The organism is Spiroplasma endosymbiont of Dasysyrphus albostriatus (assembly GCF_964019495.1).
GTDB lineage: Bacteria > Bacillota_I > Bacilli_A > Mycoplasmatales > VBWQ01 > Spiroplasma_E.
The window spans coordinates 1,384,117-1,614,802 of sequence record NZ_OZ026447.1; the positions used below are offsets into that span (position 1 = coordinate 1,384,117).

Here is a 230,686-nt window from a genome sequence, read left to right on the forward strand (position 1 = left end):
GTGCTCTTTTTTCTTGATCCATTACTTTTTTTCATTTCATTGTATGTCTTTGTCCACTAATTTTCATTTCTTGTCCTCATTTTTTACTTAATTCTGGATTATCTTCAATTAAATATTTATTACGTATTATTTTATATTTAGAATATAATTTTTCTTGTTCTTTTTTAGTATTTGATATTTTTATTTTTTGCTGTTTATAAAGATTATTTAATTCATTAAATTTGTCGATAAGAATTCATATTGATTCATGATATTTTTTAATTTCTAAATTTAGTTGATTAATTTCTATTTTCTGTTTTTCAGTCATTTTAACTACCTTTTATAAATTAATTATTTTTTAAATAATTAATTTATATTTCCTTTCATTTTTCTAAATAAAAAACTATTATTTTTATTTAAAAATAATAGGTTAAAAACTCATATCAAGTTTAACTAAATACTATCATATTTGATTAATAAATATAGAAAATTGATTAGAAGATTTATAATTATATTTCAACTCCTTTTAAATCATTGATGTTTACTCCTATTTTTGATATAAATAATTTGTATTTAAAAATAATACAAATTTTTTATTGAAAATAGAAGAATATTATTCTTAAATATTTGGTAGTTTTAAGAACTTTATTCACTAAAATAAAGTTCTTTTGATTTTAGTATACAATTAAATTATACGTTTGAAGAAAGGTTGGTTGATAATGCAATTTTTTAAAAAGAAGCATATAGAACAAAAAACAACAACCATGTTTAAACAATTTTCGCAACTATCGAAAGAAGAAGTTATCCAACAATTAGATGGTAGTATGTACGGATTAAAAAAGGAAGAAGTAGAAGACAGACTTAAAAAATATGGTAAAAATGTTTTTTCTCATAAACGATTTGTTTGATACAAAAAATTAATGCACAATATTTTTAATCCTTTTATTATTGTTTTAATGATAATAGTTATCTATAATTTTATTAGTTACAGTATTATTGATACTAATACTGATAAAAATGTTGATTTGTACAGTGCTATTATTGTTTTAGTAATGATTATTTTGAGTGTTTTTATATCTTACTTTCAAGATTATCGTTCCTATAAATCTTCAGAAAAATTACGACAATTAATTGAAACAACAGCCAGTGTTTTTCGATTTAGTAATAAAAATAAAAAAATTGATTTTAATGCTTTAAATAGTGTTGCCAATTTTACAAAAGAAGTATTAATTGAAAATTTAGTACCAGGTGATATTATTTTCTTATCTTCTGGTGATATGATTCCTGCTGATGTTCGAATTTTAGTTTCAACCGATCTATTTATTAATCAATCAGCACTAACTGGTGAAACATTTCCTGTTGAAAAACATGCTATTAATACTAAAGATGATAATAAAAAAAGTAGTATCCTAGAATTAGAAAACATATGTTTTATGGGTACTAGTATTGTTTCGGGCGGTGCTATTGCTATTGTTATTGCATCAGGTGTTAATACTTATTTTGGATCAATTGCTAGTGCAGTAACTAGTAAACGTCCTGTTACTAGTTTTAGTAAAGGTATTAAAAAAGTTACCTACATTCTTATTGGTTTTATGTGTGTAATGGTACCATTAATATTTATTGTTAATGTAATTACTAAAAATAATATTTTAACAGCGTTAATATTTTCAATATCAGTTGCTGTTGGTATTACCCCCGAAATGCTGCCAATGATTGTTAGCGCTAACTTAGCAAAAGGTGCAATTAGATTATCACATAAAAAAGTAATTGTTAAAAATTTAACTAGTATTCAAAGTTTTGGTGCAATGGATGTTTTATGCACTGATAAAACCGGTACTTTAACTGAGGATAGAATTGAGTTAGTTAAACACTTAGATCCAGAAGGTGTTGAATCAAACAAAGTTTTAGAAATGGCATATTTAAATAGTTCTTTACAAACTGGATTAAAAAATAATATTGATAAAACAATTGTCCAACACATTAAAGCTCATCATAATAAAATAGTTGAAATGCCCTATCGTAAAATTGATGAAATACCTTTTGATTTTATAAAAAGACGAATGTCAATAGTAGTTTCAAAAGATAAAATTAATAATACTTTAATTTGCAAAGGAGCAGTAGAAGAAATATTAAAAATTTGTACTAAAGTTGAAATTGGGGGGAAAGTAATTACCTTAACTGATAAAATTAAAGAAAATGTTTTAAAATTAAGTACGGAATTAAATAATGATGGTTTACGAGTAATTGCAATTGGCTATCAAGATTTTGCTAGTGACAAAACAGTTTTTAAAATAGAAGATGAATCTAATTTAGTTTTATTAGGATATATAGGTTTTTTAGATGTACCTAAACCTAGTGCTATTAAAGCAATAACAACTCTTAATCAACACGGAATTGATGTTAAAATTTTGACTGGTGATAATGAAATTGTTACTAAAGCAATTTGTAAAAAGGTGGGATTAGAGCCAGGAATTCCTTTATTAGGTAGTGACATTGAAGATATGGATGATCAACATTTACAAGCATTAGTAAATAAAACTACTATTTTTGCGAAAATGGATCCATTACAAAAATCAAGAATTATTGACATTTTAAAGTTAAATGGTCACACTGTTGGCTTTTTAGGTGATGGTATTAATGATGCTGTTGCTTTGCATCACGCTGATGTTGGAATATCTGTTAATAGTGCTACTGATATTGCCAAAGAAGCATCTGATATTATTTTATTAGAAAAAGATTTAGATGTTTTAGAGCAAGGAGTGATCAGCGGTAGAAATACTTTTGGTAATATTTTAAAATATATTAAAATTACTATTTCTTCTAATTTTGGTAATTCATTAAGTATTTTAATTGCTTCAATTTGGTTACCTTTTTTACCAATGATGGCAATTCAAATTTTACTACAAAATTTATTATATGATATTTCTCAATTAGCAATTCCTTGAGATAGGGTTGATGAAGACTTTATTAAAAAACCACAAAAATGAAATGCAAAAAGCATTTTACCTTTTGCATTCTGGAATGGACCGCTAAGTTCAATATTTGATATAACCACCTTTTTATTTTTAGGATATGGTTTACATATCTTTGCCAATTTTGCTAATGTAGATCCTAATAGTGCTGCTGGCATATATCAACAATCATTATTTCATACTGGATGATTTATTTTAGGAGTTACTTCACAAACATTAATTGTACAATTATTACGAACTTCTAAGGTACCTTTTATTCAAAGTATGCCATCTCATCAGCTATTTTTAACAACAATTATAATTACTATTATTGGCATTAGTATTCCATATACACAATTAGGAGCTACTATTGGTTTAACACCAATTCCTTTAATTTTTTATGGTTATTTAGCGGGTGTTGTTATTGTTTATTTCATTGCTAGTCAATTATTAAAAATGATATATATAAAGGTTAATAAACGCTGATTGTAAACTAAATTTTAATTTTAAGAAAAATGTATTGGTTTTTTTAAAGTTATGATACAAATAAATGTAAAACTAAAGAAAGTTTTTGTATTCCTGTTACTTTTAATAAAGTAACAGGAATTTTATATTATAGATAGGAACAAATAAAAGTATGCTAACATTAAATTACCTTATTGATCAATTTCAAAAGAAAAGAATTCAATTTTCTATTATTGAAGATTTTATAAATAATCCAAACATTAGTGATGAGGAAATTATTAGTTTAGATAATAACAATAGAAATGCCCTTCATAATAGTTTTTTATTAGATTTAGATGAAGGAGCAGAAATAGAAGATGAATATAACTATGATCCACATGAGGAAGGTTGAGAAACTTCAAGTGAATTAATAGAATTTACAACTAATAAAATAAAACTTATTAATTGATTAATAAATTTTAAAAAAAATGATAAAAATTTTTTAAATCAACAAGATATTGAAGGAAATTCACCCTTACATTTAGCAATTATGAAACAATATATTGTAGACTGAAAACTTGGAGGAGAGTTTAAAAATATAGGAAAGCAACTAATTAATAATTCACAAGTTAATCCCAATTTAGTAAATTTGCAAAATGAAACTCCATTTTGCAAATTATTAATACAAGAAATTAATAAAGCTGATACATACCCGACAAATGAAGAAATTCGTGAATTAGTTAATGATTTTCAAAATAATTCTCATTTTAATATTAATAGTGTTAATAATAAAAAACAAAATCTTTTACATATTATTGCTAAAGAAGGTAATAAAACTGATTTTAGAATTAATTTTGCTATCACTAAAAAAACTAATTTTTATCAAATAGATGATAATGGTAATATACCTTATGAAATAGCAATCCTAAACAACAATTTTGATATGTTAGAAATAATAGAAAATTGCAAATATTTTGATATTAATACACCTATTGAAAAGTTTAATAACACTATATTACATAGAGCAATTAGAAGTAATAATAAAAAAATTATAAGAACACTACTATTAAAAAATGAAAATGGTGATTTAGAAATTAATTTTGATATTAAAAATAAAAATAATGAAAAACCTTTTAAATTTGAAGATATGATACTTGATTGATTACATCAATTACCAAGAAATCAAAATCAAATTGAAATGATGATTATTGATTTTTTAATAACAAATGAATGTAATTATAATAATTATATAACTAGAGAAGGATTAACTTGATGAACTTTAGCTATTAAATATAACTTAAAAGAAGTTACTAATTATTTGGTTAATAATGTATTAACTGATATTAACAAAATAGATAGTAATCCTTTTAAAAATAAAAATTATCTTTTTGATAATGAGATAAAAGAAGAAGTAGATAGTATGTTAGATGATTTATCATATGTTGATTCAAAAATTATAACATCTATTAAAAAACTTCCAAATTGTCCTAATTTTAATGAATTACAAAAAGATGTTTTAGAACAACGAGTAACTGCTATCCATAATTTCAAAAAATATCAAACTGATCAAAATTTATCTGATAATGAAAAAGCAATTTTTAAGATATACCTAGATGCAATATTAGATGAAGATGATACAAATTGATCAGAAGAAAAGAAAACAGATTTTAATAAAGTAAAAGAATGATTAACAAAAGAAGAAGTTAACAAAGAAAAGCGTAAATTAGAAAATACAGAAAAAAATGATAGCAAAAAAAGAAAAAAGTTATCAATTGCATAACTACTACTAAAACTTTTCTTAAAAATTAATATTTTAATAAAAATAACTGCAAAATAATAGCAAATAGTTTCCGTATTATTTATAAAAATAGATAAAAATTATTGTAAAGTTAATTAAATTTGTTAATATTGTTACGTTGTATAAATAAAAATATTTTTATTTTTCAAAATATAGATTAATTTTCTTTATCATATAGTTTTAAGGGAGTAAAAATAAATGAAAAAAATACAAATAATAACAATATTATTATTTATTTTAACTATTTTACTTATAATTTCTGGTTTAATTCTCATAGATTTTTGTGATTATCATTCTCATATGCGTAATCAAACAACGTTAAAGTTTGAAAATATAGAAAGAAATGGATTTCAAATATTAGCTACAACCAGCATATATCATATTTTAGAATATTCACCAAAATACGTATGTTATATAAGTCAAAATATTCGAAATTATTATAATTGAGTAGAATTACAAATTGGAGTTATTTTCTGTATAATTTTAGTACCAACTTTATTTTATGTAATTACTTTATTAATTTTTACTAATATTTGTTTAAAAATAAAAAATAAAAGAAATAACAATTTTTGAGATGCAATCGAAAATTGTGAAATAATTAACAATTACTATATTCATTAAAATTTAATAATTTATATTTATTATTTTTTACTATTATTATTTTTCTACATTTCAATAATGTTAAATGTTATTATATTTATATAGTTTAAAATGATATATAGGTGATATAAATGAAATTAAAAATAAAAAATATTGGTCCTTTTAATGATACTTCTTTAAATATTGGCGATATTACTATTATTGCTGGTGTTAATGATACTGGTAAAAGTTACTTAAGTAGGTTAGTTTTTGCAATGGTGAAAATTGCTACTAGTGATATTAAGTCAGAAATAATTAAGAATTTTTTTAACTTTGCTGAAGATACTTTTACACAAATTGAAAATACTGGTAGTAATTTTCTTGAAACAAATTTTAATAGTAGTGAAAAAGAAAGTGCTTTATTTAAAGAAATTGAATCTATTTATAATAATATTAATTTAAATAATAAAACATTTATGCAAAAATGAATAACAAATTTTAATTATAAAATTGAAAAATTTAATAATTTTTGAATTAATTTATTAACAGACTATCATCAATTGCTAAAAATAAATGATGATTTAATTACCAAAACATTACAAAGAATTGAATTAGATACTAATAAAGAAGATAGTTACAAAATTAAAATTATTAAATATACAATTAATATTATTAATAATGATATTTTACAAACCTTAGAATTATTTAATAATAAAGATACTGATATCATTTCATATTTAATGGCTAATATTCTTCGTGAAAACTTTCATGGTGAAAACTTAAGAAATAAAAAATATAATAATAAAGATAGTTATTTAAAACTTAGTTTAGACAATAACAAAAGTTTAACAATTAATATTAATGAAAAAAATAAATTTTCTTTAGAACATGAGTTTAATTACTTAGAAAATATTATTGAAAACCCAATAATTGATGCTACTTATATTAGTGATACTGACCAAATTTTAAATTTAATGATTGAAGAAAGTCTTAGTAAAAAACAATCATCATATATGTTAGAGAGTGAAAAATTAAAATTATCATTAAATAACATTTTCAAATTTAAAAAGTGTCACTACTTAGATGATTTTAAAAATAAAATTAATATTCAAAAAAATATTGAACAGTATAGTAATTTGAAATTAGTATTAATTAAACAAAAAATTAATCAAGAACTTGAAAACTATTTTGGTAATGAAAATAAAATTAACTTTGAAAATGGTAGTTTAACTAAGAATGGTATTACTATTAAACTTGCTAACTCCTCACGTGGATTAAAAATTATTGAATCATTTAAAGAAATGGTTAAAAGTGACTTTTGGAATGGCAACACTTTTTAGGACTATTTTTTGGTAGACATTTGTTGTTGATATTTAACTGGAGTTAAGTAGTTTAAAGTGCTGTGAATTCTTATATTGTTATATCAATTGATGTAATCAAATAATTCTAATTTTAATTGGATTAATGATGTAAAATTTTTATCATTAATAAATTCGGTTTTAAAAGTTTTAAAAGTTGCTTCAGCAACAGCATTATCATAAGGACAACCTTTTTTACTTAAAGAACGGTTAATGTTGAATGCTAGTAAAAGTTTATCAATAATTTTATTGTTAAATTCATTACCGCGATCACTATGAAATATTTGAATATCTTTTAAACAGCGATTTGATTGCATAAATGCTTGATGTACTAATGATGCATCTTTTTTAACTCCAACACTATGTCCGATAATTTCGCGGTTAAATAGGTCTATTAATAGGCAAATATAGTTTCACCTACCATTAACTTGTACATAAGTTAAATCACTAACAATAACTTCATTTTTAATCCTATTCTTAAATTTTCTATTAACAAGATTAGTTATTTGACTATCGTTAACTTTGTTATTATGATTTTTGAATGATAATTTAGTATATTTTGATATTAAATTATGTTCATTCATAATTTTTTTAATTTTTCTGCGCGATAAATAAATTTCTTGGTTTTCTAGAATTTTTTTTAATTTTCTAGTACCATAAACTTCTTTATTTTCTTTAAAAGCACTAATAACAGCTTCATCATAAATATTATTTTTGATTTTATTTTCTTTTTTCTTTAAATTAAAATAATATGTTGATTTAGATATTTTTAAAAAACGACACATTGTGCGAATTTTATATTTAGCTTTATTTTTGACAATAATTTCTATTTTCTGCCTATTATTAGTGCTGCTTGCTTTAAAATATCATTTTCCATTCGTAATTGCTTTAATTCTTTTCTTAATTTAATTAATTCATTTTCTTCAAAAGAAAGATTATCTTTAGTTTTAAAACTTCCTGAATTACTAAATTGCTTAATTCAATTGTAAGTAGCTGCTCTTGTAACATTATATTCTTTAGCAAGGCAAGATACTGATTTGCCACTTTGATATAAAGCTACTATTTGTTTTTTAAATTCATCGGTATATGAGTTAATATTGGCCATAATTATAGTTCCTTTCTTTTAACAAATTTGTTTACTTGTCTACATAATTAGTGTCCAATAAATTGTAACCCATCCACTTTTTTAAAGAAGGTAACTTAGTAATTATTGATGAACCCGAAGCCTATATTCATCCAGAATGACAATATTTATTTACTAAACTATTATTAAATATTGCTAAAATAATTAATTTTAAATTAATTATTTCAACACATAGTCCATATATTCTTGAAACAATAACTTCACTAGCAAGTCGTGACTTTAAAAACTTAAATTTTAAATATAATTTTATTAACAAAGATAAAAATTTTGATTCTTGTATAATTGAAGAGAATAGTTTAGATCACATTAATGAAGCTTTAAGTTATCCATATAGGGAGTTAGACGAATATGAATTTAAATGAGACATTAAAAAATAATTTAATATTTATTTATAAAAAAAATAAAAAAACTTTTCGTTTGTTATCTTATAGTACTGCTTCTAAAACATATTCTTCAGATTCTGAAGAATATGCAATTGATGGTGATAATCTTAAACTTTTATGTTGTAGTCATTCACGTGGTATTAAATCAATTGATGCTATCACTTATAATAAAAGAAATGAATTTTTATTCATTGAATTTAAAATTCAAAAACATTTTCATGAAGACATTATTAATGATTTATCAAAAAAATTTACTGATACCTTTATTTGTTTTCAACATAATATTGATAAAAAACATGAAATTTCTTTTGACAAAATTAAATGTTTTTTTGTATTTAATATTAGAAGAGAAACTGATCGTAATATTAGAAATATCAAAAGAAATTAAATAATAAAGTTGATGAATTAAATAAAGAACATCGCATTTCTTTAAATTTTAAAATCATTTATTCATCAACTTTTGATCATAGTATTGATTATTTTAAAATGGATGACTACTTTAGTGAAGTTAAGTAAAATTTATATTTTAAAATGAAAAATGCACCGTAATTAGATTATAAAATCAATATGGTGCATTTTATTTTTTATTTTACTAAAATTTTTTTAGTAAACTTTTTTGATTTACTTGTTGTAAGTTTTGTATTATTTACTACTGGTTTTAATTTATCAAAATTAACATTTTTAATATCATTATTTAGTTCTTGATTTTTACAAATTTTATATATTTTTCTTATTCTTTCATTTTTTAACATTGACTTTCTTGCTTTATAAATCTTAAATGCTATAACTGATCCAATTACTCCACCAATTGCATAGGGCATAATTTTAATTAAATTTTCAATTCCTAAAAAAAAATGAAGTAATACCGTTATAAAATGATTCAATATTATTACCAATATTATTAAAAAAAGTTTTTATATTATTACCAAAATCTTTAAAGGCGGTTTCAAAATTATGAACAAATGTTTGAAAACCTTCACTAATTTCATTACTCAGAGATTGAAACTCCTTACCTAGATCATTAAAAAAAATTCTACATCATTACTAACAATTTGAAAACCTTCAGTAATTTCATTACCCAGAGATTGAAACTCCTTACCTAGATCATTAAAGACATTACTTGCATCATTGCTAAAAGATTGAAAATTAGTATTTAAATCTTTTGTAAATACTTCAAATTCTGAACTTATATTATCACCAAAATTATTAAAGAAAGTTTCAGTATCATTTCCAAAAGACTGAAACTGTGAACCTAAATCATTAAACAAGTCTTCGATAGGATCAAAATGCATAAGTAATCCTCCTTTAAACTATATCTGATTTTATTATTTGTTTCATTAATGTATATGATATTACATAGAAATAAGAGGTTTTTGGTTTTCTTGTTTATCAGCAACAGGTTTTGAAGATGGACTTATAGACATTAAATTAGCAGCATTTATTACATCTTGAGAAATAGGATTACCCTTATTTAAAGTAGCAAAAGTCATAGGAACAGTAGATAATGTGTTTGCTAATTCTTTTGTAAGAATATCATCGACTGAATTATTTTGAATACTCAATTCTTTTAATTGTTGTTCTTGCTTTTGAAATTTTGCATCTAATTTCATGTTTCGTAATAAAAGTTCTCTCTTTTTTATTGCTTCTTCTTTTAATGTTATTTTTTTTTCAAAATCAGTATACAAACTATTTTCTTTGTTTTGTTCAAATTCTTGTTCTGATTCTTCTTCGGATTCTGAATCTGATGAATTATTTATATTTTCTAATAGCATGTATTGTAATTTTTCTTGTCGTTTTGCTTTTTTTTCAGCAATATTAGCTTTGTAATTTTGTTTTACAACAGATCCAATTATTGCTCCACCAACACCTGAAGAAATTGCAACAGGTATAGCTAACTAAAGTAATGTTTACTCATATCTTGAAAAACAAAATCAATCGCGTTTTTAATATTTGGTCAATAATTTGGTAATATTTTTCTTATATTATGTTTTATAGCAAATCAAAAATGTTCAATTGGATTTAAATTAGGAGAATATGGTGGAAGAAATAATAGTTTGCATCCAGCATTTTCAATTAATTGTTTTGTTGCTTTAGATTTATGAAACGTCGCATTATCTAAAACTATAATTTGTCCACACTTTAATACTGGAATTAGTATATTTTTAACATATGATTCAAAAATTTTACTATTGCAATGTCCTTCAAATGCTCATAGAGCTTTTAATTTACCTTTATTTAGTGCACCAATTATACTCATTCTCTTTATTTTATATGCAGGTTTATTATCAAATAATCTTTTACCTTTTTCAGACCAACCATATTTATAAAATTCATTATCATCAATTCCAGATTCATCAATATATACCAAATCTTCATTCATTATTTTCGCTATTTCTTTTAAAAAATCTTCTTGTTTATTTTTATCTCTTTGTTCATATAGAAAAGTTTTTTTTATATGTATAATTTAGTTTTTTGAAATAGTTATAAACTGTTTCTTTTGTCATATCACCAAATTTTTCAATTACTTTTTGAACTGTAACATCTTTATTTTCTGCTAAATAATTTTTTAATTCATCTAAATCCTTTATTTTGTGGCTATGTCCTTTTTGATAATTCAAAATTGGTTTTATATTTCCGGTTTTTTGCTTTCTTTTTCTTCATAAAAATAAAGTCTTTCTAGTGATATTGAACACTTTACAAATTTCTTTAATTTTCATGTTTTTACTTTCATAAACTTCTATTACTTTTCTTCGTAAGTCCTCACTGTATGGTTTTGGCATAATTTAATCTTCCTAATCTATTTTAATTATTGCTGAATTATACTTGTAAGTGCAAGAATTGTTTAAATTACATATTATTATTTTACATTATTTATGAGTAAACATTACTTTCGTTAGCTATATATCAAAAATAGTATTATAATTATTATCAGTAAGTCCTGCACCAAATCCACCTGCTAAAAACCCCAACGTATCACCTATTGTTGGCGCATGATTAATAGCAATTTTCCCTGCTTTTTTTGCTGTACTTTTTGTTTTTAATATCATTTCTTCTTGAATTGCTTTTTGTTTTTTATAATTTTTAAAATTTTTATATTCTTTTTCTGTCATTTGTATATTTTGTATATTTTTAGGCATATCTTTTTATCTTCCTTTCAAATATTTTAATTTAATAAAAATCCTAATATGGAGAAATATCTATATTAGGATTGGACATCTATTATGGATGGGGCCACTTAGCCCTTTTTACTAGACCATTAATTTAAAAAATCTGAATGTATTCTAAAAACAATTGTGTTATATAATGAACACTAATTTTGACCTGAAAGGATTTTTATTAATGGATAAAATTAAACAAATAGCATTAATAATTAACAAATTAAATATCAAAGAAAAAATTAAAATTATCGATGATTGCAAAAATCAATATTCAATTAGAAACTTATGTCAATATCTTCAATTAAACAGATCAACATATTACTTTTTAAAAAATAAACAAAAACTTATTAAAAAAGAAAAAAATCATATTATTAATTGCAATCATAAATATCAAGAATTATGCCAACTTTTAATCGAATTTCATTCTACAAGAAAAGGTAGAATTTATGGATATTTAAGAATTTTTTCAGCTTTTAAAGAGTGATTAAAACAAGAGAAAAATATCATTTTAAATATAGAATTATCAACAAAACAAATGCGAAAAATTATGAAAAAACACAATATTCAAGGATTAAAACAAACTAAAAATAACTATCCTAAAAACAAAAAAAATCCAAATAAGTGAATACCTACAATGGATAAAGTAAACAAAGATTACAAAAGTACAACCGCTTCAAATCAAATTTGATCAATGGATACTAAACAAATAAACACCAAAGAAGGTTGACTATATCTTTTTGTAATTATTGATTTTTATTCAAATAATGTTGTTAGTTATAATACATTTTCAAATAAATCATATCAAGATTTAATTCTTCCTGCACTTGAAAAAATAAACAACCAATTTTCTTGAAATCAAATAAAAAACGTTATTTTACATTCAGATAACGCCAACGAATTTTATTGTCAAGAAATTACAAAATAAGCAAAAAACAAACAAATAATTTTAAGCAAAAAACAACCATATGATATTGGCGGTAATGTCATATCTGAAAATTGATTTTCACATTTATCTCAAGAATGATTGCCTAAAGACTCAAATCAATATTTAACAATCAATGAAGCTATTAATGATGTAAATCAATATGTTATGTTTTATAATTATGAAAGAATACATTCTAAATTTTTAAAACCACCAATATTACAAATAAAAATTTAGAAATATCTATCAAAATATGGTCCAGTAATTAGGGCTAACCACCAATGATATTTTAAAGCAAGCAGCACTAATAATAGGCAGAAAATAGAAATTATTGTCAAAAATAAAGCTAAATATAAAATTCGCACAATGTGTCGTTTTTTAAAAATATCTAAATCAACATATTATTTTAATTTAAAGAAAAAAGAAAATAAAATCAAAAATAATATTTATGATGAAGCTGTTATTAGTGCTTTTAAAGAAAATAAAGAAGTTTATGGTACTAGAAAATTAAAAAAAATTCTAGAAAACCAAGAAATTTATTTATCGCGCAGAAAAATTAAAAAAATTATGAATGAACATAATTTAATATCAAAATATACTAAATTATCATTCAAAAATCATAATAACAAAGTTAACGATAGTCAAATAACTAATCTTGTTAATAGAAAATTTAAGAATAGGATTAAAAATGAAGTTATTGTTAGTGATTTAACTTATGTACAAGTTAATGGTAGGTGAAACTATATTTGCCTATTAATAGACCTATTTAACCGCGAAATTATCGGACATAGTGTTGGAGTTAAAAAAGATGCATCATTAGTACATCAAGCATTTATGCAATCAAATCGCTGTTTAAAAGATATTCAAATATTTCATAGTGATCGCGGTAATGAATTTAACAATAAAATTATTGATAAACTTTTACTAGCATTCAACATTAACCGTTCTTTAAGTAAAAAAGGTTGTCCTTATGATAATGCTGTTGCTGAAGCAACTTTTAAAACTTTTAAAACCGAATTTATTAATGATAAAAATTTTACATCATTAATCCAATTAAAATTAGAATTATTTGATTACATCAATTGATATAACAATATAAGAATTCACAGCACTTTAAACTACTTAACTCCAGTTAAATATCAACAACAAATGTCTACCAAAAAATAGTCCTAAAAAGTGTTGCCATTCCAATTAAATTATAATTAGAATTGTAATTTAATTTTTTTAATATGTCAATTAAAATGCTTTTTTAGTTTAAATAATTAAATTATCAATAATACTCTTAATTTCTTCTGCTTCTTTAAATTCATTTTTTCGTTTGAAGGCTATACATAAATTAGATAATAAAATTTCTTGATTATTGGTTTTTTCAATTTCATTTTTTAAAACAAAATAAAGGTACCCACACTGTCAAAAAGTTGGCTTTCTAAGAACTAAATAATTAATATTATTAATCATAATAATATTTTTAGTTTGTTTTTTTAAACTAAAAGTTGTTAATCCTTTATGATAAATAGTTATTTTTTTATCATCAATAGTTATTGTACTTCGACTATATTGATTTTCAAATCATCAATTTTTTTTATTATTCATATATTAATATTATTTTCTTTTTTTATTTTTAGTTTTAATTCCAATTTTATTTAATAACGTTAAAATTGAAGATCTATATAATCCTTGCTTTTGCAATAAAAGTGAAGTATAAATAATAGATTGTACTACCGTACCAATAATAATAGCTACTGCATATCATAAAATACCAATATAACTACCATTAATATTAGTAACACCACCAAATAAAGCAATAATAAAAGAACCTCAAGCCCCAACATGACCAAGTACACCAAAACCAAATGCTAAAGCACCCGCAACAGCACTACCAATAACATTAGCAACTATTGTTCTTCATGTATCTCTTACTGCAAATGGAATAGCAGATTCAGAAATTCCCATAAACCCTAATAATCAGGCATTTCACCCTAATGATTGTTCTTGTTTTGTAAATAATTTACGACTAAATACTGTTGATGTCAATGCACAACCCAATGGCGCAATCGGAATCGCTGCTGCTACTGGTCCCATTAATCGACCACCATCTTGTACCATTAATGATGTTGCAACAAGAACAGCTGTTTTATTAATTGGACCACCCATATCAAATCCAACCATTGCTCCTAATAATAATCCAACTAAAAACCCTATATTTGGATGTAACCCCATTCAACTTAAACCATAATCCAATGCACCCATTACATATCCAAATGGTGCTGCTAAAAAGAAAGCGGTTGGAATTGCAATAATTGCTGTACAAAAAACAGGAATAATAATAATTGGCATAATTGGTAATAATCATTTTGGTACTTTTCATGAATTTACAAATCGAACTAAATAACCAGCCATTAGTCCTCCATAAAGAGCACCAAATAATGTTCATGAAACATTAGCATTACCCTGAAAAGGTTGACTTGCATCAATTTTAGAACTAGCAGTAAGATTAAATACTCCTCATCCAAATCACATTCCCGTACCAGGTGATACTAATAAAAATGTAATAATCATTGCTGGAGCAATACCAGGACGTCCTGCGATTGAATAAGCAATATAAGCACCCATGATTGGTATCATCAATGTAAAGCCAATACCAGCAATGTTATTGATAATCATTAATACATGCATTAGCGTTGTACCACCAATTAATCCAGAATTAACTCCTGGTGGATTTGTTTTTAATCAAGCAAGTTGTTCTTCTCATGAATTTTTAAATTCAAATCCATTACCAAAAGTACCTTTTGCGATACCACCAACAATAGCAAAAATTAAACCAGCAAAAACAACAAATGGTATCATATATGATACTCCACTTAATAAATGTTTTAAAATTGCTGGTTTACCTTTCGAAGCATTTAAAATGAAATCACCACTATTTCCATTAGGTTCACCGTATATTTTTGCTTTTGTTAAACTTTCTTTAATAGTTTGTTTAGCATCTTTAACTACTGGTTTTATACCACAAGTATATGTTTTTTTACCAATAAAACGTTCTAAGTCAATTGCAACATCTGTTGCTAAAATAACGACATCCGCTTCTTTAATTTCTTGTTCTGTTAGTACATATTCTGGTCCTTTTTGACCTTGACATTCAATATGTACTTGATAGCCTAGTTCTTTTCCTGCGGTTTCTAATAATTCTTTACACATGTAAGTATGAACTACTCCAGTTGTACAAGAAGAAACTCCAATAATTTTTTTTGTTTCCTTGTTTTTCATTGTTTTTATTTCTTTTTTAGTACTATTTTTAACTGTTTCATTATTAATAAGCGATATTATTTCTTGTGAATTTTTTGCATTTTTTAATTTTTTACGAAAATCTTCATTTACAAGTTTAATTGCAAGTGTACTTAAAATATCTAAATGTAAATTTTCTGCTTGTGTTTCAGGAATTATTAAAGCAATAATAAAAGTTGTTAATTGTCCATCTATTGCTTTTCAGTCAACACCATTATTATTACATAATATTAGAATTGCAGGTTTTTTAATTGATTTAATTCTAGCGTGTGGAATTGCAATTCCACCTTCAAAACCTGTTGATGATTCTTGTTCACGAGCAAGAAATGCTTTTAGTAATTCATCACGATTAGTAATATAACCTAATGAAAATGCCAAATCAGTAATTTTAGTTAGTGCTTCTATTTGATTTTTAATATTAGATTCAAAAATAATATGTGAGTTGTTTAATAAATCATTAGTTATTTTCAATTTTACCTTCCTTTCCAATGATTATTTTATCTCCTTTTTTTAATAAAAACCAGAGATTTTTTCAGATAATTAAAATATATTTTTAACTATTTATTCAATTAAATTTAATATTTATAAAATTAGATATATTACATACTTCAAAGTTTTTGCTGTTTTTTAAACAAAATATAATAAATAAAAATTATCAACATTAATCCCATATTTCCTTATAAATTAATATAAATAACTTATTTATAAAATAATGTAAAATTAATTTAGATAAAATTTAAGTATTTAAAGAAAGGGAAAATTAGAGAAATGTTTAAAACAAGAAAAGAAAATTTAAATCAGAAAAATAACAAACTTAAATCAATAACTGATTATCAATGATTAGCTTTAGATATCGGAACAGAAAACTTTAAAGCTAGACATATTAATATAGGTCTTAGATATGATGCTCCAACCTATTTAGCTGAAGACTATGAAAAAAATAGAATTCTTTACGGTGAAGAGGCTAAGGCTTTAACTGACAAAACAAATGAAAACGTTATTATTAAACGTCCAGTTCGTGATGGTAATATTGCTGATCCAGATGCTTTACAACGTATTCTTACTAAAATTTTTCAAGATTTCAGACTTGAAATTAAAAATTTAAAAGAAATTAATAACAATTCTATAAAAAAACATGAAAAATTAGATAAAAATCGTAATTTGATTGTGTTGATGGCAACACCAAGTGAAATTAATTCAGTACAAAAAGAAGCTTTAGAAAATATTGTATATCGTTTAGGAGCACTCCGTGGATTTGTACAAGAAGAAGTAAAAATGGCAGCGTTAGGCTCAGGGCAAGATATTTTTGGAAGTGCAATTATGTGCATTGATATTGGTGGTGGCAGTACTGATGTTGCTATTATTAGTAATAATTCAATATTATATTCATATACAACACATTGTGCTGGTGACTATTTAATACAAAAAGTTCAAGAATATATTATAAAAAAACATGCCTTAAAAGTTGGAATAAAAGAAGCTGAAGATGTTATTAAAAATATTGGCTCACTTATGAAATATCAAGATGAAAAACCATACACAATTTCGGGTTTTTCATTACCTAGATTAAATTCTCAACCAGGAGAAACAATGTCAATTTCTAAAACTATTGAAATTACACCAGAAGAAATTCGTGAAAATGTTATGCAAGCTCAATTCAAAGAACATATTATTCCAGCCATTCGTAGAGTACTAAGAACTGCTGGTGACAAGGCTGCCGGAAGTATTAGTGATTTAAAGAAAAAAGGTAAGGGAATCACAATTTGTGGTGGTGGAGCTTATATTAAAAAAGTTGATAAATTTATTGAAGAAGAATTAGCTAAAGAATATTATATTGAAGTTAAAACTGAAAAAGGTACAAAACCAATGCGTCAAAAATATGAAGGAGATCTTTTTGAAGTGCGTACTGCTCTAAATCCTTTAGATAATGTTATTGATGGTTGTGTAAAATATCGTGATACAATTTACAAACAATTAATAATTGAACAAAATCCTAATCGTGAAATTCTAATAAAGGACGAAGATTTAGGATAAAAAACTATAAAAATCTTAAATTAGTATTTTAAATTATTAAAAATTTTTTTTAAACTTTGGTAATTTTTTTGAGTTATGAAGTCCTGAATCAAAAGAAAAACTTTCGTATTTCATAACATTAGATACATTTCATTTTGATAAATCTTGATTAAATTTTAAAGCATGAGCAAACATTAAATTCATATTCGTAACATTTGAAGTATCTCAAGATGAAATATCTCCATTAAATAAAAAAGCGTATAAAAACATTCAACTCATATCTATTACGTTTGATGTATTTCACTTTGATAAATCTTGATTAAATACTCATGCATTACTAAACATATTGTTCATATTTGTTACATTAGATACATCTCATTTTGACAAATCTTGATTAAATTTTCTTGCACCAGCAAACATATAACTCATATTTGTTACATTTGAAGTATCTCAAGATGATAAATTTTGATTAAATGCATTTGCAGCGGAAAACATTCAACTCATATTTGTTACATTAGATACATCTCATTTTGATAAATCTTGATTAAATGATGTTGTATGAATAAACATATAACTCAAAGAAGTTATTTCTGGTGGTAATTGTTCTGGGACTTCTTTAATTGTTATTGGCATATTAACAACTTGAATTTCTCCCTGATCATTTTTATAAAATCCAATTTGAGTAATTTTGGTAGTTTTTATATATGATAGATTATGCTTATTAGTTATTACTTTTTTGCCATTTTCATCAATGTAAATTGTATCTTGTTGAGTCTTATTATTTAAAACATCATTTTTTTGGGAACTTGTGTTTAAGACAGTTACAGTTAAACTTCCTGCAGCTGATGCAAATGTTAAAACACTTAATGCTGTCAATATTTTTTCATCCTTCTATTTTATTATTTTGACTTTATTTAAGAAGCCAATTTTACTTTACTACTTTTTGAAGATAAATTCACAAAAATTATATTTTTTAAAGTTAAAACTTTTTTGCTGCTTCTTTAATATACTGTTCAAATTTATCCATCGTTTTTTCTGGCCCTAATGCTGGCAAACCTCCACCTTTTGCTAATATTTTAGAACCAATAAGTAAATTAGCATCATTTTGATGAAGTTCTTGAACCTTAGTACCACAAATAAGAATTGGTTCTACTACTTTAGCACCTACAAATTCTCATGTCCCTTTTAAATAAGTTGCATGATTACCTCATAAATATCAGCCATATGGTGCTCCTTGTGTCGCCAAAATTTGAACTTTTAAATGTGGTAATAATCCTCTAGCTTCACCTTGTTTGGTATATTTATAATCAAAAGTTTTACCAGCAACTAAGATGTGATCTAAATAATTTTTTGTCATGCTAGTAACATTAAAATTTGTCATTGGTGTTGTATATATAACTTTATTAACATTTTTTAGTTGATTAATATAATAATCAGAATCTTTTTCATTAAAATATGAAGTAAAGTTTTTTTGCGTAATAGTAATACTTGCCATTGGTATTTGATTTAAATCTAATTCAATTATTGAATCTTCTGGATGAAATTCACGATAATATTTAACAAAACGAGATACTAAACTTTCAGAATAAGATAGTTCTTTTTTAATCATAGAAGAACGAATTACTAATATTTTATTTGCCATTATTTTTGCCTCCGAAATATCTAAAATAACTTTGTAATTTGATTTTATCAGTTTTTATTTATTATTTTTTAAAAAATAATAAATAAAAATATAGTTTTATAAAAAAATGAAATATTTATTATAATTTTATCAATTTCTATAAAGTGTTATCATTAAAGTGTGTAAAACTTTTAAAAAAGTTTATAGAAAAATTTTAAATTAAATAGATATTAATTCTAAAAAATAAATATAAGTAGTTATTATAGAAATTTTAGTATTTGTACACAAATGATAATTATTAAGAAATTTGAGATTAGACTATCAAAAATATAGAAAGAGGCAAAAATATGAATGAAAGAAGACAAAAATTACTTGAATTGATGAATAGAAATTTAAAAATTAGTACTTTAATTAATTACAAATTTAAAATTTCTGAAATAACTAATGCAATTGCAAGTATCAATAATGATTTATATAAACAACAAAAATATTTTTTAGAATTAGAAAATATTAGAAAATACAGAAATAAAATTCAAAGAAAATTTAATAAAAACAAAAAGATAAAAAAGAAATTAAATAAAATTTTAAACAAATATTTAGCACAAATAAAAAAATTTAGTTTTTTTATTAATAAATATAAAAAAGAACCTCAACAATTATTTGAAATATTAACTGAATTAAATTTATTTGTAGGTGAATTAATAAATCAAGAAAACATAACAGATGAAGAATTACAATATTTATTTACAATATCTCATCAATTTTCAGAACAATTAAAAAATGAAAAACCATTAGATTTATCACTATCAAGTAAAAAACAAAGACTGCAACAAGAACCATTAGATTTATCATTACCAAATAAAAATCAAATATGAGAATTAACAACAAAAATTAACACATCTTTAATTAATAAAACATTATACTAATACATTAGAAACACACACTAAAGACAGTTTATTTATCGAAATAAAAATATCAAAACCTAGTAGTAGTTTTATATATACAAATAATTTTAATGATATACAAACATATTTATTAACCGAACAAATACAACAAAATAATTTTTTAAAAAATAATGAAAAAAGTAAATATAGAAATAAAACTCATGAAAATGAAAAAAAATCACAAATCATAAGATTTAAATAATTATTATATGTCAAAAAATCATTTTAAATAAATTATTTTTTTAATTATTTTACTAAATTTAAAAATATTGCGTATAATTTATATAATGTCAAAATTTAAGAATAACGGAGAATGAAAAATGTCTGAACAAGAAAAAGTTTCTGCTGAACAAAAAATTATTAATATTGCAGTGATAGCACACGTCGATGTTGGAAAGTCAACATTAGTTGATGCTTTATTAAAGCAATCAAATATTTTTCATCAAAACCAAGTTATTGTTGAACAAATAATGGATAGTAATGATCAAGAACGTCAACGAGGAATTACTATTTATTCTAAAAATTGTTCAATCATGCATGGTAATACAAAAATTAATATTATTGATACACCTGGTCATGCTGACTTTTCCTCTGAAGTTGAAAGAATTATGAAAACAGTAGACTGTGTTATTTTACTAGTTGATAGTGTTGAAGGACCAATGCCACAAACTCGTTTTGTATTGCAAAAAGCACTAGAACATAACTTAAATCCAATTTTAATGATTAACAAAATTGATAAAAAGGACCAAAGAATTGAAGAAGTAAAAGATGAAGTATTAGAACTTTTTATGGAATTAAATGCTAATGATGAACAGTTAGACTTTCCAACACTTTATGGAATTACTAAACAAGGTATTGCCCAATATGAATTGAATCAACCAAGTGAAAATTTAGAACCATTATTTGAAACAATTATTAAACATGCTAAAATTTCTAAATTAGTAAAATATAATGAGCCTTTACAAATGCAAATTAGTTCATTAGATTATGATAGTTTTATTGGCAGAATTGGAATTGGTAGATTATTTCAAGGTACTATTTCTGAAGGACAAGAAATAATTGTTGTTGATGATTATGATTTAAAAAGAAAAGCTAAAGTAAAATATTTATTTGTTTATCAAGGATTAAAACGAGTAGCTGTTAAAAACGCTGTTGCTGGTGATATTGTTTGCATAGCGGGTATTGAAAATATAACAATTGGTAATACTATTTGTGATAAAGATAATGTTGTGCCAATGGAACCAATTACAATACAGGCTCCAACAATGTCAATGAATTTCCTTGTTAATAATTCACCATTTTCTGGAACTGAAGGTAAACTAGTAACTAGTAATAAAATTAAAGAACGTTTAACAAGAGAATTAGAAACTAATGTTGGTTTAAAAATAGAACAATTATCTGGAAGTAATGCTGATGGTTTTAAAGTTTTTGGTCGTGGTGAATTACATTTATCTGTTTTAATTGAAAATATGCGTCGCGAAGGCTTTGAATTAGGTATTTCTAAACCGGAAGTAGTATTTAAAAAAGATGAAAAAGGACACACCACTGAACCAGTCGAAGAAATTATTTTAAATCATCCTACTGAATATAGTAGTACTGTTATTAATAATTTAAATCTAAGAAAAGGTATTATGACTAATATGGATTCTGATAATGTTCGTGATAAAATTATTTTTCATATTCCAACAAGAGGATTAATTGGATTTGGTCGTCAATACGTTAATATTACTCGCGGAACTGGTGTTATGGTTCGTAGTTTCCTTACATATGAACCATTAAAAGGCGAAATTAATAATAATAGAAATGGCGTTCTAGTAAGTATGATTACAGGCACAACATTACCTTATGCTTTAAATTCTTTAGAAGAACGTGGTACTTTATTTGTTAAACCGCAAACTAAAGTGTATGAAGGAATGATTATTGGTTTAAGTAATCGTGATAAAGATTTAGATGTTAATCCTTGCAAAGCAAAACAATTAACAAATACTAGAAGTTCAGGTAATGATGAAGCTGTTAGATTAACACCACCAACTATTTTTAGTTTAGAAGAATCTTTAGAATTTATTGCTAGCGATGAATTAGTTGAAGTAACACCACAAAATATTCGTATGCGTAAAAAATTCTTGACTGAAAATGAACGTAAACAAAATAGAAATCATAAGTAATACTTACGATTTTTTTAAAGATTAAAAGAATTATAATTTACACAGTTAACTGTAGATACTCAATATTCTGATTCAATATCAATAATATCATTTAAAGACAGAATTTTTTGATTTTCTTGCAATATATCTTCTATCTGTATTGTTTCATAATTAGCAAAGTTATTAACTTCATTAATCATTAATTGAACTTGCTTATCAAGCAGTTCTTTATTTTTTTCTTTTCAATATATTTTTTTCTGCGTCTTTTTTCTCCTTCTCTTTTTTTTCTAATAAATTCAGGATTTGATTTATTTTTTTCTAAATATTTTTTTGTCTTTCTACATGTTTTTGTTTTTTTAGTTTTAATGTTTTCAAATGAAATTTCTACAAAAATAGCAGGAGAAGGTATAAAAATAGATTCATCTTTTGTTTTTTCGTTATTGTTATTCTCTAAGAACCTGTTTAGAATCTTTTAGAAAATAATGTAAAATTACTATATATTTTAAAATAAGAGGTATATATGCATAAAAATTATCCAAGTCATGTTACTAAAGAACAATTTGAGAACATAAAATCAACTTTAGAAAACAGCAAAAAGAAAACAAAACCAAGAAATTTAGATTTATATGAAGTGTTTTGTGCAGTTTTATATGTATTAAAAAGTGGTTGTCAATGAAGAATGTTACCAAAAAATTTTCCAAAATGACAAACTGTATATTATTATTTCCAAATTTGAAGTAAAAACAATGATAAAGAACCTAGTGTATTGCAATTAATTTTAAAAAAAATTAGTTAAAAAGATTCGTATTAAGAATCATCGAAAAGAAAAAACTAGTTTTTGTATAATTGATTCGCAAAGTGTTAAAAATACAGATACTACTGAAAATAAAGGTTATGATGCTGGTAAAAAGATTTCAGGAATAAAACGTCATATTGCAGTTGATACGCAAGGTTTACCACATGCAATTTACATAACTACAGCAGAAAAAACAGATCGTAATAGTGCTATCATAATGATTAAAAGTGAAAAAGAAAAGGTAATGTTTAGTAATCTGTGTAACTTACAAAAATAACTATGTTTAATTAGTTCTAGTAAATATAATTAATTTTCTAGAAAGAGTGAGTTACAGATGGCTAAAAAGCAAAATATTAATAACAATGATCCAATATCACAAGCAGTAGATTTATTATTAGAAAATACTGAAGATTTAACAACAGTTTTTAAAGAGGGAGGATTATATAAAGAATTAACAAAAAGATTAGTAGAAAAAATGTTGAATTCTGAGATGCAAAATTATTTAGGATATGATAAGAATCAACATAGTAATAGTGACAATGCTCGTAATGGTATAAGTTCAAAAAAATTAATAACCCAACAAGGTAAAATTGAAATTGATGTACCAAGAGATCGTAATAGTAATTTTAATCCTGTAATAGTTGCAAAAAGACAAAGAAGATTTGATGGTTTTGATCAACAAGTTCTTTCTTTATATGCAAAAGGTATGACATTATCAGATATTAGAATGCAATTACAAGAGTTATATCATGGTGCTGATATTAGTGAAAGTGTTATTAGTCAAATTACTGATGATGTTATTGATGACGTCAAAGCATGGCAAAATCGACCATTAGATAGTGTTTATCCGATTGTTTATTTTGATTGTATAGTAGTTAAAGTACGACAAGATAAACGGATTATTAATAAATCAGTTTATATAGCTTTAGGAGTTGATTTAGAAGGTAAAAAAGATGTTTTAGGTTTATGAATTAGTGAAAATGAAGGTTCTAAATTTTGATTAGCCAATTTCACAGAAATGAAAAATCGTGGCTTAAATGATATTCTGATTGCTTGTAGTGATAATTTAACAGGCATGTCAGAAGCAATACAATCAGTTTATCCTAAAACCGAACATCAATTATGCATCGTTCATCAAATTAGAAATAGTTTGAAATATGTCTCATATAAGCATAGAAAATCTCTAGTTGCAGATTTAAAACCAATTTATACTGCATGTAGTGAAGAACAAGCAATGCAAGCTTTAGAATCATTTGAAAATAAATGAACTAAACAATATCCACAAATTGCTAAATCTTGATATAAAAATTGAGATAATTTAATGGTTTTTATTAGTTATCCTGCAGAAATAAAAAGGGTAATTTATACCACAAATGCTATTGAATCTGTTAATAGTCAATTACGAAAAGTCATCAGAAATAAAAAAGTTTTTCCTAACGATATGTCAGTTTTTAAAATATTTTATTTAGCAATTGACAATATAACAAAAAAATGAACAATGCCCATTCAAAATTGAAATACAGCAATTGCTCATTTTATGATAAAATTTGAAGACAGAATTAATCTGAATTAGTAACTTTGTAAAACAAAGAAACACAGATTATTAAAAAGCCTCAAAGAAAATCTTTCTACAGTTCAAAAAATAATAGTAGATGCTGGCTATACTGGTGAAAAATTTGCTTCTGCAATCAAAACAATCATAAATGCAAATGTTGAAGTTGTAAAACGTAATGAATTACATTCTTTTGTAGTACTACCAAAAAGATGAGTTGTAGAACGAAGCTTTGCATGATTAGAAAAATGCAGAAGATTATGAAAAAATTGTGAAAGAAAACTAAATACTAGTTTACAAATGGTTGTTCTTTCCTTTATTTCAATTTTATTAAAAAGATTCTAAACAGGTTCTAACATTATATCCATATTTTATATTTCCTTTTTAAAATAAATAGTGTATTTATAAACTTATATTAAGTTTATGTTCTTGATTTTAGCATTTTTTTTAATTTAGAAAAATAGTTACCATTTTGGTAACTATTTTTATTTTGCTATAAATTTATTATTAATTTTAGTTTTATGTTGGATTGATAAACTTATTTTATTTATTTCATCAATAAAATTATTATCTTTTTCTATATCTCAACCATTTTTTTGATCAATTTCTTTTGTTATTTTTTCCAATTCTATTTTGATTTCTTTTAAACTAGTTTTATTAATATTATTATTTAATCTTTTTTCAATATTTTGAATTTTTATATCAATTTCATGATATCAAGTGGTATCTAAAACATTGCAAAGTGGTTCTTGTACTCAAGCATGGTACATTTTTCTTTCTTCAAATCCTTCTGGAAGTTTTATTTCTTCTTTAATTTCAGCAATTAATTTATATATACTTTTTATTTTTTTAACTTTACTATACATATCTTTTAATCTTCCTTTCAAAAAAATAAAAAACCCATTTACTTTAAAAAAATAAAATAATGAGTTGAAAACTTAAATTAAGTTTAAAGAATTATATCATAATATCTAGAATATTTGGTGTTAAATTTTTATACATATTTTTAAAAGATAAAAAATAGTTATAAATAAATAAAACTACTCAATTGAGTAGTTTTATTTATCTTCTTCAATTTTTACTGTCATTTCTTGATCATCAAAAACAAATTTAACTTTTTTATCATCTTTTTTATTAACAGCATCACTGGGTTTATCATTTTTTTTATTTTCAAATAAAGGTTTTGGTTTTTTCTTTAATTCTTTTTCATTTTTTAAATAATATTTTTGAACTATATCAAAAAGTTCATTATTTAAACTACCATCTTTATATCTCTTTTTAAATTTATAAAAATACTTATAACGCTTATCTAAAATTATTGATTTAATTTCATTAAAGAGTATAAAAGCATTTCTACTTGAAAATTTATAATTATTTTTACCTATTTTTACTAAATTATCACTTATAATATTGTTTATTTTAAACTTAAATCTTTTTCTTTTAAAAAGAAAAATAACTAAAATAAAAATAAAAGTTAGCATTAATAATAATATTGATAATCCTATGATTATTCAGTCCTTTATTGAAAAATCTGATCAATTAACTAAAAACATTATATTTAAATTATTTTGCATATAAATAACCCCCTAAATTTTCTTAATATATAAATTTGCGTCATTTTATAAACAAGTTCTGCTTATCTTTTATTTTGGATAAATTATATTTAAAATTACACTTCCAATAACTAAAGGGTCATCATAAGTCATTTCAACTGTTAAAGTAGTTGGTTTAATGTTCATATTATTATATTTTAAATTACCTAAAATAATTTTTTCTTTTATTAAATTTGATTGTGGATTACTTTCAATTAGTCTCTCTTTAATAACCTCCTTTACAGTTTCTGGACTTGTCATTTTCAATTTGTCTTCAGTTTTTAATTACAAATTTGTTTTGCTTTTTAAAATTACTGCTAAAATTCGTTTATTATCACTAATTGATGATTGTTTAGAGATCGAACCATTTGATTTTTTTTTATTTTTTTCTTCCTCTTCTTCTTCTTTTTCTCCTTCTGTTTCAGCAATAGCTGTCATACCACCAGCAATGGTGGCTCCAATTAAAGCTGCAGAGCCGATAAGACCAGCAATAATTTTTGTTGATTTCTTCATCTTCTTCTGACATAAATTACAAACCTCTTTTCTAAGCCCTTAAATTTTTTCTAAGTTAATTTTACATGATTACAAATAATCTATTGACATTTTACTTTTATTAGATTAGAAATTTAGATAAACAATTAGTTGTATAAATTACTGATGTATTTTTTTATTTTTTGAAAATTAATAATCTTAAACATTAAAATAGTAATTATTATTACTTTTAATAAAGTTTTTTATCTTATTTTTTAAAGAACTTAGTAAAAATAAGATAAAATATTAATATTGCATTAAAGAAAAAGGTGAACGTATGTCATTTCAACAATTTAATTTACAACCATGACTAATTGAAAATTTAAAAAAAGAAAAACTAATTAATCCAACACCAGTCCAAACTGAAATCATTCCTTTAGCATTAACTAATAAAAACTTAATTATTAAAAGTGCTACTGGTAGTGGTAAAACTCATACTTATTTAATTCCAATTTTAAATAATTGTAATGTTACTTTAAAAGTAACACAAGCAGTTATTATTACACCTACTCGTGAACTTGCTCAACAAACGTTCAATTTTTTAAAAGCTTTAATCAAAGATCAAAATATTAGCATTGCTTGTTTAGTGGGTGGCAAAGATATTATTCGTCAAAGTAATAATTTAAGTAATAATCAACCACAAATTGTAATTGGTACTCCAACTAGATTAAAACGTTTATATGAACTTAATATGTTAGCAATTACTACTACTAACACTTTAGTTATTGATGAATGTGATATGTTATTTGATATGGAATTCATGGAAGATTTAGATTTTTTAATTACTAAAATGAATAAAAATACTCAAATTATGACTTTTTCAGCAACAATATTACCCCAACTAGTTACTTGATTAAAAAAATATATTACTAATGCTACTACAATTAGTATTGATAATAAATCTCAAAAAATTCAACATATTTTTATTAATCGTCATCATCAAGATAGTAAAAAACAACTACAATCATTATTAACAATGTTTGATCCTTATTTATGTTTAATTTTTGTTAATAACAAAGAAAATATTGAAGAAATTGCAAACGTCTTAATTGAAGAAAATAAAAAAGTAGCAATCTTACATGGTGGATTACCAGCACGAGAACGTTCTCAAACTTTTAAACGTATTAAAAATTTTGAATATCAATATGTTGTTTGTTCAGATATCGCAGCACGTGGTATTGATATTGAAGGGGTATCTCATGTTATCTCTTTACAATTACCGACAAATAATATAGAATATTATTTTCATCGAGCAGGGCGAACAGGACGAGCTAACTATTCAGGTATTTCTTATGTATTTTATGATAAGAGTGATAATTCTACTATTCATAAGTTAAAAAATTTAAACGTTCCAATAGAATACTATAAAATTAAAGATAATAAGTTACTACCAGAAATTACTAATGACAACATCATTGCTCATAAACGAAAAATAGAAAGAAATAAAGAAGAACAATATGTTATTAATCGCTTTAAAAAAAATAAAAATGTAACTCCTGGTTATAAGAAAAAATTTAATAAAGATTTAGAAGCAATAAAAAAAGAAACAAGAAAACAACACATTAAAGCATCAATTAAGAAAATTAAAAAAACACAAGCAATTGCAAGAAGAAAAAAACTTTTTGATGAAAATTAATAATGAAAGAGGAAGCAAGATGGAAAATGACAAATTAATTATTGGATCTCATGTTTCAATGAAAGCACCAAAATATTTATTAGGTGCTCTTGAAGAAGCTCTAAGTTATAATGCCAATACGTTTATGTTTTATACAGGTGCTCCACAAAATACAATTCGTAAACCAACCAAAGCATTATTTATTAAAGAATTTACAGAAAAACTAATTGAAAAAAATATTAATATTAATAATCTTATTGTCCATGCTCCTTATATTATTAATCTGGCTAATAGTATTAACAAAAGTACTTACCAATTAGCAGTAGATTTCTTACGACAAGAAATAATTCGCTGTCAAGATATTGGCATTAAAACTTTGGTTTTACATCCAGGTAGCGCTGTTGGTGCTTTACCACAAACTGCTTTAGATCAAATTGTTAAAGGACTAAATGCAGCATGTTTAGAAAAACAAACTGTAAAAATTGCTTTGGAAACAATGTCAGGAAAAGGTAGTGAAGTAGGAACTACTTTTGAACAACTTCAATATATTATTAATAATGTAAAAAGACCCGAACTAATTGGTGTTTGTTGAGATACTTGTCACTTATCTGATGCTGGTTATGATCTTAATAATAATTTAGAACAAGTAATACAACAATTTGATCAACTTATTGGATTAGATAAATTATTAGTTATTCATGTTAATGATTCTAAAAACCCAATCAATGCTCATAAAGATCGTCATGCTAACTTAGGAATGGGTTACCTTGGTTTTCAAACTTTAATTAACATTATTTATCATCCATTGTTGCTTACTAAAATAAAAATTTTAGAAACGCCATGAATTAATGGACATCCACCTTATTTACATGAAATTAAAATGATAAGAACAAAAAAATATAATAAAGAAATTTTAGAATCATTAGGAACTAGCAAATAATGAAAAGAATTGGTATTTTTGGTGGAACTTTTGATCCATTTCATAATCAACATTTAAATATTGCAAATACAGCTTATCATAAACTTTCACTTGATGAAGTTTGAATTTTACCAACAAAACAAAATCCGTTAAAAGACAGTGTCAGTGCCAGCGATCAACAAAGAGTCGATATGATTAATTTAGTTATTAAAAACTATTCTTGAATAAAATTAAATGATTATGAACTAACAAGTAAACAACCTAGTTATACTATTAATACTATTAACTACTTTATTGAAAACTATCCAAATCACAAATTCTTTTTTATTATCGGTTCTGATAATTTATATACCTTAAATAAATGACAAGGAATTGAACAGTTAATTAATTTAGTTAAAATTATTGTTGTTAATCGCCCTCATTATCGTAAAACATTAGAACTAATGTCAAAATACAAGTGTCAAAATTTAGTAGTTCGACCAAGTAGTGATATTAGCTCTGCCAAAATTAGAAATGGTGAAATTATTAATCAAATTGATATAAAAATTAATGATTATATTAACAATAATTTAATATATAGTTATGAGCGTTTAAAAGCAAATTTAGATAACAATAGAACTGAACATTGTATTAATGTTGGTAAAATGGCTGTTAAATTAGCAATCCATTATAACGAAGATGCTAATAAAGCCCTAATTGCAGGCACTTATCATGACCTTTGCAAACAATGAAGTAAAAATAAAATGACTAAATTTTTAACAAAATATAATAAAGAATTTTTACAAGAACCATTTCCAATTTGACATGGTTATGTAGCAGCATTGTATTTAAAAAATCATTATCAGTACCATGATGATTTAGTTCTTCATGCAATTGCTAAACATACTACTGGTGCAACTGAAATGAAACCTTTAGAATTAATAGTATTATTAGCAGATAAAATATCAATTGAACGTAACCATTATTATGTTGAAGAATTAAGAAAACTTGCCTTTCAAGATTTAACTGTTGCTTTTAAATACTATCTAGAAATTTTAAAAAAGCATTTAATAGAACAAAAAAAACCATTAAATAATAAGTTTTTAACAATATATGAAACGTGAAGTAATAAAAATTAATAAATAGTATCTATAGTAAAATACTTATTTATTAATTATTTAATATATAATATTAAAGAAAAGGGAAGTTTAATAAACTAAATAGTATTGTAATAATATAAACAAATAATTGTAACTAAGGAGTACTAATAATGAGTTTAGTGAGTAAAGAATTAGAAACCAAAAATGGAAAAACAGTTAAACTTAAAATAGATAATTCAAATTCAAATCAAGTTAAAAAAATAAATCTTATTTTTGGAGATAGTTTTATTGAAATGAAAAAAATGAAAAATGAATTAGTTGATTTTATATTTATCGATCCACCTTATTTTTTATCAAATGATGGTTATAGTGTTAACGCTGGCAAAAGAACATCTGTTAATAAAGGTGAATGAGATAAAAGTAAAGGTTTTATTGAAAATTATAAATTTCATCAAAAATGAATTAAAGAATGCAAAAGAATTTTAAAACCAAATGGAACTTTAATAATTACTGGAACTTATCATTCTATTTACATTTGTGGTTTTATTTTACAAGAACTAAATTTTCACATTCTTAATGACATAGCTTGATACAAACCTAATTGTACACCTAATATTGGTTGTAGAAATTTTACTGCTAGTCATGAAACATTAATATGAGCAAAAAAAGATAGTAATTCTAAACATGTTTTTAATTACAAAGATATGAAATATTCTAAATGAGAAGAAGATAATTTTAAGAATGAAGATAAGCAAATGCGAAGTGTTTGAGCAATAACTACCCCTAAACCATTTGAAAAAATTTATGGTAAACATCCTTCACAAAAACCATTAGATCTTTTAAAAAGAATTATAATTGCTTGTACTAATGAAAATGATATTGTCTTAGATCCGTTTATGGGTAGTGGCACAACTGGTCTTGCATGTAAAATGCACAATAGAAATTTCATAGGAATTGAAAATAATATTGAATATTTTAATCTAGCAAAAAAAAGATTGGATGATAATAATGGTTAAAAATGGAATCGGTGGTGCAAATACAAAAACTGGTCTCGCTTTTGAAGGAGAAAAAGAGTTATATTCATTTTTTAAAAAACAGGAAAATTATGAAATTAAAAATATGATTGGAATCCACAATTTAAAAAGAAATGATGCATTTGAATTGTTTTATATGGGAGAACATGTTGCTAATATTTTCAAAAAACATGCAATCTATGTTTATTTAGAAAAACACCACAATTTAAACTGAAATTACTTTTTATCAAAAAAATTACTACCAGATGACAGTATTTTTGTATATAAGAATAATACTTTTTTCATTATTGAAATTAAAACACAAAATGTTGCTGGAAGTGTTGATGAAAAACTACAAACTTGTGATTTTAAAAGAAAACAATGACAAAAACTTTTATCAATATTAAATTGCAAAATTGAATACTGATATTTATTAAGTGATTGATTTAAAAAACCAGAATATAAAGATACTTTAAATTATATAATAGATAGTAATTGTCGTTATTTTTTTAATTATATTCCATTAAAAGAATTGGGTTTACCACTATAACAAATAAAAATAAATTATTAATAAGGAGATCAAATATTATGTCCAAAAAAAATAAAACAAAAATTACTGCTTCGCCGACAAAAGAAAAAACAACAGCAAAAATAAAAAAAAGCGTGACTGATTATAATGAATTAAAAATAAAAAAAAGTGGTTTCTTAAGCGCAGTTATTAAATACTTTAAAAAATATCCACTACTTTATCTAATTGCAATACTAACCACTATTGCTTCTTCAATAATTTCAGTGATTATTCCTAAAATTACTAATAATTTTTTAGCTACCGCCGATGGTTTTCAATGAGAAAAAATTACTACTTTAGCTTATATTTTAATTAGTTTACAAATTGCATCAGGATTATTTATGTACTTTCGTAATTTAACAGGAAGCATCATTGGTGTTAAAGTTGAAATTGAATATCGAAATAAAGTTTTAAAACATTTACTAGATTTAGATATGTCATATTATGAAGACCGCAAAATTGGTGACACTTTAACAAAACTAATTAGTGATACTAGTGTTATTGGTGAAAATATGCAATCTATTCCTTTAACTATGCTTAGTTCAATTGTGACTTTTTTTGGTTCAATTTACGTTATTTTTTCTTTAAATTGACAATTATCATTAATTGTTTTAGGTATTGTTTTATCAATTTTAATAATATCAGTATTAAATGTTCAAATTATTCGTTATTTAAACTATAAATGAAGAAAAGTTTACACTGAAGTTAATGCTGATATTACTGATCGACTAAATACTATTACTTTAATTAAAAGTAATGCTACAGAAAAAAGTGAAAATAAAAGATTTTCTAATGAACATCTTAAATATTACCAAGCAGCAAAAAAAACTATTACTTTTGAAAGTTTTACTAGAGCATTACTAATTACATTGCTAACAGGAATTAACATTGTTGGTTTAGTTGCTGGTTTCATTTTTGTAAGTAAACACATCATTAGTGTTCAAACACTAATTGCTTTTTTATTAGCAGTCAACACTTTAATTTTCCCAGTTATTCAAAGTATTCAATTCTTAGGTAATTGAGCTAAAACATCAACTTCAATTTTAAGAGTTAATGAAATTCTTAATATTAAACCAAAAATAGTTAATAAAGAAAAAGCCTTACCAGTAAAACAAATTACTAGTGATATTATTTTTGAAAATGTTAATTTTCGCTATGATGAAAAAGAAGACTGAATTTTAAATAACTTCTCTTTCACTTTTGAAAAAGGTAAAAGTTATGCTATTGTTGGTGCAACTGGTGTCGGAAAAACTACTATTTCTAAGTTATTACTACGTTACTATGACCCCGCTAAAGGAAGAATTTTAATTAATAATAATACTGATTTACGTGATATTGACTTAGCACAATACTTACATCATATTGGCTATATTGAACAAGATCCACAAATTTTATTTGGCACATTTGCCGAAAACATTAGTTATACTAAGCAAGGAGCAACTTTAGAAGAACTCAAAATTGCTGCAAGTAAAGCTAACTTACATGATTACATTGAACAATTACCTAATGGTTATAATACAATTTTAGGTGAACGTGGGATTAACTTATCTGGTGGGCAAAAACAAAGAGTAGCTATTGCTCGTATCTTTTTAAAAAATCCAGAACTATTAATTTTAGATGAAGCTACTAGTGCCTTAGATAATATTGTCGAAAAGGAAATACAAGCACAATTTAATAAATTAATGATTGGTCGTACTAGTATTATTATTGCCCATCGTTTATCAACAATTAAAACTGTTGATAAGATTTTAGTTTTAGAAAAAGAAAAAGGTTTAGTTCAAGTTGGTACTTTTGATGAATTAAAAGTTAAAGAAGGTCACTTTAAACATTTATATGAAGCTGGAATTATGGGGTAAAATTTTAATATTTAACTTTATATTTATTTAATTTATGTTACTATATTTCTGTAACATAAATTAAAAAGGAGAAAGTATATGTTAACTAAAATTAAAATTAAAGGTTTTAAAAGTTTAACAAATGCAGAAATAGAATACTATACTCATAAAAATATAGCTAATAAAAATAAAAATGTTACTATAACACATAAATTAACTAATACTAATATTTTATATACATTTAATTTAGCTGGTATTATTGGCGGTAATGCAACTGGTAAATCTTCTTTTTTAGATGCAATATATATAGCTAACGAAAGTAATGTTTACTCATAAATAATGTAAAATAATAATATGTAATTTAAACAATTCTTGCACTTACAAGTATAATTCAGCAATAATTAAAATAGATTAGGAAGATTAAATTATGCCAAAACCATACAGTGAGGACTTACGAAGAAAAGTAATAGAAGTTTATGAAAGTAAAAACATGAAAATTAAAGAAATTTGTAAAGTGTTCAATATCACTAGAAAGACTTTATTTTTATGAAGAAAAAGAAAGCAAAAAACCGGAAATATAAAACCAATTTTGAATTATCAAAAAGGACATAGCCACAAAATAAAGGATTTAGATGAATTAAAAAATTATTTAGCAGAAAATAAAGATGTTACAGTTCAAAAAGTAATTGAAAAATTTGGTGATATGACAAAAGAAACAGTTTATAACTATTTCAAAAAACTAAATTATACATATAAAAAAAACTTTTCTATATGAACAAAGAGATAAAAATAAACAAGAAGATTTTTTAAAAGAAATAGCGAAAATAATGAATGAAGATTTGGTATATATTGATGAATCTGGAATTGATGATAATGAATTTTATAAATATGGTTGGTCTGAAAAAGGTAAAAGATTATTTGATAATAAACCTGCATATAAAATAAAGAGAATGAGTATAATTGGTGCACTAAATAAAGGTAAATTAAAAGCTCTATGAGCATTTGAAGGACATTGCAATAGTAAAATTTTTGAATCATATGTTAAAAATATACTAATTCCAGTATTAAAGTGTGGACAAATTATAGTTTTAGATAATGCGACGTTTCATAAATCTAAAGCAACAAAACAATTAATTGAAAATGCTGGATGCAAACTATTATTTCTTCCACCATATTCTCCTAATTTAAATCCAATTGAACATTTTTGATTTGCTATAAAACATAATATAAGAAAAATATTACCAAATTATTGACCAAATATTAAAAACGCGATTGATTTTGTTTTTCAAGATATGAGTAAACATTACTTTAGTTAGCTATATATAAGAAAATAGTTACTAATAAATTTGAAATTAATAAAAATACTATAAAAAATATATGTGGGTTTGAAAAGAAAAAAAAACTATTTAGTTTTGAATATATAATTAATAATAATTTATTAAAACATGATTTAGAATTTAGTGATCATTTCAAATTAATTAAAGAAAAATTATTTATTTTTGAAAAAATTAATAATGAAGTTACAGAATGAAAAACTATTTTTGAAAATTATAAAGATTATTGTTTATTATGAAGAGTAGCAACTATTTCTGAATATGAGGAAAAAATAACTTTTAAATTTGAAGAAAAAGAAGTTAATTTAATAAATAACTTATTTTTATTTATAAAAAATATTGAAATTTTTGATAATGTTTTTGGAGTTTATGAACACCATCATCTTACACATGATTTAAAGAAAATTTTTAAATCTAAAAATGACAAAAGTAAACAAGAATTAAAAAATTTAAAAATCCTAATTAAGGCTGTTGATCCAAATATTATTGATTTACAATATCATGGTTATGATGATGATATTATTGCAATTGTCAAAGATAAAAACAATAAAGAAATAAAAGTACCATTTGAAAATATATCGGAGGGAACAAAAAGATTTCTTTATTTAATGCCCAGAATTATGAATAATGATAAAAATAAAATATATATTATTGATGAAATTGAAAATTCGTTTCATCCAAGAATTATTGACACAATATTAAGAATATTTTATTATAATCAAAATAATCCTAACAATTCGCAACTTCTATTTACTACACATAATCCTTATATTTTTGATATAGCTAAAATACATAATAATTGTATTAACGTTAGTTTATATAATCAAAATAATAATTTTGAAAAATTAAGCAACTCTGAAAATTATGGAATTAAAAGAAATGATAAATTATTTTCAAAAAATTATATATTAGAAATTATTAATTCTCACCCTGACAGTGATAGTATTGATGAAATATATAATAGATTTACTAAAAAATACTAAGTACAGATGAGTAACAAAATTATTAATTGTCAGGCATTATTAATAATATGGATGGGGGTGGTTAGCCCTAATTACTGGACCATATTTTGATAGATATTTCTAAATTTTTATTTGTAATATTGGTGGTTTTAAAAATTTAGAACCTGTTTAGAATCTTTTTAATAAAATTGAAATAAAGGAAAGAACAACCATTTGTAAACTAGTATTTAGTTTTCTTTCACAATTTTTTCATAATCTTCTGCATTTTTCTAATCATGCAAAGCTTCGTTCTACAACTCATCTTTTTGGCAATACTACAAAAGAATGTAATTCATTACGTTTTACAACTTCAACATTTGCATTTATGATTGTTTTGATTGCAGAAGCAAATTTTTCACCAGTATAGCCAGCATCTACTATTATTTTTTGAACTGTAGAAAGATTTTCTTTTTCACTTTTAATCATTATGATAGCACTATTACGATCTGTTTTTTCTGCTGTAGTTATGTAAATTGCATGTGGTAAACCTTGCGTATCAACTGCAATATGACGTTTTATTCCTGAAATCTTTTTACCAGCATCATAACCTTTATTTTCAGTAGTATCTGTATTTTTAACACTTTGCGAATCAATTATACAAAAACTAGTTTTTTCTTTTCGATGATTCTTAATACGAATCTTTTTAACTAATTTTTTTTAAAATTAATTGCAATACACTAGGTTCTTTATCATTGTTTTTACTTCAAATTTGGAAATAATAATATACAGTTTGTCATTTTGGAAAATTTTTTGGTAACATTCTTCATTGACAACCACTTTTTAATACATATAAAACTGCACAAAACACTTCATATAAATCTAAATTTCTTGGTTTTGTTTTCTTTTTGCTGTTTTCTAAAGTTGATTTTATGTTCTCAAATTGTTCTTTAGTAACATGACTTGGATAATTTTTATGCATATATACCTCTTATTTTAAAATATATAGTAATTTTACATTATTTTCTAAAAGATTCTAAACAGGTTCTAAGTAAAAAAGGTTGTCCTTATGATAATGCTGTTGCTGAAGCAACTTTTAAAACTTTTAAAACCGAATTTATTAATGATAAAAATTTTACATCATTAATCCAATTAAAATTAGAATTATTTGATTACATCAATTGATATAACAATATAAGAATTCACAGCACTTTAAACTACTTAACTCCAGTTAAATATCAACAACAAATGTCTACCAAAAAATAGTCCTAAAAAGTGTTGCCATTCCAGATGATTTAAATAAAAAAATTGAAAATTTTATACATAATATTATTTTAAATAAATTTAATTATTCTCTTATACAAATAAATAACGCAGAACAAAAACATATTAATGAAATAAGAACTCATGAAATGTTTTCAAAATTCATTTATAATATTGATGATTTATACAAGTTAATTACTGATGAGCATATTAAAACTAAAAAAGATATATATTTAACTGAAAAATTTATTAAATCAATACTTTCAGATGATATATTAAATTCTATTAATAAATCGAAAGAGTAGTTACTAATTTTCCCTAATCACATTGTAGAATTTCACTAAAAGTACTATAATATAAATAACGATAGTTTAATATCCTTATAATTTTAATGATGATATAAACTTTATATCTTTATTAAAATTATATATTAACTTTAAAGGTATAAAATATGAGAAAAACAATAAATATTTTAACAGTTGGTATTTTTTCACTAGCAACAAGTACCACTATTTTAACTAGTGTGAATCACTTTAATACTAACAAAAATGATTTACAAAAAGCAAATGCCACAGCTAATCAAACATCATTATTTAATAATCAATATCAATATTTAAATAATAGTGACTGAATTACTAACCAATCAACAACCGATCATAAATTTTATAGTTATGATACTTCAGCATTAAAAAGTTATACTTTTACCAATGCTAGAAACGTCTTCTTAGTAGATACAACAGGTAACCTAGTTTATAATACCAAAGTTACTATTCCTAATAAAGATAAATCAGATATTGAAAATACAAAACAAGAAATGATTACCAAGAAGAAAGTAACATCACTTAAAAGCAATCCTAATTATTCTGATGCTTACAATTTTAGTGAATATCAACAAAATAATTTTGTTGGTGACAATAATTGAACATATTTACAATTTGGTGGTCTTGAACAAAATATTGATATTTCTAACATTGCTGATGCTGCTATTAATAATAAAATTTCTTTAGCAATAGCTTATAATATCAGCCAACAATTCATTAATAAAAGCAGTTTAAACAAACTAATTAGTAATCAATTAACAAATAATATTATTAACTTAATTGTTGAAAATACTAACATCTTTAACTTTATTAAAAATTCACCTCTTTTCCTAAATATAAAAGATTACTCATTAAATTTTATTTTTGATAATGATAATAACTTAGTAGCAATTTACTATACAAAATGAAATGTCCAAAATATAAATCAAAATATTAACTATCATTATAAAGAAGACTTTAGCAATATTAATAAAAATGATTGATTAAAAAATAGTGATCAACAAATCATTTTAAATTGAACTAAATATGCAAAAAATTGAGAACAATTTTCACAACTTTATCCTAAATTTAATTTTAATAATTCTAAACTATCAATTAATAATATGGGTACATATAAAGAAAATAATAATCTCACTGGTGATACTAATAATATTACTACTAATAAAAATATTAAATATGAACTACAAAATCCTTATAATGTTGTAGCAATTTCTGATCTTATTATTCAACTTCCAATTATTGATCTTTATGTATACCACGATGATAATAATATTTATTATCAATGAAATGCACGTGTTACTTCATCACCAAATTTAATTGCTGGTTGTAGTTTAGCAATTGATTTAGATAATATTAGTTTTCAATTTAAAAAATAATTAAATTTAATATATAAAAAATAATGCCTTAATTAAGGCATTATTTTTACAATGAATGTTGTCTTACAGGACTTTGATTAGATGCTGATGATTGGTTTTCTGCCATTTGATTAGAATTATTAATTAAATATTCTTCGCGAATTTCTAAACACTCAACTTTAAGGTTTTCAATTCTTTTTAAAAATTCAGGATTATTAGATGTTTGATATTTTCTAGCATTACGTCAATTATACTCTTGACCTGTGACATCTATTTTTTCTTTTACTTCATTAAGTTCTGACATAATTGACATTAATTGTTTAATATTAGGATTTGTTTTTGACTTCTCCTCGTTTAATTGTTGTTTAATATATTGTACTAGTCCAGCTGTTTGCATATAGGCAGGAGTACCTACAGAATCTGAAATATCACCTAATATTTCTTTTTTAGTTTTATCAATTCTTCTTTCTACTTCAATTTTATTTTCAATTTCTTCTAATAAACCTTCAATTCTATTCATTAATTCTTTTTGATCTGCAATAATATTCATAATTTTTATCTTCCTTTTCACATATAATTTTAATTTAATAAAACCTAGTATAGTTAAATTACTATAATAGGTATGAACAATTATTAAATTATAAATACTATTATAACTATAAAGTAAAAATTACTCAATCAACTATTATTTACTATTTTTAAATTTTCTAATTATTTTTTTGATCTAATAACATAAATAATCATTATATATGTTCTTTTTCTATTCAAGTTAAAACATCTTCTAAAATAATATTAATATTGGGTTCATTTAAAATTGCATGATTACCTTCTTCATAAAAACTATAAGTTATCCCCTGTCTTCAACGTTTATTATTTTTTTCAATTTTATCAAAATCGGCAAATATATCTTTTGCAGATTGAACAATCAAAACCGGACATTTAGCATTATTAAGATTTTTTGGTACTTGTTTACTTAATTTTTGTGCTTGTAAAGAAAATAATAATGTAAATTTCATATTAGTCATTGCTCTAATTTTCCCTTTTTTAATATAATTAGAGTTAATAGAAATTGTTTCCATATCAAAAGTAATAGGTAATGGATGATGTTTATAAAATAGAAATCCTCAAATTGCATGACAAACTAATGAAGGTTTTATTTTAAATATTTGTTTCTTAGTAACAAAATTAGTTAAAATTGCACCATCAATCATTTTTGGTAATCTTTTAATTGCTAATGCTGTTAATGCCGAACCTAATGATTCACCCATTAATAAAATTTTTTTATTAGGATAACGTTCATTCAAAACCGTTATAATATCTTTAATATCATTAATAGTTGTTCCTAAAGTATGATATTTTCATTTTTCATTTTCTCCTCAACCTCGTTGATCAAAACTTAAAAATGAAATACCATGTTTAGTAAAAAACTTAGCAGCTGTTTTAAAGTCTGTTAAAGAGGCACCCATACCATGAATACCAATAATAATATATTTACTATTATCAACAAATTTAAATTCAGTATGTAAAAAATAGTTATCCCTAGTAATGATTCCCTCATTACTTCATTGTGGAAAATGACGATTCAGTTCTCAGTGATAATCAATATGGAAAATTTGATAAATTCTATATAAAATATAAAGTATTATTAACATAGCTAAAACTACAATAAGTACTGCTCATCAATAATGTTGCCAAAAATTATCCATAATAAATGATACCCTCCAATAATATATAAATACTTACTAATATTTTATCAAATTAATTTTGTTTTTATTAAAACAAAACCTTAAATGGTTTTGTTTTAATAAAAATATTTATTTCTTAGTGACTTCAGCAATTAATTGACCAACCGTTACTTGTTCATCATCTTTTACTACTTGCTTTACAACATAACCTTCCATTGTTTCATTAGTGAAAACAATTGGTGTTGTTACTTTTTTACCTTTATTCTTAACTTCTTGTAAATTAGCAACTACCATTACTTCTGATTTTTTAATTGGTTTACCTTGTTCAACTTTAATATCAAAGCCCTTACCAGCTAATTCAACAGTATCAATACCAATATGAACTAAACATTCAATACCTGTATTTACATCTTTAATACCATAAGCATGTCCTGTATTAAATACTGTTGCTAATTTTCCATCAAATGGTGATACAAATTCAACTCCATCTTTATCTTTATATTCAGGAATAATAGCAAAACCAGTCCCTAACATTTCCTGAGCAAATACTGGATCTTCAACTTTACTAAGGTTAATAACTTTACCAGTAACTGGCGCATAAATTAATAAAGGTAATTGTTTTTTTTTCTTGAAAAACATATGTCGATTCTCCTCAAAATTATGTAAATTAGATGTTTATAATTTTAACATTAAATAATGTAACTTTAAAAATAAATAATATTTTTATTTTTTTGATAAAAATTTTTCTACTAATGATTTAACTTCTTCATTGGTTTCACATTGTAATGCTTTTGATGCTAATATTTCTGTATCCTTTTTATTTAAAGTACTAATAATTTTTCTAGTTTCTAAAACACTAGATGCAGACATTGAAAATTCATCTAGCCCTAGACCAACTAGTAGTGGAACAGCAATTTTATCACCAGCCATTTCACCACACATGGCAACAGGACGATTATATTTATGTCCACCATCAATTGTCATCTTAATCAAACGTAAAATTGATGGATGATATGGTTGATATAAATAAGACACTTTTTCTGACATACGATCAGCGGCTAAACTATATTGAATTAAATCATTAGTTCCAATTGAAAAGAAATCTGCATATTTAGCAAATGTTTCGGCATTAACTGCTGCTGCTGGAATTTCAATCATCATTCCAACTTGAATATCATCACTAACTTTAACTTTTTCTTTAATCAATTCTTTTTTGCAATTTTCATATAATGCTTTAGCTGCTTTAAATTCTTCAACAGTGGCAATCATTGGAAACATAATAGCTAATTTACCAAAAGCTGAAGCACGAATTAAAGCACGTAATTGAGTTTTAAAAATATCTTTACGATCTAAACACAAACGAATGGCACGATAACCAAGGAAAGGATTCATTTCTTTTGGTAAATCTAAATATGATAATTCTTTATCACCACCAATATCTAAAGTTCTAATAACAACTTTATGTTTAGTAGCAGACAATACTTTTTTATATTCTTCAAATTGAATATCTTCACTTGGAAAATCACTACTTTCCATATAAAGAAATTCACTTCTAAAAAGTCCTACTCCTTGTGCATCATATTCAATTGCTTTAATCATATCTTTAGGTGAACCAATATTTGCTTCTAACTTTACTTCATGATTATCACTGGTTTTAGTTAATTTACCTTTAAATACTAATAATTCTTTTTGTTCTTCAATTCATGCGTTTTGTTTAGCAACTCATTTATTTTTTTCACTACTATTTAAATCAATTTCAATTTCACCAGTATTACCATCTAATACACAAAATTGATTATTTTTTACTTTTGTAGTAACATTTTTTAATCCAAGAACCGCTGGAATACCAAGACTACGAGCCATAATTGCTGCATGAGAAGTTCTACCACCAATATCACATAAAAATCCTTTAACAAATTTAGGATTCAATTGACTTGTTTCTGAAGGTGTTAGATCATGACTAACAATAATTGTTTCTTCTTTAATTGCACTTAAATCAATAGTTTTAATATTTAAAATTTTACGTAAAATTCGATCACGAACATCAATAACATCAGCAGCACGTTCACGAAAATAATCATCATCCATTGATTGAAATGTTGCAATTGCTTTATTAGCAGTACTTTCTAAAGCATTAGCAGCATTATATTTTTCTTCTTTAATTAACTTTTCAGTATCTTCAATTAATACTGGATCAGTTGTTACTAAAAAATGAGCTTCAAAAACAGCGGCTTTTTCTTCACCTAAAGTTTTTGTTGTATTTTGGATGAGTTGTTTAATTTCATCACCTGCTATTTTTAAGGCATCATGTAACTTTTTAACTTCTCCTTCTATTTCTTTTTCATCAATTTTTTTAGGATTAGTTTTGATAGTTTCATGTTTTAAAATTAATGCTTTGGCTAGAGCAATGCCATTACTAGCACCAATACCTTTCATTTTTAACATTATATATATTTCACTCCTTATAAAATATGTTTATTAATAGTCTACTAAATTATAATAAAAAAAATGAAATATTGTATAAAATATTTATTATAATTTAAACTTTTTGTAAATAAAAATGATTTTAATATTTTTAAATATTTTTCATATATGTTAATTCCTACTTTTAATTTCATTAAAAGTAGGAATCTTTTCACTATATTAATATAATTAGATAGTTACGCATTGGATAAGAGAACGATCATGATTACGATTATTATTAGGAATAAGATATTCTCTATCTGAGTTATTTATATCTTGCACATTATTTTCATCTCATTCATTAATATTATTAATATGACCATTTATTTTTCTAGTAAGAAAACCTCTTCCATCACTAGCAGCATTCCCATTTGCTTGATTTATTATATTTGGTAATTCAGATAATACTTCATCAATAATTTTTTGTTGCTCTTCTTGCTTATATATTAATTTAAAAGCTGGTTTCATTTTATTTGTTAAATTATATAAATCAGAACTAGTTACACCAAGTGCTGATAATACCATTCCTAATTTTGGAAATGTTTCTTTAAATTGAATTCAAGCTTTTTTTCAATCACCTTTATTTTGTGTAACATCTGCTGCATAAGTTTTAATAGCATTAGTAATAGCGCTAATAAAAAGAAAACTAATGATAAAGACTCCTAATTGACTTAATTTATTTTGATTTTTAACTCAATTTTTAAATGATTGTAGCAATGTATGATCATTATTTTGAGGGCAAAAATAATTTTTTACTGGTTCAAAAATTGTATTTAATGAATTTTTAATAAAACATTCATTAACAAATCTCATTACTGTAGCACGAACAATAGTTGAAATAATATTATTAATTGATACTATATCTTCTTTATAAGATTCTCATGTTAATGTTTCAGCAGAAGAAGCAGTAATAACTAAATGATTTATTAATAATGTTGTCAAAAAAAAGTTAGTATTGGATAAACTATTTTTTATAATTTCTTTAATAGAATAGTCTTCATTTTTTAAATCAGTTTTTGATAACTCACTTAATTCATTTAAAAGTTCTTTTAAAAAATCATTACTGATTTCTGCACTAATTAAAGAATTAAATTTTTCAAAAGTAAATTCATCATTAAAATCAATATTTTTTAATTCATCTTTAATATGATTTATTACATCATGTTTTTTGATAATTGTTGATAAATTAGTACACAACTTATCTAAGTTCGAATTAATTTTATTTAATTTTTCATATTCTTTAAGTTCTAAATGTTTTTCTAATTTTTTAATAATAATTTCAAGTGGTAAATATTCATCTAATTCTTTTTTTTGTGTTAATTGATTTGAAGGTAATAAATCAATAATACTTTTTAATCCAAATGGATAGTAAGATAAAAAATAAGATGTAAGTGTATCAACACCAGCCATAGCATAATTTTCAGGAATTTTTAATGATTCTCACATTCCTTTGCCTAATATTTCTAATTGTTCTATAAAAGTTTTACCTATTATAGACTTTTCTGATACTACAGCTATTGAAAAATATCTTTGTGCTACTCTAATTGAAATACCTGTTAACAATACAATTGGAGAAGATAAATATTCAATAGTTTTTCAACAACAATTATTTGAACTTATTTCACTTTCTTTTTTAATAAATTTTGGTAAATTTTCATAAATTTCTCCTAAATCATTAAAATATATTCTTACCTTATTTTTATATTTTTGTTCATCACTATTTCAATATTGATTAATGTAATTGGTATAATAACGAATTCTTAAATTAATATTTGCAAGTTCTGCAATATTTTTTTTAGTTTTAGTAATAACTATTTCATTATTATTTTCTATTCCTACCACTAAAGATTCCATATTTTGATTTCTTATACTGGCACTATTACCATTTATTGGACACATTTGTCTTTGCTTCTTTCCTTTTTAAACTTATATTAATAACACGTTTTCTCTATTATGTATAATTAAAATATCATTTTAAATAAAAAAATTAGCACCCTTATTATGGTGCTAATCTAATAATATTTTTATAATATTTTATTATCTTGATTTTTTGTTCATAGTAAAGCTAATGAAATAATAGCAGCAGCAATACAACCATAAAAGTAATAAAATACATAATCTCAGTTTTCATTACCAATACCAGCAATTACTACTTTTGAAAAAAGAGCATCACCAAGAAAATAACCAGATAATCCTGTAAATCCTGAAGCAGTAGCAGCTGCTTTCTTATTTGTTAGTTCAATAGCAGTAGCACCAATCATCGCTTGTGGCATATAAATACCAAAACCAGCAATCATTAAAGCAGTAATAAGCATAGGCATATTACCACGAGGAGCAACTTGAAATAAAACTAGTCCACAAAGTGCAATCAATAATCCAAATATCATTAATGGTGCTTTACGATTATTAAAAAATCACTTAGCAAAATATGCTGCAGAAATACCACCAAATAAACCAGATAATTCAAAACAGGCAGCAAATCATTTACTGTGTTTTAAATTTAAGCCATGAATATCTTTCATTAAAATTAATGTTCATCCTGCCAGTCCTTGTCGTACAACATATACTCAAATATTAGCAAATGCTAATATTCATAAAAATTTATTTTTTAAAATATATTTTACAAAAATTTCTTTTCAATTAAGTTCTACTCTTTCTTCTTCATGTTCTAGAACACCTTTTCATTTTTCAACAGTAGGTAAGCCTTCTGCTTCAGGGCGATCACGCAATCCTCATAAACATAATGGAATCATAGCTAAAGCAAAAATACTAGGAATTCAAAAATATAAACCATAAATTGTTCCACCCGGATCAAGTAATGTTACTAAAGAAATAACAACAACTGGTAATAAAGCAGCACCAATATTTTGTCCTGAGTTTCAAATTCCAATACGTCCCGAACGTTCTTTATCAGTAAATCAATAAGAAAATAGTCTAGCTGTAGCTGGTCAGCCCATGCCTTGGAAAACAGCTAACATCGCAATCAAACTCAACATCATTACAAATGGGCCAACACTAATTTTAGTTCCAGCAAAAGCAACTACACCACCCATAATAATATTTAAAATAGAAGAAACAAATAATCCAAAAATCATGATTACTCTTCCTGAACTACGGTCAGCAACATTTCCAACAATAAATTTAGCACCACCATAAACAACGGCAAAAATTGTTCCCATTAAAGCATACTCCATTGTAGTTATGCTACCATTGCTTTCTAAAGCAGAACCCGCTACTGTATACGCTTGACGAGTAAAGTAGTAAAGAATATATGATAAAATGCTAAAACCAAAAACTTGATTACGTAAAATAATAAATTTTTTATTAACTTGCTTTAAGTCTTCACTAAAGATTTCTTTTTTTGCAGGTGGCTTAAAAACACATGCAAGTCTATTAAAAACAGACATTTTTTTTACTCTCCTTCTAAAAGGATGCATAAATTATAGTAACCCAAATAACCTGCTCTTAAAAACTTAATATAAACATACTTTAACACATAGGTTTTTACAATTTTTGTTTTTGTGGAAAAATAAATAATATTAAAAATTAAAAAATAACTCTCTACCAAACTATTTTTTTGAAATACCATAAATAAATATTAACTCTACACCTTTTAAAATTCATTTACATTTATTTATTAAACAGTTTTATAAAATGTACTAATAATTTATTTATCCCCTTCTCAAATTGTTTAGTCCTAACCTATATATTTCAGATTATAACAGATATATTCTAAAATTGAAAAGATATTTCTTTAATTTTAAAAAAAATAATTTACAATTTTCTTATGAATTTATTCTAAAAAAATTATAAATATTTATATAGTAATAACTAAAATTAAAAAAATTATTTTATCGTTTAATGTTTTAAAAATTAAAACTAATGATAGAATTAAACCATAAAATAAATTAAAAGAAAAGGTAGTGAACACATGCATAATGAAAGCAAAATACAACATATTAATTCTATAAAAGAAGTTGAGCAACTTTTACAATCAAAAAAAATAACAGTAATTGATTTTTCAGCAGAATGATGTGGTCCTTGTAAAATGTTAGGGCCAAGATTTGAAAATGTTGCTAATGACGAAAAACACAAAAATATTAATTTTATTAAAGTTGATGTTGACAAAGCTAAAGAACTAGCAAAAGATTATGAAATCCAATCAATTCCAACATTAATTTATTTTAATAAAGAAGGAAAAGAAGTTAAAAAAACTTTTGGTTTAGTTTCTGAAAAAGATATGACTAATATTATCGAAGAAATAGGAAAATAAGGTATTTATAATGGCTATTAAATTAATTGTTCTTGATCTAGATGGAACTTTATTGAAAAGTAGATGAAAAATTCATCCTAAAAATCTAATTGCAATTCAAAAAGCATATCAAAAAAATATTAAAGTTATTATTGCAACAGGAAGAGCACCAAGTTCAACCATTGATATTGCAAAATCATGTTTAATGCATGAAAAAACCGGTCATATTATTTGTTATAATGGTGGTAACATCCTTGATATTACTAATGATAATAGATTAGATATATTGTATGAAAAATCATTAACAAAAGAACAAATACAAACAATAATTAAATTTGCTAATAAAAATAATTTAGCAATGTGAGGATATAGTACCGATAATAAAACAGGCTTAATTAATCGCAGATCACTAAAAGTTAAAATTATGGAAAATTTTAATAACCTACCAACTAAACAAATTGATGAGAATACCGATGAGGGTATGTATAAAATTTTATTATTTTGTAAAAAGAAAAAACAAGTTAATCCAATTTTAGAACAATTAAATACTATAAAAGATTTAGAACTTGCTACTTCTTCTCATAGTGTTATCGAAATTAATCCAATTGGTGTTAATAAAGCTGCTGCTGTACAATTTTTATGCAAAAAATGAAATATTATTCCTGAGCAAGTACTAGCTTGTGGTGATGGTATGAATGATTATAAATTAATAAAATGGGCTAAATATGGTATTGCAATGCAAAATGCTCATCCTAATTTAAAAGAAATAGCATATGATGTTACTAGTAAAAATACTTGTGGTGGTGTTGCAAAAGCTATCGATAAATATGTATTTCCTAAATCAGAGTTTGAATAAATAATAGTTTAATTTTCTAATATAGTTTATTATCAAATATAACTTTAAAAATGCTGGACAATTACCAGCATTTTTAATTCAATATCCTTTATACTTAAATAAATATTTTTCAAATTTGCATTCTTTTAATATAAACTAACTATTCATTGAATTATTAAAAGTAGCTTTATCTAATACTATAGAAAAAATAAGACTATCATTATAAAAAAATGAATCTTCACCAATTCAAAATTTAATGTAAATACCAGAAGAATCATGTCAAATAAAAACAGATGAATTAATATATGCATGTCACATAAAACCACTTACAGAAAAATTATTATCAATTTTAGCAGAATTATCAATCGCTTCTGTTATATCTTTTGTGCTAATTTTAATATTATGTTTTTGAGTACTTTGACTTGAATCACCAGCAGAAATAAAAGAATTATTATCAAAGCTGATACTAGGAAATAAAATAGTAAAATCATCCCAAGATTTAGCATAGTCAGTTCAATTTGAAAATATATTTTTTTGCTCACTATTATAAACATTTGTAGAATCTGTTCCATTATAATTAGTAGTATAATTAAAATTTACATTTTGTGTAATATTATCATTTTTAAATTTATTATAATAAATTTCAATTAAATTATTATTATCAAAAATATAGTTTAATGAATAGTTCTTGTCACTAATATTAAATGGAAGATTATAAATAAAATTATAAATATCTTTATTATCAACAATTAAATCAACAATTTTAGTAGCTAATTCATTATTAATTTTTCCTTTTAAACTACTTTGACTAATAAAATAATTAGACAACTTCTCAGCAATTGTTCTATCAATTTTATTAGATAATGTTGCTTTAGCAATATAATATAGACCCAATGTTTCACTTAAATTATCACTATGCTCAACTTTATGACCACCTGTTTGTTGTGAAATATCAATGTGTTTGGATGGGGCCACTTAGCCCTTTTTACTAGACCATTAATTTAAAAAATCTGAATGTATTCTAAAAACAATTGTGTTATATAATGAACACTAATTTTGACCTGAAAGGATTTTTATTAATGGATAAAATTAAACAAATAGCATTAATAATTAACAAATTAAATATCAAAGAAAAAATTAAAATTATCGATGATTGCAAAAATCAATATTCAATTAGAAACTTATGTCAATATCTTCAATTAAACAGATCAACATATTACTTTTTAAAAAATAAACAAAAACTTATTAAAAAAGAAAAAAATCATATTATTAATTGCAATCATAAATATCAAGAATTATGCCAACTTTTAATCGAATTTCATTCTACAAGAAAAGGTAGAATTTATGGATATTTAAGAATTTTTTCAGCTTTTAAAGAGTGATTAAAACAAGAGAAAAATATCATTTTAAATATAGAATTATCAACAAAACAAATGCGAAAAATTATGAAAAAACACAATATTCAAGGATTAAAACAAACTAAAAATAACTATCCTAAAAACAAAAAAAATCCAAATAAGTGAATACCTACAATGGATAAAGTAAACAAAGATTACAAAAGTACAACCGCTTCAAATCAAATTTGATCAATGGATACTAAACAAATAAACACCAAAGAAGGTTGACTATATCTTTTTGTAATTATTGATTTTTATTCAAATAATGTTGTTAGTTATAATACATTTTCAAATAAATCATATCAAGATTTAATTCTTCCTGCACTTGAAAAAATAAACAACCAATTTTCTTGAAATCAAATAAAAAACGTTATTTTACATTCAGATAACGCCAACGAATTTTATTGTCAAGAAATTACAAAATGAGCAAAAAACAAACAAATAATTTTAAGCAAAAAACAACCATATGATATTGGCGGTAATGTCATATCTGAAAATTGATTTTCACATTTATCTCAAGAATGATTGCCTAAAGACTCAAATCAATATTTAACAATCAATGAAGCTATTAATGATGTAAATCAATATGTTATGTTTTATAATTATGAAAGAATACATTCTAAATTTTTAAAACCACCAATATTACAAATAAAAATTTAGAAATATCTATCAAAATATGGTCCAGTAATTAGGGCTAACCACCGTCAAAAATAAAGCTAAATATAAAATTCGCACAATGTGTCGTTTTTTAAAAATATCTAAATCAACATATTATTTTAATTTAAAGAAAAAAGAAAATAAAATCAAAAATAATATTTATGATGAAGCTGTTATTAGTGCTTTTAAAGAAAATAAAGAAGTTTATGGTACTAGAAGATTAAAAAAAATTCTAGAAAACCAAGAAATTTATTTATCGCGCAGAAAAATTAAAAAAATTATGAATGAACATAATTTAATATCAAAATATACTAAATTATCATTCAAAAATCATAATAACAAAGTTAACGATAGTCAAATAACTAATCTTGTTAATAGAAAATTTAAGAATAGGATTAAAAATGAAGTTATTGTTAGTGATTTAACTTATGTACAAGTTAATGGTAGGTGAAACTATATTTGCCTATTAATAGACCTATTTAACCGCGAAATTATCGGACATAGTGTTGGAGTTAAAAAAGATGCATCATTAGTACATCAAGCATTTATGCAATCAAATCGCTGTTTAAAAGATATTCAAATATTTCATAGTGATCGCGGTAATGAATTTAACAATAAAATTATTGATAAACTTTTACTAGCATTCAACATTAACCGTTCTTTAAGTAAAAAAGGTTGTCCTTATGATAATGCTGTTGCTGAAGCAACTTTTAAAACTTTTAAAACCGAATTTATTAATGATAAAAATTTTACATCATTAATCCAATTAAAATTAGAATTATTTGATTACATCAATTGATATAACAATATAAGAATTCACAGCACTTTAAACTACTTAACTCCAGTTAAATATCAACAACAAATGTCTACCAAAAAATAGTCCTAAAAAGTGTTGCCATTCCATGTTTTTCAATTCCACCTTGCTGAATTAACTTTCAATCTTGATTATCACCACTAAAGTAAGAAGTACTATATTCACTTTTACTATATGGATTATATGTATCTTTAATAGTAGTTACTTTTTTAGTATTATTCATTTCTTGTTTTGTATTTTCAATATCTGATTTATCTTTATCAGGAACAATTACTTTGGTATTATAAACTAGATTACCTGTTGTATCTACTAAAAAAGTATTTTGAGCATTGGCAAAAGTATAACTTTTTAATGCTGAAGTATCATAACTGTAAAATTTATAATCGGTTATTGATTGGTTAGTAATTCAATCACTAGTACCTAAAATATTTCATTGATTATTAAATAATGAATTTGTAGAATTCTTTATTGATGATTTATTTGTTAAGCTACTGTTATTAACAATATTATCATTAATACTATTAATAACAGTATTACTTGTTAAAGTTAATGTTGTTAATGTACTTAAAGTAATTAATAATTGTTTCATTCATATACCTACCTTTTAAATAATACAATTTTAATAATTAGATATCTTTTTATATATACTCATTAAAATTATAACGATATTGAATTTATATCGTTATTTATAATATAACACAAATTTTTCTTATTTTTTTTAATAAAATCTCATTTAAAAATGTTTAAAAATTAATCTAATATTTTGAATTAAGTTAATAATAAAAAAATATATTATAATTAAACTATACACAGATAGAACTTTTGTTCTTAATGATGTTTAGAGAGAGGTGAAAGTAATGGAATTTGATTTTGATGTTATTACTATTGGTGCTGGTGTTATTGGTGCTGCTATTAGTGATGAATTATCAAAAAGAAACTTAAAAGTAGTTATTTTAGAAAAAAATTTAAGAATTGCCCAAGAAACATCAGAAGGAAATTCTGGAGTCATTCATGGTGGATTTGATCCAACACCAGGAAAACTAAATGCTAAATTAAATCTAGAGGGCAGAAAATTATATGAAAATGATTGATTTAAAAATTTAGATTTTCCATGAAAAAAAATTGATTCTTTAATACTTGCTTTTAGCAAAGAAGAAAACTCAGAAATACAAAAATTATATGCACGTGGTATTACTAATGGTCTTGCTAAAAAAGAATTATCAATATTAACAAGAGAAGAAGTAATTTCATTAGAACCTAATGTTAACCCAAAAGTTACTAGTGCACTACTTTGTTCTGCTTCATATGCTGTTGATCCAGTATTATTAACACAATCTTTAATTAATCGCATGATTAAAAATAGAGGACAACTAAAAGTTGATCATCAAGTAATTAATATTGAAACATTAAATTCAGGTTTTCGAGTTACTTGTTTAAATAATCAAAAAAAAGTAACTTTTACTTCAAAATATATTATTAATGCTGCTGGTCATTATGCTGATGATATTGCAAAGTTAATAAATTGTCAAGATTTCACTTTAAAAACTAGAAGAGGACAGTATTGTATTCTTGAAAAAACCGAAAATCATATTATAAATAATCACATTCTATTTATGATACCTACTATTCATGGTAAAGGAGTAATAGTTGCTCCAATGCTTGATGGTCATATCTTGGTGGGTCCTACTTCTCATGAAAATGTACCGAAAAGTGATACTAGATTAATTACAATTGAAGATATTGAACTTATTAATAAAATTGGTCTAAAAATTATTCCAACTTTAAATATTAATAAAACTTGTAAAGTAATTAGTGGTTCACGAGCAATTTGTGTTGAAACTGATGATTTTTTCATAAAATTTGCTAGTAATAATACTAACTTTATTAATGTTGCTGGTATTAAATCACCAGGTCTAAGTTCAGCACCAGCAATTGCTTTACTAGTAGCAAATATGATAAAAAATATTTAATTTAAGGAGGAAAATATTATGCCAGAAGTCTCACAAGTAATTATTGGTGAACTATTTGGCACATTTATCCTAATTTTACTAGGAAATTGTGTTGTTGCCAACGTTTTATTAAAAAAAACAAAGGGAGAAAATAGCGGTTGACTTGTTATTTGTACTGGATGAGGATTTGCTGTTGCTATTGCTGCAATGTTAAGTGGAATTTCAGGAGCACATTTAAATCCAGCTGTTACTATTGGATTATGAGTTGCTAATAAAAAAACAGCTTTTATTGGGGAAAACTTCCTTTATATTCCATTTTATATTTTATTTCAATTTTTAGGTGCAATGTTAGGACAATTAGTTGTTTACTTAGCATATTTTAAACAATATAACATTACTGAAGATAATAATAAAATTTTAGCAACTTTTGCAACAGCTCCAGCCGAACGTAGTTATATTTGAAATACTATAACAGAAATTATTGGAACATTTATGCTAGTTATGATTGTTTGTGCTACTATTGGTATTAAAAATTTAGTTATTAATTCACAAATATTTAATAGTGGTTCTGCGTTTATTACTGGACCTGCGACTGTTGGTATTGGTGTTATGGTTATTGGACTTGCTATTGGTGGACCAACAGGTTTTGCTATTAATCCAGCTCGAGATTTAGGACCACGAATTATTCATGCTATTTTACCAATAGCAAATAAAGGAAGTTCTGATTGAAAATATGCTCCAGTTCCTGTTATTGGACCAATTTTAGGAGCAATTATTGCTGGTGGTTTAATTCAAGTAATTGAAATACTTTAATAAAAGTACAGAAAGGATAAATAATACGTCAGAAGAAAAAAAATATATTATGGCATTAGATGAAGGTACATCTAGTTGTCGTACTTTAATTATTGATAAAGAAGGAAAAATTACTGGTATCCATCAAATTGATATACCTCAGCATTATCCCCCTCAATCAGGTTGAGTTGAACATGATGCACTTGGAATTTGAAATAATCAATTAACAACAATGCAACAAGCTTTAAATAAAAGTAATATTAAATCTAATCAAATTGAAGCAATTGGTATTACTAATCAACGTGAAACAACAGTAGTATGAAATCGTGATACAGGTTTACCAATTTATAACGCTATTGTTTGACAAGATCGCAGAACAGCAGATTACTGTGAAGAATTAGCAAAAAAAGGATGAAAAGAAAAAATTCATAAAAAAACCGGCTTACTAATTGATTCTTATTTTTCTGCTACTAAAATAAAATGAATTTTAGATAATGTTAAAAATGCACGTGAATTAGCAAAAAAAGGAAAACTAGCTTTTGGTACTATTGATAGTTGATTAATTTATAAAATAACAAATGGTATTGAAAATAATGTTGAAAAAACTAAACATGTTATTGACATTACAAATGCTTCACGAACAATGTTATTCAACATTAATACTAAAAAATGAGATGAAGAATTACTAGAATTATTTAATATTCCTAAAAATATGTTACCAGAAGTAGTTCCCAGTTCAGGTAAAATTGGAACTACTTATAAAGGAATGTTATTCCAAAATGATGAGCAAGAAATTCCTATTACTGCTGCAATTGGTGATCAACAAGCTGCATTATTTGGTCAATTATGTTTAACACCTAGTGAAATCAAAAATACTTATGGTACTGGTTGTTTTATTTTAATGAACATTGGAAATACTCCTCTTTTTTCAAAACAAGGTTTACTAACGACTATTGCTTATCAATTATCAGGCGAAGAACCAGTTTTTGCTTTAGAAGGTTCAGTTTTTATTGCAGGGGCTGCTGTTCAATTTTTACGTGATCAATTACGAATGTTATATCGTTCCGATGAAAGTCTATGATATTCACAAATTGTTGATCCCAAAGAAGAACAACGTATTTATATGTAGTACCTGCTTTTGTTGGTTTGGGTGCCCCTTATTGAGATTCAACAGCACGTGGCGCTATATTTGGTTTAGAACGTGGTACGAAGCGTGAACATATTGTTAAAGGTACCATTGAATCATTAGCTTACCAGTCACAAGATGTTATTCTGGCAATGCAAGCAGATGTTAAATTAAATAAAGATTTAAAAGATTTAAAAATTAAGATTAAAGTTGATGGTGGAGCAAGTAATAATTCATATATTATGCAATTCCAAAGTGACATTAGTCGTACTAATTTAATTAAACCTAAAAATACTGAAACTACAGCAATGGGTACTGCTTACTTAGCAGGACTTGCAATTGGATTTTGAAATATTAATGATATTAAAAAAATAAATAAAATTGAAAAAGAATATAAACCAATTATGACAGAAAAAAAAGCAGAAACTTTTTATAAGGGTTGACAAGAAGCAGTTAAAAGAACACGTGGTTGAACTACTTCTATTAAATAAAAATAACTGAATTGACGAGGCTTTTTAATAATCTGTGTTTCTTTGTTTTACAAAGTTACTAATTCAGATTAATTCTGTCTTCAAATTTTATCATAAAATGAGCAATTGCTGTATTTCAATTTTGAATGGGCATTGTTCATTTTTTTGTTATATTGTCAATTGCTAAATAAAATATTTTAAAAACTGACATATCGTTAGGAAAAACTTTTTTATTTCTGATGACTTTTCGTAATTGACTATTAACAGATTCAATAGCATTTGTGGTATAAATTACCCTTTTTATTTTTGCAGGATAACTAATAAAAACCATTAAATTATCTCAATTTTTATATCAAGATTTAGCAATTTGTGGATATTGTTTAGTTCATTTATTTTCAAATGATTCTAAAGCTTGCATTGCTTGTTCTTCACTACATGCAGTATAAATTGGTTTTAAATCTGCAACTAGAGATTTTCTATGCTTATATGAGACATATTTCAAACTATTTCTAATTTGATGAACGATGCATAATTGATGTTCGGTTTTAGGATAAACTGATTGTATTGCTTCTGACATGCCTGTTAAATTATCACTACAAGCAATCAGAATATCATTTAAGCCACGATTTTTCATTTCTGTGAAATTGGCTAATCAAAATTTAGAACCTTCATTTTCACTAATTCATAAACCTAAAACATCTTTTTTACCTTCTAAATCAACTCCTAAAGCTATATAAACTGATTTATTAATAATCCGTTTATCTTGTCGTACTTTAACTACTATACAATCAAAATAAACAATCGGATAAACACTATATAATGGTCGATTTTGCCATGCTTTGAAGTCATCAATAACATCATCAGTAATTTGACTAATAACACTTTCACTAATATCAGCACCATGATATAACTCTTGTAATTGCATTCTAATATCTGATAATGTCATACCTTTTGCATATAAAGAAAGAACTTGTTGATCAAAACCATCAAATCTTCTTTGTCTTTTTGCAACTATTACAGGATTAAAATTACTATTACGATCTCTTGGTACATCAATTTCAATTTTACCTTGTTGGGTTATTAATTTTTTTGAACTTATACCATTACGAGCATTGTCACTATTACTATGTTGATTCTTATCATATCCTAAATAATTTTGCATCTCAGAATTCAACATTTTTTCTACTAATCTTTTTGTTAATTCTTTATATAATCCTCCCTCTTTAAAAACTGTTGTTAAATCTTCAGTATTTTCTAATAATAAATCTACTGCTTGTGATATTGGATCATTGTTATTAATATTTTGCTTTTTAGCCATCTGTAACTCACTCTTTCTAGAAAATTAATTATATTTACTAGAACTAATTAAACATAGTTATTTTTGTAAGTTACACAGATTACTAAACATTACCGAATTGACAGTATAAAATAATTAAGTAAATTTACTTAATTATTTTATTTTGTTTTTTTAGTTGTTAAGAATATAAATCTAATTCATCACTTAAAGTAAATACTACACCAGCAAACTCTTGTGAAATATCTGAAGAAGAATCATTATTATCAAAGAATAAAACATCAAAATTAACTTGAATATAATATTGTCGTTTTTTGCCATTATTATAATCGTCATATTGATTATTAAATTGAATATTTCCAACTCCATATAAATATAAACTAGAATATCAATCTTTTACTGCTTTTTTAGAAATACGACATTTAATACCTGAATCATTTAAATATTTTTCAATAACAAAGAATAATTTATTAAAATAAGTATTATTTAATTCAGAAAGAATTTTAACATTTTTTATCTTATTAGTATCATTTGAACTAGGTATAGTAGTATATTGAGGTCAATAACCATTATCAGCATTTACTCATAATCCTCAAAATTGTGTATGATAATTAGTTCAATAACTAGCTGCAAATGTTTCAACTATAATTTTACTTGCAAAATGAGGTTCACTTAATAATATAGGTAATGGTCTAACATTTTGAATCATTGATGCTACTGCTGCATATCGACCTTCAGCACGTCAAATTGCAAGATATTTATTATTTTTTCTGGGAGCGTGTCGAAGATGTCGGTAACTAAAAAGTTTTAAAAATAGCTCCTTTCTTTTTTTTACCCTTGAATTAAAAATAAATGACAAAAGACGAGAATAAAAATCTTGTCTTTTTTTGTAATTGTAAAATTTTAAAATTTTTAATAACCGTCTTTAGCACTATTATCAACACGTGTTAGGGAACTAAAAAAGTGAACTACAACACAGTTGTTAAAAATAGTAGCTAGCATGTGGACTTGCATGGATAAATAAAAAGTGGAGTGATACCTAATAAAATATACTAACCAGTAAATGGTAATTCTTGGGGTGGGAGCGAATTGGAAACTAGTATATATAGACCTGTTGTAGGGACCTATTGTATTAATTCTATTCTTTATTTAACCAACCTTGCCACTCCCCAGTGAGCAAGTGTTGGTTTTATTTTTTATTTTTTTTTGAAAATTTTTTTGGGCGAGAAAATAAATTTCAAACTTGTAAAAAAAATTGAGCGGTGCCGGTTCAATTAAAATATTAATTTGTTTAACACAAATTAAATAAATATTGAATCGAATGCCTCGATTTCTTTTTAAAATTTCATAATTTATTTTTGAGCCCAGAATTGCTGGAATGAATAAAACTAATAGTATTAATAATATAAAAATAAAAATATATATTCTGTTGCTTGTAGCATAAAGAATATATTAGAAAGAACTATTATGAAAAAGTATTTTTGTTGAACATGTAAACAACATAAATTAGATTATTTATTCTTTAATACTAATGATATAAAAACAAGACAAAACTTTTTAAGAGACAAAAATAATAAAGCAATTTGTTATGACTGTATTTTAAATATTAGGTTAAGTAGGAGGTATAAGTATGGATAAAGAATATTTAACTAAAAGAGGAACGATTTGCATAACGGATAGTGATGATATTGAATATAGAGTAGGATTAATTAAACTTATTGATAGTTTACAAAAATATAATTTAGTTTGTGGTCATAAAGAATTTATTGAAGAATGTAAATATTGTTGATGTAATTGTGATTTAGAAATTATTAAAACAGTTATTAGAGGTTAACTTAATTAATGCAATATGACTTAATTATTGGAATTGACCCTGCTGGAATTGGTAATAATGGAATGGTTATATATTCAAGTGAAACTAATAATATTGTTTTTAATGAAACATTCAATACATTAACTGTTTTATGAACTAAAAATATTTATAAAGAAAAATTTCAATTAATTAAAGAAAAATTTATTGATAAAAAAATATTAGTTATTGTAGAAAATTTCTTTTTAAGTTCAAAACAATTATTAACTAATCCATTAGCAACCCCTAAAATTATTGGTGCATTAATGGTATTAGTACAAGATGTTATAAATTGAGATTATCTAGAAAGTGAACCAAAAAATAAAACTAAAATAGAAAATTATAAAGGAAATATAAAATTAACAAAACATGAACAAGATGCTTATAAACATATTCAATATTATTTAAAAAATCATAAAAAAATATTAATTTTTGATAATTATTTAAGGAAATTATAAAAATGAAAGATAAAACAAATTATGTCAAATTAACAGTAAAACTTAGTAACACTATTGAAGCAAAATATTACGAAAAAGGTAATAAAGAATTATATTATAGTGTTCGTGGTCAATGAAATGGATTAAACTATGTTACTTTAATTTTTAATAAACCAAAACTTTATAGACGCTGTATTTTATTAAACAAAAACGATGAAATTATAGTAACTGGTGAAATCTTTAATACTTTAAATATTAAAAAAAATCGTGCATTTTGTTCAATTAATGTTAAATGATTTAAAAAATGAAAGGAATAACTAATGAATAAATGTGAACATGAAAATGTAAGTATTGAATTAATATTTAGATGTGATAATTGTAAAGCTGTTCAATTTCAACATCCAAAGGAGAGTAAATAATGAAAATGTGTATTGATTGTAAAGAAAATTATAATTGACCAAATTGTAAAAATTGTTTTAAAACTAATGATAATAAAAATTAAAAAAAATAATAAATGTGGTTATGGTAGAGTTTTTGCTCATAAATGTAATAACTTATGTAAACAAAAACAAAATAAAAGAGTTAGGAAAGAGAGATTAAATTATGAATAAAGAAAAACTAATTAATCATATTAATAATTTAATTAAATTAGAACCAGAACGTAGAACTGATGTAACTTTATTTATTTTAAAGGAATTAATTGAAAATGGAGAATTTGATTAATGATAATATTGCCTACTTTGTTTGAAAATAAAGATGAAATTGAAATATTATCACCATTTCCAAAAGCAATTCATACAAGTAATGATATTAGAGCAATTATTTTAAGACAATATCCAAATGTTAAATCAAAACACATAATTGTTTCTGACCCCGAAAGTAATGTTGCATTAATAGTTGGTGATAATGATGTTTATCAAGGTTGAATTAAAGTAACAATTAAAAAATTAGAAAATTAAAGGAGATTAAATATGACTAAACGCGAATTTTTAATTAAATGAAATGTAGATGAAAAATTATTTTTTATTGATAATGTTGAATTTTTACATTCAGATACACATATAATTTTTAATTGAAATGATGATTATTGAAGCATTGATTATCATTCAAAAGAGATGAAAAAATTTATAGAACTATTAAATGATTTAAAACAAATTAAAGGAGAATAAATAAATGCAGAAGGAAAAAATTAAAATTAGAAATTATGAATTTGAATTAAATTCTTATGTAGTAGATTCCTTATTAGATGTTATAAGAGAACTGATAAAAACAAATTAAAGGAGAATAGAAAATGCCAATATTCAAATTAGACTTAATAAATAAAAAATTTGAAAAATGAGATGAAAATGACCAAAAATGGGAAAAAATTAAAAACAAGGAGACTAAAAATGGAAACAAATAATTATACTTTAACTAAATTAATTAGAACTGGAATAAGTCCAATTTGTGCAATGATTGGTACAAGTGCTTATTATGGTCAAGTAATGAACAATTCACTATTAGGTTCAATTAATAGTTTATTATTTGGTAAAAAATTAGGTTTAGATATTTGAAATTTAAATCAAAGACCAAATACTAAAACTAAGTTAATTAATAGTAGTAAAAAAATATTATTAGGTTTAGGAACAATTGGTTTAGCAAATTATAGTAAATGAACAGAAAGTAATATTAGTCCTATTATTCCAACAACACCAATTCCAATAACTACTACAACTACAACAGAAGGTCCTCCATGATTACTATTAAATAAACAAGAAAATCAGTCATTAATGGACTGAGATACATATATTAGTTTAAATGCTTATGGTATTTCAAATTTATTAGTGGATTAACTGAGTTAATACCTAATAAATTTGAAACAATAAGAAAGATTTGTAATATGGCAACTGGTGGATGTTTAATATCAAGTGGTGTAGCAATGGGAATTAATAATGATTTTAATAATGCTTATGCAGTACCTACTATTATTGCTGGTGCAAGTGAAATAATCCATAATTTACTACCTATGGAAACTACAAATCATATTCAAGAAATGCAAGAAACATCATTTAATGATGAAACTGCAAGATTAGTAAATGATAATAGATTCACAATTAATAGTGAAACAACTAGTCAATACGGTAGTGATAATATGAGCGAAGTAGCATTAAATCACGATAATGCTTCATTAAATTGAGATTATAATCACATGAGTTTATAAAGGAGGTGAGTAATTTATGAATAAAGATATGGAAAAAGATTTAAAAATTATAAAAGAGAAAAGAGAAACGCTTAAATTTGGTTATGAAAGATTAGACTTCTTGCGAGACTTATCTATTAAAATTTTCATTTTTAAAATATAATTAAAATTAAAAAAAGATAGGTAATTTATGATGTTTGATAAATTAAAAGCTATTAAAAATGCAGAACTATTAAGATTAACTGGTATAAATGAGATTGTTTTTAAAAAAATGATAGAAATTTTAAAAAAAGAAGAATTAAAAAAGTTTAAAAATGGTGGTACACCTAATAAATTAACTTTAGAAAATAGATTATTAATGACGTTAGAATATTGACGTGAATACCGAACATATTTTCATATTGCTAAAAGTTATGGAATTAGTGAAAGTAATTGTTATAGAAATATCAAGTGAATAGAAAATACTTTAATAAAACATCCTGATTTTCAGCAACTTAATGGAGCAAAATCATTGTTAAATAATAATTTTAAAGATAAAACAGCTATTATTGATGTTACTGAAAGCGCTATCCAACGCCCAAAAAAAGACAAAAGAAATATTATTCAGGAAAAAAGAAAAAACACACAATAAAAACACAAATTATAATTGAACAAGATAGTAAAAAAATTATAAGTTCTTATTTTTCTTGTGGTAAAAACCATGATTTTAAAATTTTAAAAGATTCAAAAGTTAAATTTTTATCACAAACAACTATTTTAGTGGATTTGGGATATCAAGGAATACAAAATATACATCCTAATGTTTTAATTCCAAAAAGAAAATCAAAGAAAATTCCTTTAACTAGAGAAGAAAAGAAAAATAATAAACAAATTTCAAAAATGAGAGTTGTTATAGAAAATATTTTTGCTATACTGAAAAAATTTAAAATTATTAGTGAAAAATATCGAAATAGAAGAAAAAGATTTGCTTTAAGATTTAATTTAATAGCTTCAATTTATAATTTACAACTTTTAAATTAAAAATCTTCAAAAATTTAATATTTTAAATTTTGTTATTTTAAATAATAATTTTTGTTCTATTTTAATGAAGAAAAAATAAGACATATTTTGAATAATAATTTTTAATAAATATTAAAAGTGTTATTAAAATAAAATTTTAAATTTAAAAACTATGATAATAATCACAGTTTTGCAAGAAGTCTATTAAATGAAGCATTAGATTTAAGAAATAAATTAGTTAATAGATATGATGGTATTGCAACTTCAAACCAACAAGAATTAAGTAACAAATTAAATAAAAAAATTGATAATCTTATTAGATTTATTTTAAAAAGTGAAAGTGAAATGGAAAATAAATAGTTGAAAGGAAAATATTGAAATGAAAGAATTTTTACATGAATTAATAATTATCGGAACAAGTGTTGGAACATTAATTTGCAGAGAAATTATTGTTTTATTAAAAAGATTTATCACAACTCCAAAACATGTTAGAGCAAATAACAAAATTATCAAACATCAAAAAAAATTAGCAAAATTAAACGAAAAAATTAATAAAGAAAATAAATAAAAAGTGGTGATGTAAATGTTAGAAAATGAAAATAATGTTCAACAAACAACTGAACCTTTAACTGAAAATAATGCTTCTTCACAAGAAATAGAAAATAAAGTTAATGAAGCAGAAAATAAGTTAAATAAACTTAATCAAGAAATTAAAGAAAAAGAAATGATTAATATATTTAAAAAATATCAAGTTAAAACTGAATTTTATGATTTTTTAAAATTTAAAACAAGTAATCTAGAAAATTCAAAAATTGAAGAAACTATTAAAAAAATGATTAAAGAACAACCAGTATTTAAACAAACAATTAATACAGGTGGCAATAAACAAATAATTATTAATAATAAAACAAATGATAAAGAAAATTTTTTAATTAATTATAAAAAGAAAAATTATTTATAAACGAAAGGAAGAAATAAAATGTCAGTACCATTTAATCAAAATTTAGACAATACAGAGAGATTAGTAGAAGCACCAGAATTTATAGAATTTTTTAAAATTTCAAATAGTCCATGGGCAAACTTTTTTCCTACTGAAATTGTTGATTCAGTAAATATTGAATTTATTGTTAAAAAACCAAAAAAACCAGAAGTTAAGATTATTGCTTGAGATGATAAAAGTAAAAGATATGAATTACCATATGTTGATACAGATAAAATTAGTAAAAAAATAACTAAAAAATATCTTGCAGGAGAAATTATTGCAGATGTAGATTTAAATGCAAATAATGGACAAAATTTATTAGATAGTATGCAATATGAAGTTGCAAATGATTTAGCAGATAAATTAGCAATTGATGATACAGAAGCAATTGCAAAATCTGCTACTAAAATAGATATTGAAGATACAACACCAATAGGATATTTAAAATCAATGTTATCTGCTTGAAATACTTTGTTTCAATTTAGAAACATTGCAAATAGTAAATTTTTTATTACTAATGGTCTTTATGATAGTTTAGTTTATTTAGCAGATAATAAAGGTTTAATCACCGATAATCAGTTAGCGCAACAATTACGTTTAAATGGAAATAATTTATATGTAAAAGGTGTATTATGTGAAATCGTTCTTGATGATTATATGATTTTTACTAATGATAAAAATGAACAACAACTAATGACTTTTGTTTTAGCAACACCAAGAGCAATGAAAAGATACATGTTAGAAAGAACAATTATTTATGTAGACTTTATTAAAGATGCTAAAGCAGGAAGAGCATATAAAGTTGCTGGTGAAGTTGTTGGAGAATCAATACCTTATATTTCCAATAATGAAACAACATCAAGATGAATGTTATGCGGAATTATTAAAACAGAGAAAACTGATTTAAAAACTAAAATTACAAATTTAACAACTAATATTACTGCAAATGTTAATAACAATAATAGTGAATTAAATACACAAATAAAAAGTACAGATGAACTTAAATCATTAAATCCAAATTTAACAAATCCAACTATTAAATATTTTAGTGATGCACAAGGGAAAACTAATGTAAGAACCTGTTTGGAATCTTTTTTGACTAATTTTTAATTAAATTAATATTATAAATTTTATTTTATAGTAAAAAAATAAATTTTTAGTTGACAACTGATTAAATTATAAAATATTTTTAACCAGAAATTAAAAAAGAAAATAAAATGAAAATTAAATAAGTATTTATAAATGATTATTCCTTGTTTTAGCATAATTTTATTAAAAAGATTCCAAACAGGTTCTAAGTAATCAAAAACAAAAAGCAGGTGACTTATATATAACTATTACTGCAAATGTTAATGACTTAAATTATAAAGGAACAACTAATCCTATTAAAATAACTCTTAAATAAAGGAAATTAAATGCCATGCCAATTGGTACAACTAGTACAGCAATACTTTTAAACATAAATAAACCAAAACATACTAGAATAAGTAAACAACAAGAAAATAAAAGTTTTTGATGAGAAATTTTAGAAATGATTGGTGTACAAGTTATAGCAGTAGCACTTGCTCCTTTTACTGGTGGATTAAGTGAAAGTTTTGCACTTGGATTAGGTGCTAGTGATTTAGTTGCTAGTATTAGTGCTGTTGGTGTAGAGTTTTTAACTGATTTTACTATTAATCAAGTTTATGATTATTTAAAAGGAAATGTAACAAAATTAAATACTTTCTTTAATATACTTCCTGCATTTGCTGGACTTAATAAAATTAGTCGTGGTTATCGTACAACTAAATTTATTAAATTAGCACAAAAAACTAAAACATTAGAACAAGTTGGAATTAAAGAAGTAAAAAACTTACAAGAAATTATTAGTCAAGTAAGTGGAAAAGAAATTTTAACAGATAAAATTATTGGTAATAAACGTTATTTAATGAATTATAGTTTTACTCCTAATCGTGAAACAGTATTACGAGATTTAGGTTATGTTGCTGAAAGACAATATAAGAATAATTTTCAAAAACTAGAAACAGAAAAATTAATGGAACACTTATTATTACAAAATATATTAATAAAATTAAGTCCACAATTAACTCCTAAATTTAAAATTAAAGATATCGAAAAAGCAAATAACTTTTTAAAAAAATTTAATACTGATTTAAAAAAAGTACTATCTATGAACCAACATGATTGATTAAATTTAGTTCATACAATACATACAGAAAATAGATATGGTAAATCTTTAATTTTGGATTTACAAAAAATTCGTGCAAATGCTATTAAATTTAATTTTAAAAATAATGTTATTCATCAACTTGTTTTAAAAGCAAATAAAACTTTTAAATATTTTGATATTAGATTTTATTTAAAAAAAGGTTTAAATAAATTTTGAAAAGATACACCATATTTTGAAAAAATACGAGAAAGTATAGCTAACGAAAGTAATGTTTACTCATAAATAATGTAAAATAATAATATGTAATTTAAACAATTCTTGCACTTACAAGTATAATTCAGCAATAATTAAAATAGATTAGGAAGATTAAATTATGCCAAAACCATACAGTGAGGACTTACGAAGAAAAGTAATAGAAGTTTATGAAAGTAAAAACATGAAAATTAAAGAAATTTGTAAAGTGTTCAATATCACTAGAAAGACTTTATTTTTATGAAGAAAAAGAAAGCAAAAAACCGGAAATATAAAACCAATTTTGAATTATCAAAAAGGACATAGCCACAAAATAAAGGATTTAGATGAATTAAAAAATTATTTAGCAGAAAATAAAGATGTTACAGTTCAAAAAGTAATTGAAAAATTTGGTGATATGACAAAAGAAACAGTTTATAACTATTTCAAAAAACTAAATTATACATATAAAAAAAACTTTTCTATATGAACAAAGAGATAAAAATAAACAAGAAGATTTTTTAAAAGAAATAGCGAAAATAATGAATGAAGATTTGGTATATATTGATGAATCTGGAATTGATGATAATGAATTTTATAAATATGGTTGGTCTGAAAAAGGTAAAAGATTATTTGATAATAAACCTGCATATAAAATAAAGAGAATGAGTATAATTGGTGCACTAAATAAAGGTAAATTAAAAGCTCTATGAGCATTTGAAGGACATTGCAATAGTAAAATTTTTGAATCATATGTTAAAAATATACTAATTCCAGTATTAAAGTGTGGACAAATTATAGTTTTAGATAATGCGACGTTTCATAAATCTAAAGCAACAAAACAATTAATTGAAAATGCTGGATGCAAACTATTATTTCTTCCACCATATTCTCCTAATTTAAATCCAATTGAACATTTTTGATTTGCTATAAAACATAATATAAGAAAAATATTACCAAATTATTGACCAAATATTAAAAACGCGATTGATTTTGTTTTTCAAGATATGAGTAAACATTACTTTAGTTAGCTATATATATAAATTACAAGAAAAATTTGAAAAGTTAGAAAAACAAGTATTTGAAAAAATTAATAAATTAAAAGAAAAAGCAACTGATTTATTTACTAGTGCAGAGAAAAGAGCAATTAAACATGCACAATTAATTCCATTAAATTCACCAGTATTTATGGGTTGTAAAATTCAACCTTTATCATTAGATAAATGTGCAATTACTATTTATCATCGTAATCCTAAGTATAAACCAATTACAGTTGTTGATAGTATTCTTAAAGCAAAAACTTTTGTTACTCAAATACATCCATTTCATTGATATCGTTGATATAGTGGTTGATACATTGGTTATGGTGTTAATCATAATAAATGATTAAAAGCAATAGCATTTGCTCCACCAGTGGTTCAACAAGTAATTAGAGATAGTTTTAAAGTATATAGAGAAATATTTAGAATAGTAAGAACTTATCATAAAGTAGTAAATGTTATTAATAATCCTATTGAAAATATTAATAAATCATTTAAAAGTGTTGGTTTAAAATTTTCAGTTAATACTTTATTTGGCACTGGACTATTACATCATTTAGAAAAATTTGCATATAGTCAAGTTGTAAAAAAAGGTAAGAAAAAGTTACAAAAAGAAATTATCCATATATCACATAGAAAAACTAAAACAAAAACTAAGCATTATAAAAAAGCATTTTTTAAGGAATGATAAATTATGATTAATAAACTTTGAACTGATGTCAGTCTTGAAAATTATAATAACTGATATCCATTAACTGGAAAAATTACAGAAACCCCACAGCAATATATACAGACATGACCTAATGTTAATGATTGATTTAAAACTTTTGCTATTCGTGCTCAAAATGATATTAATGCTTATCTTGATTTTATTTTATCTAAATTTCCTTTTGATAGTTTTAAAGATGAATTAATTAAAGAAACATTAAGAGATATGGTTTATGTAATGGTTGAACATTGAGTATTTAATCGTACACCAATTGAATTTAATGTTGATGCTACTATTCAATTTAATAATGGTAGTCAATTTAGTGCAAATAGTACTCCTACGATTAATGTTTGAGATTTAGCACCTAGTAGAATGAAAATATGAGCAAGATTAACAGAATTAAAACAAATATTTTCAAGTTATAATGATGATGAAATAGATATTGAAAAAATTGACTTAAAAGCATTTTATACTAGAAATCAAGTTGATGAATTAATTGAACAACAAAAAGAATTTACATTATCAAAACAAATTAAATTATAGCTAACGAAAGTAATGTTTACTCATAAATAATGTAAAATAATAATATGTAATTTAAACAATTCTTGCACTTACAAGTATAATTCAGCAATAATTAAAATAGATTAGGAAGATTAAATTATGCCAAAACCATACAGTGAGGACTTACGAAGAAAAGTAATAGAAGTTTATGAAAGTAAAAACATGAAAATTAAAGAAATTTGTAAAGTGTTCAATATCACTAGAAAGACTTTATTTTTATGAAGAAAAAGAAAGCAAAAAACCGGAAATATAAAACCAATTTTGAATTATCAAAAAGGACATAGCCACAAAATAAAGGATTTAGATGAATTAAAAAATTATTTAGCAGAAAATAAAGATGTTACAGTTCAAAAAGTAATTGAAAAATTTGGTGATATGACAAAAGAAACAGTTTATAACTATTTCAAAAAACTAAATTATACATATAAAAAAAACTTTTCTATATGAACAAAGAGATAAAAATAAACAAGAAGATTTTTTAAAAGAAATAGCGAAAATAATGAATGAAGATTTGGTATATATTGATGAATCTGGAATTGATGATAATGAATTTTATAAATATGGTTGGTCTGAAAAAGGTAAAAGATTATTTGATAATAAACCTGCATATAAAATAAAGAGAATGAGTATAATTGGTGCACTAAATAAAGGTAAATTAAAAGCTCTATGAGCATTTGAAGGACATTGCAATAGTAAAATTTTTGAATCATATGTTAAAAATATACTAATTCCAGTATTAAAGTGTGGACAAATTATAGTTTTAGATAATGCGACGTTTCATAAATCTAAAGCAACAAAACAATTAATTGAAAATGCTGGATGCAAACTATTATTTCTTCCACCATATTCTCCTAATTTAAATCCAATTGAACATTTTTGATTTGCTATAAAACATAATATAAAAAAAATATTACCAAATTATTGACCAAATATTAAAAACGCAATTGATTTTGTTTTTCAAGATATGAGTAAACATTACTTTAGTTAGCTATATATAAGAAAATCAAATAGTGAAATAAATATAGATGTTAATAAAATTAATAATGCAACTTTAAATAATTTATTAATAAATTCGACTAAATCAAACTTGCCACAAATGTAAAAATGAGAGATTGCAATTATAATTTCTTTTATATTTAAAATCAATTTTAGGGCACCAAATTTGCTCATAAACAAACGGTTTAAAATTTTATATGGTTTAGTATTAAAAAAATAAAAATCTCTAATTAGAGATTTTTTAAATTAAATATTTGGTAGTATAAAATAATAACTTCACTTTTGGGAAATTTTTACTCGATAACTAAAGGGAAATTTTTATCCGATAATGACACATTAAAATTAGAATTATTTGATTATATCAATTGATATAACAACATAAGAATCCACAGCACTTTAAACTACTTAACTCCCACTAACTATCAAAAACAAATGTATACTAAAAAATAGTCCTAAAAAGTGTTGCCATTCCATCATTGAAAAAGTCTTAATTAGTTATTTATATCTTAAATTCATTCAAAACAAGCCTAATTAGGCTTGTTTTGAATGAATTTAAGATACATTTGAAAATATTTATTTAGTTATTTCTATTAATTGATTATTTTTAATAGTATATTGTTTTGTTCCTCCTAATGGTTTATATTTTCCGTTTTCAAAAACTCGAACTCTATTGCCTTCGCTTGGTACAATGGTAATTTTAAATCCATAGCCTTCGACATATCCCATATTATCATTTAATTTTTCTTCTTTAATAACCTGTTGTCAAGTTTTATTTCCAGTAATTTTTAGATTTTTAAATTCACCATATTTAGTTTCAAAACGAATATTATAATAGATTTGATTATTAAAATAATTGTGAATTATATCATTATTTCCATAAAATTTTATCTTTTGTATTTTAGTATCAAATGCCATAATACCTTTATAAGTACTTTCATCCTCATCATTAATTCCTTGAAATAAGATAGTATTGTTTAAATTTACTTTAAATTTAAAAGTTTTAATATTTGTTTGTTTATGATTTTGTTTCAGTTCCAAAACAACACTTATATTTTTATTTATTGTAGATAAAGTATTATAATCAATTTTTACTTTTAAATCGTTAAGATTGATTGAATCAGGAATAATAAATAATTCTTTAATATTTTCTTTTAAATTATAGTCTTGACCAAAATTTACTGAAACATTTTTTGATTTAATTCCAGAAAAATTCAATAATGGTAAGACTAGAATTTTTTCTTGTACAATTGGTTTTTTTATTGTTTCTGAATCATTAAAATTAAGTCAAATTTGTTTTGTGAGTGGTTTTAATTTTTTAATTGAATTTTCAGTATCATCAGTTGTTGGTAAACCTCATTTTTTAAAAAAAGGTGATAAATTATAACCAGATATTTGAGAAGTTATTTTAATAAATTCTTGTATCTTTTTTTCATCATTATTAAAATTGTCTCATGAGTTTGGTATTTGATTAATTAAACGATATTTTTGACTTAAAATTGGATAAAAGTTATCACCAAAACCAACTTGTAATTGTCAAAGCATCGTCAATTTAACAAATACATTTTCAATTTTATGATAATCTTTTTCAGTATTTGGTTTATTTAAATATTCACTTATCTCTTTTTTACTGTCTCATAAATTATGAAAAGGTATAATTATATTTTTATTATAATTATGAACGTCAAATATTTTAATACTTTTAACTTTCATTTTTTGTGCTATATATAATGAACTAATATTTACTGATGTTTCAGTCATATTATATCATTTATATTGTTGTGTTTGATATGTATGTCCTGTTTCATGTCACAATCCTCATTGATCTTTTAAACTCAATAAAAATAAATCTTTTCCTGCATTATAAGTATTATGAAACATTATTCGTCCATTACTTGCATTAGCATAACCACCACTATCATCAGAGTTTGCAATATGAATATATTGATTATATTTTTTATTTATATCATTACTTGCTTCATTTAAACCGTAAATTTCATTTGTTCAATTTCAAATATTATCTCAATGTCATAAAGTTTCGTTAAAAGAACGCTTTAAATTAGCTAAAACTTCATATTTTATCATATTAGTTTGCATGGTAGCAATATAGTGTTTTGAAACAAATTCAACAAAAGGTGAATTTGTTTCAATAACTTGTGTAATAAATTCATCTTGATCTGTTTCATTAATTTTAAAAGTGGGAATTTTAATAATATTTTTAATTTCATGAACTGATTTTATATTTTTTATATATAAATCGGTTTGATTATTATCGTTAATATATAACACTCCCTCTATGTTTGTTTTAAATTCTAAAATATTTTTATTATTTAAAATTTCAATATTTTGAAAAACATTATTTTTGTTATTATTTAAATTTTTATAGTTTCCTCATTGACCAATTGTTAATTTAATATTTTTAATTTCATTATTTTGTAATTTTCTATTAAATTCTATTGTAAAAACTTCATCACTTTTTAAAAAATAACCAGTTGGTTTGAATGAAGAATGTTCAAACCATCTATTTTCAAAATTAGTAATGTTGGAAGATGTTAAAAAAACATCATTTTTATCATTATATTGTTTTTTATGATTTGTTTCATTTTTTTGAAAACTAACATGGGTCATGTTAGTAATGCCAACTGTTCCAACTAGAGTAATCGCACTTATCATACTTAGTAATTTTTTCATAATATTTCATCCTTTCAATTAAAAAATAAAAAACACCCAATGTTGGGTGCTTTTGTAATTAAAAAAGTAAAATCCTAAAATAATTTATATGAAATTAATGATTTAATTATAAATTAATTATACGACTTTAAATGTGGAATGGCAACACTTTTTAGGACTATTTTTATTAGTTGAAGTGTCTTCAATTAATGAAAGATCATTTTTACCAAATTAAAAATAAAAATTACTTGATTTTTAATATTAATTTATTTTTAATATTAATTTGACGTTTACGCAAAAAAATTGAAAAAAATGTATGAATTTATTAAAATGTAAATATTCCTAAATTAAGGAATTTAAATTTAAATTTATTTTAAAGAGTTGATTTTTATGAAAACATTTGTAAAGAATTTAAGTTCTAGATGAAGTTTATTTTGGAAATTATTTAAAAAAGAACAGTTTGTTAAAAAGAAAAGTTTTTAATGTAAATAGATCACCATAGTTATGGTGATCTATTTTTATGGTTCTTTATAATGAATATTTAATTTAAATCCTAAAATAATAATTGTAGATATTAAGATTATTAAATCTAAACTTACGACTTCTCAATTTTTTATAAATATTCCATAAGTTATTCATAAAAAACAAGATAGTAATTGAATTAATAACATAAAAAATGATAAATCACGTACTCTTTTTGTTTTTATGATTTTGATAATTTGGGGTAAAAATATAAAACTATTTACAGCGACTGCTAATCAACCAATTATTTCTACATTCATAATATCCCCTTTCTTTTTATTTTTTTAAAATAAACACAACGATATATGAATTGTCTCATATACCATTGTGTTTAAAATTACAATTTGTAAATCAATTAAATAATTATTTTTGAGTTTCACTTTCATATATTTTTTTATTTTCTTCTGCGATTTTTACATATTTATCTTTTTCTTCGTTTGTCATTTCTTTTCAATGATTACCAATCAATTTGGCAACTTCTGCAACTTTTGATTTAAGTTCAGGATTTTGTTGAATAATCTCCGTTCTTTTTTCTTTACTAAAAACCATATAAGCATTCATTGGTCTTTTAACTTTATTTGGCATATAAATAACCCCCCTAATTTTTCTTAATATAATTTTACATGATTTAAAAATTAGTTTTTCATATACTTATTTTTAAATAAAATCTATCCACGATTACGATTTTTTAACTGAGAATTTTTTAATAACTCAATCTCATTTTTAAGTTGTTGTATCTCTTGTTTCAAATTTTTAATTTCTAAATAAGGGTCGTGTTCTAAAGTAAAACTAACAAATTTTGAGATTAATTCTCGCTGTTCATTAACAGATAACTTATAAGCATTATTAGTTGAATAATCAACTCATTTAGATTGTAAAAAAATAGTTTTTATTTTTTCAATACCACTTGAGTAAAAATATCCAGTTACATTATTTATTTTTAAAAGTAAAGGATTTTCTTGTGCATTGATATCAATTTTGGTAGTGCCATATCAAACTAAAGAATATTTATTTTTAAATTTTAACAAAATAGCAGGTCGACCCATTTTATGGTCTAAATTATTAGAACGATGTAAAACATATACATGCATATTTTTATAAATTATCTGTGCCATATTAAAACCTTTCTTTTTTTACACATATATAACTTACCATAAATATAGCTAATTATTTACTTTTCTATACTATAATGGTATAATTTAAATGTACAAAAATTTCACTTTCTGTACGGATATGGCAAAGCAGTAATGTGTGATGTCTTGCTAGGTAACCAAACCTGGTGCAATTTAGAGCCTAATTGGGTTCTTTTTTTATTACTCACTAATTTTTTCTTGTATTAATATCAGAATCAAAATTAATTTATATTAATATAAGTTTAAAATAAAGTATTTTTATAAATAAAAATATAATTATATTAATACGCCTAATTATACTTATAAAAATAAATATAATTAAAATACAACATTTTATTAAAAATGATAGTAAAATATACTTATTGTTATTTGTATTAATATAAGTTTAAAATAAAGTATTTTTATAAATAAAAATATAATTATATTAATACGCCTAATTATACTTATAAAAAGGAGTAATAAAATGAAAACAATTACAATTGGTGCGTTAAAAGGAGGAGTTGGAAAAACTAATTTTGCTTTTAATCTTTCTTGTTTTTTAGCAATTGAAAAGAAAAAACGTATTCTTATTCTAGATCTTGATCCACAAGCTAATTTAACACAATGCTTTCAATTAGAAGTTGCAACTTCACATGCAATGGATATGTTTTTAAAACACGAAAAAAATATTGAAGAGATAATTTTTAAAACGAATTTTGAAATAATTAACATTGTGCCCACAAATATTAGTATGTCAAATTTAGAAATGCAATTATTTAACGAATTATCAAGAGAAAACAAATTAAAAAAATTTCTTAATAAGAATAAAATATTTTTAAAAGATAATTATGACTATATTATTATCGACACTAACCCAAGTTTAAATATAACTAATATTAATGCTTATTTAGCAGCAGATAATATTGTGCTTGTTTCTGATAATTCTATTCATTCTTTAAGAGCAATTGATGTTATAGGTAATATGTGAGAAACAATAACTAAAAATTTAGAAATTCCAAATAATATTAAAGCTATTGTTTTAAATAATTTTGATCACTTTAATATTTCAAAAGATTTTAAAGACGAATTAGAAAAATTACCCTTAAAAGAACTTTTAATTAAACAAGATATTAGAAAAAAACAAGTTTTTAAAACCAGTGAAATAACTGGAGTCCCAGTTATTAAATTGTTAGCTAAGCAAGATAATCCGTATTTTCATATAGTTACAGAATTAGAACAAAAAGGAGTTTTATAATATGGCAGAAAGAAAAAGTTTATTTTCAACTAAAACTTTAAGTCAAGCAGAAAGTATTATGAGTGATTTAATAAATGTAAAATCAAATCATAATAAAGATCATAAAATAAGTAAAAAGAAAAATAATAAATCAGAATTATCAATTACTCGTGTAAATAATTCAAATAAACCAGTAGTTAAAAACGAAAAAATAAGCACTATATCAAATATTAAAATTAGTAGTAAATATGTTAAAAAACACATTAATCTTACATTTAGAGTTGACTTAATAAACAAAATAAAAGAATATGCTAAAGAAAGAAATCTTTCTGTTTCAGAATTATTAGAACAATTTATTGAACAATTATAGTTTAAAATATAAAAAAATAAAATTTTAAAAAATTATTTTGTTTTGATATATATTGGATGGGGGTGGTTAGCCCTAATTACTGGACCATATTTTGATAGATATTTCTAAATTTTTATTTGTAATATTGGTGGTTTTAAAAATTTAGAATGTATTCTTTCATAATTATAAAACATAACATATTGATTTACATCATTAATAGCTTCATTGATTGTTAAATATTGATTTGAGTCTTTAGGCAATCATTCTTGAGATAAATGTGAAAATCAATTTTCAGATATGACATTACCGCCAATATCATATGGTTGTTTTTTGCTTAAAATTATTTGTTTGTTTTTTGCTCATTTTGTAATTTCTTGACAATAAAATTCGTTGGCGTTATCTGAATGTAAAATAACGTTTTTTATTTGATTTCAAGAAAATTGGTTGTTTATTTTTTCAAGTGCAGGAAGAATTAAATCTTGATATGATTTATTTGAAAATGTATTATAACTAACAACATTATTTGAATAAAAATCAATAATTACAAAAAGATATAGTCAACCTTCTTTGGTGTTTATTTGTTTAGTATCCATTGATCAAATTTGATTTGAAGCGGTTGTACTTTTGTAATCTTTGTTTACTTTATCCATTGTAGGTATTCACTTATTTGGATTTTTTTTGTTTTTAGGATAGTTATTTTTAGTTTGTTTTAATCCTTGAATATTGTGTTTTTTCATAATTTTTCGCATTTGTTTTGTTGATAATTCTATATTTAAAATGATATTTTTCTCTTGTTTTAATCACTCTTTAAAAGCTGAAAAAATTCTTAAATATCCATAAATTCTACCTTTTCTTGTAGAATGAAATTCGATTAAAAGTTGGCATAATTCTTGATATTTATGATTGCAATTAATAATATGATTTTTTTCTTTTTTAATAAGTTTTTGTTTATTTTTTAAAAAGTAATATGTTGATCTGTTTAATTGAAGATATTGACATAAGTTTCTAATTGAATATTGATTTTTGCAATCATCGATAATTTTAATTTTTTCTTTGATATTTAATTTGTTAATTATTAATGCTATTTGTTTAATTTTATCCATTAATAAAAATCCTTTCAGGTCAAAATTAGTGTTCATTATATAACACAATTGTTTTTAGAATACATTCAGATTTTTTAAATTAATGGTCTAGTAAAAAGGGCTAAGTGGCAGTTTCTATTTTTGATTTAAAAAAGAAAGTCAAAAACAGGAAAATTTAATATCACAAGAGCAAGTGAATTGTATATTAAATAATATTGATAAAGAAAATGAAGTGGTTTTTGATAATTAATTTTTTAAAATTACACAATTTTTACAAAATAATTATTTATAGTTCACTAACTAGTATATTTATTGTACAATTATCTAGTTACTGGTGTGGCTTTCGTAGGTGGCACTGGTAACGATTATATTTAATTAAAGATTGTAGTTGAATTTTTAATTAAATGTGATAAAGTTAAAATATAAAAATTGAATATTTAGCATTAGGTACACCTACGAAATTATTAAGCCTATCTAATTTTTTATTTACATTTTTCTTTCTTTTTATAAGGAATTTTGCAAATAAGTAAGTTGTAACCTATGAACTTGTCAAGAAAAGTGGACATTTAAAGTAACCTTTTATTAAATTTTATAAAATAGTTTTTGTAAGTGTTAAATTTGTAGGTATGAAGTAATGATTTTTTGGTTTGGAATGAGTTAATCGATATTCGATTGGACTCATTCCTTTTAATTTTATTTGAGGTCGATGGTTATTATAAAAATAAATATATTTCGGTAAATTTTCCTTTATTCATTCAATAGTTCTGTTTTTTCTTGGAATTTGATATAGAAATTCGGTTTTCATTGTTCCAAATCAAGATTCAGTAGCACCATTATCACAAGAATTGCCCCGTCTAGACATTGAAATTTTTATTTTTAATTCATCACATAAGGTTTTATATGAAGAATTTGTGTAATGAAAGCCTTGATCTGATTGTAAGATTCATGAATTAGGTTTTTGGGCATTGACTCAAGATTGAATGATATTTTGAACAACAAATGACATATAGCTAACTAAAGTAATGTTTACTCATAAATAATGTAAAATAATAATATGTAATTTAAACAATTCTTGCACTTACAAGTATAATTCAGCAATAATTAAAATAGATTAGGAAGATTAAATTATGCCAAAACCATACAGTGAGGACTTACGAAGAAAAGTAATAGAAGTTTATGAAAGTAAAAACATGAAAATTAAAGAAATTTGTAAAGTGTTCAATATCACTAGAAAGACTTTATTTTTATGAAGAAAAAGAAAGCAAAAAACCGGAAATATAAAACCAATTTTGAATTATCAAAAAGGACATAGCCACAAAATAAAGGATTTAGATGAATTAAAAAATTATTTAGCAGAAAATAAAGATGTTACAGTTCAAAAAGTAATTGAAAAATTTGGTGATATGACAAAAGAAACAGTTTATAACTATTTCAAAAAACTAAATTATACATATAAAAAAAACTTTTCTATATGAACAAAGAGATAAAAATAAACAAGAAGATTTTTTAAAAGAAATAGCGAAAATAATGAATGAAGATTTGGTATATATTGATGAATCTGGAATTGATGATAATGAATTTTATAAATATGGTTGGTCTGAAAAAGGTAAAAGATTATTTGATAATAAACCTGCATATAAAATAAAGAGAATGAGTATAATTGGTGCACTAAATAAAGGTAAATTAAAAGCTCTATGAGCATTTGAAGGACATTGCAATAGTAAAATTTTTGAATCATATGTTAAAAATATACTAATTCCAGTATTAAAGTGTGGACAAATTATAGTTTTAGATAATGCGACGTTTCATAAATCTAAAGCAACAAAACAATTAATTGAAAATGCTGGATGCAAACTATTATTTCTTCCACCATATTCTCCTAATTTAAATCCAATTGAACATTTTTGATTTGCTATAAAACATAATATAAGAAAAATATTACCAAATTATTGACCAAATATTAAAAACGCGATTGATTTTGTTTTTCAAGATATGAGTAAACATTACTTTAGTTAGCTATATCTAAACTTGCACTTATTTTATAATCCAATATTTCATTATTATGGAAATCTTTAACAATTGATAAATAATAAGTCTTGCCATTAGTTAATAAATAAGTTATATCAGTTCCCAATTTTTGATTTAAATCAGTAGTTGAAAAATTACGATTTAGTAAATTATCATATCTTAAATTTCCTGATTTTGTTCTATAGTCAAATTTTTTTATACGAACCTTAGATTTTAAACCCATATTTCTCATATATCTATATACAACATGAAATTTTAACTTTAAATTATAAATTTTGTTAATTCATAAAGTTATCATTTTATAACCATAAATTTCTTTAAACTCATAAAAAATATTTTTAATTATATTAGCTAAAAATTTATCTCATTTATTAAATTCATTCATTCCGTTTTTAATTCATTTATAATATCCTGATTTTGAAACATTTAATAATCAACATAAATAACTAATCTGATATTTTTTCTTCAAGGAGAAAATCACAAAGTACTTCTTCTTTTTTGTCGATTTTTCTAAATACTTTTTTATATCATTCATTACCTCAATATATTCAATTAATTCTTGTTTGGTCATCTCATTAAAATTTAAAGATTTGGGTCGACCTGTTCTTTTTGTTTTTTTAGCACGTATGCCATTACCATATTTTAAACCTTCTTCTCCGAATAATTTATATGATTTAATTCATTCTTTTAATGTTGATCGACCAATTCCATATTCTAATGCAGTTTTATCAATTGTTTTAATTTTACTAATTTTTATTATTTTTAGTTTTTCTTCTTTTGAAAATCATTTACTCATAAAAAAATGAACACCTTCCTTAAAGTATTTTTAACACAAAGGTTACAATTTGTGTCTACTTTATTCTAGATGTTCAAAAATTAAATAAATCAAATGATGCTTTAAGTTTAGCTACTTATGGAAAATTAAACTTAAAAAATCTAATTAGTTTTGATAATAATATAAATCAAAAATTAGATATGATTTTACAAATTTTAAATGAGCAAAAAAACAGTAGTAATAAATATGATGAAAGTTCATGAAAAGATTAGGGGTGCGAAATTATGCAATTAACTCAAAAACAACAAGTACTTTTATCAACTTATCAAAATTGATTAAAGGAAAATAAATTAAATAATAAGTGCAATGCTTATTTTATTTCTAAAACTTCGATGTTGGTGTTTCAAGTGTGAGATTTAGAAAAATTGATAAGTGAAACTATTTGACTAAAAACTGATAATTACAAATGAGAATTTTATATTAAGACTTTAGGTGAGAAAATTAATAAATCTGTTTCTCTAAAAGAAATTTTAGAAATTGAAAAAGATTTTGTTATAAAAACTTTTAAAGAAAAGAATGCTAGTAATAATACCTAAAAAGGGTATTATTACTTTGTATTTATAAAAATAAGGAGAAAGAATATGTTAGAGATATTTATGGTTTGAAAGTTAATATTTAAGTTTTTCAAGTTTGTATTTGCTTTATTGTTTTTAGCAGTGACATTGATTTTATTTGTTGCACCAGTAATTGTAGGTTTATATTTATTTCCAAGTTTATTGGTAGTTCAAGGAGTTTACTTAAGTATATTTGCTTTTAGAAAGAAAAAAGTTGATTTACAAATTGTAATAATTACATTTACTTTGTTACTAACAATAGTATTTATAGGATTTGGTATTTGAGCAAATCCAACTTTAAGTTATTCATTTAATGGGTTTAGTAATGTTTTAAGTTCAATGTTCTTAATTGAAATAAAGTTTTTACCATTATTTGTAATTTTATATCTTGGATTTGATTGAAGTATTTATTTACTTTATAAAAAAATAAGTAAGTGGTATGACTATAGAAAGGCAAATTATATTTTTGTAAATCGCTTTATTGAAGTTTGAATATGATTATTAATTATTTTAAAATCATATTCAATGCTTGATTATTTAATGAATACAAGAAAAAGTATATTACAAGTAAAAGTACAGTGACGAAAAGAAAATGTGCTTTTAAATGATAATATTGCTTTAAATAAAAATAGGTTAAATCAACACACTTTGTTGATTGGTGCAACTGGTTCAGGCAAAACAACAACTGCTCTATCAATAATAAATCAACTTGTATATAAGTTAAATCAAACAGTAATTATTATTGATGGAAAAGGGGATATTGATTTAATCAACAAAATTAAAACAATTGATAAAAATGCTTTTATTTGAACAATTGAAGGAAATAAAGAATATCAACCATTCATAAGTAATAACCACATTGTTTTAGCTGATAAAATTATGAGCTTATTTGATTTCACTGAACCTCATTATCAAGCAATGGCACATGAATATTTACTAATTTTAATTGAAACCTTGTTAAAGAAAAAAGTAAAAATTTCATTAGAAAATATTGTTAAATATTTTTCAATTAAACAATTACAAAGTTTAGTTGAAAAAGCAAGTTTAGAGTATGATTATTTATCTGATTTAGAAGCTAAAAACATTAATGGATTACAAGCAAGAATAAATGTTTACTTTCAACAACTAAAAAATAGTATTGGATTAAAAAATAATTTATTAGAAATTACAAAAAATCATAAAGTTATTTTGTTTTCTTTAAACTCTTTAACATATCCCCAGTTAGCTAGTAACATGGGCAAATTGTTAATTCAAGATTTAAAAGAATTCGCAAGTATAAAACCCCTTGACATGAATATAAATCTTGTTTTAGACGAATTCAATGTTTTTGCAAGCGATAATGTCATTAACTTAATTAACAAAACAAGAAGTTTTAACTATCAATGCTTTTTATGTTTTCAAACAATTAATGATTTAAAAACTAATACCAAAGATTTAACAGACACTATTTTTGGAAACACAGCCAACATTATTGCTCATAGTGTTAAAGACCCAAATAGTGCTGAATATCTTGCCAAAGTTTTTGGCACAATTAAAACAGTAAAACTTACAAGAAACATGGGTAGTGTAAGAGAAACCGAAGAATTTGTTTTTCACCCCAATGAATTTAAAAATTTACAGTTAGGAGTTGCCAACGTTAAAATCATTAACCAAAATTTAGTAAATTCAAATTTTGATACTTTAAAAATTAAAATTAAAGATTATAATAAAGATTTTAAGGAATTAGATCAAACAAAAGAATAGTGAGATATACTTTACTATTCAAAATCAAAACATCGCTAAAAACAGCAAATATGAGCCAAATAAAGGTATGTACCTAAAAAGGAGAATAAATGACATGAAAAAATTATTAAGTATGTTAGCAATAGGAACTTTGGTAACAACAAGTGTACCAAGTGCTAATATGATTATAAATACCAGTTTTAATCAAAAGATAAATAATATAAAAAACAAAAATGATATTAATAAATATAAATTAATTAATAGATTAATTAATTTTAATCAGCCTGATTATTTTGGAAATAAATATAATGGTTTTGTTTATAAACAAGAGCAGAAAATAGACATAAATGATAATTTTATCAGTTTAGCAAAAATTGATGATAAAACAATTACAATACCTAATTTTCAAGGGTGGTTAGCCCTAATTACTGGACCATATTTTGATAGATATTTCTAAATTTTTATTTGTAATATTGGTGGTTTTAAAAATTTAGAATGTATTCTTTCATAATTATAAAACATAACATATTGATTTACATCATTAATAGCTTCATTGATTGTTAAATATTGATTTGAGTCTTTAGGCAATCATTCTTGAGATAAATGTGAAAATCAATTTTCAGATATGACATTACCGCCAATATCATATGGTTGTTTTTTGCTTAAAATTATTTGTTTGTTTTTTGCTCATTTTGTAATTTCTTGACAATAAAATTCGTTGGCGTTATCTGAATGTAAAATAACGTTTTTTATTTGATTTCAAGAAAATTGGTTGTTTATTTTTTCAAGTGCAGGAAGAATTAAATCTTGATATGATTTATTTGAAAATGTATTATAACTAACAACATTATTTGAATAAAAATCAATAATTACAAAAAGATATAGTCAACCTTCTTTGGTGTTTATTTGTTTAGTATCCATTGATCAAATTTGATTTGAAGCGGTTGTACTTTTGTAATCTTTGTTTACTTTATCCATTGTAGGTATTCACTTATTTGGATTTTTTTTGTTTTTAGGATAGTTATTTTTAGTTTGTTTTAATCCTTGAATATTGTGTTTTTTCATAATTTTTCGCATTTGTTTTGTTGATAATTCTATATTTAAAATGATATTTTTCTCTTGTTTTAATCACTCTTTAAAAGCTGAAAAAATTCTTAAATATCCATAAATTCTACCTTTTCTTGTAGAATGAAATTCGATTAAAAGTTGGCATAATTCTTGATATTTATGATTGCAATTAATAATATGATTTTTTTCTTTTTTAATAAGTTTTTGTTTATTTTTTAAAAAGTAATATGTTGATCTGTTTAATTGAAGATATTGACATAAGTTTCTAATTGAATATTGATTTTTGCAATCATCGATAATTTTAATTTTTTCTTTGATATTTAATTTGTTAATTATTAATGCTATTTGTTTAATTTTATCCATTAATAAAAATCCTTTCAGGTCAAAATTAGTGTTCATTATATAACACAATTGTTTTTAGAATACATTCAGATTTTTTAAATTAATGGTCTAGTAAAAAGGGCTAAGTGGCCCCATCCAATAGTTTCTCAATTTAAAGAATATTGACCAACCAGTATCTTTAGTGAAGAATTAGAAAAAAATTATAAATATTGAAAATTTAATTTAAGTATTGAAGAAACAAAATTAGAAATAAATAATTCAACTAAAAAAGGACTTACTAAAGAACTAAAAAATTTACTTTGTACAGCAATTGATACATGAGTTCAAATAGAGGATATTTTTAAGCAAAGACCAAATATTTTATTTTCTAGTAATCTAGAAAAAGACAACAATATATTATTTGAATATCCAATACAAACTGTTAAAAATTCTGAAACTTTAGATCCTACATTTAAAAAGATTTTAAACATGCTTGGTCAAAATACTATTATTGAAATTGAACAAATAATAGATTTATCAATATCTGCTTCTAATAGAACTTTGATTAGAAGTATTAAAGACAATATTACAAGAAGAGCTAAAGAATCTTTTAAAAAAATTTTTAAAAATTTTACTATTAATGTTATTCCAGAAATAATAATTGATGATCAACAATTTCAAATTGTTATAAGAGCAGATGAAAAAAGACATTATGCTACATCAGTAACCAAATATCAAAGTTCTGGATTTAAAGCATTTTTATGACTAGTTATAATGTTAGAAGTTGTAAAGAACTGAGAAAAAAATAAATTTGGAAGAGTTATTTTATTAGTTGATGAGCCAGACAAAAGTTTGCATATAATATTGCAGTATGAATTAGCTAAATATTTAAAAACTAACTTTACAAGTAAAAATGGTTTATTTATTTTGTTAACATCTCATTCTCCTTTTTTAATTCCTAATTTAAAAGAGAATATATATATTGCAGATATGACTGAAAAAGGTTATACTGAGTTAACAAAGGCTGAAAATATTAACAATATTAGAAATGCAGGAATTTTTCCTTTGATTACTTTATTCCATATGGAAAAAATACAAAAGGAAATCTTTTCAACTGGCGAAAATCAAGTTAGAATTTATTATGAACTTAAAATGGATAGATCTAAAGCAATTGAAGAAGCTTTAAATGAAATAATACAAAATAAATTTGAGTACAGTATAGTTCCCATAAATTCTAATGAACGTAAGCATATTTTTGATATTCGCATAAATAATTTCTTTTCAAAACATATATAGCTAACGAAAGTAATGTTTACTCATAAATAATGTAAAATAATAATATGTAATTTAAACAATTCTTGCACTTACAAGTATAATTCAGCAATAATTAAAATAGATTAGGAAGATTAAATTATGCCAAAACCATACAGTGAGGACTTACGAAGAAAAGTAATAGAAGTTTATGAAAGTAAAAACATGAAAATTAAAGAAATTTGTAAAGTGTTCAATATCACTAGAAAGACTTTATTTTTATGAAGAAAAAGAAAGCAAAAAACCGGAAATATAAAACCAATTTTGAATTATCAAAAAGGACATAGCCACAAAATAAAGGATTTAGATGAATTAAAAAATTATTTAGCAGAAAATAAAGATGTTACAGTTCAAAAAGTAATTGAAAAATTTGGTGATATGACAAAAGAAACAGTTTATAACTATTTCAAAAAACTAAATTATACATATAAAAAAAACTTTTCTATATGAACAAAGAGATAAAAATAAACAAGAAGATTTTTTAAAAGAAATAGCGAAAATAATGAATGAAGATTTGGTATATATTGATGAATCTGGAATTGATGATAATGAATTTTATAAATATGGTTGGTCTGAAAAAGGTAAAAGATTATTTGATAATAAACCTGCATATAAAATAAAGAGAATGAGTATAATTGGTGCACTAAATAAAGGTAAATTAAAAGCTCTATGAGCATTTGAAGGACATTGCAATAGTAAAATTTTTGAATCATATGTTAAAAATATACTAATTCCAGTATTAAAGTGTGGACAAATTATAGTTTTAGATAATGCGACGTTTCATAAATCTAAAGCAACAAAACAATTAATTGAAAATGCTGGATGCAAACTATTATTTCTTCCACCATATTCTCCTAATTTAAATCCAATTGAACATTTTTGATTTGCTATAAAACATAATATAAGAAAAATATTACCAAATTATTGACCAAATATTAAAAACGCGATTGATTTTGTTTTTCAAGATATGAGTAAACATTACTTTAGTTAGCTATATATGATGATTTAGTTGATGATAATGAAAATGAAATATATAGAGGTCCTGTTAGTAAATTTGTTAATAAAGGTTATGTTGCAACAGATTATGATAAAGAAACTGAAACAATGATTTTAGATTGACCAGATGAAATTGGAACATTACCACCAGAAGCATTACAAAATAATCCACAAATTGGTGATTATACACATGCACCAACTTGTGATTTTTCTGCTAAACAACAAAAACGAATTACTACAAATGAAAATGAAATTACCAAATTAAATACTGAATTAATTAAAGCAAATGAAAATATTAATGATGTTAAAAATAATTGATTTAATATTGAAACTAGTCCTTTATGAAAGAAAGTTAAAAATGAAAATATTAAAACAGATACATGATGTATTATTGATTGAACATATTATTTTATCGATAGTAAACAACTTATTATAAGTAATAATAAATTAACTAAATCTAATATAAGAATTACTAATAGTCAAATAGAACAAAAGCAAATAATAATTGAAAATATTGATGTTAATATTGATAAAGTAACATTATTATATGATGTTGATTTAATAAAGTTTATTGCTACTAATAACACAAAAAAGTATAAACCAATAATTCATAATATATATCAATATCAAGGAATAGGTACACCAACTGAATTTATAGCAGAAGAAAATACTGAACGTGATTATTATACAAAAATAGAAACTAATAATTTATTAGATAAAAAACAAAATAAATTAATTGCTGGTACTAATATAACTATTGATGAAAATAATAAAATTAGTGCTACTGGTGGTAGTGGTGAATCATTATGAGAAGTAGACTCTAATTCGCCTAATATTATTCAACCTAAAGAAAAAAGATTAATTACTGCTAATAATAAAAGAATTGTTTATATTGGTGAACCAGAACAAGAAAAAGATGCAACTACAAAAAAATATGTTGATGAAAAAATTGACAAAAAACAAAATAAATTATTATTGATAAATGAAAATATGACATATGGAGAATTAAAATATAATAAATTACCAACTGGTCAATTTGGTGATGATTTAGGAATACCACCTAATAAAGTTATTAAACAATGAATTAGTGAAAGTGTAAATAAAAAACAAGATAAAATAGATAATTTACAAGATAAGATTTTTAATAATAAAGATGATAAAGATAGTACTACAAGATTAGTTACTGAAGTTATTAAAACTAATGTTGGTGGTAAAACTTTAATTTATAGAAATAATCCAGTTATAACTGATGATTTAGATATTCCAAATAAGAAATATATAGATGAAAAAATAGATAAAAAGCAAGATAAAGAAAATTGAGTTGTAATAGGAAATAGAGTTGATAATAGAACATGAGATAATTTTGATATTCAACTTAATAAAACATATCGGGTATTTATAACATGACACAGAAATGCACCTGAACAAAATGGTTATCCATTAATGTTATTGTTTAAATCAGCAAAAGCAGTTGGAACTGGTACATGAACTCTTTTAATTGGTAAAATTGATAATAAAGATGCTTCTTTAATTCTTAAGGCTGATTATACTAAATCTAATAAGTGAAGTTTATTTATTAAATGTGAAATTGATGGTGGTGCTATATTTAGTTTTGAAGAATTAAAAGAAAATACTTATCAAATTAAAAGCAATACATTAGATATTACTTCACCAAATGTAATTAATATAGATAAACCAATTAAAATTAGTTCAAAAAGTTTAGAAACTAATGAAATAGAAGAAAATATTTGAGATATTGAATTAAAAAATAATCCAACACCAATTCCAAGTGGTTCAAATTGAAAAGAAGTAGGAACAAGAGAAAAAAATAAATGAGATAATTGACAAATTACTTATGATTTTCAAGAGAATAAACATTATAGAGTTTATTATTCTTGAAGTATATATAATCCAGTTTATACTATTCAAGAATTTATTATAACTAATAAAAAAATTGCTGGTGTACAAATACAAACCTTTAATGATAGTGCTAATATAGTAATTTTATCAGTTCAACATGCAAAATTGATTACTATTTATACTGTAAAAGGTAATTTAAAAGGTAATGTATGAAAATTAGAAGAATTACAGGAATAATATTATGTTTTTTAAAATAATAAAAATTATTTTAGGTTTAATAGGAGTTTTATTATCTTCTGCAACAGCAGGTTTAATTATATTTATTATAGTAAAAATTGTATTAAAAATTAATCAAATATTTTAGAAAGGTGGTGAATATTATGTTAAATCCATTTAAGAGAAAAGAAAAAAGTAATATTAGTGATAATCAAAATGAAAAAGTAAAATTTTTAAATAATAAAAATAAAAGTACACATGCTTCCATTTTAAATTATTTTGGTTTTAATGATTTTAATCATGAAACTTATTTTACTGATTTTGTAGCAGAAAATAATGCTAATTTATATAATGCTCCATTAGATATAGCTAACTAAAGTAATGTTTACTCATATCTTGAAAAACAAAATCAATCGCGTTTTTAATATTTGGTCAATAATTTGGTAATATTTTTCTTATATTATGTTTTATAGCAAATCAAAAATGTTCAATTGGATTTAAATTAGGAGAATATGGTGGAAGAAATAATAGTTTGCATCCAGCATTTTCAATTAATTGTTTTGTTGCTTTAGATTTATGAAACGTCGCATTATCTAAAACTATAATTTGTCCACACTTTAATACTGGAATTAGTATATTTTTAACATATGATTCAAAAATTTTACTATTGCAATGTCCTTCAAATGCTCATAGAGCTTTTAATTTACCTTTATTTAGTGCACCAATTATACTCATTCTCTTTATTTTATATGCAGGTTTATTATCAAATAATCTTTTACCTTTTTCAGACCAACCATATTTATAAAATTCATTATCATCAATTCCAGATTCATCAATATATACCAAATCTTCATTCATTATTTTCGCTATTTCTTTTAAAAAATCTTCTTGTTTATTTTTATCTCTTTGTTCATATAGAAAAGTTTTTTTTATATGTATAATTTAGTTTTTTGAAATAGTTATAAACTGTTTCTTTTGTCATATCACCAAATTTTTCAATTACTTTTTGAACTGTAACATCTTTATTTTCTGCTAAATAATTTTTTAATTCATCTAAATCCTTTATTTTGTGGCTATGTCCTTTTTGATAATTCAAAATTGGTTTTATATTTCCGGTTTTTTGCTTTCTTTTTCTTCATAAAAATAAAGTCTTTCTAGTGATATTGAACACTTTACAAATTTCTTTAATTTTCATGTTTTTACTTTCATAAACTTCTATTACTTTTCTTCGTAAGTCCTCACTGTATGGTTTTGGCATAATTTAATCTTCCTAATCTATTTTAATTATTGCTGAATTATACTTGTAAGTGCAAGAATTGTTTAAATTACATATTATTATTTTACATTATTTATGAGTAAACATTACTTTAGTTAGCTATATTAATAATGAAACTATTAAACAATATTTAATTAAACAAGAGTTTTATAGAAAAAATTGAAATTCTATTTTTAAATTAAGTAAATTAGGAATTAGTGGTTATTTAATTTTTATTGCTAATGATGATTTATATTTTCAAGTAGTAGATATCCAACAAAGAGTTTATGATATTACTGGTAAATTAATTCAATGTACTATTTTTTATGATAGTTATCAACAAAATGCACAAATTGTAAGATTATTTGAAGTTTATACATTAAATAATGAACAAGTAACTATTAATCGTGCAATTTATAGTATTAGTGATAATAAAAAACAATTTCCATTAGATTTTAGAACATATAGTAATAATCCTAATTTAGCACAAGAACAAACACTAAATATTAACTATATACCAATAGCAATTATGCGAAATAAAGCAAATGAGTTAGCAGATTGTGATAAAGTAATGGATAAAATTAAAGCATTAGATGTTATTTATGAACAAATTGTTTTAGATACCATTTTAAATTCACCTAAATTTATATTTAGTCAAACTTATGGTAATGTTCAATCAGCATTAGAAGAAGCAGTAAGAACTTTGGTTACTAAAAACTACATATTTAAAAGTGGTGGAGATAATAATGAACAAAACGAAAATATCAATATGACAAATAGCAACTTTAAAGGTAAAAACTTAACTGATATATATGATTGAAATGTTAATGAAATATTTAAACGTTGTGGTATTCATATACCAAGTCAAAAGAAATCTGCACAACAATCAGTACCCGAAAGTACAGCTGTAAATATTTCTACTATTAATTATATTGAACAAAAATTATGGCAATTTAATATTGATATTCTTAAATTTATTCAAATATTAGTACGTTTAGATAAAGATTTATTAAATAGTAAAACATTTAATATTAATGATGAACAAGAAATTAATAATTTAACAGTTAAATTAAAATTATTTAATCCCGAAAATAACCAATTAATAGGAGAAAACAATGGAAAACAACAACAAACCACAAACGAAGTTTCCACAGAAACAAACTAAACTTAATCAAGCAGAAGTAGAAAATGATTATTTAATTGATAATATTCCTTATGACTTTACTAATCTTATGAGTAGCAAAGGTGACCCTGAGCTTAAAAGAGCATATGATGAATTTAAACTAAGAACTTTATATATTTATGAAATTGAACGTTTATTTAAAAATAATGAAAATAATAGTTTAAGATTTTCAGCAAATACTATTAAAATAGGTTTTATTGATATTGATAAAGTATTAAAAACTACTGCTGCTGAAACATCAGACTTTACTATGCAATTAAATCAAAGAGCAAGTACAAATATTAATGATAATACCATTGAATATAGTATGACTGATATTAAAAATTTAATTTTTCAAGAAATAAATTTATTAAATCAATTTAAGTTATATGCAGTATCTATTAATGAACCATTAACTGAAAATAATATTGATAATTTATATATCATTAATAATTATTCACAACCTTATCAAAATCCAAAAACAAGAAGTACTAAAAGTATTACTATTATTAAAATTAAAGATTTTAAAACAAGAGATGGTTATCCAATCATTATTAAATTACAAAAACCATTAGATAAAGATACCAAAGTTATTGGTTTAAAAATTAAAGCCCCTAGAAGCATGATTTTTGGCAATATAAAGGTACTTGGTGAAGTTAATAATATGGAAGTATACCCAAAGTTATTTGTTAAAGATAAGATAGCATTTCCGCTGTTATCAATGCCTATTGAAACTCAACCAAAAGTTAGAATATTACAACAATGATTTAGTGAACAAATATTACCATGAAATTTAGCAAAACAGTTTATAGGAGAAGAAAAATCAGTTTTAGATTTAATTGCTATTGGTGGTGGAACTGAAACAAGAAAAGAAATTATTAATAATGCAAAAATAACATATGCAAAAATTGGTAAATATGATGGACCATCACCAATACCGAAAAAATTAGCTGATTTTGAAATGAAAAAGAATGAACAATATATATTATATAGTCATAGAGAACCAACCCCACCATATCCTAGTAAATATATTGCTATTGAGTTATCACAGAACTTTAATTCAATTGAAATTGAAGTAAATGATAAACCACCAATTGATAGTTTACAAAAAGTATTATTAGATATGCTAACTTATACATATAGTTATAACAGAAATTTTGATGGTGCAATATATGAAAATGGAAATTGAAAAAATAAAATTGCTGAATTAAGGTTAAAATTCGAAGGACAAAAACCAGAAGATGTAATTACTAATTTATTTAAACAATGAAAATTAGATTATCCTAATTATATTAATTTAGAACAAGTAAAAATACTTAAACAAATAATTATTATGTTATCAAGTAATACTTATTCAAATATGTCAATTAATAAAGGTTTGAATGATGATAATAAAATATTATTACCATATTATTTTGAACTAAAATCTAATCCAATACATACTAATATTGGTGAAGTTTGAGAATTTAAAGATGTGAAAGTAGTATTAAAATCTAAATATTTTGATTTTACAGATGTAAATAATATTAAATTAAAAAATAATGATATTAGTCAGAATGAAGTATTCAAACTAGATGATAATCAATTTAACTGACTATCTATAACTAATGAACTAGAAAGTAATAATATTCCATCATTAATTCCTGCTGATTGAACACTGGGTAATGGTGAATATGGAAAATATTTTACAAGAGCAATTATTGATAAAAATAAAATTGAAAATTGTTTTAATTTATATGGTTCAAATAAATCTCAACTATTTTCTAAATTGGAATTTTATAAAGAAATATTAAAAATAGATAATAATAATGAATTTGAAGTACAAATTGAAAACCCGATTAATAACTTAAATCGGGTAGAAATTAGTGGTATATTCGGTGCTGGATATTATGATTTAATTTTAATAACAGATAAGCAAGAAATAAATTTAAATAATATTACTTTATTTGATAAATACAATGAAAATATTTCTTATATAAATTTAGAAATTTAATTATCAATTTATCAGTCAAAATAATTTTTTGGATATTTACCATCTCATTTTATATCTTGTTCATGGATTTTATGAGAAGAAAAATATAATGAAAATATTTCTGGAGCTGTTGTTTTATCAACTCAAATTGGATATTTGCCATAAATTATACTATGATTTGGTTTTTCATAAGAGAATATGGATTCCATATTATGGGTAAGCACCCCCCCATGATTAATCCTATAGTTCCAGTTGTTGCACCAGTTAGTGCTAATGCTAATGTTATTTTATTTAAATTTGTTTTTATTCATTTTTTCATAATAAATTTCTCCTTTTTTCCTTGATTTTACTTTAAAATTGTACTATTTTTGATTATTTTTACAAGTATGCTTTTAAACGAAAAATAACGCCTAAATGCAAGGCGTTTATTTTGTGATACCTATACTATTAATGATATTAAACTTGTTTATTATATAGCAAATGTGAAGATACTTTTTTTCACAGTAGCATTATTTTTACCCCTAATTACATTTTTATATGGATATAGTGCATAAAATAATGCATCATAAGGGTCTTGATACATACTCTTGTCAGGAATGTTAGTTTTTGTTTCATCATAACGTAATTCTTCTAAACATTGAGTAGTTTTTGGTAAATCATCTTTATTCGCATAAAAATTTCCATAACTCATAATATTTCTCATTCAAACTACTCTATTAGTTAATCCTGCTTCTTGATTTAAATTTGAACCATGTTTAATAGCAGTTTGTGTTATTAAAATAGTATTGTGTTCATCAATTAATTTTTGATTTAATCAATCCATTGCTGTTCTTGCTTTATCATCATAAAAATAAATTGCTTGTTCAAAATTTTCAAAATTATCCATTAATCCTAAAATTTCATTAACATAAGCATTAATTTTTTCATTTTCATTTATAAAGTCATTTGGTGTAACTACTAATTCACAAATAATATAAGCATCATAATAACCAGTATTATTATATTCTTTAAAACCAACTACCATAAATACAGTATGGTCTTTTGGTCCCGTAGCTCAATCAATACCAACACTATAAAAATCAAATTTATACATATCTTTTTCTTGATTATAAAATTGTTTTAAATCATATGATTGTCAATATTTTACTGTTTTTTGAAATGGGAAAATTGTTGCATCACTATCTAAAAATTCAAAACCATAATAAACAGTATTATATTCATCTTCATTACTTTTTTTCATTTCTAATAATTTTCTTTTTTGGATATCCGGTAACTTATCTCAAAATGGTTTAATAGTAAATCTTAAAACAAATAAACCTAAACCACTAAACATGTCTTTATTTTCATAATAAACTTTGCCAATTTTTTTAAGATTTTCCATTACTTCATTATTTAATGGTAAAAATGGCGTACAGTATTTTAAATAAAATGGATGATATTTATCATAAGGATTGCATGTAAAAGTCATAAAAAAGTTTTTATAAAAATAACGAGTAATCTTTTTTCCAAAAGTAGGGCTATATATATTTTTATCAATAAAAGTTCAATTTCATTCTTTAATTGGTTCATTTGACACTTTAATTCTGTTACTTCTAAACATAGATATTTCTAATCGCTCATAGCGATATGTTAATTCTTTATCAGTAAGTGTTTCTTTTTCTTCTGCCATGATTATTTCATCTGTTCTTGAACCTAAAAAACTTGAACCACCTGCTTCTTTTCCAAAAATCTTATTACCATTAGCATAACCAATAAAGTCAATTTGTTGATTATTAGGAAAAATAATACAACCACCATCCTTAGTTATTTTTCATTTAATACCATGTGGATTATTAGGTAATAAATTAATATGATATGTATCTAATAAAACTTGACAAACATTCATTAAAGCACCAATTGTCGTTTCACTATGAGTATTTTCATAGCGCCTTACTTCTTGAACACTACTATCACTAAAATTACAACATATAAATAAATCAAATGCTAAGCAGTTTCAAGTTTTTCTTGTTCCACGTGCTGTTGGTATAAAACGATAAAAACAATTAGTAGTAAAATATTCTGCTCATTCATCACCAACAAATGCTTTAAAAATATCTCAACTAAAACCATAATTATTATCACTAAAATTAAGATTATATTTTTTATTTATAGCTAACGAAAGTAATGTTTACTCATAAATAATGTAAAATAATAATATGTAATTTAAACAATTCTTGCACTTACAAGTATAATTCAGCAATAATTAAAATAGATTAGGAAGATTAAATTATGCCAAAACCATACAGTGAGGACTTACGAAGAAAAGTAATAGAAGTTTATGAAAGTAAAAACATGAAAATTAAAGAAATTTGTAAAGTGTTCAATATCACTAGAAAGACTTTATTTTTATGAAGAAAAAGAAAGCAAAAAACCGGAAATATAAAACCAATTTTGAATTATCAAAAAGGACATAGCCACAAAATAAAGGATTTAGATGAATTAAAAAATTATTTAGCAGAAAATAAAGATGTTACAGTTCAAAAAGTAATTGAAAAATTTGGTGATATGACAAAAGAAACAGTTTATAACTATTTCAAAAAACTAAATTATACATATAAAAAAAACTTTTCTATATGAACAAAGAGATAAAAATAAACAAGAAGATTTTTTAAAAGAAATAGCGAAAATAATGAATGAAGATTTGGTATATATTGATGAATCTGGAATTGATGATAATGAATTTTATAAATATGGTTGGTCTGAAAAAAGTAAAAGATTATTTGATAATAAACCTGCATATAAAATAAAGAGAATGAGTATAATTGGTGCACTAAATAAAGGTAAATTAAAAGCTCTATGAGCATTTGAAGGACATTGCAATAGTAAAATTTTTGAATCATATGTTAAAAATATACTAATTCCAGTATTAAAGTGTGGACAAATTATAGTTTTAGATAATGCGACGTTTCATAAATCTAAAGCAACAAAACAATTAATTGAAAATGCTGGATGCAAACTATTATTTCTTCCACCATATTCTCCTAATTTAAATCCAATTGAACATTTTTGATTTGCTATAAAACATAATATAAGAAAAATATTACCAAATTATTGACCAAATATTAAAAACGCGATTGATTTTGTTTTTCAAGATATGAGTAAACATTACTTTAGTTAGCTATAATTGCACATAACTACTAATAAAAGCCATATTTACTCCTTATTTTTAAAAAAAATTAAACTTAAATTATTAACAAACAAAAATTTAGAAAGGAACATTAAAAATGTTTATACTACCATTCACTAATCATTTTGATTGAGACAAACACTATTTTAATCAAGATGAATTAAATTTACAACAAACAGAAGAATTATTTGCAAAAATAGATGATTATTTATGAAGTATATGTGATAAATCTGAATATAAATCATATAGATTTAGAAAAAGAAAATTAAAAACAAAAAAAGGTTTATTAAATTATAAACGACGTATTTGTATACATTATAACCCAAAAACACAAAAAAAGGAATTTGTTTCATTGCTAGATAACTATCTTGGTGTTAAAAAGTATAGTAAATTAGCACCAGATGTTATTAAACAAATTTTAAAATATTTTGCTGATGATAAAAAATATCGTGATGTTTGTGATACTTTTATTGAAGATTTAATAAGTAATAGTACAGTTTGTAGAACATATCAAAAATTTGAATTACCAAAAGCAAATATCCCTAAAATACTATTGCAACCAAATCAAACTTTATATATAAATATTGATGATGGACATAGAAAATTTAAGTTTAATGAAAAACACAATACTAAAAATTGTAAAAAATGTTCTATGAGATTATTAGTATTTTGTACTGGTAAAAAGAAAAATGGAAAATTAATTAATAAAAGAGCAGTTTGTAAAATAAGAGTATCAAAAACAGAAATTGGCGCAGAAAAAACAGCTAAATTTATTCAAAAATATGGTCATTTATATTTTGAAAACTTTGACCAAGCAAATTTAATAGTGGATGGGGCCACTTAGCCCTTTTTACTAGACCATTAATTTAAAAAATCTGAATGTATTCTAAAAACAATTGTGTTATATAATGAACACTAATTTTGACCTGAAAGGATTTTTATTAATGGATAAAATTAAACAAATAGCATTAATAATTAACAAATTAAATATCAAAGAAAAAATTAAAATTATCGATGATTGCAAAAATCAATATTCAATTAGAAACTTATGTCAATATCTTCAATTAAACAGATCAACATATTACTTTTTAAAAAATAAACAAAAACTTATTAAAAAAGAAAAAAATCATATTATTAATTGCAATCATAAATATCAAGAATTATGCCAACTTTTAATCGAATTTCATTCTACAAGAAAAGGTAGAATTTATGGATATTTAAGAATTTTTTCAGCTTTTAAAGAGTGATTAAAACAAGAGAAAAATATCATTTTAAATATAGAATTATCAACAAAACAAATGCGAAAAATTATGAAAAAACACAATATTCAAGGATTAAAACAAACTAAAAATAACTATCCTAAAAACAAAAAAAATCCAAATAAGTGAATACCTACAATGGATAAAGTAAACAAAGATTACAAAAGTACAACCGCTTCAAATCAAATTTGATCAATGGATACTAAACAAATAAACACCAAAGAAGGTTGACTATATCTTTTTGTAATTATTGATTTTTATTCAAATAATGTTGTTAGTTATAATACATTTTCAAATAAATCATATCAAGATTTAATTCTTCCTGCACTTGAAAAAATAAACAACCAATTTTCTTGAAATCAAATAAAAAACGTTATTTTACATTCAGATAACGCCAACGAATTTTATTGTCAAGAAATTACAAAATGAGCAAAAAACAAACAAATAATTTTAAGCAAAAAACAACCATATGATATTGGCGGTAATGTCATATCTGAAAATTGATTTTCACATTTATCTCAAGAATGATTGCCTAAAGACTCAAATCAATATTTAACAATCAATGAAGCTATTAATGATGTAAATCAATATGTTATGTTTTATAATTATGAAAGAATACATTCTAAATTTTTAAAACCACCAATATTACAAATAAAAATTTAGAAATATCTATCAAAATATGGTCCAGTAATTAGGGCTAACCACCCCATTCCAATAGTTTGTGGAGATAGTGCAAAATGAATTAGAAAAACTGCTATAATTTTAAATGCTAAATTTATTTTAGATAAATTCCATGCTTTTCATGTTTTATTTCTTGGGATAATGGCAGGAAGAAAAAAAGATAAAATTGCTAATTTACACTATCAAAATGCAATAAATTTATTTGCAAAAGGTCAATATTATGAATTAATTGAATTTTTACAGTTATTAACTTTAAAATATAAAAAATTAAAAGTTGGTTATTTTATTAATGCAAAAGATAGTGTATTAAACCAAGCATTAGTTGAGAATATTGGTTGCTTTACTGAAACTAATATTAAACAAATTTTAAAGCATATGATTGGCGATAGAACTTATAACATTGATATGTATACAAAAATGGTTAATTTTAAATGCTATCAAATAAATACAGCCATACAGTTATTATAAATTAAAACTAAAATTTAAAAATAAAACTTATTAAAATTTACTTTAATAAGAATTTTTGAGTTATAAAAGCCTCTTATTTTAAAAAACTGTCCCATTTATATTTACAATTCAGGTTTTAAAAAAACCTCATTATGAGGTTTTTAATAGTTATATTTACATTTTTGGTGATTTACTACTAGAACTTTGACTTTTACTTGTTGAAGCTTCGCTGTTTACTTTTGATTTGTCTTTTTCAAATCCAAGAGCATTAGCAACTCTTTCTCGCCTTTCACGTTCGTTTTTTTCTCCTCATGCTTTGTTTATTCTTTCAGCGTCTTTTGCACGTTTATCTTTATCTGCTTGACTTCATTTTTCCATATTGTAAAATTCCTCTCTTCAATATTTTTGAATATTTTTTTTCTACCCTTAAAATATCTAAAATATCCAAGAAAAGTATATATTTTTAAAACAAAAAATGTGTAAAAAATAATAAAAAATCACTATTTTTAAAAAATAGTGATTAAGACTTTAATATTTACTTATTGCTTATGTTAATAAACATTTTACTTTATTTCAAGTTTTAGTTGAAATTGTTGAAGGTTGTTGGTTTTGGTGATTAATTGTATTTCGTATAGATGAATCAAAATTTTGATTATTTTCTGATTCAATACTTGAATTTTCTAGAACACTATTTGATTTATGATTTATTGTTTCATTACTTATTATTTCGTCTAGTTTTTTATCTTTTCTATTATCTAATTCTTGTTTTAAAATATCATATTGAGTTTTTAATTTTGTTTCTAACTTATTACTAGTTAAATTTTCTATATTTTTTTCAACATTTTTTTTAATTTCTAGTTCTTCTTTAGTTTTACCAAGATTTCTTTTGTTTACAAATGGTATTTTACGAATTAATGAATAAAATTTTTGTTTCATTCATGATTCAACTTTTTTTGTTTTTTCTGTTGCAATAGTTCATATTCCTTTATTAACAATTCAAGCAATTCCAATACCTACTATTGATACTAAAGTTTTTTCTCATAATATTGTTGATATAATAGGGACTAATGCTGGTACAACAACAGGTATTGCTAAAAGTGTAATACTTAATAATGAAAGAGAAATAAATATTATTAATTCTAATTTTGATATTTTTCAGTTTGATATTTTTTCTTGTTCACTTAAAAATTTTTTAATTGATACAGGTTCAATTTTAATATTTTTTTCATAATTTGAATTTGGTTCAATTAAGAGAAGATCATCTTTATATTTATTGATATTTTCATATTTTTTCAATTGTTTCATGACTTCAATATTACCGTTTGTAAGTTCTTGAAAATCAATCACTTCTTCGGTAATAGAATTATTAATATGTACAAGAGTAGTTACAAAAATTATTTCATCTTTAATTGGTAAAATTTCTTCGTGAATTTTTTCTTTGTTTTTCATTATAAATTGTTACAGCATTATATTTAAACTTATTTAAATTTGTATTGCTTTGTTTTAGTTTTAATTCTTCATTTTCTTTTTTAAGTTTCTGAATTTCCTTTGCTTGTTCTTGAATTGTTGTTTGGAATTGTGATATTTCTTCTGTAGAAATATTATTTAAATTATCTACAGTATCATAACTATCATAAAATATTTCATTTTCTGATAAGTCATCATTAACTAGCTGATTATTAACATTTTTTTCAATAATTTTAAATGTTTTTCCACCATGTCTTGTTTTTTCTATAACATCAATGTTTTCCTGTTTTTTAATTTCTTCTATTGATTTATTTTCTGATAGAAAATTATATGTTTGTGATTTTGTTTTGTCAGTCATGTTAATATCTCCTTTTAACATTAAAACCCATTTACTTTTAAAATAAAGTAATGGGTTAAAACTTATATATTGAATAATAGCTATATGTTATCAAATTTTGTGTATTTTACAATTAGTTAATTGTTATGTCAATATAAATTGAATTATAAATTACTTAATATTTACTTTTTGTTATGTTTTATTTCATATTTTAACACTTATTTATGTCATTAAATATTTAAATTTCATGACCTTCTTGATATCAATTATAATTATTAATTTGTTCTTGTATGAATTTAGCCATTTTTTCATCTGGTACAACTAAAATCATTGCAAAACTCAAATATTTAATGTATAGTTAATTTATAAAATTATTGTTTTTTTAATATTTAATTTTATATTTATTATTTTAGGATTTACTTTTTTAATCACAAAAGCACCAAATTTTAGGTGTTTTTTATTTTTTAATTGAAAGAATGATAAAGCATGAAAAAATTATTAGTTATGATAAGTGCATTTGTACTTACAACGGTTTCTACAAATCAATTAATTGAAGGTATGATTTCAACAAATATTTTAAAACCGATAGCAAAAAATGAAAAACTAGATTTAAAAGAATTTACACAACTTAATGATGAACCACAAATTGATTTTAATAAGGTTGAAAATTATTTTAAAGATGAAAAAAATAAAACTAATAATAAATATAACGGAATAAGTATATCATCACCAACAAATTTGGATTCAAAAAACCGAATTGATATAGCATTTGAAAAAGCATTAGATTATACAAATGAAATTAAACAAAAAAACCTGTCTTTTAATCAAATGATAAGCAAATTTAAAAATGAAATTCCAAAATTTAAAACAGTATATGACAGAGAAATAAATAAAGTTTTCAAAAAAAATTTTAAAAAAGAATTCTCAAATATGAGAAGTGATTTAAAAATTAATAATATTATACGATTTATTGATGAATCAAAAATAAAAATAGAAGCATTAGAATTCTGAAATAAATTAAATCAAGTTAAAATTGGTTTTATTACTTCAGCAGCAATTTTTGCTATACTAGCAGCAGGACTGTGAACAACTGCTTGATTAGGTGGAATAAGTATACCATGAGCTGTTTCTGCAACAATAATTTCAGTAGCGTGTGCTGCTGTTGCAGAAGGAATAAGTATTTATACAACAATGAATAATCCTTTACTGAACAAAATAGATAAAAATATTGAAATTGGTGTTAATGTTGCAGGTTTAGTCTATTCTTTTTTTAGAGATTTATATTTAATAATACAATTTTCTCTTGTTACTATAGGAACAACATCAGTTATTTTTGCTGCGGGTGCTGCAATATTTGCTGTAGGTTTATCATTATTTGAATGAATAACATATACTGATATTTTTACACAAATAGAAAATAGTAAAAATGAGGAAATTAAAAAATTTGTTAGTGATGCTAAAAAAGGTATAGTAAATAAACATAAATTTGAATTCAAAATTACAGGTGCTATAACTTCAGGTGAGACCCATGACGATAAAAGAATCCCATTAATTAAATGAACAAATTTTGCTTCTTCACTTGAAGAATTTAAACAAACATATAAAAATCTTTTGTTTCTAGGAAAAGCCAGTGCTGGAGGGCAAGGTGATACAGTTGAAAAGGAAAATTTTTTAGTTAAAACCAGTGATGTAACCGATGATAATAATTATCATAGAATAGTTTGACTTATAAATTATAAATATGATAACTTCTGAGGTACAGATCAAAAAGCAGAAATTTATGTAGTTCCCTATGTAGATAAAAACAAAGAAAGTGAAACTATTTTTGGTATCTTTGACATAAAAACTAGTTCTTATACTGCAGTTTATCATGTTTGAGCTCAAGTATATTTTGATGACTTTACTGTAACACTTTAGTTTTGGATAGTGAGGTTGTAGATAATGAACATCTAAAATTAATAAAAAAAGGATTATTTTAAATTATGCAAGCAAACAAAAAAAATATATGAAAGTGAAACTCAAAAATAGTATTTTAAATTCACTTAAAACAAGCCTAATTAGGCTTGTTTATTTTTTTAATACTAAACCATATAAAATTTTAAATGGTTTGTATATAAGTAAATTTGATGTCTTAGAACCTGTTTAGAATCTTTTAGAAAATAATGTAAAATTACTATATATTTTAAAATAAGAGGTATATATGCATAAAAATTATCCAAGTCATGTTACTAAAGAACAATTTGAGAACATAAAATCAACTTTAGAAAACAGCAAAAAGAAAACAAAACCAAGAAATTTAGATTTATATGAAGCGTTTTGTGCAGTTTTATATGTATTAAAAAGTGGTTGTCAATGAAGAATGTTACCAAAAAATTTTCCAAAATGACAAACTGTATATTATTATTTCCAAATTTGAAGTAAAAACAATGATAAAGAACCTAGTGTATTACAATTAATTTTAAAAAAAATTAGTTAAAAAAGTTCGAATCAACAATAATCGCAAAGAACAAACCAGTTTTTGTATAATTGATTCACAAAGTGTTAAAAACACAGATACTGCTAAAAATAAAGGTTATAATGCTGGTAAAAAAATTTCAGGAATAAAGCGTCATATTGCTGTTGATTCTCAAGGCTTACCACATGCAATTTACATAACCACAGCAGAAAAAACAGATCGTAACAGTGCTATAATAATGATTGAAAATGAAAATGAAAATTTATCTAAAGTTCAAAAAATACTAGTAGATGCTGGTTATACTGGTGAAAAATTTGCTTTTAAAATCAAAACAATCATAAATGCAAATGTTGAAGTTATCAAACGTAATGAATTACATTCTTTTGTAGTATTGCCAAAAAGATGAGTTGTAGAACGAAGTTTTGCATGATTAGAAAAATGCAGAAGATTATGAAAAAATTGTGAAAGAAAATTGAGGCTTTTTAATAATCTGTGTTTCTTTGTTTTACAAAGTTACTAATTCAGATTAATTCTGTCTTCAAATTTTATCATAAAATGAGCAATTGCTGTATTTCAATTTTGAATGGGCATTGTTCATTTTTTTGTTATATTGTCAATTGCTAAATAAAATATTTTAAAAACTGACATATCGTTAGGAAAAACTTTTTTATTTCTGATGACTTTTCGTAATTGACTATTAACAGATTCAATAGCATTTGTGGTATAAATTACCCTTTTTATTTCTGCAGGATAACTAATAAAAACCATTAAATTATCTCAATTTTTATATCAAGATTTAGCAATTTGTGGATATTGTTTAGTTCATTTATTTTCAAATGATTCTAAAGCTTGCATTGCTTGTTCTTCACTACATGCAGTATAAATTGGTTTTAAATCTGCAACTAGAGATTTTCTATGCTTATATGAGACATATTTCAAACTATTTCTAATTTGATGAACGATGCATAATTGATGTTCGGTTTTAGGATAAACTGATTGTATTGCTTCTGACATGCCTGTTAAATTATCACTACAAGCAATCAGAATATCATTTAAGCCACGATTTTTCATTTCTGTGAAATTGGCTAATCAAAATTTAGAACCTTCATTTTCACTAATTCATAAACCTAAAACATCTTTTTTACCTTCTAAATCAACTCCTAAAGCTATATAAACTGATTTATTAATAATCCGTTTATCTTGTCGTACTTTAACTACTATACAATCAAAATAAACAATCGGATAAACACTATCTAATGGTCGATTTTGCCATGCTTTGACGTCATCAATAACATCATCAGTAATTTGACTAATAACACTTTCACTAATATCAGCACCATGATATAACTCTTGTAATTGCATTCTAATATCTGATAATGTCATACCTTTTGCATATAAAGAAAGAACTTGTTGATCAAAACCATCAAATCTTCTTTGTCTTTTTGCAACTATTACAGGATTAAAATTACTATTACGATCTCTTGGTACATCAATTTCAATTTTACCTTGTTGGCTTATTAATTTTTTTGAACTTATACCATTACGAGCATTGTCACTATTACTATGTTGATTCTTATCATATCCTAAATAATTTTGCATCTCAGAATTCAACATTTTTTCTACTAATCTTTTTGTTAATTCTTTATATAATCCTCCCTCTTTAAAAACTGTTGTTAAATCTTCAGTATTTTCTAATAATAAATCTACTGCTTGTGATATTGGATCATTGTTATTAATATTTTGCTTTTTAGCCATCTGTAACTCACTCTTTCTAGAAAATTAATTATATTTACTAGAACTAATTAAACATAGTTATTTTTGTAAGTTACACAGATTACTAAACATTACCTTATTATTGTTGACTAATATTTTTCAAGTGTTAAGATTAACATACAATTGCATATTGAAGTCAAAATTATTCTCGTCTAACTTTATAATTTTAAGACAAATTTGAATATTATTGACAACATCGGTACGCTCCCTTTTTTCTATCATTTCAAAATTCTGTGGGTATTGCTTTTCTTAAAATACCAGTTGCTGCTCTTTTTTGTTCTTCGGCATCATATTTATAATTAATTTTAACTATAAAATTTAATTCTTCTTTTACTTTACTATTTTTTGTTGGTTTAATTTTTATTTTTAATTCTTTTCCTTGTACAATATCATTAGTATTTAAATTTTCAAATTCAATTTTGTAATCTTCATTAATAACAGCGCTAGGATAAAGATTTTTTATTTTATTAGCAATCATTTCTCTAAGAACCTGTTTGGAATCTTTTTTGACTAATTTTTAATTAAATTAATATTATAAATGTTATTTTATAGTAAAAAAATAAATTTTTAGTTGACAACTGATTAAATTATAAAATATTTTTAACCAGAAATTAAAAAAGAAAATAAAATGAAAATTAAATAAGTATTTATAAATGATTATTCCTTGTTTTAGCATAATTTTATTAAAAAGATTCCAAACAGGTTCTAATACTATTAGTACTATTAAATTCTTCAATTGTGGTTACCTTTGTAATAGTAAATTCACCAATAACTTCTTCTTTAGAACAAATATTATTGTTATTATTATTTATCTTTTCTTCTAAATCTATTTTTTCTTTTTTTATTTGTTCAAGTTCTGATTGAATTTTAATTATTTTTTCTTGAAGTTCTTTTTTTTCAAGTTCTTTTTTATTATTTTCTAAAAGTTCTTTTTCTAAATCTTTTTGTTTTTGTTCTAAATCTTTAATTTCTTTATCAATTTTAGCTGCTTTATCATAATCAGCATCTTTTACAAATTGTTCTTTTTCTTTAATTAAATTATTTTTATTATTTTCTAATTCACTTAACTTATCTTTAATTTCTTGACTATTAGTATTATTATTTATTTTTGCTTCTAATTCTTTAATTTGTTTATTCTTTTCTTCAATATTTTTGTTTAATTTTTCAATTTTTTTCATAGATTTATCATTATTATAGTTTAGAAGTTGATCCATTTTTTTATTAATTGTTTCACAACATTGACTATTATCATTTTTTTCATTAGATTGACAATTATCAATTTTTTCATTTATTTCTTTTAATTGTTCTTGTAAAATTTGACAATTAATTAAATGAATCTTATTTTTTTCTTCTTCTTTTATTAAAATTTCCAATTGTTTTTTAACACTATTGATTTGTTTTTCAATAGCTTCTTTTTCTTCTATATTAGCTTCTAAGTCCTCTAATGACTCTGGATCATTTTTAATATTTTGAATTTCTTTTTCCTTTTCTTTTAATTTCTTTTCAAGTCTTTCTAATTTCTCTTTTAATAATTCAATTTTAGGATTAGGCTTTATTTCATTATTATCTTTTTCATTTAATTGTTTTTTTAATTTTTCAATTTCTTTATTAGCTTCTTCTAACTTATTTTTTAGTTCTTGTAATTTTTCATTATCACTACAGTTTTTAATTTCTTCTTTTAATTTAGATACTTCTTTATTAGCTTCTTCTAATTTAATTTCTAATTCTTTTATTTTTTCATTATCATTAGCATTATCAATTTCTTCTTTTAATTTTTCAATTTCTTTATTAGCTTCTTCTAACTTAGATTCTACTTCTTCTTTAGCCTTACTAGTTTCATCTAATTTAGATTGAACTTCCTCTTTTTCTTTATTTGCTTCTTCTAACTTAGATTCTACTTCTTCTTTAGCCTTACTAGTTTCATCTAATTTAGATTGAACTTCCTCTTTTTCTTGAGTAATCTTTTCTAGTTGCTTTTGTAAATCTTCTACAGAAATATTTTCTTCATCACTAGTATCCATTAATTTTTTCTCCTTCTATATATGTTAAAAATAACATTTTTTATAATCTGATTTTTAATTAAATTTAAAAATAAAAAATATCAGAATAGTTCTAATTTATATTAGTGGTTTCGTTGTACCAATATTAAGATTCATCAAAAATATAATTTTTCTAACTTTATTTAATATAAACAATTGTAAATTTAAAAAAGTATAAAATAATATTGAATTATATGGTATTTTGATTAAATCCCAATTTAAATTTATAATTGAAAAAATAAATATACAATAAAAAAAGTACTTTAATTTACTAAAATACTTTTTTCTGATTTATTAAATTTCAAAATCATATAATTATATAATATAGAAATATTATTATACATTTATTATATACTGTTTTTATATAGTAAATGAGCGTGGCTTTGAAAGAAGTGATTGTTCATCAAACTCTGTTTTAAGAATTGAACTACTAATTCCATTATCCAAAGAATTTGTAGACTCACAATAGTTATTGAATGTTCCATAGTTATTTCTTGGTTTAGTAGTAGATCCAAAATTACTATTTACTTTCTGCTCTTCAACAGCATCAAAAAAGATTTCATTTTCTTCATCATTTTTAAAATTTCATTCTTCTTCATTACATAATTGTCCAATAACACTAGAAAATTCTTCAATACTTTCTAATTCACTAAAAACATCTACTAAACAAGAATCATTAATAGAAGATTGACATGATGTTACTGATTGTTCAATATTACCATTATTTTGTTGATAACCAGTTCATCTTTTAATAGTATCTATAACAGTACTCAGTTTTGGAAGAAATGGTATTCCTTCTTTATTAACCATACAATTAAGTAAAGATGAAACTAGAGAAAGAGTTATACCACCAATAACTTTTGGAGCATCTGTTGACAGTTTTTTTCAAGTAAATTCTTGATTAGATATATAATTCTCAGTACCTCATGTTATAGCCATTGATATTGGTGTTATAAAAAATAATGATAAAATATTTTTATAAAAAAAATTACTATTTTCATCAATATTTTGTTCACTATTAAGAAGTTGATTTTCTATATCATTAATATTGTTATTAAATAATCTTTTAACTTTTTCTCAACCTAATCTTATTACTTTTTCTATCCTAGAAATGATTGCACCATGAAAAGTCATATTTAACACATAACTAGTAAATTCAATAGTTGTCTGTCCAAGAATTTCGATTGAAATTCAATTATCTAAAATATTATTAGAAGCTCTATCCAAAATTACACCAGAATAACTTAAAAATAATAAGAAAGGAATAACTTTTATTATTTCTTTTCCTACATTAATATTATTTTCATTGTTTTTTCATTTATCTATAACTCAATTTTCAATATTTTCGATTGAACCAAAAATAAAAGGTTCAATAGCTGTATCAAAACCAATAAGTATACCACTAAATATCAAACTATCCTTAATAGTTTGTCAATTTCATGGTGTTTTAGCAACAGTAGTACTAATTATCATTTGAGCAGTGATATTACCAGAAAGAGCAACAATAAAAGTAATATTTTTACCTAAAAGTTTAGTTATTTTTGATAAATATTTGTTTTCTCTAATAGCAGTTTCTTCAAAAATAGATATTGTACTACTATTAGATATGCTAGAAAAATCACCACTTGAACCTAATAAACTTATTGCACTATCATCAGACATTCTACGAATATTAAGATTTTGATTACCTGTAAATAAAGGAGACATTTTAAACACTTCTTTCATATATAATAATAATTTTCTTAAGTTGCTACTTTTTTAAAATAAAAAGTAGTATCCAGTAATATAATTATTACGTGAAACTACTTCTTTTAGTCGCATATATTATTTAACCTAAAAAGGTATGAAAAAATAATAGCATGTGTTTTATAACTTGTCTATATTTTTTTTAATTTTTTTAATACAAAATTAGTTATAAAAGTAATTTTTATTATTAATTTTTATCTTTTCAAAAAGCAACTAAAAATTTATTAATTAACTATTAGTAGTAAAAATAAAAGTTAAACCTTCATATTTATTACCAAAAGCAATATCCTTTGAATTTTTACCCTCTAATCCAATTTTTATATAATCATAATATTTATCACCAAATTTTTTATTGCCAGTAATAGCAATAACATTATTATAGCCGCCAGCATTTAACAAATATGGTTTAAAATTATCAAAAGTTAACCAAGTAAAGGGTTTTTTTGGAATAAAATTTAATAATGGAACTAAAATATTACCAAGTAAAGGGTTTTTCACTTCTTCAGAAGGAATTCACTCTTGAAATAATTTTCAAAAATTTTTAGCTTTATCTGAATTATTTCTTAAATATTGTTCTTTTTGATTTTTTTCTTCCCTTTTAAAAGTAGCACCAGCAGTAACTAAGTCATTATAAAATCCACCACTGTCTTTTTTGTTAATTGATAAATATTGTGTTCCATTAACTAATGGTTCTAATTTTTCATTTATATAATCTTGTAATGGACTAAAATTAGCATCAAAACTACAATCTTTTACCGTAGAATTATTATAAACAGCTAAATGAATTTTAATATTAGTAGTACTAATTTTTTTTATTTCATCTTGACCATTAGTAATTTCATAAGTAATATTACTAAAATCTTCTGGAGCAGTATTAAACAAGTCACTAATATTGTCTTCAATTAATTTTTTAAAATCAAAAACATGAGTTTTATTTTCGGGTTTTAAAAAATTATTAAAATTGGGATAAGTATTATTAGCAATTAAATTTGCAGCATCTTCTAATAATTGCTGATAATCAACTGATGAATTGTGAAAAACATCACATGCACTAATATTAATACTAGTAATACTAGTAAATGCAAAAACACTTATAATTTTTAATATTTTTTTCATAATAAACTTCCTTAGATAATCACTACTTTTTTAGTATTATCTTCAAATTTTTCTTTTTTGTATTAATAATTCTATTTTTAATTTGTGAAATTTCATCGCGGTTTGTTATTTCATAAAATAAATGATAATAAATATATTTCAACTCACTAACTTTAATATTTTGTTTTTCAACAAATATTAGAAATTGATAAATTTCATGTAAAAGTTCAAATATTTTATTTTTTTCTTCATTAGTTAATACTTTTTGTTTTAATTCATTTCGAATAATTAATGGTGCTTCTTTAACAAATAGAAAATCACTAATGATATTTTTATAATCTCAATTATAAAATATTTTAAAATCATCAACTTTGGTTTTAACATTTTTAATATTATTTAAAATAGTTTTAACATCATTTTTAACTAAACTTTGAATGAAGACTGCTAATATTAATGCTAAAGAACTAGCGGGAATAAAGTACTTTAAAACTTGATCAATGTTAATAGTACCCTTAGTAAAATTCAAAATTGAATTTTTTACAATTAAATATAAAACTTCAAAACCTAAAATAATAAATAATGATCGTTTTTCTATATCTTTTCATCAAGGATTACCAAGAATCTGATTTTTTTCTTCTAATATTTTTTCTAAAATAATATAAATAATAAAATAACAAAATCAATAAGTTAAAACAAATAATGTGGTAAAAACATTAGTAAAACAAAAAATATAAGTAATGTTTCTAGCAACATTTAATACTAATAAAGCTTTAAAAATAAAAAAATTATTTTCAAAATTTGAAATTACCTTATATTTATTTTCAATATATTTTTTCATTCAACATCTGATTTGAATAAATATTAAAGTATTACTTGCAATACAACTACTAAAAATGGCAATATATAAATAAGTTTTTAAAGTAATAATAGTTTCATCAGTAATACTAGCATTATTAAAAAAATCAAATGTTAAAATTTTATTAAAAATACTACTTTTAACTTCTCATAAAATTGCACAAATAATCAAACAAATTGTTAACAATATTCATAAGATCGTCTGCATCAAATATTTATTGTTAAATCATTTTCAACTTGATTTTAATAATTGATAGTTATTCATAATTTTATCTACCTTATTTTTAAATTATTATTATAATAATTGTAAGCTATTAACTCACATTTGTGCTTGCGTTAAATTTAAAATATCTTTACTAATCATTGCTAATAATTTATTAATAAACTTTTCAAGATTAGTAGTAGTGGGTAAAACCATCAATTTGCCTTTTCCATCATTATAAGGATTTTTTCCTAATTCATATTTTCAACTTAATGTTAATTGTTCATTTTCTATGTGAATAACTGGTAAATCCTTATTTCCTAAACTATAAGCAAATTCATTAAGTAAATTCATTACTTTTGGTTCTAAAATTAATCTTAATTTAATTTGATTATCACATTTTACTTCAAATAAATCTTCAAATAAATGTGATTCTAATTGAACTTTCTTTTTACTACGAAATTTTTTTGAAAATATATTACGTGGTGTTAATGTCATTGTAAAATTATTATTCCTAATAATAGTTGTATAATAAACAAAACGTGCATAATAACAAGTAATTTTTTCTGTTTCAATAACTTGAGCAGCACTATTATATCCAGAACTTGTCTCATACATAACTTTTTGGTTAATGATACTTCCATAGTTAAAATTTTGACCATTAATACTTCCTATCATTACTTGTTCGCAATAATTATAATAATTAGGTTGTTCATCTAAAGGTAAATTACCTTGTGGTTCAATTGTTCAATAATCACTAATAGTTGTTAAATTCATTTGTGAATTATTATCTTTAATAACTCATTGATAATAGTTAATAATTGGTAATTCTTCTATTAATTTTTCATGAATTTTAGTTTTTAATACAAAACTCTGCACTAATAAAAAGCATCCAACAATGAATCCAATAATACTAATAATGGTAAATGGTTTTTTAATAAATGATGATTTGTTAATACCAATACTAGCACCAATAGCAATTAGAGCAATAATGGTAGTAATAATTCATAAACTAATTCATAAACGATTATTTATTAATTTAATTCATCAATGATTACTACTATTATTATAGTCAGTATGAATATTATTAACAATCTCATTTACAACTTTTGGTGATAAACTATGTTTCATAATTATTCCATTCTTTTTTAATTCTTAATATAGTTTATAACTAATTTTGTTTTATAAAAAAATAGAAAAAGACTAACTATAGATGTAATAATCTATTTAAAAGTCTAAAAACCTACTATTATAAAACTAATTACATTATAACATATATATTATTAGTTTTTTTCTAAAAAATCATTAATTTCAGTAATATTAACAGGTGCATTTTGTGGAGGTTTACCTGCATTACCACCATGCATATATTTTGCAGGAACTGCTACCATAAAAACTTTAGGATCGATTCGAACTATTTTTGTTTTAAAAAAATTATATTCTAATAATGACATTGTTGTCATCATCATTTTATATTCATTACCTGAATACAAACCTTTCACGTTTCAAACATTACCACCACGTAAATAATTATTTCGATAAATATCATTACGGATTTGCTCTAATTCATTAGAAATAATAAAGACACTCATCAACATATATTTTGGATAAACTCTATTCATAACAAAAGCTGCTACATAAATATAAACAAGCGTTGACATAAAATAAGGTCTAACTAAAAAATTATCAACAAGACTAGTTTTCTGTAAAAAAGTTCCATCAAGAATTAAAACAATAACAACAATAATAATATTAGTATTTCTAATAATAGTAGCAATTGAATATTTACGTTTCATAGAAATATAAGTACTAATAAAATCCATACCACCACTAGATCCACCAGTTTTAAATAAAATACCAATACCAGCACCATAAATTAATCCACCTAAAGCAGCAAAAATAAAAGTACGTGGTAAAACTAAGTGCCAATAATCTGTAGTACCTTTTAATGGCTCATTACCTAAAACTTGAAAATTTTTAAGAGCATCAATTGCTGTTAACAAAAAGTTAATTCCATTTTGAAATAACAAATAAATGATAGTATAAAGAGTAAAACGAAATCCAACCTTGAATAATCCTCAAATAATGATAGGACCATTAATAAGAAAATATACTGGATAAAATCAAAATGCTTGCGTTGTTTCTTGTTCAGTAATACTGCCATTATAAGATAAGGCAATAAATTTAGCTATTAATTGTGCAAAAGCTGATAAACCATTAGTATATAAACCAGCACGATTAATAAAATAAAAAAAGGAAACAGTTGTTAAAAAAGCACCAATAAAAATTAATAATAAATTTTTAGAAGTTATTTTTCAATTAAAGTTTTTTCATGAAGAATGAATCTCTTGTTTAACACCAATATTTTTAAAAGTAAAGGCATCAACAATTAACGGTGGCTCTTTATCTTTATTTTTTGCTTCTGAATTATTGGACATATTAAACTCCTTTTTAACTATTAAATTGAAGTATTGTTGGAACATAATTACTATCATCATAAGGCGAAGGTAAAGACATGTCAATTAATGAATCTTGAAAACTAATCACAAAATTAACTTTAAGTTCTAATTTATTAGGACCAGAGCTTGTAACTTTTTGACCATCAATTCCTTTAATATTAATATTAACAGAATTAACATAAGGATTATTATTTAATGCTAAACTTATTCCTTCTTGAACTAAAGTTTTAGTTTTTTGAGAAAAATCAGCATATGTTTTATCAATATCAGGTTTAGTTTCTTCATCAACACTAATTGGTACTATTTGTTCTGATAATTTAGTAACATCACTAACACAACTATAAACTATGTAATCGCTTTGTGTATAAGAACATTTTATATTAAAAGTTTTTTTTATGTATTGTTCAACTTTAAAACTTTTATCATTATTTACTACTCCAACTTGATAAGTAATATTAATACTAATTCTACCAGTTGAAGTATCAACATTTCAAGTTCTTGCTTTTGTTGATTCATCTATTTTACCATTATCAATCGTAAAATAATAACATTTAGTACCTACTTCTAAATGACTATCAAATCAAGTTGGTTCTTTAATATTTGCTTTATCTAAAATTAATTTGGCAAGTGCTTGTGCAAGACTGTTTTCTAATGCTTTATTTTCAATAACTTGTTCTTTTTCAGGTCTTTGACCATCAATAGGAACACCCACTGGTTTTTTAATACCAACTTTTGATAAAGTTGATTCTCAACCATTATAATTACCATTACCATTAGTAATTGCTTTTAAAATACTATCTTGTTGTTGATCAGAACAAGCTAAAACTGGCGTTACTATTCCACTACCAAAAGCAATAGTACCCATTAATGTTAAAATTTTTTTCATAATTATAATCATTCCTTAATTTAAAAAATATCATATATAAATTGTAACTTATTTTTATTATTTTGCTATACACTATCTTCAAAATCTTTATAATTAATATTAGTTTATATTAAAGGAATTGATAATATGTTTAAAATTTTATATACACTAGTTACTATTTCACTAGCCGCTTTTACTAATTTAAGCCAAGTGAAAATAAATAATTATCATCATAAAGAAATAAAATCAGAAAATACTATCCTAAATGAACAAAGTTTAACCTTAGCTTTTGAAAGTGGAAATTTTTATAATTGAAATGAAAATGATTCAACTAATTCTATTGCTGGTATTTTTACAAATTCACAAGCACAATCTTATTTATTAAATAAGGATGGCACATATAATAATTTAGACTTACAAATTAATAATTTTATTAGATTTGATGATAACTTAGGAATTGCTACTTTAAATAATTTTCATAAAAGTGATGATACTAATTTTATTAATAATTCATTTTTAATGACTAAAAATGGTATTAGTGATGATGCTACTGCCATTGAAACTCCAAATCATACTTTTACTAACTTTGGTAATAATATCGTTAGTACCGATATTGGTGCTGACTTAATTAATACAGACGGAAAAGTAACTAACTTAGTTACTCCCTATCATTATGGAAAAGGTAAAACTAGTTTTACTACTATAAATGCTACTTTTGGTGTTTTTGTTGGTGGTGATCAAAATTCTTATATTCTAAAAGTTGATGGTAATATCAAGCCAATTAATATGAATGTTCCTAATCCAATACTATTAAATTCTTTTGTTGCCATTAATAATAATGGTGGCATTATTCGTGATGTTAATGGTCAATTATTTTATTTAACAATAGAAGATAATGGTAATGCTACAACAAAACCATTAATTATTAATAAGAAGCCACTGTTTAGTACTACTACTGTTTTTTTTAGCAAGACTGGTAACAATCAAGGAATTTTAAATGTAAATCTCAAAAATAGCTCCAAATTTTTTGGACAACCTTATCATTTAAGCATTACTGATAGTAATGATATTAAACTTACAAAAATTAATGAACATTATATGAGTAATTTCATTTTACTTCATGATGGTTTAGGTATTTTTATTGATGAACAAGAAATTGGCTATTTTGTAAATGAATTAGGTGCTTTTACTAAAATTGGTTATTGTGCCAATTTCCAAAGAATAAATGATAATCTTGGTTTTATTAATAATAGTACAAGTAAATTATTACTAAGTGATAGTAAAAATAACAATTGAAGTCGAATTAATACTATTAAATTTACTAAAACTAAAGATGAACAATTGACTAATTTTATTAATTCATATATTGATAAAGATAAACTTACTGCAGTTAATCGTACTAATAATTGAATTAGTAATAATAATCTAATTTTAAATGTAACTAATGATGAACTAAAAGATATTACTATTAATGATAATCAACCATTATTACCAAATATTAATAATAGTATTACAACTATTATTAATAGTAATTCTGAAATTAATATTAAATTTAAAGATAAAATAATAACTTACCATGTATTAATATATAATCAAAATATTTTGCCAACACTAGATAATAGTACTAATACTAATATTAAATATGTTGGAATAGTAAATAATAATTTATATGATATTAATAGCACTAATACTAATGACGGTTTTACAATTAATTTTAACTATGATAATACTATTCAATTTGTAAATATTATTACTATTGATAGTACTACTATGAATAAAATGAATTTATGAACATTAAAACCAAAAACTACTTTTAAATTAAATGCCAAAAGCAATAATAATGTATATTTACTACAAACTGTTAATTGAAATAATATTAGCAACTGACAATATTTTACTATTTATCATGGTAATAATTTACCTATTATTGAATTTTGAACTACTGATACTGGTATAAAATTATGAAATGCTGCTTTAAAACTTAATTATACTTCTAAGGAACTAGAAAATATGAATGCAACAGAAATTAATAATCTAAGAAATTTATCAGTTAATTGAACAATTAATGAAGCGCGTGGTAATACTTTAGGTTATATTATTTCTGGTTTTCTTAGTATTGGTTTCATTTTAACTATTATTGCTATTATTTATGATTGATACTTAAAACAACAATTCAAAAAAAAGCAATCTAACACAAAGACAAATGTGAATTAATAAAAAATAACTGCTCTTTTATTTTTTTGGAATTATGTTTATCATTTTCTAATCTATTTACTGCTTCAACATTAACTGATAAACTTAGTTCATTAGATTTCCGTCTTTCACTTTGTTCTTCTCTTATTTTTCTAACTCAAGGATTAAATGAATTAGCAAAACCTAAAAAATCAGTTTGTTTTACAAAACAATTATTTGGAACATAATATCCTTTTGTTTTTATATAAAACAAAAAAGGTTCTAGAAATTTTTCTCATAAAAAAATTCCATCATTAAAAGGTTCATAAACAGCAAAATAAGAAATAGTCTGTTTATCTACTTTTATTCCATTAGGAAATGTAAAATCAATTAATAATTGTTGATTAGGTAAAAAAAATGTATAAAAATTTTCATTAAAATCTCTAACGTTAATATTAACAAGTTCAAAAGAATGCTGAATTGGACATAATTGATCATTTATTCCCTCTTCATAACCCAAATTTTTACTTAATTTATCAAGAAATACTTTGTTTTCTAAAGTATTTAATATTTCTAAAGAGTATCTAAAATCAAAAAATTTTTCATAATTATGACCTTTTTTAAAAATTTTACTCAAATCTCTTTCTCTATAACTATTTGATCAACTATCTATTTTCAATGCTGCAAATGAATTAGTAGGTATTGGTGGTTGATGATATTTTATTGATTCATCTATTGTTCAACAAACTGCAAAAAGATCATAATCAGGAATTATTGGTTTTTTTTCTTTAGAAATTTCTTGACAAAAAATAGAAATTGGAAAATAAATTAAATTATTTTTTTCAGTTTCTATTATTTCTTTTAAATCTCTATTATTTAAATTTTTAATATTATTTTCTTCATCAAGCGCAAAAATATAATAAACATTATATGTATTATTATTTTTTTCTTTTTCTAAATAAAGTACTATCTCGTTTTTTTTTATTTTTTGGTTGACAACATTTAACAAAAATTTCATCCAAAAAAAATTCAGCATCAATAATTCCAAATTTTTCCATATTAACTAATAAAAAGAAAAAATGTTCATTAGTGATTTTTAAAATAGTTTCATTATTTTTTAATTTTAAAGAAACAGAATTTATTTTATTATCTTTATTATTTTTATTTAATTTTATTGAAAATTTCTTACAAAGAAGATTTATTTTTTCAGTTTGTGTTTCATTATCTTTTAATCCTATTTTGCTTAAAAATGTTAACTCATCTAAAGAAATTATAAAGCCAGATTGTACACCTCAATCAGAACTTTTATTTTTAATACTAAAATGTTTTGCTGGATATTTTTGGGCGCATTGCAAACTTGGATACGGTTTAATAAGAAATTAAATGAGAGATAAAACTCTCATTTTTAATTGTTGAACAATTATAATTAATTATTTTGATAAATCTGTACTTTATTAAAGTAATTAATTATTACATAACTAAATAAAAATTATTAAAGGCTATAGTGCAGATATAACTAATAGTAATTTTTGTGTTGCTCTTTTAAAACTTGATATTTTTTGGTTCCCTTCCCCTAGAACCCCTACCCTCCAAGGCTTATGCTACTTACAGTAGCATAAGCCTTACGTATAGTAGTAGAAGTATTAGTTAGTAGTATATAAGCCTTTTATCACTGTAGGTGATAAGGCTTATACATAGAAAGGATTCGTAATGATTAATGTTAATTTAGATATTAAAAATAAAGTAAGAGAAACAACTAAAGGTATGTTATTAGAAATTGGTGAATATGAAACATGATTTCCAATTAAAGATACTATTATTAATCAAAATAATAAAAAAATAACATTAAAAATAATTGAAGATTTTAATTATAAATTAGGTAAAAAATCAATTACAAAAGATATTGAAAGTATTAAAGGTAGTGAAATTTTAAAATATATAAAAAATATTTCAGATATTACTACAAATGAAAATGAATTAATATCTTGTACATTTTATGAAAAATATAATGGTTATTATATTTTTACAAATGATAAAAATCAAGAATGTTTTAAATATAACATTACATGAGAAAAAGATATGAAAAGTTTTAAAATAAATAATCCATATAAAGATAATGATTTAGTAATAAATTATATTGTTACACCAATGAAAGATATAAATACTCATAATGAAAAAATATTTTATTTAAAGTATTAAAGGAAATTAATATGTTATTAAATGTTGAAAAAATAGAATTAATTAAAAATTTATGTAATGAAAAATTACTTAAAAATAAAAAATATATTGAAATACAAGAAATATTAAAAATTATAGAAAGAGAGAATTAATTTATGTTGAATTTAAAAGAAGATAAAAGAATATATTTAAAATATGAAGAAATTGAAAAAATATTTGGTTCATGTGATATTTGTCATAAAAATTCATCATTTGCAAATAGAACTTGTAATAAATGTTTTTATAAATTAATTGGTGAAAAAAATGAAATGTAATATACATAATGAAAAATATTGGATGGGGGTGGTTAGCCCTAATTACTGGACCATATTTTGATAGATATTTCTAAATTTTTATTTGTAATATTGGTGGTTTTAAAAATTTAGAATGTATTCTTTCATAATTATAAAACATAACATATTGATTTACATCATTAATAGCTTCATTGATTGTTAAATATTGATTTGAGTCTTTAGGCAATCATTCTTGAGATAAATGTGAAAATCAATTTTCAGATATGACATTACCGCCAATATCATATGGTTGTTTTTTGCTTAAAATTATTTGTTTGTTTTTTGCTCATTTTGTAATTTCTTGACAATAAAATTCGTTGGCGTTATCTGAATGTAAAATAACGTTTTTTATTTGATTTCAAGAAAATTGGTTGTTTATTTTTTCAAGTGCAGGAAGAATTAAATCTTGATATGATTTATTTGAAAATGTATTATAACTAACAACATTATTTGAATAAAAATCAATAATTACAAAAAGATATAGTCAACCTTCTTTGGTGTTTATTTGTTTAGTATCCATTGATCAAATTTGATTTGAAGCGGTTGTACTTTTGTAATCTTTGTTTACTTTATCCATTGTAGGTATTCACTTATTTGGATTTTTTTTGTTTTTAGGATAGTTATTTTTAGTTTGTTTTAATCCTTGAATATTGTGTTTTTTCATAATTTTTCGCATTTGTTTTGTTGATAATTCTATATTTAAAATGATATTTTTCTCTTGTTTTAATCACTCTTTAAAAGCTGAAAAAATTCTTAAATATCCATAAATTCTACCTTTTCTTGTAGAATGAAATTCGATTAAAAGTTGGCATAATTCTTGATATTTATGATTGCAATTAATAATATGATTTTTTTCTTTTTTAATAAGTTTTTGTTTATTTTTTAAAAAGTAATATGTTGATCTGTTTAATTGAAGATATTGACATAAGTTTCTAATTGAATATTGATTTTTGCAATCATCGATAATTTTAATTTTTTCTTTGATATTTAATTTGTTAATTATTAATGCTATTTGTTTAATTTTATCCATTAATAAAAATCCTTTCAGGTCAAAATTAGTGTTCATTATATAACACAATTGTTTTTAGAATACATTCAGATTTTTTAAATTAATGGTCTAGTAAAAAGGGCTAAGTGGCCCATTCCAATTAAAGAATTTATGGATAAAAATAATAATAAAATACAAAATGTAACAAAAGAAATAGAAGTTTCATATCAAAAAAAATATTCAATTATTGATTTAGATAATATAGAATTTAGAGAAGAATTTAATATTTTTGCTTGTGCTAAAAATACAGATATAGCAAAAGCAAAAGGTAGTGCAGAAACTTATGCTTATAGATATTTTTTAATGAATTTATTGTTATTAAGTGAAGATGAACTTGACCCAGATAATGATAATGTTAATTTAATACAAAATAATAAACAACAAAATAATTATATTAATAATAATGTAAAAATACAAAATGAAAAATGAGAACCAAGTGAAAAACAATTAGATTATTTTGAAAAATATATGATTACAAATACAGTTTTATTTGATGAATGTATCAGAGAAGATATGGAAAGATTAAATCCAAATAATAGTAAAGATTTTTTAATATTAATGGGTGAAAATTATTTAAAAAATTTATTTGATAAATTTAAAGAAATTCGTGAAAGATTTAAAAATTTAAAAACTAATAATAAAAATGAGTATAGAAATTATGAATAAATGTAAATATTGTAATAAAAGAATTTGATTAACTAATTATTGATGTATGAATTGTTTAGAAATATTAGTTATGAATTTAAATAAAAATAAGGAGAATAAATAATGGGATATTGAACAAAGTATAAATGTGTTTTTTGTGGAGAAATAATGATTGGTGATGAAGAAAATATTGAACATGTAAGAGAACATAGAAAGGGTATTAGATAATGAAAAAAGAAAATAGAGTTAATAAAGGTGTATTACGTAAATATATAACAGATTTAATGTTTAAGTATAAAGATAAAGCAGATTCAATATTAGTTCTACATGAAATATTTTTATGATTAAATGAAAGTTGAGTTGATAATAATGAAAATGTGTAAAGATTGTAAAGAAAATTATAATTGACCAAATTGTGAAAATTGTTTTAAAGAACCAATACCATGTTGTTTTAGTGAAGTTAATGAACTTGGTAAACATATAACTAATTGTACTAATTTACCAACAAAATTAGATAAAGATAATGTTCAAATAAGATATTTTTGTGAAGAACATATGATTAAAGTTGAAAATATAAGAAGAAAAATGGCTCAAAAATATATTAATGAATATAAAGAAAAATTAAGTAAGTGAATGCGTTGAGCTATGGAAGAACAAAGACTAAATAGAGAATGTGAACTATTATATAAAATTGAAAATGGTGAATTTGATAATGAATAAATGTAAACATGAAACATATAAATTAGAAGATGTAATTGATGAAATATTATATTTTGAATGTTTAAAATGTAAAGCAATATGTAGTATATATGCAAGAGATTTAGATTTAGAAAATGAAGGTAATGTAAGTCCATGAAGGGAAGAAATAAAATGTGAAAGTTGTGGTAGATTAAATTATGAATAATTATTTACTTTCAATTGACCCAAGTATAAAAAATACTGGATTTACATTATGAGAAAAGAAAATATATTGTGATACATATACATATTTATGAAAACCAATATCAATTGGTAGTTGTAGTTTTAAAAAAAATGGTATTTATAATTTTAATAGAGATATGCATTATATTGTATATGGAACTTTAGAATTAAAAAATGAATTAACTAATTCTAAAAATGATTTTGATTTAATTATTGAACGTGGTACTTTTCATTCAAAAAATGGTATTGGTTATGAAACACAAGAACATTTACGTGGTTTTATTGCAGGACAATTTAATAAATTATTAACAAAAAATATGTTAATTAGTCCTTCTTCATGAAAGAAATGATATTTATCTCAAGATTATACAATTATGAATATTACTAGAAAACAAAAATGAACAAAAGAAATTTCATTATTTTTAGTAAAAGAATTAATTGAAGAAAATAATTGAAATATAACAATATCAAATCATGATGAAGCAGATAGTTTATTAATTGGTTGATATTATTTAAATAAGGAGAATAAATAATGAAAAAGGAAAAAATTAAAATTAGAAATTATGAATTTGAATTAAATTCTTATGTAGTAGATTCCTTATTAGATGTTATAAGAGAACTGATAAAAACAAATAAGGAAGTAAAATAATGCAAAAACAAAAGCAAGAAAAAGTATTATTAAAATGTATTGTTAAAGATTGTAATAGTAAAGTATTAGTTACTTTAAAAACTGTAAATATAGAAGATAGTGTAGTTCAATTTTTTAATATGTGTTATTTTCATAAAAAACAATTTAAAAATAAAGTAAAAGAAATAAAAAATAAGGAGTAAATAATGAATTTATGAGATTTTTTAAAATATTTACTGAAGATAAAGAAATATATTTTTCATGAAATGGTGGAAGTAGTGAATTAGATGATGACCGTACTTTATTAGGTTATGAATTAGCAGATTGAAAAGTTTTATCATATAAACAATATCCAAATGAAATTAGAGTATTTATTAAATTAGATAATCAAGAAATGTGTTCATATAATCATTTTCCAAAAACAAAAGAAGAAAGATTAAATTATAAATAAGGAGTAAATAATGGTTTGATGAGAAATATTAACTATAGTATCAGTATCAGTAATATTATTTTTAATGATTATTTCAGTACTAACAGATGTTATAACTAAAATTATTAATTATTGATAATATAACTAAATTATCTATATTAAATATAGAAAATATGATATAATTAATAAAGAGAAGTTAACCCGTTTCTAATTATTTATAACTTCTCTTTTTTATATTTTAATTTATAATATTAAATATAAATAAATTATTATGAAATGGGTTATATATTATGCAATGATGGGAAATTTTATTGACATTATTAGGTATTTTAGTTGGTGGTGGTGGAGTATCAGCAATATTTATTGCATGATTAAATAATAGACATAATAAATCAGAAAATGAAAAAAATAGAGAACATAACAGTATAGAAAATGAAAAAGATAGACAAAATAAATTAAAAATTGAAGAAGAAAAAACTAAAAGACTTATTTTACAAATTCAAAATGAAAAAGATAAAGAAAGAGAAAATTTTAAAAAAGAAAATTCAAATAATCCTACTTTAATTTTAGAATTGTACAGAAAAGGAAGAAAAGGAAAACAATAGTTTATTTTATAAATTACTATATAATAAAACATGAGTTAAAATAATAAAAAAAGGAATTTTAAAAAATGAATACATTTATTGAAAAAGAAAAAATAAAAGTTTTAAATGAATTTTTAAATCTTTCTTTAATTAAAATTGCTAGAAAATATTTAAAATTATTAAAAAATAATCGTAAAATAAATACTAATGAAATTATTTTAGATGTTTTAGATATTTCTGTTTATTTATCAGAAAAAGATATAAACATAAATGATAAAAATTTTTTAAAAAAATTTAAAAATCCTAGTAAAAAAGAACAAAATAAAATTATAAAAGCATTAAAAAATCCAAATAATGATAAAATTTACAAAGATTTGGCTATAGAATTAGGAATAATTTTTTTAGTTATAAAAGATAAAGTAATACAAGATAAATTATTTAATTGTTTGTTTAAATTATATATTGAAAACAATGAGAATATAAATATATTTTTTAAAGTCAAAAAAGAAGATAATTTTTATAATGAATTTAAATCTGATTTTATAAATAATAATAAATTTATTTTTTGTTTACCATCATAAAAAAAGTTACCTAAATGGTAACTTTTTAATTAGGTGCCAACCTAATCATATACCGATATACTTACCATTTAGGTAAGTATATTCACATTATACATTATTTAAGATTGTGGGGAAATATTATTTTGATTAGATTTGGATAATATATTTATACCTCAAATTAATCCAAAAACATTCAAAGATATAAACAAGAAAATTAAACCAACATATTTATTTCTATGACATAAATCATGGCCTTTACATCCAATTAATATTAATAATACTATTCCAAACATTACTGAAAGTATTATTACATCTGCTAATCATAACTCAATCATATTTAATCTTCTCCATATAATAATATTTTAAATTAATATTATTATATAACATTTTACCTTGCATTTAAAATTATTTTATAAATACTTGCTAATTCTTGATTTGTATATATTTTAGCATAAGAATTTTCACCAAAATCTATAATAGTTTCTACATGACTTTTACAAGGTGTAACAAAAATATTAATTTTTCAATTTAAATTATCGTTTGAATTGCTTAATATATCAAATCCAATTGGATTATTATTACTAATTTTTGATTCAGTACCAGCAATTAATGTGAATTCATAAGTTACTAAATTATATTGTGATTTATTACCTTGATAATAAGCATAAGCATATCCAGCAGAATGGTTACCAATTTTACCTTTTTCAAAATGTTTCTTTTTCTCAATATTAGGTATTGATTTTGAAAATATTAAATCATTTAAATTAATTTCAATTGAACTATTTAATTCTTTTGCTGGATTAAAACTTTCTTTAGTATTATAACCACCACCATGTTTATCACTTAAAGAGTTTACATTATAATTATAATAAATAGTTACTGATTTATAAAATCTTTTTAAATCATTAAAAGTGTTAATTAATAATGTAGGGTCTAATTTTGATTTAATATCAATATCAATATTTTTAGAAATAGGACTATTATTATTAAATCATTCATCAGTGTTATCGGTAATAGAATTGTTAGGAGTTGTTACTAATGGTATATCTTTATAAGATAATTCTGCTTTTAAATTTGGATTAATAATTATTGATTTTGCTATATTTTGAGGACTTGGTGGTAATATATTTGCTGGATAACTAAATGTAGTTTCTTCACTTTCTTCATATTCATCATGATTTAATTTATATTGTGTTGTTCAATTAAAAGTATTTCCAGTTAAAGCACCATTATTATATCTATATTGTGCAACTGATATTTCATTATAATCACCTTGATAAGTATAAGGATTATCACTATAAAATGTATGTCTTTCTTCACCTTGATGTAAACTTTGACTTATTATATCAGTAATAATATAAGCATAATTAGAACCATCAGCAATACCATTACTTGTAGGATTTCATTGACATTCAGTATCTTCATTTGTAAAAGGACTTGCTATATCTAAAAACTCTGTATCTTCTGCTAAAATATAAACTTTATTATTTTTCTTTTGTGATAAATCAACTGTTGATATTTGTTCTTTTACAGTTAATTTCTTACCAGTAGTAGGGTCTCATGGATATACTGATACTCTATCACTTAATTTCATAGTCATAGCAGTTGTACTAACATGTGAACCTAACATTTTACCTAATGCAAATTCACTTGAATTACTAAATACATTTAAAGGTATAAATCAATTATTATCATTATTACCAATAATACTTGATAAATTTGAAGCAAAAAAAGCAGACATAAATCCATTAAAAAATGCCATTTTTTTATATTGTTGATAATTTTGAGTTTTAATTCAACCAATTGGAATACCTAAAGTTAAAGCATTTAAGAACCTGTTTAGAATCTTTTTAATAAAATTGAAATAAAGGAAAGAACAACCATTTGTAAACTAGTATTTAGTTTTCTTTCACAATTTTTTCATAATCTTCTGCATTTTTCTAATCATGCAAAGCTTCGTTCTACAACTCATCTTGGATGGGGCCACTTAGCCCTTTTTACTAGACCATTAATTTAAAAAATCTGAATGTATTCTAAAAACAATTGTGTTATATAATGAACACTAATTTTGACCTGAAAGGATTTTTATTAATGGATAAAATTAAACAAATAGCATTAATAATTAACAAATTAAATATCAAAGAAAAAATTAAAATTATCGATGATTGCAAAAATCAATATTCAATTAGAAACTTATGTCAATATCTTCAATTAAACAGATCAACATATTACTTTTTAAAAAATAAACAAAAACTTATTAAAAAAGAAAAAAATCATATTATTAATTGCAATCATAAATATCAAGAATTATGCCAACTTTTAATCGAATTTCATTCTACAAGAAAAGGTAGAATTTATGGATATTTAAGAATTTTTTCAGCTTTTAAAGAGTGATTAAAACAAGAGAAAAATATCATTTTAAATATAGAATTATCAACAAAACAAATGCGAAAAATTATGAAAAAACACAATATTCAAGGATTAAAACAAACTAAAAATAACTATCCTAAAAACAAAAAAAATCCAAATAAGTGAATACCTACAATGGATAAAGTAAACAAAGATTACAAAAGTACAACCGCTTCAAATCAAATTTGATCAATGGATACTAAACAAATAAACACCAAAGAAGGTTGACTATATCTTTTTGTAATTATTGATTTTTATTCAAATAATGTTGTTAGTTATAATACATTTTCAAATAAATCATATCAAGATTTAATTCTTCCTGCACTTGAAAAAATAAACAACCAATTTTCTTGAAATCAAATAAAAAACGTTATTTTACATTCAGATAACGCCAACGAATTTTATTGTCAAGAAATTACAAAATGAGCAAAAAACAAACAAATAATTTTAAGCAAAAAACAACCATATGATATTGGCGGTAATGTCATATCTGAAAATTGATTTTCACATTTATCTCAAGAATGATTGCCTAAAGACTCAAATCAATATTTAACAATCAATGAAGCTATTAATGATGTAAATCAATATGTTATGTTTTATAATTATGAAAGAATACATTCTAAATTTTTAAAACCACCAATATTACAAATAAAAATTTAGAAATATCTATCAAAATATGGTCCAGTAATTAGGGCTAACCACCGCTTCTTTTAGTATTTTTAAATCATGTATTTTTTCTTGCATTTCTTTAAAAATTTCATTAATGTCTGAACTATCATATAGTGTTAAATCATCTAAACTTTTAGAACTATCTCTATGCTTTATTTCAACTTCTAAATCAGTTTGTGAACCTAATACAAATAATTTATCTTCTGAAGTAGTTAAAACATTACTTAAATCATATTTATATATATTTTTAAAATCTATTGCCAATGTTCCCTTATTTGCTTGTGCTTCTAAAAAACTAATAGTTACAGTAAACAAAGATAAAATTGGCATTATTGCTTTATCAGAATATTTTTTAGTACTTTTTCCGCAATTATCTTGAAGATATTTAAGATTTTTAATAACATTAGGAATATCTGCAACCAAAGATATACCTTTTAATTCTTCAATAATTCTTTTAAAATAAGGAATTTGAGTATTATGTTGTTTTTGATATCTTAACTTTATACTTTCAAGTTTTTTTATTAACTCTGTTGCAGATGACAGTTTTTCTTTTACCATTTTTTAATTTCTCCTCTTTTAAAAAATAAAAAAACCCATTTATTTTTAATAAAAATAAGGGTTAGAAAACTTATATTAAGTTTATGATTTTTATTATACTATCTTTTTTTTAAGATTTTATTAATATACTTTTGTCATAAAATAATAATTAGTTTTTCTAAATTTTAAAAATTATTTATGTAAAAAAACTAAACATTTTCCTTTTTTAATAATTAGTTTTGGTCTTTCTTCTTTGTTAAATTCATTACTAATAGTTTGCGTACTATTATTAGTAACAGTAATATCTTGATTTGGATAAAACTTACAACCACTAAAGTTATAAATTACTTCTTCATTGTCTAAACTAAAAAAAGAAATATATTTATATGTTAATTGTCAATTGTAAAAAATATATTCTGATTTTGCTTTTAGTAAAAAACAATAATTATTTTCACCTAATAAAATTGGGTTAAAACATTCATATTTTTTTAATATATTAATACTAGCAAGTAACATATCCCAACGTATTCCATCACTTACTATCACTATTTGTTGAAAATTAATTTTTTTGGAAATTGCAGTAACTATCGCAAGTTCACTATCAATAAAATCTTTTTCTTTATTAAAAGTAATAATTTCAAAATTATGTATTTTACTTTGATCATTTAAAATCTTTAACTGTTGTTTATTAATGGTATCATTATCACCACAAATAAACTTAATTGGTTTTTTATATTTTAATAATGATAAAACACCAGTTTCAACACCAATAAAAATTGGATTAATAAATTGTTCTCAATTTAAATTATAATCACGACAAACAATTACTAATTGTTTAATATCACTATTTTTCATAATTTGTTAACATCGCAACTTGTTTTTTTACTGAATTATCACTATTTAATAAATAACTACCCGCTACTAGGTAATTAGCACCAGCAGCAATACAATCATTTGCTGTTAAATTATTAATGCCACCATCAACAGCAATTGTAATATTTGGAAAATTATTATCGATATGTTTTACTAACATTTTAATTTTATTAATAGTTAAATCTAAAAAACGTTGTCCACCCGCACCTGGTTGCACACTCATAATTAAAATTGTATCAAGATCTTTCAAATAATCATAAATTTTTGAAATTGGTGTATCAGGATTAATGGCAATTCCTTTTTTAAAACCAGGGTTTTTTCACTGCAGAAATTCTTTTAATTGTTCTTCTGTTAATGCTTCATAATGCAAATTAATATTTTTAACTTGCGGTAAAATTATAAATGGTTTTAAATAATCACATACTTTTGATGTTGTTATCTTTACCATCATATGACAATCAATATTGATATTAGAACTAAATTTACATACATCACTTAATATTTTTGCACCAAAACTTAAATTTTCAACAAAATGATGATCCATAACATCAAAATGAATTCAATTAATTCCTGCATTTTGTAAATTTAATAAATCATCTTTTAAAGATAGAAAGTTAGCAGTTAAAATGCTAGCGGCAATTGTTACTTCTTTTTTCATATATTACCATCCTTTATTTTAAATTATTAATTTTATTGAATTCTATTAAAATTTTACAATAATCTTCATAAAAAAAACTAGAAATTATTTTATTTGCAACTGCTTTTTTAATTGCACATTCTGGTTCTTGCTGATGTAAGCAAGTACGAAACTTACAATTTTGTCAAATATTAGTAAAACTAGGAAAATTAGTAGCAATATCAATACTACTTAGACCTTGTAACTGAAAGACCGAAAAACCAGGTGTATCTGCAATAATACCATCATGTAAAAAATAAAGGCGAGTTTTAGTTGTGGTATGTTTACCACGATTTAAACTTGTAGAAATATCCTGTGTTCATAATTTTAAATTATTATCCAAACTATTTAAAGTTGAACTCTTTCCCACTCCTGAAGTACCTGTTAATATTGATAACTTGTTTGTAAAAACTTTTTTTAAATCTTCAATACCATTTTTTTTAACATTTGAAATAAAAATTGTTGGTAAATTTAAATTCTGATATGCTTTAACTTTTGTTCAAACTTCATTATCTTTAGTTACCAAATCAATTTTTGTAAATATTAAAATTATTTTTAAATGATAATAATTAAAAATAGTTAATAATTTATTTAATAGAAAACTACTAAGAAAAGGATTAACAAGAGAACTAACAATTAATACTTGATCAACATTAGCAATGCTTGGTCGATATAGTTCATTAAATCGAGGTAAAATTGATTCAACCAAAGGATTTTTATCATCTTTAAAATTAACTTTAACATAATCACCAACTAAAATTTTTGCTGTTTGAAATTTTAAATTTCCTTTGATTAAACAAGAAAAAATTTGATTTTCAATTCTTACTTCAACAAAGTTATTTGCAACTCCAATAACTATTCCTTGTTTAAAATTCATAGTGTCCTCCAATTAATATAAAATTAATATGCTTATAATAACACCAATAAGTAATAATATAATTAAAATTAAAAATAATAAAAATTCTTTTTTTAAATAAAATGGTTTTTTTAATTTTTGTGAATTTAAGTAATTTTTCTTAAATAACATATTATTTTTATTTTCCGTTTTTAAACAACAATCTAAATCATTACTCAATTCACTAATTGTCCGATAGCGATCATTAATATTCTTAGCAGTTGCCTTCAAAATAATATTTTCTAAACTTTGTGGAATATTCTTATTAATTTCATGAATTAATGGCATTGGTTCTTTAATATGTTTAGCGGCTAATATTTGTGGATTTTTATGAAAAAAAGGTGGTTTACCAACTAATAATTCATATAATATAATACCCAAAGCATAAATATCACTTTGAATTGTTGGTTTTTGAAATTTTACTACTTCTGGAGCAATATATTTCATTGTTCCTACAACTTGATTAGCATGTTTTTTAACTTCATAATCATCAATAACAGCAATACCAAAGTCTAAAACTTTAATTGCTCCACTACTAGTTAAAATAATATTTTCAGGTTTTAAATCACGATGAATAATATTGACTGAATGACACGCATTAACCCCTTTTAAAATTTCTTTCATAATAACTATAACTTCATTAACTGATAAAACCGAATAATTACTTAAATATTCTTTTAATGTTTTACCTTCTAATAATTCAAAAACTAAGCATCAATCTTTCTTATCAATAAAAACATCATATACCAAAATAACATTGGGATGTCTAACTCTAGATACTGCTCTAATTTCTTGCAAAAATCGTTCTTTTATTAAGTCATCTAGCGGTGAAATTGGATTAATTACTTTTAAAGCAACTTGCCGATTTAAATATTTATCTTGTGCTTCATAAACTTTAGCCATACCACCCGAACCAATAATTTTTAAAATATGATAACGATTATTCAATAATTTATTTATTTCCATTAGTTTCACCATTACTTTTAAATTTATTTTTTAAAAATTACTAACTTATTTATAATTTATATTTTACACAAAAATATCAAAAGACTAAAATTTTATTTCCATTAATAATGCAGTAACATTATCAGTTGAAACATTAAGTAATGCTTGCTTAATTAATAATTTAACTTTATTATTAATATTTCCATTTTTTTCTAAAATATTAACTATTTCATATTCTTCTAAAAAATCATGAACACCATCACTAGTTAAAAGAAAATATGATGGAATTATTAATGGTAAATGAAAAATATCGGTTTTTAATGGCTTACGTGGACCAAGAGCACTAGTCAATGCCTTTCAATAAGTGTGATTTAAATCAACACTTGATTCTTTAGTTGTATTTTTTTGTAAATATAAATTTAAAATATTATGGTCAACTGTTAACTGTTTTAATCCTTGTTCACTATATTGATAAATACGTGAATCACCAATATTTACTAAATAAGCTTTGTTATTAGTAATTAAAATTATTACCATAGTTGTTCCCATATCAAGCGCTTGTTCATTACTTAAACTAAAATTATTCATTTCAATTTGAATAATTTCTATCTTTTCTTGTAATCATGCATGAATTTGTTTATCATGTTTTAATTTAGTAAAATCTGTTGTTTCAAAAAATTTTTTTAACATACTAACAGCCATATTACTGGCCACTTCACCACATTTATGACCACCCAATCCATCACAAACAACACCAATAACTTGTCCAGTGTTATTTGTTAAATATAAAACGGCATCTTGATTATTTGTACGATAATTACCAACATCTGTTTTATAACTAGCATTTATTTTCATAAACTGTCCCCCTATATTCCTTTTTTTAATTTACAAATATAAAATCCATCAGTTTTTTTATTAAAACCAAAAAATTGTTTTTCTGCAATGATTGTCATATCTGGGTGATTTTTAACAAAATTCTCAATTTGATTTTGATTTTCTTTAATATTGAAAGTACAAGTAACATACACAACTATCGCTTCAGGTTTTAAAAGTTGATAAGCCTTATTTAATAATTTTGCTTGAACAGTAATTAACTGATTAATTTCTTCTTTACTTCAATTGATAAGTTTAACTTCTGGTTTTCTTTTAATTAAACCTCAAGCAGTACTAGGAGCATCAATTAAAATTTTGTCAAATTTATTATTAAAATCTAATATTGTAGAATCACCATATTTAAGTTCAGTATTTGTTACGCCTAATTTTTTCAAATAAGTAGCACCAATTTTTAATCGTTCTTCATTTATATCACAAGCAACTATCTTACCGTGATTAGACATTAAAGCTGCCATATGGGCTGTTTTACTAGCAATTCCTGCACACATATCTAATACTTCATCATATGGTTGTGGATCTAAAATATGACTAACTAGCATACTTGCTTGATCTTGTTTAATAATTTCACCATTTTCATATAATTTTGTGTTAAAAATTGACTTTGAACTAATAATACCATCAGATACTATCTCGCTTAAACAAAAGTTAAAAGATTTATAATTTTCATTGTTTAACACTTTATTAACAGTAGTTTTTAATGTATTAACTCTAAAACTAATTAATGGCATTCTTAAGTTATCTTTTATCAATTGATTTGCAATATTAATACTAAATTGTGATTTTATTAAAGAGTATAATCAACTAGGATAACTATATTTAATTAATTTAATATTTTGTTTACTTTCTTTTTGTAAGTTAAATTCTGATCTAAATTCAGTAAAACATAAATCTAATACTTTAGAAATAATAAATGTTAGTTTATTATCAATGGTGCTTACTTTTTTTAAAGTATTTTCAATGAAGATTTCTTTATTAGTAATTTCTAAAAAATAGATTTCATATAAAACTATTCATAATAAAATAGTTATGTGAAAAGGAATAGTAATTACTGATTTCAAAACATTTCATATTTGATTTAATATATAATCTAAATAAATTTGATTTTTTAAGGTTCCTAGTACTATCTTTTCAATTGCTTCTTTTTCTGATAATGTTAGATTTTTATCTTGCATCATTTGTGCTAATAAAACATTACAATGACCTTTTTCTAGGATTACTTGTACTAGAATTTTATAAACATCATTTTGAATTATCATTATTTAACCCCACAGAATTTTTAATTATACATATATTATAACTTAAATTATATTTTTAATTTTGATAAGTATTTTACTACTATAACTATTAAAAAATGCATCATTACAATGCATTTTTAGTAATAAATTATTATTTTTAATAAAAAATAAACTATTAAAAGTCACTCTTTATATTTACTTTACCTTTTCATTTTTTACAATCTTCACCATATTTATACATATTATTAATTTTAATACCAAGAATAATTCCTGATCATATTGCACAAGGTGTATTAGCACAAATTATAACTAAATCTTTCATTAAAATTGTTGATTCAGATCCACCATGATATGATAAATGAATAATGCCCCATAATACTCATAAACTGTTAGCTGTTGTATAAAGAATAAATGTAAGTAAAGAAATACCATCTGTTTTTTTAGTTTTTATTGTTTTTAAAGACTGTGGACAAAATGCTATAACAGCAATAAGTGCTCCAATAATCCCTATTATAGTAATAATTCATCATTCAGTATTTGCCATTATTTTTATTCCTCCAAAGTTTTAGCATTTTCGCCCAACGTTTTCATATTTTTTACTTTAACATAAATAATACAATTAGTTGCAGTCATTGTTACTGTATACGGTATTATTAAGGTAGAACCTCAAATTGCAATTTCAAGAGTATCAGCACCTTCTGGTCACATTACTGGTAATGTTACTGAAAGTATTCCAAATATCAAGAAAAAAAGATTAGCAATATTATAAATAATATAAGTTGATAAGATTATATGTTTAGTTTCCTTAGTTTTTATTGTTTTTATTGCTTGTGGAATAAATGTTATAATAGACAATATTCCGGCTAAATAACCTATAATTCCAATAAAAGTTTGCATTTTCATCCTCCATTAAATTTTAAAAATATCTTAGTAGTTTTTTTAAAACTATTAATATACTTATTTCTTGTTTTATTAACAATAACATTATTTTACTTTTAATCATTTAAAATAGAAAGTGTTTAGTTAATATTTTTTCAAATAAATCTAAAAAAATGAAAAATAATTTATAATAAAAAAATAAAAAACCACTAAAATAGTAAAAATTTATTTAAAATAAAATAATAAATTTAAAAAATATTAGTTAAAAATTAAATAAAATTTTAATTTTAATTTTACAATAAAAAATTCGCCTTTTTATAAAAAAGTGAATTTTTTATTGTATATTCATTTTTTCAATTATAGACTTAAATTAAGATTTACTTAGAATTCAAAAATAAACAATAAATAATAATTTTTCAATTAAAACTATATTCTATAAAAAAATAATTTGTTATCAATTTATGTTATTAACAATATTTTTAATATTGTCATAAATTTAACTTATCATTTTATTTTTTATAAATTTACAAACTAATTTAATGTTCTTACACCATTTCATATTTTTTTAAAATCCTAAATATTATAAATATAATCTATGTTCTAAGTAAATCTTAAATTATGGGAATATATAAAAAAGTATTGGAGTTAAAAATGAAAAAAAATAATTTTATTTATGCGAGATATGATAAAGAAGATAACTGTTTAGATGTTTATGACACTATGGAAGAAGCAATATTAAAAGTTTACCACATTGATAAAACTAATAAAAAACGCTATTATCAAGCCTATAATAATATTTGTCGTTCTTATCAAAAATATAAAAATAATTTTGGAAATGTTGTTTGTTATGAAGGTTTTTGATTTAAAATACCACTAAATGAAAATGGCTATTAAAATTAAAAAAATAAAATAGTTATACTATGAAATGGTTAAGGATACTTAATAAAAATATTTTTTAATTTTATAGTTAAAACTCAATAAATTAAAAAACCATTACTTTGATTTATAAATATTTATTTTATTAAATTTTTTCAATTATTTCTTTAGTTTAAAACTTTAATTATTAATAAGAATTTAAATCATAATATTTAATATTTTATTATTTATAAGTTGAAAAAATCTGAATGTTAGTAAACTAAATTAACCTTTACTAACATTCTTTTTTAGATTTAAAGTTTTTTATATATTTTCTAAAAAACAGAATACTTAATCATTTTTTATAAAACTACTTTTTTATTAGACTTCTTTTACTCATTGATTAGGTACTACTGAAAAACCAATAGTATTATTACCAGTATGTGTTTTTAAAATATTACATAATGGTTCAACTTTATATTTGGTAAATCCTCTATTTTTTACTTTTTTAATTGCTTCATCAATAATATCTTTTCTACATCAACCATCAATAATATATATTGTTTCTTTAGTAACGTCTTTAATTTTAGTAATAATATCTAACATTTCTTCCATAGCTTTACTTAAGGTTCTAACTCTACCAATATTATCAATTGTTTCTTTACATCTTAAAATTGGTTTAAAACGTAAAAAATTACCAATTCTTGCTTTACTCATTGGTAATCTACCACCACGAGCCAAAAATTTTAAATCATTAGGAGCAATATAAGATTCATAAGTTTTACGAAATTTATTTAAAATTCCTAAAATTTCAGGAATTTTTTTTCCATTTTTAACAAGAGTAAAAGCAATTAAAACCATAAATTTTAAAGGTATTGAAGCAGCACCTGTTTCTAAAATATGAACTTTATTTTTATATTTTTCTTCTTTTTGTAAAACTTGTGAACTTGCATATTGTCCTGAAGCATTATTAGCAATTGGTAAAAATAAAATTTGATCATATTTACTTAAAGCATTATCTCAATATTGTTCAAGTTTACCACGACTAGTTTGACTAGTTTTTAAAATACAGTGTTCATCAATCATCTTTTTACGAATTGTTTCGCTATCAATATCAATGTTATTATCATCATAAGCATTTTCTCCTTCAATAATATTTAAAGGAATAATTATTATTTCAGGATATTTTTTCATATCTTCAACGGTAAAACCAGTAGCTGAATCACTTACAATTCCAATTTTCATTTTGTTTGCTCCTAACCTTTTATACTAATAAATTATAGTAAAATTATAACAAATTTATTTTACTATATATCGTTTTAATTTGAAAAAATATAAAGTGACTATAAACTTATTAGTAGTAAAAATAAAAATGGTCTTAATTATTGAGTAATTAAGACCATTTTTTAATTACTTTTAAGTTAAATAAATAATACGATCAGCAATAATTTCTGTATAGTAAAAATCATTAGCTTTATTAGCAAATGTTTGAATTCTACCTTTAATACCAATAATTGCATTCTTTTTTAATAGTGTTTTTAATTCCTCTGTATTAGCTATTCAAGTTTTAATAGTGATAAAATCAATTTCAAATTGATTTTGACGATTTTTAAAAGGTCTTTCAACAGCCATTATAAACTAGCCGTATCCCAGATATGACTAGATTTTAAACTAAAAAGAAATAAAATTTAGTAAAATCTATATTTATATAATAATTATAGCACTATATAAATAATATGCAATAATAAATAAAAAAAAATTTATTATTTTTTATTTATTATTATATAAATCTGCTTTCATATATATCATATTTACAAAATGATTATAAGAAAATATTCTTGCTCCTCCACAGTTTGATTTAATAAAATGAAAAACATCACTTTCAGCAGAACCACCAATATTAAATTCTGACTTTTGATTTTCAATTCCCTCTCTAATATTTTGAAAATATTTCAACATATTATCACTAATATTATTATCAATTAATAATAATATTAAATCTAAATAATTACCATTTTTAACAAATTCAATTGCTTTAAAATATTCTTTAATTTTTTTTGATTTTAAATTCTTATCTTTAATATTTTTATTTTTTACTAAAAATAATTTAGAAAGAGTTTTATAAATGTGAAATTTATCATTAATAAAAGTAGCATTTAATTTTTTAGATAATCCTCTAATTCAATCCGCGCCATCACCATTTATTATTAATTTAGGAAATATTTCAAATTCATAAAAATCATTAATTTTTTTAATAATAAAATTAGCCATATCTTTTTGTTTAATAACAATTCTTACATTTGAAATCAAATATGTAAATCTTTTATTTAATAATTTATTTCTTTTTTTAATTTTATCTCAACCAAGACCAGTATTAAATGTAATAACTCTTATTTTAAATTTTTCTTTTTTATTATTAACTTTTAAATTTTTATAGCAATCATCTATATTTATTTGTAAAACATTATCTAATAATTTTATTTTTTTTAACTTTATTATTTCCAAAATAATATTTATTTTCTGAACTTAAAATTCTACTAATAGTAGAATTAGAAATTTTAGATAATGAAAAATCATTTTTAATATTAATAATTGTTTTACCAGTTGTTAATTGTTTATAAATATTTTCTTTTAAACTTTTAGTAACATTTTTATTTTTTTGTAATCCAAAATATTCATCGGTAAAAGAAAATAATTCTCCAGTATATTTTTGTTTATATAATCTTCTTGTAAATATTATTTTTCCATATGGAGTAATTGCTCTTCTTAATCTTCTATTATGAACATAATAGTTAGGTTTATATAATTTTTTTTATAAAAATTTTCATCTCATGATTCAATTTCTTCTTTTAATTTTTTTAAAATTTCTTCATTAGATTTATTAATAAAAATACTATAATCAAACACTATAACAACTCCTTTTTATTAATTATTCTTAGAACCTGTTTAGAATCTTTTTAATAAAATTGAAATAAAGGAAAGAACAACCATTTGTAAACTAGTATTTAGTTTTCTTTCACAATTTTTTCATAATCTTCTGCATTTTTCTAATCATGCAAAGCTTCGTTCTACAACTCATCTTTTTGGTAGTACTACAAAAGAATGTAATTCATTACGTTTTACAACTTCAACATTTGCATTTATGATTGTTTTGATTGCAGAAGCAAATTTTTCACCAGTATAGCCAGCATCTACTATTATTTTTTGAACTGTAGAAAGATTTTCTTTTTCACTTTTAATCATTATGATAGCACTATTACGATCTGTTTTTTCTGCTGTAGTTATGTAAATTGCATGTGGTAAACCTTGCGTATCAACTGCAATATGACGTTTTATTCCTGAAATCTTTTTACCAGCATCATAACCTTTATTTTCAGTAGTATCTGTATTTTTAACACTTTGCGAATCAATTATACAAAAACTAGTTTTTTCTTTTCGATGATTCTTAATACGAATCTTTTTAACTAATTTTTTTTAAAATTAATTGCAATACACTAGGTTCTTTATCATTGTTTTTACTTCAAATTTGGAAATAATAATATACAGTTTGTCATTTTGGAAAATTTTTTGGTAACATTCTTCATTGACAACCACTTTTTAATACATATAAAACTGCACAAAACACTTCATATAAATCTAAATTTCTTGGTTTTGTTTTCTTTTTGCTGTTTTCTAAAGTTGATTTTATGTTCTCAAATTGTTCTTTAGTAACATGACTTGGATAATTTTTATGCATATATACCTCTTATTTTAAAATATATAGTAATTTTACATTATTTTCTAAAAGATTCTAAACAGGTTCTTACTAAATCTCATTAATAAAGTGATTATAGCATTATAAATATTATCATAAAATGATATAATTTATTTATAATATTTATAAATAAGGAGTAATATAATGGCTAAAAATCGTTATGATAAAAAATTAAAATTTATTGGTGATTATCATACAATTATTAATAATTTGGATGGGGCCACTTAGCCCTTTTTACTAGACCATTAATTTAAAAAATCTGAATGTATTCTAAAAACAATTGTGTTATATAATGAACACTAATTTTGACCTGAAAGGATTTTTATTAATGGATAAAATTAAACAAATAGCATTAATAATTAACAAATTAAATATCAAAGAAAAAATTAAAATTATCGATGATTGCAAAAATCAATATTCAATTAGAAACTTATGTCAATATCTTCAATTAAACAGATCAACATATTACTTTTTAAAAAATAAACAAAAACTTATTAAAAAAGAAAAAAATCATATTATTAATTGCAATCATAAATATCAAGAATTATGCCAACTTTTAATCGAATTTCATTCTACAAGAAAAGGTAGAATTTATGGATATTTAAGAATTTTTTCAGCTTTTAAAGAGTGATTAAAACAAGAGAAAAATATCATTTTAAATATAGAATTATCAACAAAACAAATGCGAAAAATTATGAAAAAACACAATATTCAAGGATTAAAACAAACTAAAAATAACTATCCTAAAAACAAAAAAAATCCAAATAAGTGAATACCTACAATGGATAAAGTAAACAAAGATTACAAAAGTACAACCGCTTCAAATCAAATTTGATCAATGGATACTAAACAAATAAACACCAAAGAAGGTTGACTATATCTTTTTGTAATTATTGATTTTTATTCAAATAATGTTGTTAGTTATAATACATTTTCAAATAAATCATATCAAGATTTAATTCTTCCTGCACTTGAAAAAATAAACAACCAATTTTCTTGAAATCAAATAAAAAACGTTATTTTACATTCAGATAACGCCAACGAATTTTATTGTCAAGAAATTACAAAATGAGCAAAAAACAAACAAATAATTTTAAGCAAAAAACAACCATATGATATTGGCGGTAATGTCATATCTGAAAATTGATTTTCACATTTATCTCAAGAATGATTGCCTAAAGACTCAAATCAATATTTAACAATCAATGAAGCTATTAATGATGTAAATCAATATGTTATGTTTTATAATTATGAAAGAATACATTCTAAATTTTTAAAACCACCAATATTACAAATAAAAATTTAGAAATATCTATCAAAATATGGTCCAGTAATTAGGGCTAACCACCGTTGTTATTTGTTTGCCATCTTTGTCAATATAAATTGTGTCTTGTTGAGTTTTATTTTGAATATAGTTAGTTGTAATATCATTTTTTTGTATAGTTGAGTTTAAGAAACTTGTTAAATTTCCTGTGGTTGTTGCAAGTGTTAAAAGACTTACTGCTGTTAATAATGTTTTCATTATGAAAACCCCCTTTTTATTTTTTCCAATAACTTCTTAAATTTAAGAAGTTAACTACATTTTAGTGTTTTTAAAAATAAATGCAATTAACTATTTTTGTATATTTGTATTAATAACAAATTATGAAATACTACAATAACTATTATCTTTGTTTGTTGAATTTTGTTTATTTTGTGTATCATTAGCATTTATTTTATTAACATCTAATTTGTCATTTACTTTTTCTTTTTTAATATTTTTATTTTTTTCTCTTTCTTTTAATAAATCTTGTGTGTAATATATATTAACTATTTCAGTTATTGATGGCATAATTTTAATTCCCCTTTATTTTAAAATTAAAAATTCAATTACTTTAAAACTAAAGTTAATTATAAACTTATATTATGTAAGTTTATAATTGAATTATATAGCTAACGAAAGTAATGTTTACTCATAAATAATGTAAAATAATAATATGTAATTTAAACAATTCTTGCACTTACAAGTATAATTCAGCAATAATTAAAATAGATTAGGAAGATTAAATTATGCCAAAACCATACAGTGAGGACTTACGAAGAAAAGTAATAGAAGTTTATGAAAGTAAAAACATGAAAATTAAAGAAATTTGTAAAGTGTTCAATATCACTAGAAAGACTTTATTTTTATGAAGAAAAAGAAAGCAAAAAACCGGAAATATAAAACCAATTTTGAATTATCAAAAAGGACATAGCCACAAAATAAAGGATTTAGATGAATTAAAAAATTATTTAGCAGAAAATAAAGATGTTACAGTTCAAAAAGTAATTGAAAAATTTGGTGATATGACAAAAGAAACAGTTTATAACTATTTCAAAAAACTAAATTATACATATAAAAAAAACTTTTCTATATGAACAAAGAGATAAAAATAAACAAGAAGATTTTTTAAAAGAAATAGCGAAAATAATGAATGAAGATTTGGTATATATTGATGAATCTGGAATTGATGATAATGAATTTTATAAATATGGTTGGTCTGAAAAAGGTAAAAGATTATTTGATAATAAACCTGCATATAAAATAAAGAGAATGAGTATAATTGGTGCACTAAATAAAGGTAAATTAAAAGCTCTATGAGCATTTGAAGGACATTGCAATAGTAAAATTTTTGAATCATATGTTAAAAATATACTAATTCCAGTATTAAAGTGTGGACAAATTATAGTTTTAGATAATGCGACGTTTCATAAATCTAAAGCAACAAAACAATTAATTGAAAATGCTGGATGCAAACTATTATTTCTTCCACCATATTCTCCTAATTTAAATCCAATTGAACATTTTTGATTTGCTATAAAACATAATATAAGAAAAATATTACCAAATTATTGACCAAATATTAAAAACGCGATTGATTTTGTTTTTCAAGATATGAGTAAACATTACTTTAGTTAGCTATATATTTAAAATATATAATTTAAATATATTTTTGTACAAAATTAAAATTTAAATCTAAGTTATTAAACTTATTTCATTAGTTGTTATAATTGAAATATATTTAATATAATTTAGAGAGGTATTTATTATGGATTTTTATATTATACTTTGAATATTTTTAATATCATTAACTATTAATTTTATTTTCTTTATGATAGCTTTTATTTTTAAAACTGCTATTTTAACTGATATTATTTATTGTTTAAGTTTTATTTATTTAAGTGTGATCATCGTTGCGTGAAAGCAAAATTTTAGTCCTGTCCAAATTTCGTTGTTTGTTCTTTATAATATTTGAGCTCTAAGATTAGGTAGTTTTTTATTATTAAAAATTATTAAACATAAGGTTGAATATCGTTTTGATAAAATTATTATTAATTTTTGAAAATTTAGTATTTTTTCAATTTTACAAGGAATTTCAGTTTTTATGATTAGTATTCCTACGGTTTTTGCATTAAGTCTTGATATTGGTTATTTTAATAGTACATTTAATAATTACTTACTTATTTTTATTATGCTTGCTATTTTATTTTTAGTTATTGAGACAATTGCAGATTGACAAAAGTTTAGATTTTCCTTAAAGAAAAAACATGATTTATTTTTTATTAATTATGGTTTATGAAAAGATTGTCGTCACCCTAATTATTTAGCAGAAATTGGGTTTTGATATATGATGACAGCATTGTTTATTTGTGATTTATTATTTAAAAATATTAATAGTGATATAAATTATTTATTTCATTTATTATGATTATTAAGTCCGTTGTATTTTAATGTTGTAGTAATTAATATTACCGACATACCAATATGAGAAGTAAAACAATGACAAAGGTTCCACTCTAATGAAGATTATTACAAATATTTAAATGAAACTAGTTGTGTAATGTGTTATATTGGTAAAAAAGGTCCAATTAATAAAGTGAAAAAATTAATATATAAAAAATAAGAACATATGTTCTTATTTTTTATATATTAATTTATTAAATTCTTTTTATTGCACTATTAACAAAATCTTCATTTGGATCAAATTTAGTTTCGTTATTAATATTTCATAATTTTTCTTGCTCTGTTTTAGTAACTTTATTAGGCATTTGTATATCAAGAATAACATGTAAATCACCACGTTTACTACTATTAGGGTAATAGAATCCCTGATTTTTTAAAGTAATTTTGTCACCGTATTGTAGTCCTAATGGTAATTTATGTTTAATTATTCCTTCAAAGGTAGGAATCATAATAATATTTCCCAAAATAATATCTAAGTAAGATACTGGTAATTTAATATACATATCACTACCTTGACGATCTAAGAAAGCATGTCGCTTAATATTAATACCAACAAATAAATCGCCTTGAGTGCCACCATTATGACCAATTTTACCTTTACCTTTAATTCTAATTTGTTGACCATCAAAAATACTGCGAGGAATATCAAATTCTAATTTTTGACTTTCAATATAATAGCGATGTCCTTTGCATTTTAAACATTTTTGACGAATAATTTTACCAAGTCCTTGACATTGGTTGCAAACACCTTGATGTCTAAACATACCTAATGGTGATTGTTGAACATATTCAAGAATTCCTTTACCTTTACATTTATCACATGTACTAATATCATTAGGAGTTCTAGCACCAGTTTCTTTACAATCCTTACAAGCAACATCAATGTTAATACTAATGGTCATTTTTTTGCCAAAGAATACATCACGATAACTAATTTCAACTTTTGTTAGGATATTATCACCTGGTGTTTTACCATTATAGCGTTGTTGTTGTCTTCTATTACCACCAAATAAGTCACCAAATAAGTCACCAAATGCCGAACTAAAGTCACCGAAACCACCAAAGCCACCGAAGCCAGAAGAACTACCAACTCCGGGCATATCATGACCAAATTGATCATATTTTGCTCTTTCATTAGTATCAGATAAAACTTGATAAGCTTCACTTATTTCTTTAAATCGAGCTTCATCACCACCACTTGGTGAATCGGGATGATATTTTTTTGCAAGCGTACGAAACGCTTTCTTAATTTCATCTGGAGTAGCATTACGCGAAACTCCTAGAATTTCATAATAATCACGTTTTTTACTTGCCATTTTGTCCACCTCTAATTATTTTATTTAGTTGTTGCGTCAACATCAATAACATCATCACTTTTATTATCATCTTTTTTAATATGATCTGTTGGTTCTTGTTTTTGTTGGTTCATAAATTGTTGTGCAGCAGCAAATGCTTGTTTTAATTGTTCTAGTTTTTCTTTTAAATCATCATATTTTTTTTCATCTAATGATTTTTGTAAGTCATCACGTAGTTTTTTCATTTCAGCAATTTGTGGATTTTCTGCTTCGCCTTCTTTTGCTGATTTAGTAACTTCAGCAGTCATTTTATCAATATCATAAATATAGGCTTGTCCTTGATTAGATAATTCAATTTCTTCTTTATGTTTTTCATCGTTTTCACGATTCTTTTCAGCATCTTGTACCATTTTTTCAATTTCGTCTTTACTTAAAGTACCACTATTGCTAATAGTAATTTTTTGTTCTTTATTAGTTTTTAGATCTTTAGCACTAACAGATACAATACCATTAACATCGATATCAAAAGTAACTTCAATTTGTGGAACACCTCTTGGTGCTGGTTCGATACCACTTAATTGGAAACGACCCAGTGAATGATTATCTTTAGCTAGTGGACGTTCTCCTTGTAAAACACTAATATCAACAGCGGGTTGATTGTCTTCAGCAGTTGAAAAAACTTGTGACTTTTTAGTAGGAACAGTAGTATTACGAGAGATTAATGGCGTCATTACTCCTCCTAAAGTTTCAATACCTAATGATAAAGGAGTTACATCTAATAGTAAAACGTCAGTAACATCACCCGATAATACTCCTCCTTGAATAGCAGCACCCAAAGCTACTACTTCATCAGGGTTAACACCACGATGTGGTTCTTTACCAATTTCGTTTTTAATAACTTCTTGCACAGCTGGGATTCTTGTTGAACCACCAACTAAAATAACTTCATCAATTTCATTTTTGCTTAATTTAGCTTCTTTTAAGGCATCACGAACAGGAGCAATAGTTCTTTCAACTAGTGATTTTGTTAGTTCATTAAATTTGGCACGTGTTAATTTTTCATTTAAATGTAATGGACCTGAGGCATTCATTGAAATAAATGGTAATGAAATATCAGCTTGTACTACTCCTGATAAGTCTTTTTTTGCTTTTTCAGCAGCATCTTTTAAACGTTGCATTGCCATTTTATCTTTTGATAAGTCAACACCATTACTTTTTTTGAATTCACTAACTAAATGTTGAACAATTAAGGCATCAAAGTCGTCACCACCAAGTTTGTTATCACCACTAGTTGATAATACTTCAAATGTTCCACCTGCTAATTCTAGAACTGAAACGTCAAATGTTCCACCACCTAAGTCAAATACTAAAATTTTGTGATCTTTATCTTGTTTGTCTAAACCATAAGCGATGGCAGCAGCAGTTGGTTCGTTAATAATTCTTTCTACTTTTAATCCTGCAATAATTCCTGCATTTTTAGTAGCTTCACGTTGTTCATTGTTAAAGTAAGCAGGAACAGTAATAACTGCTTTTGATATTTTTTTACCTAATTTTGATTCAGCAAAAGTTTTAATAGTGCGTAAAATTTCTGCAGATACTTCTTCTGGTTTACGTGTTTTAGTAGCGGCTTTAACTGTTTCTTTAGTTCCCATAATTCTTTTAATTGAACTAACAGTATTATCTGGATCAGTAATAGCTTGACGTTTAGCAACTTCACCAACCATAATTTGACCATCTTTGTAAGCAACAACTGATGGTGTTGTTCTTCCGCCTTCGGCATTTTCAATAACTTTTGGCTTATCACCTTCCATTACGGCAACACATGAATTAGTTGTTCCTAGATCGATTCCTAAAATGATTTCTTTATTTGTTGTTTTATTTGTAGACATAATATTTTCACTCCTTAATTTTTCTTTGTTTCTGTTTTTTCTTCTTTAGTTTGAAAAACTTTAACTTTAGTGGTGCTAATGACACGATTATGCAATTCATAACCATTAGCTATAACTTCAACAATAGTATTATTTTTTACATTTTGATAAGCATTGTTTGTATTATCATTAATAATTTCTACTGCCTCATGTTGGTGAGAATTAAATTGATCTCCAACTTTAGCAGTAATTTCTTTTAAACCTTCTTTACCAAGTGCTTTAATTAATTCTTCATAGATAAATTTAAAACCAACTAGGAAATTTTGAACAGCTGCATTATCAGTTTTAAAGTTTAGTGCTCGTTGGAAATTTAATAAAGTATGAACTAAATCTTTAATAATTTTTTGGTTAGCATATTTAATGTGTTCTTTATTTTGAATTTCTAATTCTTTAATGGTATTTAATTTAGTAGCTAGCATTAATTGCTTTTGTTGTGAATTAATTTTATTAAGTTCTGTTGTTAATTCTTTAATTTTTGTTTCTAATTCGATTTCTTTATTTAATGATATTTTTTCTTCTTCGACACTTACTGGTGTTTCAGTAACAGGAGTTGAAATAGTTGTATCTTTAGTTTCTGTTGCTGATACGTTATCAATGTTATCTTTTTTAGCTTTTGTCATTTTATCATCTCATTTCTATTTAAAGTTTTTAATCAATGTTTGATTAATCCAATTTAGAATTTCAGTTAGTTTTTCATATTCTAAACGTTTAGGTCCAACAATTGCAATTTGTCCTTGTTCACCATCATGAACTTTAAAAGTAGTAGTAATCATTGCCATATCGTTATTTTCATTACCCAGTTCTTCACCAATTTTAATTTGTAGTTGATTATTATTTAATTCATCAAAATACATTCATGGTGATTGTGATTCAATGAATTTAATAATTGTTTTAACCTTATTAATATCATTAAATTCAGGATTTTCTAACATATATTGAACACCGTGTGTTGTTGATAGTGGTCGTGAGAAATTAATTAAAGTGTTAACAAATCCTTGAATAATATATTCTGATTTTTGTACTTGTTGTTCAAGGATTGGTTTTAATAAATTTACTTTCTCACTAATTTCACTAATTTTAGTACCAATTAATCTGGTGTTAAAAATATCAATGGCAATTGATAAATCGGTTAATGATGTTTCTTGAATATTAAACATTTTGTTTTGAACATGACCATTACTAGTAATACAAATTGTTAAAGCATTATCATTACTAATCGGTATTAATTCAATTTTTTTTAAAGTATCTTCATTAATATTAGGACCAGTAACAATACTAATCAAATTAGTCATTTCACTTAAAATACTACTAGTTTTATTTAATACTTCGGTAATTACTAAGTTACGGTTATTAAATACTTCTGCTATTTTTTTCTTCAAGATTTCTAGTTCTTGATGTTCACCCATATTCATTAAATTATCAACATAATAGCGATAACCTTTTGTTGAAGGAATACGACCACTAGAGCTATGTGCTTTTTCTAATAATCCTAATGTTTCTAATTCAACACATTCATTACGAATAGTAGCACTAGAAAAATTAATATTGTTATTATTTTCTAAAATAGTTTTGCTACCAATTGGTAATCCTGTTTTAATATATTTTTCAACAATGATTTTTAAAATTTGTGATTGTCTGTTACTTAACATTGTTCACCACCTTTTTTAGCATTCATTAACATTGAATGCCAATACTTATATAATTATAACTGAGAGTATAATAATATCAAGACTTAATTGAATTTTATTTTTTTACTGAGAATAAACATATTGTCTTTATTGATAGTAATTACCATTCGTTTGTGGGGTATTAGTTCTTCTTTAATAATAGCTTGTGCGATAATAGTTTCAATATAGTGTTGAATATAGCGTTTAATCGGTCGTGCGCCATATTCTTCATCATAAGCATCTTTTAGTATTTTATTAACTACTTCTGATTCATAAGATAATTGTAAATTTTTTTCTTGTCTTAATCGCAATAATAAAGTATCTAATTCTTTAATAATAATTTCTGTTATAACTTTTTTACTTAATGGATTGAAGATAACAATTTCATCAATTCGATTAATAAATTCTGGTCGAAATGATTTTTTTAAGATATTTAATGCTTGCTCTTTGCTGTTATCTTTACCACTTAATAGTTCTTGTGAACCAAGATTTGAAGTCATAATAATTATTGTGTTTTTAAAGTCAATTAAGAGACCATGACTGTCTGTAATTCTACCTTCATCAAGAATTTGTAATAAAATATTTAATACTTCAGGATGGGCTTTTTCGATTTCATCAAAAAGAATGATACTATAAGGATTTCTTCTTACTTTTTCGGTTAATTGTCCACCGTTTTCATAACCAACATAGCCAGGAGGTGAACCTAGTAATTTGCTAACTGCGTGTTTTTCCATAAATTCTGACATATCAATACGAACCATATTTTTTTCGCTATCAAATAAAATATCAGCTAAGGTTCTAGCAACTTCAGTTTTTCCAACACCGGTTGGACCCAAGAAAATAAATGAACCAATTGGGCGATTGGGATCTTTAATGCCAGCACGAGCTCTAATTAAAGCATCACTTACCAACTGTAGGGCATTACTTTGACCTTTAATTCTCGTATTTAAAGTTAAGGGTAATTTTAATAATTTTTCTTTTTCGGTTGCTAATAAACGAGTAACAGGAATGCCAGTTCATTTTGCAACAACTTTTGCAATATCTTCACTAGTAACATCTTCGCGTAGTAAAGGATTATCTTTTTTTATATTTTCACTATCTTTAAGTTCTTTTTCTAAGTTGGGAATAATACTATATTGTAGTTCACCAGCTTTTGTAAAATTACCTGATAATTGATACAATTCTAATTCTGATTTAGCATTTTCTAATTTATTTTTTAAACTAGTAATATGGTCTAATGCTGACTTTTCTTTGATTCATTTATCTTCTAATTGTTGTAAAGTATTTTTTTTAGTTTTTAATTGTTTATCGACTTCAATTAGTCTTGTTTGCGAGTTTTCATCTTTTTCTTTGCTTAAGGCTGCTTGTTCAATTTTTAATTGTAAGACTTTTCTTCTTATATCATCTAAATCACTAGGAACCGAAGCAATTTCAGTTTTAATACTAGCACAAGCTTCATCAATTAAGTCAATTGCTTTATCAGGTAAGTAACGATCATTAATATATTTATTAGATAGATAAACAGCTTCTCTTAATGCACTATCATGAATTTTGACACCATGATAAGCTTCAAAACGTTCTTTTAAACCACGTAAGATAGCAGTTGTATCTTCTGTTGTTGGTTCTTTAATAATCATCTTACGAAATCTTCGTTCAAGGGCTGCATCTTTTTCAATGTATTGACGATATTCGTCAAGTGTTGTGGCACCAATACAACGTAGTTCACCGCGTGCTAACATTGGTTTTAGTAAATTAGAAGCATCCATTGAACCTTGTGTTCTACCAGCACCAACAATTAAATGTAGTTCATCAATAAATAAAATAATTTTTCCATTAGAATTTTTAATTTGGTTAATAACCGCTTTTAATCGTTCTTCAAACTCACCTTGGAATTTAGCGCCAGCAATTAGTGCTCCCATATCTAGTTCATAAATAATTTTATCTTTTAAGTTACTGGGAACATCACCACGAACAATACGTTGGGCTAAACCTTCAATAATAGCAGTCTTACCAATACCAGGTAAACCGATTAAGACGGGGTTGTTTTTAGTTTTTCGTGAGAGTATTTCTTCTACTTTACGAATATCTTCATCACGTCCAATAATAGGATCCATTTTTCCTGTTTTAGCTTGTACAATTAGATTACGAGCAAATTTATCAAGAATTTTAGGATCATTACTATAGTTAGGGATTTCATTTAATTGCATAATGTCACTCCTCTTTTTAGCACTATAATTACTTGATTGCTAATCATATTAATATACTAACAAATAAAATTAGCAGTTTCAAGTAGTAACTGCTAATTTTATATTTAATTGACTTAGGGATAAGTATTTTCAATTAAAGAAACTTAATATAATATTAATATTTGTGATAGATCTTGTAGGTATTTTAGATCTTAGAACCTGTTTAGAATCTTTTTAATAAAATTGAAATAAAGGAAAGAACAACCATTTGTAAACTAGTATTTAGTTTTCTTTCACAATTTTTTCATAATCTTCTGCATTTTTCTAATCATGCAAAGCTTCGTTCTACAACTCATCTTTTTGGTAGTACTACAAAAGAATGTAATTCATTACGTTTTACAACTTCAACATTTGCATTTATGATTGTTTTGATTGCAGAAGCAAATTTTTCACCAGTATAGCCAGCATCTACTATTATTTTTTGAACTGTAGAAAGATTTTCTTTTTCACTTTTAATCATTATGATAGCACTATTACGATCTGTTTTTTCTGCTGTAGTTATGTAAATTGCATGTGGTAAACCTTGCGTATCAACTGCAATATGACGTTTTATTCCTGAAATCTTTTTACCAGCATCATAACCTTTATTTTCAGTAGTATCTGTATTTTTAACACTTTGCGAATCAATTATACAAAAACTAGTTTTTTCTTTTCGATGATTCTTAATACGAATCTTTTTAACTAATTTTTTTTAAAATTAATTGCAATACACTAGGTTCTTTATCATTGTTTTTACTTCAAATTTGGAAATAATAATATACAGTTTGTCATTTTGGAAAATTTTTTGGTAACATTCTTCATTGACAACCACTTTTTAATACATATAAAACTGCACAAAACACTTCATATAAATCTAAATTTCTTGGTTTTGTTTTCTTTTTGCTGTTTTCTAAAGTTGATTTTATGTTCTCAAATTGTTCTTTAGTAACATGACTTGGATAATTTTTATGCATATATACCTCTTATTTTAAAATATATAGTAATTTTACATTATTTTCTAAAAGATTCTAAACAGGTTCTTAAATATATATTTCTCGTGTAAATAATATATATCATATTTTTAAAAGAATTGATATACTAATTACATAATTGCTAGATAAAAATAAAAAATAGTAATTTAATAACTTTTAAATATTAAATTTATAAGGAAATATTATGAAACAATTTAAACAAAAATTAATTTTATTACTTAGTGCTAGCAGTTTATTAGTAACCTCAGTATTAAGTATTAGTTTTAATAATAAAAATCATCAAACTAGTAATAGTAAAGTTAGCGGCTTTCATATTACTGTTAAGTCATCAAATCGTAACTTAGTTAATAGTATTAAATCTTGAAATAATGATTCACAATATTTATATAATAATGTTAAAAGTACACCATTAAATGTTAATTTTGATAGTTATGATCAAATTATTAATAATGATTGAACACATAGTAATATTGAAACCAATGATATTATTAATGATCAAGGTTATAGTCAATTAAAAAGTATTATTAATGATAATAGTAGTTATTTTAAAAATGCACAAGGTTTTCTTACTGCGGGTGCTTTTGGTCATACTTTTAATGAAAAAAGTAATAATTTAATTTTACAATATCATCAAACAATTAAAGAAAGTATTGATGCAGGACTTTTTGCAACAATATATGAAGCAAGTGACATTAATACTTTAATGGAAGTTCCATATAATTTACAACCAAGTACTAATTTTCAAAAATCTAATTTTGAAACGCGTGCTAAAATATTTCCAATTGGACCATTTGCAAATACTAAGGATAGTTTTAGTAATGAAATATTTGTTTTTTATGTGCATCCTCCTTTTAAAAAATCAGGATTAGAAATTTCTATTAATAATGAAAACAGAGAAATAAAAAAAATTGTTAAAACTAATAGTAATAAAACTTTTGACTATGCTATTTTAAACCAAGATTATAGTAAAAATAAACCCACTATATATAATGTTAAATGAAATGATAGTGATGGTAGTACCGTTTTAAGACAAGAAACACTTACTATTAATAGTTCTATGCCAGACATTCAAGTTATTAATGAAAAAGAAGATAAATCTTCATTAATTCATCAATATTTTATTAATGAAGAAAAAAATAGTAATTTACAAATGATTGCTTTTAGTCAAATTAAATCAGAAGCTGTTATTACTGCTAATGTTAGTGAAGATAAATGAATATATCAGCGTGTTGATGATAATCTTGTTCCACAAGAAGAAAAGGTAACACCTATTTCAAATCAACCATTAAAAACATATCAATCTGAAGATCATACTATTTATTTATTACAAAGAATAGTAAATGATAAAGTTGATAGTTCTTCAAGACAATATTTAAATATTTATAATATTAATCCTTTATCAACTAAGTTTTCTGGTTTTACTAATTTTGCTAATAGTCAATCTGGTATTGATTTTAATCAGTATTTACAAGAAACCACTAATATAGATTGTGCAATTGATGTACTAAATCCAGGTCAATTACGTTATTGATTATTGTTTTATGAGCACGATTTAATTACTCATTTATATGCTAATGTTAAACATGATGAAAAAAATAAAAATAACCCTTTTGCCTTACCAGAAATAAAACCAAAAACAACAACTTTAATTAATAATTGAAATATTATAATTATTGGTAGTACTTTTTTATTAGTTATTATTGCTATTCCAGTAGTTATAGCAATATTAAGAAGAAAGAAAATTAAAAAGTAAGCAGTTTGGGGTAAGTCTAGTCATTATAGATATAGTTTACTAAATTTTAATCATATATAGCTAACGAAAGTAATGTTTACTCATAAATAATGTAAAATAATAATATGTAATTTAAACAATTCTTGCACTTACAAGTATAATTCAGCAATAATTAAAATAGATTAGGAAGATTAAATTATGCCAAAACCATACAGTGAGGACTTACGAAGAAAAGTAATAGAAGTTTATGAAAGTAAAAACATGAAAATTAAAGAAATTTGTAAAGTGTTCAATATCACTAGAAAGACTTTATTTTTATGAAGAAAAAGAAAGCAAAAAACCGGAAATATAAAACCAATTTTGAATTATCAAAAAGGACATAGCCACAAAATAAAGGATTTAGATGAATTAAAAAATTATTTAGCAGAAAATAAAGATGTTACAGTTCAAAAAGTAATTGAAAAATTTGGTGATATGACAAAAGAAACAGTTTATAACTATTTCAAAAAACTAAATTATACATATAAAAAAAACTTTTCTATATGAACAAAGAGATAAAAATAAACAAGAAGATTTTTTAAAAGAAATAGCGAAAATAATGAATGAAGATTTGGTATATATTGATGAATCTGGAATTGATGATAATGAATTTTATAAATATGGTTGGTCTGAAAAAGGTAAAAGATTATTTGATAATAAACCTGCATATAAAATAAAGAGAATGAGTATAATTGGTGCACTAAATAAAGGTAAATTAAAAGCTCTATGAGCATTTGAAGGACATTGCAATAGTAAAATTTTTGAATCATATGTTAAAAATATACTAATTCCAGTATTAAAGTGTGGACAAATTATAGTTTTAGATAATGCGACGTTTCATAAATCTAAAGCAACAAAACAATTAATTGAAAATGCTGGATGCAAACTATTATTTCTTCCACCATATTCTCCTAATTTAAATCCAATTGAACATTTTTGATTTGCTATAAAACATAATATAAGAAAAATATTACCAAATTATTGACCAAATATTAAAAACGCGATTGATTTTGTTTTTCAAGATATGAGTAAACATTACTTTAGTTAGCTATAGATAGTATAAAAATTTATGTAATATTGATAAAAATAATTAAATTTTCTATACTAAATATAGAAAATATGATATTATTTTTTTAAAACTTAATATAAGTTTTAAACTCATTACTTATTCAAAAGTAAATGAGTTTTTTTTATTTTTTTTAAAAAAGGAGAAGTTAATAATGACTTGATTAGAAGTAGAAAAGGCAATTGCAGATTTAGATGAAAGACAAAAAGATGAAACTAATTTTATATTAGTTGATAGTAATTATCATCCAGAAATGACTAAGAAAAAATACAAATACTGAAAAAAATTTAAAACAAAGCATTCAACAACAGCAAAAACGTTAAAAATTATTTGTGCGTCTACTAAAGGACTTGTTAAGGGGGCTTATGAAGGTGCTGTTAGAAGTACTATTATTGGTGCTGCTGGTGTTTTGGTTACAACTTTTTTTGTATCTCCACCTGCCGGCATTATTGTTGCAGGAGCTGCTGTTGCTGGTGGTGTTACTTATGCAGTTGTTAAAGGTAGTCATGTAGTTATTATAAAAGGAAAAGTAGCAGCAAAAAAATTTGATGAAAAGAAAAAAGTACAAAAACAAGATTTAGAAGAAGCACAAAAACACGCAATAAATTTTAATACAGATTTACAAAATAAAACAAAAACTAAATCAAAAAAATCAATTAATTTATAGGATAGGTAATTTTTAATTTCATTAAATTGTGGAAAACTATTTTTACTTTTATTTTAAATTTTTGTATTAAAATAAGTGTTATTTAATAAATATAAATCTTATTTAATTATTGATAAAAGCATGTTAAAATTGTAAAGAATTATATTATAGAAGAGGATAAGTATGGAAAATAAAAACCAAGAAGTTAATTTTGAAAATAATAGTGAAAATACATTTCCAAGAACTAAGTTTTTGATAAGTGTTGGCTATTTAATAATACAAGTATTAATTCCAGGGATTATTCTTTTTTTTACTACTAGTACTGATTTTACTTTTACTTTTAAATTACCTTTTTGAATAATGGTACTTTCTAGTTTAAGTTTAATCATATTTACTTTTATTATAACCTTTATTACATATAAGTTAAAATTACATCAATTAGATCAATTTACATATAGTATTCCATTTGCTTTTGTTTTATCATTATTTTATTTGTCAGGATACTTTTTAACTCCTCAACAAATTTTAATACGTTTTATTATTTCAATCGCTGGTGCTGTTATTGGTATTTTTTTAACGAGTATTATTTTATTATTAGTATTAAGAAAAAAACAAAAAAAATCATATATTAAGTTATAATAAGTGATATAAATCTAAAAAAATAAAACGAAAAAAAGGCGCGTAATATATGTTACGCACCTTTTTAAATATATGTTTTTTATTTACTGTATAAAAATTATTCAATATCTAATTCTCATACATTTGTAATTGTTCCAGCAAATAGTTTTTTATCAACTATTAATGATGAATATACTGAAGCATTTAATTCATATTTGTTTTTTACTTGACTAAAGCTTAAATCAAGTTCATAAACATTATTATTATCAGTGGTAGCATATATTTTGTTATTTAAATCTTCTATTGATAAAGAAAAAATTTTACCATCTTTCAAATTAATTTTTTCTGTTATTTCATTTTTGATTAAATCGTACTGATAAATTTTGTCTTCTGTTGCTAATATTAATTCAGTATCAGATAGTGCTTTAATATCAAAAATAATATTACTTTTATTTTTAAAATCATATTTTAATTTATGGGTTTTAGTTTCTAAATCAATTTCTCATAATTTTCCTTCACTAGTGCCAGCATATATTTTATTTTCTGTAATTTTAACTAGGGTATTTACATCACCTCAATCGTCAAAACGATATTTTTTAGTATTACCAGTATTAATATCTAATTCATAAACATTACCAATACCAGTACCAACATATAACTTATCTTTTGAACCTTCAATTAAAGTTTTAGAATCATACTTATCACCAAATCCAGTGAATTTCTTTTCTGCAGTTTCAGTTTCTAAATCAATTTCTCAAACTGTATTTGTTATTGTACCAGCATATACTTTACCATTTGATGCTTTAATTAAACTATTTATACGTTCTTCATTTAATTGATATTTATTGATTTTTGTATTATTAGTAAAATCAATCTCTCAAATATTTCCGTTCTCTGTTGCAGCAAATATTATACTATCTGAGATTTGAAGAAATTTATTTATTTTTCCATCATTTAATTCATATTTATTAGAAATTTGACCTTCACCTATGATAATTGTTAGATTAGTAGTTAAATTTTTAAATGAATCATAATTATAATTAATTTTTGCATCAATAGAACCACTAACTGTGAAGTCTTCATCTTTTAAATCAATTTCTTTATTATTAGTAATTTTGTTTAATGAAAATAAATTATTTTTAAAAGAATTTTTAATTTCAGAAATTAATGAATTTTTAATAAATTCAGCATTAATTGAATCATTTAATTCCATTACTGAACTTTGAAAATTAACTTTTTTTGTATATTTTGTTTCACTAATAGCATCAACAATTTGTTTATCTGAATATTTTACACTGATTTTTAAATCAACAAATTGATTTTTAATTTTTCCATAATTATAATTAATTTTTGCATTAATAAGTCCTATTTTTTTAAAATCATTATTATTAATTTCTTCATTTTTTTCATTTATAATTTTATTTAATGAAAATAAATCATTATTAAAATTTTTTTGATTAATTTCATCTAATGAATTTTTAATAAATTCTGAACTAATGTTTGTTTTTAATTCATCTATAGTACTATTAATTATAATATTATCAAGTGAATAATTAGTTTGATTAATTGCATTTACTATTTTTTGATCATTATTTTTTTGTTTTTCTTTTATTGCACATGATGCAATACTTAAAGACATTGGTAATACAACAGTTAATGCACCAACTGTTGCTAGCATTTTTTTGTAACTTAATTTTCTTTTCATTTTTAACCACTCCAAAGTGTTATTATATTTCCTTTCTGTTTTAATTTCAATACTTAAAAAGGAATGAGTTAAATTGAATATCAATTATATTTTCATTCCTAAATAATTTTTTAATGTTTTAATTTACTATTGATTAGTTTACATTAGTTTTAATTTATATTGATTTGTTGAAGATTTTTTTTGTGAATTTAGTGAATTTGCTTCTTTTTTTATTGAAGAAAAATCTTGAATCTTATTTACTTTTTTCTTGATTTTATATCCTTGTTTCAATATTTGATATTCTGGTCTAGATTTTACATAATTACTACCTTTATCAACAATATATTTGCCACCTTTAGCAATTATAATACCACCAGCAGTTGCTTCTAATGTATTCATTAATGATGCTTCTGGATTTAATATTGCATTTAATACACCAGCACCAGCACCACAAATTAATGATGTTCCAACTTTGGTTTTATTTTTATCTTTATGTTTTATGGATTTTTTAATTTGATAACCTGTTATTCCTCCGGCTACAGCACCAATTGCAATGTCGGTAACAGGTAGTGAATTTGTTCATGAAAGACCATCAATTGCTCCTAATCCAGCACCAATCAATGGTAAATAATCAATTGTTTCATTAACGATATTTTTATCTTTAGCCATTTCTTTTAATCTTCCTTTCTAAAAATAAAAAAACTCATTTACTTTTTAACAAGTAATGAGTTAAAAACTTATATTAAGTTTAGAAAAATAATATCATAATTTTAATAATAATTATAAAAAAATATTAATTACATAATTTAGTGTAGATATAATTATAGTTATATTAAATATTAAGTATTAAAGATATATTTTTTTATTTTTCTTTTTTTAGTAATTTTTATATTTAAATTATGTGTATAATTACTAAATTTTGTATTGCTTTTAATAAAAAATACTTTATAATATTTAAGACTGTTTATGCAGTTTCAACCGCTCTACTTTAGGTTAACAAGTGATTTATTCCACCTATAAGGCGAGTCTAAACTGGAGGTAATAAGAAAAATGTTTGTAGTTATTCAAACAGGAGGAAAACAAATTAATGTTTCCTATGGTCAAGAAATTTTTGTTGAAAAACTTGTTGGCAAAGCTAAAGATAAGATTATTTTTGACAAAATATTGATGATTGATCAACAATTCGGTAAACCTTTCCTAAAAGGTGCTGAAGTTCATGGTGAGATTATTAAACAAGATAAATCAAAAAAGATTCGAGTGTTTAAATATAAACCTAAGAAAAATTCAAAAACAATGTATGGACACCGTCAGCCATATACAAAGGTATTAATTACTGATATTTTACTTGCTGGTAAAAGTCTTGTTGATAAGAAGGCAGAACAATCAAAACCAGTAATTAAAGATGAATTAATTAAAGAAGTAATTTCTAAAGTAGTAACTCCTATTATTAAAGAGCCAAAATCAGTAGTTAGTAAAGTAAAAAAAGAACTTACAAAAGAAAAAGTTGTTAAAACTAAATCAGTTGTTAAGGATAATATTACAGAACCAGATAACACTAAAACTGTTGTTAGTGAAGGTAATTTAAAAACTATTTTTGATCATAAAAATATGACTGTTAAAGTTGTTAAAGAAGATGATGAAAATAATAAAAAATAATTTAAGGTAATATCAAATTATGGTTAAAGTTACTTATAATTACCAAAATAGTAACATTGTAGAAGTTATAATTACTGGTCATGCTAATTTTTCAAAAATTGGAAATGATATTGTTTGTGCAGGGATTTCAGCCATTGTTATTGGTACATTAAATGCACTTCATGAACTTGATAATGATCAAGTTCAAGTAATTAATAATACTGCTGGATTAGTTAAACTTAAAGTTGCTAGTTTCACTAATAATAGTCAAATCATTTTAAAAACAATGCTTTGACAATTAAAAACTATTAAAGAACAATATCCAAAATATATTAACATAAAGGAGGTGTAATTATGTTTTATAAATTAAATTTACAATTATTTGCTTCAAAAAAAGGAGTAGGTTCAACTCGTAATGGTCGTGATTCACATTCTAAACGTTTAGGTGCTAAAATTGGTGATGGACAAAGTTTAAAAGAGGGAACAATTATTTATCGTCAACGTGGAACTAAAATTCACCCTGGTGAAAATGTAGGCCGTGGTGGTGATGATACCTTATTTGCTTTAAAATCAGGAATTGTTAAGTATACTATTTTTAAAAAAAATAAAACACGAGTTTCAGTTATACTTGATAAAAAGTAAAAATAAATTTTTAATAATAAAAACCTATTTTCAATGCTATCATATTTTGAAGATAGGTTTTGTTTGTTTATTTTATGTTTAATGATATGATAGGAGAAAATAATGAAACATATTACTTTAATAATTACTGGTAGTATTGCAGCAAACAAAGCCTTAATTTTATTAAAACAATTAAAAAAAGAATTTTTAGTTGATATTATTTGTACTAAAAGTTCTTTACATTTTCTAGAAGATAAAACATTTTCTTATTATTCTGAAATGTTTGAACAAGAATCGTATGTTAAAGGAGATTTAATTACTCACACTAATTTAGCAATTAAAACAAATTTAATTGTTGTTTATCCTGCTACTATGAGTTTTATTAGTAAAGCAAATTTAGCAATTGCTGATAGTTTAGCATTATCAGTATTTTTAGCTTCCAAAGCAGAAAAGATATTATTTCCAGCAATGAATCATAATATGTATCACAATCAAAGTTTTCAAAAAAATTTATTAGAATTATCTAATTTTGAAAATATTACTATTATTCCTCCAGATTCAGGAATGTTAGCCTGTAAGATGATTGGTGATGGACGGGTTAAAAGTCCAAATAATGCATTAACAATAATTAAAGATTTTTTTAAAAAAAGTATTGATTTATCTAATAAAAAAATTTTAATTAATATTGGTCGTACTAGAACTTATATTGATCCAATTCGTTATATTACTAATAATTCTTCAGGAAAAATGGGTAAAGCATTAGTAGATGCTTTTCTTAAAACTAAGGCTAAAGTAGTATTAGTTGCAGGTGATTGTGATTTTGAAATTAAATCACAAAAAAACCTAACTATTATTGAAGCAAATACTAATGAAAAAATGTTCTTAGCAATGAAAGAAAACTTTGATAATGCTGATATTGTAATATGTGCTGCTGCTTTAAATGATTATAAAGTAAGTAAATATATTCCTAATAAAATAATTAAAAATAAAAATGAAAATTTATCTTTATCACTGATTGCTAATATTGATGTATTGGCATTTTTAGGTAAGCAGAAAACACAACAAGTTTTAATTGGTTTTGCTGCTCAAGAATTTAATGATAAAAATCTTGGTATCGAAAAAATGAAAATTAAAAATTGTGATGGTATTTGTATTAATAATATTAGTGTTATGGGTAAAAATGAAACAGAAATTAATTTTTATTTTAAAAATAATAATTATAATTTGATTGGTTCAAAAGTGGAAGTTGCTAAACAGATAGTTGATATTATAAGTAAGAATATTTTAAATTATTAATAAATAAAAATAGAATTTATTGCTTTAATATTTTTTCCTAACAATAGATTATTTTAAAAAAAATTATTTATATAGTTAACTTTATTATAAAAAATGAACAATATGATAGGTAATGTTTAGTAATCTGTGTAACTTACAAAAATAACTATGTTTAATTAGTTCTAGTAAATATAATTAATTTTCTAGAAAGAGTGAGTTACAGATGGCTAAAAAGCAAAATATTAATAACAATGATCCAATATCACAAGCAGTAGATTTATTATTAGAAAATACTGAAGATTTAACAACAGTTTTTAAAGAGGGAGGATTATATAAAGAATTAACAAAAAGATTAGTAGAAAAAATGTTGAATTCTGAGATGCAAAATTATTTAGGATATGATAAGAATCAACATAGTAATAGTGACAATGCTCGTAATGGTATAAGTTCAAAAAAATTAATAACCCAACAAGGTAAAATTGAAATTGATGTACCAAGAGATCGTAATAGTAATTTTAATCCTGTAATAGTTGCAAAAAGACAAAGAAGATTTGATGGTTTTGATCAACAAGTTCTTTCTTTATATGCAAAAGGTATGACATTATCAGATATTAGATTGCAATTACAAGAGTTATATCATGGTGCTGATATTAGTGAAAGTGTTATTAGTCAAATTACTGATGATGTTATTGATGACGTCAAAGCATGGCAAAATCGACCATTAGATACTGTTTATCCGATTGTTTATTTTGATTGTATAGTAGTTAAAGTACGACAAGATAAACGGATTATTAATAAATCGAGGCTTTTTATGGAATGGCAACACTTTTTAGGACTATTTTTTGGTAGACATTTGTTGTTGATATTTAACTGGAGTTAAGTAGTTTAAAGTGCTGTGAATTCTTATATTGTTATATCAATTGATGTAATCAAATAATTCTAATTTTAATTGGATTAATGATGTAAAATTTTTATCATTAATAAATTCGGTTTTAAAAGTTTTAAAAGTTGCTTCAGCAACAGCATTATCATAAGGACAACCTTTTTTACTTAAAGAACGGTTAATGTTGAATGCTAGTAAAAAGGGCTAAGTGGCCCCATCCAAAATCAATATATAATTTTAGATATATTTTTATTAATTCTTATTTTGAAAGAGGTATTAAAATGAAATATTTTAATCCAAGTTATTTATTTAAATTATGAATATTAAGTATTCCTTTATTTCATAATGAAAAACAAAAAGTACAATCTATGCCAATAAAATCATTAACTAACTCAATAACTTTACAAGAATCATTAACTAATTTACAACAACTACCAATTAATTTAAAACAACCTGAAATTTTTAATCATAAACATCGTCATAAAAAGTATAATAAAAAAAGACATGTTAATGGTGGTTTAGAAAATTTAGAATTTTTTAATGGTACATGTACAAATGGAGGAACTACTTTTGTAAAATTAATTAAAGAAGACTTTTACTGTGGTGTTGAAGAACCTTGAAATAATAATAAAGGAGTTGCCATTTTGCCCTATGTTTTAAAAGATAATGAATATCATTATTTATTAAATAAAGAATACAATCCATTATTTAAAAATAAGCAAATAGGTGAATATAGCACTATAACTGGTGGAGTTGAAAATAAGACTCATTATCAAACAGTTATTGATGAAATGTGAGAAGAAACTGGCATTAATGTTACTAACAAAAAAGACAAAATTTACTATTTAGGAAAACATTATGCAAACAAAATCAGCACCAAAGAATGATATTTATATGGAATTGATTTGACAAATACGAATTTAGATTTGAATGCAACTTATAAGGGAAGTGGTGATGGTTCTATTGCAGAAGAAAAAAGTTTTGCTAAATTTATTAATAAAACTATTTTAGATATGTGTAATGATGTCTTAAGTTTAGCAATTTATGGAAAATTAAATCTAAATAACAAAATGGAATCAAATTTAAATATTTCAGAAATAAATTCAACAGATTTACAAGTTCAATCTTCAACAAGCGGATATAAACCAAGCTTGCCACAAATTTAAAAACGAGATATTACAATTGTAATATCTTTATATATTTAAAATTAATTTTAAGACACCAAATTTGCTCATATACAAATGATTTAAAAATTTATATGATTTAGTATTCAAAAAATAAAATCTCTTATAGAATTCTATTTTTTGCCTAATTTTAATTATGTATTATTAATAACTATATCTTCAAGGATGGTCTTTATTTGGTATATAAACTTTTTTAGTTTTTATCAAATCTTCTTTGATAATTGGCTTTAGTGGTATTTCTTTTAGTTGATATATTTGATTATTATAACTAAGAACCTGTTTAGAATCTTTTAGAAAATAATGTAAAATTACTATATATTTTAAAATAAGAGGTATATATGCATAAAAATTATCCAAGTCATGTTACTAAAGAACAATTTGAGAACATAAAATCAACTTTAGAAAACAGCAAAAAGAAAACAAAACCAAGAAATTTAGATTTATATGAAGTGTTTTGTGCAGTTTTATATGTATTAAAAAGTGGTTGTCAATGAAGAATGTTACCAAAAAATTTTCCAAAATGACAAACTGTATATTATTATTTCCAAATTTGAAGTAAAAACAATGATAAAGAACCTAGTGTATTGCAATTAATTTTAAAAAAAATTAGTTAAAAAGATTCGTATTAAGAATCATCGAAAAGAAAAAACTAGTTTTTGTATAATTGATTCGCAAAGTGTTAAAAATACAGATACTACTGAAAATAAAGGTTATGATGCTGGTAAAAAGATTTCAGGAATAAAACGTCATATTGCAGTTGATACGCAAGGTTTACCACATGCAATTTACATAACTACAGCAGAAAAAACAGATCGTAATAGTGCTATCATAATGATTAAAAGTGAAAAAGAAAATCTTTCTACAGTTCAAAAAATAATAGTAGATGCTGGCTATACTGGTGAAAAATTTGCTTCTGCAATCAAAACAATCATAAATGCAAATGTTGAAGTTGTAAAACGTAATGAATTACATTCTTTTGTAGTACTACCAAAAAGATGAGTTGTAGAACGAAGCTTTGCATGATTAGAAAAATGCAGAAGATTATGAAAAAATTGTGAAAGAAAACTAAATACTAGTTTACAAATGGTTGTTCTTTCCTTTATTTCAATTTTATTAAAAAGATTCTAAACAGGTTCTAAGATATAACTCATTAATAAACGATTTAAGTACAATTACGTCAGTTCTGGGTTGTATATATTGAACTTTATTATTTTTATAAGAAAAATACTTTTTACCATAGTATGTTATAGTTGAACCACTATCTGTTTTTCTTTTAGAAAATCTTGAAAGATAAATATTTATTTCTTCTTGTATAGGAGCTTTAATCATAGCAGATTTATTATCATCAATAGGAAAACCGAATTGTTTATTAAAAATACTTATGTATATTTTAAGAAATTGATTAGCTTCTTTTAAATTTTTAATTTTATTAAGTCTAAGTTCACTAATTAATCGACTTTGAAGCGTTCCAAATAAGCGTTCGATTCTACCTTTAGCTTGTGGAATTGAAGTTCTAATTATTTCAACACCTAAATCATTACAGCACTTTTGAAATTGAGTATAAGTATCATTTTCTGTATTTATATTTCCTGCATCAATTTTTTTCTTATATCCAAAAACTGTTCTGTTATCAGTATAAAATGTTTTTGGTATGCCATATTTAGTTAAAATTTGATAAAAAACATTATAATAACCATCTAATGTTTCTTGATGATCAAATCATAGTCCAACAATATTTCCTGTAGCATCATCAATTGCAGCATGTAAAAATGCTTTTGGTTTATCATTACCAAATCAATGATGATTACTTGCATCCATTTGAATTAATTCACCAAAATTTGTTCTACGATTTCTAGTTGGATGTAAGTTATTTTTTTTATTTTTATGTCTTTTTGGTGAAATAATTTTTTCTTTGATTAATATAGTATAAAGTGTGCTATATGAAATTTTAATTTTTTCTTCACTAATTATTTTTTCATGAAAATGTTGAAAATTAAAATTATAATATTTTGTTTTATATAAGTTTATAATTTTATTTTTGATTTCAATTTTTGTTACTTTATTAGAAATTTTATTTCTAGATTTATGAATAAAACCAACTTTACCTTCTCTATTGAAAATTTTAATTAATTGGTTAATTCTTCTAATAGTTAGGTTAAGTTTATTCTTGGCCTGATGTTTAGATAATTTATTAATAATAATGTCATTTATAATTTTATATTTATATTTTTCTTTCATAGTCATGCTTCTTTCCATATTTATCACCAAGTATATTTAACCTCACTTTTTGGGAAATTTTCACTCGATAACTAATAGGAAATTATCACTAAATAATGACACAAAGTAAGTATTATTGTTGACTAATATTTTACAAGTGTTAAAATTACAATACAATTGCATATTGAAGTCAAAATTATTCTCGTCTAACTTTATAATTTTAAGACAAATTTGAATATTATTGACAACATCGGTATGCTCCCAAATATTTTTAATTAAATTTTCATTTATTTTTTTCTTATAAATTAAAAAAATAATAAATATATTTAAATTAATATTATTAATGTTTTAATTTAAATAAAAGTAGTTGACTAATAAGTCAGTAATAAATTTTATTTTTTTAAATTACTTTAAATAAATCTCAAATAAAGTTTATAATTGAAAAAATCAATATACAATATATTTTTTCAAAGATAAAATTAAATAAAAAAACTATTGATTTGATTTTAATCAAATTAATAAAAACACCTATAAGTTTTATTTTAATATATAATTTTTCATATATGAAAATAACTTAAATGATATTTAACATTAAAAAAACATTTTTTTAATTTTCATAAAGGAAAAATAGTTTACAAAAAATATTAACTAGATATAGTAAATTATTATTTTTTTAACAATAATATCTGTATACTAAAATTATATGAAAAATAAAATAGTATTTTACACAAAAATGTTAACACTATATAATAAGAATTATTATTAATATAAAAAAGGAGTAAGAAATGCGTTTTATAGATGTAACAAAATTAAAAGTTACTGCCGGCAAAGGCGGTGATGGTGTTGTTGCTTTTCGTCGTGAACTTTATGTAGCCAAAGGTGGTCCATCTGGTGGAGATGGAGGAAGAGGCGGTAATATTATCTTTATTGGTGATTCAGGTATGAATACTCTATTAGACTTACGTAAAAATAAAGAGATAACTGCTGAAGATGGTAAAAATGGTGCACCCAAAAATATGCATGGACGTAAAGGAACCAATACTTATGTAAAAGTTCCATTAGGTACTATTATTAGAGATAACAAAACTCAAAATATTCTTGGTGATATTATTAAAGATAAACAAGAAATAATAATTGCTGCCGGTGGTCTTGGTGGACGAGGAAATGCTCGTTTTGCTTCGGCAATAAATCGAGTACCTAAAATATGTGAAAAAGGAATGCCTGGACAACATTTTGAAATAATTTGTGAGTTGAAATTATTGGCCAATGCCGGATTAGTTGGGTTGCCTAACGCCGGTAAATCAACATTATTAGGAGCTATTTCTGCTTCAACTCCAACAGTTGCTGATTATCCTTTTACTACTCTTAATCCACATTTAGGTGTTGTTAGAGTTGATAAAAATAATAATTTTGTTATGGCGGATTTGCCTGGATTAATAGCAGGAGCTAGTTTAGGAAAAGGACTAGGTTTACAGTTTTTGCGTCATATTGAACGTTGTCAAGTTTTAGTACATATGATTGATATTAGTGATAAGACTCAAGATCATTTTTTAAATTATCAATTAATTATGAGTGAATTAGAAAGTTATAATAAAGATTTGACAAAAAAACCGCATTTAATTGTTGCAAATAAAATTGATTTACCAGATGCACAAACTAATTTAGAGAAATTAAAAGAACAAATTAAATTACCAATAATTGCAATTTCTGCTATGAAACATATTAGTTTGGATATATTAATTAAAGATATTGCTAAAGCCGTTGAAAAAGAACAACTGCACCAAGTTAATAATAATGAAAATAATGAAGAACATATTCTTTATGAATATATTAATAAAGAAGAAGTTCCACAAGTTATTATTACTAAATTTGCAAATAATCAATGAACTATTTCTGGTAAAACCGTTGAAGTAATATATCAAAAAAATCCTTTAAATAATTATCATAATATTTTATTATTTAAAATTAAATTACAAGATTTAGGAATTTATGATGAATTAAGAAAGCAAGGAATAAAAAAAGGTGATCATGTTAAGATTTTTAATTATGATATGATTTGAGAAGAAGAATAAAAAAAGGGCAAAGGAAAATAGGAAATGGAAATAGTAATTAGTTTATTGGTAGTTATTTTAATTATTAGTAGTATTGGTGGCTTAATAATTTATATGCAAATTAAAAAAAGTCAGAATGTTACTAGCGACCCAATTGCACAAGACTTTTTAAAAATGCAAGTAGAAACTTTAAAAGAACAATTAAATGATTTTAAAACATCATGAAATGGTTCGGATCGTGATAAAACCGAAAAATTAATTAATTTAATGAGTAATATTGATAATTTTCAAAAAAATTTAGATAAAAAAGAAGATGATTATAAACGCAATGCTGATGTCATTCAAAGACAAGTAGTAGATGTTATTAAAGATTTAGCAAAGTTACAAGAATCATCAACTGTTTTAGGAAAAATTAATGATAATATTCAAAGTTTACAAGAAGTTTTTATTAATACTAAAAAACGTGGTAATGTTGGTGAATTTGTTTTAGAAAAAATTTTGACTAATATGTTGGGTTCAAATCAAAAATTATGAGAACGACAATATAAAACAATTGATGGCAAAGTTGTTGATGCCTATGTAAAAACAGATTCTGAAAAAGAAGGAATTGCTATTGATTCAAAGTTTTCAATTGATAACTATCAAAGGTATTTAGTAAGTGAAGATATTAAAGTTAAAGAAAATTATTTAAAAGATTTTCGTAATGATATTCGTAAACGAATTGATGAAGTTGGAAAATATATTAATATTAAAAATAAGATTTCTAGCGCAGTAATGTTTATTCCTTCTGAAGAAATATTTGCTTTTATTTACGCACAATTTGCTGATGATATTGTTGAATATGCTTTTAAGAAACGTGTTTGAATTACCTCTCCTACTACTTTATCTGCTGTTTTATTTACAGTTGATAAAAATCGTAAAGATATTGATTTTAATAAAAATTTAGAAAAAATGGCAAAAAAATTACGTTTATTCAAAGATGATTTTGATCGTTGGGTTGATAGATGAGAAAAAGTTAAGGCTGGTTTTGATACAACTAATAAAGCCATTGAAACTTTAGATAAAACCCATAATAAAATTGCTGGACATTATAACAATATTTTTGAAATGTCTGAAGAAATAAAAGAGAGTGAATAATTATGAATTTAGAACAATATTTAGATGAAATTATTAAATTTTTACAAAGTGAAGTAAAAAAAGCAAATGCCAAAGGTTTAATTGTTGGTTTAAGTGGTGGTGTTGACTCAGCAGTAGTAGCATTATTGATTAAAAAAGCTTTTCCTAATGATCATTTAGCATTAATTATGCCTTGTTTTTCACCAGATATTGATTTAGAATATGCAAATAATTTAGTTAATATTCATAAATTAAATGCCAAAGTAGTTAATTTAAATAATGTTTTTTTAAGTTTTAAAAAAACATTAGAAACTGAAATTAATATAGAAAAATCAAAATTAATTTTAGGCAATTTAAAAGCTAGATTAAGAATGAATGCTCTTTATGCATATGCACAAAATCATAATTATTTAGTTGTAGGAACAGATAATAGTGATGAATGACACATTGGTTATTTTACTAAATATGGTGATGGTGGTGTTGATTTATTACCAATTATTCATTTGTTAAAAAAAGATGTTTTTGCTGCAGCAAAGATATTAAAAGTTAGTGAAGAGATCATTATTCGTAAGCCAACTGCTGGTTTATGAGATGGACAAACTGATGAAATGGAAATGCAATTTAAGTATGAACAATTAGATCAATATTTACTAGGAAATAAATCATTAATACCATCATCAGTAATTAATAAAATTGAATTTATGCATCAGAATAGTGCACACAAAAGAATACCTGTACCGCAAGCTCCGAAATGAACAAGAAAAAAATAAAGGAATGAGAATATGGCTGGACATTCACAATATGCAAATATTAAACATCGTAAAGATGCCCAAGATAACAAACGTGGTAAAATTTTTCAAAAATTATCAAGAGAAATTTATGTTGCTGTTAAATTAGGTGGTGCAAATGTTGAAAATAATCCGCGATTGAAATTAATGTTAGAAAAAGCACGACGTATAAATATGCCAAAGGATAATATTAATCGTGCTATTAATAAAGCTAGTAATAAAAATGAAACAACTAATTATGAAGCAGTCACTTATGAAGGATATGGACCAAGTAATATTGCCATAATTATTCATTGTTTAACTGATAATAAAAATCGAACTGCAAGTAATATTCGAAGTTATTTTAATAAATTGGGTGGTCATTTAGCTGCTACTAATTCTGTTCAATATTTATTTCAAACAACGGGGGTAATTCAATTTTCAAGTTTATTATCAGTTGAAGAAATTTTGGAGTTAATAATTGATTTTGAAATTTTTAATATTGAAAAAAAAGAAGATATCATTGATATTGAAGTTAATCCTAAACAGTTAAATGCTGTAACTAATTTATTAGAAAAAAATAATATTAATGATTTTATTACTAACGAAATTGTTAATATTCCCCATGAATTGATTACCATTACTGATCAACAACAAATTAAATTAATTGATATATTGTTAGAAACAATTGAAAATGATGATGATGTGCTTTCAATTGAACATAATTTTAAAAAATAAAAAGGTTTATTTTTCTTTTTCATCTAATTAATAGTAAGAATAGAAAAGGAGGAATAAGTGATGGATGAATATTTTTAGGTATTATTAAAGAATTTTATGAAAATAAAATTATTTTTGAATGTAATGATCATGGATATATTATTGAAGGTGTTAATTTACAAACATTACCATTAAATATTAAAGTGAAAATTTATGTTTATTTTCATCAAAAACCAACTTATGAACAATTTTTTGGGTTTGTATCAAAAGCAATAAAAACCTTTTTTATTCACTTACTTAATATTAGTAATATTGGACCAAAAACTGCTTTAAGATTATTAAATCAACTATCACTTGATAGTATTAAGTTGGCTATAAGCAAACAAGATTATAAGATATTGCAACAGTGTAAAGGTATAACTCATAAAATTGCTAATAATATTATTAATTATTTTAGTAATCATATTAAAGTAGTAAGTAATTTAACAACTAGTCAAAATGAAAAATCAGATTTAGTATTTGATACATTATTAAAATTAGGTTTTAGTTCAATAGTAATTAATAATTTTTTATTAAGAAATATTAATTGAGATTTGGAAGTTGAAGAAATTATTGCATTAGCTATTAAGGAAATAAAATATGGGTATTAGTAGTTTTAATAATTTTGTTGGACAAAATAATGTTATTGAACGTATTCTAATTTTAATCAAAGGTAGTAAAATTCAAAATATTGCTTTAAGTCATATTTTATTAATTGGTCCTCCTGGTATTGGAAAAACAACTATTGCACGATTAATAGCAGAAGAATTGCAAGTAAATTTTCATAGTTTAGAAGGAACAAGCATTAATAAAACTAGCGATATTATTAGTATTTTAGCAAATATCAAACAATCTGATATAGTTTTTATTGATGAAATTCATGTTGTTAACTATGAAATATTAGAAGTATTATATTCTGCATTAGAAGGTAATTTTATTAATATTATGATTGGTAAAGATTATAATAATAAAATTGTTAAAATTAATTTACCCTCTTTTACATTTATTGGTGCTACTAATAAAGTAGGAATCTTAACTAAAGCGTTGATAAGTCGTATTCCTAATATTTTACAATTATCTGATTATAATTATCAGGATATTAAAAGTATTATTTCACAAGTTTCTTTAAGTTTAAATTGAAAATTAGAAAATAATATAATAAATATTATTGCTAATCATTGTCGTAATATTCCGCGACTCATTATTAACATCATTAAACAATTGTATAATTATTGTGTTGTTATGAATGTAGATTTAAATGAAACTAATATTTTGCAAATTTTATTTTTTTTGCAAATTTATCCTTTAGGTTTAAATAGTTTACAATTGGCATATTTAGCATTGTTTAATAATGTAAATTTAGATAAAAGTTTGAGTATTGAAACTATTTGTCAACTTTTGAATGAAGAAAGAAAAAATCTTGAAATTCATTATGAACCTTGACTTATTCATTGTGGTTTAATTATTAAGACAACTAAGGGTCGTAAAATAACAATTATTGGTAAAGAGTATATTAATAATAATATAATTTTATTTAGAAAATAATTATTTTTGATATTACTGTAAAACAATTGTTATTTATAACGAATGTTGGTATTCTTATATAGTGCTTAAATAATATACAATCTATGTTTATACAAATAAAATGATTTAGGAGTGAAGAAATATGAACACTTCTTCTAGGACAAGAAAAACTAAAAATCTTGGATTTTTTTTAAGGATTTTTAGTTTAATAATTATTGTTTCTGCAATAATAATTTCAGTAGTGTTTAGTGCTAAATATGTTGAAAATAATAGTAAATTAAGTATTGAGTTTGCTGGTGGTTATCAAACACAAGTTCAATATGAGGGTAAAGGTAAACAAAAAGATGTTATTAATTTATTAAAAGACAGAGTTGACCCTTTAGGTACTAGTAACGTTTATATTGAAAGCATTACTAGCAATAATAATAATAAGTATAATTTAGCGTTGAGTAAAGATGCGGGAGTTGATATTTCTACTTTTGTTCACAGTGTATCACGACGTGGTTATTCTTATATTGTTGATAAAGATGGTAATGATTTATTAGCAACCGAAAAGAAAGATGACAAAGCTACTACTTGAACAAAAAGAGATAAAAGATTATTAACTAGTGATGTTTTTTCTGCTATTAAAGCTGTTAATAATTCTGTTACTCATCGCCCAGAACTTGTTTTTGATGTTAAAAATGATTCAGTTTTAAAAGAACTTACTTCTGCCAAAGAAAATACATTTTATATTTATTCAGATATTGGTCAGTTATTAGATTATATTCGAAGTAGTATGGAGGGTATTCGCTCCCTTGCTTTTATAATTGATAATCTTAAAAATGATACTGATGGTAAGATTAAAGCATCATTAACATCATTATTAGATAATAATACACCAGGTCTTGGTAAAGGTACTGATATTTTAGCTAGAGCTAAAGCACAAGACCCTACTTTAGCACGACTATTAAATCCTAATCAAAATGGTCAATTTGGTATTAATTGAATTTATTCTGATAATTTAGGTTCAGTTCATAGTCTTTCTGTTGATACTAATGATGAAAAAAATACATATGATCCTGCTAATCGCTTTGATCCTTTTGCTTCTCCTATTGTTGGTTCACCTATGAATGCATGATTGCCTTATATTAAAGATTTATTACGTTTACCAGATGTTTCAGATATTTTACATGAAGATGTTATTGATTATCGTTATATTCCATATTGAGTTGGTGAAGTTAAAGTAACTAACAATAGTATTTCAATTAATTCAGATACTTTTAATCTTGAAACAGTTGAACAAATGAAAAGTGTTTTAACATCAGGATTGTCAAAAAATAATTTTACTATGTTATCTTATGCTAATGTTAGTCCAACGCTAGGTGCAACATCTTTAAAAATTGCAGTTGTTATTATTATATTAGTTACCTTTGTTCTTATGACTATTGTTCTGTTTTATTATCGTATGTTAGGAGTTATTGTTCTAATTATAATATCATTATTTTTATTATTTACTATTGTTAGTTTTGTTTTCATTAATGGCATAATTGCTCCTGAAAGCGTAATTGCTTTAATTATTGGTTTTGCACTATTATTAGATACAATTATTAATTTGTTGGAACGTTTTAAAAATGAATATATGCAAGGTAAAACTTTGATTAGTGCTTTTAAATCAGCAAATAAGAAAACATTATCTTCTTCATTAGATTGTAGCGCTATTATTTTAATTGTTAATTTAACTATTTTCTGATTTGGAACTCGTGCTATCAAAGGTTTTATTATTATGACTTCTATTGCTACTTTTGGTGTAATTATTTTTGGAATTATCTTATTAAGATTAATGTTATGAACATTATTACGAAATAACTGGTTAGAAAATAAACCTCAACTTTTAGGAACTAATAATATTAGTAGAAAAAGCACTATAGTTTTAAATAATTCAATAGATACAAATAATATTAAAAGTAGTGATAAAAAAATAAAAAAACAATTAATTTCAGAAAAATGTCAGCTTCAAATTAGTTATAAAAATAAAGTTAAAGAATTAATTAAAAAATTTAAAGTTGATAAGCAGCAATTAAAAAAAGAACATAGTAAATCAAGATCAGTTTATAAGTCAAAAGTAAAAGATTTAAAATTAAATCTTTCACAAGAAATTAATAAATTGAAACAAGAATTAATTAATGCATTAAAACCGTTAAAAATTCAAATAGTTAAAGCAAAAGACAAAAAAATATTAGTTAATTTTAAAAATGTTTTTTCAAAACTTAAAATAAGTAACTGAAATTATTTTCATAAATTAACAAAATGAATTCTTTCAGGTTCTGCTGTTATTGTTCTTGCTTCAGGTATTACTTATGGTGTAATTGGTTCTAATTTTGGTTCTGGTTTTGATCAACGAACTGATTTTGTTGGAATGGGTACAATTACTCAAGATCCAAGTGATCCTAGTTACAATATTATTAAAGAAGCAGAATTAGCAAAAGATTTTATTAGTAAAGAAATTCAAAATAATAGTCAATTTAGTAAATATTTTAAAAATATTAATTTTTCCTTAATTGCTGGTGGTGAAGGAAAACCATATCAGTTTAAAATTATTGTTCAAACAACAGTAAATTCTCAAAGTATGCAGCAAAGGTTTAAGAATTTTTTAGGGGAGATTACTAGAAATTGAAAACAAGAATCTATTTTACAATGAGGAGAAATTGATCTAGTTGTTGCTAAGTCAGGTGTAGATTTATTAGTTAATATGATTATTTCAATTGCTTTATCTTTTATTGTTATTTTAATTTATATTATTATTAGATTTCAATTAACTTATGTTATTCCTTTAATTTTAGCTATTATTTTTAGTTTACTAATGACACTTGCTATTATTAGTATTTTCCAAATTGTAATTTCTACTTCAATTGTTGGAATATTATTGGGAGTAATGATTTTAACAATAATTAGTATTATGTCAATTTTTGATAATATTCGTGAAATTAAGATTAATAATAATCAAACACAAGTTATTAGCACAGAAGAAATAATTGAAATTTCAAATAAAAGTGTTCAAAAGGCTTTACCAAGAACATTAGTTATTAATGGTGTAGTATTAATAACATCAGTAATTGTTATGTTTATTATTCCTAGTTTCTGAATAGTTAGTTTATCATTATTAATAGGTTGTATAGTAAGTTTAGTATCATCTTACTTTATTGTTCCTTTTATTTGAATTTATTTTGAGAAATGAAGAGTTTATAGATATAAAAAACGTATTAATAAAATTAAAAAACATTTCATTGGTGCAGATGAATATGTTATTAAAGGTATTAATGAATAGGTGGTTGCAATGACAAAAGAATCATTAAAAAAAATTATTATTAATATTCCTGATTTTCCAATTAAAGGTATCCAATTTAAAGATATTAACCCAATATTAAGTAATCCAGAAGCATTTCAAAGTGTTGTTAATATTTTTGTAGATTTTATTAAAAAATGTGGAGCAACAGCAATTTTAGCACCTGAAGCAAGAGGATTTATTTTTGGTGCTGCTATAGCATATAAGTTGGGTATCAAATTAGTTCTTGCACGCAAAAAAGGTAAATTACCAGGTAAAACCTATAAAGTAACTTATGATTTAGAGTACGGTACTGCTATATTAGAAATGCAGCAAAATGTACTTTCAACAAAAGATAAAGTAGTAATAATTGATGATTTGATTGCAACTTCGGGAACAATTAATGCTTGTCTTAATTTAATAAAACAAAGTAATGCTCAATCAGTTGGCATTGCTACTTTAATTTCGCTTTCTGAATTTGCTAATAAACATCATTTTGATAATATTCCGCTGTTAGAAATAATTCAGTTTTAATAAGTAGTAAATAATGAATAATTTAACTTGTAAAGATTTTAACCAATTATTAGCGAAAGCAAAAACATTTATCAAAGATCCTAAGCAAATTACAAAAATTAAAGTAGCTTATGAATATGCATTATTAAAACATAAAGATCAATATCGAAAGAATGGTGATCCTTATGTTTATCATGTTTTATCAACAGCATATAATTTAGTATTATGACATTTAGATGTCTCTTCAATACAAGCAGGATTTTTACATGATATTTTAGAAGATACACCAACAACTTTTGATGAGTTAGTAGCAGAATTTGGTTTGGAAGTTGCTAATTTAGTTTTAGCTGTAACTAAAGTTAGTCATTTTGCAAAAGAAAAAAGAAATGAAATTAAAGCTAATTATTTACGTAAATTATATTTAAGTTTAGCTCATGATATTCGTGTCATTATTATTAAAATGGCAGATCGTTTACATAATATTAGAACTATTAATTTTTTAAATCCCGAAAAACAAATAATTATTGCTAAAGAAACTTTAGAAGTTTATGCTTCTATTGCTCATCGTCTAGGTATGCGTAAATTACAATCAGAACTAGAAGATCGTTCTTTTGCAGTATTACATCCTAAAGAGTATAAAAAAATTGATAACCTTATTAATTTGGATCGTGAAAAACGTGAAAAATTAGTTAATGAAATTATTAAAGAATTAAGTAAAACATTATCACAACATAAAAATTTAATTTTTAAAATTTATGGTCGTAGTAAACACTTATATTCTATTTATCGTAAAATGTATTATTTTGGAAAAGATTTTGATGATATACATGATATTTTAGCAATTAGAGTTGTTACTAATTCTATTGATAGTTGTTATGCCATTTTGGGTTATATTCATCAAAGTTTTACTCCTGTTCCGGGTAGATTTAAAGATTATATTGCAACACCAAAAAATAATATGTATCAATCATTACATACATCTGTTGTTTTTGATAATGAAATTTATGAATTACAAATTAGAACTGAAGAAATGGAAGATTTTGCTGAAGCAGGTGCAGCTTCGCATTGAAGATATAAAGAAGGGGAAAATAAAAATCCTAAGAAACGTCAAGCAGAAATTGATGAAAAATTAAATATTTTTCAAGAAATATTAAATTTAAATGACTTAAATCCAAATGTTGATGAAAACATATTAGCAGATAATATTGCCAAAGATAATAATTTAGAAAAAGAAATTCGACAAGATATTTTTAGTGATTTAATTTATGTATTAACTCCAAATGGTAATGTTATAACATTACCATTTGGTTCAACTGTTTTAGATTTTGCTTTTAAAGTTCATACTGAAATTGGTGAAACAACAGTAGGTGCAAGAATAAATGGTATTTACTCTCCTATTAATACTGTTTTAAAATCAGGTGATATTGTTGAAATTAAAACTGCTAAAACTGCACGCCCTTCTCGTGATTGATTAAATATTGTTAAGACCAATTTTGCTCAACATAAAATAAAAAAATATTTAAATAATCAGCAAGAAAAATTTAATCAAGAAAATAAAATTAAAGATACAGAAAACAAAGAGAAAATAAAAAAAACAAAGGAAAAAATAGAAGAATATATTATTGAAAATCACATTCGTTGAAAAATTGCAAAACGTAATGTTATTATGTCAAGAATTAGATCATTAAAATATAAAACGTATGAAGATTTTTGCTTAGATGTTGCTAATGGAACTTATACAATTGAACAGGCGGTTACTACTATTTTATATAGTGATTCAGTAACATTTCAAGAATTAAAAACTAAACAACAAACAACAATGAATTTTAGTAGTAATAATGAAATTATTATTGAAAATGCCCCCAATACTAAAACATCATTGGCTCATTGTTGTTTACCTATCCCTGATGAACCAATTGCGGGTTATATTACTAAAGGGCAAGGTATTAAAGTTCATCGTTTAATTTGTCCTAATGTTAGTTTGCCAGAGCGTAAAGAACGTATTATTGATACTAAGTGAAATTTATTAGCAACCAGTCATCATCTTTATAATTCAAAAATTCAAATTCAATATTTAGATCGACCAGCATTGATGACTGATGTTTTAAATATTTTGGGCTATTTAAAGGCACAAATTCAAAGTATTGATGCTAATAATAAGCTTAAGGAAAATCATGGAAGTTTAAAAATTTTAATTAAAGTTTCTAATATTGAACGTTTACATCAAATTATTTCATCAATTAAAAAAATTCCTGATATTATTGCAATAAACAGAATAATTATGTAATATTTTAGTATAATATTTTCAGCATTTAAAAGTAAATTTAGGGTAAACATTAAGAGACAGTGTGGTTGGTGCAAACATTGGTTAACTAATTTTATGACATTAAATAGCTTGTATTATTAATTAATTAAATATGATAAATTATAATTAAGTGCATTTACTTTGTAAATGAATTAGGATGGTACCGCGTTAAGAAACGTTCCTAAAATAAAGGAACGTTTTTTTAGAAGATTTATTTTTTATTAAAAGGAGTAAAAAAAGTATGCAATTTCAAAAAGCAAGAGGAACACGTGATATGTATAATGAAGAGGTTATTATATATCGTAATATTATTAAATCTTTAACACAGTGTGCAATTAAATATAATTATCAAGAATTTATTACTCCTATTTTTGAAAATGCTCAACTATTTTTACGAGCCGTGGGAGATACAACTGATATTATTCAGAAAGAAATTTATCAATTTAATGATAAAAATGATAGATTATTAGCTCTTCGTCCTGAAGGAACAGCGGGTATTGTTCGTGCTATAATTGAAAATAAATTATATAAATCTAAGCAAACGTTAAAGTATTTTTATTATGGTTCAATGTTTCGATATGAAAGACCTCAAAAAGGGCGTCAACGTCAATTTAATCAATTTGGTATCGAAACTGTTGGTGTTAAACATCCTTTAGTTGATGTTGAAGTAATGATGATGGCCCTAGAAATGATAAAAAGTTTTTCAATACCAAATTTAACTTTAAATATTAATTATTTTGGATCTAATGAAACAAAAAATAAATACCAAATAGCACTTAAAGAACAATTATTAAATCAAAGTAAGCAATTGTGTGAAAATTGTCAAATTAGAGTTAAAGTATCGCCGTTAAGAGTTCTTGATTGTAAAATTTGTACTAAATTAAATTTAGAAATACCATATTTAAATGATTTTTTAACTAATGAAGAAAAAACATATTTTACAACCATTATTAATAGTTTAAAAAATAATAAAGTTAATTTTATTATTGATGAGCATTTAGTTCGTGGTTTAGATTATTATAATGGTATTATTTTTGAAATAACTACTATTGATTCACGAATTGGTGAAAGTCAAAATACTTTACTTGGTGGTGGTAGATATGATAATTTATTTAATGAATTGGGTTCACCATTAAAAATACCTGCTATTGGTTTTGCAATTGGTATTGAAAGATTAATGTTATTATTGGTAGAAAATAAAAATATTAATAAACCACCAATTATTGATTTACAAATTATTGCTTTAAGCGAATTAGGATTAATAATAGCTTCCGATTTATTATTACAATTACGTAAAGAAAATTATCATATTGATATGGAATATAATTTATATCAAGATAAAAATAAGTCACAGATTATTGATCGTAGTTTAGCCAAAAATATACTATTTTTAAAAGAAAAAAATCAGGTTAGTTTTTATTCTTTTGTTAAAAAAGAAATGATAAAATTAATTTTTGATACTGAACAGCAATTGCTTAGTAAGGTTAAAAATCTATTATTAGAGGAGAATGAAGAATATGGAAAAACTCTTTAGAACTCATACATGTGGTAATTTAACGCAGGGTGATATTACAAAAGAAATTATTATTAGTGGTTGAGTTAAAGATATTCGTATTAATAAATTTGGTATTTTTATTGATTTACGTGATATGTATGGAACAACACAAGTCATTGTTAAACCAGATAACGGATATTATCAAGAAATAAAAAATGTTAAAGTTGAATCTGTTTTAAAAGTAATTGGAACAGTTGTCTTACGAAAAAATAAAGATGCAAAAACTACTAATGATATGATTGAAGTAGTAGCAAAAGATATTGAAATATTAAGCAATTCTATTAATTTACCATTTGTTATTAAAAATGATAATACGCTTGCTAGTGAAGAATTACGTTTACAATATCGCTATTTAGATTTAAGAAGACCAGCAATGAATTATAATATTAAATTTAAACACCAAGTTCTTAGTTGCTTACGAACATTTTTGAATCAAAATAATTTTTTAGAAATTGATACTCCTTGCTTAACAAAATCAACACCAGAAGGTGCTCGTGATTTTTTAGTTCCTGCTCGTATTCAAAAAAAACATTTTTATGCTTTACCACAATCACCACAAATTTATAAGCAATTATTAATGATATCAGGTATTGACAAATATTATCAAATTGCTAAATGTTTTCGTGATGAAGATTTTCGTGCTGATAGACAACCCGAATTTCAACAATTAGACTTAGAAATGGCATTTACTACTAGTAAAGAAATTAAATTAATAGTAGAAAATATGATAATAAGTCTTTTTAATACTTTAAAAATTGGTAATATTCCCTCAACATTTTCATCGATTACCTATGATCAAGCAATGGATTTATATGGTAGTGATAAACCTGATTTGCGTTGTACATGTAAGTTAATAAATATTAATATTAACAATAATAGTGATGGATTTATTTATAAGGGTTTTATAGTTAATGATAAAATGAATGAAACAACTATAAAAAAAATAACAGAAATTAGCAATCAGCATGGAGGAAAAACATTAATAATTTATGACTTAATTAAGAAAAAAATTATTCATAATAATTCTAAAGTAAAGTTTGATGATTTAGTTTTAGCAGAAGAAATATCAAAAATAAAATATAATAATAATTTTTTAATTTTCGTATATGAACAACAAGATGTTGCTAATAAAGTTATGGGTGCTATTAGAAGTTTTTATATTAATGATTTGTCAAAACGAATTAATCATAAAGATTTTATGAATAATATTGAAAACTTTGAATTTATTTGAATTATTGATTGACCAATGTTTGAACAGGAAGAAAATAAATGACAAGCTTGTCATCATCCTTTTACAAGTCCAAAAAATCCTGAAAAATTATTAGATATAAAAAATAAAGATTTAGGAACTTTAACTGCAGATGCTTATGATTTGGTTTTAAATGGTTTTGAAATTGCTGGTGGGAGCATTAGAATTCATGATTATAAATTACAAAAAAAGATTTTTGAATTATTAGATTTAAGTAAAACAGAAATTGAAAATAAATTTGGTTTTTTCTTATCAGCTTTTAATTACGGAGTTCCTCCACATGGTGGTATTGCTTTTGGCATTGATCGTTTATTAATGATTTTAATTAAGAATGAATCAATTCGTGATACTATTGCTTTTCCTAAAAATAATCGTGGTATTTGTTTATTAACAAATAGTCCTAGTGAAATTTCATCTGATCAGTTATCAATATTAAATTTGGAATTTAAGAAGTAAAATTTTAATTTTAAAGTGATTAGAGATTAATTATGTAATTTAATTGAAATCAATTTTTCAATAATGTTAAATTAATAATTATTAATTTCAATTATATTTTTTTTGATATTTGTTAATATTCAAGTTCAATAAATGGTTCACTATCTTTGGTTTTTAGATGTCATATAGCTGGTAAATTTTTTTGAACTAAAGTAAAGACATTATTTGGTGGTAAGCATTTATAAAGTGAACCGTCATTAGTTTTAGTTTTTCCATCTCCGTTTCATGTAGTAACATATAAAAATTTGTATTTTTATTAAAAACTAATGATAGTACTCCCCCTTTTATTCCAGACATTGGTTTAAAGTTTGTTTCTTCTGCTAAACATTTGTAAACTTCACCATTACTAGGAGATTGATATGAACCGGTTCAAACTCCTGCATAAATATTATCATCATTGTCAAAAGTTAAAGAAGAAACAGATTTATTTATACCATCCATTTTTTTAAAAGTATTTTGATTTTTTTGATATTTATAAACGTTACCTTTAAAACTACTTTCTCTAGTACCTATATAAACATTTTCATTTTTATCAATAGCTATTGTTCATATTTCACCATATATTCCTAATATTTGGAATGGCGCCACTTAGCCCTTTTTACTAGACCATTAATTTAAAAAATCTGAATGTATTCTAAAAACAATTGTGTTATATAATGAACACTAATTTTGACCTGAAAGGATTTTTATTAATGGATAAAATTAAACAAATAGCATTAATAATTAACAAATTAAATATCAAAGAAAAAATTAAAATTATCGATGATTGCAAAAATCAATATTCAATTAGAAACTTATGTCAATATCTTCAATTAAACAGATCAACATATTACTTTTTAAAAAATAAACAAAAACTTATTAAAAAAGAAAAAAATCATATTATTAATTGCAATCATAAATATCAAGAATTATGCCAACTTTTAATCGAATTTCATTCTACAAGAAAAGGTAGAATTTATGGATATTTAAGAATTTTTTCAGCTTTTAAAGAGTGATTAAAACAAGAGAAAAATATCATTTTAAATATAGAATTATCAACAAAACAAATGCGAAAAATTATGAAAAAACACAATATTCAAGGATTAAAACAAACTAAAAATAACTATCCTAAAAACAAAAAAAATCCAAATAAGTGAATACCTACAATGGATAAAGTAAACAAAGATTACAAAAGTACAACCGCTTCAAATCAAATTTGATCAATGGATACTAAACAAATAAACACCAAAGAAGGTTGACTATATCTTTTTGTAATTATTGATTTTTATTCAAATAATGTTGTTAGTTATAATACATTTTCAAATAAATCATATCAAGATTTAATTCTTCCTGCACTTGAAAAAATAAACAACCAATTTTCTTGAAATCAAATAAAAAACGTTATTTTACATTCAGATAACGCCAACGAATTTTATTGTCAAGAAATTACAAAATGAGCAAAAAACAAACAAATAATTTTAAGCAAAAAACAACCATATGATATTGGCGGTAATGTCATATCTGAAAATTGATTTTCACATTTATCTCAAGAATGATTGCCTAAAGACTCAAATCAATATTTAACAATCAATGAAGCTATTAATGATGTAAATCAATATGTTATGTTTTATAATTATGAAAGAATACATTCTAAATTTTTAAAACCACCAATATTACAAATAAAAATTTAGAAATATCTATCAAAATATGGTCCAGTAATTAGGGCTAACCACCATAGTTATTTTTGTAAGTTACACAGATTACTAAACATTACCTTGTTAACTTAAAAAAATAATAAAAAACAATTTAAAAATCTATCTTTAAGATGCATTTTATTGTTATTTTAAAAATTAAAGCTTAAAGCAATTATTTAATAATTGCTTTAATTTTAGTAGCAATAATATCAATAGCTACAGTATTATGAAAATCAAAAGGAATAATAATATCAGCATAACGTTTAGTTGGTTCAACAAAAGCATCATGCATAGGTTTAACAGTTAATGCATATTGTTGTAAAACACTGTCAAGAGTACGATTTCTAAAACTAACATCTCGTTTAATTCTTCTTAGTAGTCTAGTATCACTATCAGTATCAACAAAAATTTTGATAGTAGATAATTCACGAATAATAGGATTTTCTAAAGCAAAAATACCATCCAGAATGATAACATCACCCGGACCAATAATCTCAGTGTTTTTACTGCGACTATTGATTTTAAAATCATAAATAGGCTCTTCAATAGCATTGCCAAGTAATAATTGTTCTAAATCATGAATTAATAATTTCATATCAATAGCATTAGGATGATCAAAATTAGTTTTTTTTCTTTCTTCAACTTTTAAGTTACTAAGGTCATGATAATAATTATCCATTTGTACAAAAATGACATTTTTTTTATTACAAGCTTCAGCAATTTTTTCTGCTACTGTTGTTTTTCCTGAAGCACTGCCGCCAGCGATAGCGATTAAATTAATTTTTTTATATTTCACATTTATCTCCTAAAATTTAAGATTGAGTTATTTTATCAAAGTATGATTGTAAAATAATAGCAGCAGCCAATTGATCTTTAACTTGTTTTCTTTTATTTGAAGAAACATTAGATTTAATTAATATTTGCTGCGAAGAATAGGTAGTTCTTCTTTCATCTTGTAAAACAATATTTAGTTTATCATTATTTTGTGTTAATTTAAATTTATTAATAAAATTTAAAACAATTTTTGCGCTGGGGCCGACTGTGCTATCCATGTTTAAAGGGTAACCAAAAACAAGAATATCAGCATCATATTCTTTAATAGCATTTTGGAGTTGGATAATAGCATTATTAAAATCATGCTCTGGGAAACGAATAGTTTTTCAAGAAAAAGCAATTTTACCTTCACCACGAGCAAGCCCTAATGTTTTACTACCTAAATCAATGCCTAAATATTTCATAAATTTATTATACTTAATATTTTTTTTAATTTTAATAATATATTAATTTTATAAAAAAATATTTTTTATATTGTAACTATAATAAAAATGTATTATGTCTATAAATTTTTATCTTTTTTATATTGTTTTTTTTCTTCTGCAATTCTTTTTCTTTCCTTTTCAGCTTCTGCAATTCTTTTTTTTAATCTTTCTTCTTCAAATTGTTTTTTATTTTCTGCATCTTGTTTTCTTAACTTTTCAATTTCCTTATCTTTATCCATAATAAAAAGTTCCTCTTTTCTAATGTTAAACTTTGGATTATTTTTTTCTTTTTTTTAAAAATATCCATAAATTAGTATAAATATTTTTTAAAAAAAAATATATTTTTAAGTTATATTATGAATTAAGCAAATAAAATCATTTTTTTGTTTAATAATGGAAATTGATCTGAATCATAATCAATGGTATTTATTAACTTTGGATCAATTTTTTTTGTATTTGAATATATTACTTTATAAGTCTTATTTGCTTCATTTATGCTGTCTTGTATTTTTATTACTTCTGATTTATTAAAAATTGGAATATTACTATTGTTTTCTAATTCTATTAATTTTTCTTCTAGTAAACTTATGTTTGGTTTATGAAAATATCTAATTTTTTTTATTAAAGTTTCAAAATTAAAGATTTTATAAAAATTTGAAATAGAAAGAGAAAACATTTGAGAACCTGTTGCTAAGAAAAAAAATAATCATGTTTCTCATTTTTTTAATTTTAATTCAAGTAGAACATGAGATTTTGTAACTTCATATTTAGTAAGTAGTGTTGTTGCTGTTTTAGTAATATTAGTAAAAACAGCATTCAAAAAAAATAAAAATATTGCCATTGAAAATTTTCCATAATTTGATTGTTTTGTAATTCAGTTTGAAATTATTTGAGGACAAATATTAGTTTTAATTTTTAATGTTTCTAATCCTCATTTAAATATGGAATTAACTGGTCGTATAGAAAAATAAGTGATTGTATTTGCTAATATAATATTTGGTTTAGTAAAATATTTAATTCAATCACTTATTTTAAAGTTTTCTTGTATAGCATTTGCTATTGCACCTGTCATTATAGAATGTGCCATTAGTCATGTTATTGATTCTAAAAATAAATCAAATAATGAATAATTTATTCTTTCTTTTCATTCTAAAGTATCTAAATTTGATTTTTTTAATTTATTTAAATTATCAATCACTTTGTTTGCCGAAGATGTTAGTTCTTTTATTATAGTATTATCAATAGGCTTCTTTAAACAATTAAAGTCACTAATTTTTTCAACTTCTTTTTTAAAATTTGGATGATATTCAAAATCTGTCGGTTTTGGAAGATTATTAAGTTTTTTTATTAAATTATTAATATGTTTTATTCGTGTCATATTATTTTTTAATTTTACTTCATTTTCTTCATATAAAAGGGTTAAAAATTCATGCTTATATTTTTTAAATGGTTCAATAGGAATTTTTTTAATTTTAAAATCATTTATTGAATTACTTTTTTAACTTTGGATTATATTTAAAATTGTATTTCTTGATCAATCAGCAATTGCTGAGGTAAAAAATGTCGTTAAAATAGTATCAATGAATGTTGTGAAATAGTTTTGTTTATTTTGAAATATTCCATAAAGATAATCTTCTGATGTATATTCTTGCTCATCAAAAATATATGTAGAAATTATTCTTTGTGCATTTTTTCCAGTAAATGCAATATAAACTAGTAGTAATCCTAACAATAAATTAGGTAATGTTTTTTTAATTTTGGCACTTATTGAAATATTGCTAGACGAAGTAGGAATATCAATAAGTTTTTGCATATATGTTAAATACTGATATAACTTTAATAAATTATCATAATTAATATTAATACTTAATTCTTGATTAAATGAGGTAATATTTTTTATAAACATATCTATATTATTAATAGAATTTATAGTAACGTTTTCTAAATAAAATAATATTTTAGATTTGATTTTTCGCCTCCTTTAACTTTGATAGGAGAGGAATCTAAAAGTTTATTATTCTTTAGGTCATCTGATAATTTGTCAATGTTTTCATATTTTTTAACGTGTTTATATAATTTATTATTTTTAATTAAAAATATTTCAAAAATAATTTGACTATTTGGAAAGGCAGTTCTTTTCGTTCAATATTTAAAATCATTTTTGTTTTTGTCATAAATTGTCATATAGGATTCATAAATAAGTGAATCAAGTTCATTAGATTTATTTCTAATTTCAGTTTTATATTCTCATTCTCCTTTATTATTTTTTCATTTCTTTGTTTTTCCACCAAACCGATTGTTATTTTTTGTTAATTTTATTTTTTTTAAATTTCTCATTTTTACTCCTTTTTAATTATAAAAGTTTTATTTAATATATTAATTTGTTATTAATAACAGTAGTTATATAGCTAACGAAAGTAATGTTTACTCATAAATAATGTAAAATAATAATATGTAATTTAAACAATTCTTGCACTTACAAGTATAATTCAGCAATAATTAAAATAGATTAGGAAGATTAAATTATGCCAAAACCATACAGTGAGGACTTACGAAGAAAAGTAATAGAAGTTTATGAAAGTAAAAACATGAAAATTAAAGAAATTTGTAAAGTGTTCAATATCACTAGAAAGACTTTATTTTTATGAAGAAAAAGAAAGCAAAAAACCGGAAATATAAAACCAATTTTGAATTATCAAAAAGGACATAGCCACAAAATAAAGGATTTAGATGAATTAAAAAATTATTTAGCAGAAAATAAAGATGTTACAGTTCAAAAAGTAATTGAAAAATTTGGTGATATGACAAAAGAAACAGTTTATAACTATTTCAAAAAACTAAATTATACATATAAAAAAAACTTTTCTATATGAACAAAGAGATAAAAATAAACAAGAAGATTTTTTAAAAGAAATAGCGAAAATAATGAATGAAGATTTGGTATATATTGATGAATCTGGAATTGATGATAATGAATTTTATAAATATGGTTGGTCTGAAAAAGGTAAAAGATTATTTGATAATAAACCTGCATATAAAATAAAGAGAATGAGTATAATTGGTGCACTAAATAAAGGTAAATTAAAAGCTCTATGAGCATTTGAAGGACATTGCAATAGTAAAATTTTTGAATCATATGTTAAAAATATACTAATTCCAGTATTAAAGTGTGGACAAATTATAGTTTTAGATAATGCGACGTTTCATAAATCTAAAGCAACAAAACAATTAATTGAAAATGCTGGATGCAAACTATTATTTCTTCCACCATATTCTCCTAATTTAAATCCAATTGAACATTTTTGATTTGCTATAAAACATAATATAAGAAAAATATTACCAAATTATTGACCAAATATTAAAAACGCGATTGATTTTGTTTTTCAAGATATGAGTAAACATTACTTTAGTTAGCTATATATATTAAAAAGGATCATATTACAAGATCCTCAAAAGCAGTAGTATTAATTTTTTTGAATTAGTTTTACTATAACAATTTATAAGTATTTTAAAATCATATCCAAAAAATTACTGTTTATAAGTAAAGTTTTTAGTTGTGTTATTAATTTTTTCCCAATACCTTCTTAGATATATAATAAGAAGTAACTAAATTCTAAAGTTTTTAAAATAAAATACAATAAAAATTATTTTTAATTAACTTTATTTTTATTTTTATGAATAATAATCAATTTAATATTTTTTTAATTCTTTGATTATTTTTGATTTTAGTAAAATTATGATAAGATATTTTTATATTTATATTAGTTTTTTGCTTTTAAAGTTTTTTTATTAATAAAATAAATAAAAGGGTTTTGGTCTTTAAAAAAAACTGGTGTAAATAAAAACAATTATTTAGAAAATCAATATCAAAATAATTAGAGATAAATTGTTTTTTAACTTTTTACTAGCAAATAATGAAATATTCATATTTAAAAATAAATAAATAAATGCAGTATTAGTTGGATTGTTAATCTTAAGGAATTAAAAAAATTAACGTATAATTAAACTATCAATAATTATAATATAATATTATTTAAGGTTTCTTAAATTATTTTTTGTTTTTAGGAGGAACTATGAAAATTGCTTTTGATGTAATGGGTTCAGACCATGGTAGTTTGCCCGCTATTGCTGCAGCGTTAGAAGTTATTAAAGAATTCAAAAACGTTGAAATTTGTTTAGTTGGTGATGAAAAACAAATTAATGGAAACTTGCAGATTTTATTAAAAAATAAGCCATTATCATCAAGAATAACAATACTAGCAACAACCCAAGTAATAACTATGAATGATGGTCCACTCGCTGGTATTAGAATGACTGATTCTTCTATGAATCAAGCCATTCAGTTAGTTAAAAATAAAAAAGCAGATGGGATTCTAACTTCTGGTTCAACTGCTGCCTATCTTGGTGCTTGTCATTTTTTATTAGGCGAAATCAAAGGCATTAAACGTCCGGCATTCATGCCAATTATGCCTACTTTAATAAAAGATCGACAAGTAGTATTATTGGATGTTGGAGCAAATATTGAAAACACTGTTGATGAATTAATTAATTTTGCATTAATGGGTCATATTTATTGTCAAACTATTCAAAATATTTCACGTCCTAAAATTGGTTTACTAAATATTGGTATTGAAGAAAGCAAAGGTCCAGAAGTAACTAAAGCAACATATGCTAAACTAAAACAATTAACACAAAAAAGTGAAAAGTTAAGTTTTTTAAATTTTCACGGTAATATTGAACCACGAAATGTTTTAAGTGGTGATGTTGATATTATTATTTGTGATGGTTATTCAGGTAATATTGTTTTAAAATCAGTTGAAGGCATGGCATCATTATTATTTACATTAATTAAAAATGGTTATAAAAAAAATTTATGAACTAAATTTTTAGGTTTAATGTCAATTGGTATTTTTAAAAATATTAAAAAGACTTTTGATTATAAGAATACAGGTGGTGCTCAATTAATAGGTATTAATGGCATTGCTTTTAAAGCACATGGATCTAGTAATAAAAAATCTTATTATAGTACTTTAAAACTTTTAATTCGTGCTATTGAACAAGATGTTACTAATAAAATAGCTAAACAAATTCAAGAATTATAATTTATAAATAAGTATTAAGGAGAAAAATATGATTAATATTGAACATATTTTAAAATCGAGTATTTTAGAAAAAATTAAATCTAATCGTAATTATCGTGAAGCATTTACTCATCGTTCTTTTTCAAACGAACATAATTTAGATTATTCATATGAGCGATTAGAATTTTTGGGTGATTCGATTTTAGGGGAAAATATTTCAACTTACATTTGACACTTATTTCCAAATAAAGATGAGGGACAATTAACAAGTTTACGTAGTAAAGCAGTTAGACAAGAAACATTGGCAGCAGTGGCAATTGCTCTAGGATTACAAGATTATTTATTTTTGGGAAATGGTGAAAAAAATACAGGTGGACAACAACGCGAAAGCATTTTATCAGATGTTTTTGAATCATTTCTTGCTGCAGTATATCTTGATTTAGGAAATAGTGCAGTGAAAAAAATCTTAGACTTAACCTTATTTGAATTAATTAAAACTAATCAGTTAGAAACAATTATTGATTATAAAACTAAATTACAAGAATTAGTACAGGCAGAAAAAAGAGATCCTATTAATTATAAAACTATGGAACAAATTAAAAAAGATAATATTACTTATTTTATTGTTCATGTGTATTTAGATAATAAAATACTAATGGGGAAAGGAGTAGGAACAAATAAAAAGAAAGCTGAGCAAGAAGCAGCAAAGTCAGCTTTAGCAAAACTGTCAAAATCTAATTTATTAATAAGTGATCATAAGAAGTGATAAACATGTTTAAATTATTACGTAATTATATTCGTGAACAAAAAAACAATTTATTACAAATGTTTGGTTTAGGTTTTTTAGTAATGATTATGATTATTGCCTTTTTATCATTAAATTTTTCTAATAATTATTTATTTGAACAATATGTTAACGATATTGCTCATAATGAATTTAATCAATATACATTTTTTTCACCAATCGAATATGTTAATTTTGATGGAAAATATAATGAAAAAGATAAAGCTGGTTCTTATTTAAATAATATTAATTATTATCAAAAAGATAATACTATTGATAAAGAAAAGATGGCAAAAGCTACTTTTCAGTTAACAATACCAGATGCTACTAGACCTGATATATATCGTTTTACTTTTTATGGTGGGGACGCTAATAGTAAAGAATATTTTGCTATTGGTGATAGTCTTTTTAATGATACTAGCCATAATTATATTGATTTTAAAATTAATATTCCTATTAATTATCCATCTTATGATACTCATAAAGCAACGATAGAACAATATGCTAATATTCTAAATCAATATCTATATGATCCATTACATCCAGAAAATGCAACAAATTTTATGATTACTAGTGAAGCTGCTTTACAGTTTTATAACGATAATTTTAAGGGACAATTGTCATATGCTAATCGAAACTATAGTGAAATAGATATTAAAAATGAAGCTAAGTTATATGAAATAATGTCAATGGGAATGTTATATAAAGATATTGAATGACAACATGCTGTTATGGTCCGTGATTTATTAATTACTAGTAAAAATTTTGCTTTTATTGAAACAGGACCCGAATATATTGTTAATAAAGCAATTATTGTCAAAGATGGTGGCCCAAGTTTAACAGAAAAACCATTACAAGATAATGAAATTTTAATTTACAAACATTTTGCTGAACTAAATAATTTACATATTGGTCAAAATTATGTAATTGCTGGACAAACGTTTATTATTCGTGGTTATGCTACAAGCTCATTAGCAGCATTTGTTGGTCGTTATTTTGGTAATTCACTTGATTTAAAAAATAATACTGTCGCTTTTACTAATGGTAATACGATGCGCAAAGTTGAATCTGATTTAAAGGCATTTAGCAGTAATATTGATGATTTTTTTTTAGGTATTAATCCTGATTTGTCTAAAAATATTGATTCACAAATAAACAATGAATGAATTTATAATTATCTTCATGCAACTTATAAAACACCTACTGATATAGCAAGTACAAAATATTATAATAATGGTATTGATTATAATAAAATAGTTTCTCCTTTAAGTATCAATAATCTTAGATTTTATACTAGTATGCAAGAATGATCTTTTAGTTCCATTAATAATAGAATTAATGTTATTGAAGAGATTTCTAGTTTATTTTTAATTTTGATTTTTATTGTGACTACTATTATTATTTTTATTATTACTTTTAAAATGATTGATCGTAATAAAAAATTAATTGGAATTTTAAAAGCAACAGGATATAAAAGTTGACAGTTAAGTATATCATTAGTAATTTCAATTATTGCTCCTTTAATTATTTTTTCTATTATTGGTGTTTTAATTTCTATTCCAGTTGCGCATTATTTAATTTATATTACTAATATTAGTACTGTTGCCTTAATTAGTTATGGTTGGTACTTTAATATTGTTACCGCTATTTTATTACTTGTTATTCCAATCATTAGTTTAACTTTCATTAGTTTTTTAATGGTATTATTCTTATTAAGAAGTAAACCCTTAGATTTAATTACTAATAATATTTCAAAACAAAAATATAAAATAAATATTAGTTCAACTTTTACTTTTATTGCAAGATATGTGATTGGTAGATTTAGTTATCGTAATAAGTTGGCCGTTACTACTTCACTACGTAGTTTTGGTAAAACATTAATTATGTATTTTACTAGTATTTTTGCTGCAACATTAGTATTCTTTGCGCTTGCTGCTAGTGGTTTAGTTAATAATATGTTAGGTTCACAATTTGCGGGAACTAATTTTAATTATCAAAATGGTTATCAATTTGATGATAATATTAAAACTAACTTTATTAATAACGAAAATAAATTAATGTATCAATTTAATAGTGTTGATAATATTAAAAGCAAAATTTCATTATATCCAGAATTATTAGCTGCAATTAAACGATTTGATCCTCTTAATCCTAATAAATCAATTATGATTAATGTTCAAAATCGTTATATTATGGGTAGTGAATTATTAAAAATAAAACAGTGAATTGCTGCTAATCCATCAAAGATTCCACCCATAGTTAAGGATTTCTTAGAAAAAAATAAAATATTATTTAATTATTTAACCAATAATAATGGTAAAAGCAATACTGATTTATTGATAAGTTTTGGTTTAATTCCTTATGATGAACAGTATGAAGTACCATACACACAATTAGAACTTGATAAGGCTAGTTTGTTACTTCCTAATCAGCGTGGTGCTGTTTTTGATAATGATACACAAACCTTATCAAAAGAATCTTTTAAAAATTGAAGTGCACCAAGAACTGCTTATGGTATTGATGATAGTTTAAGTGATTTTTTATCTCTAAATTTTAGTATAAGTGATTTCTCTACTTTTAGTAAATTAAATTTAGCTGATATGGAAGTTTCTAATAATTGGCAAGATAAACAATTTATTAATATTCGTAATCATTTAATTCAAAAATTAGGAATTAAAAATCCAGATAGTAGTGCTGTTCAATTTATTCCAATGGCTACTTCTGTTTTACCTTCGGTTGTCAATGTTTATAATGGTGGAGAACAACTTAATAATAGTGTTATTTATAGGTATAAAGGATTAGATAATCAAATAAAATATATAATTGGTATTGCTTATGATTATATTAATAAATTAGATCCAAAAATAATAGTAATGCCTAACCTTTGGCTTAATGATATTTTGTTTGGTAGTAAAAGTGATTTATTAGAAAATAATTTTGCTAATAGTAAATTAAGCAAATTTACTGATAATGAGTTTAAACATTACTTACCAATTATTAGTAATAAAAATGATTATAATATTGATTTAGCACAAATTTCACACTCAGGATATTTGGAAAGTAAAGGTATTAGTACTTCATTATCATCAGTGTATGATATTAGTAATTTACGTAGTATTATGAAGAATAATCAATATAGTTTACAAATAATCATTTCATTTTTTGGTATTTTTAGTGTTATATTATCATTAATGATTATTGTTATTGTTACTAATATTAGTGTTCGTGATAATTTAATATTAATTAATATTTTATGAAGTTTAGGTTATACTGCATTAGAAGTTTCTTATAATTTCTTTCTGGTAATAATACCGGCATTGGTAATGAGTAGTTTGGTTGCTGTTTTTATTGTTCCTTCTTTAGTAATGGTACTTTCTAATTTATTAGCAACTTTTGCAAAAATCGCATTTCCTATTGTTTTTCGTTGATGATATTTTGCATTGATGATTAGTATAAATATTTTAATTTATTTAGTCTCATACATTATTAATTGAAAGTTAAACGTTAATAATAAACAATTAATGACATTAACTAAATAATATATAATCTGGTTTGCTGCTATTAAATAAAAAATTACACATTAAAATGTTTTAATTTTAAAAAATATTTTTAAATTGATAAAATTAATTTGAAGTATCAACTGAGGTTAGTGGAATATGGTAAAAATATTTTTTAATTATTTGCGTGAACAAAGAAAAAATATTATTCAAGTTTTAGGGTTAGGCTTTTTAGTTATGATTATGATTATAACTTTTTTAAGCATTCAATTTTCTGATCAATATGTAGAAAATCAATATTTAAATGATATTAGTCAAAATACTAATTTTCAAGAATTAAATGAATTACCAATTGAAAAAAATAGTTTTGAAAAAGAATATAATTATTATAAAACACATTTAGGATTATGATTGGAAAATATGTCATATTATAAACAAGATGATAGTATTGATACTTTTAAATTAAATCATGCAACTTTTCAAATTGCTTTAGTTAATGCTAATACCGATACTTATCGTTTTATTTTTAATGGTAGTAGTGATTTAAGTGATTCTCATGCTAATAATTATTTACAAATTGGAAATAATATATCTACTAAATATCATCATGATTATGTTGATTTTAAACTATTAGTTCCTAATGATTATCATCAAGGTTATAACTCTTCTGAAGAATATAAAAATGCAATGCGTAATTTAATTAATAGTTATGTTTATGATGGAAAGACAAATATTAATCAAGTAAACTATTTTATTTTAAATGATAAAGCATTAAAAATTTATCAAGATGAAATTTATCATAAAATATCATACGCTAATCATGAATATAATACAATTGATATTTCTTTGCAATCACAACTATATTTTTTAATTATTAATGGCATGTTATTTCAAAATATTGAATGAAATCATTATACTTTAGTTAATGATTTATTAATGACCGGTAAATCTTTTCTCTTTACACAAACAGTTCCTAAAAATATTATTGATCCACCAATTTTAGTAGGTAATTATAAACAAAGTTTGGAAGAGTTACCATTACAAGATAATGAAATTTTAATTTATGAACAATTTGCTAATAATAATAATTTAAAAATTGGTGATAAGTACAATATTGTTAATCGTACTTTTATTGTTAGAGGATTTGTTACTAGTCGAAATAGTGCTTTTATTGCCAATAATATTAGTGGATTGATGGATCCAAAAAATAAAACTTGGAATGGCAACACTTTTTAGGACTATTTTTTGGTAGACATTTGTTGTTGATATTTAACTGGAGTTAAGTAGTTTAAAGTGCTGTGAATTCTTATATTGTTATATCAATTGATGTAATCAAATAATTCTAATTTTAATTGGATTAATGATGTAAAATTTTTATCATTAATAAATTCGGTTTTAAAAGTTTTAAAAGTTGCTTCAGCAACAGCATTATCATAAGGACAACCTTTTTTACTTAAAGAACGGTTAATGTTGAATGCTAGTAAAAGTTTATCAATAATTTTATTGTTAAATTCATTACCGCGATCACTATGAAATATTTGAATATCTTTTAAACAGCGATTTGATTGCATAAATGCTTGATGTACTAATGATGCATCTTTTTTAACTCCAACACTATGTCCGATAATTTCGCGGTTAAATAGGTCTATTAATAGGCAAATATAGTTTCACCTACCATTAACTTGTACATAAGTTAAATCACTAACAATAACTTCATTTTTAATCCTATTCTTAAATTTTCTATTAACAAGATTAGTTATTTGACTATCGTTAACTTTGTTATTATGATTTTTGAATGATAATTTAGTATATTTTGATATTAAATTATGTTCATTCATAATTTTTTTAATTTTTCTGCGCGATAAATAAATTTCTTGGTTTTCTAGAATTTTTTTTAATCTTCTAGTACCATAAACTTCTTTATTTTCTTTAAAAGCACTAATGGTGGTTAGCCCTAATTACTGGACCATATTTTGATAGATATTTCTAAATTTTTATTTGTAATATTGGTGGTTTTAAAAATTTAGAATGTATTCTTTCATAATTATAAAACATAACATATTGATTTACATCATTAATAGCTTCATTGATTGTTAAATATTGATTTGAGTCTTTAGGCAATCATTCTTGAGATAAATGTGAAAATCAATTTTCAGATATGACATTACCGCCAATATCATATGGTTGTTTTTTGCTTAAAATTATTTGTTTGTTTTTTGCTCATTTTGTAATTTCTTGACAATAAAATTCGTTGGCGTTATCTGAATGTAAAATAACGTTTTTTATTTGATTTCAAGAAAATTGGTTGTTTATTTTTTCAAGTGCAGGAAGAATTAAATCTTGATATGATTTATTTGAAAATGTATTATAACTAACAACATTATTTGAATAAAAATCAATAATTACAAAAAGATATAGTCAACCTTCTTTGGTGTTTATTTGTTTAGTATCCATTGATCAAATTTGATTTGAAGCGGTTGTACTTTTGTAATCTTTGTTTACTTTATCCATTGTAGGTATTCACTTATTTGGATTTTTTTTGTTTTTAGGATAGTTATTTTTAGTTTGTTTTAATCCTTGAATATTGTGTTTTTTCATAATTTTTCGCATTTGTTTTGTTGATAATTCTATATTTAAAATGATATTTTTCTCTTGTTTTAATCACTCTTTAAAAGCTGAAAAAATTCTTAAATATCCATAAATTCTACCTTTTCTTGTAGAATGAAATTCGATTAAAAGTTGGCATAATTCTTGATATTTATGATTGCAATTAATAATATGATTTTTTTCTTTTTTAATAAGTTTTTGTTTATTTTTTAAAAAGTAATATGTTGATCTGTTTAATTGAAGATATTGACATAAGTTTCTAATTGAATATTGATTTTTGCAATCATCGATAATTTTAATTTTTTCTTTGATATTTAATTTGTTAATTATTAATGCTATTTGTTTAATTTTATCCATTAATAAAAATCCTTTCAGGTCAAAATTAGTGTTCATTATATAACACAATTGTTTTTAGAATACATTCAGATTTTTTAAATTAATGGTCTAGTAAAAAGGGCTAAGTGGCCCCATCCAACTGTTGCTTTTGTTAATAGTAATACAATGGTTAACATCAATAATGATTTTAAGGGTTTTATTGATAAAAATAAACAAAAAAATAGTTTTAATCCCGTTTATCCTGAACGTAGTTTAAACGCATGATTATATAATATATTACATAATCAATTAGCATATGGTCATCATTATCAAAATCTTACTAATGGTATAAATTTTGCTAATGTTGCTAGTATTTTAACAAATGATGATTATTTATGAAGACCTTATAATGAAAATGCTATTTTTTTCTTAAATGAGCGAATTAATTTAACACAAAATGTTGGTATAATATTTTTAACATTAATTTTTACTGTTACTAGTGTTATTATTTTAATGGTAGTATGAAAGATGATTCATCATAATCATAAATTAATTGGAATTTTAAAAGCATTGGGTTATAAAAATTGACAATTAACAATTTCTTTAGTTTTAGCTATTATTTGACCTTTATTTATTTTTACTATTATTGGTGTTTTAATATCAGTATTTATTAGTCATATTCTTATTAATAGTCATAACTTATATTTAGCGTTAATTAACTATGGATGATATATAAATGTGCATATGACAATTATTGTGGTAACTGTTCCTTTATTGTTATTAGTAATTATTAGTTTTTTTATAGTTTATTTATTTTTACAAAAAAAACCACTTGACTTAATTAGTAGTAAAAATTTTAAAAAATATCATCATTTAAATATTAGCAAAATTTTTAATTTTATTAGTGTTAAAGTTATTGGCGATATTAGTTATCATAATAAATTGGCAATAACTATTAGCATGCGTAGTTTTGGTAAATTAGTTATCATTAGTATAGTTAGTAATTTTGCTGCCACATTGATGCTATTTTCAATTGCAGCTAGTGGTTTAGTTAATGATATGTTATCATTACAATTTGAAGGGATTAATTTTAATTATTTAAATAGTTATCATTATGAAGACATTGATAATAATTTTATTAATAATAACAAGCAGTTGCTTTATAACATTGCTCCAGTTTCACAAATAGAATCAGGAATATCACTTAAACAAGATTTACAAGATGCTATTGATTCATATTTAATAAATCCTAATAATCCAGCACCCGTTATTCGCGATTTACGTAATAAATATATTTTGGGTAGCGATTTATTAAAGATGCGTAAAAATTTTGAAAAATCGACAACATGAAATTTATTACCACAAACATTTAAAAAACAGTGAGCAAAACAAATAAATATTATTAATTATTTAACAAATGAAAGTGGTAATAATAATGACTTATTAATTAGTTTTGGTATTATTCCTTATCAAGAACAAAATGAGTTACCTTTTATTAAATTGAATATTGAAGATTCTTATGATTTAGATTTTAGTCATAACAATGCTATTGGTAATACTTATGATAGTGTAACTCAAACTTTTAATGATTCATGCTTTAGTAATGAAGTTACAATAAGACAAACTATCTATGGTATTAATGCAAATAGTAATAATTTTATTAAACCTAATTTAATTAATAGTAAATTTAAAAAATTTATTAATATGAACAATGATACAATGAACACCTCTGATTTTTGATTAGATAAAGAATTTACTAAAAATGTTAACAATGTAAAAAAACAATTACATATTACTAGTACTAATGCTCCAAATGTTACCTTTTTACCAATTGCAGCATCTAATGCCCCAGCATCCAATACTAGTACTGGTAATGGTAACAATATTGGTAAAGCAATTTTATATCCATATTTTGATTTTAATGGTAATAAAAAATATTTAATTGGTATTATTTATGATGGCTTTAGTAATTTAGGAATATCAACATTATTAGTATCACAATCACTTTTAAATAGTGCTATTAATGAAAATACAGGATTATTAATTAATAATGCCAAAATGAGTAAATTTAATGATAATGAGTTACGACATTACTTAACTTTTATTAATACTGAAAATAATTATAATCTTGATTTAACTAAAATTTTGAATACTGACTACATTAGTTCTAGTGGTTTTATTAGTTCTTTGAGTGGTATTGTTCCAATTGGTAATGAAAAAGCAGCATTGGAAAATAATGAAATAAGTATTCAATTACTTATTGGTTTTTTTGCAATTTGTAGTATTATATTATCATTTATGATTATGACTTTGGTTACTAATATTTTAGTTCGTGATAATTGAATATTGATTAATATTTTAAAAGTATTGGGATATAATACTATGGAAGTATCGTACAATTTTATTATAATTATTGTCCCTTTAATTTTAATTTTTTCAGTTTTTAGTGTTTTTATTAGTCCAATATTAATTAATATATTAGCACAACAGTTAATTACTTTTAGTCATGTTATTTATCCAATTATTTTTCGTTGATGATATTTTTTATTAGCTTTTGCTATTAATATTATTGTTTATATTAGTGCTTATATTATTACTTGATTATTAAATTTTAGAAAATATAAGTTATGAGCATTTATGGAGTAAAGATATTAGTTGATAACAATTTTATTCCAGTAAAAATTTAAAAAAGGAAGTTTATTATGTTTTTAATTGATTTTCACTTAGAAAGGCATATAATGAATTTATAATGTTTTTAAACCCATTGTTTTAATTTTAAAGCAAATGGGTTTTTTATGTTAAAAAGGAGATGAACTTATGGAACAGCAAGAAAGTAAAACACAAACATCTAGCAATGAGTTAAAATCAAAAATAGAAATTGGACAAGAAAAATTACAAAAAGAAAAAGATAAATTAATAAAATTACAAAGTGAATCAGAAACAGTTTCTGTTTCTAAGGAAACTAAAAAAGGAATTGCAGAACAAATAGAAGCAATTAATCAATTAGAAAAAATGATTAATGAAGTTAAAAAACAACTTAACAAAAATGCTTATTAAATAAGGAGTAAAATATGCCATTAGATAAGGATAAGGATAAACAAGATTTACAAATTAAAATATTTACAGATGAGCAAATTCAATTACTTACCGAAGATGATATTAAATCATTATCAATTGAACAAATTCAAGTATTTAATGAAAAAATTGAAGTATTAGATAAAGAAGTTGAAAAAAGAACCATAATATTATCAGATTATATTGATGTAATTACTGATGCTACTTCTAAAATAACTAGTTTATTAGAAGAAAATGTTTTTTTGGAAAAACAAAAAATCGGCAATTTTAAAAATTTTATTATTACAATGTTTAGTTTTGGTTGTATTAATAAAAATAAAAGAATAGAAAAAAAACTAAATAAAAATAAAAAGGAAATACAAGAAAAAACTAATGAACGAACAGATTTAAAAATAATATTTGAAAATATTAGTTTAGAAAGAAAAAAAATTAATGATGAGTTAAATAATTTAATTAAATTAACTGAATTATGAAAAAATATTAATGATAAAAAAAATAGTATAAAAAATACTTCACCAGCTAAAGAATTTTCTTGTTCTAAATTTGTTGAAGAAATTAATGCTTTAGAATTAACTAGTCAAACACCAGTAAATGATCGTGTACAAACTTACCATAAATATAACCATTATTTATGAATATAGTAGTGCTTATTAAAAAGGAAAAAAACTAAAAATGGAACAATATTATGAATTATTAGGTTTATCTATTGGTGCAACAATTCCTGAAATTAATGCATCTTTTAGACGTTTATCTTTAAAATTACATCCAGATAAAAATACTAATAATCCAGAAGCAACTATTAATTTTCAAAAATTAAGTGAAGCGCGTAATGTTTTAGTTAAACAAAAAGAATATGAAGAAAAAACTAATAAAATATGGAAAGAAAACTTAAAAAAACAACAAGCAGAACAAGAAACATTTCAAAATAAACAAAAAGAAGAAATTTTAGCTAAGCAAAAATTTAAGATATTTAAAAAAGAAATTGATCAAAAAATGAAAAAAAATTATATTGAGTTATTACCTAAAATACTTGATTTTAAAATAGAATTAAAGAAATTAGAAAAAGAACTTTTAACTTTACAGTTAAAAAGTTCTAAATTAAGAAAATCTATTATTAATTTAAATACAAAGAAAATAAATCCAAGAATTAATTTTTATATTAAATGTATTACTTTAGGTTTTTATGATTGAAATAAAATAACAGAAAAAGAACTATGTGAAAATAAAAATGAATTTATAAAAACCAATAGGGAAAAAGAAAATTTAAAAGAAAAATATGATATAGTAAAAACTAATATGCAAATATTAATTAATGAGCAAAACTTATTACAAGAAGATCTTAAAGAATTATTTGCAAAAGAAAATGATTTGAAAAAATATATAAATTCATTTAATTTAGAAGAAAAAGATTCAATAAGAGATTGAAATAAATACTTTTCATCATCAGTTTAATGATATAAATAATATTATATGAATAGTTAATTATTTAAATATAAATTTATATTTATGGTTCAACTAATAATTCATTATTTGATGTTTGTTCATCATTGCTTTCTTCAATAATATTATTATCAATAATAATATAATATTGTAAATATTTATTTCAAATACTGATAATTGGTTTATACAGAAAACTACTAAACATGAAGTTACCAATGCCATGAATAGCATCAAAACTTAATCCAGATAATCAGTAAAGATAAAAACTGGATTTACCGAATAATATTAAATGAATTAGAGCATCAAATGTACCAAAAGTAAAACCTCATAAACTTGTAATTATTACAAAAATTCATCAATGCTTTTTAATTAAATGACGAAATATTCAAATTATTATGACCAATATTGGTCATATACTAAAATACAAAAATATTCAACTATTACCACCGTAAAGTAGAATTTCTAATGAAGCAAAAATTAAAGGAATAGTAATTGACATATATAGTGGAAAAACTAATGCTGAAAATGCTAATAGAAAAGTTACAACTTCAATATTTGGTAATATTGCTAGTACTTCTTTTAAAGCAAAAACTAGTGCTGCATATGAAGGAATAATCAAGATACGAATTAATTTTTGGACATGGTTACTCATATTTGTTCTCGGCTTTCTTTATTTTTTAAATTTAAAACCACCTCATAAAGGTGGTTTAGTTATACTAATCGGAGATAAAACATCAATTAAAATTATATAACTGTTATCTGCACCCAGAGATTAGTTTAATAGTGTTAAATAGATAGGTCTACTGGCTTAACTTCATTTTACTTGTTACCCTTCTCAAAATCTTTGATTTCAATGGATTATGTAACTTTTATCAGTATCACAGTTGCTGGGGCAGCTTAAGATTACTTAATTCCCTTTTATGAACAGTTGTTCATCTATTTAATTTTATTCAGTTGTATTTAAGGATAAATGATTTAATATATTAAAAATATATTACACTTTTTGTTTATTTTTTGTTTAATAATGACACTAATTGTGCTTTTGGTAAATTATTCATTTCATTTTGATATTCTTTAAACATATTTTTACATGTTGTAAGTTCAGTTAATGCTTCTTTTAAGTTACCTCAACCTTCAATTATGACTTTCTTTTTTTGTAATTCTTTATATTGTAAAAAGAAATTAACAATTTCATCACGTAAATGTTGTGGTACATCTTTTAGATCTTGATACTCATTAAAGCGTGGATCAGAATTAACAACACCAAATAATTTAGTATCAACTTCACCACCGTCAATCATTTTAATCATTCCTAAAACTCTAACTTCTACTAAGCAACCAGGGAAAGTTGGATAAGTAATTAAACTAATAATATCTAAAGGATCACCATCATAATCTAAAGTTTCAGGAATATATCCATATTCACCGGGATAAAAATTAGCACCATAAAGAACACGATCTAATATCATAGTTTTAGATTTTCAATCATATTCATATTTATTACTTGATCCTTTGGGAATTTCAACTACCATTTGCACAATGTTATTTTCACTTTTATTCATTAATACTTCATCTCCTTTTAAAAATTAATTTTATTATATAATAAATAAACGTTTTTTTATATATAATTAAAATAATAAATGTATTTTAAGGAGTAAAAGATGAGTTTAAAATATGAGAAAAAGTGACAACAATTTAAAAGTAATATTAATAATTCTTTAAAATTAACTACTCATAGGATAGCATTAATTAGTAGTTTATTGGCAGTTACGACATTAATGACCTTATTAGAAACACCACCTATTTTTTTACCTTTTTTAAAAATTGATTTTGGTAATACTATTAATTTAATTGCATTGTTAATTATTAAACTTCCTTATAGTTTGTTAATTGCCATTATTGTTCCTTGACTAAGTTTAATCTTACCTCATTTTCCTTCTGGTAATGCTGAACCAATTGGTGAATTTGCTTATATGTTAAGTACCATTACTTTATTGTTATTATATAGTAGTTTTAAATTATTATTTAAGCAATTACCATTTTGAAAAATGCAATCTAATAATTCTTGAAAACGATTAATGATTATTGAAATACCAACAGTTGTTATTACTTGTATTTTAGTATCATTAATTAGTGCTTTTTATAATTGAGCTTTTATTTTAGACATGTATGGTGCTGGTGATCTTAAAGATAAGATTTGAATTGTATTTGTACCATTTAATTTAATTAAATTTACTTCAGTTTTGCTTTTATATTTATTATTAGTTAGGCCAGTACAAATTTTAGTACAACATTTTAATATTTAAATAATATATTTTAATTGATCTTTTTTTAATTCTATTACTAAAGATTCTTCACTATTTTGTTTTATTTCTGACTCTTCTCAAGGTCTTCAAATATTTACTTCTTCTTTATAATCTTCATCAATTACTAATCGTTCTGAATCACTATCTTCTTCTGAATTATCAAAATAGTTGTTTTCTATTTGTTTGTTAATATTTACTGATAATAAATTTATTGCTTGCTGTTGATTTAAAAATTCTTCTTTATAATTTTGATTTTCATTATTATCACAATTTATTTCTGCAATATTGATGGTTGCTTCTAATATATCTCTTGGAGCTGAGTTGACTGAATGTTTTGCTTTAAGTTCATTCTTTCTTGCTTTTTGCTTTCAAATTCAAATTGTTGTTTTTGAAATGCCAGTTTCTTTTTTGATTTCACCATAACTTTTACCATCTTGTAAATATTGTAATACTTTTTCTTTTATTTCCGGTGTATATTTTTTTGCCATCTTTTAATCTTCCTTTTCTTTTAGCAATTTTATTTAATAAAAATCCTAATACAGAAAAATATCTATATAAGGATTTAACATTATTTTGGATGGGTTACAATTTAAATTAATGATTAATATTATAATTTATTTTTTTAGTTTTTGTTATTTTTATTTTAATAAAAATTATCTATCAAATTATTATTATGATATTTTTATTGTTAATTAATTTTCTAAATTAGAGTAGTATTAATAGTTTTTATAAAAATTTAATAAATGTCTTGTTTTTTAATTAAAAGTAATTTATAATTTTTATAAATAAGTATTTAATTAATTAAATACCTATTTTAAAAAGGAGAAGTTATAATGATAGTTAAAAGTGTTGACCAAGAAAAAGAAAAAGTAGATATAAAAACAAAGAAAAAAATAAAGATTAATTCAAAACAACAAATTTTTAATATTACTTTGACAGGAATTTTATTGGGATTAGCTGTTGCTTCTTCATTAATTGAAATACCTATTCAGTTTATGGGAGTAATTTTACCATTAAGAATTTTTGATTCATTAATTATTGCTTTTGCTTTACCAATTATTGGTTTATATTATACATTAGCAATTGGTATTATTGAACCTTGATTACATTTATTAGCAGATAGTGATCATCCGCCAATTCAAATTTTCTTTGATAATATTGCTAATATTTTATTTATTGTTTCTTTTTATTTTATTTACTACTATCTTTTTAAATTGTGTAATAAAAGTAAAAATTTAAAAGTAGATACTATCAAAAAAGTAAGTGCTGGTCTAGTAATAGTACCCTTAAATGCGATTATTGCTACTTTATCTTTTGCTTTAACTTTAGTAGTACTTTATTTTAGTCCTAACCTACCAAGACCTGATGAATATGATAATAATATTCTTAATTTTAATAATCATTCAGTAATTATATTATTTATTTTACTTGGTATTGAAATTTTAAGATTTATTTTTATCTTTATCTTATTTAGCTTAGTTGAAAGAAAGATAGGTTCTGCTAAACGTTATTATTTTTAATAAAAAGTATTTTATTTTATAAAATAAAATGTTAAATTAATACTTATTAATTAAAAATAAAATGTGCGAGTAACATATGAAGTTAATAGTTATTTTAATTATTATCATGAGTATTATTTTTTTAATTGGTTTTATAATAATATTTTTTCTGAAATTAAGAAAAAAAGAAAATAAAATCATCAAGGAAAATAAAATATCGTTTATGTGATCCAAATTCTTATCATAGTAGCATTATCAAGAATAGAAAGTTTAAATTTAAAAGTAATAATGATTTAGTAAATAATAAAAAAGTATTGGAAATGTTAACATATTTACAGGAAAGAGATATCGCTAATTATAATAATATTATTCCTACTTTTTATAGCATTTTGGAAAAATCTATCCAACATAATTTGGAAGCTAATAAAAATGTTAATTATTTATTAACTAATATTGTTGATATTTTATGTCACCATCATCATTCTATGGTAAATCCCTTACATTTGATTAAACATTTGTTTAATAAATGTAATAATAAATTACATCAACACAAAAAAAATTCTCATTTTACTCAAGAGAATAATCATTCAGTTAAACCAACACATGTTTTTAATAAAACACAAACTAATGCTTCTACACCAAAAACTAATGTTTCTACAACAAAAAAATATAATAAACATACTTTCTCATAAATTTATAAATATTCCTTTACTAGTTATTAGTCCTAACTTAACAAAAACGGAATATCTAATTAAATTCATAATTAAAATGTATTAAATATCTACTAATTTAACTTATTAGTAGATATTTTTTTTAAAAATAAAATTTACTGTACATTATTTTGTAATAGTTTATAATAATAAGAAAATCATTATAAATGGAGTGTAAAATATGAGACGAAAATTAAATTTATTTTTTACTACCAGCCTTTTATTAAGTTCTAGTATGTCGCTTTTAGCATTCACAATTGATACAAACAATATTAGTATTAATAATTTTGCCAACAACAATGTTGATACTAAAACAGCAACTAAGTATGCTAATGAAACCTCTATTGTTGGTAAATCGTTATTAATTGCTAAAAATAAAGGTTTTAATACTAATAATTTATTAAATGATATGTATAATCAAACCCCTTCTATTCAAATTGATAATCTTACAGGTAAGAATACTGGAAATGATTTTATTAATGATTGAACTAGTAACTTAGATGGTAATAGTATTAATACTATTCAGTCTTTATTTCAACATAATGGTATTAATCAATCTAAAGTTGATGCTATCACTAATAATATTAATAACTATAGTAGTTATCATGACATATTGCCAATGCTTAAAAATTATTTAAATAATTCTATTTTATCTAATGATGATACTGTTAATATGATTGATGGAATGTTAAAAAATATTAAAAATTTAATACCAAATATTAATGATTACTTATCTTATACTAATTATATTCCAATTATAACTAATACTATTGATGAATTATTAGCAGATTGAGATCAAGAAGATAATTTTAGTGGTAATACTACTTTTGAAAAAATGCAAGATTATATGTCAAAGAAAGCGACATTTGCTCAAGCTTGAAATATTCCAAGTCATGAAAAGTGATACTATGTTAAAGATGAAGCAAAAAATTGAAATTGAAATCAATTTTATGAATATATAGCTGGTGTTAATTTTAATTATATGTTTAAGTCAATATCAGGAAAATATATTGGGGAAATGATTAGCGATAATATTAAATATGCTTTATGAGGTGCTGGACCTATCGGTTTTAATTCTGATAATTTTAATGCTACATTTAGTGAAACTCTTAATAAGATTTTAACAAATCCAGTGGCATGACCTTATTTAATAAAAACAATAATACCAATGGTTAAAAGTGAAGTATTAAAATTAACTAATCCAACTCTTGGTATTGATAGTATTACTTGAGATGATAAAACACCACTTAAAAATAATACAGTTCAACTAAAAAAAGTATTAACTATTTTTCAAGAATTAATATCTTCAAAAGATAATATGCTTAAATTAGTTACCAATTTAATGACCGGACCTTTTGGTGAAGATATTATTGCGAAAGCTACCTTTGCATGAACTGATTCATATTGAACATTACCTGAGATTCAAAAGAAATTTTCTTTTATTTCAGCTATTAGTGATATTCCTCAACAAGTTGTTAATAGTTTAGAATCAGCAATTAAAAATGTTCCAATTAATGACACAATTAATAAAATATTTGAGTTTACTAACAAATATTTAACAACAAATCCATTAATTGATTTAAAAGATTTAGTAAAATATTTAGATTTAACTTTCGGTAGTAAAGATTTTATTAATGCTTTAAATAATCTTAAATATATTATTAATCACCCAACAACAGATAATATTAGTAAAACTAAAGAAATATTACAATTATTAGGTGTTCAATTTGGTGATGAAACTAATTTTAAACAAGATAGTGTTCTTGCAAACTTTTCTAATTGATTAAATACTCCTACTAGCAGTTTAAATTCCTTACTAAATATAATAGTTGATAAAACACATCATAATGGTATTCTTGATAATATGTTAAAGGACCAAGAAAATTTATATAAAGATATGTATAGTAAATATTTTGATATTAACAATAATAGTTATTTTACTTTAAGTGATATTGCAATGAATACATTTAAACATGATGATGGTAGTGTTAGTGCAGTTTTAAGTTATAAAATTAAAAATAATTTAGATAATAAAAGTTATGATATTACATTTAAAAATGCTAATTTTCTTACAAGTAAAATCTTTAAAATAAAATTATTTCATATTAGTCAATAATTTTTAATAATTTCCTTCAATAATTAGATATTTTAATTTAAAAAGTATATTAATATACAAGTCAGTTATTGCATTTCTCTTTAAACAATTTAAAATATAGATAACTTATAGATTTAAGAAAAAGTTATTGGGGAAAATAAAGGGGACTAATTATGAAATCATTATTAACAACATTAAGTGTTTTAACACTTGCAACAACTACAGGAAATTTAATCAATATTTTAAATACAATTGAAGAAAAAACTAATATTACAACTAATTACATTCAAAGTAAAACACAACAAGATACAATTTACAAAAATAAAAATGGAGAAAAAATAAAAACTAATATAGAAGATTTGTCAGAGATAGAAAGTAAAGAGGTTGTTCAAATTGGTTTTTATAAGAATCGACAAGGTGAAATTCAAGTTGCTAGAGTGCCAAAAACAATTCAAAAAGTACCAGATCAGTTACCATCAGAAATAACATCTTTGAGTTATATGTTTACTCGTGCGAAATCATTTAATCAGGATTTGTCAGCTTAATGTAACAAATATGAGCAGTCTGTTTAGTGACACATTAGTATTTAATGGTAATATTGCTAATTGAAATGTGTCGAAGGTGACAACTATGAAACAAATGTTTTATTATGCAGCCACATTTAATCAGGATTTGTCAAAATGAGATGTATCTAATGTAACAGATATGTCTGCTATGTTTAGTAAAACTTGAGAATGGAATGGCAACACTTTTTAGGACTATTTTTTGGTAGACATTTGTTGTTGATATTTAACTGGAGTTAAGTAGTTTAAAGTGCTGTGAATTCTTATATTGTTATATCAATTGATGTAATCAAATAATTCTAATTTTAATTGGATTAATGATGTAAAATTTTTATCATTAATAAATTCGGTTTTAAAAGTTTTAAAAGTTGCTTCAGCAACAGCATTATCATAAGGACAACCTTTTTTACTTAAAGAACGGTTAATGTTGAATGCTAGTAAAAGTTGGGAGATTGTCAAAAATCCGGAATAAATTAAATCATATAGTCTTATTATAAATTTAGACAAGAAATAATTTGGATTTTTATGAAATTGTATATTCATCTTACTATTTTTTAAAAAATATTTCAACTAAAATACTTATTTTTAAAAATTCCTAAAAAATTAAAAAATAAATTTAATATTTATACACAACAAAAATGCTTAACTTATTAAGTGTATGTAAAGTACTTATTTTTTTATGAAAATATCTTTAATTAAAAATTTTTATATAGAATTATGTTTCTAAATTTATTTTATTACATTTAAAAATAACCATTTTAATATAAATTGAAATATTATATGTTCTATTACCAAGCATTTCTTTTAAAACATGTCAAATATTAGTTTCTGTAAAACAACCAATATTTCACTTTGCACCTTGATTTTCAATACCTTCTTTATTATTTTTAAAGTATTGTTTTTTTAATTTTTTATGATTATCTAATTGGTTATATAAATAATCAATTAATTGTTGATATTGACCATTATTAATTAAATATTTACAATGATTATATTCGTTTAAATATTTTTCTTTATTGCCAGCCATTATTCCAAGATATAATGTTCTAATTAAATGAAATTTATCTAAAACAAACTGAGCGCCTAAATAATCAGCAACTTCTTTAATTCATCCTGCACTATCACCACAAATAATAATTTTTGCTTGTTCAATGTTTTCATAAAATTTTTGACAATGTTCTTTAACAAATTCAGCAGTTTTTTTTAACTCCAATTGCTGTTTTTGTTGGTCTTATAATTGCCTTTACTCTTTTATTTTGTACTTTGTGATTAATATTATCTGTATATGTTACTATTAATCTCATCGAATATTTTGTACCTTTACGTTTAAAATCTCAAAATTTTCGATGTCCATCATCAATTGCTACAAAAATAGGTTGATTTTTTTCTAATTTTACTTTTTCTGGATTTGCTTCAACTATTTCAAAATTTTTAAAAACTCTATGAACAGTACTAAGACTAATACCTGCTTTTTTACAAATAACACGAATATCTCTGTATCTTTTTCCATCAGCAAAATTTTCAATAATAGTTTCTTCAATATCTTCACCAATTCTTTTATATTTTGGAAATTCTAGTATTTCATCAAGTAAACATACTCGAACTCATTTTTGTAATTTTTCATCAAAATATTCATAAATTCTTCTTTTATAAGTTACCATTCCATATAATGTTTTTCTTGTTCGATATTGATAATCAACAATTTTATATTTCTTTTTATCTCTTGTTTTAAATATTCTTCTATCTCATTTTTCTCACTTATTTTTAAAATTTTCTAAAACTAATTTATCAATTTTAGGATATTGTTCTCTATGATTTCATCGATAATTAAATTCCATGTTATTCTCCTAACTATTTTTTTTAAAAATTCTAAATTGATTGTAAATTTTTTTAAAATTAATTTACTGCATATATTATATAAATATATAAGTGTAATTTTAAATAAAATAAAAAATATTTTAAAAACCACTTTCATATTTAAAATATAATCAACAACTAACATATAGTTAATAGTATAAGTATCACAAAATAAACACCTTGCATTTAGGTGCTATTTTGCATTTAAAAGAATACTTGTAAAAAATAATGAAAAATAGTAAAATTTAGAAATAAAATTAAGAATTCAAGGAAAAAAAATAAAAAATGTGAAATGAAAATGATGGAAAAATATGTGATTGATGTAATTATTTAGTTCATAATTATGATAAATTTCAGAAATATTATTTTTGTAGTAGTTGTTTTAAAAATGCTGTAGCAGAAGTAAAATTACAAAAATTAGAGAAAAAAGGATTAACTTTTAAATTTAAATATGAAAGAAATAACTATTTAAAAATGTTAAAAAAAGAAACACCAAAATATACGGACTTAGTATGATTAAAAAAGGTTGGAAAAAATTGTTATATATGTAAAAAAAGATATTTACCAATTGAAGTTATAAATTTATCAGAAAACGTGAATATATGTAAAGAAAAATGTAAAAATAAAAAAATATCAAAAGAATTATTTGATGAAATAATTACAAAATCCAAAAAAGAGAGAAAAGATGAAATAGATAAATTATATAATAAATTATTGAAAGGTGCTGATAAATTCTTGAAAGATATTCAGAAAAAATAATTTATAACAAATATTTTTTATCAATATTAAATACTAATTAATTTTATAAAAATTAAAAAAGGAGTATTTAAATATGAAAAATAAAGAAAAATTATTAAAAGTTGTAAATAATTTGAAATCTTTAAAAAAGATTTTTCAAAATGAATGTTGTTTGTCAAAGTAAAAATTGTAATAACAAATGAAGTAATATTGTTTTACTAGAATTAAAATCAACAACATTTAGTCTTTTTCTTTGTGAAAATCATGCAATTAATTTAGAACATGAATTATTACCAAAATGATTAAAAACTTGTGAAGAGTTAAGAACAAATAACAAAATAAAAAAGGAGTAATTTAATATGAAAACATGAATAAAAACAAATTTTCAAAAAATAGCATTATCATTTGCTGTAATAACTGGTGTTACCGGTTTAATATTAGGAATAGTTTCATATAATAAAACTAATCAATTAACATATTTTTTTGATTATGACCATGAAGCACACTGGGGGGGCAATAATTTGAGCAAGACCAGTAAATAATAAACATAAAATTACTCTTTACTGAGCATCAAATAAATTAACTGATGACGCAGTAAAATGAGATGGTATTTATCCAGATGGATATTTTGATAATTAAATCTCTAAATTTATATAAGAAATATTTTCATTATATTTATCAAATAAATTAATATTTTTTAATTTTATTTCTTGTTTATCTGTTACTAAAATTAAATCATAATTACCAGCACCAAATACTCCACTAACTTCAATCCGATTTAAATTGTTAATCGGATTTTCAATTTGTAATTCAAAATCATTATTATTATCAATTTGTGAAATTTCTTTATAAAATTCTAATTTAGAAAATAATTGATATTTATTTGAACCATATATAGCTAACTAAAGTAATGTTTACTCATATCTTGAAAAACAAAATCAATCGCGTTTTTAATATTTGGTCAATAATTTGGTAATATTTTTCTTATATTATGTTTTATAGCAAATCAAAAATGTTCAATTGGATTTAAATTAGGAGAATATGGTGGAAGAAATAATAGTTTGCATCCAGCATTTTCAATTAATTGTTTTGTTGCTTTAGATTTATGAAACGTCGCATTATCTAAAACTATAATTTGTCCACACTTTAATACTGGAATTAGTATATTTTTAACATATGATTCAAAAATTTTACTATTGCAATGTCCTTCAAATGCTCATAGAGCTTTTAATTTACCTTTATTTAGTGCACCAATTATACTCATTCTCTTTATTTTATATGCAGGTTTATTATCAAATAATCTTTTACCTTTTTCAGACCAACCATATTTATAAAATTCATTATCATCAATTCCAGATTCATCAATATATACCAAATCTTCATTCATTATTTTCGCTATTTCTTTTAAAAAATCTTCTTGTTTATTTTTATCTCTTTGTTCATATAGAAAAGTTTTTTTTATATGTATAATTTAGTTTTTTGAAATAGTTATAAACTGTTTCTTTTGTCATATCACCAAATTTTTCAATTACTTTTTGAACTGTAACATCTTTATTTTCTGCTAAATAATTTTTTAATTCATCTAAATCCTTTATTTTGTGGCTATGTCCTTTTTGATAATTCAAAATTGGTTTTATATTTCCGGTTTTTTGCTTTCTTTTTCTTCATAAAAATAAAGTCTTTCTAGTGATATTGAACACTTTACAAATTTCTTTAATTTTCATGTTTTTACTTTCATAAACTTCTATTACTTTTCTTCGTAAGTCCTCACTGTATGGTTTTGGCATAATTTAATCTTCCTAATCTATTTTAATTATTGCTGAATTATACTTGTAAGTGCAAGAATTGTTTAAATTACATATTATTATTTTACATTATTTATGAGTAAACATTACTTTCGTTAGCTATAAATTTAAAAAACTTTCTAATTTATTTTTATCAATTACTAATCGTGTAAAATATTTACCATACTCACCATTACCTAATGTTCAATCTGCCGGAATTAATGATGGTATATTATTGCTTTCTAATTCATTAGTTATGGATAGTCAGTTAAATTGATTATCATCTAATTTTAATAATTCATTTTGACTAATGTCTGGATGGGGCCACTTAGCCCTTTTTACTAGACCATTAATTTAAAAAATCTGAATGTATTCTAAAAACAATTGTGTTATATAATGAACACTAATTTTGACCTGAAAGGATTTTTATTAATGGATAAAATTAAACAAATAGCATTAATAATTAACAAATTAAATATCAAAGAAAAAATTAAAATTATCGATGATTGCAAAAATCAATATTCAATTAGAAACTTATGTCAATATCTTCAATTAAACAGATCAACATATTACTTTTTAAAAAATAAACAAAAACTTATTAAAAAAGAAAAAAATCATATTATTAATTGCAATCATAAATATCAAGAATTATGCCAACTTTTAATCGAATTTCATTCTACAAGAAAAGGTAGAATTTATGGATATTTAAGAATTTTTTCAGCTTTTAAAGAGTGATTAAAACAAGAGAAAAATATCATTTTAAATATAGAATTATCAACAAAACAAATGCGAAAAATTATGAAAAAACACAATATTCAAGGATTAAAACAAACTAAAAATAACTATCCTAAAAACAAAAAAAATCCAAATAAGTGAATACCTACAATGGATAAAGTAAACAAAGATTACAAAAGTACAACCGCTTCAAATCAAATTTGATCAATGGATACTAAACAAATAAACACCAAAGAAGGTTGACTATATCTTTTTGTAATTATTGATTTTTATTCAAATAATGTTGTTAGTTATAATACATTTTCAAATAAATCATATCAAGATTTAATTCTTCCTGCACTTGAAAAAATAAACAACCAATTTTCTTGAAATCAAATAAAAAACGTTATTTTACATTCAGATAACGCCAACGAATTTTATTGTCAAGAAATTACAAAATGAGCAAAAAACAAACAAATAATTTTAAGCAAAAAACAACCATATGATATTGGCGGTAATGTCATATCTGAAAATTGATTTTCACATTTATCTCAAGAATGATTGCCTAAAGACTCAAATCAATATTTAACAATCAATGAAGCTATTAATGATGTAAATCAATATGTTATGTTTTATAATTATGAAAGAATACATTCTAAATTTTTAAAACCACCAATATTACAAATAAAAATTTAGAAATATCTATCAAAATATGGTCCAGTAATTAGGGCTAACCACCGTCAAAAATAAAGCTAAATATAAAATTCGCACAATGTGTCGTTTTTTAAAAATATCTAAATCAACATATTATTTTAATTTAAAGAAAAAAGAAAATAAAATCAAAAATAATATTTATGATGAAGCTGTTATTAGTGCTTTTAAAGAAAATAAAGAAGTTTATGGTACTAGAAGATTAAAAAAAATTCTAGAAAACCAAGAAATTTATTTATCGCGCAGAAAAATTAAAAAAATTATGAATGAACATAATTTAATATCAAAATATACTAAATTATCATTCAAAAATCATAATAACAAAGTTAACGATAGTCAAATAACTAATCTTGTTAATAGAAAATTTAAGAATAGGATTAAAAATGAAGTTATTGTTAGTGATTTAACTTATGTACAAGTTAATGGTAGGTGAAACTATATTTGCCTATTAATAGACCTATTTAACCGCGAAATTATCGGACATAGTGTTGGAGTTAAAAAAGATGCATCATTAGTACATCAAGCATTTATGCAATCAAATCGCTGTTTAAAAGATATTCAAATATTTCATAGTGATCGCGGTAATGAATTTAACAATAAAATTATTGATAAACTTTTACTAGCATTCAACATTAACCGTTCTTTAAGTAAAAAAGGTTGTCCTTATGATAATGCTGTTGCTGAAGCAACTTTTAAAACTTTTAAAACCGAATTTATTAATGATAAAAATTTTACATCATTAATCCAATTAAAATTAGAATTATTTGATTACATCAATTGATATAACAATATAAGAATTCACAGCACTTTAAACTACTTAACTCCAGTTAAATATCAACAACAAATGTCTACCAAAAAATAGTCCTAAAAAGTGTTGCCATTCCAATATGCATCTTCTAATAAATGATGTTTATAATTTTTATGAAAATTATTTGCTTCCTTAAATGTATAAAAAACTTTATATTTTGTTTCAAATGTATAATTAACTTTGTATTTTATTAAATAAATGTATGACATATTTATTTTTCTCCTTTTAATTTTTATTGTGTTATGATATTGTTAATGTGGTATGTATTTATATATAAAACCCCCTATTTTTTCAAATAATAAAAATGTAATTATTAATATAGATTAATGGGGTATTTACTGAGCCATAATAAGGCTATTCAAATTAATCTATAATTACATTAAGCGATACAGTGTAACATTTTAACTTGCTTAACATTAAATGCTCTTTTATTCTGATATAGAAGTATTTATATTTCGTACTCACTATTAGACTTCTACGACAGTTTTATGAAGTTTTAATCTTTTAACAAAAAAAGAACGATAGTTATATCGTTCTTTGTTATCCATTTATTAATCTAAGGGTTAAAGTGATGCGCCCTTTGACAACCGTCCGTAAAAGTTTATCAATAATTTTATTGTTAAATTCATTACCGCGATCACTATGAAATATTTGAATATCTTTTAAACAGCGATTTGATTGCATAAATGCTTGATGTACTAATGATGCATCTTTTTTAACTCCAACACTATGTCCGATAATTTCGCGGTTAAATAGGTCTATTAATAGGCAAATATAGTTTCACCTACCATTAACTTGTACATAAGTTAAATCACTAACAATAACTTCATTTTTAATCCTATTCTTAAATTTTCTATTAACAAGATTAGTTATTTGACTATCGTTAACTTTGTTATTATGATTTTTGAATGATAATTTAGTATATTTTGATATTAAATTATGTTCATTCATAATTTTTTTAATTTTTCTGCGCGATAAATAAATTTCTTGGTTTTCTAGAATTTTTTTTAATCTTCTAGTACCATAAACTTCTTTATTTTACTGACTAGTCATACATTTAAAGTAATCAATTGCAATTATATGCCAAAGGTTATATAATATGGGTAATAGTGGGAAAGTGTGGGTGATATTATGCTACTAGGACAATCATTGTCAACATTAGATGAAAAGAAACGAATGATAATTCCTTCTAAGTTTAGAAGTTATTTTCATAACAATGAGATTGTTATTGTTTCTAAAGGTTTTGAAGGCTGTTTAGTTATTCGTAACGAAATTGAATTTATTAAATGACAAGATAAAATCTTATCACAATCCGAAGGTCAGAAAGAAGCCAGAATTTTAGCAAGACAAGTATTTGCTAATTCAGAAGAATTAACTATTGATAGTAAAGGTCGCATTAATATTCCACATTCATTATTGACACTAGCTGATATTAAACAAAAAGTAATTATGATTGGACTATCCAATAAAATTGAGATTTGATCAGAAACTAATTGAAATAGTTTTAATCAAGATACCAAGGATAAATTTGAGTCGGCGGCAGCAGCTCTAGATGAGATATAAAAATTATGAATAATATCAATGCAAGACACATTTCTGTAATGTTAACAGAAGCAATTGATTTCTTAAATATTAAACCTGATGGTATTTATGTCGATTGTACATTAGGACGAGCAGGTCATAGTAAAGTTATACTATCAAAACTTACCTCTGGCAAACTATATGCTTTTGATCAAGATCAAATGGCCATTGATAATAGTAAAATTATTTTAAAAGATTTTAAAGATAAATATGAAATAATTAAAAGTAATTTTGCAAATATTCAATCTGAGCTTTTAAAAAGAAATATTACTAAAGTTGATGGTATATTATATGATTTAGGTATATCATCACCACAAGTTGATGAAGATATTAGAGGATTTAGTTATATGAAAGATGCTAAGTTAGATATGCGTATGGATCAAAGTCAAAAATTAAATGCGTGAGATATTGTTAATAATTATAATTATGAGCAATTAAAAACAATTATTAAAAATTATGGTGAAGAAGTATTTGCTAGTAGTATTGCTAAAAATATTATTAAAACAAGAACTTTTCAACCAATTGATACCACTTTACAATTGGTTACGATTATTAAAAAATCATTACCAGTAAGAGTATTAAATAAGCATCATCATCCTGCCAAAAAGACTTTTCAAGCATTAAGAATTGCTGTTAACAATGAGTTAGAAACATTAAAATCTTCTTTAAAACAATCTTTGAAATTATTAAAATCTAATGGTAGAATTGTTGTTATTAGTTTTCATTCTTTAGAAGATCGTATTGTTAAACAAACTTTTAATGAAGTTTTAATTGATCCACAAGCACAATTATATGCTAAATTACCAGTTCACAATAATTGAAAAACAAAATATCAGTTAATAATTAAAAAACCAATTACACCAAAGCCTGATGAAATAAATAAAAATCCAAGAGCACGAAGTGCAAAACTAAGAGTTATTACTTATATTGATTCATAAAAATGTTTGGAGGTGAGCAATATGAATTTTCAAGAACTATATGTTGTATGTCAAATTGAAGATTTTAGTTTAAAAGTTATGGTTAATAATTATGTTAATAATCAAATTCAGGTTTTATATAAAGAAACTGTTGATACTGAACAGTTTTCTGAAAATGGTGTAATTATTAATTCAATTGCTACAGGTAAGTTATTAAGGCAAATTATTAATAAAATTAATAATACTTTAAATATAAAAGTACAACGTATTGCCTTAACTTTACCTTCAAATAATTTAAAAATTTATCAATCACAAGCATCACTTGATTTTAAAGATGCTAATCACATTATCACTGATGAAGATTGTAGTAAAGTGATTGAAATGGCTAAAAACATTACTATTGATAATAGTGAAATTATTTGTTTAACTAAACCATACAATTTTAAAGTTGATCATGCAATTGGTAATGAACAATTACCAATTGCAAAAAAAGGACAAGTTATGCATGTTGATGCTTTAGTTTATTCATTACCTAAAAGTTTATATAATTCTCACCTCGAAGTATTAACTAATGCCGAAACAGAATTGTTAACTGTTACTTTAGATCAATTTGCATTAGTATGTAATATTAAAAATACTGATTTTAATCGTAATACAGTTTTAGTTGATTGAAATATTAATAGTACTAAGATTAGTGTTTTTAGTAATTCAGTATTATTTGCAACAACTAATATTAAAATTGGTTGAAATCAAATAATTCAATCATTAATGAAGCAAATGCATTGTGGTTATGATAAAGCTGAAAGATATTTACAAAAAATTATTAATATAAGTAGTAATTATTTATGCGATGTTGTTGTTGATAAGTATGTTGATGATCAAACAAAATCTATTGTTCGTTTAACAAAAACTGATTTACAAGCAACAGTTAAAAGACAAATTAATGAAATTATTTCTTGTATTGAATATTTTCTTGATGAAGTTAGTGATAATAATAGTTCAGATATGGAAATTATTTTTACGGGAATTACTATTGGTTTATGTGGTTTTGCCAACTATTTTAAAAATAATAGCAAACTAAAAGAAGTAAAATATATGCTCAGTCAAACTCCTGGTGCATATAGTTATCAGTGAACTACTTTAATCGGTAATACTCACTACCAACATTTAGTAAATGTTTTTAGTAATAATTATATTTCATCAATACATAAACCAGAAATTGTATCAAAATTAAATCATTATACGCATTCTAATAATCATGATAATAAGCATTATAATTCCCCCTTTCAACCAAATTATCAGTATAATGATGGTAGTAAATAGAAGAAGACAATTTGATTACTCAGGAGGAAAATAAAATGGAACATAATAATTCACAATTTAAACCAATAGCATCAATTCGGGTAATTGGTATTGGTGGTGCTGGTAATAATGCTGTTAATAGAATGATTGAAGCAGAGGTACAAGGTGTTGATTTTTATGTTGCTAATACTGATGCACAAGTAGTTAATGCATCACCAGCTGAAAATAAAATTATTTTGGGCAAAGAATTATCAAAGGGACTTGGAGCAGGAGCTAATCCCGAAATTGGTAAACAAGCCGCAATTGAAAGTGAAGCAGAAATTAAACGTGCTTTAGATGGTGCAGATATGGTTTTTATTGCTGCTGGTATGGGTGGTGGTACTGGTACTGGTGCTGCATCAATTGTTGCAAGAATTGCTAAAGAATGTGGTGCTTTAACAATTGCTATTGTTACTAAACCATTTAAATTTGAAGGACGTAATCGTAATGCTCATGCTATAGTTGGAATTGAAAATTTAAAGAAACAAGTTGATGCAATTATTATTATTTCTAATGATAAATTATTACAAGTAATTGGTAATATCCCTCTTAAAGATTCGTTTAAAGAAGCAGATAATATTTTACGTCAAGGTGTACAGACTATTACTGACTTAATTGCTGTTCCTGCTTTAATAAATTTAGATTTTGCTGATGTTCGTACTATTATTGAAAATAAAGGTAATGCTTTATTTGGTATTGGAATGTCAAAGGGTGAACATAAAGCTAAACAAGCCGCAACAAAAGCTATTTCTTCTCCTTTACTTGATGATGTGACAATTAAGGGTGCTAAAAATGCTATTGTTAATGTTACTGGTGGAACAACAATGACATTAACTGATGCTAATATTGCTGTTGATTTAGTTCGTGATGCTGCGGGTAATGATGTTAATATCATTTTTGGTGTTGCTGTTAATGAAAATTTAAATGATGAAATGATTGTAACAGTTATTGCCACTGGTTTTGATGAAGAAGGTGCTAATGCTAATAATTTTGTTTATAGTTCAAAAGTTGATAATCATGAATTTATTACCAATAAGACTCAATATTTAAGTGAAGAAATTAAAGAACAAACAAAGAAAAAAGAAGAAGAACAACAAAATTTAGTCCAAGAAGCAGCAATGGAAGCAGATGATGATTTACCATCATTTTTACGAAGACGAAAGGGAGTTTAATTAATTATGGGATGAAGAAGTAAAAAATATAAAGACAATGATGAAAATAGTAATTATAAAACCAGTTTTCAAGAACAAATACAAGAATTTGCTCCTAAAAATTATCAAGAAATTGAATCAGTTGCTAATGCTATGATTTTACAAAAACCAATTAAAGTTAATTTAACAACAACTGTTGAAAATGATCGAAGAAGAATTATTGATTTTCTTTGTGGTATTTCGTATGTTATTGGTTTTGTTGTTGATAAAACTGATATTCATATTTATGAATTTAAAAATGAATTAAGTTAATCTTGAACAAATAGGTTTTTTATTTCTTTCTAATAATAAAGAAATAAAATTATTTATTTTTTAAATTGTTCTTACATTAATTTTAGAATATAAATCCCTTCTAAATTAGAAGGGATTTATTGTTTTAATTTGCTTATTTGTTATTTTTATAATTCTTGTTGTGTTATACAGTGAATATTGCCACCACCTAATAGTACTTCACGTGTATAAAATGAATTAATTTTATGATTAGGAAAACAATTTTGCAAAACATTAATTGCGTTTTTATCCCATATTGGGTCATTAAAAATGGGAATAATGATTGTTTTATTTGTAATATAGAAATTAACATAACTAGCTGGCATACGAAATCCTTCGGTACGATTGAGGCTTTTTAATAATCTGTGTTTCTTTGTTTTACAAAGTTACTAATTCAGATTAATTCTGTCTTCAAATTTTATCATAAAATGAGCAATTGCTGTATTTCAATTTTGAATGGGCATTGTTCATTTTTTTGTTATATTGTCAATTGCTAAATAAAATATTTTAAAAACTGACATATCGTTAGGAAAAACTTTTTTATTTCTGATGACTTTTCGTAATTGACTATTAACAGATTCAATAGCATTTGTGGTATAAATTACCCTTTTTATTTCTGCAGGATAACTAATAAAAACCATTAAATTATCTCAATTTTTATATCAAGATTTAGCAATTTATGGATATTGTTTAGTTCATTTATTTTCAAATGATTCTAAAGCTTGCATTGCTTGTTTTTCACTACATGCAGTATAAATTGGTTTTAAATCTGCAACTAGAGATTTTCTATGCTTATATGAGACATATTTCAAACTATTTCTAATTTGATGAACGATGCATAATTGATGTTCGGTTTTAGGATAAACTGATTGTATTGCTTCTGACATGCCTGTTAAATTATCACTACAAGCAATCAGAATATCATTTAAGCCACGATTTTTCATTTCTGTGAAATTGGCTAATCAAAATTTAGAACCTTCATTTTCACTAATTCATAAACCTAAAACATCTTTTTTACCTTCTAAATCAACTCCTAAAGCTATATAAACTGATTTATTAATAATCCGTTTATCTTGTCGTACTTTAACTACTATACAATCAAAATAAACAATCGGATAAACACTATCTAATGGTCGATTTTGCCATGCTTTGACGTCATCAATAACATCATCAGTAATTTGACTAATAACACTTTCACTAATATCAGCACCATGATATAACTCTTGTAATTGCATTCTAATATCTGATAATGTCATACCTTTTGCATATAAAGAAAGAACTTGTTGATCAAAACCATCAAATCTTCTTTGTCTTTTTGCAACTATTACAGGATTAAAATTACTATTACGATCTCTTGGTACATCAATTTCAATTTTACCTTGTTGGGTTATTAATTTTTTTGAACTTATACCATTACGAGCATTGTCACTATTACTATGTTGATTCTTATCATATCCTAAATAATTTTGCATCTCAGAATTCAACATTTTTTCTACTAATCTTTTTGTTAATTCTTTATATAATCCTCCCTCTTTAAAAACTGTTGTTAAATCTTCAGTATTTTCTAATAATAAATCTACTGCTTGTGATATTGGATCATTGTTATTAATATTTTGCTTTTTAGCCATCTGTAACTCACTCTTTCTAGAAAATTAATTATATTTACTAGAACTAATTAAACATAGTTATTTTTGTAAGAACCTGTTTAGAATCTTTTTAATAAAATTGAAATAAAGGAAAGAACAACCATTTGTAAACTAGTATTTAGTTTTCTTTCACAATTTTTTCATAATCTTCTGCATTTTTCTAATCATGCAAAGCTTCGTTCTACAACTCATCTTTTTGGTAGTACTACAAAAGAATGTAATTCATTACGTTTTACAACTTCAACATTTGCATTTATGATTGTTTTGATTGCAGAAGCAAATTTTTCACCAGTATAGCCAGCATCTACTATTATTTTTTGAACTGTAGAAAGATTTTCTTTTTCACTTTTAATCATTATGATAGCACTATTACGATCTGTTTTTTCTGCTGTAGTTATGTAAATTGCATGTGGTAAACCTTGCGTATCAACTGCAATATGACGTTTTATTCCTGAAATCTTTTTACCAGCATCATAACCTTTATTTTCAGTAGTATCTGTATTTTTAACACTTTGCGAATCAATTATACAAAAACTAGTTTTTTCTTTTCGATGATTCTTAATACGAATCTTTTTAACTAATTTTTTTTAAAATTAATTGCAATACACTAGGTTCTTTATCATTGTTTTTACTTCAAATTTGGAAATAATAATATACAGTTTGTCATTTTGGAAAATTTTTTGGTAACATTCTTCATTGACAACCACTTTTTAATACATATAAAACTGCACAAAACACTTCATATAAATCTAAATTTCTTGGTTTTGTTTTCTTTTTGCTGTTTTCTAAAGTTGATTTTATGTTCTCAAATTGTTCTTTAGTAACATGACTTGGATAATTTTTATGCATATATACCTCTTATTTTAAAATATATAGTAATTTTACATTATTTTCTAAAAGATTCTAAACAGGTTCTAAGTTACACAGATTACTAAACATTACCGTACGATTAGCAAAACGAGGACTTTTTTCACGATTTTCTGCCTCTGACTTAGTTATAAATAATGGTGCTGGTTGATGTAATTTAGTTACTTTTATTTTTCGTCCTTTAGCATCTGTACTATTTTTAAGAAACGTTAAAGCTTCTAAACTACGTTCATATTGAGGATCATTTTTATCATCAGTTCATGTTAAAACAACATGACCAGGTGTAATGATATGTAGTAGATTATCAACATGACCACTTGTTTCATCATTATAAACACCACGAGGAATTCATATTATTTTTTGTGCATTTAAATATTGTTTTAAATGTTCTTCAATCTCTTCTTTTGTTAAATCAGGATTTCGATTGTGGTTTAATAAACATTCTTCTGTAGTATAAATTGTTCCTTCACCATCTTGATGAATGCTTCCGCCTTCTAATACAATTGGTGCTTGATAATAATCAATGTTACTATTTTTAGTCATTTCAATTCCAACTTTATTATCAATTTCATAATTTCAATTTCAACTGGGTGGATTAATATTTGGTTCATTTTTCATGCCTCATGCAGTGAAGTGAAAATGAACAGCTCTTCGTTGTCCTTTTTTATTTAATAAATAAATTGGTCCCATATCACGCGCTCAACTATCTTGATATTTAATATCGATTAATTTGATAGTTGGATCTAATAGTTTGCGAGCTTCATTTCAATTACTTTTATTAATAATAATTTTTACTGGTTCATGCTTATTGATTGAGTTAGCTATTTTTGCAAAAACAGTTCGTGCTGGTTGACATTCTTTTTGTTAATTATCTTTCATAAGCGGTCAAATCATTCATGTGCCTTTATGTTCTATTGATTCAATTGGGGCAAAAAAACCATCTTTTTTTGGTGTTGATGTTAATAATTTGCTCATAATTTCCTCCCCCTTTAAGTAGTACTATTTATAATAGTGGATTTATGTAACCCCTATTCTATATATAAATAGTATTTTTATTATAAAATATTTTATTTACAAAATAAAATTTATTTCATAATAAAAGTGTTAAAATTAATTGAATATGATTTTATTTATCATTTTAATTAGTAAAATTAATGTAATATAAAGTATGATTTTTGTATATTATTTGCAATACATTTTATACATGCTATTATTTAGCAATAGTTATCTCAAATATTAGAGATAAACTATATGCATTATTATAGGTAATTAACAAGAGATTTTAGAAATTGTTAATTAACTTTTTCAAATAAATTATAACTAATTTATTTTAGAATTGTTCCTTTCCTTATTTTAATGAAAATTTAAAATAAAAAATTTAAAAAAATATGTTTTTCAAGCCCATTGTTTTATTTTTAATAAAATAAATGGGTTTTTTATTTGAAAGGATGTAAAAAAGTGCCTACAGAAATTCAAGAAATAGGTTCTGATAATAAAAAGCAAAAAAATATTAAGGATTTTAGAAAAGAAATAACTTCTAAGATTACAAGTGCAAAAATAGAAAAAAAATATTGCAAACAATTAATAAAAACAATTAATAGTGATGACCTTACTATATTTTTTAATAGTTTAATTAAAGCAGATTCATTATTTTGCTTTTTAAATATTGTTCATCATCTTTATCAAGAATTATTTTCTCTTTATAATAATAAAAAGTTTTTAGTATTTGATGAACTTTTATTAGAAAATTTAATAGATTCATTAGAATGAATTGAGAAAGAACAGCAAATTTTTAATGAAGAACATAACTTAATTATTGAATTAAAAAATATAGTTAAAGAATCATTTCCAGAGCAATATTTTGAAATTATAAAATTTAAACAAGAACAAGCACGAATTAATTTTGATTACTTTTTTCCTGAATTAAAAATTCCTGATAATGCGATTAATTTTTGAAAACAAATTATACAAGAAGAAAATCTAGAACAGTTTTTATCAGTAGAGTGGATGGGGGTGGTTAGCCCTAATTACTGGACCATATTTTGATAGATATTTCTAAATTTTTATTTGTAATATTGGTGGTTTTAAAAATTTAGAATGTATTCTTTCATAATTATAAAACATAACATATTGATTTACATCATTAATAGCTTCATTGATTGTTAAATATTGATTTGAGTCTTTAGGCAATCATTCTTGAGATAAATGTGAAAATCAATTTTCAGATATGACATTACCGCCAATATCATATGGTTGTTTTTTGCTTAAAATTATTTGTTTGTTTTTTGCTCATTTTGTAATTTCTTGACAATAAAATTCGTTGGCGTTATCTGAATGTAAAATAACGTTTTTTATTTGATTTCAAGAAAATTGGTTGTTTATTTTTTCAAGTGCAGGAAGAATTAAATCTTGATATGATTTATTTGAAAATGTATTATAACTAACAACATTATTTGAATAAAAATCAATAATTACAAAAAGATATAGTCAACCTTCTTTGGTGTTTATTTGTTTAGTATCCATTGATCAAATTTGATTTGAAGCGGTTGTACTTTTGTAATCTTTGTTTACTTTATCCATTGTAGGTATTCACTTATTTGGATTTTTTTTGTTTTTAGGATAGTTATTTTTAGTTTGTTTTAATCCTTGAATATTGTGTTTTTTCATAATTTTTCGCATTTGTTTTGTTGATAATTCTATATTTAAAATGATATTTTTCTCTTGTTTTAATCACTCTTTAAAAGCTGAAAAAATTCTTAAATATCCATAAATTCTACCTTTTCTTGTAGAATGAAATTCGATTAAAAGTTGGCATAATTCTTGATATTTATGATTGCAATTAATAATATGATTTTTTTCTTTTTTAATAAGTTTTTGTTTATTTTTTAAAAAGTAATATGTTGATCTGTTTAATTGAAGATATTGACATAAGTTTCTAATTGAATATTGATTTTTGCAATCATCGATAATTTTAATTTTTTCTTTGATATTTAATTTGTTAATTATTAATGCTATTTGTTTAATTTTATCCATTAATAAAAATCCTTTCAGGTCAAAATTAGTGTTCATTATATAACACAATTGTTTTTAGAATACATTCAGATTTTTTAAATTAATGGTCTAGTAAAAAGGGCTAAGTGGCCCATTCCAATCAGTCACTTATAACATCATTAAAAGAAATTTTTCCTATTGAAAGATTAAAAGTTATTAGTAGTTGAAAGATAATTGATAATAATGAAAATGTAGCAACTAAAAATGAAGATTCTTTATTATTTGAAACGATTATTAAATATATTGATACATATATAGAAGATTTAATTCCAAAAATTAAAGCAAAAGTTGAAAAAGAATGAGAAGAAACTGAAGATGAAGATTGAGATGCAGTTGAAGCAATAACTACTGCTTTCAAATCTGATTTTGAAAAAAAAGATACTGAAATTCAACATTTAAAAAAAATTCTTGAAGAAAAAGAAGAAAAAATTGCACAACTAGAGACACAATTAAAAAATGTGCTACCTAAAAAAGATAGTCCAATTGTGAGTTTTAATGATATAAAAGAGCAATGTGATTTAGAATTTTTACCAATTTTAGAAAACAATTTTGATGAACTTGAACAAAGTAAAGAAAGTGATTCTAGTAGAAATTTATCTTCAACTTCGCTTACTTCTTCTTATTAAAAATGTTCATATCAAATTTAATTAATACTTTTTTGTTAAATTAGCAAAAAAATTGTTATTATTATATTTATTAAATATGATTTTGTTTTTCGAAGAGGAATAATTTGTGTTTTTATTATATAAGCAAAAATTTAAAGATTGAAGATTTTTATATAAATTATTAAGTTGTATATTAATTTTTATTTTATCAATATTGACTATCATCTTTTCTGTATTTACTGAATTTTGATATGTTAATAGTACTAATAAAGATAATTTTTATAATTCTATAGTATTACAAAACTTTGATGTAATGTTATCATTTTGGTCTTCTCAAACAATATTTATTGTTAATATTTGATTTTTATTTTCTTTAATTTATCATCAAAAAGAGCAGACAAATAGATTCACTAATATTTATAGTCAAATTAATTTAACAATATACATAACTATTACTGCCCTTATTTTTTGAGTGGGGATATTTATTGATAGTGTTTCAAAGTTAGATTTAGAACTTAATTGATTTTGAAAATTGAATAATTTATCTTTATTTTGTTCCTTTTTAGATCATTTAGTATCACCAATATTGATGATTATTTTTTTAATTTTAACGTTTAGAAAAAACAAATTTAATATCAATATTAAAAAACAATTTATATTAGTGGTTATTTATCCAATTATTTATCTAACTTATATTTATATTAGAGCCGGTATTTTACAAGCAAATGATGTTAAAAATTTTATTTATCCTTATAACATCCTCAACTTTAATTATTCAATTATTGGAATTCCATTATGAATTAATAGTATCTTAGTTATAATGTTAATTATTAGTACTATTATTAGTACTACATTATTTTATTTGTGAATTAATAAATTTTATTATAAAACAATTAAAGAACAAATAATAATGCAAATAAAGTAATATTTCTGCTAAATCTTAACAATAAATATTAAGCTGATTCATGGTAAAATATAAATATATATTTTAAAATAGGTGAGGTAAGATGGCATTCTTAAAAAGAATCGAAGCATATGGTTTTAAGTCATTTGCAGAGCCTTTAACAATAGAATTTGATACTAATATTGTAGGTATTGTTGGCCCTAATGGTTCTGGGAAGTCTAATATTAATGATGCTATTCGTTGAGTTTTAGGTGAACAATCAGTTAAATCATTACGTGGTGAAAATAGTGAAGATATAATTTTTAATGGTGCTAAAGGAAAACAACCATTAAATAGTGCTCAAGTTACTTTAGTTTTTGATAATACTAATAAAATATTTAAAGTTGATTTTAATGAAGTACAAATTACTAGAAAAACTTTTCGTAATAGTTCAGAAAATGAATATTACATTAATAAAGCTCGTGTTCGTTTAAAAGATGTACAAGAAATTATTATGGGTACAGGTTTAGCTAAAGGTTCACTTGCAATTATTAGTCAAGGTAATGTTTCACGATTTGCTGATTCTAAGCCAGAAGAAAGAAGAACTTTATTTGAAGAGGCTGCTGGTGTTTCAAAATACAAAAAGAGGAAAGAAGAGTCATTACGTAAATTAGAGCGTACTAATGAAAATTTAGTTCGAGTTAATGATATTATTAGTGAAATAAGTAGAAAAATTGAACCATTAGCAAAACAAGCACAGAAAGCTAAAACTTATGTTGAATTACGTGATAATTTAAAAAAATATGAAATTACTATTATTGTTAAAGATTTGGAGACATATCATAATCAATTAAAACTTACAACAGTTAGTATAAATGATAATGAAATTTTACAACAACAACTTAATTTAAATATTAGTAAGAATGAACAACAATTAAAATTTTTAAAAAATAAAAGTTATGATTTAGATAAAAACATTAATAGTTTAGAAATGAATTTATCTAATGTTAATAGTTTATTGCAAGTTTTAGAACAACAAAAATCGTTAATGAAAACAAAACAAAGTGAAATAAAAGATCAAACAGAAGTTGAAAAATTAAAAAATGAAATTGAAACTTTGCTTACTATTATTGAACAAAAAACTTTTTTACAAAAAAAAGAACAAGAAAATTTTGATAAAATTAATAATTTATTTGAAGAACTAAATGTTCAACATCAAGATTTAATTTTAGGACAAAATAATATTCATCGTGGTTTAGGTGAAAAAAAAGCACAATTAGAATCGGTAATTAATTATCAACAACGACAAAATCAAAAATATTTGGGTGTTCAAACAATTTTAAATAATAAAGATAAACTATATGGCATCATTGGAGTAGTGAGTGATTTAATTTCGGTGCCCGATCTTTATAGTGAAGCGATTGTTAAAGTATTGGGCAATACTTTAAAAAACATTGTTACGGCCACTAACAAAGATGCAACCAAGGCTGTTGAATTTTTAAAACAAAATAAAGCGGGAATTGCCACTTTTTTACCTTTAAATTCAATTCAAGTTCGAACAGCGACTAAAGAAGATGAAATTATTGTTAATAGTAAATCAGGTTATTTAAGTTTTGCTCATCATTTAGTTACAGCAGTTGATAATAGAATTCAGCCGATTATTAATTTTCTTTTAGGTCGTACTATTATTTGTGAAGACTTAGAAAGCGCAAGAGTTATTTCACAATTAATTGCTGCTAAATACCAATGTGTAACTTTAGATGGTCAATTAATTAAAGCTGGTGGTGCTATTGTTGGAGGTTATCAACATCAAAATAGTATTAATGTTTTTAAAGAAAAGTTAATAGTTTCTGAATTAAAAGAAGAAATTAAATCATTAGAACAACAATTAGTTAATATAAATGTCCAAAGAACAAGTATTGAAAGCGAATTAAATAATTATCAAGGTCAAAAGTTGACAATTACTTTAACAATAAATAAACTGATTAGTGAAATTAGTGATATCACTAATCAATCACAATTATTAACTACTCAATATCAAACATTAACTGGTAAAAAATTAGATATTGATACTACAAACCAATTAAATGATATTTTTATTCAATATGAAAATTCTAAATATGATCAAGCAACAATAAAAAGTCAACTACAATTAATTCGTAAACAGAAACATCAATTATTAGAACAAATGCAAAGTTTAGAAAATGAATTATATAGTTTAAATCAAGAACATTTTATGACTAGTGATAAATTAAATAATCAAAAGCTTGAACAAGTAAAAATGGAGTCAAAAGTAGAACAACATTTAAGACGTTTAGTTGAAACTTATAATTTAACTTATGAATATGCTAGAGAACATTATAGTGAACCATTAGCAGACGAACAACAAGCACGTAATTTGGTACAACAATTACGTAGTGAAATTGAAGATTTAGGATTTGTAAATATTAATGCTATTGAAGAATTTGAAAATGAAAATGAACGTTATTTACGTTTAAAAACTAAACATGATGAATTACAATTAGCATCACAATCGTTGTTAACAGCCATTGATGAAATGGATAATGTTATGGTAACGCAATTTGATGAAACAATCAAAGCTATTAATATGGTATTGCCCGAAACATTTCAAACTTTATTTGGTGGAGGAACTTGTAGTTTACGATATACATCACCTGATGATATTTTAAATACAGGTGTGGAAGTGCTTGCTAATCCTCCTGGTAAAAGAATTAGTAATTTAAACTTATTATCAGGTGGTGAAAAATCATTAGTTGCATTAGCAGTATTATTTGCTATTTTAAAAGTCAAGCCGTTGCCATTGACAATATTAGATGAGGTTGAAGCACCATTGGATCCAGCAAATTTAGAGCGTTTTGCTAGATATGTTCGTAGTTTTTCACAATATACACAATTTATTATTGTTACTCATCGTCCAGGCACAATGGAAAATTGTGATGTATTATATGGTACAACTATGCAAAATCAAGGAATTACGAAAATGGTAGCCATTAAATTAGCAGATGCTAAAAAAATTATTGAAAGCGATAAATCAGTGAAAAATGTTAATTATGTCGTTTAAATTTTATGTTATATTAAAAATAAATTTATTAAAAACAGACCTATTTCACAGGTCTGTTTTTAATAAATTTAAGTATTATTATTTTTTATTGTGATGAAACATTAACGATTCATGTTGGTGTTAAACCAACCATATCAATAACAACTCCATTACCATTATCATAGTCAGAAATTTGTCATATGTATCATTGTGCAATTAATATTGCTGCAACTGCATCAATTATTGGAGCTAATGCTGGTAAGGCAACACCTAGGACAGCAGAGACTGCTCCTATTCCCGAACCAATCGCATTATTTAATTTATGTAATGTATCATGATTTAATCCAATAACATGGTAAGCAAAATAATATTGATAATAGTTTTCGCCACCTGCATATGTTGCTACGTTATTTTTTGTTAGATATTTTCAAACGTTATTTTCAGCAGTAATATTAGATAAATCAACATTACTTACTTTTTTTTATATCTTGGTTTAAAATAGTATTAACAGCTTCTGTTTTTTCATTAGTCTTTAAGTTACTACTTAAATTTCCTACAGTTGTACCAAGTGTTAAAACACTTAGGGCAGTAATTAAATTTTTCATTTTAAACACCTTCTTTATATATGTGATAAATTAAAAGGATATTTTGGATTAATAATAGTTTCTATAAATTTTAGGAATGATAATATTAATCCAAAACTTGGAAATATTTTCTATCCATCTTAATTTTAACACTTTAAGTATTAATATAAAAGGCAAGAAAAATTAGTAATATATTAATTAATATATTGTTATAATATTATTTTTAAATTTTGGTAATTTATTAGGATTAGTAATTCCTGAATAATTTGCAAAGTTACTATGTTCTCTTACTTTTTTTACATTTCATGTTGAAAGGTCTTGATCAAATAATTTAGCGCCATAAAACATAAAATTCATATATACTGCATTAGAAGTATTTCAATTTGAAAGGTTTTGATTGAATGAGGTTGCACCATAAAACATAAGACTAAAACGATTTATATTAGATACATTTCATGTTGAAAGATCTTGATTGAATGAAGTTGCATTTGCAAACATAACAAAAGTACTTTTTACATTAGAAACATTTCAATTAGTAATATTACTATTAAATGAAGTGGCTCCATTAAATGTAAAATTCATATTTGTTATATTGGAAGTATCTCATGTTGAAAGGTCTTGATTGAATAAGGTTGCACCTGTAAACATATTTTTTAAAGATGTGATTTCTGGTGGTAATTTGTCAGGTACTTTTTCAATTGTTCTTGGCATTCTAACAACTTGAATTTCTTCTAAGAACCTGTTTAGAATCTTTTAGAAAATAATGTAAAATTACTATATATTTTAAAATAAGAGGTATATATGCATAAAAATTATCCAAGTCATGTTACTAAAGAACAATTTGAGAACATAAAATCAACTTTAGAAAACAGCAAAAAGAAAACAAAACCAAGAAATTTAGATTTATATGAAGTGTTTTGTGCAGTTTTATATGTATTAAAAAGTGGTTGTCAATGAAGAATGTTACCAAAAAATTTTCCAAAATGACAAACTGTATATTATTATTTCCAAATTTGAAGTAAAAACAATGATAAAGAACCTAGTGTATTGCAATTAATTTTAAAAAAAATTAGTTAAAAAGATTCGTATTAAGAATCATCGAAAAGAAAAAACTAGTTTTTGTATAATTGATTCGCAAAGTGTTAAAAATACAGATACTACTGAAAATAAAGGTTATGATGCTGGTAAAAAGATTTCAGGAATAAAACGTCATATTGCAGTTGATACGCAAGGTTTACCACATGCAATTTACATAACTACAGCAGAAAAAACAGATCGTAATAGTGCTATCATAATGATTAAAAGTGAAAAAGAAAATCTTTCTACAGTTCAAAAAATAATAGTAGATGCTGGCTATACTGGTGAAAAATTTGCTTCTGCAATCAAAACAATCATAAATGCAAATGTTGAAGTTGTAAAACGTAATGAATTACATTCTTTTGTAGTACTACCAAAAAGATGAGTTGTAGAACGAAGCTTTGCATGATTAGAAAAATGCAGAAGATTATGAAAAAATTGTGAAAGAAAACTAAATACTAGTTTACAAATGGTTGTTCTTTCCTTTATTTCAATTTTATTAAAAAGATTCTAAACAGGTTCTTAGAAAAATACGAAAATGGAAGTCTAGAATCATTGTATTGTCTAAATCATTATATGAAAAAAAATGGTGAATTTGATAATGAATAAAGAAAAATTAATTGAAGATTTAGAAGAACGAATAACATGACTTACAAATGAAATATCTAATGTTAAATATTTTAAACAAATAGAATTTTATATATGAGAAAAAATATGTTTAAAAAATCTATTAATTAAAATTGAACAAGGAGAATTTGAATAATGATAATATTACCTACTTTGTTTGAAAATAAAGATGAAATTGAAATATTATCACCATTTCCAAAAGCAATTCATACAAGTAATGATATTAGAGCAATTATTTTAAGACAATATCCAAATGTTAAATCAAAACACATAATTGTTTCTGACCCCGAAAGTAATGTTGCATTAATAGTTGGTGATAATGATGTTTATCAAGGTTGAATTAAAGTAACAATTAAAAAATTAGAAATAGAAAGAGAATAACCATGACTAAACGCGAATTTTTAATTAAATGAAATGTAGATGAAAAATTATTTTTTATTGATAATGTTGAATTTTGTACAAGTGACACATGTGTAATGTTTAATTGAAATGATAATTATTTAATGATTGATTGTTATTCAGAATACATGAATAAATTTATAGAACTATTAAATGATTTAAAACAAATTAAAGGAGAATAAACAAATGAAAAAGGAAAAAATTAAAATTAGAAATTATGAATTTGAATTAAATTCTTATGTAGTAGATTCCTTATTAGATGTTATAAGAGAACTGATAAAAACAAATAAAGGAGAATAAAATATGTTAGATGAAATTTTAAAAGTAATTTTTGATAGAGCAGATAAAAAAGAATTAATTAATATGATAGAAAGATTAATTCTTTGTACTAACAATAGAAAAGAAACAAAAAAATGAATTATTAGAGAATTTGATAAAAATGATTATGTTTTAGAAAAATTATTACAATTAGAAATACAAGGAGAAAAAAATGGATTATAAAGAAAAAATTAAAATTAGAATTCATGAATTTGAATTATATGATTATCAAGTAAATACTTTATTAGATATTGTAAGAGAAATGTTAAAAGCAAATAAAGGAGATTAAAATGCCAAACGAAAATACACAATCAAATTATACTTTAACTAAGTTAATAAGAACTGGTATAAGTCCAATTTGTGCAATGATTGGTACAAGTGCTTATTATGGTCAAGTAATAGATAATCCATTATTAGGTTCAATTAATAGTTTATTATTTGGTAAAAAATTAGGTTTAGATATTTGAAATTTAAATCAAAGACCAAATACAAAAACTAAATTAATTAATAGTAGTAAAAAAATCTTATTAGGTTTAGGAACAATTGGATTAGCAAATTATAGTAAATGAACAGAAAATAATATTAATCCTATTATTCCAACAACACCAATTCCAGTAACTACTACAACTACAACAGAAGGTCCTCCATGATTATTATTAAATAAACAAGAACATCAGTCATTAATGGATTGAGATACTTATATTTCATTAAATGCTTATGGTATATCAAATCTTATTAGTGGATTAACTGAGTTAATACCTAATAAATTTGAAAAAATAAGAAAGGTTTGTAATATGGCTACTGGTGGATGTTTGATTAGTAGTGGTGTAGCAATGGGTATAAATAATGATTTTAATAATGCTTATGCAATACCTACCATAATTGCTGGTGCAAGTGAAATTATTCATAATTTACTACCTATGGAAACTACAAATCATATTGAAGAAATGCAAGAAACACCATTTAATAATGAAACTGCAAGATTAATAAATGATAATAGATTCACAATTAATAGTGAAACAACTAGTCAATATGGTAGTGATAATATGAGTGAAGTACCATTAAATCATGATAAT

At 23.3% G+C, this 230,686-nt stretch carries 255 protein-coding genes, 13 pseudogenes, 1 riboswitch and 1 other annotated feature (2 of these 270 running past the window's edge); of the genes and pseudogenes, 154 read left to right on the top strand and 114 right to left on the bottom strand.

Going from position 1 to position 230,686, the window contains the following annotated elements; all coding sequences use genetic code 4:
* Window positions 1-307, bottom strand: partial view of a hypothetical protein gene (locus AACL11_RS08245; protein ID WP_338987365.1) — the 5' portion only. It extends 227 nt beyond the left edge of the window; the window shows 307 of its 534 coding nt (coding positions 1-307); it begins with the start codon at window positions 305-307; the stop codon falls past the left edge of the window.
* A 391-nt stretch (window positions 308-698) separates the two neighbouring features.
* Here AACL11_RS08245 and mgtA point away from each other — a divergent pair, with 391 nt between their 5' ends.
* The 3 genes from mgtA to AACL11_RS08260 all read left to right on the top strand — a co-directional run bounded on the left by mgtA (window position 699) and on the right by AACL11_RS08260 (window position 7,091).
* The gene (mgtA, locus tag AACL11_RS08250) at window positions 699-3,422 is read left to right on the top strand and encodes a magnesium-translocating P-type ATPase (protein ID WP_338987367.1); all 2,724 of its coding nucleotides are present in this window, start codon (window positions 699-701) and stop codon (window positions 3,420-3,422) included.
* A 145-nt stretch (window positions 3,423-3,567) separates the two neighbouring features.
* On the top strand, window positions 3,568-5,154 hold the full coding sequence (locus AACL11_RS08255; protein ID WP_338987368.1) for a hypothetical protein: 1,587 nt from the start codon (window positions 3,568-3,570) through the stop codon (window positions 5,152-5,154).
* Between the two features lie 749 nt (window positions 5,155-5,903).
* Window positions 5,904-7,091, top strand: a complete 1,188-nt coding sequence (locus AACL11_RS08260) for a hypothetical protein (RefSeq protein WP_338987369.1) — start codon at window positions 5,904-5,906, stop codon at window positions 7,089-7,091.
* Window positions 7,092-7,093: 2 nt separating this feature from the next.
* On the opposite strand, the gene AACL11_RS08265 is transcribed toward AACL11_RS08260, so the two are convergent.
* Window positions 7,094-8,214, bottom strand: a protein-coding gene (locus AACL11_RS08265) for an IS3 family transposase (protein WP_422397928.1) whose coding sequence is annotated in 2 segments (ribosomal slippage) — window positions 7,094-7,971 and window positions 7,971-8,214 — 1,122 coding nt in all. Because the reading frame shifts where the segments join, the coding sequence is not laid out codon by codon here.
* Between the two features lie 146 nt (window positions 8,215-8,360).
* On the opposite strand from AACL11_RS08265, the gene AACL11_RS10565 reads away from it, so the two are divergent.
* The gene (locus tag AACL11_RS10565) at window positions 8,361-8,630 is read left to right on the top strand and encodes a hypothetical protein (RefSeq protein WP_422397951.1); all 270 of its coding nucleotides are present in this window, start codon (window positions 8,361-8,363) and stop codon (window positions 8,628-8,630) included.
* The gene (locus tag AACL11_RS08275) at window positions 8,602-9,024 is read left to right on the top strand and encodes a hypothetical protein (RefSeq protein ID WP_338987372.1); all 423 of its coding nucleotides are present in this window, start codon (window positions 8,602-8,604) and stop codon (window positions 9,022-9,024) included. Before AACL11_RS10565 ends, AACL11_RS08275 begins: the two co-directional genes overlap by 29 nt.
* A 196-nt stretch (window positions 9,025-9,220) precedes the next feature.
* Here AACL11_RS08275 and AACL11_RS08280 read toward each other — a convergent pair whose 3' ends face one another.
* From AACL11_RS08280 to AACL11_RS08305, 6 genes are all read right to left on the bottom strand, one after another.
* Complete coding sequence (locus AACL11_RS08280) at window positions 9,221-9,520, bottom strand: hypothetical protein (protein WP_338987374.1); 300 nt, start codon at window positions 9,518-9,520, stop codon at window positions 9,221-9,223.
* Window positions 9,521-9,649: 129 nt separating this feature from the next.
* On the bottom strand, window positions 9,650-9,928 hold the full coding sequence (locus AACL11_RS08285) for a hypothetical protein (protein WP_338987376.1): 279 nt from the start codon (window positions 9,926-9,928) through the stop codon (window positions 9,650-9,652).
* Window positions 9,929-9,988: 60 nt separating this feature from the next.
* On the bottom strand, window positions 9,989-10,408 hold the full coding sequence (locus AACL11_RS08290) for a hypothetical protein (RefSeq protein ID WP_338987377.1): 420 nt from the start codon (window positions 10,406-10,408) through the stop codon (window positions 9,989-9,991).
* A 119-nt stretch (window positions 10,409-10,527) separates the two neighbouring features.
* Window positions 10,528-11,100: an IS630 family transposase gene (locus AACL11_RS08295; protein ID WP_338988471.1), complete on the bottom strand. Its 573-nt coding sequence runs from the start codon at window positions 11,098-11,100 to the stop codon at window positions 10,528-10,530.
* Window positions 11,057-11,416 (bottom strand): helix-turn-helix domain-containing protein, encoded by a 360-nt coding sequence (locus AACL11_RS08300; protein ID WP_338973555.1) that lies wholly within the window; start codon window positions 11,414-11,416, stop codon window positions 11,057-11,059. Before AACL11_RS08300 ends, AACL11_RS08295 begins: the two co-directional genes overlap by 44 nt.
* 117 nt (window positions 11,417-11,533) lie before the next feature.
* Window positions 11,534-11,773: a hypothetical protein gene (locus tag AACL11_RS08305; RefSeq protein WP_338987379.1), complete on the bottom strand. Its 240-nt coding sequence runs from the start codon at window positions 11,771-11,773 to the stop codon at window positions 11,534-11,536.
* Window positions 11,774-11,939: 166 nt separating this feature from the next.
* Between AACL11_RS08305 and AACL11_RS08310 the strand changes: the two genes are divergently transcribed.
* From AACL11_RS08310 to AACL11_RS08320, 3 genes are all read left to right on the top strand, one after another.
* The gene (locus AACL11_RS08310; protein ID WP_338987380.1) at window positions 11,940-12,719 is read left to right on the top strand and encodes a DDE-type integrase/transposase/recombinase; all 780 of its coding nucleotides are present in this window, start codon (window positions 11,940-11,942) and stop codon (window positions 12,717-12,719) included.
* Between the two features lie 99 nt (window positions 12,720-12,818).
* On the top strand, window positions 12,819-12,953 hold the full coding sequence (locus AACL11_RS08315) for a hypothetical protein (RefSeq protein WP_338987381.1): 135 nt from the start codon (window positions 12,819-12,821) through the stop codon (window positions 12,951-12,953).
* A gap of 27 nt (window positions 12,954-12,980) precedes the next feature.
* Complete coding sequence (locus tag AACL11_RS08320) at window positions 12,981-13,883, top strand: IS3 family transposase (RefSeq protein ID WP_338988505.1); 903 nt, start codon at window positions 12,981-12,983, stop codon at window positions 13,881-13,883.
* 87 nt (window positions 13,884-13,970) lie between these two features.
* On the opposite strand, the gene AACL11_RS08325 is transcribed toward AACL11_RS08320, so the two are convergent.
* A complete protein-coding gene (locus AACL11_RS08325) occupies window positions 13,971-14,309 on the bottom strand; it encodes a hypothetical protein (RefSeq protein WP_252320326.1) in 339 nt (112 codons plus the stop codon).
* A 9-nt stretch (window positions 14,310-14,318) separates the two neighbouring features.
* Window positions 14,319-16,472 carry a fructose-specific PTS transporter subunit EIIC gene (locus AACL11_RS08330; RefSeq protein WP_338987384.1) on the bottom strand — a complete coding sequence of 718 codons (2,154 nt, stop codon included), beginning with the start codon at window positions 16,470-16,472 and terminating at the stop codon, window positions 14,319-14,321.
* 297 nt (window positions 16,473-16,769) lie between these two features.
* Between AACL11_RS08330 and AACL11_RS08335 the strand changes: the two genes are divergently transcribed.
* On the top strand, window positions 16,770-18,035 hold the full coding sequence (locus AACL11_RS08335; RefSeq protein WP_252320338.1) for a rod shape-determining protein: 1,266 nt from the start codon (window positions 16,770-16,772) through the stop codon (window positions 18,033-18,035).
* A gap of 36 nt (window positions 18,036-18,071) precedes the next feature.
* Here AACL11_RS08335 and AACL11_RS08340 read toward each other — a convergent pair whose 3' ends face one another.
* Both AACL11_RS08340 and AACL11_RS08345 read right to left on the bottom strand, forming a co-directional pair.
* A complete protein-coding gene (locus AACL11_RS08340) occupies window positions 18,072-18,890 on the bottom strand; it encodes a BspA family leucine-rich repeat surface protein (RefSeq protein ID WP_338987386.1) in 819 nt (272 codons plus the stop codon).
* 103 nt (window positions 18,891-18,993) lie between these two features.
* Window positions 18,994-19,656, bottom strand: coding sequence for an FMN-dependent NADH-azoreductase (locus tag AACL11_RS08345; RefSeq protein ID WP_252320342.1), 663 nt, complete (start codon window positions 19,654-19,656; stop codon window positions 18,994-18,996).
* Between the two features lie 326 nt (window positions 19,657-19,982).
* Here AACL11_RS08345 and AACL11_RS08350 point away from each other — a divergent pair, with 326 nt between their 5' ends.
* Both AACL11_RS08350 and typA read left to right on the top strand, forming a co-directional pair.
* On the top strand, window positions 19,983-20,561 hold the full coding sequence (locus AACL11_RS08350; protein ID WP_338987389.1) for a hypothetical protein: 579 nt from the start codon (window positions 19,983-19,985) through the stop codon (window positions 20,559-20,561).
* A 338-nt stretch (window positions 20,562-20,899) separates the two neighbouring features.
* Window positions 20,900-22,744, top strand: a complete 1,845-nt coding sequence (gene typA, locus AACL11_RS08355; RefSeq protein ID WP_338987391.1) for a translational GTPase TypA — start codon at window positions 20,900-20,902, stop codon at window positions 22,742-22,744.
* Window positions 22,745-22,758: 14 nt separating this feature from the next.
* Here the strand turns inward: typA and AACL11_RS08360 are convergent, their stop codons facing one another.
* Entirely contained in the window at window positions 22,759-22,923 is a 165-nt protein-coding gene (locus AACL11_RS08360; protein WP_338987393.1) for a hypothetical protein, read from the bottom strand.
* Window positions 22,924-23,243: 320 nt separating this feature from the next.
* Between AACL11_RS08360 and AACL11_RS08365 the strand changes: the two are divergent.
* The 3 genes and pseudogenes from AACL11_RS08365 to AACL11_RS08375 all read left to right on the top strand — a co-directional run.
* Window positions 23,244-23,742: pseudogene (locus AACL11_RS08365) on the top strand (IS5 family transposase); the annotation flags it as partial.
* 111 nt (window positions 23,743-23,853) lie between these two features.
* Complete coding sequence (locus AACL11_RS08370) at window positions 23,854-25,092, top strand: IS256 family transposase (protein ID WP_338986680.1); 1,239 nt, start codon at window positions 23,854-23,856, stop codon at window positions 25,090-25,092.
* Between the two features lie 27 nt (window positions 25,093-25,119).
* A pseudogene (locus tag AACL11_RS08375) lies at window positions 25,120-25,416 on the top strand (transposase); the annotation flags it as partial.
* A gap of 140 nt (window positions 25,417-25,556) precedes the next feature.
* On the opposite strand, the gene AACL11_RS08380 reads toward AACL11_RS08375, so the two are convergent.
* From AACL11_RS08380 to AACL11_RS08395, 4 genes are all read right to left on the bottom strand, one after another.
* The gene (locus AACL11_RS08380; protein WP_338987394.1) at window positions 25,557-25,937 is read right to left on the bottom strand and encodes a hypothetical protein; all 381 of its coding nucleotides are present in this window, start codon (window positions 25,935-25,937) and stop codon (window positions 25,557-25,559) included.
* Window positions 25,938-26,129: 192 nt separating this feature from the next.
* Window positions 26,130-26,645 carry a hypothetical protein gene (locus AACL11_RS08385; RefSeq protein ID WP_252320024.1) on the bottom strand — a complete coding sequence of 172 codons (516 nt, stop codon included), beginning with the start codon at window positions 26,643-26,645 and terminating at the stop codon, window positions 26,130-26,132.
* A 69-nt stretch (window positions 26,646-26,714) separates the two neighbouring features.
* A complete protein-coding gene (locus AACL11_RS08390) occupies window positions 26,715-26,924 on the bottom strand; it encodes a hypothetical protein (protein ID WP_338987396.1) in 210 nt (69 codons plus the stop codon).
* 24 nt (window positions 26,925-26,948) lie between these two features.
* Window positions 26,949-27,176 carry a hypothetical protein gene (locus tag AACL11_RS08395; protein ID WP_338987398.1) on the bottom strand — a complete coding sequence of 76 codons (228 nt, stop codon included), beginning with the start codon at window positions 27,174-27,176 and terminating at the stop codon, window positions 26,949-26,951.
* A gap of 295 nt (window positions 27,177-27,471) precedes the next feature.
* On the opposite strand from AACL11_RS08395, the gene AACL11_RS08400 reads away from it, so the two are divergent.
* The 10 genes from AACL11_RS08400 to AACL11_RS08445 all read left to right on the top strand — a co-directional run bounded on the left by AACL11_RS08400 (window position 27,472) and on the right by AACL11_RS08445 (window position 36,540).
* Window positions 27,472-28,830, top strand: a complete 1,359-nt coding sequence (locus AACL11_RS08400; protein WP_338987400.1) for a DEAD/DEAH box helicase — start codon at window positions 27,472-27,474, stop codon at window positions 28,828-28,830.
* 19 nt (window positions 28,831-28,849) lie between these two features.
* Window positions 28,850-29,749: a deoxyribonuclease IV gene (locus AACL11_RS08405; RefSeq protein ID WP_252320030.1), complete on the top strand. Its 900-nt coding sequence runs from the start codon at window positions 28,850-28,852 to the stop codon at window positions 29,747-29,749.
* Window positions 29,749-30,846: a nicotinate-nucleotide adenylyltransferase gene (locus AACL11_RS08410; protein ID WP_338987402.1), complete on the top strand. Its 1,098-nt coding sequence runs from the start codon at window positions 29,749-29,751 to the stop codon at window positions 30,844-30,846. The genes AACL11_RS08405 and AACL11_RS08410 overlap by 1 nt, the downstream gene beginning before the upstream one ends.
* A 254-nt stretch (window positions 30,847-31,100) precedes the next feature.
* A complete protein-coding gene (locus tag AACL11_RS08415) occupies window positions 31,101-31,823 on the top strand; it encodes a DNA-methyltransferase (RefSeq protein WP_422397952.1) in 723 nt (240 codons plus the stop codon).
* On the top strand, window positions 31,816-32,370 hold the full coding sequence (locus AACL11_RS08420; RefSeq protein ID WP_338987405.1) for a hypothetical protein: 555 nt from the start codon (window positions 31,816-31,818) through the stop codon (window positions 32,368-32,370). The genes AACL11_RS08415 and AACL11_RS08420 overlap by 8 nt, the downstream gene beginning before the upstream one ends.
* Window positions 32,371-32,408: 38 nt before the next feature.
* Window positions 32,409-34,244: an ABC transporter ATP-binding protein gene (locus AACL11_RS08425; RefSeq protein ID WP_338987406.1), complete on the top strand. Its 1,836-nt coding sequence runs from the start codon at window positions 32,409-32,411 to the stop codon at window positions 34,242-34,244.
* Between the two features lie 78 nt (window positions 34,245-34,322).
* Complete coding sequence (locus tag AACL11_RS08430) at window positions 34,323-34,559, top strand: hypothetical protein (protein WP_338987407.1); 237 nt, start codon at window positions 34,323-34,325, stop codon at window positions 34,557-34,559.
* Between the two features lie 91 nt (window positions 34,560-34,650).
* The gene (locus AACL11_RS08435; protein WP_338973555.1) at window positions 34,651-35,010 is read left to right on the top strand and encodes a helix-turn-helix domain-containing protein; all 360 of its coding nucleotides are present in this window, start codon (window positions 34,651-34,653) and stop codon (window positions 35,008-35,010) included.
* 28 nt (window positions 35,011-35,038) lie between these two features.
* Window positions 35,039-35,539, top strand: a complete 501-nt coding sequence (locus AACL11_RS08440) for an IS630 family transposase (RefSeq protein ID WP_338988468.1) — start codon at window positions 35,039-35,041, stop codon at window positions 35,537-35,539.
* A gap of 473 nt (window positions 35,540-36,012) precedes the next feature.
* On the top strand, window positions 36,013-36,540 hold the full coding sequence (locus AACL11_RS08445) for an AAA family ATPase (protein WP_422397953.1): 528 nt from the start codon (window positions 36,013-36,015) through the stop codon (window positions 36,538-36,540).
* 147 nt (window positions 36,541-36,687) lie between these two features.
* On the opposite strand, the gene AACL11_RS08450 is transcribed toward AACL11_RS08445, so the two are convergent.
* Window positions 36,688-37,477, bottom strand: a protein-coding gene (locus AACL11_RS08450; protein ID WP_281747819.1) for an IS5 family transposase whose coding sequence is annotated in 2 segments (ribosomal slippage) — window positions 36,688-37,215 and window positions 37,217-37,477 — 789 coding nt in all. Because the reading frame shifts where the segments join, the coding sequence is not laid out codon by codon here.
* 50 nt (window positions 37,478-37,527) lie between these two features.
* On the opposite strand from AACL11_RS08450, the pseudogene AACL11_RS08455 reads away from it, so the two are divergent.
* A pseudogene (locus AACL11_RS08455) lies at window positions 37,528-37,761 on the top strand (transposase); the annotation flags it as partial.
* Window positions 37,762-38,209: 448 nt separating this feature from the next.
* Entirely contained in the window at window positions 38,210-39,454 is a 1,245-nt protein-coding gene (locus AACL11_RS08460) for a hypothetical protein (protein ID WP_338987408.1), read from the top strand.
* 46 nt (window positions 39,455-39,500) lie between these two features.
* Here AACL11_RS08460 and AACL11_RS08465 read toward each other — a convergent pair whose 3' ends face one another.
* From AACL11_RS08465 to AACL11_RS08490, 6 genes are all read right to left on the bottom strand, one after another.
* The gene (locus AACL11_RS08465) at window positions 39,501-39,983 is read right to left on the bottom strand and encodes a hypothetical protein (RefSeq protein ID WP_252320532.1); all 483 of its coding nucleotides are present in this window, start codon (window positions 39,981-39,983) and stop codon (window positions 39,501-39,503) included.
* A 193-nt stretch (window positions 39,984-40,176) separates the two neighbouring features.
* Window positions 40,177-41,139, bottom strand: a complete 963-nt coding sequence (locus AACL11_RS08470; protein WP_338987409.1) for an alpha/beta hydrolase — start codon at window positions 41,137-41,139, stop codon at window positions 40,177-40,179.
* A 108-nt stretch (window positions 41,140-41,247) separates the two neighbouring features.
* Window positions 41,248-41,757: a PTS sugar transporter subunit IIA gene (locus AACL11_RS08475; protein ID WP_174481513.1), complete on the bottom strand. Its 510-nt coding sequence runs from the start codon at window positions 41,755-41,757 to the stop codon at window positions 41,248-41,250.
* 84 nt (window positions 41,758-41,841) lie between these two features.
* Window positions 41,842-43,566: a phosphoenolpyruvate--protein phosphotransferase gene (gene ptsP, locus AACL11_RS08480; RefSeq protein WP_422397954.1), complete on the bottom strand. Its 1,725-nt coding sequence runs from the start codon at window positions 43,564-43,566 to the stop codon at window positions 41,842-41,844.
* A 204-nt stretch (window positions 43,567-43,770) separates the two neighbouring features.
* Window positions 43,771-45,480, bottom strand: a complete 1,710-nt coding sequence (locus tag AACL11_RS08485) for a hypothetical protein (RefSeq protein WP_338987413.1) — start codon at window positions 45,478-45,480, stop codon at window positions 43,771-43,773.
* A 125-nt stretch (window positions 45,481-45,605) separates the two neighbouring features.
* Complete coding sequence (locus AACL11_RS08490) at window positions 45,606-46,988, bottom strand: MFS transporter (RefSeq protein ID WP_338987414.1); 1,383 nt, start codon at window positions 46,986-46,988, stop codon at window positions 45,606-45,608.
* 524 nt (window positions 46,989-47,512) lie between these two features.
* Here AACL11_RS08490 and trxA point away from each other — a divergent pair.
* A complete protein-coding gene (trxA, locus tag AACL11_RS08495) occupies window positions 47,513-47,854 on the top strand; it encodes a thioredoxin (RefSeq protein ID WP_199188855.1) in 342 nt (113 codons plus the stop codon).
* A gap of 10 nt (window positions 47,855-47,864) precedes the next feature.
* A complete protein-coding gene (locus AACL11_RS08500) occupies window positions 47,865-48,689 on the top strand; it encodes an HAD family hydrolase (protein ID WP_252320789.1) in 825 nt (274 codons plus the stop codon).
* A 135-nt stretch (window positions 48,690-48,824) separates the two neighbouring features.
* On the opposite strand, the gene AACL11_RS08505 is transcribed toward AACL11_RS08500, so the two are convergent.
* Window positions 48,825-49,643: a hypothetical protein gene (locus tag AACL11_RS08505; RefSeq protein WP_338987415.1), complete on the bottom strand. Its 819-nt coding sequence runs from the start codon at window positions 49,641-49,643 to the stop codon at window positions 48,825-48,827.
* A gap of 68 nt (window positions 49,644-49,711) precedes the next feature.
* Between AACL11_RS08505 and AACL11_RS08510 the strand changes: the two genes are divergently transcribed.
* Both AACL11_RS08510 and AACL11_RS08515 read left to right on the top strand, forming a co-directional pair.
* Window positions 49,712-50,725 (top strand): IS3 family transposase, encoded by a 1,014-nt coding sequence (locus tag AACL11_RS08510; RefSeq protein ID WP_338986622.1) that lies wholly within the window; start codon window positions 49,712-49,714, stop codon window positions 50,723-50,725.
* A gap of 28 nt (window positions 50,726-50,753) precedes the next feature.
* Window positions 50,754-51,602: an IS3 family transposase gene (locus AACL11_RS08515; RefSeq protein ID WP_338988508.1), complete on the top strand. Its 849-nt coding sequence runs from the start codon at window positions 50,754-50,756 to the stop codon at window positions 51,600-51,602.
* On the opposite strand, the gene AACL11_RS08520 is transcribed toward AACL11_RS08515, so the two are convergent.
* Window positions 51,589-52,125, bottom strand: a complete 537-nt coding sequence (locus AACL11_RS08520) for a hypothetical protein (protein ID WP_338987416.1) — start codon at window positions 52,123-52,125, stop codon at window positions 51,589-51,591. The two genes, AACL11_RS08515 and AACL11_RS08520, sit on opposite strands and share 14 nt — an antisense overlap.
* A gap of 268 nt (window positions 52,126-52,393) precedes the next feature.
* Here AACL11_RS08520 and glpO point away from each other — a divergent pair, with 268 nt between their 5' ends.
* From glpO to glpK, 3 genes and pseudogenes are all read left to right on the top strand, one after another.
* Window positions 52,394-53,506: a type 2 glycerol-3-phosphate oxidase gene (gene glpO, locus AACL11_RS08525; RefSeq protein WP_252320730.1), complete on the top strand. Its 1,113-nt coding sequence runs from the start codon at window positions 52,394-52,396 to the stop codon at window positions 53,504-53,506.
* Window positions 53,507-53,524: 18 nt separating this feature from the next.
* The gene (locus tag AACL11_RS08530; RefSeq protein WP_252320728.1) at window positions 53,525-54,298 is read left to right on the top strand and encodes an MIP/aquaporin family protein; all 774 of its coding nucleotides are present in this window, start codon (window positions 53,525-53,527) and stop codon (window positions 54,296-54,298) included.
* A 49-nt stretch (window positions 54,299-54,347) separates the two neighbouring features.
* Window positions 54,348-55,894: pseudogene (glpK, locus tag AACL11_RS08535) on the top strand (glycerol kinase GlpK).
* A gap of 58 nt (window positions 55,895-55,952) precedes the next feature.
* Here the strand turns inward: glpK and AACL11_RS08545 are convergent.
* Together AACL11_RS08545 and AACL11_RS08550 are read right to left on the bottom strand one after the other, a co-directional pair.
* Complete coding sequence (locus tag AACL11_RS08545; protein WP_338987423.1) at window positions 55,953-57,191, bottom strand: IS256 family transposase; 1,239 nt, start codon at window positions 57,189-57,191, stop codon at window positions 55,953-55,955.
* A 157-nt stretch (window positions 57,192-57,348) separates the two neighbouring features.
* Complete coding sequence (locus AACL11_RS08550) at window positions 57,349-58,026, bottom strand: hypothetical protein (protein WP_338987424.1); 678 nt, start codon at window positions 58,024-58,026, stop codon at window positions 57,349-57,351.
* Window positions 58,027-58,797: 771 nt separating this feature from the next.
* On the opposite strand from AACL11_RS08550, the gene AACL11_RS08555 reads away from it, so the two are divergent.
* From AACL11_RS08555 to AACL11_RS08650, 20 genes are all read left to right on the top strand, one after another.
* Window positions 58,798-59,001: a hypothetical protein gene (locus tag AACL11_RS08555; RefSeq protein WP_338987426.1), complete on the top strand. Its 204-nt coding sequence runs from the start codon at window positions 58,798-58,800 to the stop codon at window positions 58,999-59,001.
* Between the two features lie 8 nt (window positions 59,002-59,009).
* Window positions 59,010-59,474, top strand: a complete 465-nt coding sequence (locus AACL11_RS08560; RefSeq protein WP_338987427.1) for a hypothetical protein — start codon at window positions 59,010-59,012, stop codon at window positions 59,472-59,474.
* A gap of 2 nt (window positions 59,475-59,476) precedes the next feature.
* Window positions 59,477-59,770 (top strand): hypothetical protein, encoded by a 294-nt coding sequence (locus AACL11_RS08565; RefSeq protein WP_338986729.1) that lies wholly within the window; start codon window positions 59,477-59,479, stop codon window positions 59,768-59,770.
* Between the two features lie 405 nt (window positions 59,771-60,175).
* A complete protein-coding gene (locus AACL11_RS08570) occupies window positions 60,176-60,412 on the top strand; it encodes a hypothetical protein (RefSeq protein WP_174480108.1) in 237 nt (78 codons plus the stop codon).
* Window positions 60,413-60,424: 12 nt separating this feature from the next.
* On the top strand, window positions 60,425-60,622 hold the full coding sequence (locus tag AACL11_RS08575; RefSeq protein WP_338979823.1) for a hypothetical protein: 198 nt from the start codon (window positions 60,425-60,427) through the stop codon (window positions 60,620-60,622).
* Window positions 60,623-60,841: 219 nt separating this feature from the next.
* Window positions 60,842-61,285: a hypothetical protein gene (locus tag AACL11_RS08580; RefSeq protein ID WP_338987429.1), complete on the top strand. Its 444-nt coding sequence runs from the start codon at window positions 60,842-60,844 to the stop codon at window positions 61,283-61,285.
* Between the two features lie 47 nt (window positions 61,286-61,332).
* Window positions 61,333-61,653 carry a hypothetical protein gene (locus AACL11_RS08585; protein ID WP_338987430.1) on the top strand — a complete coding sequence of 107 codons (321 nt, stop codon included), beginning with the start codon at window positions 61,333-61,335 and terminating at the stop codon, window positions 61,651-61,653.
* A gap of 16 nt (window positions 61,654-61,669) precedes the next feature.
* A complete protein-coding gene (locus tag AACL11_RS08590; RefSeq protein WP_338987431.1) occupies window positions 61,670-61,795 on the top strand; it encodes a hypothetical protein in 126 nt (41 codons plus the stop codon).
* Between the two features lie 27 nt (window positions 61,796-61,822).
* A protein-coding gene (locus tag AACL11_RS08595; RefSeq protein ID WP_338986605.1) for an IS5 family transposase occupies window positions 61,823-62,652 on the top strand; the annotation gives its coding sequence in 2 pieces (ribosomal slippage) (window positions 61,823-62,219 and window positions 62,219-62,652; 831 coding nt in all).
* A gap of 358 nt (window positions 62,653-63,010) precedes the next feature.
* On the top strand, window positions 63,011-63,199 hold the full coding sequence (locus AACL11_RS08600) for a hypothetical protein (RefSeq protein WP_174480113.1): 189 nt from the start codon (window positions 63,011-63,013) through the stop codon (window positions 63,197-63,199).
* 15 nt (window positions 63,200-63,214) lie between these two features.
* On the top strand, window positions 63,215-63,592 hold the full coding sequence (locus AACL11_RS08605) for a hypothetical protein (protein WP_338987432.1): 378 nt from the start codon (window positions 63,215-63,217) through the stop codon (window positions 63,590-63,592).
* Between the two features lie 18 nt (window positions 63,593-63,610).
* The gene (locus AACL11_RS08610; RefSeq protein ID WP_338987434.1) at window positions 63,611-64,723 is read left to right on the top strand and encodes a hypothetical protein; all 1,113 of its coding nucleotides are present in this window, start codon (window positions 63,611-63,613) and stop codon (window positions 64,721-64,723) included.
* Window positions 64,724-65,033: 310 nt separating this feature from the next.
* Window positions 65,034-66,065 (top strand): hypothetical protein, encoded by a 1,032-nt coding sequence (locus AACL11_RS08615; RefSeq protein ID WP_338987435.1) that lies wholly within the window; start codon window positions 65,034-65,036, stop codon window positions 66,063-66,065.
* Between the two features lie 91 nt (window positions 66,066-66,156).
* Window positions 66,157-66,516: a helix-turn-helix domain-containing protein gene (locus tag AACL11_RS08620; RefSeq protein WP_338973555.1), complete on the top strand. Its 360-nt coding sequence runs from the start codon at window positions 66,157-66,159 to the stop codon at window positions 66,514-66,516.
* A gap of 28 nt (window positions 66,517-66,544) precedes the next feature.
* A complete protein-coding gene (locus AACL11_RS08625) occupies window positions 66,545-67,045 on the top strand; it encodes an IS630 family transposase (protein WP_338988468.1) in 501 nt (166 codons plus the stop codon).
* The gene (locus tag AACL11_RS08630) at window positions 67,008-67,745 is read left to right on the top strand and encodes a hypothetical protein (protein WP_338987436.1); all 738 of its coding nucleotides are present in this window, start codon (window positions 67,008-67,010) and stop codon (window positions 67,743-67,745) included. The genes AACL11_RS08625 and AACL11_RS08630 overlap by 38 nt, the downstream gene beginning before the upstream one ends.
* Before the next feature lie 3 nt (window positions 67,746-67,748).
* Window positions 67,749-68,306, top strand: a complete 558-nt coding sequence (locus tag AACL11_RS08635) for a hypothetical protein (RefSeq protein WP_338987438.1) — start codon at window positions 67,749-67,751, stop codon at window positions 68,304-68,306.
* 117 nt (window positions 68,307-68,423) lie between these two features.
* Entirely contained in the window at window positions 68,424-68,783 is a 360-nt protein-coding gene (locus AACL11_RS08640; RefSeq protein WP_338973555.1) for a helix-turn-helix domain-containing protein, read from the top strand.
* 28 nt (window positions 68,784-68,811) lie between these two features.
* Window positions 68,812-69,312, top strand: a complete 501-nt coding sequence (locus AACL11_RS08645; RefSeq protein ID WP_338988510.1) for an IS630 family transposase — start codon at window positions 68,812-68,814, stop codon at window positions 69,310-69,312.
* Window positions 69,313-69,602: 290 nt separating this feature from the next.
* A complete protein-coding gene (locus AACL11_RS08650; protein ID WP_422397929.1) occupies window positions 69,603-69,770 on the top strand; it encodes an IS3 family transposase in 168 nt (55 codons plus the stop codon).
* A gap of 123 nt (window positions 69,771-69,893) precedes the next feature.
* Here AACL11_RS08650 and AACL11_RS08655 read toward each other — a convergent pair whose 3' ends face one another.
* The 4 genes from AACL11_RS08655 to AACL11_RS08670 all read right to left on the bottom strand — a co-directional run bounded on the left by AACL11_RS08655 (window position 69,894) and on the right by AACL11_RS08670 (window position 73,624).
* On the bottom strand, window positions 69,894-72,008 hold the full coding sequence (locus AACL11_RS08655; protein WP_338987439.1) for a M60 family metallopeptidase: 2,115 nt from the start codon (window positions 72,006-72,008) through the stop codon (window positions 69,894-69,896).
* Window positions 72,009-72,505: 497 nt separating this feature from the next.
* Window positions 72,506-72,769, bottom strand: a complete 264-nt coding sequence (locus AACL11_RS08660) for a SemiSWEET family sugar transporter (protein WP_338987440.1) — start codon at window positions 72,767-72,769, stop codon at window positions 72,506-72,508.
* 103 nt (window positions 72,770-72,872) lie between these two features.
* Window positions 72,873-73,094, bottom strand: coding sequence for a hypothetical protein (locus tag AACL11_RS08665; protein WP_338987441.1), 222 nt, complete (start codon window positions 73,092-73,094; stop codon window positions 72,873-72,875).
* Window positions 73,095-73,177: 83 nt separating this feature from the next.
* A complete protein-coding gene (locus AACL11_RS08670) occupies window positions 73,178-73,624 on the bottom strand; it encodes a hypothetical protein (RefSeq protein ID WP_338987443.1) in 447 nt (148 codons plus the stop codon).
* A 481-nt stretch (window positions 73,625-74,105) separates the two neighbouring features.
* Between AACL11_RS08670 and AACL11_RS08675 the strand changes: the two genes are divergently transcribed.
* Together AACL11_RS08675 and AACL11_RS08680 are read left to right on the top strand one after the other, a co-directional pair.
* Window positions 74,106-74,876 carry a ParA family protein gene (locus tag AACL11_RS08675; protein WP_338987445.1) on the top strand — a complete coding sequence of 257 codons (771 nt, stop codon included), beginning with the start codon at window positions 74,106-74,108 and terminating at the stop codon, window positions 74,874-74,876.
* 1 nt (window position 74,877) lies between these two features.
* On the top strand, window positions 74,878-75,225 hold the full coding sequence (locus AACL11_RS08680; protein ID WP_338987447.1) for a DUF6364 family protein: 348 nt from the start codon (window positions 74,878-74,880) through the stop codon (window positions 75,223-75,225).
* Between the two features lie 104 nt (window positions 75,226-75,329).
* On the opposite strand, the gene AACL11_RS08685 is transcribed toward AACL11_RS08680, so the two are convergent.
* Together AACL11_RS08685 and AACL11_RS08690 are read right to left on the bottom strand one after the other, a co-directional pair.
* Complete coding sequence (locus AACL11_RS08685) at window positions 75,330-76,343, bottom strand: IS3 family transposase (RefSeq protein ID WP_338986622.1); 1,014 nt, start codon at window positions 76,341-76,343, stop codon at window positions 75,330-75,332.
* A 532-nt stretch (window positions 76,344-76,875) separates the two neighbouring features.
* Window positions 76,876-77,364 (bottom strand): IS3 family transposase, encoded by a 489-nt coding sequence (locus AACL11_RS08690; RefSeq protein ID WP_338987449.1) that lies wholly within the window; start codon window positions 77,362-77,364, stop codon window positions 76,876-76,878.
* Between the two features lie 49 nt (window positions 77,365-77,413).
* Between AACL11_RS08690 and AACL11_RS08695 the strand changes: the two genes are divergently transcribed.
* Both AACL11_RS08695 and AACL11_RS08700 read left to right on the top strand, forming a co-directional pair.
* Window positions 77,414-77,773, top strand: coding sequence for a helix-turn-helix domain-containing protein (locus tag AACL11_RS08695; protein WP_338973555.1), 360 nt, complete (start codon window positions 77,414-77,416; stop codon window positions 77,771-77,773).
* Between the two features lie 28 nt (window positions 77,774-77,801).
* On the top strand, window positions 77,802-78,302 hold the full coding sequence (locus tag AACL11_RS08700) for an IS630 family transposase (RefSeq protein WP_338988468.1): 501 nt from the start codon (window positions 77,802-77,804) through the stop codon (window positions 78,300-78,302).
* Here the strand turns inward: AACL11_RS08700 and AACL11_RS08705 are convergent.
* On the bottom strand, window positions 78,295-79,110 hold the full coding sequence (locus tag AACL11_RS08705) for an IS3 family transposase (RefSeq protein ID WP_338987451.1): 816 nt from the start codon (window positions 79,108-79,110) through the stop codon (window positions 78,295-78,297). The genes AACL11_RS08700 and AACL11_RS08705 overlap by 8 nt on opposite strands.
* 263 nt (window positions 79,111-79,373) lie before the next feature.
* Here AACL11_RS08705 and AACL11_RS08710 point away from each other — a divergent pair, with 263 nt between their 5' ends.
* The 3 genes from AACL11_RS08710 to AACL11_RS08720 all read left to right on the top strand — a co-directional run bounded on the left by AACL11_RS08710 (window position 79,374) and on the right by AACL11_RS08720 (window position 81,882).
* Complete coding sequence (locus AACL11_RS08710) at window positions 79,374-79,685, top strand: hypothetical protein (RefSeq protein WP_338987452.1); 312 nt, start codon at window positions 79,374-79,376, stop codon at window positions 79,683-79,685.
* A 120-nt stretch (window positions 79,686-79,805) separates the two neighbouring features.
* Window positions 79,806-81,446 (top strand): type IV secretory system conjugative DNA transfer family protein, encoded by a 1,641-nt coding sequence (locus tag AACL11_RS08715; protein WP_338987453.1) that lies wholly within the window; start codon window positions 79,806-79,808, stop codon window positions 81,444-81,446.
* A 94-nt stretch (window positions 81,447-81,540) separates the two neighbouring features.
* Window positions 81,541-81,882, top strand: coding sequence for a hypothetical protein (locus tag AACL11_RS08720; protein ID WP_338987455.1), 342 nt, complete (start codon window positions 81,541-81,543; stop codon window positions 81,880-81,882).
* On the opposite strand, the gene AACL11_RS08725 is transcribed toward AACL11_RS08720, so the two are convergent.
* Window positions 81,879-82,892 (bottom strand): IS3 family transposase, encoded by a 1,014-nt coding sequence (locus tag AACL11_RS08725; RefSeq protein WP_338986622.1) that lies wholly within the window; start codon window positions 82,890-82,892, stop codon window positions 81,879-81,881. The two genes, AACL11_RS08720 and AACL11_RS08725, sit on opposite strands and share 4 nt — an antisense overlap.
* Before the next feature lie 411 nt (window positions 82,893-83,303).
* Here AACL11_RS08725 and AACL11_RS08730 point away from each other — a divergent pair, with 411 nt between their 5' ends.
* The 6 genes from AACL11_RS08730 (at window position 83,304) to AACL11_RS08755 (ending at window position 87,574) form a co-directional block, all read left to right on the top strand.
* Window positions 83,304-84,110 (top strand): AAA family ATPase, encoded by an 807-nt coding sequence (locus tag AACL11_RS08730; RefSeq protein WP_338986970.1) that lies wholly within the window; start codon window positions 83,304-83,306, stop codon window positions 84,108-84,110.
* Between the two features lie 117 nt (window positions 84,111-84,227).
* Window positions 84,228-84,587: a helix-turn-helix domain-containing protein gene (locus AACL11_RS08735; protein WP_338973555.1), complete on the top strand. Its 360-nt coding sequence runs from the start codon at window positions 84,228-84,230 to the stop codon at window positions 84,585-84,587.
* A 28-nt stretch (window positions 84,588-84,615) separates the two neighbouring features.
* Window positions 84,616-85,116 carry an IS630 family transposase gene (locus AACL11_RS08740; RefSeq protein WP_338988468.1) on the top strand — a complete coding sequence of 167 codons (501 nt, stop codon included), beginning with the start codon at window positions 84,616-84,618 and terminating at the stop codon, window positions 85,114-85,116.
* A gap of 113 nt (window positions 85,117-85,229) precedes the next feature.
* Window positions 85,230-87,218: a hypothetical protein gene (locus tag AACL11_RS08745; RefSeq protein WP_338987457.1), complete on the top strand. Its 1,989-nt coding sequence runs from the start codon at window positions 85,230-85,232 to the stop codon at window positions 87,216-87,218.
* Window positions 87,219-87,222: 4 nt separating this feature from the next.
* A complete protein-coding gene (locus AACL11_RS08750) occupies window positions 87,223-87,345 on the top strand; it encodes a hypothetical protein (RefSeq protein ID WP_338973392.1) in 123 nt (40 codons plus the stop codon).
* A gap of 16 nt (window positions 87,346-87,361) precedes the next feature.
* A complete protein-coding gene (locus tag AACL11_RS08755) occupies window positions 87,362-87,574 on the top strand; it encodes a hypothetical protein (RefSeq protein WP_338987459.1) in 213 nt (70 codons plus the stop codon).
* On the opposite strand, the gene AACL11_RS08760 is transcribed toward AACL11_RS08755, so the two are convergent.
* The gene (locus AACL11_RS08760) at window positions 87,567-88,139 is read right to left on the bottom strand and encodes an IS630 family transposase (protein WP_338988471.1); all 573 of its coding nucleotides are present in this window, start codon (window positions 88,137-88,139) and stop codon (window positions 87,567-87,569) included. The genes AACL11_RS08755 and AACL11_RS08760 overlap by 8 nt on opposite strands.
* Window positions 88,096-88,455, bottom strand: coding sequence for a helix-turn-helix domain-containing protein (locus AACL11_RS08765; protein WP_338973555.1), 360 nt, complete (start codon window positions 88,453-88,455; stop codon window positions 88,096-88,098). Before AACL11_RS08765 ends, AACL11_RS08760 begins: the two co-directional genes overlap by 44 nt.
* 49 nt (window positions 88,456-88,504) lie before the next feature.
* On the opposite strand from AACL11_RS08765, the gene AACL11_RS08770 reads away from it, so the two are divergent.
* Window positions 88,505-89,617: a hypothetical protein gene (locus tag AACL11_RS08770; RefSeq protein ID WP_338987461.1), complete on the top strand. Its 1,113-nt coding sequence runs from the start codon at window positions 88,505-88,507 to the stop codon at window positions 89,615-89,617.
* Entirely contained in the window at window positions 89,568-91,607 is a 2,040-nt protein-coding gene (locus AACL11_RS08775; protein WP_338987462.1) for a hypothetical protein, read from the top strand. The genes AACL11_RS08770 and AACL11_RS08775 overlap by 50 nt, the downstream gene beginning before the upstream one ends.
* Before the next feature lie 8 nt (window positions 91,608-91,615).
* Here AACL11_RS08775 and AACL11_RS08780 read toward each other — a convergent pair whose 3' ends face one another.
* The 3 genes from AACL11_RS08780 to AACL11_RS08790 form a co-directional block, all read right to left on the bottom strand.
* Window positions 91,616-91,795, bottom strand: coding sequence for a hypothetical protein (locus AACL11_RS08780; protein WP_338987463.1), 180 nt, complete (start codon window positions 91,793-91,795; stop codon window positions 91,616-91,618).
* Window positions 91,753-91,905 carry a hypothetical protein gene (locus tag AACL11_RS08785; RefSeq protein WP_338987465.1) on the bottom strand — a complete coding sequence of 51 codons (153 nt, stop codon included), beginning with the start codon at window positions 91,903-91,905 and terminating at the stop codon, window positions 91,753-91,755. Before AACL11_RS08785 ends, AACL11_RS08780 begins: the two co-directional genes overlap by 43 nt.
* Before the next feature lie 150 nt (window positions 91,906-92,055).
* Complete coding sequence (locus tag AACL11_RS08790) at window positions 92,056-93,471, bottom strand: hypothetical protein (RefSeq protein WP_338987467.1); 1,416 nt, start codon at window positions 93,469-93,471, stop codon at window positions 92,056-92,058.
* Between the two features lie 383 nt (window positions 93,472-93,854).
* Between AACL11_RS08790 and AACL11_RS08795 the strand changes: the two genes are divergently transcribed.
* The 5 genes from AACL11_RS08795 (at window position 93,855) to AACL11_RS08815 (ending at window position 97,160) form a co-directional block, all read left to right on the top strand.
* A complete protein-coding gene (locus AACL11_RS08795; protein WP_338973555.1) occupies window positions 93,855-94,214 on the top strand; it encodes a helix-turn-helix domain-containing protein in 360 nt (119 codons plus the stop codon).
* 28 nt (window positions 94,215-94,242) lie between these two features.
* Entirely contained in the window at window positions 94,243-94,743 is a 501-nt protein-coding gene (locus AACL11_RS08800) for an IS630 family transposase (RefSeq protein ID WP_338988512.1), read from the top strand.
* Between the two features lie 106 nt (window positions 94,744-94,849).
* Window positions 94,850-95,596 carry a UPF0236 family transposase-like protein gene (locus AACL11_RS08805; protein ID WP_338987469.1) on the top strand — a complete coding sequence of 249 codons (747 nt, stop codon included), beginning with the start codon at window positions 94,850-94,852 and terminating at the stop codon, window positions 95,594-95,596.
* Between the two features lie 64 nt (window positions 95,597-95,660).
* Window positions 95,661-96,674 carry an IS3 family transposase gene (locus tag AACL11_RS08810; protein ID WP_338986622.1) on the top strand — a complete coding sequence of 338 codons (1,014 nt, stop codon included), beginning with the start codon at window positions 95,661-95,663 and terminating at the stop codon, window positions 96,672-96,674.
* Between the two features lie 159 nt (window positions 96,675-96,833).
* Window positions 96,834-97,160: a hypothetical protein gene (locus AACL11_RS08815; RefSeq protein WP_338987471.1), complete on the top strand. Its 327-nt coding sequence runs from the start codon at window positions 96,834-96,836 to the stop codon at window positions 97,158-97,160.
* Between the two features lie 153 nt (window positions 97,161-97,313).
* Here AACL11_RS08815 and AACL11_RS08820 read toward each other — a convergent pair whose 3' ends face one another.
* From AACL11_RS08820 to AACL11_RS08830, 3 genes are all read right to left on the bottom strand, one after another.
* On the bottom strand, window positions 97,314-97,517 hold the full coding sequence (locus AACL11_RS08820; RefSeq protein ID WP_338987472.1) for a hypothetical protein: 204 nt from the start codon (window positions 97,515-97,517) through the stop codon (window positions 97,314-97,316).
* 168 nt (window positions 97,518-97,685) lie between these two features.
* Window positions 97,686-98,588 (bottom strand): hypothetical protein, encoded by a 903-nt coding sequence (locus AACL11_RS08825; protein ID WP_338987473.1) that lies wholly within the window; start codon window positions 98,586-98,588, stop codon window positions 97,686-97,688.
* The gene (locus AACL11_RS08830) at window positions 98,545-98,964 is read right to left on the bottom strand and encodes a hypothetical protein (RefSeq protein WP_338987475.1); all 420 of its coding nucleotides are present in this window, start codon (window positions 98,962-98,964) and stop codon (window positions 98,545-98,547) included. The genes AACL11_RS08825 and AACL11_RS08830 overlap by 44 nt, the downstream gene beginning before the upstream one ends.
* Before the next feature lie 465 nt (window positions 98,965-99,429).
* On the opposite strand from AACL11_RS08830, the gene AACL11_RS08835 reads away from it, so the two are divergent.
* Both AACL11_RS08835 and AACL11_RS08840 read left to right on the top strand, forming a co-directional pair.
* A complete protein-coding gene (locus AACL11_RS08835; protein ID WP_338987477.1) occupies window positions 99,430-100,860 on the top strand; it encodes a hypothetical protein in 1,431 nt (476 codons plus the stop codon).
* 283 nt (window positions 100,861-101,143) lie between these two features.
* Window positions 101,144-101,918 (top strand): IS5 family transposase gene (locus tag AACL11_RS08840; protein ID WP_422397924.1). Its coding sequence is split into 2 segments (ribosomal slippage): window positions 101,144-101,413 and window positions 101,415-101,918, totalling 774 coding nucleotides; the frame shifts between segments, so codons are not numbered across the junction.
* Here the strand turns inward: AACL11_RS08840 and AACL11_RS08845 are convergent.
* The 9 genes from AACL11_RS08845 to AACL11_RS08885 form a co-directional block, all read right to left on the bottom strand.
* A complete protein-coding gene (locus AACL11_RS08845) occupies window positions 101,915-103,153 on the bottom strand; it encodes an IS256 family transposase (protein WP_338986819.1) in 1,239 nt (412 codons plus the stop codon). The genes AACL11_RS08840 and AACL11_RS08845 overlap by 4 nt on opposite strands.
* A gap of 202 nt (window positions 103,154-103,355) precedes the next feature.
* Window positions 103,356-103,649, bottom strand: a complete 294-nt coding sequence (locus AACL11_RS08850) for a hypothetical protein (RefSeq protein ID WP_338986987.1) — start codon at window positions 103,647-103,649, stop codon at window positions 103,356-103,358.
* A gap of 205 nt (window positions 103,650-103,854) precedes the next feature.
* Window positions 103,855-105,192 (bottom strand): hypothetical protein, encoded by a 1,338-nt coding sequence (locus tag AACL11_RS08855; protein ID WP_338987479.1) that lies wholly within the window; start codon window positions 105,190-105,192, stop codon window positions 103,855-103,857.
* A 378-nt stretch (window positions 105,193-105,570) separates the two neighbouring features.
* Window positions 105,571-106,935 (bottom strand): hypothetical protein, encoded by a 1,365-nt coding sequence (locus tag AACL11_RS08860; RefSeq protein ID WP_338987481.1) that lies wholly within the window; start codon window positions 106,933-106,935, stop codon window positions 105,571-105,573.
* Window positions 106,936-107,184: 249 nt separating this feature from the next.
* Window positions 107,185-108,072 (bottom strand): hypothetical protein, encoded by an 888-nt coding sequence (locus tag AACL11_RS08865; protein ID WP_338987482.1) that lies wholly within the window; start codon window positions 108,070-108,072, stop codon window positions 107,185-107,187.
* 22 nt (window positions 108,073-108,094) lie between these two features.
* Window positions 108,095-109,171, bottom strand: coding sequence for a hypothetical protein (locus AACL11_RS08870; RefSeq protein WP_252319207.1), 1,077 nt, complete (start codon window positions 109,169-109,171; stop codon window positions 108,095-108,097).
* A 30-nt stretch (window positions 109,172-109,201) separates the two neighbouring features.
* Window positions 109,202-110,239, bottom strand: coding sequence for a DUF3137 domain-containing protein (locus tag AACL11_RS08875; RefSeq protein WP_252319206.1), 1,038 nt, complete (start codon window positions 110,237-110,239; stop codon window positions 109,202-109,204).
* A 152-nt stretch (window positions 110,240-110,391) separates the two neighbouring features.
* Complete coding sequence (locus AACL11_RS08880) at window positions 110,392-111,546, bottom strand: YitT family protein (protein WP_338956719.1); 1,155 nt, start codon at window positions 111,544-111,546, stop codon at window positions 110,392-110,394.
* A gap of 13 nt (window positions 111,547-111,559) precedes the next feature.
* Window positions 111,560-112,453 carry a hypothetical protein gene (locus AACL11_RS08885; protein ID WP_252319202.1) on the bottom strand — a complete coding sequence of 298 codons (894 nt, stop codon included), beginning with the start codon at window positions 112,451-112,453 and terminating at the stop codon, window positions 111,560-111,562.
* Between the two features lie 126 nt (window positions 112,454-112,579).
* Here AACL11_RS08885 and AACL11_RS08890 point away from each other — a divergent pair, with 126 nt between their 5' ends.
* A complete protein-coding gene (locus AACL11_RS08890; protein WP_338987485.1) occupies window positions 112,580-114,646 on the top strand; it encodes a hypothetical protein in 2,067 nt (688 codons plus the stop codon).
* Here the strand turns inward: AACL11_RS08890 and AACL11_RS08895 are convergent.
* Window positions 114,621-115,622: a hypothetical protein gene (locus AACL11_RS08895; protein WP_338987488.1), complete on the bottom strand. Its 1,002-nt coding sequence runs from the start codon at window positions 115,620-115,622 to the stop codon at window positions 114,621-114,623. The two genes, AACL11_RS08890 and AACL11_RS08895, sit on opposite strands and share 26 nt — an antisense overlap.
* Window positions 115,543-115,959 (bottom strand): anthrax toxin-like adenylyl cyclase domain-containing protein, encoded by a 417-nt coding sequence (locus tag AACL11_RS08900; RefSeq protein WP_338987489.1) that lies wholly within the window; start codon window positions 115,957-115,959, stop codon window positions 115,543-115,545. Before AACL11_RS08900 ends, AACL11_RS08895 begins: the two co-directional genes overlap by 80 nt.
* A 355-nt stretch (window positions 115,960-116,314) precedes the next feature.
* Between AACL11_RS08900 and AACL11_RS08905 the strand changes: the two genes are divergently transcribed.
* Together AACL11_RS08905 and AACL11_RS08910 are read left to right on the top strand one after the other, a co-directional pair.
* Window positions 116,315-116,803, top strand: coding sequence for a hypothetical protein (locus AACL11_RS08905; RefSeq protein WP_338987490.1), 489 nt, complete (start codon window positions 116,315-116,317; stop codon window positions 116,801-116,803).
* A gap of 134 nt (window positions 116,804-116,937) precedes the next feature.
* Window positions 116,938-117,096: a hypothetical protein gene (locus AACL11_RS08910; protein ID WP_252318925.1), complete on the top strand. Its 159-nt coding sequence runs from the start codon at window positions 116,938-116,940 to the stop codon at window positions 117,094-117,096.
* Window positions 117,097-117,166: 70 nt separating this feature from the next.
* Here the strand turns inward: AACL11_RS08910 and AACL11_RS08915 are convergent, their stop codons facing one another.
* Window positions 117,167-118,180, bottom strand: a complete 1,014-nt coding sequence (locus AACL11_RS08915; protein WP_338986622.1) for an IS3 family transposase — start codon at window positions 118,178-118,180, stop codon at window positions 117,167-117,169.
* A 93-nt stretch (window positions 118,181-118,273) separates the two neighbouring features.
* Between AACL11_RS08915 and AACL11_RS08920 the strand changes: the two genes are divergently transcribed.
* The 9 genes from AACL11_RS08920 to AACL11_RS08960 all read left to right on the top strand — a co-directional run bounded on the left by AACL11_RS08920 (window position 118,274) and on the right by AACL11_RS08960 (window position 121,951).
* Window positions 118,274-118,828, top strand: a complete 555-nt coding sequence (locus AACL11_RS08920; protein ID WP_338987492.1) for an ERF family protein — start codon at window positions 118,274-118,276, stop codon at window positions 118,826-118,828.
* Window positions 118,829-119,034: 206 nt separating this feature from the next.
* Entirely contained in the window at window positions 119,035-119,190 is a 156-nt protein-coding gene (locus tag AACL11_RS08925) for a hypothetical protein (protein WP_338987494.1), read from the top strand.
* Window positions 119,177-119,527 carry a hypothetical protein gene (locus AACL11_RS08930; protein ID WP_338987496.1) on the top strand — a complete coding sequence of 117 codons (351 nt, stop codon included), beginning with the start codon at window positions 119,177-119,179 and terminating at the stop codon, window positions 119,525-119,527. The genes AACL11_RS08925 and AACL11_RS08930 overlap by 14 nt, the downstream gene beginning before the upstream one ends.
* A complete protein-coding gene (locus tag AACL11_RS08935; RefSeq protein WP_338987497.1) occupies window positions 119,520-119,711 on the top strand; it encodes a hypothetical protein in 192 nt (63 codons plus the stop codon). Before AACL11_RS08930 ends, AACL11_RS08935 begins: the two co-directional genes overlap by 8 nt.
* Complete coding sequence (locus AACL11_RS08940; RefSeq protein ID WP_338987499.1) at window positions 119,704-120,261, top strand: hypothetical protein; 558 nt, start codon at window positions 119,704-119,706, stop codon at window positions 120,259-120,261. The genes AACL11_RS08935 and AACL11_RS08940 overlap by 8 nt, the downstream gene beginning before the upstream one ends.
* 115 nt (window positions 120,262-120,376) lie before the next feature.
* The gene (locus AACL11_RS08945; RefSeq protein ID WP_338987501.1) at window positions 120,377-120,559 is read left to right on the top strand and encodes a hypothetical protein; all 183 of its coding nucleotides are present in this window, start codon (window positions 120,377-120,379) and stop codon (window positions 120,557-120,559) included.
* Between the two features lie 11 nt (window positions 120,560-120,570).
* Window positions 120,571-120,807, top strand: coding sequence for a hypothetical protein (locus AACL11_RS08950; RefSeq protein WP_338987503.1), 237 nt, complete (start codon window positions 120,571-120,573; stop codon window positions 120,805-120,807).
* Between the two features lie 269 nt (window positions 120,808-121,076).
* The gene (locus tag AACL11_RS08955) at window positions 121,077-121,391 is read left to right on the top strand and encodes a hypothetical protein (protein ID WP_338987505.1); all 315 of its coding nucleotides are present in this window, start codon (window positions 121,077-121,079) and stop codon (window positions 121,389-121,391) included.
* Between the two features lie 65 nt (window positions 121,392-121,456).
* Window positions 121,457-121,951: a hypothetical protein gene (locus AACL11_RS08960; protein ID WP_338987507.1), complete on the top strand. Its 495-nt coding sequence runs from the start codon at window positions 121,457-121,459 to the stop codon at window positions 121,949-121,951.
* 98 nt (window positions 121,952-122,049) lie between these two features.
* Here AACL11_RS08960 and AACL11_RS08965 read toward each other — a convergent pair whose 3' ends face one another.
* The 3 genes and pseudogenes from AACL11_RS08965 to AACL11_RS08975 form a co-directional block, all read right to left on the bottom strand.
* Window positions 122,050-122,265: a hypothetical protein gene (locus AACL11_RS08965; RefSeq protein ID WP_338987509.1), complete on the bottom strand. Its 216-nt coding sequence runs from the start codon at window positions 122,263-122,265 to the stop codon at window positions 122,050-122,052.
* A gap of 53 nt (window positions 122,266-122,318) precedes the next feature.
* Complete coding sequence (locus AACL11_RS08970) at window positions 122,319-123,692, bottom strand: hypothetical protein (RefSeq protein ID WP_338987511.1); 1,374 nt, start codon at window positions 123,690-123,692, stop codon at window positions 122,319-122,321.
* Between the two features lie 77 nt (window positions 123,693-123,769).
* A pseudogene (locus tag AACL11_RS08975) lies at window positions 123,770-123,904 on the bottom strand (transposase); the annotation flags it as partial.
* Between the two features lie 81 nt (window positions 123,905-123,985).
* Here AACL11_RS08975 and AACL11_RS08980 point away from each other — a divergent pair.
* The gene (locus tag AACL11_RS08980) at window positions 123,986-124,999 is read left to right on the top strand and encodes an IS3 family transposase (protein ID WP_338986622.1); all 1,014 of its coding nucleotides are present in this window, start codon (window positions 123,986-123,988) and stop codon (window positions 124,997-124,999) included.
* A gap of 6 nt (window positions 125,000-125,005) precedes the next feature.
* On the opposite strand, the gene AACL11_RS08985 is transcribed toward AACL11_RS08980, so the two are convergent.
* The 9 genes from AACL11_RS08985 to AACL11_RS09025 all read right to left on the bottom strand — a co-directional run bounded on the left by AACL11_RS08985 (window position 125,006) and on the right by AACL11_RS09025 (window position 131,960).
* The gene (locus AACL11_RS08985) at window positions 125,006-125,566 is read right to left on the bottom strand and encodes a hypothetical protein (RefSeq protein ID WP_338987513.1); all 561 of its coding nucleotides are present in this window, start codon (window positions 125,564-125,566) and stop codon (window positions 125,006-125,008) included.
* A gap of 171 nt (window positions 125,567-125,737) precedes the next feature.
* Window positions 125,738-126,400: a thiamine diphosphokinase gene (locus AACL11_RS08990; protein ID WP_338987515.1), complete on the bottom strand. Its 663-nt coding sequence runs from the start codon at window positions 126,398-126,400 to the stop codon at window positions 125,738-125,740.
* Window positions 126,390-127,076, bottom strand: a complete 687-nt coding sequence (locus tag AACL11_RS08995; RefSeq protein WP_338987516.1) for a ribulose-phosphate 3-epimerase — start codon at window positions 127,074-127,076, stop codon at window positions 126,390-126,392. Before AACL11_RS08995 ends, AACL11_RS08990 begins: the two co-directional genes overlap by 11 nt.
* Window positions 127,077-127,089: 13 nt before the next feature.
* On the bottom strand, window positions 127,090-127,971 hold the full coding sequence (rsgA, locus tag AACL11_RS09000) for a ribosome small subunit-dependent GTPase A (protein ID WP_174481522.1): 882 nt from the start codon (window positions 127,969-127,971) through the stop codon (window positions 127,090-127,092).
* 12 nt (window positions 127,972-127,983) lie between these two features.
* Window positions 127,984-128,955 carry a serine/threonine-protein kinase gene (locus tag AACL11_RS09005; protein ID WP_338987518.1) on the bottom strand — a complete coding sequence of 324 codons (972 nt, stop codon included), beginning with the start codon at window positions 128,953-128,955 and terminating at the stop codon, window positions 127,984-127,986.
* An 84-nt stretch (window positions 128,956-129,039) separates the two neighbouring features.
* Window positions 129,040-129,789 carry a protein phosphatase 2C domain-containing protein gene (locus AACL11_RS09010; protein ID WP_252319575.1) on the bottom strand — a complete coding sequence of 250 codons (750 nt, stop codon included), beginning with the start codon at window positions 129,787-129,789 and terminating at the stop codon, window positions 129,040-129,042.
* Window positions 129,790-129,800: 11 nt separating this feature from the next.
* A complete protein-coding gene (locus tag AACL11_RS09015) occupies window positions 129,801-131,084 on the bottom strand; it encodes a methyltransferase domain-containing protein (RefSeq protein ID WP_338987520.1) in 1,284 nt (427 codons plus the stop codon).
* A 154-nt stretch (window positions 131,085-131,238) separates the two neighbouring features.
* Window positions 131,239-131,607 (bottom strand): SemiSWEET family sugar transporter, encoded by a 369-nt coding sequence (locus tag AACL11_RS09020; protein WP_252319585.1) that lies wholly within the window; start codon window positions 131,605-131,607, stop codon window positions 131,239-131,241.
* A gap of 5 nt (window positions 131,608-131,612) precedes the next feature.
* Window positions 131,613-131,960 (bottom strand): SemiSWEET family sugar transporter, encoded by a 348-nt coding sequence (locus tag AACL11_RS09025; protein WP_174481527.1) that lies wholly within the window; start codon window positions 131,958-131,960, stop codon window positions 131,613-131,615.
* 633 nt (window positions 131,961-132,593) lie between these two features.
* On the opposite strand from AACL11_RS09025, the gene AACL11_RS09030 reads away from it, so the two are divergent.
* Window positions 132,594-132,836 carry a hypothetical protein gene (locus AACL11_RS09030; RefSeq protein WP_252319594.1) on the top strand — a complete coding sequence of 81 codons (243 nt, stop codon included), beginning with the start codon at window positions 132,594-132,596 and terminating at the stop codon, window positions 132,834-132,836.
* A 342-nt stretch (window positions 132,837-133,178) separates the two neighbouring features.
* Here the strand turns inward: AACL11_RS09030 and AACL11_RS09035 are convergent, their stop codons facing one another.
* From AACL11_RS09035 to AACL11_RS09055, 6 genes are all read right to left on the bottom strand, one after another.
* The gene (locus AACL11_RS09035) at window positions 133,179-134,042 is read right to left on the bottom strand and encodes a DegV family protein (RefSeq protein WP_252319596.1); all 864 of its coding nucleotides are present in this window, start codon (window positions 134,040-134,042) and stop codon (window positions 133,179-133,181) included.
* A gap of 171 nt (window positions 134,043-134,213) precedes the next feature.
* On the bottom strand, window positions 134,214-134,429 hold the full coding sequence (locus AACL11_RS09040; RefSeq protein ID WP_338987524.1) for a single-stranded DNA-binding protein: 216 nt from the start codon (window positions 134,427-134,429) through the stop codon (window positions 134,214-134,216).
* Window positions 134,430-134,567: 138 nt separating this feature from the next.
* A complete protein-coding gene (locus tag AACL11_RS09045) occupies window positions 134,568-135,302 on the bottom strand; it encodes a UPF0236 family transposase-like protein (RefSeq protein WP_338987525.1) in 735 nt (244 codons plus the stop codon).
* Window positions 135,262-135,603, bottom strand: coding sequence for a UPF0236 family transposase-like protein (locus tag AACL11_RS10570; RefSeq protein ID WP_422397955.1), 342 nt, complete (start codon window positions 135,601-135,603; stop codon window positions 135,262-135,264). Before AACL11_RS10570 ends, AACL11_RS09045 begins: the two co-directional genes overlap by 41 nt.
* Window positions 135,564-135,704, bottom strand: a complete 141-nt coding sequence (locus tag AACL11_RS09050) for a hypothetical protein (RefSeq protein WP_338987526.1) — start codon at window positions 135,702-135,704, stop codon at window positions 135,564-135,566. Before AACL11_RS09050 ends, AACL11_RS10570 begins: the two co-directional genes overlap by 40 nt.
* Before the next feature lie 39 nt (window positions 135,705-135,743).
* Window positions 135,744-136,533, bottom strand: a protein-coding gene (locus AACL11_RS09055; protein WP_281747819.1) for an IS5 family transposase whose coding sequence is annotated in 2 segments (ribosomal slippage) — window positions 135,744-136,271 and window positions 136,273-136,533 — 789 coding nt in all. Because the reading frame shifts where the segments join, the coding sequence is not laid out codon by codon here.
* A gap of 310 nt (window positions 136,534-136,843) precedes the next feature.
* On the opposite strand from AACL11_RS09055, the gene AACL11_RS09060 reads away from it, so the two are divergent.
* Window positions 136,844-137,857 carry an IS3 family transposase gene (locus AACL11_RS09060; protein WP_338986622.1) on the top strand — a complete coding sequence of 338 codons (1,014 nt, stop codon included), beginning with the start codon at window positions 136,844-136,846 and terminating at the stop codon, window positions 137,855-137,857.
* A 6-nt stretch (window positions 137,858-137,863) separates the two neighbouring features.
* Here AACL11_RS09060 and AACL11_RS09065 read toward each other — a convergent pair whose 3' ends face one another.
* Window positions 137,864-138,073, bottom strand: coding sequence for a hypothetical protein (locus AACL11_RS09065; RefSeq protein ID WP_338987527.1), 210 nt, complete (start codon window positions 138,071-138,073; stop codon window positions 137,864-137,866).
* A gap of 120 nt (window positions 138,074-138,193) precedes the next feature.
* Window positions 138,194-138,382: a hypothetical protein gene (locus AACL11_RS09070; protein ID WP_338957506.1), complete on the bottom strand. Its 189-nt coding sequence runs from the start codon at window positions 138,380-138,382 to the stop codon at window positions 138,194-138,196.
* 218 nt (window positions 138,383-138,600) lie between these two features.
* Here AACL11_RS09070 and AACL11_RS09075 point away from each other — a divergent pair, with 218 nt between their 5' ends.
* From AACL11_RS09075 to AACL11_RS09085, 3 genes are all read left to right on the top strand, one after another.
* Window positions 138,601-138,960, top strand: a complete 360-nt coding sequence (locus AACL11_RS09075) for a helix-turn-helix domain-containing protein (RefSeq protein ID WP_338973555.1) — start codon at window positions 138,601-138,603, stop codon at window positions 138,958-138,960.
* Window positions 138,961-138,988: 28 nt separating this feature from the next.
* On the top strand, window positions 138,989-139,489 hold the full coding sequence (locus AACL11_RS09080) for an IS630 family transposase (protein WP_338988468.1): 501 nt from the start codon (window positions 138,989-138,991) through the stop codon (window positions 139,487-139,489).
* Between the two features lie 130 nt (window positions 139,490-139,619).
* Window positions 139,620-140,474 carry a DUF1295 domain-containing protein gene (locus AACL11_RS09085; protein ID WP_338987529.1) on the top strand — a complete coding sequence of 285 codons (855 nt, stop codon included), beginning with the start codon at window positions 139,620-139,622 and terminating at the stop codon, window positions 140,472-140,474.
* 34 nt (window positions 140,475-140,508) lie between these two features.
* Here the strand turns inward: AACL11_RS09085 and AACL11_RS09090 are convergent, their stop codons facing one another.
* The 6 genes from AACL11_RS09090 to AACL11_RS09115 form a co-directional block, all read right to left on the bottom strand.
* A complete protein-coding gene (locus AACL11_RS09090) occupies window positions 140,509-141,630 on the bottom strand; it encodes a DnaJ C-terminal domain-containing protein (RefSeq protein WP_338987531.1) in 1,122 nt (373 codons plus the stop codon).
* Between the two features lie 20 nt (window positions 141,631-141,650).
* A complete protein-coding gene (dnaK, locus tag AACL11_RS09095; RefSeq protein ID WP_338987533.1) occupies window positions 141,651-143,498 on the bottom strand; it encodes a molecular chaperone DnaK in 1,848 nt (615 codons plus the stop codon).
* Window positions 143,499-143,512: 14 nt separating this feature from the next.
* A complete protein-coding gene (locus AACL11_RS09100) occupies window positions 143,513-144,157 on the bottom strand; it encodes a nucleotide exchange factor GrpE (protein WP_338987534.1) in 645 nt (214 codons plus the stop codon).
* A 15-nt stretch (window positions 144,158-144,172) separates the two neighbouring features.
* Window positions 144,173-145,186: a heat-inducible transcriptional repressor HrcA gene (gene hrcA, locus AACL11_RS09105; protein WP_252320996.1), complete on the bottom strand. Its 1,014-nt coding sequence runs from the start codon at window positions 145,184-145,186 to the stop codon at window positions 144,173-144,175.
* An 83-nt stretch (window positions 145,187-145,269) separates the two neighbouring features.
* A complete protein-coding gene (locus tag AACL11_RS09110) occupies window positions 145,270-147,411 on the bottom strand; it encodes an ATP-dependent Clp protease ATP-binding subunit (RefSeq protein ID WP_252320599.1) in 2,142 nt (713 codons plus the stop codon).
* A 202-nt stretch (window positions 147,412-147,613) separates the two neighbouring features.
* A protein-coding gene (locus tag AACL11_RS09115; RefSeq protein WP_281747819.1) for an IS5 family transposase occupies window positions 147,614-148,403 on the bottom strand; the annotation gives its coding sequence in 2 pieces (ribosomal slippage) (window positions 147,614-148,141 and window positions 148,143-148,403; 789 coding nt in all).
* Window positions 148,404-148,605: 202 nt separating this feature from the next.
* Between AACL11_RS09115 and AACL11_RS09120 the strand changes: the two genes are divergently transcribed.
* The 5 genes from AACL11_RS09120 to AACL11_RS09140 all read left to right on the top strand — a co-directional run bounded on the left by AACL11_RS09120 (window position 148,606) and on the right by AACL11_RS09140 (window position 152,543).
* Window positions 148,606-150,174: a hypothetical protein gene (locus tag AACL11_RS09120; RefSeq protein ID WP_338987536.1), complete on the top strand. Its 1,569-nt coding sequence runs from the start codon at window positions 148,606-148,608 to the stop codon at window positions 150,172-150,174.
* Window positions 150,175-150,351: 177 nt separating this feature from the next.
* Complete coding sequence (locus AACL11_RS09125) at window positions 150,352-150,711, top strand: helix-turn-helix domain-containing protein (protein WP_338973555.1); 360 nt, start codon at window positions 150,352-150,354, stop codon at window positions 150,709-150,711.
* A 28-nt stretch (window positions 150,712-150,739) separates the two neighbouring features.
* On the top strand, window positions 150,740-151,240 hold the full coding sequence (locus tag AACL11_RS09130) for an IS630 family transposase (RefSeq protein ID WP_338988468.1): 501 nt from the start codon (window positions 150,740-150,742) through the stop codon (window positions 151,238-151,240).
* 172 nt (window positions 151,241-151,412) lie between these two features.
* The gene (locus AACL11_RS09135; RefSeq protein WP_338987538.1) at window positions 151,413-151,925 is read left to right on the top strand and encodes a hypothetical protein; all 513 of its coding nucleotides are present in this window, start codon (window positions 151,413-151,415) and stop codon (window positions 151,923-151,925) included.
* A gap of 162 nt (window positions 151,926-152,087) precedes the next feature.
* Window positions 152,088-152,543, top strand: a complete 456-nt coding sequence (locus tag AACL11_RS09140; protein WP_338957489.1) for a DxFTY motif-containing membrane protein — start codon at window positions 152,088-152,090, stop codon at window positions 152,541-152,543.
* 97 nt (window positions 152,544-152,640) lie between these two features.
* Here AACL11_RS09140 and AACL11_RS09145 read toward each other — a convergent pair whose 3' ends face one another.
* Both AACL11_RS09145 and AACL11_RS09150 read right to left on the bottom strand, forming a co-directional pair.
* The gene (locus AACL11_RS09145; protein WP_338987540.1) at window positions 152,641-154,227 is read right to left on the bottom strand and encodes a PQQ-binding-like beta-propeller repeat protein; all 1,587 of its coding nucleotides are present in this window, start codon (window positions 154,225-154,227) and stop codon (window positions 152,641-152,643) included.
* 138 nt (window positions 154,228-154,365) lie between these two features.
* Window positions 154,366-154,875: a hypothetical protein gene (locus AACL11_RS09150; RefSeq protein WP_338987542.1), complete on the bottom strand. Its 510-nt coding sequence runs from the start codon at window positions 154,873-154,875 to the stop codon at window positions 154,366-154,368.
* A 297-nt stretch (window positions 154,876-155,172) separates the two neighbouring features.
* Window positions 155,173-155,245, top strand: a sequence feature (ribosomal protein L21 leader region).
* Between the two features lie 11 nt (window positions 155,246-155,256).
* Between AACL11_RS09150 and rplU the strand changes: the two are divergent.
* The 5 genes and pseudogenes from rplU to AACL11_RS09175 all read left to right on the top strand — a co-directional run.
* Window positions 155,257-155,547 (top strand): annotated as a pseudogene (gene rplU, locus AACL11_RS10575) (50S ribosomal protein L21); the annotation flags it as partial.
* Window positions 155,548-155,881: 334 nt separating this feature from the next.
* The gene (locus AACL11_RS09160; protein ID WP_338987544.1) at window positions 155,882-156,193 is read left to right on the top strand and encodes a ribosomal-processing cysteine protease Prp; all 312 of its coding nucleotides are present in this window, start codon (window positions 155,882-155,884) and stop codon (window positions 156,191-156,193) included.
* 2 nt (window positions 156,194-156,195) lie between these two features.
* Window positions 156,196-156,483: a 50S ribosomal protein L27 gene (gene rpmA / locus AACL11_RS09165; RefSeq protein ID WP_174481212.1), complete on the top strand. Its 288-nt coding sequence runs from the start codon at window positions 156,196-156,198 to the stop codon at window positions 156,481-156,483.
* A 102-nt stretch (window positions 156,484-156,585) separates the two neighbouring features.
* Window positions 156,586-157,758, top strand: coding sequence for a bifunctional phosphopantothenoylcysteine decarboxylase/phosphopantothenate--cysteine ligase CoaBC (coaBC, locus tag AACL11_RS09170; protein ID WP_338987545.1), 1,173 nt, complete (start codon window positions 156,586-156,588; stop codon window positions 157,756-157,758).
* 202 nt (window positions 157,759-157,960) lie between these two features.
* Window positions 157,961-158,539 (top strand): annotated as a pseudogene (locus AACL11_RS09175) (transposase); the annotation flags it as partial.
* 33 nt (window positions 158,540-158,572) lie between these two features.
* Here the strand turns inward: AACL11_RS09175 and AACL11_RS09180 are convergent.
* Window positions 158,573-158,818 (bottom strand): annotated as a pseudogene (locus AACL11_RS09180) (IS3 family transposase); the annotation flags it as partial.
* Window positions 158,819-158,901: 83 nt separating this feature from the next.
* Between AACL11_RS09180 and AACL11_RS09185 the strand changes: the two are divergent.
* Window positions 158,902-159,786: a hypothetical protein gene (locus AACL11_RS09185; RefSeq protein WP_338986545.1), complete on the top strand. Its 885-nt coding sequence runs from the start codon at window positions 158,902-158,904 to the stop codon at window positions 159,784-159,786.
* Between the two features lie 162 nt (window positions 159,787-159,948).
* Here the strand turns inward: AACL11_RS09185 and AACL11_RS09190 are convergent, their stop codons facing one another.
* Window positions 159,949-160,161 (bottom strand): hypothetical protein, encoded by a 213-nt coding sequence (locus AACL11_RS09190; RefSeq protein ID WP_338987547.1) that lies wholly within the window; start codon window positions 160,159-160,161, stop codon window positions 159,949-159,951.
* On the opposite strand from AACL11_RS09190, the gene AACL11_RS09195 reads away from it, so the two are divergent.
* A protein-coding gene (locus AACL11_RS09195; protein ID WP_281747819.1) for an IS5 family transposase occupies window positions 160,143-160,932 on the top strand; the annotation gives its coding sequence in 2 pieces (ribosomal slippage) (window positions 160,143-160,403 and window positions 160,405-160,932; 789 coding nt in all). The genes AACL11_RS09190 and AACL11_RS09195 overlap by 19 nt on opposite strands.
* 9 nt (window positions 160,933-160,941) lie before the next feature.
* On the opposite strand, the pseudogene AACL11_RS09200 reads toward AACL11_RS09195, so the two are convergent.
* Window positions 160,942-162,060, bottom strand: a pseudogene (locus AACL11_RS09200) (ISNCY family transposase); the annotation flags it as partial.
* 746 nt (window positions 162,061-162,806) lie between these two features.
* Between AACL11_RS09200 and obgE the strand changes: the two are divergent.
* From obgE to aspS, 11 genes are all read left to right on the top strand, one after another.
* Window positions 162,807-164,093, top strand: a complete 1,287-nt coding sequence (gene obgE, locus AACL11_RS09205; RefSeq protein ID WP_252319140.1) for a GTPase ObgE — start codon at window positions 162,807-162,809, stop codon at window positions 164,091-164,093.
* 24 nt (window positions 164,094-164,117) lie between these two features.
* Window positions 164,118-165,209 (top strand): DNA recombination protein RmuC, encoded by a 1,092-nt coding sequence (locus AACL11_RS09210; protein WP_252319141.1) that lies wholly within the window; start codon window positions 164,118-164,120, stop codon window positions 165,207-165,209.
* A gap of 2 nt (window positions 165,210-165,211) precedes the next feature.
* Window positions 165,212-165,958 carry an NAD(+) synthase gene (gene nadE, locus AACL11_RS09215; RefSeq protein ID WP_252319142.1) on the top strand — a complete coding sequence of 249 codons (747 nt, stop codon included), beginning with the start codon at window positions 165,212-165,214 and terminating at the stop codon, window positions 165,956-165,958.
* 12 nt (window positions 165,959-165,970) lie between these two features.
* A complete protein-coding gene (locus AACL11_RS09220; protein WP_338987551.1) occupies window positions 165,971-166,693 on the top strand; it encodes a YebC/PmpR family DNA-binding transcriptional regulator in 723 nt (240 codons plus the stop codon).
* 83 nt (window positions 166,694-166,776) lie between these two features.
* Window positions 166,777-167,322 (top strand): Holliday junction branch migration protein RuvA, encoded by a 546-nt coding sequence (gene ruvA / locus AACL11_RS09225; RefSeq protein ID WP_338988514.1) that lies wholly within the window; start codon window positions 166,777-166,779, stop codon window positions 167,320-167,322.
* Entirely contained in the window at window positions 167,312-168,256 is a 945-nt protein-coding gene (locus AACL11_RS09230) for an AAA family ATPase (RefSeq protein ID WP_338987553.1), read from the top strand. Before ruvA ends, AACL11_RS09230 begins: the two co-directional genes overlap by 11 nt.
* Before the next feature lie 121 nt (window positions 168,257-168,377).
* A complete protein-coding gene (secDF, locus tag AACL11_RS09235) occupies window positions 168,378-171,542 on the top strand; it encodes a protein translocase subunit SecDF (protein ID WP_338987555.1) in 3,165 nt (1,054 codons plus the stop codon).
* A 9-nt stretch (window positions 171,543-171,551) separates the two neighbouring features.
* On the top strand, window positions 171,552-172,073 hold the full coding sequence (locus tag AACL11_RS09240) for an adenine phosphoribosyltransferase (protein ID WP_252319153.1): 522 nt from the start codon (window positions 171,552-171,554) through the stop codon (window positions 172,071-172,073).
* 13 nt (window positions 172,074-172,086) lie between these two features.
* Window positions 172,087-174,339, top strand: coding sequence for a RelA/SpoT family protein (locus AACL11_RS09245; RefSeq protein WP_338987557.1), 2,253 nt, complete (start codon window positions 172,087-172,089; stop codon window positions 174,337-174,339).
* A 259-nt stretch (window positions 174,340-174,598) separates the two neighbouring features.
* The gene (gene hisS / locus AACL11_RS09250) at window positions 174,599-175,891 is read left to right on the top strand and encodes a histidine--tRNA ligase (protein ID WP_252319155.1); all 1,293 of its coding nucleotides are present in this window, start codon (window positions 174,599-174,601) and stop codon (window positions 175,889-175,891) included.
* Window positions 175,875-177,617, top strand: a complete 1,743-nt coding sequence (aspS, locus tag AACL11_RS09255; protein WP_338987560.1) for an aspartate--tRNA ligase — start codon at window positions 175,875-175,877, stop codon at window positions 177,615-177,617. The genes hisS and aspS overlap by 17 nt, the downstream gene beginning before the upstream one ends.
* Window positions 177,618-177,803: 186 nt before the next feature.
* Here aspS and AACL11_RS09260 read toward each other — a convergent pair whose 3' ends face one another.
* Complete coding sequence (locus AACL11_RS09260) at window positions 177,804-178,244, bottom strand: hypothetical protein (protein ID WP_338987561.1); 441 nt, start codon at window positions 178,242-178,244, stop codon at window positions 177,804-177,806.
* A gap of 68 nt (window positions 178,245-178,312) precedes the next feature.
* On the opposite strand from AACL11_RS09260, the gene AACL11_RS09265 reads away from it, so the two are divergent.
* The gene (locus AACL11_RS09265; protein WP_338986622.1) at window positions 178,313-179,326 is read left to right on the top strand and encodes an IS3 family transposase; all 1,014 of its coding nucleotides are present in this window, start codon (window positions 178,313-178,315) and stop codon (window positions 179,324-179,326) included.
* Between the two features lie 175 nt (window positions 179,327-179,501).
* Here AACL11_RS09265 and udk read toward each other — a convergent pair whose 3' ends face one another.
* From udk to AACL11_RS09295, 6 genes are all read right to left on the bottom strand, one after another.
* Window positions 179,502-180,125, bottom strand: coding sequence for a uridine kinase (gene udk / locus AACL11_RS09270; RefSeq protein ID WP_174481256.1), 624 nt, complete (start codon window positions 180,123-180,125; stop codon window positions 179,502-179,504).
* Window positions 180,126-180,141: 16 nt separating this feature from the next.
* On the bottom strand, window positions 180,142-180,567 hold the full coding sequence (gene ruvX / locus AACL11_RS09275) for a Holliday junction resolvase RuvX (protein ID WP_338987562.1): 426 nt from the start codon (window positions 180,565-180,567) through the stop codon (window positions 180,142-180,144).
* A 98-nt stretch (window positions 180,568-180,665) separates the two neighbouring features.
* Complete coding sequence (locus AACL11_RS09280; RefSeq protein WP_338987563.1) at window positions 180,666-180,827, bottom strand: hypothetical protein; 162 nt, start codon at window positions 180,825-180,827, stop codon at window positions 180,666-180,668.
* Between the two features lie 122 nt (window positions 180,828-180,949).
* Window positions 180,950-181,966 (bottom strand): hypothetical protein, encoded by a 1,017-nt coding sequence (locus tag AACL11_RS09285; RefSeq protein WP_338987564.1) that lies wholly within the window; start codon window positions 181,964-181,966, stop codon window positions 180,950-180,952.
* A gap of 120 nt (window positions 181,967-182,086) precedes the next feature.
* On the bottom strand, window positions 182,087-182,494 hold the full coding sequence (locus tag AACL11_RS09290) for a hypothetical protein (protein ID WP_338987566.1): 408 nt from the start codon (window positions 182,492-182,494) through the stop codon (window positions 182,087-182,089).
* A gap of 35 nt (window positions 182,495-182,529) precedes the next feature.
* Window positions 182,530-182,925 carry a hypothetical protein gene (locus tag AACL11_RS09295; RefSeq protein WP_338987567.1) on the bottom strand — a complete coding sequence of 132 codons (396 nt, stop codon included), beginning with the start codon at window positions 182,923-182,925 and terminating at the stop codon, window positions 182,530-182,532.
* Window positions 182,926-183,113: 188 nt separating this feature from the next.
* Between AACL11_RS09295 and AACL11_RS09300 the strand changes: the two genes are divergently transcribed.
* The 6 genes from AACL11_RS09300 (at window position 183,114) to AACL11_RS09325 (ending at window position 191,186) form a co-directional block, all read left to right on the top strand.
* Entirely contained in the window at window positions 183,114-183,473 is a 360-nt protein-coding gene (locus AACL11_RS09300; RefSeq protein ID WP_338973555.1) for a helix-turn-helix domain-containing protein, read from the top strand.
* A 28-nt stretch (window positions 183,474-183,501) separates the two neighbouring features.
* Entirely contained in the window at window positions 183,502-184,002 is a 501-nt protein-coding gene (locus tag AACL11_RS09305; protein WP_338988468.1) for an IS630 family transposase, read from the top strand.
* Window positions 184,003-184,661: 659 nt separating this feature from the next.
* On the top strand, window positions 184,662-185,690 hold the full coding sequence (gene plsX / locus AACL11_RS09310; RefSeq protein WP_338987568.1) for a phosphate acyltransferase PlsX: 1,029 nt from the start codon (window positions 184,662-184,664) through the stop codon (window positions 185,688-185,690).
* Window positions 185,691-185,718: 28 nt separating this feature from the next.
* Entirely contained in the window at window positions 185,719-186,438 is a 720-nt protein-coding gene (rnc, locus tag AACL11_RS09315; protein ID WP_338987570.1) for a ribonuclease III, read from the top strand.
* 2 nt (window positions 186,439-186,440) lie between these two features.
* Complete coding sequence (locus AACL11_RS09320; RefSeq protein WP_338987572.1) at window positions 186,441-189,992, top strand: ABC transporter permease; 3,552 nt, start codon at window positions 186,441-186,443, stop codon at window positions 189,990-189,992.
* A 141-nt stretch (window positions 189,993-190,133) separates the two neighbouring features.
* Window positions 190,134-191,186, top strand: a complete 1,053-nt coding sequence (locus AACL11_RS09325) for a hypothetical protein (RefSeq protein ID WP_338987574.1) — start codon at window positions 190,134-190,136, stop codon at window positions 191,184-191,186.
* Between the two features lie 2 nt (window positions 191,187-191,188).
* On the opposite strand, the gene AACL11_RS09330 is transcribed toward AACL11_RS09325, so the two are convergent.
* The gene (locus AACL11_RS09330) at window positions 191,189-191,908 is read right to left on the bottom strand and encodes an IS3 family transposase (RefSeq protein ID WP_338988515.1); all 720 of its coding nucleotides are present in this window, start codon (window positions 191,906-191,908) and stop codon (window positions 191,189-191,191) included.
* Window positions 191,909-191,936: 28 nt separating this feature from the next.
* Window positions 191,937-192,950: an IS3 family transposase gene (locus tag AACL11_RS09335; RefSeq protein ID WP_338986622.1), complete on the bottom strand. Its 1,014-nt coding sequence runs from the start codon at window positions 192,948-192,950 to the stop codon at window positions 191,937-191,939.
* A gap of 108 nt (window positions 192,951-193,058) precedes the next feature.
* Here AACL11_RS09335 and AACL11_RS09340 point away from each other — a divergent pair, with 108 nt between their 5' ends.
* From AACL11_RS09340 to AACL11_RS09355, 4 genes are all read left to right on the top strand, one after another.
* The gene (locus tag AACL11_RS09340) at window positions 193,059-195,518 is read left to right on the top strand and encodes an ABC transporter permease (protein WP_338987576.1); all 2,460 of its coding nucleotides are present in this window, start codon (window positions 193,059-193,061) and stop codon (window positions 195,516-195,518) included.
* 171 nt (window positions 195,519-195,689) lie between these two features.
* Window positions 195,690-195,929, top strand: coding sequence for a hypothetical protein (locus AACL11_RS09345; protein WP_338987578.1), 240 nt, complete (start codon window positions 195,690-195,692; stop codon window positions 195,927-195,929).
* Window positions 195,930-195,943: 14 nt separating this feature from the next.
* Window positions 195,944-196,588 carry a hypothetical protein gene (locus AACL11_RS09350; protein ID WP_338987580.1) on the top strand — a complete coding sequence of 215 codons (645 nt, stop codon included), beginning with the start codon at window positions 195,944-195,946 and terminating at the stop codon, window positions 196,586-196,588.
* Window positions 196,589-196,619: 31 nt separating this feature from the next.
* Complete coding sequence (locus AACL11_RS09355; RefSeq protein WP_338987581.1) at window positions 196,620-197,399, top strand: J domain-containing protein; 780 nt, start codon at window positions 196,620-196,622, stop codon at window positions 197,397-197,399.
* A 52-nt stretch (window positions 197,400-197,451) separates the two neighbouring features.
* Here the strand turns inward: AACL11_RS09355 and AACL11_RS09360 are convergent, their stop codons facing one another.
* A complete protein-coding gene (locus tag AACL11_RS09360) occupies window positions 197,452-198,039 on the bottom strand; it encodes a hypothetical protein (RefSeq protein WP_252319991.1) in 588 nt (195 codons plus the stop codon).
* 124 nt (window positions 198,040-198,163) lie between these two features.
* Window positions 198,164-198,342: riboswitch (cobalamin riboswitch) on the bottom strand.
* A 52-nt stretch (window positions 198,343-198,394) separates the two neighbouring features.
* Window positions 198,395-198,949, bottom strand: a complete 555-nt coding sequence (locus tag AACL11_RS09365; protein WP_252319993.1) for an inorganic diphosphatase — start codon at window positions 198,947-198,949, stop codon at window positions 198,395-198,397.
* A 99-nt stretch (window positions 198,950-199,048) separates the two neighbouring features.
* Between AACL11_RS09365 and AACL11_RS09370 the strand changes: the two genes are divergently transcribed.
* Complete coding sequence (locus AACL11_RS09370; protein WP_338987582.1) at window positions 199,049-199,693, top strand: hypothetical protein; 645 nt, start codon at window positions 199,049-199,051, stop codon at window positions 199,691-199,693.
* On the opposite strand, the gene AACL11_RS09375 is transcribed toward AACL11_RS09370, so the two are convergent.
* Window positions 199,690-200,181 carry a hypothetical protein gene (locus AACL11_RS09375; protein ID WP_338987583.1) on the bottom strand — a complete coding sequence of 164 codons (492 nt, stop codon included), beginning with the start codon at window positions 200,179-200,181 and terminating at the stop codon, window positions 199,690-199,692. The genes AACL11_RS09370 and AACL11_RS09375 overlap by 4 nt on opposite strands.
* A gap of 345 nt (window positions 200,182-200,526) precedes the next feature.
* Between AACL11_RS09375 and AACL11_RS09380 the strand changes: the two genes are divergently transcribed.
* From AACL11_RS09380 to AACL11_RS10580, 5 genes are all read left to right on the top strand, one after another.
* A complete protein-coding gene (locus AACL11_RS09380; RefSeq protein ID WP_338987585.1) occupies window positions 200,527-201,213 on the top strand; it encodes a hypothetical protein in 687 nt (228 codons plus the stop codon).
* A gap of 299 nt (window positions 201,214-201,512) precedes the next feature.
* Window positions 201,513-201,884, top strand: a complete 372-nt coding sequence (locus AACL11_RS09385) for a hypothetical protein (protein ID WP_338987587.1) — start codon at window positions 201,513-201,515, stop codon at window positions 201,882-201,884.
* 253 nt (window positions 201,885-202,137) lie between these two features.
* The gene (locus tag AACL11_RS09390) at window positions 202,138-204,018 is read left to right on the top strand and encodes a hypothetical protein (RefSeq protein WP_338987589.1); all 1,881 of its coding nucleotides are present in this window, start codon (window positions 202,138-202,140) and stop codon (window positions 204,016-204,018) included.
* Window positions 204,019-204,170: 152 nt separating this feature from the next.
* Window positions 204,171-204,542: a hypothetical protein gene (locus tag AACL11_RS09395; protein ID WP_338987591.1), complete on the top strand. Its 372-nt coding sequence runs from the start codon at window positions 204,171-204,173 to the stop codon at window positions 204,540-204,542.
* 10 nt (window positions 204,543-204,552) lie between these two features.
* Window positions 204,553-204,753: a BspA family leucine-rich repeat surface protein gene (locus AACL11_RS10580; protein ID WP_422397931.1), complete on the top strand. Its 201-nt coding sequence runs from the start codon at window positions 204,553-204,555 to the stop codon at window positions 204,751-204,753.
* Between the two features lie 2 nt (window positions 204,754-204,755).
* Here AACL11_RS10580 and AACL11_RS09400 read toward each other — a convergent pair.
* From AACL11_RS09400 to AACL11_RS09410, 3 genes and pseudogenes are all read right to left on the bottom strand, one after another.
* A pseudogene (locus tag AACL11_RS09400) lies at window positions 204,756-205,013 on the bottom strand (transposase); the annotation flags it as partial.
* Window positions 205,014-205,275: 262 nt separating this feature from the next.
* On the bottom strand, window positions 205,276-205,773 hold the full coding sequence (locus tag AACL11_RS09405; protein WP_338987592.1) for a UPF0236 family transposase-like protein: 498 nt from the start codon (window positions 205,771-205,773) through the stop codon (window positions 205,276-205,278).
* Window positions 205,742-206,398, bottom strand: coding sequence for a UPF0236 family transposase-like protein (locus AACL11_RS09410; protein ID WP_338987594.1), 657 nt, complete (start codon window positions 206,396-206,398; stop codon window positions 205,742-205,744). Before AACL11_RS09410 ends, AACL11_RS09405 begins: the two co-directional genes overlap by 32 nt.
* Before the next feature lie 304 nt (window positions 206,399-206,702).
* On the opposite strand from AACL11_RS09410, the gene AACL11_RS09415 reads away from it, so the two are divergent.
* The 3 genes from AACL11_RS09415 (at window position 206,703) to AACL11_RS09425 (ending at window position 207,697) form a co-directional block, all read left to right on the top strand.
* A complete protein-coding gene (locus AACL11_RS09415; RefSeq protein ID WP_338987596.1) occupies window positions 206,703-207,176 on the top strand; it encodes a hypothetical protein in 474 nt (157 codons plus the stop codon).
* A gap of 140 nt (window positions 207,177-207,316) precedes the next feature.
* Window positions 207,317-207,508, top strand: a complete 192-nt coding sequence (locus AACL11_RS09420; protein WP_338987597.1) for a hypothetical protein — start codon at window positions 207,317-207,319, stop codon at window positions 207,506-207,508.
* Between the two features lie 6 nt (window positions 207,509-207,514).
* Window positions 207,515-207,697, top strand: a complete 183-nt coding sequence (locus AACL11_RS09425) for a hypothetical protein (RefSeq protein WP_338987598.1) — start codon at window positions 207,515-207,517, stop codon at window positions 207,695-207,697.
* A gap of 356 nt (window positions 207,698-208,053) precedes the next feature.
* On the opposite strand, the gene AACL11_RS09430 is transcribed toward AACL11_RS09425, so the two are convergent.
* Together AACL11_RS09430 and AACL11_RS09435 are read right to left on the bottom strand one after the other, a co-directional pair.
* Window positions 208,054-208,626 (bottom strand): IS630 family transposase, encoded by a 573-nt coding sequence (locus AACL11_RS09430; protein WP_338988471.1) that lies wholly within the window; start codon window positions 208,624-208,626, stop codon window positions 208,054-208,056.
* Window positions 208,583-208,942 (bottom strand): helix-turn-helix domain-containing protein, encoded by a 360-nt coding sequence (locus AACL11_RS09435; RefSeq protein WP_338973555.1) that lies wholly within the window; start codon window positions 208,940-208,942, stop codon window positions 208,583-208,585. The genes AACL11_RS09430 and AACL11_RS09435 overlap by 44 nt, the downstream gene beginning before the upstream one ends.
* Before the next feature lie 49 nt (window positions 208,943-208,991).
* On the opposite strand from AACL11_RS09435, the gene AACL11_RS09440 reads away from it, so the two are divergent.
* Genes AACL11_RS09440 through AACL11_RS09450 form a run of 3 tightly spaced genes read left to right on the top strand, consistent with a single transcriptional unit; the run spans window position 208,992 to window position 211,226 of the window.
* Window positions 208,992-209,297, top strand: a complete 306-nt coding sequence (locus AACL11_RS09440; RefSeq protein WP_338987599.1) for a hypothetical protein — start codon at window positions 208,992-208,994, stop codon at window positions 209,295-209,297.
* 38 nt (window positions 209,298-209,335) lie between these two features.
* Entirely contained in the window at window positions 209,336-210,349 is a 1,014-nt protein-coding gene (locus AACL11_RS09445) for an IS3 family transposase (RefSeq protein ID WP_338986622.1), read from the top strand.
* 28 nt (window positions 210,350-210,377) lie between these two features.
* Window positions 210,378-211,226: an IS3 family transposase gene (locus AACL11_RS09450; protein WP_338988508.1), complete on the top strand. Its 849-nt coding sequence runs from the start codon at window positions 210,378-210,380 to the stop codon at window positions 211,224-211,226.
* 2 nt (window positions 211,227-211,228) lie between these two features.
* On the opposite strand, the gene AACL11_RS09455 is transcribed toward AACL11_RS09450, so the two are convergent.
* The 3 genes and pseudogenes from AACL11_RS09455 to AACL11_RS09465 all read right to left on the bottom strand — a co-directional run.
* The gene (locus AACL11_RS09455; protein ID WP_338987600.1) at window positions 211,229-211,381 is read right to left on the bottom strand and encodes a hypothetical protein; all 153 of its coding nucleotides are present in this window, start codon (window positions 211,379-211,381) and stop codon (window positions 211,229-211,231) included.
* A 331-nt stretch (window positions 211,382-211,712) separates the two neighbouring features.
* Window positions 211,713-212,123 (bottom strand): DDE-type integrase/transposase/recombinase, encoded by a 411-nt coding sequence (locus tag AACL11_RS09460; protein WP_338987601.1) that lies wholly within the window; start codon window positions 212,121-212,123, stop codon window positions 211,713-211,715.
* Window positions 212,103-212,198: pseudogene (locus AACL11_RS09465) on the bottom strand (IS3 family transposase); the annotation flags it as partial. The pseudogene AACL11_RS09465 and the gene AACL11_RS09460, both read right to left, overlap by 21 nt.
* A gap of 93 nt (window positions 212,199-212,291) precedes the next feature.
* On the opposite strand from AACL11_RS09465, the gene mraZ reads away from it, so the two are divergent.
* Genes mraZ through sepF form a run of 5 tightly spaced genes read left to right on the top strand, consistent with a single transcriptional unit; the run spans window position 212,292 to window position 216,474 of the window.
* A complete protein-coding gene (gene mraZ / locus AACL11_RS09470; protein WP_281748124.1) occupies window positions 212,292-212,735 on the top strand; it encodes a division/cell wall cluster transcriptional repressor MraZ in 444 nt (147 codons plus the stop codon).
* A gap of 5 nt (window positions 212,736-212,740) precedes the next feature.
* The gene (rsmH, locus tag AACL11_RS09475; protein ID WP_252320018.1) at window positions 212,741-213,691 is read left to right on the top strand and encodes a 16S rRNA (cytosine(1402)-N(4))-methyltransferase RsmH; all 951 of its coding nucleotides are present in this window, start codon (window positions 212,741-212,743) and stop codon (window positions 213,689-213,691) included.
* Between the two features lie 21 nt (window positions 213,692-213,712).
* Window positions 213,713-214,993 (top strand): hypothetical protein, encoded by a 1,281-nt coding sequence (locus AACL11_RS09480; protein ID WP_338987602.1) that lies wholly within the window; start codon window positions 213,713-213,715, stop codon window positions 214,991-214,993.
* 35 nt (window positions 214,994-215,028) lie between these two features.
* The gene (gene ftsZ, locus AACL11_RS09485) at window positions 215,029-216,183 is read left to right on the top strand and encodes a cell division protein FtsZ (RefSeq protein ID WP_252320022.1); all 1,155 of its coding nucleotides are present in this window, start codon (window positions 215,029-215,031) and stop codon (window positions 216,181-216,183) included.
* Window positions 216,184-216,189: 6 nt separating this feature from the next.
* A complete protein-coding gene (sepF, locus tag AACL11_RS09490) occupies window positions 216,190-216,474 on the top strand; it encodes a cell division protein SepF (protein WP_174480582.1) in 285 nt (94 codons plus the stop codon).
* A 146-nt stretch (window positions 216,475-216,620) separates the two neighbouring features.
* Here the strand turns inward: sepF and AACL11_RS09495 are convergent, their stop codons facing one another.
* From AACL11_RS09495 to AACL11_RS09510, 4 genes and pseudogenes are all read right to left on the bottom strand, one after another.
* On the bottom strand, window positions 216,621-216,854 hold the full coding sequence (locus AACL11_RS09495) for an agmatine deiminase family protein (protein ID WP_338988517.1): 234 nt from the start codon (window positions 216,852-216,854) through the stop codon (window positions 216,621-216,623).
* 27 nt (window positions 216,855-216,881) lie between these two features.
* Window positions 216,882-218,120: pseudogene (locus AACL11_RS09500) on the bottom strand (IS256 family transposase).
* Between the two features lie 77 nt (window positions 218,121-218,197).
* Window positions 218,198-218,987 (bottom strand): IS5 family transposase gene (locus AACL11_RS09505; RefSeq protein WP_281747819.1). Its coding sequence is split into 2 segments (ribosomal slippage): window positions 218,198-218,725 and window positions 218,727-218,987, totalling 789 coding nucleotides; the frame shifts between segments, so codons are not numbered across the junction.
* Window positions 218,988-219,041: 54 nt separating this feature from the next.
* Window positions 219,042-219,854 (bottom strand): annotated as a pseudogene (locus AACL11_RS09510) (agmatine deiminase family protein); the annotation flags it as partial.
* 609 nt (window positions 219,855-220,463) lie between these two features.
* Here AACL11_RS09510 and AACL11_RS09515 point away from each other — a divergent pair.
* Window positions 220,464-221,054, top strand: a complete 591-nt coding sequence (locus AACL11_RS09515) for a hypothetical protein (protein WP_338987604.1) — start codon at window positions 220,464-220,466, stop codon at window positions 221,052-221,054.
* A 6-nt stretch (window positions 221,055-221,060) separates the two neighbouring features.
* On the opposite strand, the gene AACL11_RS09520 is transcribed toward AACL11_RS09515, so the two are convergent.
* Entirely contained in the window at window positions 221,061-222,074 is a 1,014-nt protein-coding gene (locus tag AACL11_RS09520) for an IS3 family transposase (protein WP_338986622.1), read from the bottom strand.
* A gap of 68 nt (window positions 222,075-222,142) precedes the next feature.
* Here AACL11_RS09520 and AACL11_RS09525 point away from each other — a divergent pair, with 68 nt between their 5' ends.
* The 3 genes from AACL11_RS09525 to AACL11_RS09535 all read left to right on the top strand — a co-directional run bounded on the left by AACL11_RS09525 (window position 222,143) and on the right by AACL11_RS09535 (window position 226,626).
* Complete coding sequence (locus AACL11_RS09525) at window positions 222,143-222,682, top strand: hypothetical protein (protein WP_338987605.1); 540 nt, start codon at window positions 222,143-222,145, stop codon at window positions 222,680-222,682.
* A gap of 106 nt (window positions 222,683-222,788) precedes the next feature.
* Window positions 222,789-223,586: a hypothetical protein gene (locus AACL11_RS09530; protein ID WP_252320756.1), complete on the top strand. Its 798-nt coding sequence runs from the start codon at window positions 222,789-222,791 to the stop codon at window positions 223,584-223,586.
* An 82-nt stretch (window positions 223,587-223,668) separates the two neighbouring features.
* A complete protein-coding gene (locus tag AACL11_RS09535; RefSeq protein ID WP_338987606.1) occupies window positions 223,669-226,626 on the top strand; it encodes an AAA family ATPase in 2,958 nt (985 codons plus the stop codon).
* A gap of 446 nt (window positions 226,627-227,072) precedes the next feature.
* Here AACL11_RS09535 and AACL11_RS09540 read toward each other — a convergent pair whose 3' ends face one another.
* Window positions 227,073-227,210 (bottom strand): hypothetical protein, encoded by a 138-nt coding sequence (locus AACL11_RS09540; protein ID WP_338987607.1) that lies wholly within the window; start codon window positions 227,208-227,210, stop codon window positions 227,073-227,075.
* A 177-nt stretch (window positions 227,211-227,387) separates the two neighbouring features.
* Complete coding sequence (locus tag AACL11_RS09545; protein ID WP_338987608.1) at window positions 227,388-227,900, bottom strand: BspA family leucine-rich repeat surface protein; 513 nt, start codon at window positions 227,898-227,900, stop codon at window positions 227,388-227,390.
* 90 nt (window positions 227,901-227,990) lie between these two features.
* On the opposite strand from AACL11_RS09545, the gene AACL11_RS09550 reads away from it, so the two are divergent.
* The 6 genes from AACL11_RS09550 to AACL11_RS09575 form a co-directional block, all read left to right on the top strand.
* Window positions 227,991-228,780 (top strand): IS5 family transposase gene (locus tag AACL11_RS09550; RefSeq protein ID WP_281747819.1). Its coding sequence is split into 2 segments (ribosomal slippage): window positions 227,991-228,251 and window positions 228,253-228,780, totalling 789 coding nucleotides; the frame shifts between segments, so codons are not numbered across the junction.
* Window positions 228,781-228,867: 87 nt separating this feature from the next.
* Window positions 228,868-229,029, top strand: coding sequence for a hypothetical protein (locus tag AACL11_RS09555; RefSeq protein WP_338986574.1), 162 nt, complete (start codon window positions 228,868-228,870; stop codon window positions 229,027-229,029).
* A complete protein-coding gene (locus tag AACL11_RS09560) occupies window positions 229,029-229,274 on the top strand; it encodes a hypothetical protein (protein ID WP_338987609.1) in 246 nt (81 codons plus the stop codon). Before AACL11_RS09555 ends, AACL11_RS09560 begins: the two co-directional genes overlap by 1 nt.
* 2 nt (window positions 229,275-229,276) lie before the next feature.
* Window positions 229,277-229,474, top strand: coding sequence for a hypothetical protein (locus AACL11_RS09565; protein WP_338986578.1), 198 nt, complete (start codon window positions 229,277-229,279; stop codon window positions 229,472-229,474).
* Window positions 229,475-229,595: 121 nt separating this feature from the next.
* Window positions 229,596-229,793 (top strand): hypothetical protein, encoded by a 198-nt coding sequence (locus AACL11_RS09570; RefSeq protein WP_338986580.1) that lies wholly within the window; start codon window positions 229,596-229,598, stop codon window positions 229,791-229,793.
* Between the two features lie 107 nt (window positions 229,794-229,900).
* Window positions 229,901-230,686, top strand: the 5' portion of a protein-coding gene (locus AACL11_RS09575; RefSeq protein ID WP_338987611.1) for a hypothetical protein. It continues 39 nt past the right edge of the window; the window shows 786 of its 825 coding nt (coding positions 1-786); it begins with the start codon at window positions 229,901-229,903; the stop codon falls past the right edge of the window.